Raw genomic sequence first — 230,686 nt, 5'->3', positions numbered from 1 at the left:
ACACCTGTAATCTGTATAGTAAATTATATTCGAATTGCGAATTTTTCTACATTTTCCCGCTTATATTCTTCAAATGCATCATGATCTATTGCATTTCTGATATTTTCCATCAATTTGTTATAAAAATACAGATTATGAAGTACACAAAGCCGCATACCCAGCATTTCCTTGGCTTTAAATAGATGCCTGATATATGCTCTGGAATAGTGTCTACAGGTCGGACATCCACACTCGGGGTCAATCGGCCTATCGTCCAATTCATATTTAGCATTTAATACATTCATGGTGCCATGCTGGGTAAACAGATGACCATGCCTTGCATTTCTGCTTACAATCACACAATCAAAGAAATCAATTCCTCTCGAAACGGCTTCCAGTATATTACTTGGCGTTCCTACCCCCATCAAATACCTGGGTTTGCCCGGAGGCATATGCGGTTCAACCACATCAATAATCCTATACATTTCTTCATGGCTTTCTCCGACCGCTAATCCGCCTATGGCATAACCCGGCAAATCCAGCTCAGCTATTTGTTTCATATTCTCTATCCTTAAGTCTTCATAAATTCCACCTTGATTTATTCCAAAAAGCATCTGCTGCTGATTAATTGTACCAGACAGAGCATTTAAGCGGTCCAACTCATTCTTGCAACGTATTAGCCAACGTACGGTACGTTCACATGACGCTTTTGTATATTCATAAGTCGAAGGATTTTCCACACACTCATCAAAAGCCATCGCAATAGTTGAAGCTAGATTGGACTGTATCTGCATACTTTCCTCCGGTCCCATAAATATTTTCCTGCCATCGATATGCGAGGAGAAATATACACCTTCTTCTTTTATCTTCCGCAGCGCAGCAAGAGAAAACACCTGAAAGCCCCCGCTGTCGGTAAGTATAGGTCCATCCCAATGCATAAACTTCTGCAACCCGCCTAATTGCCTGACCACTTTATCTCCCGGACGCAAGTGAAGATGATATGTATTTGAGAGCTCAACTTGACACCCTACCTCTTTCAAATCCATCGTTGAGACCGCTCCTTTGATAGCCGCAAGCGTTCCAACATTCATAAAAACCGGTGTCTGAATAACACCATGCGGAGTATTAAATTCCCCTCTTCGCGCTCTTCCATTCTTTTTATGTAATTTAAACAAATTCACCATTCCTTCTAGTAGCTCAACACCCATGATCCAGAGTTCATATTCTGTGAACTGTGAACCGTGAACTGTGAACTATTCTTAATAAATAAACATCGCATCTCCAAAACTGAAGAACCTATACCTTTCTTTAACAGCCGTCTCATAAGCCTCCATCATATTTTCACGTCCTGCCAGAGCGCTTACCAGCATGAGCAGTGTTGATTCCGGCAAATGAAAATTCGTGATCAACGCATCCACAGCTTTAAACCGATATCCCGGATAAATAAAAATATCCGTCCAACCGCTTCCTGCTGTCACCTCACCATTTTGCGACGCAGTTGTTTCAAGTGTTCTGCCACTGGTGGTCCCCACTGCAATGATTCGCCCATTCTCTTTCTTGCAGGCATTGATTCGTTCGGCAGCCTCTTCATTAAGAATATAGAACTCCGAATGCATCTTATGCTGTTGAATATTCTCAACTTTAACCGGCCGAAAAGTTCCTAATCCCACATGCAAAGTAATAAATACAACTTCCACACCTTTTTGCTTAATTTTCTCCAGCAGTTCATCAGTAAAATGAAGTCCCGCAGTAGGTGCCGCAGCCGACCCTTTATTCTTTGAATAAACAGTTTGATATCTTTCACGGTCTTCCAATCTCTTTGTAATATAGTGAGGCAGGGGCATTTCACCCAACCTGTCCAAAACTTGCTCAAAAATCCCCTCGTATTCAAATTGTACAATCCTGTTTCCATCATTCACAATACTTTTTATTTCGGCCTTCAGTTCACCATTCCCAAATACAAACCTAGATCCTATCTTTGCTCTCCGCCCCGGCTTTAAAATCACTTCCCATTCATTCTTCCCGGTTTGGTGCAAAAGTACAAATTCGATTTTCCCTCCGGTGTCTTCTTTAACACCGGATAATCTGGCCGGAATAACCCTTGTATCGTTAAGTACCAGGCAATCCCCCGACCTCAAATAATCTATAATGTTCCTAAACACATCATGACCGATTTGCCCTGTTTTCTTGTCTACCGTCATCAATTTAGACATCTGCCTATCTATTAAAGGTTCCTGAGCAATCAGTTCCTGAGGTAAATCATAATAAAAATCCTTAAGTCTCATTAAATGCTATCCCCCGCTATAAGAAATGTACAATGGACAATGGTTTTAAAAATGGACAATGTACAATTTTTTAGTTATAGGATTAAACATAGATACACGTACGGTATAATGCTAATATCTGAAACAACACTTCATCGTGTCATATAATCCCAATCTTACAACTACCTTCTGTACTTTTCCAACATCCGCTTTGTACTTCACTCATTATTTATTTTTTACTAGCTGTTTTCCATTGTACATTGTCCATTGTACATTGTCCATTATTCGTTATTCACTATTACTAGTATCTTTCATCACCTGATAATTATTACATGAAAATTCATGTGTGCGCAACATCATTCCACTTTTGTTCCTGGAAAATAGTGTTCAAGAATCTCATTATATTTAAATCCGTTCTCCGCCATCCCTAGTGCGCCCCATTGACTTAAACCGACACCATGCCCCCATCCTTTTCCTTCAAAGATATATGACTGAGGTATTACAGCATAGCTCTTTTTGGTATTGGCTCCTTTTGCATAAAATCTTCCTAACGAAGTGTTAATGGATGTTACACCGCTGCTGCTGATGACTTTTACCCCGGACCCGGACGCAATACTAACACTATCTGTATTTTTTCCGCCTATATAGATATCGCTATCTGTCTTGACCGTATAGTACTGACTATTTACGAAGTTTGCACCAAAGATTGTTCGAGTCTTATCCCGCTCAAATACATGCTCCCCTTTTGTTCCTATAATCTTGAGTTTTACTACCCGTCCTGCCGCCGAAAATTCAATAGGCTGCACTGAAGTAATCTTTCCCAAGTCATAGTTTTGCGCTTTTAATAATCCTTCTACTTTCTCCGGTGTCATCTCAAGACTCCATATTCCTTTGCTTGATCGATCGGTTGGCTCATAAGCATCCTCAACTCCAACAAGATACGGAACACCTGAACCACCCCAGACATTCCTTATATCTTCCGTATGACCTCCACTGCTGGAAAAGTAATATATATATGCAGGACTCCCGTTATAGGTTAGCACTTTTCCTCTGGTTTCTTCTACAGCTCTATTACAGTTGCTATTTTCAGAACTATAGCCCCCGTATACTTGGCTTGCGGTTGTAGAACACAGATTAAATCCAAAATTTGCATATTTATTTATATGAAGTGCGGCATATGTTCTGGCGGCTACAGCCTGCGCTTTTAACGCTTCCAACGGCCAATCCCCACCCATCTCCCGTGGTAATACACCGTATAAATATTGCTCAAGGTCTATCAGATTGATAACTGTCATATCGCTACCGGTGATTCTTTTAAACTCTGCCGCACCACGGTATTTTTTCCCATTAATACTGACGAGGGGAACCGTATCCTTACTCGGCACCGGTTGTATCAACAAGTGGAACGGACTGCTGTCGAATACAAGCTCCGGTACTTCTTTCCCTTTTTGCAATACCAGTACACTTGTAGCACTGGGCGAAATCACTTTGCTTTCTTTTGCATCCGCCTGTTTTACTTGCTCTAATTCAATTTGCGCATCCTCTTTTGATATATGTAATCCGATCCACACCTTAAAACTGCCATCTATAAACGCAGGAAAAGCTTTAAATCCTTGCTGTCTTAAACTATTGACTGCCTGCATCGCCAAGTCGTAATTGGCATAGGACCCACCTACCTGTATATGATAAGGTCCGTATTTGGTGCCACTGGGAATACCGGGGTTATTTGGAGAATACTCCAGCAACACGTTACCTGTATTGATAAAATATGTATCTTTTCGTACAACTAAACTCTTATTTGAAGTTTCAGTACTCAAACATAGGAACTGACCATCTTTTTCATATCCGATTTGGAATCCGGTATCAGAATTAATATCTATACTTGCAGGTGCGGATTTTTCAAAATAAATTCCAATCCGTATTTTTTCAGGTAGTCCTGCATATGCATATGCAGTATATCCGCTACTAAAAATCCCCAATACAACAGCTATGAGGACGATGATGGCTAAGTCCGTTTTTATTTTCATACTTCCAACTCCTCGACATAATTTTTTCCATTAGGTTTTATTCGACACATTTCACTTTTTTCCCTTCCTGTTTTTATGATAATTTTTTTAATTGACAAGCACGTTGAAAAAATATTTGACACTCTTAGGTTTACATGGTATGATATAAAAAAATAATACTTATGAGATAGAGGTGCATTTTTTATAAGTAAGCACAATAAGAGCCCGGGGTTCGATGCGTTGTGTTGAAAGGAAAAAATGCCGAAGGATTTAATGTACCGGTAAATTAAATCCTGGTTGTATAGTGAATAATTGTACAACTGTCATCAATTGACTTTGATGGAGAGCTATCTGTAACTGGAATTATCCCTGTACAATGTCGTGCAGACATATGTATAAGTGCGAATAATTTACAAGAACAGCTGGTTATCCTTAACCAGTTATTTTTATTTATTCCGATGAAAATTGTTAAATTAACAAATTGATTTTTCGTAAAATTATAATTAGGAGGCCATTAACATGAAAAAGTACAACATCGCCGTTGTAGGCGCTACCGGTATGGTAGGAAGGACATTCCTACAGGTTTTGGAAGAAATAAACCTGCCTGTAGAAAACTATTATTTATTCTCTTCCAGCAAATCCGCGGGTACAAAACTGGAATTTTTGGGTAAAGAGTATACTGTAGAAGAATTAACCGAGAATTCTTTCGATAGAGGTATTGATATCGCTCTATTCTCGGCCGGAGCCGGCACAAGCTTAAAATTCGCTCCAATCGCCGCATCTAAAGGATGTGTAGTCATTGACAACAGCAGCGCTTGGAGAATGAATCCCGAAATACCGCTTGTAGTACCTGAAGTAAATCCTTATGATATAAAGAAACATAACGGTATTATCGCTAATCCGAACTGCTCAACAATTCAAGCGGTCGTAGCGTTAAAACCCCTGCATGATAAATATACTATCAAAAGAATTGTATATTCTACTTACCAGGCTGTTTCAGGAGCAGGTCTGGGCGGATATCAGGATCTTGAAAGCGGTTTAAAAGGAGAGGCACCTAAAAAGTTCCCTCATCCTATTGCAAATAACTGTCTTCCCCACATCGATGTATTCCTGCCAAACGGCTATACAAAAGAAGAGATGAAAATGGTGGAAGAAACCAAGAAGATCTTAGGGGACCAAAGCTTGAAAATTACTGCTACCACAGTAAGAGTGCCTGTATTTAACAGCCACAGCGAATCTATCAACATAGAATTCGAAAAACCATTTGAGTTGGATGATTTAAAAACCACAATCGCCAATGCACCGGGCATTATTATTCAAGATGACCTGGAAAACAATGTATATCCTATGGCAGTAAACGCAGCAGGTAAAAATGAGGTTTTCGTAGGCAGAATCCGTAGAGACGAAAGCGTTGAAAGCGGCGTTAATCTCTGGGTTGTAGCCGATAACATCAGAAAAGGCGCAGCAACAAACACGATACAGATAGCACAAGAACTAATAAAAATGTGGAACGAAGAGTGAGAATCAATTAACAATTAATAATTAAAACCCTATTGGTTTGCTAGAATTTTAAATTAATTGTTCTTTTGTTAATGTCTTTGTCAATATGATTAATAATGAAGAAATAAGATATTTTAATAGCTCCTATTTCTTCATTATTAACTATTCACTATTAACTATTCACTATTACCTATTAACTACTTAGAAAGGTGGGATATTATGAAAAAGACGTTATTTACCGGCTCGGGTGTTGCTATTGTTACACCTTTTACAAACGATGGGGTGGATTTTGAAAAACTTGGCGAGTTATTGGAGTTTCAAATTGCAGAAAAAACAGATGCGATCATCATCTGCGGTACTACCGGGGAAGCTTCAACCATGCCTGATGATGAACATAAAGAAGCAATCAAATACACTGTTGATAAAGTCGCTGGAAGAATACCTGTAATCGCCGGTACAGGAAGCAATGATACCCAGCACTGTATTGATTTAAGTAAGTATTCGGAAGAAATCGGTGCAGATGGCTTACTTATTGTAACACCTTATTATAATAAGACTACCCAAAAAGGTTTGATCGCGCATTTTACCGCTGTTGCTAACAGTGTAAAGATTCCTATTATATTATATAATGTACCGGGAAGAACAGGATTGAATATCACTCCTCAAACGCTTAAAACCTTGTCTCAAATTGAAAACATCATAGGGATCAAGGAAGCAAGCGGTAACATTTCTCAAATTGCCCAAATGGTCGCTTTATGTGGCGATGACATGGACTTCTATACGGGCAATGATGATATGATCGTACCTATGCTTTCTTTAGGCGGGAAAGGTGTAATCTCTGTCGTTGCTAATATTGCTCCGAAAGCTACACATGATATTGTAGAAAAGTATTTAAGCGGTGATGTACAGGGAAGCAGAGATTTACAATTAAAGATGTTGGATTTGATTAATTCTTTATTTGTTGAAGTAAATCCGATTCCTGTTAAAACCGCAATGAATCTTCTTGGCTATAATGTAGGCAAATTAAGAATGCCACTAACCGATATGTCTGAGAAAAATCTTGAGATCCTGAAAAAGGCTCTTACCGATTACGGTTTTTCTCTCAAATAATTCAAAGGATGTGCAACCAATGATTAAGGTTATTCTAAGCGGCTGTAACGGAACAATGGGAAAAGTAATTACAAAACTTGTTTCGGAAAATGATGCTTATCAAATTACAGCCGGTATTGATTTAATGAATCAATCTGAAAGTGATTATCCTGTATATGGTAATCCAAATGATTGTAAGGAAGACGCAGATGTGATTATAGATTTTTCTCATCCTAATTCCTTGGAAAAACTGCTTCCCTTTGCAGTCGAAGGAAAAATCCCCCTTGTAGTAGCAACAACAGGATTGTCACAGCAGCAAATAACAAGACTTAAAGAAGTAGCTGAATGTATACCTGTCTTCTTTACCGCTAATATGTCTCTGGGTGTAAATCTCCTCATAGACTTGGTTTGCAGGGCTACAAAGTTGTTGGAAGACTCTTTTGATATAGAAATTATAGAAAAGCATCACAATAAAAAAATCGATGCACCCAGTGGAACGGCGCTTGCGATAGCAGATGCCATTTCCTCCACACTAACCGAATCTGCAGAATATGTATATGATCGTCATTCTGTCCGTAAAAAAAGAAATAAAAATGAAATTGGTATCCATGCAGTAAGAGGTGGAACAATCGTTGGGGATCACTCGGTTATTTTTGCAGGTACAGATGAGATATTTGAAATCAACCATATTGCTATGTCTAAAGAAATTTTTGCCGTAGGTTCTTTAAGAGCAGCAAAATACTTAGTTGAGCAAAAACCGGGGATGTATAATATGAAGGATCTAGTTGGCAGCCTATAATGAAAGGTGGCTGATATCATGATCGGAAAATCAATTACTACCTTATCTGTTGTGAATGATGTAACGCTGGTTACATTAAATAACATACCTAACAAGATAGAAACGATTGCCAATATATTTACCGCTATTGCAAAGGAAAGTGTGAATATTGATATGATCAGTCAAACCGCTCCTTATCGTGATGTAATCAATATTTCATTCACCCTACCCGATGATGCTCTTTCTACTGTACTTAATACGGTAGGCAGATTTAAAAAAACTATTCCGGAGTTACGTGTTGAAGTGAACTCCAATAATAGCAAATTATCTGTGTATGGTGAAGTGATGCGTACTACCCCTGGCGTAGCTGCAAGAGTATTTACCATATTAGCACAGGAAAATATACAGGTAAAGCTGGTAACGACTTCTGAAGTGGATATTTCTTGTCTTATCTACGAAAGAGATGCCGGAAAAGCTATGGAAGCAATCAAAAGAGAATTTAAAATATAATGGTCTAAAATAAAAACGTACCTTTTTACGGTACGTTTTTATTCTTTATGATTAATACTCAATTCCTTCTCTTGCTCCAATCCCTTTTTCCATAGGATGCTTAACAGGGATGATCTCAGAGACGTAATCAGCAAGGTCTATGAGGCTCTGAGGCGCATTTCTTCCGGTAAGTATCAATTCAATACCTGCCGGTTTATTTCTTATCAATTCACACACTTCTGACTCTGTAATCAACTTATTATGAAGCGCACCCATTATTTCATCCAATATTAAGAGATCGCATTGGCCACTCTTCATGGAATTTTTAGCAAATTCAAAAGCTAGCGCTATCTCTTCTTTTAATTCTCTTTTTTCAGCTTCATTCAAATTCCAAAAAAAATCCCTTTTTTTCTCGAATCTGAATATTTTAAAGCATTCTCCCAGCTTTTCGCAAGAAAACAACTCACCTGTCTCTGATGTTTTTAAAAACTGGACCATATAAACTTTCAGACCTCTCCCGGCGCTTCTGAACCCCTGGCCAAGCGCTGCGGTGGTTTTGCCTTTTCCATTTCCTGTATAAATATGTACTAGTCCCTTTATCAATATCATCACCCTCTTAATCGTTTTGTCCTACGTAAATATTTTATCAGCAATATCATCCGCATTCAAGAAATTAGATATTCTAATATACAAATGAGTTAATTTCATAATTTCTAATCCTTGAAAACACAAGGTTAGAAAAAAGCATAAAAAATAGTTTACCCCAATCCGATAAATAATTCGTCCAAACAATCCACAGAAAGGAGTAAACGTTGTACGAATTATGAATCGGCAAACAACATTATTTACTTTAGAGCAAATTATAGAAATTCAACCATTAACAAAATTACAAGCTGTTTTAACATTTATTGATTATTCAATTATGCTTGAAACTTTTAAAATTGATGTCAGCAAACGTGGTCCTAAAGGATTTGCGTATACCAGCTTGCTCAATGCTTTACTTGCAATGCAAATAGATCAAATACCTACTATTAAAGCATTAGTTAAAAGGTTGAAAACAGACCCCGTTTTAAGAGTAACCTGCGGGTTTGATACTATTGGCAAAACGCCTAGTGCTTCAACTTTCTCTAGGTTTATAGAAAAGCTCTCTAAAACCGATGTACTTGAAAAAACTTTTCAGAGAATGGTTCGTAGAGCCAAAACCTTGGGACTTATTAATGGTTCCCATGTCTCAATAGATGCATCGAAAATTGATGCCTTTGAGCATGCTGTACCAAAATCAAAAATACCAGAAAACAATCCAGAGTTTCCTCACTGGGGTGCCAAGCAAGATACCAATGGCAATATGATAAAATGGTTTGGTTGGAAGATGCATGCTGTAGTAGATACAACAAGCGGAATCCCATTAGGGTACATCATAACCCCTGCAAATGTTGCAGATATGGTAATGGCAATACCACTAATGAATAAGCTTAAGGCAGATTATGAAGACTTATTCAAACCATCTTACTACATTATGGATACAGGCTATGATATACCATCTATCTATCAACATGCTGTATCATTTGGTGCTCAAGCTATTATGCCAATTAACTGGAGAAATACGAAAACTCCACCTGAAGGCATTAACTGGGAAGGTCAACTTGTTTGCACCATGAATTATCCGTATGTGAATGGTGGAAATGATAATGGAACCATTCGGTTATTATGTCCCCACGCTTGCGGAAAAGCCAATTGTCCTATGGGTTCAAGTTGGTGTACGAGTACAAAATCAGGATACATTGGCAAAGTTAAAATTAAGGATAATCCACGGTTTATATCTTATCCATTACGAGGAACAGAAGCATGGGACAATCTATATGATGAAAGAACATCCGTTGAACGCTTTTTTGGTGATGGAAAAGAAAACTATGCTTTAAACAATCTGCGTGTAGCAGGGCTAAAAAAAGCAAAAGTATTCATGGATTTAGCCTGCATTGCAATTATTGCTACAAGAATTACAAAAGCAGAACAATCAAAAAATATTGCAGCTTAGTATTTTAATTATCAAGGAACAGGAGATGATATTTCTTAATTTCAAAACTATATAGTTGTGGATAACTATCTATTGTAAGGATAGTCTAACCTTTTTTTGCACAATTTCAAAAATATCAGTAGGAATTATCCACATTCTTGATTTTTGAATTATGAAATATCCTCAAATATAAAGCAAAGTATACACCCTGCTTTATATATATAATATAATATTATATTATTCGTCATTGTCAGATGGATCATTCTCGGTATCATTTGTATCACTCTCAAAGCTGCCATCGCTATTTGCAATTTCCATTTTTGATATGGATACTTCATATGCTACTTTAGAGACTGTATCTTCATCATTAATTTTCTTCTGATACTCTCTGCTTTGTATCCGGCCCCAGACTTTTATATTCTCTCCGACTTTTAATATCCCGGAATACCGTGCATTCCTACCCCAAGCGATGCAAGGTATGTAATCGGATTTATTATATGCTCTGTTTACAGCTAGCAATATATCACATATTTCTCTTCCAAAGGGGGTTGTTCTATATATGGGATGTTTGCAAATATATCCATTCAGAAATATTGAATTCGGATTTTTGACTTTCTTATCATCTTGTAATTGATTAATATCTTTCGCAAATACTGTTAATATTAGCTTATTTCCCTCATTATTATAGTTGTTATATGAACGGAACTGTCCGGCAACCTCAATCTGGTCTCCTATTCTCAAATTCATATCTTCCAACAACCTCTCCGATACGGTTATTGGAATATAATCTGCCACATCACTTAATCTTGATACTTTTAATGTAAAATTGTAAAACCCCTCACCATACACCTTATGGTTAAATATTAGCTCACTGTCCACTTCACCAATAATTTCTACCAGATTATTATCTAAAGTGTTTTCCACCATTACTCCCCCACTCTCCTCTTGATTATTCATCTGTTGAAAAGGTTTATCTAATGATATATTTATTCAGACAAACTGATTTTTAGAAGTCTTTTTTAGTACAAAAACTTTCTATCCAACAGTGAATAAAAACAGAAGAGTGCTAAAGTATATTAAATTATATTGATGGGATGGCAACATTCAAAACACATGCAGATCTACTTAAACATTCGAACATCATTATGCCTTCATAGTATAGTCATTTGGCGAATGGACTTTATACTGACGCCACAAATGATTGCAGTAGTAACTGCTGCCAGCAGCGCATATATATCCTTATCTACCGAAGAAAATATTCTTATTGGAAACTCCTGCGGCTCAATAGCAAACTTATTTAATGTAGTAATAATTCTTTGAATACAATAGTTTAAGGAAATATCCTGTACATCTTGTTCTATGCTTGAAGCCGTTATTGTAGCTTTAGAATTAAGGCCATAAGTAATTACGCACATCCTGGTTCCTTTTAACAATTCTAAAACTGTATTATCATCATTATTTACAATCGCAATATTTTGTTTTTCCATTGACTCAAATAGCTTTTTATATATAATCACTTTTTCATCATTATATCTATCTCCGGTATCATTTTTAAAATTATTATAAATTAATACATTGAATTTAATATTGTCATAAACACCCTCGGCAATTCTCTCCGGAATAATCTTTATCACCGCAATTTCAATATCATTTTTGCGCAATTCATCTATGTAGCTCTTTAATGCCATACGTGGTGGAGTTGAAGAATGAAAGTCATACGATTCTATCATACTATTTCTGATCTTTGTGCTTCCAATGATCTCTCTAAGGATCTGAATGGTCTTGGACGTCTGCTCGTTTTCACATATTCCAACTATTATCACTATTTCAACCCCTATCACGATTTATTTCAATATCTTTATGTTTTACAGATTATTATCGTATTATGTAATATATTATTCTAGTCCAGAGATGTTTTTTCCTGAATATCTGAAATTTGTTTTCCTGTATGATCCATATGAAAGTTCTCTCTATAGATTAACTCAGAAATCGGAACGATTTTATAGTCTTGTTTTTGTAATGTCTCAAGTATTTCAGGCAAAGCTGCGGGTGTGTATTTCGCAGCATTATGGAATAAAACAATGGAGCCATTGGTTACCCTTTTTGTTACTCTTTCTACAATTGCATCAACGCCCAATTCTTTCCAATCCAATGAGTCAACATCCCATTGAATGGTGTAATGCCCCATTTCCCGACAGGTCTGTACCACCTTGTCATTGTAGTCCCCGTATGGAGGTCTGAATAGAAACGGCCTCTTACCGGTAATTGCTTCTATCTTATCATCACATTTTTTGAGCTCTTCTTTCATTTTTTCAACAGACAATTGGGTCATATGAGGGTGCGTATTGGAATGATTCATAATTTCATGGCCTGCATCACTTAAAGCTTTTACGGATTCAGGATACTTATCAACCCATCCTCCTACTACAAAGAAAGTGGTTTTTACTCCATACTGCTCCAATATCTTTATCAAATCATCGGTATCTTCATTTCCCCATGCAGCATCAAAACTGATTGCAATGGTTTTATCCTGTCTGTCCACATAATAAATAGGCAAGTCTTTTTTAGGTTTTATTGCTGAAAAGACACTCACTGTACCATCCCACCCAAACGATACCAAACTGCATAATAAAATAAAAACAAGACTATAGATAATGATTTTATCTTTATGAATTATTATTATTTTCACTCATTTCATCTCCTTTATTATTTCTATGTCTTAGTAAATTTTATTCTCATTAATAGTGATTATGACAAAAAGAGATGAAAAAATGTGAGCAGTAACTACTCACATTTTCTTTATCTATGATTTAAATTTTAGATTACGATTTTTTCCCGATATGCATTTGGATTTTAGCAAATAGTTTATTCTCTTGTATTTCGATCAGCGCATTCCCCTTGAGATATTTACATATTTCGTTAAATAAGATATTAATATTTTTTAACTCCAGGCCATTAAAGCAATCATTTAAAGTGTATTTCGCAGCATTCAAATATTCAATAGACATGTAAAACTCCAGCTTAATGTTACTTTCCTTTAGTTCCGAAGTTATGACACACGCCCATTTACATGTTTCGTTGCCCTTTAAAGCATAATCACATAACGTAGTCAAAATATACATCAATAGCTTGTAATTGTCATGAAAGTTTCCAGTCGTTATCTTATCCAAATTAATAATTACTATATTATTGTTATTCTTCTTTACATAGCTTTCCAACTCACTACTGACTTTTCTAATATCAAAATCAACAAGTTCGGATGGAAGCGTATCTAAATATCCTATATAAAATTTCTCGGTTGCTTTTAGCATTTCCCTCATCTTCAAAATATAAGGATCAATATTATTAACGCCCCTGATTTCTTCATCAATCTTATTTAAAGAGAATTTGTATAATGACTTAATATTTTCAAAATCCTTCTTACTTTCTGATAACCTTTCTTCCATAATTTTTAATATATTTTGGTAAGAGGCATTTCTAACTTCAAGTGCATTTCTGAGCTTTACACTATCCATTTGTAAATTGTAATACTCTATTGATTGATTGATCACCAGTTTAAATTCTTCTTCCAATTTCCAAGGCTTTGTAATAAATTTAAAGATATCTGCTTGATTCAATGTAACCAAAATCTGCTGAAGCTGAACATAGCCTGATAGGACTACTCTTACAGTTTGAGGGGATTTTTCTTTCACAATTTTTAAAAGCTCAAGTCCATTCATTCCTGGCATTCTCATATCTGTAACAATTACGCTGATTTCTTCTTTTTCAATGACCTTAAGTGCTTCTTGACCACTCTCCACAAAAATACATCTATAATCCTCATCAACCAAACCTCTTTTCAGGGAATTAAGAACATTAATTTCATCGTCCACAAATAGAACAGTATTCTTCTTCATATATCTCCCCCTCCTTAGTAATAAAGCCTTAATAGTACGGTTTTATCCGATAATGAACAATCATAAAACTTCTACCTCTGATAAAATTTTTCTACAATCTTCTTCCGAGATTCCTAATAATTTATAAGTATCTCTATCGATATTGGAATATTTTTCTTTACCCAACTGCTGCCATGAATAATTGTCAGCGATATGTACAATTGCTACCAGTTCTTTGTTAATAATACGATCATCCAGCGGGCTATGGTGAAACAACGTGGACTCTACAATGGGATGAGGCAGCTCCCACCAACTGAGAAGATATCCCCCCATTTCCTGATGTGATATATTCATAATCTCTTTTTCAGCTTCAACAATAGTCATCCCCTGATCATTCTCAGTGATATTAATTACTTCTTTGTATTTCTCTCCGAAATTATTTAATAATGCTATTTTCCCAATATCATGCAATAGACCGGCAGTCATATATGTATTAGGCAAGCTCTTGCATAGAGCCTTTTCGTAAAACAAACTTACCATTTTATTACACATGCAAGAATGTCTCCACAATAAATCCTTATTAAATAAAACAGACTTCATTTTCAAAGTACTAAAAACACTTGTTGACAAAACAACGTTCCTGATATTCGTTAACCCCAGATAAAGAATTGCCTGGTTGACTGATCCGGTTTTAGCTCCATAAAATGCAGAATTAGCGATATGTAATAATTTTGCGGAAATCGAAGGATCTTGTTCCACAGTGTTAGCAATCGCCTTTATGTCGACATCCTCATCTATCAGGGAACAAAGCTTATGGTACAATGCCGGTATGGTAGGTATTTCATCTAAATTATTAACTAGGGCGAGTACGGTATCATTTTTTATTAGTGCTTCTGTTTCAAAAATCTGATTGATGGTTTCTATAAATTTCTGATTATCCCATGGCTTCAGCAGGTATAATCTTGCAAGATTATTCTGCAGTGCTTTAAATATTAGATTTTCTTCAGCATAACCACTTAATATAAGACGGAGTATCAACGGGTACTTTTCTTTAACTTTTTTTAGCAGCTGATATCCATCCATATTTGGCATCCTCATATCTGTAATGATCATATGAATAGCCTCTTGTTCGAGAATACGGAGTGCTTCCTCACCGTTTTCAGCAAAAAAAACATTATACTGTGTATCCATAAAAAGCCGTCTAATTGCCTTGAGAATCTGGCGTTCATCATCTACAAACAATATTGCCTTCTTCACCCTGCATCCCTCCATAAAGTCTTAAGTAATTGGAAGCTTAATAAAAAAATCTGTTCCTTCATTAATATTACTGTTAGCGCTTAATTGTCCCTTGTGCTTATTTACGATGATATCATAGCAGATGCTCAATCCTAAGCCGGTCCCCTCGCCAACATCTTTTGTGGTAAAAAAAGGATCAAATATCTTCGCCATGATTTCTTCTTTGATTCCGGGTCCATCATCCGAAATCTTGATTACAATATTATCATCTTCCATATATGTATTAATGCAAATACAGCCTTTCTCTTGTCTTTGTTGGCTCTTTATAGCTTGGACTGCATTTATAACCATATTGACGATAACCTGTCCTATCTGTCCCCGATTACAATATACGGGATCCAAATCACATAATTCCATTTTGATATCCGCAAAATATTTTACTTCGTTTCTTGTAATCATTAATGCTTCTTCAATAATTTCATCAATACTATGATAATTAAAATCGTCCTCAAGTCCCGTTCTGGCAAATCGCTTCAAACTTTGTACGATATTTGTAACCCGTTCGACACCTTCTCTTGAATCTTTAATAAGATCATCCAGGTCACTAATAACAAACTCAAGATGAACTGCATTTTCCAGCTCAAGAATAGCTGCTTTTTCTTCAATCAGCTTATCATAATTATCCTCTGGGTCATCAATTTTATCTATAATCTCCCGATATCTTTTAATCATATTTTTAATCTTGCTAATATACTGTACCAATGTTTCAAAGTTACTGGATATAAAACCCATCGGGTTGTTAATCTCATGGGCAACTCCTGCGGCAAGTTCTCCAATCGCTGCCATCTTTTCTTTTTGTATCAGAAAAAGCTGTGCTTCTTTAAGCTTTTTGGTCATTTCATTTAATTCCTGATTTTGCTTCATAGTCAATGCAAGCATTCTATTTAACTCTTTATGATATTTCCGTACCCGGATAGCTGCATTAACGCGGGCAATAAAATCAATAGGCTCTATAGGTTTATTGATAAAATCATTGGCACCGGAATCAAAACATTCTTTTAACGAAAATTTATCTGTTGTTGCCGTAAGCATGAGGATCTGTATATCTTTGTTGTGGGGATTCATACGGATCTGCTTTAAAACTTCAACCCCCGTTATTTCCGGCATGATGATGTCAAGCAGAATAATATCAATATCCTCCGATTCAAGTATTTCCAAGGCTTTATAGCCTGAGTTGCACATGACTATTTCGCAATTGATCTTTCCTTCTATCAATGTATTCTTTGCTACCTGTAAACTGAAATTGTTATCATCAACCATGAGTATCTTCATACTTTCCCTCCTCCATTATCTCACTTACAGTATCTATTTTTACCGGAAGCTTAACAGTAAATTTTGTTCCCACACCAACCGTACTATCCACTGTAATATCTCCTTTATGCTTATTCACAATAATATCATAGGAAATACTAAGTCCTAGCCCTGTTCCTTCTCCTACTTTCTTAGTCGTATAGAATGGTTCAAAGATTCTATTTAGACTTTCCTTCGGTATACCGATTCCATTGTCTTGAATACTGCAATAGACATATTGATTTTCATAATAAGTCATTATGCAGATACTTCCCGGTTCCGTTGACTGTTTTGCTTTAATAGCTTGTATGCCGTTAATAATAGTATTAAGCAATACTTGATTGATCTGCCCTCCATTGGCAAAAATACTTGGGATATTGCCCAGCCTTTCCTCTACTTTCGCATAATACTTGATTTCGTTATGTGCAACAATAAGCGTATTTTTGATGCCGGCATTTAAATCATATTCCAAAAATTCATTTTGCTGGTCACCACGTGAAAAATTCCTTAGGCTGGTAACAATTTTGCTGATACGGCCTAACCCATCGTATGTGTCTTGATATAAATCCTCAAAGTCTTCAAAGATAAAATCTATTTTGCTATCTGTCTCTACATCGGTAATACATCGAATAGCTTGATAGTTATCTTGCACATTTTTTTGCTCTAGGCAGGCTTTAGCATTTCTATATCCGTCAATAGTCTCTTTTAACTTGCTAATATATTTTTCTAAGGTTTCAACGTTACTCATTACAAAACCAAGAGGGTTATTGATCTCATGGGCAATACCTGCAGCCAATTGTCCGATCCCTGCCAGCTTCTCATTTTGTATCAGCTGTGTTTGCGTTAGCTTTAGCTTTTTCACTGTTTCTTCCAGTTTTTTATTGTTTTCCCCCAGCCTCTGCAGCAACAGCTTCTTTGCTGTAATATCGGTAAAAATGCCAACGAAATAACCCTTTGCCGGACTATAAGATGAAAAATTTGTCCACACTCCTATATCTTTAAGATAAATTTCAAAGTTCGCTTTTTCTCCGGTCAATGCAACTTTCCCACAAAGCTCAAAGATGTTTGGCGTAGCATTTTTGAGGAACGGAGTTGATTCCAACGCACTTTTTCCGATAATCTCCTCACGTTTTAATCCTACTGTCTCAAAAAAAGCATTATTCGCCTCCAGTGTAATAAAATCAATCGTTTTTCCTTCATCATCCAAAATTATTTGAGAAAACACAAAACATTCGTTCAAGTTCATAATCAGCGAACGATATCTCTCTTCACTTTCACGCAGCATCTTTTCAGCATTTTTTCTCTCAGAAATATCACGGATAACGCTCATCAGTATTTTATGTTCACCTATCTTAACACCACTAGAGCTAACTTCAACCGGGAAACAACTTCCATCCTTACGAATATGTACCGTCTCAAAGAAGATTCCCTCATCCTGTGCCTGCTTAAGCTGATTCTTAGGCAGCGAACCAGGTTCGCGCAAATTATAAACCGTTAAAGCCGTCAACTCTTGATAGGTGTATCCATAAGCTTGGACTGCGGCATGATTGGCGTCAAGGATTTTTCCATCTAGTCCCACGAATAAGATAATATCTTTTGCTTTCTCAGTTAATAGCTTATAACGGATACTTTCATCCTGCCTTTTTTCAAAATCCAGTATAGGTATTTCCGATCTTATTGTACAAAACATCTTATATATAAAGTAATAAGCTACTCCTTTAAAACTATGGCCTGCTATATTAAAAATCCGATATTCATTTGAAGAGACAGACATTTGAAATTCACCTATTGAAAATATATTACTTATAACAGATAAAAAATAAAGAAAATTAGCAGTTCCGGCAAACGCTGCCACTAAGCTCAAAAAAACAAATTTGTTATTTTCAGTAAGCCTGTACCTATTGAGGCAAGTTATAAAAATTAAAAATGATATACTAGAACAGTATGCTTCTATTGAAATATGTAATAAAGCATAATTATAAAATCCAACACAAATTAAAGCGGTCATGCCAGCTGCAAATAAAAGAATTTGAAATATCATTTTATAAAACCCTTCTTTTTGAGATAGAATGAACTTCGACATATGAACACAACCCCTTAAAACAATAGATGCAAGCTTAATAAAATGATATCACCAAACAAAGCTCATATAACAAAATTATTAGAAATATTAATACTTTAGTATAATTATATCATAATATGACATAAATTACTAAAATTTTATTAGGGAGTATAAATAATTTTGTGTATTTGATTTGAACAGACTCATTTCCGGTCAAATAATCAGCTGTTAATATTTAAATTTATTTATCAATGAATATAAAGAACCGTTGGAATCAAAATTCCAACGGTTCTGCTACGGTTTCAACTAAATCAATATAAATCCATCATTATACTGCTAGTTGATTTCGTCTAATCTATTTATTATTTGTATAATTATTACGGGAAATATTTTTTTAAAACGTACATATCAATCTTTATAAACGTTCAATATACTTGAACATTATTACTATTAGCTGCTTGTAATATCTGATCAGGAAGTTTTTCATCACTTATTAAAATATCTATATCTTTTAAAGTTGCAAAAGTATAAGGCATATTTTTATTAATTTTACTCTTATCCATGATCATAATAACCTTTTGTGCTTTTTGAATAATAGCTTGCTTTAAATTGCATTCATTAAAACTGCCGCTAGTAAATCCGGCTTCTAGAGAGAACCCTAGTGTTCCCATAAACGCGATATCAATGTTAATATGTTTTATAAACTCTAAAGAACCCATACCAGATATAGATATATTACTCCTGGTTAAATGTCCCCCGATTATATTTACAGAAGGAGAATTTTTCTTAATAATTTCCAATGCGATGTTAGGACCTGTGGTAAATATATATAAACGTTCATCGGGTAAGATTTTAGCCAAAGACATTATAGTCGTACCCGCATCCAGAAATATTGAACGTCCGGTTTCAATATATTTAACTGCTTTTTGTGCTATAATTTCTTTAGCTCTAACATTTTCTGTACTACGCAAGCTATATTCTTCAGCGGTTTCTTGCAATATATTGATTGACTTAGCTCCACCATGTATCCTAATAATGTCTCCATTTTTTTCAAGATAGGCTAAATCTCTTCGAATGGTCATACTTGACACATCAGGAAATAATTCTTGCAATTCCCTGAACTGTACCTCACCCCTTTGCTGAATATAGCTATTCAGTTTATTACGCCTATCAATATTCAATAAATACCACTTCCTGACTATTTTTCTTTTATCTGTTGATCAAAACAAATGCTCATTTACATAATTATTTGTTACTTAAAAACAATCATTGATACTTTAAAACATTGATGTATTTGATTTTATCAAATATAGTATGATAAGTCAATTAGCAGCACTACGCAAATTCGATAACAGTTATATCATCTTACTACAATCATAACATCCCTGATCATACTAACCAAGTTATCGTATCCTGCTAGGAATTGCAGTAAAGTATTACATACTGCACCATAAGTATCAAATTCTTCTACCTTCATTCCATCTGGAAGATACGCCTTGTTGAATCAATAAATCTGTATTTTGATAGTATTTAGTATTGGTTTGGATAGTTATTCTGCTTTTTTGTCCATTAGTTTTTTCATAAATTGGGTATAATAACTTAGCACCTGATTCATTCTTATTACTTCCCTCTAATTGTAGACATTTAGTTGCTTTAATTTAAAATATTTATCTCATTAGAAGTCCGCCATTAACATCGATAGTAGCACCTGTTATATAGCTCGAACGATCTGATGAAAGAAAAACAACCGTATCCGCCACATCTTCTACAGCACCAATTCTTCCCAAAGGTATTCCACTACTTGTAAAATTTAAATGCTCTGTAGATTTAGTTTTTATTCTTCCCGGTGCAACAGAATTTACATTTATATCGTACCCTGCTCCTTTTAAGGCCAAACATTTGGTTAAAGCTATTACTCCACCTTTTGCCGCAGAATAATCAACGCCTGAATATATTCCTCCGCATTCTCCAGCCATAGAGGAAATATTAATAATCTTTCCATACTTTTTCTTCATCATTTCAATTAATACCAACTTGCTGCATAAAAATACACTTTTTAAGTTAGTATCAACTACTTTATCCCAATCATCTTCTTTAAGATCTTCTATTTGAACGCCATGAAGGATACCTGCATTATTTACAAGGATATCTACCTTTCCAAATTTATCAATTACGCATCTTATCATATTTTCAACATCTTTTTTCTTGGTGACATCGGTACATAATGCTAGTCCGTCCACTTTCATTTTTTTCACTTCAGATAATACTAGTTTGGCGTTTTCGATATTCCTATTGGCAATAACGATGTTAGCCCCTTCTCTCGCTAGTGCTAAGCATATAGCCTCTCCGATCCCTGTACCTCCTCCAGTAACTATAGCAACCTTCCCCTTCAAATCCATATCCATACTATTGTCCCTTTCATCATTACTCTGGTGGAATCATGCCCTTGGCGGATAACATCGTACAACATTGATTCTTTTTCCATTATTATACACCCATGATGTTTCTCCAATGCTTGCCGGAATAAATATTTCAACTGTTATTTTGTTTATGGCTTTATTACTTTCTTTACTGCATCTATAATTGCTTGTGAAGTTAATCCATAGTATTCAAGTAATTCATCATAACTATGAGCTGACGTTCCGAATCGATCGGTTATACCTACGAACTCAATAGGAAGATTTGTCTCGCCTCTTAATGCTTCTGCAATAGCTCCTCCCAGTCCTCCTATAATGCTATGCTCCTCTGCTGTAATGACAGCCTTGCATTCTTTCGTCAAATCTATAATACCTTGTTTATCTAACGGTTTTACTGTACTTACATTCACCACTTTGGCAGAAACACCTTCTCCTTCTAAGATTTCTGCCGCTTCTAACGATTTTGACAGCATTACACCATTTGCAAATATTACTATGTCGCTTCCCTCTTTCTTAGTATAGAGCTTTCCTATTTCAAAATGTTCATCTTCGCTGGTCAAAACCGGTAAATCATTTCTGTTAATTCTTATGTACATGGGACCATGATTCTTCGCCATCGCATTTACCATCTTTTTAGTTTCCACCGCGTCAGCAGGAACAAGAACAGTCATATTGGGGATGGCCCTCATAATTGCTATATCTTCTACTGACTGGTGAGTAGACCCATCACCAAAATCAGAAAGTCCTGCACTTGAACCACAAATTTTCACATTTAATTTAGCAATGGAGATGGTTTGTCTTATCTGGTCATAGGCTCTGCCTGCAGAAAATACTGCAAAAGAATTGATAAATGGTATCTTTTCAACCAACGAGAGTCCTGCCGCCGTAGATGCCATATTTTGTTCCGCGATTCCCATTTCAAAAAATCTCTCAGGATAATATTGCTGAAACATAATACTCATTGTAGACTTCCCTAAGTCTGCTTCTAACACCACTATATTTTTATTATCTTTTCCTAATTGCACCAATGTTTCCCCATAGGCTGCTCTTAGACTTTGACTATTCAACTGTCTCACCCCACTTAGTCATATTAAATTTTGCACTGCAAGCTCATATTGTGCTTCGGTTAATGCAACATTATGATATTCTGCTTTATCTTTCGCAAAGGCAATGCCTTTACCTTTCACTGTATTGGCAATAATAATGGTTGGCTTATCTTTGATTCCATCTGCCTCATCTAAAGCTTCTAGTATTTCTTTTACATTATGGCCATCTATTTCTATGACATGCCACCCAAATGCCTTCCACTTGTCGTTAATATTTCCAAGATCAAACCTTTCTTTCATGCTTCCCGTTGACATAAGTCCATTCGCATCTAAAATAGCTACAAGATTATCTAACTTAAAGTTTGCCGATGACATTGCAGCTTCCCAAATTTGGCCTTCTGCAATTTCTCCGTCACCTAGCATGACATATACCTTTCTGCTGCTTCCATCTAATTTTAATCCTAAGGCCATACCTGCACCTATAGATAATCCTTGACCAAGAGATCCTGTATTTGCTTCTACTCCTGGTGTTTTTGTCATATCCGGATGTCCTTGAAGCATCGCACCTATTGATTTTACCTTCTTAAACTCATCTTTACTGAAAAAGCCTTTGCCGGCCAAAGCCGCATACTGCACTAATGCCCCATGGCCTTTGCTTAAAAGAAACCTATCCCGATCTTGCTCTTTTGGATTTTGAGGATTGATTTTCATTTTACTAAAATATAATGCCGCGACAATATCAGCACAAGAGCAAGAACCCCCTAGATGCCCTGCCTTTCCGATACCGATCATCTCTAGTATACCCTGTCTTAATTCAAGTGCCTTTTCTTCTATTTCTTGAATCCGTTCTTTAGATGCCACATGTATCCCTTCCTTTTTATTAATTTACTGCAATCCTCTAAACCGATATATCTTAGCTAATGATTTGCGATATTTTTTTAACCTTTTATTTTAAATTTTGATTTTCAATATCAAGTAATTTTTGGAACCCGTTGGCCTGAATTTTTTTACGTTCTTCACTAAATCCCTGACCGATTTCAGCATTAAGCCATCGGTCAACCATATCGCAAGCAATTTTCTCTCCTACAATCCATTTGCCCATGCACAGTACATTCGCTCTATTGATTACATAGCACAGTTCTGCAGTAGTTGCAGATTCAACGGCAGCCGCGTAAACCCCTTTAAATTTATTCGCACACAAAGATACGCCCATACCTGTTCCGCAAAATAAAATGCCTCTATCAATCTCTTTATTCTGGATAGCTTTTGCTACATTAGGTACGATTTCATAAAATGCATAAGGTTGCTCACTGGTTACCATCCCTAGATCCACTACCTCATAACCTTTTTCCAATAGATGCTGCTTTACAATTTCTTTTAATGAAAAAGATACCATTTCACCTGCTATTGCAATTTTCATCAAAACGCCTCCTTTTTTGCTGCTACACACTTATGAGACCACTTCCAATCCATTGACCTGTAGGACTTCAATACTATCCTTCAGTGCTTGCTCCATATCATTCACTTCCAATTCCGATAGTGTATAGGGTCGATTTAACAACTGATATTTTGACTCGCCAAAATTATGGTAAGGCAATAACTCTATCTTCTTTAATTTGTTTTCATTCATAAATGAAGCAATCATTTTCATATGATCCACGTCAGCGTTATATCCCGGTATATAAGGAACCCGCACCGTTATATCCTTTCCGGTATTAGCTAAAAGCTTAAGATTGGACAATATCAAATTATTTCCAATTCCTGTATACTTTTTATGCATCTCACTATCCATATGTTTTATATCGTATAAAAAATAATCAATACATTCCGCACATTGGTGTATTAATGACCAACAAGTCATCCCCGTTGTTTCAATTGCAGTCGATATACCGGCATCTTTAAACTTTTTTAATAGTGAGAGTAAGAATTCAGGTTGACTAAAAGGCTCTCCACCGGATATGGTAACTCCTCCGCCTGAAGACATATAAAACCTTCTATCCTTTTCTACTTCTTTATATACTTCTTCAACACTCATGGGTTTCCCTTTTAATGTTAGCGCTTGAGTGGGGCATTGTTCCGCGCATTTTCCGCATCCAATGCATCGGTCTCTGATAATCCTGCTATGACTATAATCGCTTTGTGAGACTGCATCAACCTGACAAATATCGCCACACATATTGCATTTTATGCATTTATCCGGATTCCAAAAAAGCTCCGGCTGCATCTTTTGCGACTCCGGATTAGAGCACCATAAACAGCTTAATGGACAACCTTTCAAGAAAACGATGGTTCGAATACCAGGGCCATCATGAATGCTGAATCTTTGTATATCAAATACTATGCCTGAATGATTCATGTCCTGTACTCCTTATAAGTCCGCTTCATTTCTGGCTATTACGGAATCTTGGGCCTTTTTTGAAAGCTGTACGAATATAGCACTATACCCTGCTACTCTTACTACTAATCCTTTGTAATTCTCAGGATTTATTTGAGCATCTTTGAGAATATCATTATTGATCACATTGAACTGCCAATGGAAACCATTAATATCAACAAAGCTTCTGATTAGTTGCTTCATCTTCTCAATGCCGTTTTTTGTCTTGAAGATACCAGGCATCATTCTCTGATTGACAATGACACCATTGGGACATCTTACCAAATCAACCTTGCACACTGATTTCAAAGCCGCAGTAGGACCTAACTTATCCTGACCATACATTGGCGTGAGACCGTCGGATAATGGAAATCGCGCTAATCTGCCATCCGGAGTCGCTGCAGTGGCATCTCCCAACCCAACTTGAGCTGCAACCGAATAAAGAGCGGGCCAAAATCTGCCACCTCTAAAATTCGTGTATTTTTCAAGCTCATCGAAAAATACATCTGTGATGTCTTTTACCAAACTATCCACTTCGTCACTATCATTTCCAAACTTATCCAACCTATCAGTTATATATCTTCTGAGTACTTCTTCTTCCGCAAAATTATTTTTAAGAATATTTCTAAATTGTGCTAATGAAAGCCTTTTCTGATTGTAAACAATCTCATTGATAGCATGCAAAGAGTCTCCGCATGTAGCAGCGCCCACCCCTACCAAACCTGTCGTATTATAATAAGCACCACTGTCGGTAACATCTCTTCCTTTTTGAATACAATTGTCAACAAACATACTGATAAATGGGAGTTGGAGTATTTCTTTATGAATAAAATCTGTTAAATTCGCTTCTGTAACCTGCATTTCTATGCCGTTTTTCAACTGTTTTATAAAGGCTTCCTTAAATTCGTCAAAGTTCTTTAGTCCATCTACAGGTATCTCTAAACCTGCTTGTTTTTCATTTAGTATGTCCTTACCATTATTCATGGTGACTTCCAGGACTTTAGCAAAGTTTATATAGCCGCCGTTACAGCGTGCCCACATACGATATACAGTAATTTCATCACATCCGACCGGAATATATTCTCTGGCTTCCTTTAATGGAATAGCAAAATTCATCAACGACGGTATAATAAGCTCATCATTTAACAGCTGTGGCATGCCATTTCCTTTAGATATACATTCAACAACACCGGTTAAAAATTCATCCGGAGTATTTTTATGTACTCTTACAGTGAAATTAGGCTGATGTAGTCCTATGTGTGCATTGGATGTCAAACACATATAAGAGAGATCATTGGTACTGTCCTTCCCCTTGCTGTCAATACCCCCTACGACGAGGTTTTGACCTGAGGCATAACCTGCATTGACTTCAGCTGCTTTTTTATCATCTACTCTTAGAATTTCACAAAACTTCAACCACAGACAATCCAATAGTTCCTGCGCCCATTCCCTTGTAATGTTCCCTTTTTCAATATCAGCTTGATAGAATGGATACATATACTGATCAAATCTACCCGGAGTGATAGAAAAGCCGTTTGATTCTATTTGAGGAATTAACTGAATAAGCCAAAAAGACTGAAGTGCTTCATGAAAAGTCTCAGCAGGATATAACGGTACTTTTGCTAAAACTCTTGCTATTTCCAACAGTTCTGATTTTCTAGTTGAATCATTTTGTTTTTCAGCCATTTCTAATGCCAACACTTTATATCTTTCAGCAAAAATCAATACGCCGTTACAAATCTCTTCGCATGCGCTGTAGAAAGCCATTTTTCCAAAATAGTCCGGTTGGTAAGGTTTTAGTTTGCTTTTATGGTCATTAATATCTTCTAAAATACCTTTGATCCCTTTTTGAAGAATGATTTTAAAATCCGGTGCTACATGTGCAAGTCCACTCCACTCATGAGGGTTTGACAGCAAACCCGTTTGAAAAGCATTTTTTACGTTTTCCGGTCGAAGCACTTGAAATTTATCTGTCAGTGTCTTCCCTCTCCAATATGGATATATTTCCCGAAGCTTTTCTTTTACTTCGGGGAGCACTTTTAGCTGGTTATATTCTCTAGTATCAAACTCATCCAATTCATTAATCCAATGGAAGCTTATTTCCGGAAATACTTCGGCTGATCTCGGCTTGGAAGCCGGATATCCGACAATCATTTCACCATCATCAATAAAAATATCCATTCTCCTTAAAGTTTCTTTTAACGCAATTGCTCTTTTCATAATCATTGGTTGACATTCATATTCTTTATAAACTTTTGTATAGATCTCTGCCCTCTGACAGCACATATGCGGAACATGATCTAAAAATGATTTTTTTAATTTTTCTATTCTCACGGATGGCTGCGTATCTATACTAAAACTCATCTCTCATACCTCCATTTTACATAAATTTAGGTGTAATCACTCTAGGTATAAACAATGTCACATCCGGGAAAAGTACTATTAAGAGTATGATTATAGCAATAGTAACTACAAATACTAACATCGTTTTAAATACTTTGTGCATTGGGATTTCTGCTATATGGGATGCTAATAGCAGACAGAGTCCATAGGGCGGTGTAACTAACCCTAACGCCATCGTTGTTACAACTACAACAGCCAAATGTATAGGATGTATGCCTAATGAATTGCTAATTGGGTAAATAATAGGTACAAGTATAATAATACTTGGAGTTGCATCCATAAAAGTACCGGCTACAAAAAATATGAACATTACTAACGATAGAAACATTACATGGTTTGTAGTAAAGGTTTTTAAAAACTCTCCAATCGTATCAGGAATGTGATAATATGCTAGTATATATCCGAAAACTGTTGCAATCCCTATACATAATAAAGTTACTGAACATTCCACTCCGGTTTGAACAAAAATTTCCCATAATTTTTTCATGGTAATAGAATGGTACACAAATACAGCAAGTATTAGAGAATAGGCAACTGCTATAACAGCGGCTTCTGTTGCAGTAAATATACCACCGGTAATCCCACCAATAATAATAATCGGCGTGATCATTGGCAATATTGCTCCTTTAATAGCCTTCAAACCTCTTTTTATAGAAAAGCCTTCTTCACAAGGATAGTTATACTTTTTTGCAAAATAATATGCGATTGCCATTTGAGAAAGTCCAATTGCAACTCCCGGAAAAATACCGGCCAAAAAAAGCGCTCCTACGGAAACCCCTGCCGTGGCAGCATAAATAACCGCTAAAATACTCGGCGGTATAATCTGTCCTATGGTGGATGATGCAGCTGTAATAGCTACAGTAAATTCTTTGCTATAGCCTCTCTTGATCATAGCCGGAATCAATACCGAACCGATCCCAGCCGTATCTGCTGTTGAAGACCCTGATATACCGGCAAAGATCATACTTACCACAACATTAATATGTGCTAATCCACCCTTTATATGTCCTACCAGTGCATAACTAACCTCGATAAGTTTGTCGGTAATCCCTGCGTAATTCATGATATTGCCCGTGAGTAAAAACAGTGGAATAGCCAATATTACGAAACTATCCAATCCCGCAAAAGTCCTCTGAGCTAAAGTAAAAAGGCTTAAAGATTCATCAAAACCTAATACTAATATTGATGAAAAACCGATTGCGAAAGAAATAGGAACTGATAGTAGAATTAATAGAAATAAACTGACCATTAGAATTGCTACCATTATCTTTCCCCCTTATAATGATATTGCTCTCATAAAGTAACACTATGGAATTATAAATTTATAAGAAACATAACTAAATTCAAGCTTTATTATTAAACTCTAAACCATTTATTGATCTGTACTCAATTGATTTGTGATTTTGAATCTTTTATGATGTTAAGTTCTTTCAAAAATAATTCTATGATATAGATGAACATTAATAGACTCCCTATCGGAACTGCAGCATATACCCAAATCATTTTAATATTTAACGCATTTGATACTTTATTCAATCCCATTAAGGTATATTTGTACCCATAAATAAATAAAACGATAATTACAGTTAGCATGCATAAATACACTATAATATTAAGCCATTTCTTATTCTTTAAATTATCTGATATCATCGTAACTGCAAAATGCGCTTTGTTTTTTACCTGAATACTGGAACCTAAAAAAACCAGCCATATAAATGAAAATCTGGCGATTTCATCCGTCCATACCATCGGAACTTTTAGAATTTGTCTGCTTAATACTTGCATCAACACATTTAAAGTAAGTACAATAAGCAATATACCAACAGTCACTTTGGTGATCTTCTCTAATAAGTCAGAAATAGTGGTCATATGTTCCCCTCCCCTTATTATAATCCCGGGAATAAAAATACTCCCGGGATTTATATCTTCATAAAGTATCTGTAAAAGAGTCAGCTAAAATAATCAATTAGATATACTTTAATAATTTATACTAGTGAAAATACACTTAAACAATTATAAAACCCTTCAAAGATGTAAATAAAAGTATTTATGGCTTACAGCAAGAAACATTCAACTGACATTGGCGAGCATTATCATCAGGTCCAGTGCTCCGATGGAACATCAGTCATATATGTTTCGAGACGGGCCCATCCACTTTCCAAAAAGTGTGAAAGTACTTTTTGGACACATCCCAGTTTTATGAACTCTTCAGAAAACAGAGCATTCTCATCATACATCCGTCTGAATTCCTCTATCTTTAAAAGACGTTCAATTGCTGCTGAATCTACCGGTTTATCACAAACAATTTCTCTTGGCATATTTGCTTGTTCTACTAATTTTTGGAATCTCGGGTGTAAAGTAAAGATAACATTTGCACCAGCTAATTCAGCCAACTGCAAGGGTGTTCTTAAACCAGCCGGCATTACTATTCCATGATAACCTTGCTTTTTTACCAATGAAATTGTTTTCTTTGTGATTGCTACACCAGACAAATCAATCTCTCTTTGAGAAAGAATTTTACCATTTTCGCCATTCATCAAACGCATATAATCTTCGATCCGTCCAATTTGCTGCACAATAATACAAACACCCGGTTTGACTCCATTTGCAATTGCTTTATTGTAGCCTTTTTCAAACGCTTCAGCAACTGCCATTGCCTGGGCTACAGAAACATTGACCGATGCACATATAGATGTACCGGAAGACGCAAGTTCTTCCAGAACTTCAATTCCTGCTTTTGTTGCAGGAAGCTTAATCATTACATTCGGCCCCCATTTTTTTATTCTATATGCCTGCTTTAACATTTCTTCAGCATCTCCGGCATTATTAGGATTAAGCTGTCCTAATGCATATCCTTGTTTGTGGTCTGTGCTTTCATATATAGGAAGCAATTCAGACGCAGCATATGTTACAACGATTTTTAGTAACTCTTCGGCGTGCAGCTCTGAAGGAAGATTTTTGGGAACCGCCGCCAACCTATCTTTCCAAAAATCCGGACTTTCGATGAATGTTTTATAAGTCAAAACAGGATTTGTAGTTACTCCCTGTGCTCCTTTTTGGATTGCTGCAGAAATTTCATCTGGATTTCCTGAATCATGCCACCACACTGATCCCGTCGTATTAAACCATTGCCAATAATTACTCATTCTCAAACCTCCTAGTAATGATTACTTTAATAATTACTTTCCACTGTGGAAATCTCTGAAGAGGGAGCCCCAGCTCCCTCTCTCATATTGTTATTTTAGTCCTTCTATTTCCGACAAAATTGCCTCCATATTATATTTCTTTACGAAGTCACTTCTCAGCTGTTTAGTCGCTTCTATCCATTTGTCCTTATCTTGCAGCTCAAAAACTTCAATATTTAAGTTCTTGAGATCATCAATGTACTTAGCATCATCGTCTCTCTCAGTTTTAACTGCATAACTTGCTGCATCCTTTCCGACTTCTATCATTATCTCCTGATATTCTTTCGGCAGCTTTTCTAACTGGGATTTTCCAATTATTAACGGGCGCGTATTGATATTATGTTCTGTGATGGCTACATATTTGCATGGTTCGTACCATTTCTGGGAAACCAGGGTAGCCATCTCGTTTTCTGCCGCGTCTACAACACCCGTCTGCAATCCGGTATAGGCTTCCGCATATGCTACTGTAACAGGCACCGTGCCTAATGCGGTCCATGTGTCTACAACAATCGGCGAGGAATATACTCTCATCTTTACGCCCTTTATATCATCCAGCGTCTCTATTTTCTTTGTTCTTGTAATAAGGTTTCTTCCAATCCCGCCAAACTGGCCAAGAACAATCATCCCTACTTTATCTGCCAGTAGTTTATCTATTTTTTCCCCAACAGGGCCGTTGACGACTTTATCCCTATGTTCACGGCTCGCAAACAGGAAAGGCAATTCATATATCTGATATTCGGGAACGAAATTACCAACATACGCTGGTGAGATAATACCCATATCAACTGTTCCGGCCTGGATGGCCTCCCACACATCCGTCTCGCTGCCAAGCACGCCATCGGAAAACACGTCGATAATAACCTTGCCATTCGTAGCTTCTTTTACTTTGTCAGCAAAATACAAAGCGCCTTTAGTTTGTGCCTGGTCCTTGTTAACCATTACCCCACATTTGAGCTTGTAAGTCTCTTCCGTATCCTTCGTATCCTTGGAAGGCTCCGGTGTTTTTTGCGCGGAATCTGTGTTTTTTGGCGAAGGTGATGCAGTTTGATTTGAACACCCTGTAAAAGCAAGGCTCAAAACAAGTACTACACAGAGTGCCAAACTTGACATTTTGATTTTTTTCATTTTCTTCTCTCCTTTTATTATGATTTTTTATTCCAGCTGCTGTATTTTAAAAAAACCAGCAGAGTTGGAAGTCGGTGAATAGCGCCTCGAAAGAAAAAATACTAGATGCCCAGTTAACTTAATTACGCAATAATCTAATAAAATCGTTAAGTAATGCACTTACAAGATGTCCACCTCCCAAAAAAACCTCTTTTCATTACCGGCTTAATAACTATATATAAATTTAAAGAGAATGTTTTACAAGAATTTCTTATAGAATAAAGCTTGCACTAAAAGAACTGAATCAAAATACCATTAACTAATTAATTGCCAATAACTTCATATTGCTGTAAAGTATTTTATAAATTTACCGTATAGATAGGACTATATTGATTGTTAATTCTAATCAGAATATATTTCTACTATATAATAATCTCAAATTTACAAGTACCAATCATGAACAAATGTTTATTTTAAACATTTTATGTTTGAAATTTTTATATATAAACATATTATGTTTATATATTATCATATATTCATAAATGCCGTCAAGTATTTCTAAATATTTTTATGCATTTTGATGAAATAATAAAGTGTAACTATTATAATTAAATAGCGTTGTAATATTTTGTTGTTATTTATGTTTATTTGTAACAACTGTGCTTAAAGATTACTACACAGTTGGATATTCCATTACTGAATATACTATATATCTCCGGCTTAAAAACGATAAGAAACGTGAATGGGTAAACCTGCCAAAACAGATGCCTGTCTTGCAGTATTCTGACCACACCCAGCCTGCAGTACGTAACCCATCATAACTGCATCAGCTCCTTGGTCCAAGAAAGGTGCTATCTTAGAAATCTTACCCTAGATCCTTCTCAGGTTTACAATATTCTTCTATATGATATTGATAAAGGTACCCACAAAATCATGGATGCTATAATTGAGTATGGATATAACCTAACTATGAAAGAAAGACTAGATTCTCTTGAGTAAAGAAAAGTTACTGCTATCATGCTTCTTGATGATGCCAATGCAAAACTCGAAAAATTTTCAGTGCCCCTTGATAGAATTCAGGAATTTTTGAATAATTTTGAAAGCATTACGCGCCAACTGGAAAAATGGCAAGCCGAAGCAATAAAAAGATACATAAAAAAAATTAACCTCTACCCTGATGAGATAGAGATTAACTTTATTGTGGATTTACCTGGCTGCGGGACTAGGATTCGAACCCAGACAAAGTGAGTCAGAGTCACTCGTGCTACCTTTACACAATCCCGCAATATCTGGTGCGAGAGACGGGACTTGAACCCGTACGCCACAAGACACACGCCCCTCAAACGTGCCTGTCTGCCAGTTCCAGCACTCTCGCTAGACTCAGCATCACATATATTATACGTCTTAAGATAGTATAATATACATACACTGAAACTATTAATTTTACCGACAAAGAGTATTATAGCAGGTTCGTTTTATGTTGTCAATATTTTTTAAAAAACTTCTTCATTATATATAGTAGAATTCTATTCCTTTAACAGATACCATTTATCAATTGCATTGTAAATATTCGTAGCGGTAGGGTTGATTTCCCCTCTCAATCTCTCATTGTATAATATTGCAGATGTTCTAAAATACAGACTGATAAACGGCAAATCTTCTGCTGCTTTCTTTTGCAGAGCAGAATAAGCTTGCTTTCTTTCCTCTTGATTAACTGCTGCAAATGCTCTCGCAAGTAACTGGTCCATTTCAGGATCATTGTATGATATAAAGTTAGTTCCCCTTTCAATCTCTAATGAATGAAAAGCAAAAGTTAGATCACCTATTGGTGAGAAGTTTAGTCCGGTTAATACGATATCAAATGTCTTAGCATTTAACAAGCTATTAAGTTCTTCCCAGCTTACTTTTTTTTGAGTGATTCTGATTCCTATGTCGCGCAATTGCTGCTCTATCATATTTGCAGTTTTATCTCTTATAATATTATCGCTATTCGTAAGCAGCTCAAACGCTAATGGTACTTGTACACCATCTGTTACCTTATCCAGAATACCATCATTGTTGGAATCAGTCCATCCTGCTTCTGAAAGCAGCTGCTTTGCCTTGTCCTTATTATAATTATATATTTGACTCGAAGGGTCATACATCCACCACTCCGGACTAATAGGCACGTCTGCTTTTTTTCCATGACCTAATAGCACTTCATCAATGATCTTATCACGGTCAATAGCATAAACCATTGCTTTTCGTACATTCTTATCCTGAAGAAGTGTATTGTTAAAATTAATTCCCATGAACTCATAATAATTAGTAGTGTATTCCTTTATTTGTATGCCATCTTTTCCGCTATATTTTTCCCAATCCACCACATTTGTCGGCACAAAATCAATTTCTTTTGCTTCTAGTGCATATAAAGCCGTATCATTATCTGCAAATATTTTAACAACGACATTATCAATATATGGTTCTGCCTCTCCCCACCACTGGGTATTAGACTGAAGCTTAATTTCTTTTAAAGGACTATACTCGATAAACTTATAAGGTCCTGTACCCATAGGCTTGAAATTCGGGTCATTTTTCACCTCTTCATTTCCTTGAAACTGATGGCTTGCTATAATCGGAAAGTTCAATGCACTTATAAATCCACCGTATGGCTGACTTAATACCACTTTAAAAGTGTAGTCATCAACCATTCCGAAATAGGATATATGCTGTGTGTTTAATTTATATACAGAGTCAAAAGTATTGCTGGAAATGGTTTTAAAAGTATATTCTACATCTTTTGCAGTAAATTGTACATTATCATGCCATTTAACATCTTTCCTTAAGAAAAATGTCCAAGTCATTCCATCGGGCGACGCTTCCCATCTCTCGGCAAGTGAAGGTTGAACATCCATTTTATCATCATACTTGATTAGACTTTCAAATACTAATCCCAATATTTCAGCATTAGTTTTATTCTTTGTAAGTATAGGATTTAAAGTATCCGGGTCTACCGATTGCAGTGTAACGGTACCCCCTTTTACCGGACCGATATCCTCCACTTTTTTGTCTTTTTCAGGTTGTTCTTTGTCATTAATATCTTGTGTATCCTTTTGGGTATTGCATGCAGTTAATAATAATAGAATCAAAATAAAACTAACTATCTTCTTCATTAGTGTATTCAAAGGGATAGATCCTCCTTATAAATCTTATTACAGTATCTTATACTTGATAGTATTTCAAAAAAGTCAATTATTTAGTCTATAGTAAGATAGGAAAAGTGCTTAATTGTTCCAAAATCAAATATGTGGACAGTCCCTCTGTTATGCCAAAACCGGGCAAACAGCAGGGACAGTCCCCAAGTTCGATTTTCTCTGTGAACCGTGAACCAATCCTACTATTCACTATTAATTATTCACTATTAATTGCTTTTATACCAGTTGCATAATCGCGCAAAGACTTCCTGTTTTTCCTTTATCACGTCTATGCGAGAAGTATAACTCTTCATCACAAAAAGTGCATTCGTTCGCTAACGTAATATGTTCATCCTTTATACCTGCTTGGTTAAATTGAATAATATTCGCCTGCCATAAATCGATATGATATTTATTGCCATCTTTTTTGATAACAAACTTATTTGCATCTTGCCCATAGTTCTGATGAAACTGTTCTATTACAGGTGCATCAACCTCAAAATGGCATTTACCTATGGAAGGTCCTATTGCAGTAAGTATATTGTCAGTATTGCAGCCATATTCCTTAACCATTTTCATGATAGTCTTCGCTCCGATCATTTTAGCAGTGCCTCTCCATCCGGAATGCGAAAGAGCAATCACACACTTTACAGGATCTAAAAAAAACAAGGGTACACAGTCCGCGTAGAAAGTAACCAGTGGTACTCCTTTTTGATTAGTAATCAAACCATCTACTTCTAAGATATCGCTTTCTTTAATCATACCCTTCCCTTTATCCGTTGCAGTTATATTGGCTATTTCATCTTTATGAACCTGATTTGAAAAAACAAGATCGTTATAGTTAATATTTAACTGATTCATTATAATTCTAAAATTCTCAGTCACATTTTCTTTTCTGTCATTTCTATTATACCCAAGGTTAAGATTTTTGCATTCACCTTCACTTACTCCGCCCTTACGGGTAGTAAAACAGTGAGCTACTAATCCCGTTTCATCAAAACTCGGTATAGTAAGATATTCTAACGCATCTTCCATATGATGCTTAAATCCTGTTTTCATTATTCACCTCTTACAAAGTTATATTACTTCGGTTTCCGCACTGATTATACCATATATATTGTGCAAATAAAAGAGAAGTGCAAAAAATCCCAAGGACTTTTTGCACTCAGTAAAAAGCAAAATATATTAAATACCCGGTCATAATTTATCTTGGTTCTATGATTAGTTTTATAGCTGTTCTTTCTTCTCCGTCAATCAAGATATCAGTAAATGCAGGAATACATATCAAATCAATTCCGGAAGGTGCTACAAACCCTCTTGCAATTGCGACTGCTTTTACAGATTGGTTTAACGCTCCCGCACCTATTGCTTGTATTTCTGCCATTCCCTTCTCTCGAATAACTCCTGCCAGCGCACCTGCAATAGAATTTGGATTAGATTTAGATGAAACTTTAAGTACCTCCATTGTTGCTACCTCCATCGATATTATTTCAATATATAACTTATATTCTACATTAAATAGGAAAATCCTTCTTTTTTTTATATTTTTTTGAGGAGTATCTATTTATTTAATAATCAATCTATTTATACTTGTAGTTTTCCCTGTAGATTCATCTATTTCTAAGATAATACCGTTAAATTGTGCCGGTCCATCAGCAATTTCAAACTTCTCAGGTAAATGTGATATAAAGCGGTTGATAATAATTTCTTTTTTCACACCTAAAATTGAATTATAAGGGCCTGTCATTCCAATATCGGTAATATAACCAGTTCCTCCAGGTAGAATTCTCTCATCTGCTGTCTGAATATGCGTATGCGTTCCATACACGGCACTAACCTTTCCGTCTAAATACCAACCCATTGCGACTTTTTCCGAAGTAGCCTCGGCATGGAATTCTACAATAATAATATTGGTAATTTTAGAAAGAGCTTTTAATTCGTTATCAACTGCTCTGAATGGACAATCCAAATTTTCAAGATATACTCTTCCCGAAAGGTTTATTACTGCTACTTTTTGTTTTTTTGCATATGCTATCACGTATCCTGCTCCCGGAGTTCCGGGAGGATAGTTTGCCGGCCGGATAATTTTTGCTTTTTCTTCAAAAAGCCTGAAAACATCTTTCTTGCTCCATACATGATTTCCTAATGTAATAACGTCTACACCTGCATCAAACAATTCGTTAGCGATAGCTCTGGTAATCCCGTTACCTACAGCACTATTCTCGCCATTTGCAATACATAAATCAACTTCGAGATCCTTGATCACTTTGTCCAAAAAATTCTTAACCATTTCACGACCAGGATTACCTACAATATCTCCTATTGCTAAAACCTTCAATGCTTTTCCTCCTGTCATCAAAAACGCTAACATGCATTCTTTCCTAATTTCGATAATCAAAAGCGGGTAGAGCATAACGGACAGCAGATCTTATCATACTATCTACTGCCCACTACTCACTACCCACTTTTACTATCTTGCGTATTCGATTGCTCTAGTCTCTCTAATAACGTTTACTTTAATCTGACCTGGATATTCCAATTCGTTTTCAATTTTCTTTACAATATCTTTAGCAACCAATATTGTTCCTTCATCAGTTAAATCCTCTGGCTTAACCATGATTCTTATTTCTCTCCCTGCCTGGATAGCGAAGGATTTATCTACACCATTAAATGAATTTGCAATTTCCTCAAGTTTTTGTAACCGTTTAATATAGGTTTCAAGATTTTCTCTTCTCGCGCCGGGTCTTGCAGCTGAAATGGTATCGGCAGCTTGTACGAGACATGCAACAATGGTCTCCGGTTCAACATCCCCATGGTGCGCCATAATTGCATGTATTACGTCCTGGCTTTCTCTGTATTTCTTAGCAATATCAGTACCAATCATTACATGAGAACCTTCAACCTCGTGGTCAACAGCCTTACCAATATCATGCAGAAGTCCTGCTCTCTTTGCTATATTAACATCCACACCTAATTCTCCGGCCATAATACCGGCAAGATGTGCTACTTCTATAGAGTGCTTAAGCACATTTTGACCATAACTGGTTCTAAATTTCAGTTTACCTAATAACTTTATTAATTCAGGATGAAGACCGTGTACGCCTGTCTCAAAAGTAGCATGTTCACCCTCTTGTCTGATGGTATTTTCTACTTCTTTCCTAGCTCGTTCTACCGTTTCCTCGATACGTGCAGGATGAATACGACCGTCAACAATCAGTTTTTCAAGCGCTACTCGGGCTACTTCCCTTCTTATAGGATCAAAACCTGATAATATAACCGCTTCAGGTGTATCGTCGATAATCAAATCTATCCCTGTTAAAGTTTCAAGCGTTCTGATATTTCGCCCTTCTCTACCAATAATTCTTCCTTTCATTTCATCATTAGGTAGAGGGACAACCGAAACTGTCGTTTCAGCTACATGGTCTGCCGCACATTTTTGTATGGCAGTACTTATAATATCTTTTGCTTTCTTTTCAGCCTCTTCTTTTGCTTTAGCCTCAATTTCCTTGATCATGATAGCTGCTTCATGCTTAGTTTCATTTTCCACATTTTTAAGCAAGAAGGTTTTTGCTTCGTCTACCGTTAATCCGGATATTCTTTCAAGCTCTTCCATTTGCTTCTTTTGTACCTCCAACGTTTGCTCCTGAAGGACTTGTACTTCTTTATTCTTTTTATTAAGAATTTCTTCTTTCGATTCAAGAGATTCAACTTTTCTGTCAAGTGTTTCTTCCTTTTGCTGCATTCGTCTCTCTTGGCGTTGAATTTCATTTCTTCTTTCTTTAACTTCTCTGTCAAACTCAATTCTATTCTTATGAATTTCTTCTTTTGCTTCTAATAATGCTTCCCTTTTTTTACTCTCAGCAGCCTTATAAGCATCATTAACTATACGTTTTGCTTCTTCCTCCGCACTACCAATTTCAGCTTCAGCAATTTTTTTTCTATATTTAATTCCCAATTGGAAAAAAATCATACCTGAACCTATTGCTGCAGCAAGCGCAACTGCAATCATTATAAGCATTTCTCCAGTTGTAAATGTAATAGCACACACCTCCCTTTATCAATATTCATGTCTTTTCATTTTTTTCATTTACTTCCATTTACTTCCATTTACTTCCATTTCTTTCATAAATCATTTAATAATCCTGAGGAATTTGCATAAAAAATAGCCACTATATATGTTTAGGTGTATAAACATATATATAATTGTAAACTTTTTTAAAAATACTGTCAAGAATCAATTAATATATGGTAATAACTAATAAATAAATGGCACTTGATTATAATTGTACTGCTTTTACCGTGTTCCTCATCAGCATAGCAATGGTCATAGGACCCACGCCCCCAGGTACTGGCGTAATTGCCCCTGCTATTTCTGCAACATTGTCAAAATCAACATCTCCAACCAATTTTTTAGTATCTTCCAATCTATTTATCCCAACATCTATGACTACCGCACCAGGCTTGACCATATCCGCGGTAATAAAATTTGCTTTACCAACAGCGGCAACCAGTATATCTGCTTTCCGGCATACTTCTTTAATATTTTTAGTTCTGGAATGACAGATGGTTACCGTACCATGTTCATGTAGAAGAAGCATAGACTGCGGTTTACCAACGATATTACTTCTTCCAACTACTACACATTCTTTTCCGGCAATCTCTATACCGGATTCTTTTATTAATTCCATCACCCCGGCAGGTGTACAAGGCAAAAAATCATAATTCCCTATCATGATTTTCCCGACATTCACAGGGTGAAAAGCATCAACATCTTTTTTAGGATTAATGGTATTGATTACTTCTTCCTCATTGATGTGCTTGGGTAATGGTAATTGCACTAAAATGCCGTCGATATCTTTCTTTTGATTTAAAGATGTTATCAGATTCACAAGGTCCATTTGTGTAGCATCTTCCGGCAAGGCATATTCTTCCGAATATATACCTATTTCCTCGCATGCTTTCTTCTTGGAATTCACATATACTCTAGATGCAGGATCATTTCCCACTATTACAACAGCCAATCCCGGGGTAATCCCTTTAGATTCAAGCTGCGCTACCTCATGCTTTAATTCATCCTTAATACGTGCTGATAACAGCTTTCCACTTAATACTTTTGCTGGCAATACAGTTCCTCCTTTCCAATACTCGTACTATCCATTTTATGTTATCGTCTCTTCCTTGTCAATCTTTTTTCTTTTTTACCTTTGTGTACGCTGTTTTCCTTGGATCTGCGAGGCCTAATCAGGCATTTCGGGCCATATCCGATCAAATCCATCCTGCCGGCTTTCATAAGCGCTTCAAATACCAATTCATAATTTAAAGGATTCCTGTATTGAAGCAGTGCTCTCTGCATGGCTTTTTCTTTCGGTGAACGGGGTACATATACCTTTTCCATTGTCCTGGGGTCCAGACCTGTATAAAACATGCATGTAGCCAGCGTCCCCGGCGTAGGATAAAAATCCTGCACTTGTTCCGGATAATATTTTATATCTCTTAAATACTCCGCGAGTTCTATTGCTTCTTTTAATCCGCTGCCGGGATGACTGGACATTAAATATGGCACCAGATACTGTTCTTTTCCGATTTTTTTATTAATCTGATAAAATTTATCCGAAAACTTCTGATAAACCTGCTTGGATGGTTTCCCCATTCTTTTTAATACCTCAGGTGAAACATGCTCGGGCGCCACTTTCAATTGTCCGCTCACATGGTGTTCGCATAGCTCCCAAAAAAACTCATCATTGCGATCATTGACAAGATAATCGTATCTTATTCCTGATCGAATAAATACTTTTTTGATCCCTTCTATATTTCTTAGTTCTTTCAGCAGTTCAAGATACTCATCATGGGATATATTCAGTTTTTTACAGGGGCTGGGATACAGACATTGCCTGCTTTTGCACGCCCCATGCTTTATTTGCTTTTCACATGCTTCATTCCTGAAATTAGCAGTAGGCCCCCCCACGTCATGAATATACCCTTTGAACTCCGGATGCCATGCCATATTTCTCGCTTCATTGACAATGGATGCCTTACTTCGGCTTTGTACCGTCCTTCCCTGGTGAAATGTCAGTGCACAAAAGGTACATGCGCCATAACATCCCCTTGAACTGGTGATACTGAATTGTACTTCCTTAATCGCCGGAATACCACCCATTTCTTCATATATGGGATGGTATGTCTTTTGATACGGAAGAGAATACACTGCATCCAACTCACTGCGGCTTAGAGGCATCATAGGCGGATTTTGCACCAAATACTTATCTGCATGAGGCTGAACAGTGATCTTACCTCGAATGGGATCCTGTTCTTCATATTGTATTCTGCATGCCTCTGCATAACTATTTTTATTTTCACTTACCTGTTTATATGATGGAATAACGGTGGCCTTTTCATCCAGATTTTCATCGCCTTTTGTAAGATATACCGTTCCTGCCACACCGGTTATTTCACTTACATGTTTTCCGCCATTTAACGCATTTGCTATTTCTACAATCTGCTTCTCGCCCATCCCATAGATCAGCAAATCTGCCCGCGAATCTACCAGAATAGACCTTCTGACTTTATTGTCCCAATAGTCATAATGGGCAAATCTTCTTAAGCTGGCTTCTATTCCCCCTATGATCACCGGAACATCCTTGAATGCTTCCCGTATGCGATTACAGTAAACAATCACCGCACGGTCCGGTCTGTACCCAGCCTTTCCTCCCGGAGAATAAGCATCATCACTTCTAGGTTTCTTACTGGCCGTATAATGGTTCACCATGGAATCAAGATTCCCGGAGGATATAAGAACTCCCAATCTAGGCCTTCCAAGCTTCACAAAGTCATCAATGCTGCGCCAATCCGGCTGCGCGACGATTCCAACCTTATATCCGTGGCTTTCCAAAACCCTTGTAATAATCGCATGCCCGAAACTCGGATGATCCACATATGCGTCTCCGCTGATATATAAAAAATCTAATTGCTCCCATCCTCTTTGTTCCATATCTTCTTTTGAAATAGGTAAAAAATCGTTTGTTATCATCTATAAACACCCTCTTTTAAGTAATGTACAATGGACAATGGACAATGTACAATTTTTAAACCTGTTACTATAAATATAAACTATCAATAGCCAAATTATATATTATGCTAATTTTCGTAGGGGCGGACGACTCTGTCCGCCCGCGTGTAGCGCAATAATACGTCGGGTGGACAGGGTCGTCCACCCCTACCTGTATCCACATACCCTGGTTAATAAATAAATGGAATGCTAGTGTTTACCCCTCAATAGCATTCCCATAAAAATGAAATTCATATATTAAATTATACACCGTTCATTATCCGCTGTTTGCTATTCGCTATTAATCATTCATTCTTAACTGTTCACTATTAATTATTCACTATTAATTATTCACTATTAATTATTCACTATTAATTATTCACTATTAATTATTCACTATTAATTATTCACTATTAATTATTCACTATTAATTATTCACTATTAATTATTCACTATTAATTATTCACTATTAATTATTCACTATTAACTATTCACTATTCACTATTGGTTTTTCATTGTACATTGTCCATTGTCCATTATTTTTTATCCGTCTTGTTGATTATTCATCATTTCCTGGTACTGTTGCTTTGTAATCAGCACCTGTCTCGGCTTACTTCCCTCAAACCCCCCGACAATCCCTCGCGCTTCCATTTGGTCAACCAGCCTTGCCGCGCGTGCATACCCCACCTTTAAGCGTCTTTGCAGCATGGATACGGAAGCTTGTCCGTTATCAACCACCAGTTCAATGGCTTGAGGAAGCAGCTCGTCATTATCTCCCGGGTCTATCTCTTCCACTTCATTTTCTTTTTCTATGTGCTCCATGATATCTTCATGATAGTTTGCACCCGAGTTTGATTTTATAAACTGTACAATACTTTCAACTTCTTTATCTGAAATAAATGCGCCTTGCAGTCTGGTTGGTTTAGATTCTCCGACAGGATAGAAAAGCATATCGCCTTTTCCCAATAATTTTTCCGCACCGGCCATATCCAATATGGTTCTTGAATCTACCTGTGAAGATACCGCAAAAGAAATTCTGGATGGAATATTGGCTTTAATAACCCCTGTAATAACATCAACCGACGGCCGCTGTGTAGCAATCACCAAATGCATTCCGGCAGCTCTAGCCATCTGAGCCAATCTACATATAGCATCCTCCACATCTCCTGGTGCCACCATCATCAAATCTGCTAACTCATCAATAATGATTACAATCTGAGGAAGAACCTTTTCCGGCTCTCCGCCCTCTTCAATCAAATCATTATATCCTTTTAAATCTCTAACATTATTATCAGCAAACAGCTTATACCGGTTTACCATTTCTTGAACAGCCCAATTCAATGCTCCTGCAGCCTTTTTAGGATCTGTTACGACCGGGATCAGCAGATGAGGTATTCCGTTATATACGCCTAATTCAACCACTTTAGGGTCAATCATCAATAATTTAACTTCATTGGGATTCGCTTTATATAGTATACTGGTGATTAGTGTATTAATACATACGCTTTTTCCCGAACCTGTTGCGCCGGCTATTAATAAATGCGGCATTCTTGCGATATTGGCTACTACCGGCCTTCCGGTAATATCTTTTCCCACGGCAAAAGCAACCTTGGAAGGATAATCGGTGAATTCTTCCGATTCAATGACTTCCCTCAAGTATACAGGCGTAACCTCTTTATTGGCTACTTCAATCCCAATCGCTGCCTTTCCCGGAATAGGTGCCTCAATTCTTACACCGGACGCAGCAAGGTTTAAAGCAATGTCATCGGACAGATTCACAATCTTGCTCACCTTAACCCCTGCACTAGGCTGGAGTTCATATCTGGTGACTGAAGGACCTCTGCTAACCTGAAGTACTTTTGCTTCTACACCAAAACTCTTAAGTGTTTCAACCAGTTTTTTGGCATTTTGCCGCAAGTCATTATGCGAACCTTTTTGTCCGTCCTGAGAAGATGCGTCAAAATACATCAGATCCACAGGCGGATAAGCATACTTGATATATTCATTAGAAGAAGCGATAGACGGCATCTCCTCTTGTTTAGGTGTACCGGATGCAGGTTTGCCCTTAGATTGTTGCTTGTCAGGTACAGCGTCCTGACGCTGTACCGTATTCTCTCGTGAACGATGGTCGTATATTTTAAATGGGGGCTCATTCGCTGCTGCCTGATGTTCAACAGCCAGCGGCTCTCGGTCATGGGCCTGCTGAAATGCTTGCTTTTCATCTTCCACCTTATTCTTTCTTTCTATCATAGCACTCTTAAAGGACGTTATCATCTTTTGATAAATACCACTTATCCCTTTTTGTATAAATGGATATAAAAAAGCTGCGACTTTAAAAAGGGAAATCTCTGTAATAATCATGATAAATATTAAGGTTAAAGTAATAAAGACGATTGCCGCTCCCCATACACCAAACATATTGACAATGGGTTCTGCAATTAAGCCGCCCACTACTCCGCCGCCTTTTCCCTTACTGCCCAGTTCATAAAACACTTCCATGCTTTCACGCAGCGTTAGGTCATCCGGCTTGCTGCGGGAAAAAATATGCATTACTGCACTTAGTATTATAAACAGCACTACTGATATCAGATACTTGTAATGACTCTTTATCTTTCCTCTCTTCACTATATAATGCACACCGTACCCGGTAACTAAGAATGGTACAATATATACCAGATATCCAAACAATCCCATGCAGATATTTTTAAATCTTTCTCCAAAAAAACCTGCTGCTTCTGAAAAGAAGCTAACTCCCATTAACAATCCTAATGCAACAATGAATAACGCTGTTATTTCTATATTTATACTATTATGAATCTCCTTACTCTTGGTTTTGTTTCTTATCTTTCGTTTCGCCATTGTGACCACCTTATCTAGATAGTTCACAGTTCACGGTTCACAGCTCACAGCAGAAGGAAACATATACATCCTCAGGCTGTGAACCGTGAACCGTGAACCGTGAACCAATTTCATTCTATTTCATAAGCAAGCTATATATAATAACAAGGCTTCCTACTATCCAGCAGTAGTAAGAAAACATATATAATTTTCCCTTGTTAAGTAAGTTAATCAAGAACTTAATAGCAACAAAGCCTGTAATAGCCGCAGCAACCGTACCAATTAGGAATGGTAATAACTCAGCACTTTCAAAACCTTGTTCAAGCAAGTCCGGCACTTGCAGCACCGCAGCACCTAAAACAGCCGGAATAGACATCAGAAAAGAAAACTTAATTGCAAATTCTTTTTGAAAGCCATTTAACAAACCGCCTACGATCGTAGAACCTGAACGCGATATGCCGGGCATAATGGCCATACTTTGAAATATTCCCACAACAAATGCATTAGAATACTTTGCATTTGACTCATCTTTAGACCCTGATATCAGCTTATTGGTAATCCATAACAAAAGACCTGTAAACAATAACGTAAAACCTACAACACGAATAGATTTAAACATCGTTTCAAAGAAATCTTTAAACGCAAACCCAATGATCACTGCCGGAATGGTTGCAGTAATGAGCAGTAAAATCATTCTTCTGTAAGGTGATGAATCAATATTGACATTTCCTTTTGGGATATCACCGAGCAACCCAAAGAATTCTTTTACCAAATGATATATGTCTTTATAGTACACTAAACATACCGATACTATAGTTCCCAAATGCAGCATCGTGTCAAATAAAAGGTGACTTTCCTCTAAATCATTCATTCCAAACAATTCTTGAAAAATCACCAGGTGCCCTGAACTGCTAACCGGAAGAAACTCGGTCAATCCCTGCACAATACCTAGAATAATTGCGATAAAAATATTCATTTCAACACCCCTAATCATCTAATAAAAATCATCATAATAAAAGATGCCGGCAAAATGCCAACATCTTTAATATACCATATCATTGGAAAATAATCCATATAAAAGTCCTAAGACTAAATAACTTATAGAGGATTATAAGTTATTTGCATCAATAATCATTAAGTGAGGAGTGGATAGTGCGGTGTGAGAAGTTTTTCTTGTCTCTACACACCCCACTATCCACTCCTCACTTCTAATAATAACTTAAATAGTCTTGATATCATACTCAATAATTGTCCCAGGCTGCAGCCCGGGGTCCAAATATGCTTTTAAGTTGGTCGTAATAATACGGTCCACACGGCATTGATTTGCCGCAACTTGAGTAACCGCAAGTGTTTGTCCCCTATATGTAATATGCTGTGTTTTTTGAGGATGTTCTTCTGTCTGAGAAAAGATGACTTCATGAGGCATAATAGAATAAATAACCATTTTATCGCCCTTTCCTGATCATTCTCTTTAGGTTAGGTATTGTTCTTTTCTATATTATCGGCACCTTCTTGCATACCATTTAGTTTTTCCTTATTTTCAATTTCTATCTTTTTTCTTCTCTCTGCAATTAATTCATATAATTTTTTGAGTGCCGCAGACAATCCTCCCGCCTCATCAATGAGCCCATTTTTTACCGCATCCTGCCCAAAAAGCACAGTACCTACATCATTTGCCAATTCTCCTGTCTTAAGCATGAGCTCTCTGAATTTTTCTCTTGATATTTGCGAATTCTTTGTAACAAACTGTACTACTCTTTCCTGCATTTTATCAAAATACTCAAAAGTCTGCGGCACTCCAATGACCAGCCCCGTCATCCTGATTGGATGAATGGTCATGGTCGCTGAAGGTGCTATAAAAGAATATCTAGTCGATACTGCTAACGGCACACCTATACTGTGTCCGCCTCCTAATACAATGGATACGGCTGGCTTTTCCATACTGGCAATCATTTCCGAAATAGCCAATCCGGCTTCCACATCTCCACCAACGGTATTTAATATTACCAGCAGTCCGTCAATTTCATCATTCTCTTCAATAGCAACCAATTGAGGAATCACATGCTCATATTTTGTTGTTTTATTTTGCGGCGGAAGAGTAATATGCCCTTCAATTTGTCCGATGATTGTCAAACAATGAATATTTCCTTTAGAACTTTTAACGTTTGAAGCACCAAATTCTTTAATTATTTCTGCTTTGACTTCTTCAGATTCATTCTTTTTATTTTTATCATCCTGCATCTTCGTAAAGGTTACTTTGTTTTCTTCTTTTCTGTCAAGCATTATTCCACTCCTGTCAGCTTTAGTAAAATCCATCGAGCAACTAATAATAGTATGCAGAACCATACTTTAAAATATTCTTACACGTTACATATTTATTTCACATCTTAAGTTTTTACTCGCGTATTTATGCGTTGTAAATCACCTTCATATTTGCTATACTTAATACATATTATTTCTAAAAAGCAAAAGGAGTATGAATATGCCCATTAAAATACCTGATAATCTACCTGCATTTGAAACCCTTAATAATGAAAATATATTTGTAATGACGGAAAATCGTGCTGCTCATCAGGATATTCGTCCGCTTAAAATTATTATATTAAATTTGATGCCAACAAAAATTTCAACCGAAACCCAGCTTCTCCGTCTGCTTGGCAATACACCTCTTCAGGTAGAGATAGAGTTTTTACATACAAAAACCTATAAGTCAAAGAATACTTCTGAAGAGCATCTGTTTACTTTTTATAAAGCATTTGATGATATTAAACATAAAAAATATGATGGAATGGTTATTACCGGAGCACCTGTGGAGCAAATGGACTTTGAACAGATAGAATACTGGGAAGAGCTGAAGCAGATCATGGAATGGTCTCTTCATAATGTAACTTCTACCTTCCACATATGCTGGGGTGCTCAAGCAGGCCTGTACTATCATTATAACGTTGACAAATACCCACTTTCCGAGAAGATGTTTGGTGTATTTGAGCATGTTATTAATAAAAAAAATGTTAAACTTTTCCGAGGATTTGATGACGTTTTTTACGCTCCCCATTCACGACACACTGAAATTAGAAGAGAAGATATTGAAAACATTGACGGCCTTGAGATATTATCTGAGTCAAAGATTGCCGGCGTCTATATCGTGGCAACAAGAGGCGGACGCCAAATATTTGTAACCGGTCATTCGGAGTATGATCCCTTGACTTTAAAAGGTGAGTATGATCGCGATGCTAATAAAGGTCTCCCTATCGCAGTCCCAAAAAATTATTTTCAAGATGACGATCCGTCTAAGCCTCCGATTGTAAAGTGGAGATCTCATGCAAATCTGCTGTTCTCCAATTGGCTGAACTACTATGTATATCAAGAGACACCTTATGATGTGAATGAAATTGAATAAGAGCAAATCTACAAAATTTTGCACAAATTAAGGGGTGTCAGGGGGACGGGGTTGTTGACAACAATCCCATCCCCCTGACATTTTTTATTCTTCTGAACCTAACAGTATTGGTTGAATCTGCTGTCCGCTGAGTGCCATTTTAACAGTCGGTAAAATCAAGTCCATCTTAGCAACAATCGAGTTTTGCTTTTTTATCGGATCATCTTGCTGAAAAGGAACCATATAGATATTCTTTGAATTAAGTAGTAAAGCAATATTCTTTGCATTCATACTTAATCCGTCATTTGTAGAAACTGCTACGATTACCGGCTTCTGATTTCTTAAATGAGCTTTTGCAGCCATGGTTACACTGGTATCGGTAACTGCATTTGCTATTTTTCCGATAGTATTTCCTGTGCATGGTGCAATAACGATTGCGTCAAGCAATGCTTTAGGACCTATCGGCTCAGCTTCTTCTATTGTACTGATCACTTTGTTCCCTGTTATTTCTTCAAATTGTTGTATAAATTCTTTGGCTTTACCAAACCTTGTATCCATTTGATATGCATTTTGAGACATTATGGGAATGACTTTAGCCCCTTCATTCATTAGATTAACGACTTCCGGCATTACTTTCTTAAATGTACAAAATGAACCTGTTAGTGCAAATCCAATTGTCCGATTTTTCAAATCCATAACTATACCCCCAATTCATAGATAATGTTAAAAATGGTGTCTTTTATAATATCTCCTGCCGTATTAGGGGCTACTTTCCCTGGAAGGGATAAAGCCCAAATCGTTTTTATCCCTATATTCCTTGCCATCTCAAAATCAACTCCCCCTGGTTTAGACGCCAAATCAATGACCAAACATTCTTTATCAATCTTTGATAGAATATCCGTGTCAAGTACTACACTTGGTATTGTATTAAATATTACATCATAATCCCCTATCACCGTAGTTAACTCATTTAAATGTATTCCATTATAACCAAAGCTTTTTATCCATGCTAAATCTTCGTACTTCCTTGCTTCCACAGTAACATTTGCACCAAGTCCCCAAAGCATCTTCGAAAGAATTCTTCCGATTCTTCCATATCCTAAAATAAGACAGTTACTACTATGTATTGTGATAGGCATTTCTTCCATCGCGATTTGTATCGCTCCTTCTGCAGTAGGTATTGCATTTAAAACTGTTAATTCTTCTCTCTCAAAATAATCTACTACATAGATGTTATATACCTTTGCGAGATTATTAATTTTCTCACCCAGTTTTCCTCCTACAAAAAGCTGATTTTTGGAGATTTTTTTAAATAAATCCTTATAAAAGATTTTTTCATCATAAAAAGGAGCATTTACGGTTTCATTATCAAGGGTACACGGCAGAGGTGCAATAATCACATCTGCTCCGTCTATTGCTTCTTGAATACTGTTGACTTGTATAATACTTGGATGAAATTCTATATTATTAAAGCCAAAAGCTTTGACATCATAACCGTCCTGCGCAAGTCCATTTGCCATCTTTACTTGGCGCAAATCCCCTCCAATGACTGAAAAGCTCTTTTTGTTCTTCATATAGTCACCTCCACAAATTTGCGTATGTTCATTAATCTATTACATTGTATGTACAACACAAACTATTAGTGCTTGTTTAACTTGTACTAATAGAACAATAAAAAAGTGACAGCCAAAACTGGCTGTCACTTTTTTATTACTTACATTCAGCATGAATAAATTACCACTACCCTTTTATGTTGCGTAGCGATATATCAACTTGCTAATGAGCATGATTACGGTCAGAATTAGTGGATTTACCATAGCTTACGTAAAAAAAGCGCACTGAACCAAGGTATACCACTAACTCCGGCAACCCAATATATCCCTTTTATTAATAATACATTTTCGAGATTACTATGGATGTCGTGTTAACTGTCATTCTAAGAATTCTTCAATGTCTATATCTAGCAGTTCCAGCACTGTTGTTACAGTTAATTGTTGGTGTTCGCTATAAAACCCATAACTGTAGGTATCTTCTTGTTCTTTCACAAAGTATGCTTTTTCTAAAGCTTCAAGCACATATTTGATGGTAGGGTTTTCAAGCTTCTTGTTATTCCAGCCAATACGTGGAAGCTCCTCTTCTGATTCATTGATACTTTTACGAATCTTGTACTGAACAATTGCACGAATCAGAAGTGAGATGTTCATGAGCATGACCAAGGCATTAATTCGCTCTGGCGTTTTTAAAAAGATTGAAGCTGCAAGTGCAGGTTCTTTCAACAGTCTAAACTGCGCCTCAACAACAGTTTGTTCTTTGTACTGACGGAGGATCTCCTTGCCATCAAATTCTGTCTCATGAATACTTGTGATCAGCACGAAGCATTCTTCTTCGTGTTTTAGTTTCTCCACAGCTGTAGCATTTTCTGCTTGTATGTGTACAGTTACACGCCAAGATATTACGATAACTGGAGGTTTAGGATTTTTTCCCGGATTACCACGTGGTCTTTTTTCTGTTTTTTCTTCCTTGAAACAGACGTCAAATAGAAAAAGACTCTTCTTGTGAGCTTTTTCAAAGCGAGCCCACTCTTCACGGGCATCCGCTTCACAAACAAATACTTTGCCCGATAATGTCAGGATATCTTTTTTAAGCTCCATACGTTGCTTCTCCAGCTTATGCTCAAAACGATCTTTTCCCGCACTACTGCGGACAACAATAAACCGGGTATCACAATTTTCAACAGCCTCCATAAACTCCTGCATTTCATAGGTACATGCGTTCTTGCCAGAACCTATCTGACCGATATCAGTCCATTGATCAAATTTATAAGCTTTCTCGATCAGTCTTCCGGCAACCTTGCCGTAAAAATTTGCAGGACACCGCGATATGAACCGTATCCTGTTGTCTGGATCGGTAAGCTGCTTGAACGTTGGCAGATTAATAAGCTTAGAGTCAGCAATATAAGTTACTTCATTCAAACAATCTCCGAATATTTGCTTTGTAAGGGCTAAGGCTTTTTGATTCCATTCAATATCGGAAGTATTTCCATCCATAGTTGAACTGGCTACGGCAATACCATGTTCATTGACAATCTTACCTACTACGGCCTGTTTGCAATGCGGAAGGTGATCCTTGTTATATCCTTTGGTGATGTTCAAAGCACCCTCCGGCGCATCGTCGCACATATATTGCCCATAAAAGGACAATGTTGTTGTATCAGAATGCAGCCGATTGAAAGCAATATGAAACACGCTGTACATAGACAAACAGATAGATGAAAACAATCCTTCAGGTTTAGCTTCACTGATTCGGTCTAATGCACGTGCGATGGAATAGTCATTTAAGTGTTCTGGCATAACCCCTTTGCCAAACAATGCTTCAGTATCATAACCGGCAAATGCCCGCTTGATCCTGTAAAGTGGGGCTCGTACCTGCATAAATGTTGCCAATATCACGGCCTTAGCTAAATTACCGGGAGACACTTTCCAATGACTTTCATCCCATTCAACACTACCATCTATGAATTCAACAAAACCAATGAGTTTTAAAAACTTGTTTGCAAGCAGTAAAGCAAAAGGAAGGATCAAAGGTTGCTCTACTTTTGCCGGATGCAGTATAGTAATTTTACGCTTTTTATTTCTTTTGTGTTTATGTGACTTCTTTGAAGCTTTTGCCATACGAATCACTCCTATAATTTTGTATATAAAAGAGATTCGCCAAAAGTTCTAAATTCCATTCAAGTTTACATAAATAATGCATGGTAATTTATTCATGCTGAATGTGAGTTATTACTCTATAGGAGGATGTGAAAAAGTGCTTAATTGGTCGAAAATCAAACATGGGGACAGTCCCTCTGTTATGCCAAAACCGGGCAAACAGCAGGTACAGTCCCCAAGTTCGATTTTCTCTATGTGCCGAATCGGACTTTTTCACATCCTCCTATATATTATTGATATTTTACATTAATAATCACTAAGCAAGCAGTGGAAAGTCTTTATGCTCTCCCCACTCCCCACTCCCCACTCCTCACTATAGAATATATTCTATCGGATAAACTTTTCAAATACTATATCATCAGGTATGGTTCCTACAGCTGAGATACTAATATTTTTATTGTCAAACACCTTCTGAATGATATCGCTTACAGATTCTATGGTAATATCATTAATCCTTTTAAGTATCTGGTCAGGTGTTTTTATCTGCTTGAGCAGCAACTCGGACTTTCCTATACTATTCATTCTGCTGCTGGTGCTTTCAAGACCAAGAATGTAGTTTCCTTTTAGCTGCTCTTTTGCCTTATCCAGTTCCTCTTTGGTAATTTTATTTTTATTTAAACAATCCACCTCAGCAAAAATTAATTTAACAACTTCACTTATTTGTGAAGGATTCATGCCGGCATAAATTGCAAACAAACCGGCATTTTGATAAGAGGACGGATACGAGTAAACAGAATAAGCCAATCCCTTTTCTTCTCTGATCTTTTGAAACAGCCTGGAACTCATACCTCCGCCAAAAATAGTATTTACTACTAACAGTTCATATATGCTATCGTTTCCCTGTTGAATCCCTTCAAAACCTACACAAAGATGTGCCTGTTCGGTATCTTTATGTTTTACAACGATATCACTGTTAAAATTAGTCTCTTTATAATTGCTTCCTATATTATTTATATTCTTCCAGTTCTCAAACTTCTTACTCAGTAAATCTATCACCTTATCATAATCAAAATTGCCCGCAATAGCTATTACCGTATTTGATGGTGTGTAATTGTTCTCCATATATTTTGATATTTCATCTCTATTGATTTGCTGAAGAGATTCACCGGTTCCTAGAATCGGATATCCCAAAGGATCTGCTGACCATATTGTCTCCGAAAGAATGTCATGAACAAGTTCCTCCGGAGAATCTTCATACATATTGATTTCTTCCATAATTACTTTTCTTTCAACATCGATATCACTTTGCGATATTTTTGAATTAAAAAACATGTCTGATAGTACGTCTATTGCAATATCTATATGGGTATCCAGTGTTTTAGTGTAGAAGCATGTGCTTTCCTTTCCTGTAAAAGCATTTAACTGCCCGCCGATACAATCTATACTTTCAGCGATGTCTTTTGCACTTCTATTAGTAGTTCCTTTAAAAAGCATATGTTCAATAAAATGGGAAATACCATTATTTTTTTTATCTTCTCTTCTTGAACCGTTACCAACCCATATTCCCAACGAGACAGATCTTACATAAGGAATATATTCAGATACGATTCTAACCCCATTTGCTAACGCGTGTAATTTATACATACATCCTCCCAATACTGAAAATTAATGAGGAGTGGATAGTGAATAGTGGGGAGACAACAACTTCTCCCCACTCCCTACTCCCCACTTAACGATTATTTACATCAAAGCTTCTTCTATCTATATCTATTAAAATTATATACCTTTATTACAACCTATTGTAATTATAAGTTATATGTCTATTATATGCAACTGACATTTTGTGTAACTCTACTTTTAATTTAAAAAAACAGGACGAAGCACGTCCTGTCTTTTGATATTTAGCTGATCGTTATTTTTCTTGTTCAGTAACCTCGGGAAGTGCATCTTTTCTGGAAAGATTTATCCTGCCCTGTTTGTCTACTTCAATTACTTTGACAAGTATTTCATCTCCGATATTAACTACATCTTCTACTTTTTCAACACGCTTTCTATCCAGTTTGGAAATATGGACCAAACCTTCTTTTCCCGGTAGAAACTCAACAAAAGCACCAAAATTCATGATCCTCATGACTTTACCCATGTAAACTTGACCTATTTCAATATCTTTTGCAATGCCTTCAATGATTTTTAATGCCTTTTCCCCTGCTTGCGCGTCAGCGGTTGAAATAAATACTCTTCCGTCATCTTCAATATCAATCTTTACGCCGGTATCCGCAATAATCTTCTGTATGGTCTTACCTCCCGGTCCAATCACTTCTCTGATTTTATCAGGATCAATATTCGTAGTAATGATTTTAGGTGCATAAGCCGAAAGCTGCTCTCTCGGTCTATCTATTGCCTTAAGCATTACTTCATCTAAAATATAATATCTTGCATCTCTGGTTTCTGTTAATGCCTGCTCGATGATTTCACGAGTAAGACCATCAATCTTTATATCCATTTGAATTGCCGTAATACCCTTCTTGGTACCGGCTACTTTAAAGTCCATATCGCCAAAAAAGTCTTCTAATCCTTGTATGTCCGTCATGGTAATAAATCTATCACCTTCGGTAACCAACCCCACAGAAATACCGGCAACCGGTGCTTTTATAGGCACACCCGCATCCATTAACGCAAGAGTACTCCCGCAGACACTGCCTTGTGAAGTTGACCCATTCGAACTTAATACTTCAGAAACCAAGCGAATCGCATATGGAAATTCCTCTTCGCTGGGTATAACAGGTTCCAATGATCTTTCAGCCAGCGCACCGTGTCCTATTTCTCTTCTTCCCGGACCTCTTGAAGGTCTGGTTTCTCCTACGCTGTAGGAAGGGAAATTATAGTGGTGCATATATCTCTTGCTTTCATCTTCGTCTAAACCATCCAGCATTTGTACATCTCCAAGAGCTCCTAGCGTTGCTACGGTAAGCACCTGGGTTTGTCCTCTACTAAACAATCCGGTGCCGTGAGTACGTGGTAGTATCCCTACTTCAGCAGATAAAGGTCTTATGTCATTTATACCTCGCCCATCTACACGCTTGCCTTCATCCAGTATCCATCTTCTAACAACATACTTTTGAAGCTTATACAGCGTCTCACTTATCTGAGATTGCATATCCGGATATTTTTCTGCAAAATGCTCGAATACGTCATCATAAACAACCCTAAGATTCTCTTCTCTTGTCTTTTTATCATCGGTATCTATTGCTTGTTTCACCTTGTCAATAGCATATTCCTTGACATCGTTATAAAGCGTCTCATCAACTTGATAGGATTGATATTCAAACTTAGGTTTACCTACTTCTTTCACGATATCTTCAATGAAGCTGCAGATTTTCTTAATCTCTTCATGTCCGAACATGATTGCTTCCAGCATCACATCTTCAGGTACTTCTTTTGCTCCGGCTTCAATCATCACTATTTTTTCTTTAGATCCTGCTACAGTAAGCTGTAAGATACTTTCATCCCGTTGTTCCGTATTCGGATTAATGATAAACTTGCCATTCACTAATCCTACAGATACACCTCCAATAGGTCCGTTAAATGGAATATCCGAAATAGAAATCGCCGCTGATGCACCTATCATTGCTGCGATTTCAGGGGAATTGTCCTGTTCTACCGAAAGCACTGTAGCTACTACAGTAACATCATTTCTTAAATCTTTTGGAAACAACGGACGGATGGGTCTATCAATCACCCTGGAAGTCAATATCGCCTTTTCTGTGGGCTTTCCTTCTCTTTTCATAAAGCTTCCTGGGATCTTCCCAACTGCGTAAAGTCTTTCTTCATAATCTACGCTTAAAGGAAAGAAGTCAATTCCTTCTCTTGGCTTATCTGAAGCTGTTGCTGTTACGATTACAACCGTTTCACCGTAACGTACCAGCACCGAGCCACTTGCAAGCTGCGCTAGCCTTCCAACCTCTATCGTAAATGGTCTGCCTGCCAAATCCATTGTAAAAGTCTTATGCATTTTAGTCTACCTCCTGTTTGTCTCTTGTTGTTATTCCTGGGTAGCTACTAGTTTTTAGCAATTAGATGTGCACTCTATTATAAAACTCTCCCAATACAGTACACGTCTAATGGCTAATGAACTAATAGCTACATACATACCTATAATAGTATTATTTTCACCCAGTGCTCATATTATACCGCATACGTACACAATAAGTGAGCGGTATATACCGCTCACTTACTTTTTTTACTTTCTTAAATTTAATTTACCAATAATTGTACGATATCTTTCAATATCATTATCCATCAGATAATTCAATAATCCTCTTCTTTGTCCAACCATCTTCAAAAGACCTCTTCTGGAATGATGGTCTTTTTTATGCATTTTAAGATGCTCATTCAAGTGATTGATTCTTTCAGTGAGTATCGCAATCTGTACTTCCGGAGAACCGGTATCATTCTCGTGAAGTTTATAAGATTCGATAATTGACTGTTTTACTTCTTTAATCATAATGTTTCACCTCCTCGAAAAATATCCCCTGCAGCTAAGATTTGGGTTGGTGACTCCCATATCCTGGCCTCAGGTTAAAAACCCTGTAACACCAAGTATTCTAACATATATTGATTTTATTGTAAATACCTTTATCACTAAAATATTGTTTTGTATACTGAACATCTTTTCCAATTTGCTCTGTCAGTTGAGCAAGTCCCGTAAACTTTTTTTCATCCCGTATTTTTTTGATAAAATGCACAGTCACAGTAGAATCATAAAGATCTCCGGTATAATCCAATATATGCGTTTCAATACGGATTCCTTGATCATTTACGGTAGGATTTACTCCAACATTGGTAACACTGCAATATGTGCATCCGCTAATATCCGTACTTGTCACATATACGCCTTTCGAAGGAAGCACCCTATCGTCTCCCGGAACAATATTAATAGTAGGAAATCCTATCTCACGTCCAAGGTGCTTACCTCTTACTATTTTCCCTGTAACCTGATAGTATCTTTTCATAAATTCAGCCGCATGCTCAACATCACCATTTGCAATCAATCTTCTGATCAAACTACTGCTAACGATGGTATCTCCCAGTTTTACCGGTGCTACCACCTCAACATCGAATCCGTATTTTTGCCCCATCTGCTTAAGCGTCTCCGGTGTGCCGGCACTTTTATAGCCGAAGCGATAATGAAAGCCCACCGTGACATGTTTTACATTAAACCGCTTCAATAAAATATCCTTTACAAAGTCTTCGGGTGCTATTTTCATATATTCTTGATTAAATTCTTCCAGATATAAATAATCTACACCATGACGGCTAAGGATTTCGGCTTTTGTTTCATTGGGAGTAATTAAAGCTGTGATGAACTTTCCGGCTATCACATTTTCAGGATGATTACTAAATGTATAAACAATAGACTTTAAATTACTATTGTTACATGCATTAATGGTCCTTTTTATTAATTCCATGTGCCCTATGTGCAATCCGTCAAAATTACCGAGAGCGATGGCTGTTCCTTGGGATATTTCTAAAGGAACATTCGCTTTTGAAAAAACCACCTTCATTTATTCCACCTCAGAAAAAACTTTTTACCATTTTCAGATACAATATATGATCAGGCTTTTTAATGATCTGGGACAAACATAAAAAATCGCCCTTCGCATTATAAATTCTGCACTGTATCCCTTCTTTCAGATGCTCTTTTGATTCAATGGCATTCAACGGAATTTGCATACCATTTAATACTTTCTTTTCTATGATCGGAGTAACAACTACCTGCGGATGATGTTCGAATATCTTGTCAACAGGAATAAGTATGCTGTTGATGCTCTCATTTTCAATACGCTGCTTAAACTGCTCCAGAGTAATTGATTTTTCCATATCGAACATACCGCTTTTCGTACGAAGGAGAAATGACATATGCGCCCCACATCCCAGTTTTTTCCCGATATCAAAACATAATGTTCTGATATACGTACCCTTAGAGCATGTTACATCGAATAATACCGTATCGTTTTTATCATCTATATCTATGATTCTAATATCCTTGATTTCAATCTGTCGCGGCTCTCTTTTAATCTCTATGCCTTTTCGGGCTAACTCATATAATTTCTGTCCTTGCACTTTCACAGCAGAATACATGGGCGGAACCTGCTCTATCCTTCCCTTAAAGCTCTCAATCACATCTGCCAGTGCGTCCTTAGAAATACTTACTTTTCTGATATCTAATACTTTTCCATCACTGTCTTGGGTATCGGTTATGATACCCAACTTAAGCTCCGCACGATATTGCTTTTGCTGGGAAGTGATCAAATCCGCTACCTTGGTCGCCTTACCTATGCATATAGGTAAAACTCCCACAGCACCGGGATCCAACGTACCGGTATGTCCTACTCTTTTGATGCCTGTACATTTTCTTATAAAGCTTACAACATCATGAGATGTCATACCCGGCGGCTTAATAATAGATACGATACCATTCATGACTTAACAGCCCCTTGTGTCACCTCATCCTTTACAGCAGCCAAAACCTTCTTTACCGCCTCATCCATATCCATGTTTAATGTACATCCACTTGCCCTTTGGTGCCCGCCTCCGCCGAATGAAACAGCAATTTTAGATACATCAACATATTGGTTGGAGCGAAAGCTGACTTTCACTTGACCGGGCTCTTTTTCTGTAAATACAACACCTACTTCTACATCTTCAATAGACCTGGGAATCCCTGAAAGACCATCCACATCCTCCATATTCATTCCCATTCGTTGAAGCAAATGATAATCCAACACGATCATTGCAACTTTATTATGCTGATGCATTTCTATCAGATTAATGGCAGCCGCTTTCAATTTCAGCCTATCTAATGAAAAAGTGTCATATATTCTCCGATTTATTTCTGCAACACCAATATTTTTTTGTATCAATGCCGATACAATAATATGTGTCCTTGAAGTAGTATTGCTGTACTTAAATCCTCCGGTATCGGTAGATATTGCTACATACAAATTTTCTGCCATTTCCTTATCTATAGCCACATTCAACTCTTCTAAAAGATCGAAAATGATTTCTCCTGTAGCCGCAGATTGTGTATCAATATAATTATACTGTGCGAAACCGGTATTACTGATATGATGATCAATATTTATAGTAAGTTCGCAGTCATTAAATATCTCTATACGGTTGTTGAGTCTTCTCTCATCGCCGCAATCCAGACAGATCACCATATCAAACATACCTTTTGACAATACGTCCATTGTCTTTATATCACTACCCGGCAGAAAAGAATATAATTGGGGAACATCCTCTTCCAAAATAACAAGGGGTTCCTTATTCAATTTTTTCAAGGCTAAAGAAAGCGCGAAGGAAGACCCTAAACAGTCTCCATCCGGACTGGTATGCGGCAAAATCGCGATTTTAGACCCTGTTTGAATAGTTTCAGCAATCTTTTTCAGTTTCAGTGTCATTATCCGCTGAGTCTCCTTCTGATGCGTTAATATTATGAAGCAGCCTGTTAATATACGCCCCATGTTCCATAGATTCATCTAAAATAAATAATAATTCAGGGGTATATCTCAGTTGAACCCGCTTACCGATTTCCTTTCTCATAAAGCCTGCTGCACTTTTCAAACCTGCGATGGCATTGCTCTGAGCTTCTTTATCTCCCATCACACTTACATAAACTTTTGCATATCTTAAGTCTCGTGTCACTTGTACATTCACTACACTCGTCATCATAGGGATTCGGGGATCTTTAAGTTCCCGGACAATTTCACCAAGCTCTTTTTTGACTTCTTCACTGATCCGGTTTATTCTGTTATATGACATACTTTCACCTTCCTAAAATAAAAGCTTACATAGCCCTACTAATTCACAGTCCTTGATGATCTAATGATATCTGTGAACTGTGAACCAACTCTACTGTTTAATCTCTTCCATCACAAAACATTCAATAATATCCCCATCTTTTAGATCATTAAATTTCTCTATACCGATACCGCACTCATATCCGGAAGCCACTTCTTTAGCATCATCCTTAAATCTCTTTAATGAAGCCAGGGTTCCTTCATGTACAACGATACCGTCTCTTACGATTCTTACTTCCGAATTTCTGTTTATCTTTCCATCGGTTACATAGCAGCCTGCGATAGTGCCTACACCGGTCACTTTAAATGTCGCACGAACTTGCGCATGACCAAGAATACTTTCTTTATACTTAGGCTCAAGTAACCCTTTCATCGCTGCTTCCATATCTTCTATCGCATTATAGATAATTCTATATAATCTTATTTCCACTTCCTGCTGTTCGGCAGATGCACTTATTGCGGCATCAGGGCGCACGTTAAAGCCGATAATAATCGCATTGGACGCAGCAGCCAACACAACATCCGACTCAGTGATAGCTCCTACACCACCATGAATGGTACGTACTCTTACTTCGCTATTGCTTAGTTTTTCAAGTGATTGCTTAACAGCTTCCACAGAACCTTGTACATCACCTTTTATAATAATATTTAAGTCTTTTACCTGGCCTTCTTTAATCTGGTTGAATAAGTCATCCAGTGATACCCGTTGATGAGATTGAATTTTTTCTTCCTTGATCTTATCTTTTCTTTTCTCAACAACATCCCGAGCTTTTTTCTCATCTTCTACAGCATAGAAGACATCTCCTCCATCAGGTACTTCAGATAATCCCAAAATCTCAACCGGGGTAGAAGGACCGGCTTTTTTCACCCGCTGCCCTTTATCGTCTACCATTGCTCTGACTCTTCCTACTGCAGTCCCTGCAACCAGAATATCTCCTATCTTAAGGGTACCATTTTGAACCAGTACGGTGGCTACAGGCCCTCTGCCTTTATCAAGCTGCGCTTCAACAACCGTCCCTTTTGCCAATCTATTCGGATTTGCTTTTAATTCCTGCATTTCTGACACCAACAGGATCATTTCCAATAGATGATCTATACCTTCTTTTTTCAACGCAGATACAGGCACACAGATCGTATCGCCGCCCCACTCTTCAGGTACAAGGCCGTATTCGGTCAATTCCTGTTTCACTCTGTCCGGATTGGCACCTTCTTTGTCCATCTTATTAATAGCGATAATGATATTGACATTTGCGGCCTTTGCATGGTTTATCGCTTCTACAGTTTGAGGCATGATCCCATCATCTGCCGCCACTACCAATATAGCGATATCTGTAACCTGCGCTCCTCTTGCTCTCATCGCTGTAAATGCTTCATGGCCCGGTGTATCCAAAAAAGTGATATCCTTATCATGAATCTTTACCCTGTAAGCACCGATATGTTGGGTAATCCCTCCGGCTTCAGTGGCAATTACATCTGTTTCTCTTATCGCATCCAGTAAAGAGGTCTTTCCGTGGTCAACATGCCCCATTACAACCACAACAGGCGGACGTGTTTTCAATTCGGCATCATCATCTTCTACATCATTAAATAACTTATCTTCTTCGGTAATAATAACCTCTTTTTCAACTTTAGCACCCAAATCTTCAGCTACCACTGACGCTGTATCAAAATCAACGGTTTGATTAATAGTAGCCATAACCCCTAACATCATTAATTTCTTAATAATCTCAGTCGCAGATACTTTTAACTTATCCGCTAAATCTCCTACCATAATTTCATCAGGAATAGCAACTTGCATAGGGTCCTTCTTCGGCTTTTGATTTTTTGCTTGCACTTTATCGATATTTTCTTCAAAGCCCTTATCCTTTTTGGATTTACCAACGCTTTTCTTGATTTTTTGCTTCTTATCGCCTTCGAATTTAACCTTATCAGGTACCAACTCTTCGATTTTTTCTGTATCCAGTTTGTCTAGATCTACTACAGTAGGACGTGTATCAACATATCTGCCCTTTTTATTCTTATCATTAGCATCTTTTTCTCTCGTTTGGTTGACGTTTTTCTGTTCTATGTTCTTCTTATTCTCCTTTGTTGGATAATCAGCCGCATTTTGCTCTGCTTTTTTCTCCGGTTTAGGCTGAGTTTCCTGATTATTAACAACATCATTTTGCTGAGTATAAGTCTCCAAAATAATATCAATATCTGAATCCTCTAACGTACTCATATGGTTTTTTACATCCACATCAAATTTTTGTAGTTCGGATATAATATCTTTACTTGAAATATCTAAATCTTTCGCAATTTCATATACTCTTGGCTTAGACAATTCATTCACCCCCGCTTGACATTTGGTTATATAAACCAATAATTAAATTTGCAAAATTTTTATCCTTAACGGACAATACTGCCCGATATTCCTTACCGATCATTTTTCCTAATTTTTCTTTAATCCCAAATTCAATAAATGAAATATTTCTATAATTGCACATTTGCGTAAAACGCTTTTTCGTGTTATCAGAACTGTCTTGTGCAATAATGATCAGTTGGCTCTTTCCGCTTTTAATCTCTCTTTCACAAGGCTCTTCGCCTGATGTAATCTTACCTGCTTTTTGAGATAATCCAATCATTGAATACAGCTTTTCATTCATCCTGCTTCTCCAATTCATCTTTTATCTGATCATATATTTCTTCTGAGATCGCTTGTGAAAAAGCCCGTTCCAATCTTTTTCCTTTGCGCGCTTTATGAAAACACTCTATGCTGTTGCATATATAAGCGCCGCGTCCAGGTTTCTTCCCTTTAAAGTCTATTGATATTTCCCCTTCCTGATTCTTAACAACCCGTATTAGTTCTTTTTTAGGCTTCATCTCTTTACAGCCTAAACACATTCGAAGGGGTACTTTCCTTTTTTTTTGCACAGTATCACCCTCTATAATGATTTCCAAATTTATATGTTTTTTTCAATATATCAGCATTATTTAGGCATTACTTTGGGATTCACTCTTAATATCAATTTTCCATCCTGTCAATTTGGCCGCTAATCTGGCATTTTGCCCTTCCTTGCCAATGGCAAGAGATAGTTGATAATCAGGTACAATAACCTTTGCAGCTTTTTCGTCCTCATTTACGTCAACCTTTAATACTTTCGCAGGACTTAAGCTGGCTGCAATGTATTCAACAGGATCAGAATTCCATTTGATAATGTCTATTTTTTCTCCCCTCAGCTCATCAACAATTACCTGTACTCTATTGCCTTTCGGTCCCACACATGCGCCTACAGGATCAACATTAGCATCAACAGAGTGAACAGCAATCTTAGTTCTGGACCCCGGCTCCCTGGAAATACTTTTGATCTCTACCACCCCTTCATAGATCTCCGGCACTTCTTTTTCAAATAGTCTTTTTACCAACCCCGGATGAGTACGTGAGATCAACACTTGGGGTCCTTTGGTCGTCTTCTTTACCTCAATCACATATACCTTGATTCTATCATTAAAATGATATTCTTCCGCCGGAACTTGCTCATTCGGTGCGAGAATCGCTTCGATTTTTCCCATCTCCACCATTACATTTTTTTTCTCAACTCTTTGTACAATGCCGGTAGCAATATCATTCTGCCTACTGAAAAATTCTTCAAAAATAATGCCTCTTTCAGCTTCTCTAATTCGTTGTACAACAACCTGTTTAGCAGTCTGCGCTGCGATACGCCCAAACTTTTTAGGAGTTACTTCAATATCAATAATATCTCCTAAATCATACTTTTTACTAATACTTCTTGCTTGTTCCAAACCGATTTCCAAAAAGTCGTTTTCAATTTCTTCTACAACTTTCTTTTTTGCAAAAACCTTTACTTCACCAGAAATCCTATCAATATTTACCGATACATTCTGTGATGAACCAAAGTTTCTTTTATAAGCGGAAATAAGTGCCGCCTCAATTGCATCCAGCAATACTTCTGTGTTAATACTTTTTTCTTTTGCAATTTGCTCTAGTGCTTCAATAAATTCAGCATTCATCTTTCATCCTCCTCTATTCAGTTTTTATATTTGAGTTCTTAAATAATATATTAAAAATCAACAGCTAGTCTAACTAACGCGATTTTATCCTTTTCAAGCTCTATTCTGCTGTTGTCCTCCAATTGGATAGCAATACTACCATCATGGTACTGTTCCAGCATACCGATCAACAATTTACTGCCATTTAACGGTTGATACAACTTGACTTCTACTTTATCTCCCAAGTGGCTGGTAAAATCCTTCTCTTTCTTCAGCGGCCGGTCCAATCCCGGTGAAGAAACTTCCAGATAATAGCTTTGATCAATGGGATCCACTCTGTCTAATTCATTGCTGACACCCTTACTTACCACTTCACAATCATCTAATGTGATTCCATTTTCTTTATCGATAAAAACTCTTAAAAACCAGTTAGGACCTTCTTTTTTAAATTCTACATCTACAACTTCACAGCCATTCTGTTCCGCTACGGGCTGTGAAAGCTCAAATACTACATCTTCAATCTTCCCTTTAGGCAACGCCCATTCCACCTTTCCGATTGTTTTTTATACTTCAATGAGATTGTATAAATCGTTAACTATCTATATCATCACACTAATCCTATCATAGTGTCTATCTTTACCTGTATTATTCTCTTTATGTAAGTAATTTATTTTCTCTCGTGTCTTTCTGTATTAATAATGAGAAAGAGTGGGGTATCTGCCCACTCTCTAAAATAACAATGTATTTGTTTGCATCAGTTGATATTATACCACTCTTTTACAAGTTTAGCAATAGCAATTAAAATAAACTCAATTGACTGCTTTCGGGTAAGTCTTTTAGGCAGCCCTGTTGGCTTAATATTTCAACCACCGATTTACTCACCTTGGCTCTTATCCGCAAATCATCAACCGATATGAATTCTCCATCTTTTCTGGCCTCCACAATGCTTCTTGCAGCTGCAGAACCCACTCCTTGAAGCGCATTTAGCGGCGGCAAGATTCCTTGATCAGTACGAATGAATTTCACTGCATCGGATTCATAAATATCGATAGGTAAAAATCTTATCCCTCGACTGTACATTTCATTACATACTTCAAGGATGGTTAATACATTTTTTTCTTTTGTACTAATCTCGTTGCCTTTTGCTTCCAATTCTTTAATCTTATTTTTCACTTTATCAGCACCATGGGTCATAAGTTCTGCATCAAAATCATCAGCCCGTACAGTAAAATAGGCAATATAAAATGCTTCCGGATAATGAACCTTAAAATATGCAATTCTGAATGCCATCGTCACATACGCTACAGCATGAGCTTTTGGGAACATATACTTTATTTTTTTACATGAATCGATATACCACTTCGGTACATCGTTTTCCCTCATTGCAGCTTCGTCCTCTTCTTTCAATCCCTTTCCTTTTCGCACACTTTCCATGATCTTAAATGCATGTTTGGGTACCAGACCGTTATACATAAGATAAACCATAATATCATCACGGGTACATATTACTTCAGGAAGTGTTGCGATACCGGCACGTACCAATTCTTGCGCATTATTAAGCCAAACATCTGTACCATGGGACAAACCACTGATGCGAACCAATTCGGCAAATGTCTTAGGACGGGTATCTACCAACATCTGCCGTACAAACTTAGTACCAAATTCCGGGATAGCAAAAGTCCCCACTTCACTATTGATATCTTCCGGCTTAATACCTAAAGCCTCGGTGCCGGTAAAAATGCTCATGGTCTCAGGATCTCCGATGTTAATCTCTCTTGCGTCTACTCCTGTTAAATCTTCCAGCATCTTTATGACGGTAGGATCGTCATGTCCCAGAATATCCAGTTTGAGCAATCGTCCGCTGATAGAATGATAATCAAAATGAGTGGTAATGATATTTGAACTTGTATCATCGGCAGGCCGCTGAATGGGACAAAACTCAAATATCTCGTTCTTCTGCGGTACAATCATAACACCACCCGGGTGCTGCCCCGTTGTCCTTTTAACGCCTGTACAGCCTTTTACAAGACGGTTGATTTCTGCATTATGCGCTACCGTTTCTTTCTCATCCAGATATTTTTTTACAAAACCGTAAGCTGTCTTTTCCGCAATTGTGCCGATGGTACCCGCCCTGAAAACATGCCCTTCACCAAACAGTTCTTCAGTATACTTGTGGGCTGTAGGCTGATATTCTCCGGAAAAATTCAAGTCAATATCCGGTTCTTTATCTCCGTCAAAGCCCAAGAATGTTTCAAATGGAATATCATGTCCATCTTTTTTATATACAGTTCCGCATTCAGGACAATTTTTATCCGGCATATCTACCCCCGACCCTACAGAACCGTCCATGATAAATTGGGAATGCTTGCAGCTCGGACAAACATAGTGCGGCGGCAGTGCATTTACTTCAGTAATTCCTGTTAAAAACGCTACAAAAGAAGATCCTACCGAACCTCTCGAACCTACAAGATATCCATCGCTTAACGACTTCCATACCAGCTTTTGCGCAATGATATACATTACCGAGAATCCGTTTTTAATAATAGAGTTTAATTCTTTATCCATTCTCTCTTTGACAATGGAAGGAAGGGGATCACCATATATTTCTACCGCTTTATTTACCGAAAGGCTCTGGATTTCTTCTTCCGCACCGGGAATCTCGGGTGGAAAAGTTTCATCCGGAATGGGTAGTATATGCTCTACCATTTCCGCAATCAAATTGGTGTTTTCCACTACTACTTCATAGGCCTTCCGGCTTCCCAGATAACTGAATTCCTCCAGCATTTCTTCCGTTGTTCTCAAATATAACGGCGGCTGATTATCCGCGTCACTAAATCCTTGTCCAGCCATCAGTATCCTTCTGAATACTTCATCATGAGGATCTAAAAAATGTACATCACAAGTTGCGACAACCGGCTTATTATATTTTTCTCCGTATTTTATGATGTCCCTATTTATTTGCTTGAGTTGTTCTTCATTCTGAACCCTGCCATTATCCAGTAAAAACTGGTTGTTTCCTAGAGGTTGTATTTCCACATAGTCGTAAAACTTAACTATCTTAGATATTTCATCATAGGATTTACCATTCAAGATCGCTGAATATAATTCTCCTGCTTCACAGCCCGAACCAATGATTAACCCTTCTTTATACTGCAAATATAAACTTTTAGGCACCCTGGGTTTTTTATAAAAATAGTTCAAATGGGATTCCGATATAATCTTATATAAGTTCTTCAAACCGATATAATCTTTCACTAAAATCACTGCGTGATAGGAGTCCATATTCTTTACATCTTTTACCCCTGTTAAAGCATTGTTAATATCCTTTAGGCTATATAGTTCCTGTTCCCTTAATATGGCAGAACACTTCAGGAAAATTTGCGCTGTTGCTTCTGCGTCATCAACAGCTCTATGATGATTTTCCAGCTTAATGTCCAAATGTTTAGCGATAATGTTTAATCTATGCCTTTTTAGTTCAGGAAAAAGTGCTCTGGAAAGCTCCAGGGTATCCAAATTGCTATTATCAAATTCCAACTCCAATTTTCTTGCGTTGGTTTTGATAAATCCTACATCAAACCTGGCATTATGCGCAACAAGTACGCTGTTTCCGCAGAACTCAAGAAATTCCTTTAGTACAGTGTCTATGGCAGGAGCATCTTTGACCATGTCATCCGTAATACCCGTTAATTCTGTAATCTTAGCCGGAATGGGCACGCCGGGATTGACAAATGTCTGATACCGGTCTGTAATTTCCCCACCACTGATCTTCACCGCTCCGATTTCGGTAATACCATCTTTTTGAGCATTTAATCCTGTTGTCTCAATATCAAAAACAACAAACTCACTATCAAGCGTGTTTTCATCCGGATTGTATGCAATGGGAACACTGTCGTTTACCAAGTAGCATTCTACACCATAGATAATTTTTATATTATTTTTCTTCCCTGCTTCATACGCTTCAGGGAATGCCTGCACAACACCATGGTCCGTGATAGCAACTGCCGGATGCCCCCAGCTTGCTGCTCGTTGAACAAGATCTTTTACCGATGAAACCGCATCCATTGCACTCATCTGCGTATGTAGATGCAATTCGACCCTTTTCTTTTCCGCATTGTCCATCTTTACTAGTTTTGGAGTCTGAACAATATCATACGCAAAAACTACAAGTTCTCTTGCATATTTGTCATATTGTGCTTCACCTCTTACTTTAACTCTTACCCCACTCTTTATCTTTTGTTGAATATCTCCTATTTTATCCTTATCAGTAAAAAACTTAGCCGTCATTGACCCAGTAAAATCTGTCATATCAAAAGAAACAATGTATTTTTCACTTTTTAGTTCTCTTATCTCAACTGAGAAAATATCCCCTTCAATGGTTACTCGTCCTGATTCTTGATTAACCAGAGATATAGCAATCGCATCCCCCGCAATGCTTTTACCATGAATAAGGGATGATGTATTTTCCGATTGAGATTTTTGAGCTGAGGTATTCTGTCCCTGCTCTCTTACCGGGTTGCTTTTTAGTACCTGAGATACAACATGTGACTCATGCTTTTCTTTGAAGTCCAGATATCCGGTGTTTTCTCCATCAGTATGCTGATTATCAATAAACTCTACCATGGTTTTTATTCCGAATTCATTGTCAATTAAATTCTCAACAAGTTTATCGCATCTATTCTTCTGCAATAACTGACTCCCACCATACTTTAAATATACAATAAATTTATCATTCTCATACCGGCATTTACTTTCTGCTAAAATGCTCCGGCATATGGGTAGATTCTTTTGAAGATAATATTTAATACTTTCATAATAATCTTCAAAAGATAAACTCCGTGAATCCAAATTACTAAATCTAATACTAAAATTAATATCATCAAGCTGATAAGCAGCCTTAATATTACTGCTTATATGATCGATATCCCATTTATTAACCAGTTTCTCCGATTCAATCGCGATATCCACTCTTCTTGTTTTACGGTAGACTTTAATCCCGGTAATCTTTGAACCGCACAATATGTCTTTAACTTCACCTTGTGATTTAATATTAGGAAATAATTTTAATAGGTTTATATTTGAAAAAGAATTTTGAGACATATATGATAACCCCTTACTAAACAATTAAAATTACCGCTGGCGCACCAATGTTAGTTCGCGAATAATATCCCAATACATTTTCATTCGAGCTTGTACGCCTTTTTTCCATCCTAACTTTTCTTCTTTCATGACATGGGACATTTCGTCCAGCATTACTTTTTTATAGGGTATCCCATGCTTTCTCACATAATTTGTAAGCGCTATCTCAACGCCAAACTTTGTAATCTCCATATTGCATAATTCATCCAAAACCTTCTTTCTGACCGCTCTTTGTCCCGATAAAAAAGGTGATACCTTCTGTGCCAAATCAGTGGTAAAACGCCCTCCTTCAAATATACCGATGGTCATATCCACTTCTTGGCTGATTACAGGCCGTAAAAGATCCATTACATGCCTTTCTGTCAGTCCGATAAGATCAGCGTCCAAAAAAAGCACAATATCAGCATTACAATTATTGAGCCCCACTTTCATTGCCCCACCTTTACCTATATTCGTTGAAAGCTCTATTACATTTGCTCCCCAATGTCTCGATATTTTTGCAGTGTCATCATTGGAGCCATCACTTACAACGATAATCTCTTCCACTTGCTCCACGAGGGTAAGAACCTCTATGACTTTCCCTATGGTAGCAGCTTCATTATACGCAGGTATAATTGCACTGATATTCATTTTTCATCCATCCTTTGCATCTTTGCATTGGTAGATAGCAAATACGTGACAATGAGGCAGTTCGAACTTACTGAGAAAGTGCTTATCGTTCGGAAGTCGGACACGGGCGGGGCCCAGAGCGAAACTACTGAAAAAGTGCTTGATTGGTCAGTCGCAAAGCATGGGGACGGACCTACAGCTTCCCTAAAAAACAAGCGCAGCAGTAGGTCCGTCCCCATGCTTCACTCCTTCTATGTGCTAAATCAGGCTTTTTCAGTGATTCCAACCAGTCCCCATGTCCAACTTCCTCTTCGTGCTAAGTCGTACTTTATCAGTATTCTCCAATCGTCCCATATCACATATTCACTATTCACTATTAATTATTCACTATTATATGGTTTCCAACTCTTCCATCAACGCGTCTACTAATTTATCTTCGGGTACTTTCTTTATAATTTCCCCTTTTTTGAAAATTAGTCCAACGCCATTGCCGCCTGCAATACCAATGTCTGCCTCACGCGCTTCACCAGGCCCGTTTACCGCACATCCCATCACTGCAACCTTAATATTTTTATTGCTGTTCTGGAGCTTTTGCTCTACAGTATTAGCAATATTAATTAAATCTATCTGACAACGCCCACAGGTAGGACATGAGATCAATTCTATACCATTCTTTCTCAATCCCAGGGATTTTAATATCTGAATACCAACCTTAACTTCTTCTACAGGGTCTCCTGTAAGTGATACACGAATAGTATCGCCAATTCCGTCCATCAACAGCGTTCCAATGCCTATTGAAGATTTTATAGTTCCCGACCATATGGTTCCTGCCTCAGTAACACCCAAATGCAGCGGGTAATCCACTTTTTGAGAAATGAGACGATATGCTTCAATCATCATGGGTACGTTAGATGCCTTTAAAGATATGATAATATCGGTAAAATCGTGTTCCTCCAAAAGCCTTACATGCCTTATCGCACTTTCAACCATCGCTTCCGGGGTAGGAGATCCATACTTATCTAATAATTCTTTTTCTATCGATCCGGAATTCACACCTATTCGTATCGGGACACCCTTTTCCTTTGCAGCCCGGCTAACCTCCCGCACCCTTCTATCTTCTCCGATATTTCCCGGATTAATCCTTATCTTGTCAACCCCTCTATCAATACATTCTAATGCAATTCTGTAATCAAAATGAATATCCGCAACAAGCGGTATTTTTGTTCTTCCTCTGATCTTCGAGATTGAATACGCAGCATCCATATCAGGAACAGCCATTCGTACGAGATCACATCCTGCCTCTTCAAGCCTCCATATTTGCTCCAGCGTAGCTTCCGGATTACGGGTATCGGTATTGGTCATAGATTGAATAGAGATGCCTGCATTTCCGCCAATATTTACACTGCCAACCTTTACTTCTTTTGTCTGTCTGCGTTTGATAAAGCTTTTATCCATATGCACCTCCTTAAACTACTGTCCGACCATGCGAACGATATCATTAAATGTCACAAATACAAGCAGTAAAATAAGCATTGCAAAACCAACAAAGTGGACCATGCCCTCTTTTTCCGGGCTTATCGGTTTTTTTCTAACCCCTTCTATTAGTAAAAACATGATCTTACTACCATCCAAAGCCGGTATAGGAAGCAGATTAAATATGCCAAGGTTAATACTTATCAGCGCTGCCAGAAAAGCTAAGTTCCGCAATCCTTCCTTAGCCGCAGTGCCTATCCCTTGTACGATTCCCACTGGTCCGGAGACCTGATTCATTCCTGCTTTTCCTGTTACTAGGTCTCCCAATGACGCAAATATTACCTTCGTTAAAAACACTGTACGATAATAGGCATATTGGGTGATATTCACGATATTTTTGGATACGGTGAGTGCTTCATATCCCATGATATAACTCTGATATTTTTCTTCCAATTCCGGCACCAGTGTGAAAGTCATTTTCTGATTGTCCCTTAACACAGTAACATCAATCGGATTATCTCTATTCTTATCTAAAAAATATCTTACATCTTCTTGTATATGCACTTTGTAATTATTAAGACGAATAATTCTATCGCCCTCTTGAAGTCCAACTCCCTGTGCCGGCTTATTAGGAATTAGTTTTCCGATTACAGCCTGTGGAATCTCCGGTTCATAAGAAAGCATCACTACAAAAATAATAAACCCAAGAAAAAAATTCATGATCGCTCCTGCTGCTACTACGGCTATTCTAGCCCAAAGAGGTTTATTACTAAATGCCTTTTCATCAGTAGAGCTCTCTACTTCTCCCTCCATCATAACATAGCCGCCTATAGGAAGAGCTCTTATGGAATACATTGTATCACCTTTTTTATGCTTTAATAGTTGTGGTCCCATCCCTATAGCAAATTCATGAACCTTTATGCCTACCAGCTTTGCAACCGTAAAATGACCCAGTTCATGAAAAAAGATCAACAATGCAAATACGATAATCGCCGATATCAAAGTAGTCAATATCATCACCAAACCCTTCAAGTAATTAACAATTAATAATTAGTATATAAGTCACACTAAAAGTATATTACATATCTGCTCAGAAATGCAACACGGGGACGGTTCGAAATTACTGAAAAAGTGCTTCATCGTTCGGGAATCGGACACGGGGACAGGGCCGCAGTCCGGCCCAAAACCAGGCCTGACAGCAGCCCTGTCCCCATGTCCGATTCCCTCTTCGTGCTAAATTAAACTTTATCAGTGGTTTCAAATCGTCCCCATGTCTCATTTCTTCTTTTGCTCCTGACTGTAATACACTTAGTGTTTTTTATATAAAAACTTTTATATTGTTAGTTTCTACCTCTATCCTTTAAATATTCAGTATACTCTCAGTATATCCACTTATGAAAAGTAATTTATTGCTTAAGCGTCACAGTAGCCATTATACAACCAAGCAGCAAATATAAACATTCATTGTCCATTGTCCATTGTCCATTGTCCATTATTTACTAAAAGTTCTTGCGCCGCTTCTCTCGCCCAACTGTCGACCTTCAACACGTCTTCCAACGATGGATTTATAATATTCTTATGCATTTCCATTGCAGTTTCTACCATCCAAGCAATTTCGAGAAAAGTAATCTTGCGTTCTAAAAATAGCTGTACTGCTATTTCATTCGCCGCATTTAAAACAACCGGCATTGTACCGCCTTCCTTTGCAGCTTCAAATGCAAGTTTAAGACACTTAAATGTTTCTACGTCCGGTTGCTCAAAGGTAAGATGATTGTTTTTTAGCAAATCAAGACCCTCGCTTGTAGAGGGATACCGTACTGGATATGTTAATGCATATTGTATTGGTATCTTCATATCCGGAACACCCATTTGCGCAATAATAGAATAATCTACGCATTCAACCATCGAGTGAACGATGCTCTGTGGATGCACCAATACTTGGATCCTATCAATGTCCACATCAAAAAGCCACTTTGCTTCAATTACTTCTAATCCCTTATTCATAAGTGTTGCTGAGTCAATGCTTATTTTACTTCCCATATCCCATCTAGGATGTTTTAATGCCTGCTCGGGTGTAACAAATTCTAACTGCTCAGTTTTCTTTCCACGGAAAGGACCTCCCGAAGCTGTTATGATAAGTTTCCTAATATGCTTGTTTTCAGTATTTTGCTGGAGACATTGCAAGATAGCCGAATGCTCACTATCCACAGGTATAATAGATACATTCTTTCTCTTTGCTTGATTCATTACGATTTCTCCGGCAGTGACTAATGTTTCTTTATTTGCTAGTGCAATATGCTTTTTTGCATTGATTGCCTGCATTGTGGGTACTAAACCTATAATTCCCACCACAGAAGTCACGACCATTTCAATCTGTGGTATTGTAGATACCTGTACCAAACCATCTAGACCGCTAACCACCTGAGTATCCGTATCTTTTATATTATCTTGTAATTCTCGGGCACACTTTTCATCCATTACGGCAGCAATGACAGGCTTGAATTTTCTGATCTGCTGTTCCAATAATTTAATGTTTTTATTTGTAGACAATCCCCAGATCCTAATATTATTGAGATGCTCAACTACTTCCAGAGTTTGTGTCCCAATGGACCCGGTAGATCCTAAAATTGATATGTTCTGTATCATATTTCATCTCCTTGGATGTTTATTAGTGGGGAGTGGATAGTGAGGAGAAAAAACTCGGAGATCCCCATTATTCACTTTTCACTCGCTAATTTTCTATATATATCTAACTTATAATGCTAAAATTCATAGTAAAATAGTATACCAATGGCGCAACGAAGACAATACTGTCAAATCTGTCCAAAACTCCCCCATGACCGGGCATAATGCGTCCAAAATCTTTTATGTTATACTGCCTCTTTATGATAGATGCAGATAAATCCCCAAGCTGAGATACAATGGAACATGCTAACCCTAAAACAAATAAACTCCCATAATGCACATTATGATTTCCAAAATAGTGTATTAGGTATCCGAAAAGTAAAAAAGATAATCCACAGCCAATAATTCCTCCCAGAGCGCCTTCAACAGTTTTTTTGGGACTTATTTCAGGCCATAGTTTCCTCTTTCCCATCGATGTACCAACAAAGAAAGCAAACGTGTCTGTTGTCCATGCGCCTAAAAAGATCATCCAAATCAATATATTACCTTCCGGCAGATATCTTGTAAATACGATATGAGAAAAGAAATAAGATATATAAACGGTAGAAAAACATGTAATAGCAATATGGCTCAACTTTATTGTATTATGTTTGATCAAAATAATAACAAATAATAGTATGATATAACCATATATCATAGGCATAATAAATTTCTGTTCCATAAAATTACTAAACGCCATTATAACACTACTAATGAATGCGAGTGAAACTAATGATGTATTCTGCATATTGCCTGCAGCACAAAATAGTTCATGCAGTGCGAGTACCGAAATAACTGCCACTCCAATATTTATAAATATTTTATTTGAAGTTAATACCACTACTAGTATTATAATCCCAATTGCTGCGCTTACTACTCTTTTCCCAAGCACTTATATTCCTCCATATCTTCTGTGTCTCTGTTGATAGTCTCTTATAGCCTCTAAAAGGTTTTCAGTAGTAAAATCCGGCCAGTTAATATTTGAAAACCATAGTTCGGAATATGCCGATTGCCATAGCAAAAAATTACTCAACCTTAATTCCCCACTAGGACGAATAATCAGGTCAGGATCTTTAAGGCCTTTGGTATACATGTACCTTGACATCAGATATTCATCCACTTCTTCAATGTTCAAACCGGAATATTGAACATCGGAAACAATTCTTTTGACAGCATTGATGATTTCATCTCTTCCACCATAATTTATCGCAATATTCAAAAGTAATCCTGAATTATTCTGAGTTAATGTTTCAGTTTTATGTATTTGCTGTTGAATTTCTTCTGATAACAATTTGATGTCACCAATCACTTTAATAACAATATTTTTCCCAGCCAATTGCCTTTCAGCATCCTTAAGGAATTCCAACAGTAAATCCATCAAAAAATTTACTTCTCCCTCAGGCCTTTTCCAATTCTCGGTTGAAAACGCATAGACAGTAAGTACTTTTATACCTATTTCATTAGAAAATTCCGTAATCTTTCTTATCGTTTGCGCACCGGCTCTATGCCCTGCTGAACGGGGCAATCCTCTTTTTTGAGCCCATCTTCCATTGCCGTCCATAATAATTGCAATATGTTCAGGCAATCCAGAAGCATCTATTTTTTCTTTTGATTTATTTATACCCATTTTTTTAAAAAAGTTGCCAATATTTACTCTCAAAATCTACGACCTCCTACTCTAAAGAAATACCCCTCTTATCGAGGGGTAACTAGCTGTGAAAATAGGGGGGCAGGCTACATATAACAAACTAATAATTCAATTTCGTCATGACATATCTCCACAGCCCTTAATATTCTGCAATGATCAGTAACAGAATCGTTAGAGTTAAAAGGAGATTTCGTTACAATCATGTCAATGTTACTGAATCCGCTTGATAATAAAATTTCTTTTCCTTTTTCTAAAGGATAGCCTACTATATCAGGAAGCATTTTATACCTCCATAATCTCTTTTTGTTTCACTTCGGTGATATCATCAATTTCTTTAATATAATCATCAGTCAAATGTTGAATATCTTTTTCAATATCTTTTAAATCATCTTCTGTAATTTCAGAATTTTTTTTCATTGTTTTATAGTGGTCAAGAGCATCACGTCTGATAGACCTTATAGCAACCTTTGCATCTTCACCTTTTTTATGAACAGCTTTTACTAACTCTTTTCTTCTCTCCTCAGTCAAAGGCGGAAAGTTCAATCTTATAATTTTCCCGTCACTATTTGGAGTAATGCCGATATCCGATTTAAGCAAAGCTTTTTCTACTTCTTTTACAATACTGGCATCCCAAGGCTGAATAGTAAGCATTCTTGCTTCAGGTACCGACACATTTCCTATTTGTGTGATGGGAGTTGGAACACCATAATAATCTACCGTCACTTTGTCCAGAACCGCTGGATTAGCTCTACCGGCCCTTATACTTGCAAGATCCTCATTGAAAACACTAATGGTTTTTTTCATTTTGCTCTCAACTTCTTGGTATTGATTTTTCATGCTTTATCTTCCTCCTTAACTAATGTACCGATTTGCTCACCTAATATTACTTTCTTGATATTTCCAGGTTGGTTTAATCCAAATACCATAAGAGGAATATTATTATCCATACATAATGATGTTGCAGTGGAATCCATAACGCCTAACCCTCTATTCAGAATATCGATATACGTCAATCTATCGAATTTAACAGCATTAGGATTTAATACAGGGTCAGAATCATAGACTCCGTCTACTTTCTTTGCAAGCAGAATCATCTCCGCGTCTATTTCAGCGGCTCTTAATGCTGCAGTAGTATCTGTCGAAAAATATGGATTTCCGGTACCGCATGCAAATATCACAATTCTTCCTTTTTCCAAATGCCGTACAGATTTTCTTCGGATATACGGCTCTGCAATTTGTCGCATTTCAATAGCTGTCTGCACTCTGGTAGGTATTTCTCTGGATTCCAGTGCATCCTGCAGCGCCAGAGCATTAATAACGGTTGCCAACATACCCATATGATCTGCTGTGGTTCTATCCATGCCCTTCCCGCTTCTTCCCCTCCAGAAATTCCCTCCTCCTACAACGATCGCTATTTGTACACCTAATTCTATACATTCCTTAATTTCATCGGAAATTCTATTAATCGTGTCGAAGTCTAATCCAAAACGACCTTCTCCTGCTAAAGCTTCTCCGCTTATTTTTAATATTATACGTTTATACTTAGGAATCATTAATATTTCCTCCATCTAATAATATCTTCTACATAAATTCAGAAAATCCTGCTAACATCTTTAAAAAAGGAACACAAAAATGTGTTCCTTTTTTAAGGATATAAATACTTTTATGTTTATATACTATTTAACCATATTTGCAACTTCATCTGCAAAGTTGTCATCACGTTTTTCAAGACCTTCACCTTTTTCAAAACGTGCAAATCTACGGATGTTCATATTTTCACCGATCTTTGCGATCTTTTCAGTTAACAAATCTTTGATAGACTTATCAGGGTCTTTGATAAACGGTTGTTCTAACAGGCATACTTCTTTATAGAATTTTTCTATTCTTCCTTCAACCATTTTATCAACAATTTTTTCCGGTTTTCCTTCATTTAATGCTTGTGCTCTAAGAATTTCTTTTTCTTTTTCAACCATCTCAGCAGGTACTTCTTCTCTTGATACGTACTGCGGGTTTGCAGCTGCAATCTGCATCGCAACATCCTTAACAAATTCTTTGAATTCTTCATTTTTCGCAACGAAATCAGTCTCAGAATTAACTTCAACCAGAACACCTATTCTTCCATTGCCATGTATGTATGCTTCCACAAGACCTTCAGCAGCAATTCTTCCTGCCTTCTTTGCCGCGGCAGCCAAGCCCTTTTCTCTTAATAATTCTATCGCTTTTTCCATATCACCTTTGGCTTCAGTGAGTACCTTTTTACAATCCATCATACCGGCGCCGGTTCTTTCTCTTAGTTCTTTAACCTGTTCAGCAGTGATCATATATATGCCTCCTATAATGTTGTTTTCCTTATTTTAATTCTATTTGCTGTTTTTATGCAAATTTTCTAATATACATCGTATAAATCAAAATAACCCAGCCTTCAGTCTTCATTAATCAGACCGAAGACTGGGTTATTTAAATGTTTATTCTTCAGCTACAATTTGCTCTCCCTGTCTTCCTTCGAGTATAGCATCCGCAACTTTTGAAGCAATCAGCTTTACAGCTCTTATAGCATCATCATTGCCCGGAATAACATAATCTACTTCTTCAGGGTCACAATTGGTATCTACAATCGCTACTACCGGAATACCGAGTTTTCTAGCTTCAGCAATCGCAATTCTTTCTTTTCTTGGATCAACTACAAAAAGCGCTCCAGGAATCTTTTTCATTTCCTTGATACCACCTAAGAATTTTTCAAGCTTTTCTCTTTCTCCTCTAAGCTTGATAACTTCCTTCTTAGGAAGCAAATCGAAAGTTCCGTCTTCTTCCATTTGTCTTAGCTGATTTAATCTGTCAATACGTTTTCTGATAGTCTTGAAGTTGGTAAGCATACCGCCCAACCATCTCGCATTAACAAAATACATGTTACATCTTTCAGCTTCTTCTTTAATAGAATCCTGTGCTTGCTTTTTTGTTCCTACAAAAAGAACACTTTCACCATTCATAGCTAGCTCTCTGATAAAATAATAGGCCTCTTCTATTTTCTTTACTGTTTTTTGAAGATCTATGATATAGATCCCATTTCTTTCAGTAAAGATATATTCAGCCATTTTAGGGTTCCATCTTCTTGTCTGGTGACCGAAGTGAACACCTGCTTCTAAAAGTTGTTTCATTGATATAACTGACATATTTCCACCTCCTGGTTTTTTTATACCTCCACCTTGCTCAACTCTTTAAAAGACCATGACGGCACCCTTTTAAAAATCCCAAGGTGTGTGTATTTTTTCCTCTAGTAGTTTACCACAGTTACTTTTAATTAGCAACTGTTTTTTATTATTTTTTGATTTAGTGGGGAGTGAGGAGTGGATAGTGGGGAGAATATAAAAACTCCTAACTTCTACTTAATGGTTGTTGATCTAAGTTCTTTATTCTATCTATAATAGATTATGAAAAAGTACTAAACCGTTCGGAAATCAAACATGTGGACAGTCCAAGAATGCTCAAAAAATGCTTCATCGGTCAGTCGCAAAGCACGGGGACAGGGCCGCAGTCCGGCCAAAAACCAGACCTGACAGCAGACCAGTCCCCATGTCCGATTTCCTCTATGTGCTGAATCGGACTTTCTAGCCTCCGTTTAACTTTATTGTCCATTGTACATTGTCCACTGTACATTATTCACTATTAATTACTCACTGCCCTTCCTGGTTCCCAGCACCAGCCTGATTTCTTCTTGTCCCATATTTAATCTATGTGCTATTTCTCTAATGCTTAGGCCTTGCTGTGATAGATTAGCCGCTTCTATGTATTTAGAATTTGAGAAAGATAGCAATTCGCATTGTTTCGGCTTGCTTCCATCACTAAAATTGCTCTTACTCTCATCATTATTTTCTAATAAGGCACGAATATGCATAAGTTGGTCTTCGGAAATTTTGCATTCATCAATTAACTGCCGTAATCGCTGTGCCAGCTTATCCCCATCCCGTATTTTGTCATTCAAATTATTTAGAGATTTTTCATATATTATATTTGAATCCTCCACGTGAGAAACGATATAATCAGAAAGATTATTCAACTCATGAACCATCTGATCAGCACTTTCTAATGTTTTTTCTAACTGATTAGCCTTCTTTTCAAGTGAAAAGATTTGCTCTCTCACGATATTCTTATAAGTTCGCGCGAATAATAAAAAACAGCATATATTTATTATTATTAGCATTATAACAGCAATGTAGTACTCCATTATGTCGCCCCTAACTATATCTGAATATCTATTCTGGTTCCCTTATCCGAATCAGTACATTCGCCTTTTTTATTCTTTTCATCAGCATGTGCATTTTTTTCATTGTTACTAGACTGTTTCTTATTTCTTCCACTGCGCTGCTCTTTTTGCTTTTCTCGTATTTTTCCCTCAAAAGCTTTGTCGGTTGAATTTACTTTCTTTAAATCATGTTCGGCTTGCTGCTGCATTCCTAGTGAAGCTTGATGATGTTGAAGATTGCTTCTTTGATTGTCTTCATTCTGGATTTTGGATATTTCAGGTGTTTTTGGTATGGTCATCTGAAAGTCAATAGGCTTAATGGTCATTCTTCTCGCCCCCCTCAACAGAAAATATACACCCGGTCAATTTTCTTTAACTATCGTTTATTTTACATATTGACCGACTCTGATATCCGCTCCATCACGGTAAAATACAATATATTGCATATTTTCTTTTATAAACATCACACTTGAACCAATCGACACTTTTGTACCCGGGTAAACAGTATTTTGTACTTTTATCTTACCATTGCCTTCTTCTTCAATTCTCTCGATTATTTTTAAATATTCATCTTTTAAAACAGAAATATTATTATCCAAAAATAATTTGGTTTTTATCGACTTATCTAAAATTATCTTTTTAGATTCATCCAGTTTATTCATTGATTCCAGTTTCTTTAATAAGTCAATAGCTTGACCTGCTTTTTTTATTTCAAGCTCCATGCTTGCTATTTCTTCTTTTAATTCCTTATGCCTTTCACGCAAAGAAGGATCTAATCCTACCTCAATTTCTGTAACAGTCGCCATCGGCGAACCTATAACCTTAGCAATGACTTCTTTACCAACCCTGGTTGCTCCTCCAACAATAAGTCCTTTTTTCCCAGCTAACTCTAAAGAACCGCCACATTGTACGGTACTATGCATAATCGCTTCACTTTTTATATCACCTTTTGCAGTCAAACTACTGTGTTCAATGTATTTCGCAATGATATTACCATCAGTTATCAAAACACCTTTACCTAGTCCCTGCATTCCTCTATGTAAGATGATATCACCTGCAGCCTTGATCACAGCACCTTCTACAACTCCACGCACCTCTACCGTACCCCCGGCTTCAATAGAAAACCCGGTTAATACATTTCCCTTTACAACCACGTTACCAATAAAATTAATATTTCCGGTAGAGTTGTCTACATTCCCATTCACTTCATACAAAGAATATACATTGACTTTTCTATCTGCTACGATTACCTGCCCATCAATCGCAGCTATTAACTTAAGTCCATTTTCAGTAATCTTAACATTCTTTCCTTTTGGAAGTATCACAGGTTTACCGGATATAGGAGGTATCTCTTCACCATACACATTTTTACCGGGAGTTCCTGCTGTTGGGGGTATGACTGTGATCAACACGTCCCCGGCGTGAACATTATCTATCAAATCCAATTGTCGGAAGTCAACCTTTCCATCATCCAAAATCTTTGGAACAGTATTCTTAGAAAGCTTAAAGTGATACTGCATTTTCGCGTTTTCGCCATTAACCGGGTCTGATCCATGCGCAACCTCTATTTCTTGACCATATACAGGATATCTGCTTATCGTATCAACAGTTTCATGATCAATTCCAAATACAATATTTTCGTTTTCCAAAGCATTAATTATTTGCTCTGAAGATAACATTTCTCCACCGTCCGGTGGCTCGATAATAATAGACGCTCTCATTTTATGATGAGAAATAATAATTTTTATATGGGCATCAATTTTATATTCTTCTTGTGGTGGCGCGATCTTTACTTCTTTTCCTATATCTTTCTCTACAGCTTCTATAATCTTTTCACTGTCATAATTATCTATATTTTTTCTTTTAACAAGATCGAATAGCTCGGCCACACCGACAATTTTTCCACATTCTTCGAAAGGATATACCACTAGAAAGACGCCCTCTTCGCGATAGTTTAACCGATACCCTCTTTTTTCTACTGCGTCAGTTCCTCCACTCATGATATCCCCCTATTCTTCATATAATATGGACCTATGCTTGTTTAGCTTTACACTCAGTCTCCCTACCGCTTTTGAATGCAGTTGTGAGATTCTTGACTCAGATACCTTCATGATTGCACTGATCTCTTTTAATGTAAGTTCTTCAAAATAATACAATGTAATCACTATTTTTTCTTTTTCCGGTAATTTATCTATTGTATCGGCCAGTATAGCCTTTATTTCATTAAATTGCGTATAATTGTCAGGATTTCCATACTGGCTGGTATTTGCTACTTCAACACTCATTTCATAATTCTGCTCCATGTATTCATCTAATGATATAAGATGACTAATATTAAGGTCGCTCATCGTTTTATGAAACTCATCAAGATCTATTCCTAACCTATCAGCTATTTCCTGGTCGTCGGGTGAACGACCCAGCTCATTTTCCAGTTGTACCATTACTTTCTCAAATTCTTTATTCTTTTGTCGTAATGTCCTTGGGACCCAATCTAATTTTCTAACATTATCAATAATTGCGCCTCTTATTCGTAAAGATGCGTAAGTCTCGAATTTTACGCCTTTTGATACATCAAATTTGTCTATTGCATCAATGAGTCCGAATACACCGTAGCTTAATAAATCTTCATAATCAACATTATTACCAAAGTAAATACTTAACCGTCCGGCTACATATTTTACCAACGGAGAATATTCTAATATTAACTTTTCTCTAATCGTACCATCTCTGGTGTCGTGATACTTTTTCCATATATCCATTTGCTTCAAGTCAATACCAGACATCACAAACCTCTCCCAAATTCTTTGTATTATTTATATACTATTATATATAAATTATATTTTATCATTCATCTTGATAGCTGGCTGTTTTTATAGCCTTTGCTAATATTTTAGCATCCTGACCATCTATCTTATTAACCTTAAGAGGTGTAAAAGTCTCATCTTCTTTTTCCTCTGCAGCATGTGATTGCCGCAATTCGTTCTGTATCTGTACTTCTTTTTCTTTTTTACTCTTTTCGTAAAGAAATATGTCTGAAAGGATTTTTTCTGCAATTATTCCGAGAACATAGAATGAAATCATAAATATCGAAACCCTTAAACATAGAACATTAAATCTGATTGACTGCTGCATACTTGCTAATATTATCAATAAAGCAGATGTAAGTGATAGTATGCCGGGAATGTACCGTATAATTGTCATATCCCTCTCCCTTCTATAACTGCTTTATACCATAGCCGATGGTTTTAACCATAAGAAGTCCTGTTACCGTATCCAATTCTATGGTTCTCCCATAGTTTCCACCTGTATCTTCCGCTATGATAGGTATTGTTAATTTATTTAATATCTCTTTACTGGCAGCAGCGTTTCTTTGACCTATCTTCATAATATCATTTGCTTGAGAGAACGAGAACATTTGTGCTCCGCCTGCAAGTTTCGCTGTTATATTATTCTTTTTAGCCCCAAGGTTTATCATCATGTCAAGCAAATCATAAATAGCTGTATCCGCGAATTTAGCTCTATTTGAATTATTCTTTACTTGAGTACTATTAGGAAGCATAATATGAGCCAGCCCACCAACCTTAGTGACCCGATCATACAATGCAATCCCTACGCATGATCCTAATCCCAAAGTAGTCAAAACTCCGGGGCATTTCGTCGTATTTAGATCAGCCATTCCTACCTTGATCAAATTATCCATCAATCTACTACCCCTAATGCCTTTAATAATATATCATAAGAATCCATATCCGGTATTAAAAAGAAATTTCCAACCACAGTGCTATTGTCCTCAACAAATTCTGTCTCAATAAAAAGTACAGTATCCCCGACCTTTCCGAATTCTATAGCGGGAACGCTAAGAATAGCGCCAGCCATATCTATCGTTAGATCCGGTATTGATGGCAATATAGTTAGATTAGTCAATGACGAAAGAGAAGATAAATATGCACCTGATAAAATATTTCCGATTTCTTTTAATGCCGAAATATCCATCTCACCAAATTCTTCAATATGGTCCAAATCTTTCCCCATCAGCATATTAACTAATGAATGAGCATACTTTTGTTCAAGTATAAACATGATATATCCGGTTAAATCACCGGTGACACTTAATAAGATCCCTACTACAATGCTATCGGCTCCGCCTAATAGGTCGGTTACTTTCTTAAATTCAAGTATTTGAGCCTTCGGAACAGCCATGTCTACCTTCTTATTCAAAAGCTTAGCCAAAGCAGTAGCTGCATTACCAGCTCCAATATTTCCTATTTCCCTAAGAACATCCAAATGCATATTATTCAATTCATCTATAGACAACGACATAAATTCACCACCTCATACCTGTTTACTGTATGTTTTCTTAATATTATTTTTATCCCTCATTCTTTGCACTGCTGACCAATTTATCAATATTCAATAGGGTTATAATTCTCTGCTCTATTTTTCCAACGCCATAAATGAAGTCCATTGAAAGGTCGTTACTGAAATTTGATAGCCCTTCAATTGCTTCCTTAGATAAGGATATTACCTCAGCAACCGAGTCAACAATGCCCCCAATAGAGGCTTCATCTACTTTGAATATGATAATACGTGTATCTTCTGTCTGTTCAATGAGCGGAAGATTAAACCTCTCCCGTAATCCCATGACCGGAATGATTTCTCCTCTAAGATTAATCACTCCTTTGATATAATTAGGTGCTTTTGGAACACGTGTAATCGCAGTTGGTGTCACAATCTCTACAACACGATGAATATCCAATGCGTATTCCTCTTCCCCTAGTGTAAATACTACATATTGAGATGTATCTGCTGATTCTACACTTTCTACATTACTACCCATATTTTGCATGTCCATTGTTCTTCCCCCTTTATAGTGCTAACGCATTTACATCCAGAATTAATGCAACCTGTCCATCACCCAGGATAGTAGCCCCAGCAATATTTCTGATTCCTGACAAATGCTTTCCTAGAGATTTTATTACGATTTCCTGCTGTCCTATCAAACGATCTACTGCAAATCCGGATAACTTGTCCCCTTTTCGCACAATAACTACAGTAATTTGTTCTGATTCTGCTTTATTATCCATCGGAATATCTAGTATTTTATTTAACCGAATAAGAGGAATCACACTATTTCTAAGTAGAATCACTTCTTGCTTCTGAACCAATTTGATGTCTTCAGCCTTTATATTAACAATTTCTCTGATAGAACTCAATGGAATAGCATATTTTTCATCAGCCAATATTACCATTAATGCCTGAATAATAGCCAATGTCAATGGCAAACGAATAATAAATTTACTTCCCTTTTCACGCTCGGTTTCTACCTCAATTACACCACTCAGCGCTTCAATCTTCGTTTTAACAACATCCAGACCAACGCCTCTTCCTGAAACGTCAGTAACTTTATCCGCTGTACTAAAGCTTGGCCTAAAAAGAAATTCTACTAATTCTTTTTGTGATAACGAACGCGCCATCTCTTTGTCTACAAGACCTCTTTCAATAGCCTTGGTTTTTACCTTTTCAGTATCAATACCGGCCCCATCATCTTGAACTTCGATGATAACATTGTTTCCGTCATGATAAGCCTTCAAGTTTATCGTACCATGTTGAGGTTTGCCTTTTGCCAGCCTTTTTTGAGGCATCTCAATACCATGGTCAGCGGAATTTCTCAATAAATGGATTAAAGGGTCACCAATTTCATCGATTACAGTTCTGTCTACCTCAGTTTCCGATCCGTACATATTCAGTGTGATCTGTTTACCAAGTTCTTTTGCCAAATCACGGATCATTCTCGGGAAGCGGTTAAATACCATCTCAACAGGTACCATTCTCACTTTCATCACAGCATCATGCAAACTGGTGGTAATCCTTTCCATATACTCAACTGCTTCGCCATAGTTTTGATTTATATCTGTGACCTCGATACCTTCAAGACGTGTTTTAATAATAATTAACTCACTTACAAGATTCATCAGGTTATCTAACCTGTCAATATCTACTCTGACTGTTTTTCCTGTTCTAGGCTTTGCAGTCTGATTTTGCGCTTTTTCATCTCCATCATCCGTCGCCTCTTCTTGCTGTTTTATCATTTTCACCGGCTTATCAGCTAACTTTTGATCATCCGGCTGTAACGCTAACTCTTTAAATGACAATGGCTTTATTATTACGTCATCGACCTCTGCTATACCTTTTAATTCTTTTTCCAATGTGCTTAACGATTCTTTAGTGACTAATACAACGGTAAATTCAAAATCAAATTTTTCATCCTCAATATCTTCTACTTTTGGTTCGGATTTTATGATTTCACATTTACTTTCAAGGGTCTTAAAAATAATGAATGCCCGTGCTGATTTTAATACGCAGCTCTTATTTAGCTTAATCGTTATGCTAAAAGCGTTCATATTCATATTCACTGCTTTGTTTATAATATTTTGAGCATATTCATCCAGTTCGAGCCCTTCCATTTTGTCAATTCGCTTATCCTCTTTTTTCTCAGATAAAGCAGTTTCTGTAGATATCGATCCTCTAGACTCAAAAACAGTATTCAGGGTCTTAATAATATCGCTGTATGTATTGCTGCCTTCATTACCGGTGTTTATAATTTTGTCTACATAATCCTCAAGCGCATCTAAACATTGGAACAATAGGTCAACAATTTTAGAGTTCACCTTTATTTTTCCGTTTCGTATTTCTTGAAGAACATTTTCCATGTCATGTGTTAGCGTAGCCATCTTTGAAAAGCCCATTGTAGCTGCCATTCCTTTCAAGGTATGTGCAACTCTAAAAATTTCATTTAGTATTGTCATATCTTCCGGAATCTTTTCCAACTCTAACAAGTTCTCATTAAGGTTTTGTAAGTGCTCTTTTGATTCCTCAATAAAAAGTTCCAAGTACTGGCTCATATCCATATTTCTACACCCCCACTTTTCTTATAATCTCATTACTAATGTCATTTAGTGCTATAACCTTATCTACAATCCCTGCTTGTACAGCAGCTTTCGGCATACCATAAACCACGCAAGATTTTTCATCTTGTGCTATAATGTGAGCCCCGTTATCTGTTTTTAGTCTTTTCAAACCTTCACATCCGTCAGCACCCATACCTGTCATAATTACCCCAATAATATTATTCTGACCGGTATCCGCTAAAGATGACATCATTACATTTACCGATGGCCTATGTCCTCCTTCCGGAGCATTTTTGTTCAGACGAATAACGATTTGCCCTGTATTGCTTTCCTTTTGAAAAACCATATGATAGCTACCAGGCGCAATATATGCATATCCTGATGTAATAATATCTCCATCTTCCGCTTCTTTTACATTTAGCTCGCTCATACTGTCTAAACGTGCTGCAAGTGATTTTGTAAATCCCTGGGGCATATGCTGTACAACCACAAAAGCAGCAGGAATATTACCGGGAATAGGTGGTATCACTTGCTGTAATGCTCTCGGGCCACCTGTTGACGTACCGATTGCGACAATATGCTTCAATTTTTGACTGTTTATTACCTTTTTCTTCTCACTGCGGGTATAATGTACAAAAGAAGAACTCGGTCTGACGATTGAATTTTTAGCAATCTTAATCTTTTCAATAATTTCCTTTTTTACTTTTTCATTTCCTACGTCAAATATATTACGAGGCTTTGCAATGAAATCTATTGCTCCCAATTCCAGTGCTTTAATTGTTGCATTTGCTCCTTCTGTGGTTAAACTGCTGACCATGATGACCGGTACCGGTTTTACATTCATAATTTCTTTAAGACATTCCAGCCCATCCATCACAGGCATTTCAACATCAAGCGTCACAACATCCGGTGAAAGTAACTTTATCTTATCCAACGCTTCTCTACCGTTTCTCGCAATATCCAGCACATTTATATAAGGATCTTCCGATAGTATATCGGTAACTATTTTCCTTATAAATGCCGAATCGTCAACTACTAAAACTCTAATAGACATATTATACCAGTCCTTTTTGCCTTAATTTGCGTTGCCTTTCAAAGATAAACTTAATTATATTGTCTCTATCTTTTGTATTCATTCCTTGAAAAGAAATACCAACATCATACTTCGAGCTATCTTGATCATAGAGAAGACATCTGACGATCTTACTCTTTGATTTCATTGAAATACCATCTAAATTGAACTCAATTTCAATAAAATCGTTAATGTGATAGGGCTTATTGGTCAGCAACCCCATCCCACCACCGCTAATGTCCCTGATGAGGGCTTCATTCCAGCTATCATCACTATTGTCTTTTCCCTCAGACTTCACCACTCTGAATCTAACTGACATCAAACATTCAAATCTGAAATATTCTCTTCTTTGAATTTTATGAATATTCCCTATAATTTTTACTTTAAGTACTAAAATGTTATCCCGTTTTGTCCTTAGAGCAATCTCACCCTTGAAGGAAAAAAAACCTTTTGGATGTAGAAAACAAACCTTTATCATACTTCCGGTTGATATAGGTATGAGTTTTCCTTCGTGTATGGGCGCATCAATCACAATACTCCCATCTTTTAACACTTCTTCCAATTGGCTTACATAAACAGGCTTTTGTTCAACGCCACTGTGACTCATAACAGTTATATCAAGTTTTGCTCCTGGTATCATCTCATTTACATTCATTATATCATCCCTATTCTAGTTATGCATTATCCAAATTGACTAATCTGCGAAAAAATGCTTTTATTCCTGTAGATTTTCTTAATTTGCTGCTATCGGTTTGCATTAGCTTACATGCAATTTCATATATCTGTTTAGATGCATTTGATTTTGGATAGCTTATCATAAAAGGCTCCTGCTGCTTTATTGCCTTTACTACATTAATATCATATAATAAATACCCTAGATGCTGGAGTTTCATTCCTAAAAAATTCTCTGACGCAAAAGATAGTTTCTTCATCGTCATCATTGCCTCTTTCTCGCTTTCAGCACGATTTACGATAAGCTGAATATCTTTTTCCTTATCCTTATTTGATACAGTTTTTATTAATGCGTACGCATCCATGATAGAGGTGGGCTCAGGAGTCGTAACTAATATGATTTCATCACTAGCTAGCGTAAAGCTTATCACATTATCCGATATTCCCGCCCCTGTATCAATGATCACAATATCCGCTATCTGGTCCAATGATTCTATTTTCTCAATAAGCGCTCCCAACTGCTGCTTTTCCAAGTGAACCATTTCTTCCAATCCCGAACCACCGGATATGAATTTTACGTTCATCGGACCTTCGGTAATAATATCAAAGATTGTTTTACTGTCATTTACTACATCCAATAATGTGTAGTTCGGAGAAACTCCAAACAATATATCTATATTGGCCAATCCGAAATCAGCATCTAAAATAATAACTCTGTAACCCAATTGACTAAGATTCAGAGCCAGATTAACAGAAATATTCGTCTTGCCGACTCCGCCTTTTCCACTTGTTATTGTCAAAACCCTGCATCTGCGTTTTTCCTGTTCTTCAGAGACTGAACGACTCACAAGTGGACGGTTTTTTAAATTATTAATCATCTCTCTCAATTTTTGCGCCTGATCGCTCATACTTAAATGCTCCCTAATAATTTTTTTGCAATCCTGTCTATATTCAATAATTCAATATCATCAGGAACACTTTGTCCGGTTGTTACATATGACAGTTTTGAAGATGCATATTTTGCGATGTTAAGAATTATCCCAAAATTTGATGACTCGTCCATTTTTGTGAAAATAATTCTATACTCCTTTAAGAAATCATAACTGTTTATAACTTCTTTACATACATTATAATCAGTGGTAACGCTGATTAATAAATAAATCTCATCGGGCTTACAATATTCTATCGTTTTCTTCAACTCTTCAAACTTCTGCATATCTTTATGGCTTCTACCGGCAGTATCTAATAAAATCAAGTCTTTGTCTTTATAATTCTCAATCGCCTGCAGAACTTCTTCCGGAGAATAAATCACCTGCATTGGTAAGCCAAGTATCTCGGTATAAGTCTTTAACTGCTCCACTGCAGCCATTCGATACGTATCGGAAGTAATGATTCCGATATTTTTTTTATGATTTAGCGCAAAAATTGCTGCGATCTTTGCAAGTGTAGTCGTCTTTCCTACTCCAGTAGGCCCTACAAATGCAACGATTTTAGATTTAGACTCATCTCCAAGTCGGATAGGCTCCGGCTTATCCAGCATTTTAACAATATTATGATACATTTTTCCTGCTACATCATTTATATTTGCTCTATCGGTGATACTTTCCTTCACTTTATCTGTAATTTCATTAACCAATTCAATATCAACGTTGTTTTTTAATAAATTATTGGTAAACGCCTGCAAAAACTCTGATATTTTATCGGTCTCCGGTTCTAATGTTGGAGTAAAACCGTTAGAAGATTGCACTTGTTGATATATTTTTTCCAGCATCTGTTCCATATTCTTTACTTTATATTCTAGTTCCTGTATATGTGAATGGGATACATCTTCATCTTTTTGCATTGATGAAGTATTGTTAGGAATCGGTTGATTACTATAATTCTTAGGCTTATTATGGCTGGTGCTTCCAAGCTGTATCCCTTCTTGCTTAACAGCATCTTGGTCTACAGCAGCAAGTACCTCTACCAGTGGCTTTGAGAGTAATTTTAATAACCCTTTTTGTTTAATCTTTCTTGTATTTAAAATCACCGCATCACTACCCAAATCCACTCTAACTTTCATCATTGCATCTTGGGCATCTTTTCCGATATATCTTCGTATTTTCATTTTATACACTCACCATTCCAATAGACTGTATCTCAATCGCAGGGTCCAGTTCATTATACGAAAGTACAATTAATCCCGGAATCGCCTGTTCAGTTAATCTTTTAAAATACAACCTTACAACAGGAGAAGTCAAAATAATAGGCTGTTGCCCTGTTGCCAGTATTTTCTGAACCTGCTTATAGACCCTGTTAACAACCTCCTGTGAATAATTCGGGTCAAGTGTTAAGTAAGATCCATGTTCGGTACTTTGAACCGCGTCCATAATTTTTTGTTCTAATTTCGGGTCTAATGTAATCACGTTCGTTCTACCTTTACCGATAAATTTACTGCATATTGATCTTCCTAATCCTTGTCGGACATATTCTGTCAACATATCAGAATCTCTTGTGACTGTTACATAATCTGCCAGCGTTTCCAATATACTTGCCAGATCTCTGACTGATATACCTTCTTTTAGCAAGTTGGCTAATACCTTTTGTACCTCTCCAATTGACATCTGTTTTGGAACAAGTTCCTCAACGAGAGCAGGATGACTGTGTTTCAAATTATCAATTAAAGCCTGTACATCTTGCCTACTGAGCAGTTCGTGCGCATACTTCTTAATAATTTCAGTTAAATGGGTTGCGATAATAGATGGCGGATCAACCACTGTATATCCTAATATTTCAGCTCGTTCCCTCTGACTTTCATTGATCCATATGGCGGGAAGACCAAATGCCGGCTCAACGGTTTTGATGCCATCGATATCCTCATCAACTGTTCCCGGATTCATAGCCAAATAGTGATCAAACATAAGCTCACCTGTCGAAACTTCAACCCCTTTTATTTTAATCACATATTCATTTGGACTTAGCTGAATGTTATCTCTTAATCGAATAATAGGTACTACGATTCCTAACTCCAGAGCCAGCTGTCGCCTTATCATAACAACCCGGTCCAGAAGGTCGCCACCTTGATTTACATCTGCCAGCGGAATAATTCCATATCCAAACTCCAGCTCTATAGGATCGATTTGCAGCAGAGACACAACATTTTCGGGTTTTCTTATCTCCTCTACTTCGCTTTCTTCCACTTCTATTTCTTCCTGCATTTCACTCTGTTCTAACGTCTTTCTCATATTATATCCCGCGATTGCCAACATAATGGCTAATATCAGAAACGGCAAAAAGGGTAAACCGGGAATAATCGCCATCAAACCCGCAACTCCGCTTGCTAGAAACATCACCATTGGATTTTGAAAGATTTGTTTTATCAAATCATTTCCTAAATTGGAATCGGATGCTGCTCTTGTTACGATGATACCTGTAGCCGTCGAAATAAGCAATGCAGGAATTTGGCTAACCAAACCATCTCCGACCGTAAGGTTTGTATATTTATTGAGTACGCTTGCTAATTGTCCTTCTTGTCTCATTGCCCCCATGATAAAACCTGCTATAATATTTATAACCGTAATGATAATACCTGCAATCGCATCTCCTTTTACAAACTTACTGGCACCATCCATTGCTCCATAAAAGTCTGCTTCCCTTTGGATGTTTTTTCTGCGTTCCTTTGCTTCTATATCATTTATTAATCCGGCATTCAGGTCGGCATCAATCGCCATCTGCTTTCCGGGCATTGCATCAAGCGTAAACCTTGCGGCAACTTCAGATACTCTTTCCGAACCTTTTGTAATAACCAAAAATTGTACGATGGTTATAATTAAAAATACAATAAAACCAACCACTACATTTCCTTGAATTACAAAAGTGGCAAATGCAGTCACTACATTACCGGGATCACCCGTTGACAGTATTAATTTCGTGGAAGAAATATTAAGTGCCAATCTATATAAAGTTGTTATCAATAACAAAGAAGGAAATACTGAAAAACCCAGAGCATCCTCTGCATATATGGTATTTAGCAAAATCACTACTGCCAAAGATATATTAATTGCAAGTAAAATATCCAGTAGTCCGGGTGGCACAGGTATGATAATAATTAATATAATTGCGATGATAATGATTGCAACCGCTATATCCTTAAATTTCAATATTGTCCCCCTTCCCCGTTATTTATTAATGTACAATGGACAAGTACAAATTAATGTACAATGGACAATGTACATTGTACAATTTTTCACTAATTCGTTAGCTTGATATTAATTACTTACTATCTGCTACATATTACTTACTCTTAGTTGTTCGTTGCTCACTATTTATTACTTATCATTGGTTGTTCACTATTCACTATTAGTTATTCACTATTAATTGTTCACTTCTGGTTTTTCATTGTCCATTGTCCATTGTCCATTATCCATTAATTAGTCCATAGTACATTATTTTACACTATTTTGTTTTTTAGGCTATATACAAACGCAAGAACTTCGGCCACTGCCTGGAATAGTTCTTCGGGAATTTTCTCTCCTATATCTGCAGAATCATACAGTGCCCTTGCCAAGGGCTTATTTTCTACAATTTCAACCCTATTTTCTTTGGCAATTTCTTTAATCCTAAGTGCTATATAATCCTGTCCTTTTGCCAACACAATGGGTGCATCGGCAGTTTTTGCATCATACTTGATTGCTATGGCAAAATGTGTCGGATTGGTAATAACTACATCTGCCTTAGGTATGTCCGACATCATTCTCCTCATAGATATTTCTCTCTGCTTTTGTTTTATCTTAGACTTTATTTGCGGGTTTCCTTCGGTTTGCTTATATTCTTCTTTTACTTCCTGCTTAGACATCATCATACTTTTTTCATGCTGCTTCCACTGGAAGATATAATCTATAATACCAATGACCATCAACACTACTCCCATTCGGAGAGCTACATTAATCACTATTTGTCCAATATAGACTGCAATGGACATGACTTCCATATCCATAAGGTTAACTACTGAGCCAGCCTCTTTTTTAATATACGTAAAAGCGATATATCCTACAATCATAATTTTCGCTAAAGATTTAGCGAGTTCCATCAAAGCTTGCGCCGAAAACATTCTCTTAAAGCCCTGAATCGGATTAAGTTTATCCAGCTTAGGCTCAAGGGTTTTTGTAGTAAACAGAAAACCTACCTGCGCATAACTCGCCGCTAATCCGGCTATCAGTACTACACCTAGAATAGGAGCGATTACCTTTAATATCAACAGGATACTTTCCATTACCAGGGACCAGAAACTACCCTGCGCCAATATCTCTTTATTAATTGTATACTGTATAAATACCTTTTTAGTAAACTGTGTGATATTATCGAATATAAAACCGCCTGACATCTTGAGGGTCAAGAAAGCTAAAATAAGCAGAATAGCTGACTTGATTTCTCTACTCTGCAGTACTTGCCCTTTTTCTCTGGCTTGTGACTTCCTTTTCGGTGTTGCTTTTTCGGTTTTATCATCGGTATCTGCAAATAATTGTATATTTACTTTTAAATATTCAGGATTCATTGTTTAACCATATCCTTTAATACTGCTTCCAAATCCTTATACATACCATTTAAGATTACTTCCATAATAATAGGAAATACTGCTACTGTGATTATTAATACACCTATCCCAATGACGATCTTCAAAGGCATTCCGACAACAAATACGTTCATCTGCGGTACGGTCCTGGCCAAGATGCCAAGCGCTACATCAGTAATAAAGACTGCTGCAATAATAGGCGATGCTATTTTAAAACCTATAATAAACATATCCCCAAACATCTTTACCATGTTATCTAGCAAAGCAGTCGTTACTGCCCCTTCACCGATAGGCAAAACCTTGTAACTGTAAAATATGGAAGAAATAATCATATGGTGGCCATCTAATGCTAAAAACATCATCATTGAGATAATAAAATAAAAATTGGCAATTACAGGTATCTGTATATTCGTTTGAGGATCAAGAACGTTTACCATTCCAAATCCAATCTGCATATCGATAATCTGCCCTGCAACGTAAAGGGCCGAAAAAGCCATATATGATACAAATCCAAGGATCAGCCCTATGCAAAATTCATTGAATACCAACATAACAAATTGTAAAATATGCTGTTCTGCTAATATGCCGTTTGCTTCCAGCGTAGGTGTGATAATCATTGCTAACATTAGACCAAATCCGATTTTAAATATATTCGGCATGTTTTTTCTTCCAAATATAGGAGAAATAACAAATAAAGCCGTCACCCTTACTAAAACAAGCAGAAATATATCGATATACTCCAAAACACTTCCGAATAGAATATTCATTTGCTACGCCCTTATTTCAAATAGTTATTGATATTCAAAAATAGATTTTGAGTAAACTCTACAGCTACTGACAGCATCCACGGACCAAAAACGATAACCGATCCCAATACAACGAGGATCTTTGGAATAAAAGCCAGCGTTTGTTCCTGTATTTGCGTAGTAGCTTGAAATATACTGACGGCAAGCCCCACAAGCAGGCCTAGCCCCAACATGGGACCAGCTATCAGCAGAACCGTAAAAAGCGCATTTTGTGCTAAATCAATTACCAAACCTTGGTCCATAACCTACAGCACTCCTCAGCATCTATTATCTAAAACTCATCACGATAGATTGCGTAATTAAATTCCATCCATCTACCATGACAAACAATAATACCTTAAAAGGCAGAGAAATCATAATTGGCGGCAGCATCATCATCCCCATAGACATCAATGTACTTGCAACTACCATATCTATAACCAAAAACGGAATATATATCAAAAATCCAAATTGAAAAGCAGTTTTTAGCTCACTAATAATAAATGCCGGAATCACTGCTTTAGTAGGGATATCTTCCTTAGTCTCAACTTCTTCCACACCGGATAAAGTTACAAATAATGCCAGATCTTTTTCTCTGGTATTATTTAACATAAATTCACGTAACGGCAGAATCGCCCGTTGTATTGCAATATCCTGACTGATTTCCTCTCTTAAGTAGGGCTGGATTGCCTGATCATTTATTGTGGTACCAATAGGTGCCATAATAAATAAAGTCAAAAATAGTGCCAGCCCTACCAACACCTGATTAGGAGGCGTCTGTTGCGTTCCAAGTGCATTACGCAGAAACGACAGGATGATAATAATCCGGGTAAATGAAGTCATCATAATTAAGATGGCTGGAGCTAGAGATAAGATGGTCAGTATAAATAATATCTGTAAACTAGCAGCTACATCCTGGGGATTCTCAGCCGGACCCAAATCCATATTTAACCGCGGAATCGGATATTCCGGTGCAGCTAACGCAGCAGAATTCACTGCCATCGCAATAAAAATAAATAGTACTATTCCCACTTTTACACGGATTGTTTTATTCATTAATGTTTTCATCCTTACCTATATCGTTGCCGGCAAACCTCTTTAAAGAATCTTTTAATTTCGAAACATTCCGTACTACACTAGCGTTATGACTGTCCTGGTGACGAACTTCTGTTGTTGAAATTTTATCTGCGGCTGTCATTTTCTTAACATAGTTCAGAAACATACTGTAGAAGTCCGACTGACCGACATTCTCTTTATTGGTTTCCTCGATATGAGAGATATCCACTTCTGTCAAAAACTCTATAGATTTTCCAGCTGATGCAATTAAAATGTACTTCTCTTCCACCTTCACCAGATAAATACATTTATCAAATCCCAAAGACAATGTTTCTATTACTTGCATATGACCGCTTCTCATAGAATTCAAACTTTTTTGTCCAACATATTTTGTTGTGATATAAGCTAAAAATAACAAACACGCGAAGACGATCAATCCTAAAACACTCTTTAAAATCAGTTCGATTCCTTGTGGTGGCATAGATAATCCTCTTTCCCACTTAACCTATTACTTTCTTTACGGCCTCAATAACACGTTCTGCTTGGAACGGTTTTACTATAAAGTCTCTTGCTCCGGCTTGTATGGACTCAATAACCATCGCCTGTTGTCCCATTGCGGAGCACATGATAATCTTTGCTTCACCATTGATTTTTTTAATTTCTTTTACTGCTTGTATCCCATCTACTTCAGGCATGGTAATATCCATGATTACCAAATCGGGAGTTAATTCCTTGTACTTTTCAATGGCTTTCGCACCATTTTCACCTTCGCCTACAACTTCAAATCCATTTTTTGTGAGAATATCTTTAATCATCATGCGCATAAATGCTGCATCATCTACAACAAGAATTCTATTAGCCATGTTATTTCCTCTCCTTATCCTTTTATATCATAAATATATTATGAAAATTATAAACGCTTTGAAGGATTGACAATATCGGTTATTCTTACACCAAAGCTTTCATCGATAACTACTACTTCTCCCTTGGCAATACTTTTACCGTTCACCAGAATATCAATAGGCTCTCCTGCCAACTTGTCCAATTCAATAATGGAACCGGGAGCGAATTCCAGTATGTCTCTGATTAATCTTTGGGTTCTTCCCAGCTCAACGGTGATTTCCAACGGAACATCCATAATCAGACTGATATTCTCTCTATCAGTCGTAATTCTATTGTCGTCAAACGCTTGGAATTGCACCGGTTGAACGTTTACCGGCGTTGGTCTTGGTTCTACAGTATTTTGCCGCGTACTCATATCCATACCCGTTGTATGATTCTTTTGCTCAGGTGCTGCTGAATACATGGGCTGCTCCTGTTGTCTTGGAGGTGCAGGAGGAACAGCGCGCGTTTCCTCCTGTTGTCGAACCGGTGGGTCCTGCGTTGTCGGTTGCAATAAGTTATCAACTAATGATCTGGCAAAGTCAAGAGGGAGCAATTGCATAATCTCACTATCAATCAGATTGCCAATTACCATTCTAAAAGCGACTTTAACAAACTTTTCGTCATAGTCAAACTCCCCATATGGCGCATCCGTTTGAAAATTAATAACAAATGCATGAGGAGGCGAAATATCTATTGTCTTATTAAACATAGACGACATGGAGGTGGATGATGATCCTACCATTTGATTCATCGCTTCGCCAATTGCGCTCAAATGAAGCTCTGATAACTCAGCCGACGTGTTACTTCCATCTCCACCCATCATCAGGTCGGTAATTACTTTTACATCTTCTTCTTTTAATATTAAAAGATTTATTCCTTGCAAACCTTTAGTATATTCAACTTTCACAGCAACGTAAGGAACGGTGTGGTGTTGTGATAACTGTTTCCATGTACTGACAGAAACTTTGGGCGTAGTGATTAACACTTTTTGACCTAATAATGTAAAAAGCGTAGTAGCCGCAGTTCCCATGCTGATATTACCAATCTCACCCAACGCATCTGATTCTTCGGGAGAAAAATTAATATCTTCTTCCGGCTGAGAAATATCCAAATCGGCAGTTCCATTCAATAATGCATCTATCTCAGCTTGGGACAGCATTTCACTCATCTTGATCTTCCTCCTTTCGTAATATATCGGTAATCTTTACACTCACTCTATTCTTTCTAACACCTGGCCTTCCATTAAATTTATGGTTATTGCCTATCATAATCGCTAGGTCTGAGTTAACTGTTGTATCTAACTGAATGACGTCACCCTTTTGAAGTTCTATGAAATCTCCAACAGAAATACCGGCTTTCCCCAATATTACCTTAATAGGTATACTGGTATCCTCGATCTTCTTTTCAATGTTCTTTTTTGATTGAGGTGTAATTTCCTTCTCAATGGAAGCAAACCAATACTTGGTACTCAATTTTGATAAAACAGATTCCAGAACCAAGTGAGGAATACAAATGTTTAACATTCCTTTGACATCCCCGACTTTTGTATCGAGTGTAATCAAAGCAACCATCTCATTAGGCGATATGATTTGTGCAAACTGTGAGTTGGTTTCTATCCTATCCAACCTGGGTTTCAACTCAATGACATTTTCCCAAGGTTCCTTCAATAGGTTCAACAGTTGATTGACCACACGCTCAACAATAGATAATTCAATCTCTGTAAATCCTCTTATTTTATCAACTCCTAGGCCTTTTCCTCCGAGAATTCTATCTACAATTGCGAAAATAATATTTGGGTTAATCTCCAGTATGATATACCCACCCAAAGGCATGAAGTCTACAAGCGCCAATATCGCCGGATTGGATATTGAGTTATTGAATTCATGATAACTGATTTCTTCAACAGAAATCACCTCTGTATGCACTAATGTTCTTAAATACGCGGTTAAAAAATTGGTTACATATCGTGCATAGTCTTCATGAATAATATTAAGCGTTCTTAAATGCTCTTTTGCGAACTTGTTTGGTCTTCTAAAATCATACTCTCTTATTTTCTTTTCGTGAGTGGTGGTTTTCATTTGATTTACATCAATTTCACCGGTATTAAGCGCTTTAAGGAGCTCGTCTATTTCGTTTTGTGATAGAATATCTCCCACTATTCACTACCTCCTATTGCACTATAAATTCTTCGAAATATACATCAAGTACTTTATCAGTATTAAAGATACTATTAAAACTTTGTATTATCTCCTTCTTCACAACTTCTTGAGCATCGGGCTTTATCATTTCTTCAGGAGTTTTTGACTTTAAGATGGATATGATATTATCCCGCAACTTTCCATTAAAATTGGTCAATTCAGTCACCATCTTATCATCAGCCACCAGTAATTGAACCCTGATTCGAATCACTTTTTTATCTTTAATGTCTCCTGTATTCAAGTTGGACACAATGGGTTCTCCAGCGACAGAATACATCTTAGCTTTTTTCAAATCATACTTGGGCTTTTCAGCAACTTCCTTATCCTGTCCCCCTGACAGAACTAACCACGCGATCCCAAACGTTATTGCAAGAACCAAAACTAGTATAATTGCAAGCAGGATTATTGTGCTTTTATTCATTGGCCGTACTGCCTCCTTCTTCAGAAGATATTTCATCTATTATATAACTTTTTAAAATAACAATATCGACACGTCTATTTTGTCTTCTTCCTATCTCTGTAGAATTCTCGGCCACAGGATGATACTCACCATATCCGACAGCTGATAGTCTGGTAGGCTCTATGTCCCCTTCTTCAATAAAATATCGAAGAACATTGGTAGCTCTTTTGGCAGATAAATCCCAGTTATCTTGAAACTGTGACGTTCTTATCGGAAGATTATCAGTATGACCTTCAACTCTGATATCTTTGCTAACAGCATTCAGCATACCTGCTATGTATTTTAAAATATTTTTTGCATCAGCCTTCAAATCTGCTTTCCCGGAATCAAACAGTACATTATCTTTAAATCGAATCAACAGTCCCGGTTTTTCTTTTGTGATTTCTACTGAGTCCCCCAGATTGTTTTTATCGATATATGTCTTTAGTTCAAAAAACAGTTTTTCCATATCTTGAGCGTCTTGACTAATATCAGACATACCACCCGGCGTAGTCACATTGTTCACAAAGTCATCTAATTCCGGATAATTATCGTCGCCTTCGGTGGCAAGCGTTTCTTTTGTAACCGAAGTAGCGCCATAGTTAATCCCCAATGATCCCTGGATTGATTTGATAATTTGCTCAAATTTTTGTGTATCTATGGTAGACATTGCAAACAGCAGAACAAAAAAGGTAAGCAGCAGTGTAACCATGTCTCCATAGGTATTCATCCATTCAGGTGAACCTTTTTTTGCTTCGTCAGCATTACGATTCCTTCTCATGCTTCAACACCTACGCCCTCAGCATCTTCCTTCTTTTCAAGACCGCTTCGGATCTTCGGTGATAAGAATGCTTTCAGCTTTTCTTCAATAATTCTTGGGTTTTCTCCTGCTTGAATGGATAACAAACCTTCTATCATAACCTCTTTTAAAAGGATTTCTTCCGCACTTCGCATCTTCAATTTTCCCGCAATCGGACTGCATATAAAATTTGCGATAAGAGTACCATAGAATGTAGTGATAAGAGCTACACCCATGGCCGGCCCAATGCTTGATGGGTCATCCAACTGCTGAAGCATCTGAATCAACCCTATCAATGTGCCGATCATACCGAAAGCTGGTCCTAACGTTCCCATGGTTTCGAATATTCCTTGGCTCTCCTTATGCCGCCCTTCGATAAAAGCAAGTTCGGTTTCAAGGATATTTCTTACCAACTCCGGGTCGGTCCCATCAACAATTAACAAAACACCTTTTTGAAGAAATGTATCGTCTATCTGCGCTCCGGCTTCTTCAAGCGCCAGAAGGCCTTCTTTTCTGGCAATATTAGCCAAACCAATAATTCTTTTAATGATTTCTGTCGGCTCCAACTGCTTTACTTGAAAGACATGTTTTACAGTTTTAAAAGAATTGATAAATTTATCTAAGGGATAACTAATCATGGTGGCACAGAGCGTACCACCAACAACGATCAACATCGAGTTAAAATCTATAAACCAACCTAACGGTCCACCATTTGCGATAGCAAATATAATAAAAAATGCGCCTAGTACAAACCCTAATATGGTTGCAATATCCATTGAGACACCCCACTTAAGCAATATCTAACTCTCATTTAATGCTGCATAATATCCATGTAATCTTTCTACTACTCTGCTTCGGTAATTTCTCTATCTTTATAAAAAATCTTGCTTTTGAATTCTATAATCTTATCTATAACCTCTTCCACCGATTCCGAAATAACAATTTTCTTTCCTGTAGTAGTAGTTATTATAGTATCAGGCGTGGATTCAATATATTCAATCAAATCTGAATTAACATAAAAAACCTTTCCATTGAAGCGAGTCACCTTTATCATATCATAATTCCCCTATATATAACAACAGGAAGTTGGAAAATTAGACATAATAGTCTAATTTTCCAGCTCCCGTTACATTTTATCTTTTAAGATTTACTAACTCTTGCAGCATTTCGTCAGAAGTTGTAATAATCCTCGAATTTGCCTGGAAGCCTCTTTGAGTAGTAATCATTTCGGTGAACTCCTTGGATAAATCCACATTGGACATCTCCAGGGTTCCCGGACTTAACATGCCCGTACCTTCTGCACCGGGTTTAACTGCTCTTTGAAACTCACCCGAGTTACTGGAAGGCATAAACATATTATTCCCAACCTTCTGCAGTCCGGCAGGATTTTCAAAAAAAGCCAAACCAACCATACCTAGCGATTGCATTTGTCCATTGCTGTAGATGCCTGTGATAATACCATCCTGTCCAACGCTTATATTTACCAGCCCGCCGGAGGTATACCCGTTTACATCTGTCGCTTTTACCGAGCTATCTGCTTTAAACTGAGTCAAACTGGAAAAATCCAAACTAACAGGAAAATCATCGGTACCTTGATCCGGTGTTACCATAATATCAGTTGACAGCTTGTTATCTGTAATTAGTGTGGACGCAGGTTCAACGGTGATAGGTTTTCCTACTTCATTAAATACTATCCTGCCCTGTGCCGGTGTGACAGTAGCAGGATCCGTAATAGGAGTCTTGTATCCGGGATTGGTAGCCGCCAGTCCATTTGCTTGATTATATTCAAAATTTACGATAGCCTGATGCGTTTCTTCAGGTATTGTATACCAGAGCCACTCTGTTGATGTCGCTGTCCCTTGATTCTTCATAAAATTTAATGTGATGGTATAATCATTACCCAATTTATCATATACGGTATAAGGTACGCTAAAGGTTTCCGCATCGCTTCTCTCAACTTTTCTAAAGGCTGTCATCGTATTACCTGTAGCAGCAAGTGCTGTAAGTTTTTGAGTAGTATCGTCAGGATCATCAGCATTCGTAAGAACTTCTATAGAAGAATCCAAATTTCCTTCAAACACGGCTTTTGAAGTTTCTTTTGCCGATATAATTCTCTTCCCATTATAAATATTTATGGCCTCAAGGTCCTGTTGTGTATCTATTTCTCCCGTCTTTGAATCCCTATCCCATCCATAAACATTCATACCGTCAGCCGTTACAAGGTTTCCCAGCTTATCGATACCGAAATTTCCGGCACGGGTAAAACGGTAAGTATCGGCACTTCCGCTTCTAACAATAAAAAAACCATCTCCATCTATCGCCAGATCGGTTGTATTGTCGGTTCTTTGCAAGCTTCCGCGTGTATGGACGGTATCAATAGCCGCTACCGAAATTCCCAAGCCTACCTGCATAGGATTGGTACCGCCGCGGCCGGTAGCATCATCGGGTGCACTTGAACCCTTTATAGTTTGACTGAATATTTCTTGAAAAGTCACACGGCCTGATTTGAAACCTACCGTATTAACATTAGCTATATTATTACCGATCACGTCCATCTTCGTCTGGTGTGCTCTTAATCCTGTTACACCAGAGAACATTGATCTCATCATATATTTTTGACCTCCTTTAATGTGCTATTCCATCCGTCAATCAGGAATAGTTAGCCTCCTGTAAAGGTCCGGCTATTTAAATAATCACTGCCCCATCAATATTTGTAAAAACGCTCTCTTTTAAGTCATCATTATTTACAGCGGTAATCACAGTCTTATTTTTCACGCTTACCACAAAAGCCAGATCATCCATCAGTACCAGTGACTCTTTCACTCCCTTTTGCTCCGCTTTGGCCACTGCATCTGTGATTCGTTGCTTTTGTTCCGCATCAATATGTATATTTCTGGATCTCAAGCGCGCTTCCGCATGCTTAGAGAATTTTAATTCACCGGTCAGCTTTTGTCTAAGTAAATCTTCAAAGTTGCTCTTACCGGCTTCTTGTTTTTGCTCTGCAGAAGATTTAACCGGAAAAATTGTTTTTCCTGTTGTCACAACTCGATTGTTCAATATTTTATTTAATTCACTCATCTTATTTCCTCCTGCGCTTATCTGATTTTCAGGATATTATGGGCAGGAATCTTGATTTCATCCATGATAGCATTGGTAATTTCGCCTTGTTCATTCATTTCGTAATGCTTTATTAATCCATTGACTGTAACCTTAGACTGTATTTCGCCATTTTCGTCCTTTTGAACCACAACAGCTGTTATTTGTTCACCCTTCTCCATCTTCTCCTGAAGATAGCTTTCCAAATTCGTAAATGTGGCCTTTTCTTCCTCACTCAGCATGACATCATCGATCATCGCATTGACGTTATTAACAACAGAATATACCGTGCCGTTAATTAATTCGAGAGAAGATACATCCCCGGAAAGATTTTGGGTCTTAAGGGTTTCAGCATCAATAAAAGCAGCTGTAATATTTTTGCCGATAATATCGGTAAAATCTGCGATTTCACCAAACTCATAATCGGTAGGTTCGTATACGTCGGTAATATCATCTACCAGTATATCACGCCCTTCAACCACCGCATAAGCTTTTCCATTGGATAACCTGACGCTCTCCACCAGTCCTTCCACTACCTGAAGCTCACCGGTATCTTCATTCTTTACGGTTGCTGTAATTTCTTTACCAATCATACTAAACGCCTTTATACTGGTAAAGGTAGTGTTCATATTCTGCATTTGCTCCAGTGATGAGAATTGCGCCATTTGCGCGATAAATTCCTTATCTTCCATCGGTTTAAGCGGATCTTGATATTTAAGCTGTGTAACCAGAAGATTTAAAAAGTCATCTTTACCTAATTCTCCAGTTTTTCTCTCCGCCGGCAAGGTAAAATAATTTTCAGTAATTTGACTCCCGTTTACTTGCGATGTTGACATATTTTCCCCCCCATCTTGTTGTTTACTTGTTATCTACTTCCAACATGCTGTGTTTCTATCTTTTGACATCACTCACTAAGAACAAGCAAGTGTGTTAAGCGCTAAAATCTACACTGCTGTCCGACCATTGATAAGGGCTGGTCGTTGATGGATGAATATCGTAGTATCCTGTAACAACATCATCTTGTTCTTTCCGGTCAGTAACTTTTCTTACTTTTCCTTTGCTTTCTTTTTCAAAAGCCTGACCTTGTTGATTCTGATTTCCGACCGACACGCTAAAACCCTTAACATTCAACCCTTGACTTTCCAATGCGTCTCTAAGCTGTGAAAGGTTCGCCTCAATAATCTCTTTCACCTGCTGGCTTTCCGCTGTAAATTGCGCTACCATCATCCCTCTTTCAGTTACAATTTTAAGCGATAATTTACCTAAGTTGTCAGGTTTTAATTGCATGACCATTTCTGACCGATCGTCAGTAAGCGTAACCTTCGCGTTGTCTACAACCTGCTTCATAATATTTTCTTTGGAAGCTCCCTGCATGTCCATTTGTTTCTTAACTGCTTCCACACCGATATTGCTATTTCCAGTATTTAGTACATTATTAAAAGGCATTACTTCTTCCTCAGTGTTTTGAGGTTTAGATACAAGATTCAGAACCGTTACTTTTCCGCCTAAGTTAGAATTACTGTTGCCGAAACCACTACCCTTGTCACCATCTTCATTGCTATCTAGTACTTCATTTGCCGGCTGGACAGCATTCTCATTTTCCTGGTCACTTTGATCATGGATATTGTTTTGCTGAGCATTTAATTTTTGACTGGCACTCAGCGTATTCATGTCATTCATCGTTTGATTGATTGCTGCCTCCGCAGTATGAACAGAAGATTTTAACCCTTCAAGTTCACCATTGACTTCAGATGCTTTCTGCATTAAAAGCTCCATTGCCTCCGAAGAAAAGACTTTTGTTTGAAGCTTCTGCATTTGCAGCAGTTCTTCAAGACGTTCCATCACACTTGTCAGCTTATTGATTATTACCGGTGTCATCGTCTCGGAATTGCTATCTGCACTACTTAACACTCCCATGATTTGCTCAATATTGCTTAACTTTTCTTGAACAGCTTCCATCAAAGCTTGCATATCCGACGCGCTTAGTATTTGGTTTTCTATGTCTTCCGCTACTTCACCATTCATTAATTGTTCAATGAATTCAATACTTACTCCGGACATCTGTGCTAATGTAGATATTTCTTTTTCATTTAATTTCTTATTTTCATCTTGATCAATTTCTTCTTTATCAAACTTCTTTTTCTGTATTGCGCTCTGTTTGCGTGTTGTTTCTCTCAAATCCTTTTGAGTATCAGTGCTTTTTGATGTAAAGCTTGAGGAAACGCTCCTGTATTTTGTATTCAGATTTTCAGTATTGGGATCCCTTAAATCACTTTTCTTTTTAGCCTGATTAAAGAGCGCATTAAAATCGCTAGTGTACGTTTTACTATAATTATCTGTTTTATTGATAGAAGCGTACTTATTGGAAAACGAAATCGCAAATTGATTTGTCATTATTTCTCACCTCCTTTCAGCGTATGCATTCAATTTATTTCTCTTAATCTTTAGGTAAGCCTATAGGGTACTCTTTTGATAATATATCACCCACTTTAGCTGCATTACCTGTATCCATTGATGCTAATATTTCAGCTGCCTGCTCCTTATTCATGTATTTAAAAATTTTCACAATCAGATCCATTTTTGATGCGACCATCTCATCAAAGATCTTGGCAGCATTTTCTGCATCCATATTTTCATAGAATGAAACATATTCCTTGGTCTCTTTATCAGCTTTTTCAGCCTGTAAAATCTCTTCATACAGTTGCTGTGCCGTTTCCTTATCGATTAGTTCAAAATAAGCCTTGAAATCTGCCTTCTTCGCATCGGCAATATCCTCGGAAAACTTTTTTCTATCGGACTCTAACTGCTGCTTTTCCTGCAGCAAAGCTTCTCGGTCTTCTTCTACCTTGTTTTGGTCATCTTGAAACTGCTGATAATTATTTTTGATATTGGATAACATATCTAATTCATTACGAAGACTGTTTACTTCCAAACTAAGCTGTTCATATTTATCCTTATATGTTAAATAGTTCGTTGTTAGTTCTTCTTTGTTCATAAATTTAGGATCGTTGGGATCCGGTTTTTCCGGCAGTATTTTTTGTACATACGGGAGATCTTCCAATAAAGGCCTCATCTTCTGCCCTAATCCTCTTACATCAAATTTAATAATTAAAACAGGAAGGCTCAGCAGCAAAACAATAATAACCGCCAGCAGTATTTTCATCATCAGCCCTTCCAGGCTGTTTGACGCATTTTTTTTACTTTCTTTGTCCTCATTGGCAGCAGATACATCATTAGCATTTCCTGCCTTTCTCGGTGCCGGCATTCAATTCCTCCCTTTCCTACAGATGGTTAAATTATGCTAACCCAGTTATATATTTATAACTGACCACCTCATCAACTCTTTTTTCTTCTTCTTTGAGTTCATTATATTTATGCTCTTGCATTTTTTTATCTTTCAAAGTTTCAAGCATTTTCTTCTCTTTCGCAACACTAACCAGCTTCTCTCTATGTATATCGACATTCATTGAAGCTCTGTTAACGCTTTCATACTGGGAATTCAATTGAATATTCATGGCGTTGAGATAGCGGCTGTACTGTATTAAACGCTGAACGTCCAATCCTTCTTTGCTTTCCTGCACCACTCTTCTGTAACAACTGTCTCTCCCATGAACGATATCCTGTAGTTTCTGCTGTTCTTTATTAAGAACTTGAATATTACTCGCAAGTTCATTTTTAGCTTTATCTTCCATTTGTTTCTTAACATTTAATATTGTTTGAAGACGATAATTAAATCTAGCCATCAAATGTACTCCTATCACTCAAAAATACTCTTCATTTGCTCCATTATGTCGTCAAAACTAAAATTTTCATGCACATCCTGAGTTAGGAATGCATAAACGGAGCCAATGGTATCTATCGCATAGTCAATATCAGCATTACTTCCCTTGACATAGGCTCCGATATTGATCAAATCTTCTGCCTCTTTATATATCGCCATGACTCTCTTTACCTTGTTGGCTAATTGCTTATGCTCATCCGAAACAATATCTCCCATGACCCTGCTGATACTTGCCAGCACATCTATCGCAGGATAGTGGTTTTTATTCGCTAGACTTCTGGACAGTACAATATGTCCATCCAAAATCCCTCTCGCAGTATCCGTAACCGGTTCACTCATATCATCCCCGTCTACCAAAACTGTATATAATGCGGTGATAGACCCGGCTTCCGCACAACCGGCACGTTCCAGCAGCTTTGGCATTAAAGCGAAAACCGATGGTGTATATCCTCTGGACACAGGCGGCTCGCCTATAGCTAAACCTATCTCTCTTTGCGCCATAGCAAAACGAGTCAGAGAATCCATAAGCAATAATACATCTTTCCCTTGATCCCTAAAATATTCAGATATCGCAGTCGCAAGCAATGCACCTTTCAACCTGACCAAAGCCGGCTGGTCCGAAGTCGCGACAATAATTACCGAGCGCTCAAGCCCTTCCACCTGAAGATCTTTTTCAATAAACTCCCTGACCTCTCTGCCACGTTCTCCAATCAATGCGATAACATTCACATCGGCATGGGAGTTTCTTGCAAGCATACCCATTAAAGTACTTTTTCCCACACCGCTTCCCGCAAAGATCCCAATCCTTTGACCTTTACCAATTGTAAGCAGCCCATCAATCACCTTGACGCCTAAAGATAAAGCTTGTGATATTCTTTCTCTGGTCAATGGAGCAGGTGGTGTATTGTTAACAGGATAAACTCCTTCATATTCCAACGGCCCTTTTCCATCGATAGGGTTTCCTAAACCATCCAGCACCCTGCCTACTAACCTTTCTCCAACAGCAACACTCAAAATGTGTCCGGCCGCTTCCACGGTACTCCCTGGACCTATTCCTACCGCATCACCAAGCGGCATCAGAAGGACCCGATCATTTTTAAATCCCACCACCTCTGCCATCATTGTTTCTTGTCCGGCACCAGGTTTAATATAGCATAACTCACCAACACTCACAGCCGGACCAACCGACTCAATGGTAAGCCCTACAACCTGTGAAACTTTGCCTTTATAACTGACGAAGCAGCGGTCATTCAATATATCGCGGTATTTATCTAAATTAATGGTAACCATATATTCACACTTTCTATTGATTCAACATACTGTAAAATGCTTGCTCTATTGCATTTAGCTGCGTTTCTACACTTGAATCAATGCTTCCCGCCGGTGTCTCTACAATACAGCCACCTTTGTGAAGTGATAAATCTTTCTTAATTTGAAGCTCTCCTGAGAACCCACTCAATTTAATGATATTTTCCTTGTGTTCAACTACAGTCTCATAGTCTTCCGGAGATATTCTCAGCACAACTGTTTCATAGCCTTTACATCTGAGTAAAGCTTTTTTTGTCAAAGAATGAATGGTGTCCGGTTTAGTGTCTAAAGCGTCACCTATTACCTTTTTGGCAATATTGAAAATAATATCTACCATATCTTTCTCAGCAGACTCCAAGAGTGCAATATATTGCTCCTGCGCTTGTTGTTTAATTTTTTCAGATTCTTGGAGCAGATCTTCTGCTTTAGAAGTTATCTCTTGATATCCATCATTGTATCCTTGCTCTCTCGCTTCATCCAATGCGAGCAATCTCATTTCTTCCGCCTGTTTCCTGGCATCCTCTAATAGCTTTTTAGACATTTTACGGGCATTATCCACTATTTCTTCAGCCTCACGGTGCGCATCTTCTATAATACGAATTTTTTCTTCATGCGCATCAAGCTCTTCCGCAAGCTGAGGCTGTTCCTTCTCGTTTGTTTCATCAGCTTCAACAGACTGTACAATTCTAAAAGGTACTCCAACATTTATCTGAAAAGCTTTAACAACATTAGACAATGATTTCATCCCCTCCGCCTCTGGAAATTACAATTTCACCGGCATCTTCAAGCTTTCTAATGACATTCACAATGTTCTGCTGCGCTTCCTCAACATCACGTAATCTTACAGGGCCCATAAATTCCATATCTTCTCTGATCATTTCTACCAAACGCTTGGACATATTGGAGAAGATAATATTTTGCACTTCCTCATTGGATCCTTTAAGCGCCATAGCAAGCTGATTGTTGTCCACTTCTCTAAGGAATCTTTGGATAGATCTGCTATCAAGTGTAACAATATCATCAAATACAAACATTCTCTTTTTGATTTCTTCTGCTAAATCGGTATCTTCAATTTCAAGGGTTTCAATAATATGTTTTTCTGTTCCTCTATCCACTGAATTTAATATGTCTACAATGGATTGAATTCCACCTGCAGTAGTATAATCCTCCGTAACAAGTGAAGAAAGCTTCTTCTCTAGAATTTTTTCAACTTCTTTTATAATTTCAGGCGAGGTCCGGTCCATTGTAGCAATCCTTCTTGCAACATCAGCCTGTTTATCCTGCGGTAACGCGGAAAGTACTGCTGATGCTTGATTCGGCCTGAGATATGCAAGGATTAATGCAATTGTCTGAGGATGCTCTCCTTGAATAAAATTTAAAAGCTGACCTGGATCAGTTTTTCTAACAAAATCAAATGGCCTTACTTGCAGTGATACGGTTAATCTATTAATCACTTCAAGTGCTTTCTGTGAGCCCAACGCCTTTTCGAGTATGTCTTTAGCATAATTGATACCGCCTTCAGCAATATATTCCTGTGCAAGACAAATCTGATAAAACTCTTCCAATACTTTTTCCTTATCCATCGGACTAACAGTTCTGATATTCGCAATTTCCAGCGTAAGCTGTTCAATCTCTTCTTCTTTTAAATGTTTAAATATTTGAGCTGACTTCTCCGGTCCAAGCGAAATGAGAAGCATTGCCGCCTTTTCTCTCCCGGTAAGTTCTGTTTTGACACCGCGGGCCATCCGGTTTCACCCCTATCTATATTAAGGCATTTAATTATTCATTTCTATATATATCACACTTAAAAAAGTGCTTGATTGGTCAGTCGCAAAGCATGGGGACGGAAAAACCTTCCCCATGTCTCATTTCTTCTGTTCCTGACCGTAAGATACTTGTGCTATTTATATAATTATTCATTATTCACTATTAATTGCAGTTAATGTTAGTCCCAATCTTCTGCCAACCAGTTGCGGAGCAATTGAGCAACCGCATCGGGCTTTTCCTTTACAAACTTGTCCAACTGCTTTTTCACTTCCGATTTCTCTTCCATATCAATGTCGGGCAGCATTTCCTCATCGCCTACAGCAACATTAAATCTTGCAGCTGCTGTTTGAAGTTCAGGCTCCGGTTCTTTTTCAGCTCTCATTCTGAAAATCATTAGAACCAATAATCCTATAATGATCAACACTAGTACAATCGGTCCAAAAGTATTCACTGCCTCAGCGATATCCAAAGCAGGTTTTTCTTCTGTGACAGACGGCATATCAAGCACTTCTACCGTTACCTTCTCAACCGGGATCCCTGTAGCTGATGCAATAATTTCCTTTACCTTATTTACATCTACTTGTGCCGATGCTACATTGGTATTGTCACCTGCCGGGGAAGTCTGACCATTCCTCGTAAACATGGCTACCGCAATAGATGAATTCTCTTTATTCATTTTTCCAATTTCTTTAGAAGACTGTGTTACCGTTCTATTGATCTCATAATTGACGGTTTCCTCACTAAGCTTGTACTCTCCGTTTTCTCCGGCCACCGCATTGGGATACTGGGGCGGATTGGCTTCTGCGCCAGGTACAGCACCGGCCACACCATTAACAACACTTTCTTTTTTTTCTTCACTGCTCCTGATAATCCCTTTACCATCTATTACCGGCTCAAAGATTTCTTTATTGGTAGTCAATGTATCGAAATCCAGTTCCAAACTGGCCATTACCCTAACATTATCTGCAAGTCCCGATAGAAGTTGCGCCACCTGTTGTTCTACATTTTTTGTTACCATCTGCCTTAATGCATACTGTCTGTCGGCACTTCCTGTAATACCGTCATCATAGTCTTCATTCAGTATATTTCCGTTGTTATCCAGTACCGTAACATCCTTAACCTCAAGATTCTCCACACTGCCTGCAATAAATCTTTGGATACCGTTGATTTGTTTGCTGTTAAGTTCGTCATAGGCGTCAATGATAATACTGGCTTTAGATGGGTCCGTTTTTGCATTGAAGAATGCAGTTTGCTCAGGAATAGTCAGCTTTACTATCGCATTCTTGATATTATCCATTTCAGATAACGCTCTTTCCAGCTCACTTTCCTTAAAAAGCTGGTATCTTTTTCTTCTTTCCGCATCGGTTGTGCCTAAGCTGGTGCTATTTAAATCTTCGTAAGTCATCCCTTTTCTAGGATAACCTACCTCTGCTAACGATACTTTGGCTTTATTAATGTCTTGCTTCTTAACCAATATGGTAGTGCCGTCATCTTCCAATCTATAACCTATATTCAATTTTTCCAACTGCTTACTGATCTCGCTTGTATCTTTAGGGTCAATATGTGAAAACAAAGGTTGATACTGTGGTCTGCTAACCATGAAAACAGCTATAATTACACTCAAAAATGCTACTACCGTAGTAATAATCAGCTTGTTCCTATTGCTTTTATCTAAATTGCCCCAAAAATCCCTAAACTGCTGCGGGATTTTAGTTATGAACTCCGGCATATCTGCACCTCAATTTTCTATAATCATATCCGGTATTTATATAATGATTGCAAAATAATTAAAATTATAATGGCATACGCATAATTTCATTATATGCATCCATAATTTTATTACGAACCTGTATGGTAAACTGCAGTGCAACTTCCGCTTTCTCCGAATCTATCATCACTTGGTGAAGATTTTCAGCTTTCCCCGCAGCTAATAGCTGATTTGATTTAATAGCATTCTGTTGAAGACCATTTACTTGGTTGATAGCATTTTCTAAGAACTCCGAAAAGCTTGTGTCCTTCTTGGACGGCGTATCTGATATGGTTGTATCAATTGTAATAGGTTGAATACTATTAATGCCGTTTATTTTCATAAAAACCTCCTAATATCACTAAATTCATGATGTTATACTCTTTACGCTATGGAGACGGTTCTCCTGTCACCCAAAATCGTTGTGACATTAAAACCGTCCCCATGTCACATTTTTTCTTCTACGCCTGACTGTAATGTATTTAGTGTTATTTAACAGCATTCTAAATCTACGGTTTTGCATTGCATCTCTATTATTAATGTTCTCTTGCAATAGAACCATACTCCTGATCTAGTGCATCTGTCAACTGTGAACCGTAAACCGTGAACTATTCATCATTTCCCTATCTCCAGTGCTTTCAATGCCATACTTTTTGTTGAATTAATCGCAGCTACATTTGCTTCATAAGAGCGGGTAGTAGAAATCATATTTACCATTTCGGTCATCACATCTACATTAGGCATCAAAACATATCCATTCTCATCCGCATCAGGATGACCCGGGTTATGTACTCTTTTAAACGGTGCGGTATCCTCAATAATACGGCTTACCCTAACCCCGCCTAAACCGGTCCGCGCTTTACTGCTTTCGGACAGATATTGCGAAAAAGACGCAGTTCCTTCTCTCTGCTCAAATACTGCAAGCTTTTTTCGATAAGGTGTACCATTCTCTGTTCTGGTTGTATCGGCATTCGCGATATTTTGAGAAATCAAATCCATTCTCAGTCTTTGTGCTGTTAAGCCACTGGAACTTATATCTAAACCTCTAAGAAAAGACATTATCATCAACCTCCACTTCTCATAGCAGATTTCATACCGTTGAATTGTTTTGATAGCTGTTGAATAGCAGCGTTATAATAGATATTATTTTTGGATAGTAGTGCCATCTCAGCATCTATATCCACGTTATTTCCGTCCATCCGCATCTCATTCACACCAGAATCCTGCTGCATTTTTATTTTGACATCCTGAATAGGCTGTCTACCGATAGCAATATGTTTTTCATGGGTTTTATATCCTTGAAAGCTTCTATTTTCAATCGCCTCAGCTAAAAAGTTTTCAAAATCCACCTTTTGCCGCTTATACCCTGGAGTGTCAACATTCGACAAATTATCTGCTATCGCCTCATTTCTAAGCCATGAAGCATCCAAGGCTTTTTCTAGAACTGCAGTACTATTGAATAATTTAATACTCATAATAACACCCTCAATAACAAATATTTTATTTATAATCATTAATAAGCTACTTATAAAAATATAATGCATAGAATATAATAACATAAACTTACCCAAATTTATATATTCGACAAAAACTTTTATTTTCCTGCATAAAAACACACATTTCCCCCATAAAGTTATGGTATAAATTCCATTAATTACATGATACATAAATTTTTTGTCGTTGTAAAGAAAATTCATGTTAATAATAATAGTCTTTATTTCTTATACCTTTTAGGACTACAGTACTATTATAATCATTTTGATCAACAAAAAAAGAACATCCTCAAGATGGATGTTCGCAATATTTACTCCTATTTATGATTATTCATTATTCTCATCATTCGCTATAGCTTCAATAATGCTTATTGCTCTTTGCGCAATCTTCGTATTCTTTTCCTTCTTATTTCTTATTCTTTCATTCAAAGACGCAATTAATCCAAAATTAATATTCATTGGTTGAAAGCTGCTGATACTTGAATCCGATATATAATGGCTTAATCCGCCATGGGCCGTTTCTTTCGGAAAAATAAGCATTTCCTTCCCATATAGCAATCTAGCCATATTGATTCCGGCCACCAAGCCGGATGAAGCTGACTCTATATATCCCTCTACACCGGTGATTTGACCGGCAAAAAACACTTTTTTGTTCTTATTGGTTTGATATGCTGCATTTAATAGCCTAGGCGAGTTGATAAACGTATTCCTGTGCATCACCCCATATCTCATAAATTCCGCATTTTCCAATCCCGGGATCATTTGAAATACCCTTTTCTGTTCCCCCCATTTCAAATGGGTCTGAAAGCCTACAATATTATATAACGTCGCTTCATTATTATCCTGTCTCAGCTGTATAACCGCATACGGCTCCTGTCCGGTTTTAGGATCAACTAAACCTACCGGTTTTAAAGGTCCAAACAATAACGTTTGCTTTCCTCTTTTGGCCATTGTCTCTACCGGCATGCAGCCTTCAAAAACAATTTCTTTTTCAAAACATTTTAATTCTGCTATTTCCCCATTCACCAGTTCATTCCAAAAACGTTCATATTCTTGCTGATTCATAGGACAGTTAATATAATCATCATCACCTTTTCCATAACGGGAGGCTTTATATACTTTGTCTTTATCTATGGATTCATAGGTAACAATAGGTGCTGCCGCATCATAGAAGTATAGATAATCATCTCCCACAAAAGCATTGATGGTTTGTGAAAGTGTTTCCGAGGTCAAAGGCCCTGAAGCAATAATTACATATTCATCTTGAGGAATCTCTTTTATCTCTTCATGGATCACTTCAATTCGTTCATTGGATGTGACTTTTTCTGTTACCATCCGTGAAAATTTATTTCTATCTACTGCTAACGCTCCTCCTGCAGGAACTCTGGTAGCGTCAGCACACGCCATAATCAACGAACCCATAATTCTCATTTCCTGCTTCAGCAAGCCAACCGCATTCTCCAATTGATCTGAGCGCAAAGAGTTGCTGCAAACCAATTCAGCAAGATCCGGAGAATGATGGGCATCAGAGTATTTTTCAGGCTTCATTTCGTAGAGCTTTACCGAAATCCCTCTTTTAGCCAACTGCCATGCTGCTTCACATCCTGCCAAACCCCCACCAATTATGGTGACCGTCATTTATCCATACTCCTTTCATATTCACAATTTTTATTAGTACAGTGAATAACCTGCTTCTTTTTAGATACTTTTTTTACTAGCAATCCGTCACATTGCGGGCAAGATTCTTTTATAGGCTCATCCCAAGTCATAAACTCACATTTGGGATTGTGCTCGCATCCAAAATACTTTCTGCCTTTTCTGGTCTTCTTAATATATACCTTGCCGCCGCAGACCGGACAGTTCACGCCGGCTTCTTCTAAAATAGGTTTGGCGTTTCTACATTCCGGAAATCCCGGACACGCCAAAAACTTTCCATACCTGCCGTGTTTGATGACCATATTTCTTCCGCATTTTTCACATTTTTCTTCAGTAACTTCATCCTGAATTTCTATATCACCGATTTCTTCTTCCGCTTCTTTTAAAGTTTCTTCAAAAGGAGTATAGAATTGTTTGAGTACTTCTACCCACTCTTTCTGCCCTTCTTCTACTTCATCCAACTGCTGTTCCATATTCGCGGTAAATTCTACATCTACGATATCTTTAAAATGCTCTTTCATAATATCCGTAATAATCGTACCTAATTCGGTCGGTTTTAATTGCCTTTTTTCCCGCTCAATATAGCCTCTCGCTAAAATAGTAGTAATGGTTGGCGCGTAAGTACTCGGCCGTCCAATCCCTTTTTCCTCTAATGCTTTAATTAATGTCGCCTCGGTATATCGTGGAGGCGGCTGTGTAAAATGCTGTTTTGGATCCAGTTTTTTCAGGTTCAGCTTCTGCCCCTCAACAAGTTCAGGCAGCAATCCTTCCTCTTCATCTCCCTCATCATCCTTACCTTCAACATATAAGATCATGAATCCTTGGAACTTGATCCTTGAGCCATTTGCCTTAAAGATATATTGATCTGCTTCTATATCGATACTTAAAGTATCATATACTGCCGATTTCATCTGACTCGCAACATAACGTTCCCAAATAAGTTTATAAAGCTTATACTGGTCCGGTTTAAGGGATTCTTTGATCACCAAAGGCTCTAAAAGCACATCTGTAGGTCGAATCGCTTCATGTGCATCTTGAGAACCTTTCTTAGTTTTATATTGTCTTGCATTTTGAGGTACATATTCCTGTCCATATTTATCTTTGATATAGTCCCGTGCCGAATTTTGTGCTTCGGCGGCAATACGGGTGGAATCGGTTCTCATATAGGTAATTAACCCTATAGTTCCCTTTCCTTTGATCTCAATCCCCTCATAAAGCTGTTGTGCTGCCATCATAGTTCTTTTGGCCGTAAAACCCAGCTTTCTCGAAGCTTCCTGCTGCAGTGTGCTGGTAATAAAAGGCGGCGCGGGCGTTCGTTTCCTTTCTCCTTTTTTTACTTGACTCACAATATATGAAGCTTTCTTAATAAGCGCTAAGATCTTCTCTACTTCTTCTTTGTTATTCAGTTCAATTTTTCCTTGCTTTGACCCATAGAATTTTGCTTCAAAAGTTTCCCTTGATTTATCACCCTGCATCTTGGCAGCGATACTCCAATACTCCTTAGGAACAAAAATATTTATTTCTTCCTCGCGGTCACATATTAAACGCGTTGCAACCGATTGAACCCTCCCGGCACTCAATCCCTTTCTAACCTTTTTCCACAAGAGAGGGCTAATCTTATATCCCACTATTCTATCTAAGATTCTACGTGCCTGCTGCGCATTTACCAGCTTGTCATCAATTACCCGAGGTATCTTTATCGCATTTTGTACTGCCGACTTTGTTATTTCATTAAATACTATCCTGCACTTCTGATTTTCTTTTATATCAAGTGCTTTAGCAAGATGCCACGAAATCGCTTCTCCTTCGCGGTCAGGGTCGGTAGCAAGATATACTTTATCCGAGCCTTTCGCTTCCTTTTTTAATTCACTTAAAAGGTCACCTTTTCCTCGTATGGTAATGTATTTCGGCTCAAAATCATGCTCTATATCTACTCCCATCTGGCTCTTAGGCAAATCACGCAAGTGCCCCATAGAAGCAAGAACTTTATAATTTCTTCCTAAATATTTCTTTATCGTTTTCGCTTTTGCAGGAGATTCTACAATAACAAGATAGCCTGACATTTTTCTCCTCCCTTATAATAAGTAGTATTTATCTATCTATAATTAACCAGCAGTTACAAAATGCTTTCCGGCAATTTGCCGAATTAGCCCTTTCATTTCCAATAATGTAAGAATACAATTGATTTTTTGAACACTATATCCTATACTTCCGCATAATTCATCTATATGTACCGGAGTACTGGATAAATGACTATAAACTATTTTTTCTTCATCTGTAATGTCTAAATACACAGGGTCATTTATTTGTTTTATATCCTTAGTATTACATAATTGATAATTATTAATCTGCAGTTCTTCCAATATATCTTCAATACATGTAACCATTTTCGCACCTTGCTTTATTAAATTATTTGTACCTATGCTATAATGAGTATCTATATTACCAGGTACTGCAAAAACATCTCTGCCTTGTTCCAGCGCAAAATCTACAGTAATAAGTGATCCGCTTCTCTCCCCAGCTTCTACTACGATGGTTCCTAATGTCATACCGCTAATGATGCGGTTACGGGCAGGAAAATTATTCTGAATAGGAGCGGTTGCCGGCGGGTATTCAGATATTACAGCACCGTTTTTTATGATATAATTCATAAGCTCCGCATTTTCCTTTGGATATACGACATCAACACCACACCCAAGAACAGCCGCAGTCTTTCCTCCTGCTTTTAAGGCTCCCCTGTGAGAAGATGTATCTATCCCTCTTGCCATGCCGCTGACAATACATATCCCTCTTTCAGCAAGTGAAGAGGCAATTTTTTCAGCTGCATTTCTTCCATAGTTGGAAGCTTTTCGTGCACCAACCATTGCAATAGATATATTATTTTCACCAGGCAGTCGTCCTCTGACATACAGTACGCATGGGGGATCATAAATCTTTTTCAGCATCCGCGGGTACCCGGAGTCATTCATGCTAATGATATTAATATTCAGTCTTTGAGTATCATAGAGAACTTTTTTAGCTGTGTCAAGGTCTTTGTTTAATAATCTCTCAATATCTTGCTTACCAATCCCCTGTATTGATTCCAGCTCTTTTTTACCTGCACGCCAAACCATTTCCGGTTTTTGAAAAATTCTTAACAGTTTTGCAGCTTTAACACTGCCAATACCGTTAATACCGGTTAACCACAACCAATATACGATGTCCTCCATGATGCACCCCCAAAAACAGCACTACAACAGTCATATTACTATAGATAAAAAACTTTAAAGCTAGAAGTAATCTTACCGGAATGCCACATGGGGACGGTTCCTCAGTAGCATGAAAAGTATATGCCACAGACGAACCGTCCCCATGTAGCATTCCTTCACTGTACATTGTACATTATTAATTATTGACTTATATTCTACACTACTATAAAAAATCCTCCCTGTAAAGGATTTTTTATACATTCACATTCACTGCAAATATATAAATCCTACAGGAAGGATTTAGTCTATACGCTGTCGAACAACTTCATACATAAGTATCGCAGCCGCTACAGCCGCATTTAAAGACTCCGCATTTCCGGTAATCGGAATCTTCACCAAATAATCTGAAAGCTTCACGACTTCATCTGAAATTCCATTTCCCTCATTACCTATAACAATCATAATACCCTTTTTCATATTTGTATCAAAATGATAGGTACTTGCAGAAAGATGCCCCGAAATAATGTGTATTCCTTTTTTTTTCACATGATGCATCATCTGCGCAGTATCCTCAGCTTTAATGATAGGTACATGAAACATAGACCCCATGGTAGAGCGTACGGTTTTAGGATTATAGATGTCCACACATCCCTTAGATAGAATAACGACGTCTGCTCCTGCCGCATCTGCAGTTCGGATAATAGTTCCCATATTCCCGGGATCTTGCACACCATCACAAAAAACATAGAACGGTGCATTTTTATTCCCCGAGAGATGATCAACCGAGTATTGTTTTATAGATACTACACCTAATATTCCCTGCGGCGTTTCGGTATGTGAGATATCCTTAAACATTTGATCGGTAAATTTATATACATCAATATGACGGCTTAAAAACCATTCTATCATGTCTGCATTTTGCCTATCCTGCGAGAAGCTGTCACTGACCGCTGCCATTTTAAAACATGCCGACGAATGGATAGCGTCTTTGATTATTTTGATACCTTCAATGATAAATTGATTATTTTTCTCTCTGTGACTCCTAATACCCAAAGATTTGATATGTTTATAAATCTTGTTGCTTTTGCTGGTAATTTCGATAAGCATACAGATTATCCTTCTCCCTGTTATTTTTTGTCCAAATTATTCAAATCTTCATTGGACCCAATCACCACAAGAATATCATCCTTCCTTATAGCATCTTCAGCTCTAGGAGCAATGTTTATTTCAGAGTCTTTTTTGATTGCCATGATATTAATTCCGTATTTGGCCCGAACATCCAGTTCTTTTAATGTCTTACCTTCCCATTTTTCCGGCACGGTTATTTCAACAATACTGTAATCAGGTGATAATTCTATATAGTCTAAAATATTTGTAGAAACCAAGTTATAAGCTACTCTTATGCCCATATCTCTTTCAGGAAAGATAACCCTGTCCGCACCAACTCGGCTTAATACTTTTGCGTGAAGTTCATTCTGCGATTTCGCCAGAATATACTTTACACCTAATTCTTTTAGTAAAAGGGTAACAAGAATACTGGATTCCATGTTTCCGCCAATTGCAACAATCGCTACATCAAAATTTCTGATTCCCAACGATTTTAGAACATGCTCATCGGTAACATCCCCCACTACAGCATGTGTAACCCATTCCGACATATTCTGAATAATTTCTTCATTGTGATCTATCGCCAAAACTTCATAGCCTGATTCGTACAACGTTTTGGCAACACTCTCACCAAATCTGCCAATTCCCAACACAACAAATGAACGCATTCCTAGTTCCTCCTTATCCAACCATCACTTTATCTTCCGGATATTTGTATTTCGCATTTGATTTATGCATTTTAATGGTAAGCGCTAACGCCATGGTCAGCACTCCTACCCTGCCCAAAAACATAGTAATAATAATCGCAACCTTACTCACAATGCTTAATGAAGGTGTGATCCCTAAAGATAATCCTACTGTTCCAAATGCAGATACCGATTCAAAAAAAGCTTCAATAAAAGTAACCTGCTCAAAAATGGTTAAAATAGTCGTAGTAATAACAACTATACATAACCCGATCACTACAATTGCAAGCGCCCTAAGAACAATCTCAACATTTAACCTTTTCTTAAACAAATTGATATCTTCCGATCCCTTAATCACCGACAGCACAGCGAAAAACAGTACCCCTATCGTTGCCGTTTTGATTCCTCCTGCTGTGGAACCAGGTGACCCTCCGATAAACATAAAAATAAGAGTCATAAACTTAGAAGCATTTGTTAAGTCCGGAAGCGATAAAGTATTAAATCCGGCTGTTCTAGGTGTAACCGACTGAAACATTGCCGCCAGGATTTTCCCCTTTCCGGTCAATGGCTGCAGGGTTTTGGGGTTATTTATTTCAAGTATAAAGAATATTATAAAACCCGCTGCCAACAACACTGCAGTAACCAGCAAAACGAGCTTCGTATGTAATTTTAACTCTCTAAAATGCTTAACCTTGTAGATATCATCCCATACTGCAAATCCCAACCCTCCGATAATAATTAAAGACATGATCACCAGATTGACAATCGTATCTTCTGTATACATGGTTAAGCTGCTATATTGGACTCTCTCTCCCATTAAATCAAATCCCGCATTACAAAACGCGGAAATGGCGTGAAAAACACCTTTATAAATACCATCAGCAACACCGAAATCTCCTATAAATTTGATGGACAATATTATCGCACCGATACCTTCAAACAATAACGTCCCCAATAGAATCTGTTTGGTAAGCCTGACCATACCTTCCAAACTATATTGATTAAGTGATTCTGCGATCAATATTCTTTCTTTAAGGCTGATTCTGCGGCCTAGTGCCAAAGAAAACAGCGTAGCCATTGTCATAAATCCCAGCCCGCCTATTTGAATAAGAAAAAGGATTACGATTTGTCCAAAGGTTGTCCATTGCGTATAGGTATCCGCCACAACCAGTCCTGTCACGCATACCGCAGAAGTAGCAGTAAATAATGCATTAATATACCCTATATTTTCTCCACCTTTTGATGCGATTGGAAGATTCAATAAAATACTCCCTACAAAAATCATTACGGCAAATCCTAATGAAATCAGCTGTGTCGGTGTAAAGTTCAATATTCGCTTTATAAATCCCCGTTGTCTCTTTGTCGTCATATTCATCGTCCTCTTTGCTTAGGAATGACAGAATAATAATTTCTCAATTTTCAAGCGGTTATTTTTCCGTCATTCCTTACACAATATATTCTAAGTTAACAGTTTGTGTCAATTCACCTATAGCTAGTACAAGCTAAAAGGATAACACTATTACGTCAGTTGATATCCCATATAGCTAAGCTGGCACAACGCGTTAATCTAAAAATGATCATAAAACTAACATATAGCTATTGTGAAAATTCAAATAGACCCGTCTCCGGGTCTATCTTATTTATGCTCATATCTTATTAAAAATATTATAACGAGGCCAAAAGATATCCTCCGCCTCGTTGAAACGGTGTGTTGTAATTGCTAGTGCAATTACTTCTGTTGTTATACGCTCGCTTTTGCTTTTTCTACCAATTGAGCGAATGCCGGCTGGTCATTAACAGCTAATTCAGCAAGCATCTTTCTATTCACTTGTACACCGGCCTTTTTTAAGCCATTCATAAATTTGCTGTAAGACAACCCATTCATTCTTGTAGCAGCATTTATTCTGGAAATCCATAACTTTCTAAAATCTCTCTTCTTTCTTTTTCTGCCAATATATGCGTAAACAAGAGATTTCATTACCGCCTGATTGGCAGTCCTGAAAAGTTTGCTTTTTGCACCTCTATATCCTTTTGCAAGCTTTAATATCTTCTTACGTCTTTTTCTTGTATGCATTGCGCCTTTTACTCTAGCCATTGACTAAATCCTCCTCCGAATCCTTCTTATTTATAAGGTATCAACTTCTTAACTACTGCTTCATTCGCAGAGCTAGCATACCCTGTTTTTCTCAGATTTCTTTTTCTCTTAGTAGATTTTTTTGTTAAAATGTGGCTTTTGTATGCTTTTGACCTTTTTACTTTACCGGATTTGGTAAGACTAAATCTTTTCGCAGCCCCTCTATGGGTTTTAATTTTGGGCATCTACGTACACTCCTCTCAAATTTGAAAAAATAAACTTTGTATTTTATTTAAAGTCCTACTATTATTTTAAAATATACACTATTATTAAGTTAGTAAGACATTTATAACATTATGATTGCTTGGGAGCAATAAACATCGCCATATTTTTACCTTCAAGCTTAGGTCTTTTTTCTACGGTACCCAATTCACTGATACGGTCTGCAAAACGCTGCAACAGCGTCTCACCTAAAGAAGAATGATGAACTTCTCTACCTCTAAAACGAACAGTAACTTTAACCTTGTCTCCGGATTTTAAGAATTTAATTGCATTGTTAACTTTTGTATTAAAATCATGTTCGTCAATAGAAGGTGAAATTCGAACCTCTTTAATACTTACAACATGTTGATTCTTTTTAGCTTCTTTTTCTTTCTTAGCCAATTCAAACTTATACTTTCCATAATCCATCACTCTACATACAGGCGGATTTGCCTGAGGAGCAATTTTAACCAAGTCCATATTTTTTGAATTCGCTAACCTCTGTGCTTCTTTTGCAGACATAATCCCCAATTGAGACCCATCGGAATCAATAAGGCGAATTTCCTTGTCCCTTATTTCCTCATTAATCATTAATTCCTTGCTAATAGTAGAGCACCTCCTAAAAATTTTATAACAAAAAAGCGGATAGAAAAAATCCATCCACTTATATACACTAGTAAATTCTATAATAATAGACTATAGTTATTAACCTTACCGATAAATACCGTAAGGTGAGAAGCGGATGACTTCTTCTTTATTTTTATCAGATATAACTTTACCATTATATTATCCTAATGTCAAGGAATTTGTGAAAAATGTTATTCCAATCCTGAAATTGGGGAGTATGGAGTGGTTAGTGGGGAGAAGAAAAACGAGAACAGAACTAAAATCTATTCCCGTTTTACACTTTTTTCGATTCATAGAATGAATAATACTCTGAAAAGATATTCAGGATCATTCATTCGGTCAGCTCCATTTTTCAGAAGTGGGATCTTTACCACTATGGGCAGCAGGATAAAAATTATTTTCAAAACAATAGTTCATACCCGAGTTATTATCCCAATTCCCGATATTATCTTTAAAAGCAATATTGATGTTACCTTCCCGTTTTACAGGAAGTATTAATTCAAATGCCTGAGGGTTCACTTTATGCAAAGGATAATAATCTACATCTTCCCACTTCAAGTTGTTACCATATCCCACAGCTGCATATACTTCTTGGGCTCCGCTTTTTATAAGCAGACCATCATAAATAATTCTCACTGCATAGATGTCGCTTTTTAATTGGACACCATAATTAGAATAAGAATTATAGGATTTGATTGGCTCAATATCATAAATCTCTGTTGAATACTCCTCTTTAAATGCGTCCATCTCTGATGATCCTAGATGTAAAATCTCTGTGTTCTGCTGCTGCACGACTTCCTCTATATCTCTTCTAGCCCCAAATAGAAAGTCAAAAAACCCCATGATTTTACCTCCTATTAACTCTTATCAATAATCAGTTTGCGCATTATCCACGTAAATTATATTGAGAATTTAAGCTAATTTAATCTCCATATCAATATTCTTGAGTATTTTAAATAAATTGTAATATTTAACAATATCTGCTTCATATTCAATTTTGCATCCGGAACGATAGAATTCAATCTGACCGTTACCCATTCCAACATTCTCTATATCTTGCAGCCTTTTCCGTAGATGGTTCACCGTTCCGGCATTTCCATCGATAACATCTATTCCTTCAGGAATATTTTTCTTTAGAATATTTTTAAAAAAAGGGAAGTGTGTACATCCTAAAACGATGGTTCCATACTCATTCATATCAAACACAGATATTTTTTTCTTTACACAAGATAAAACCATATCGCTATTAAATTCAAAGTTTTCAGCAAAATCTACCAATTCCGGAAATGGCAGATAATCAACAATATGATTATTATCCACTTCTTTCACTAAATTTTTAAACTTTTCTTCCTGAAGTGTCAATTCCGTCGCCAGTACCAAGACTCTTTTCCGGCTGTCTTCATTTCTTTTAACAGCCGGTTTTACAGCCGGTTCCATTCCTATGATAGGAAACCGATACATGCTTCTGAGTTCTTTTACGGTGACACTGGTAGCTGTATTACATGCAATCACCAGCGCTTTTACTCCTCTTTCAGCAATAAATTCTACCGCTTCAAATACATAGTGTCTCACTTTATCTTTCGTCTTACTGCCATAAGGTACATTTTTAGTATCTGCGTAATATATATAGTTTTCATTAGGAAGTATCTTCAAAGCTTCATATAAAACCGTAATACCTCCGATACCTGAATCAAAAAAACCTATGCACAACTCAATCCCTCCTCGAGCATCACTTATCCATAAGTAGGAAAAAGGCCATACTTGAATATCTCAAGCATGACCCCTTTAGCTGGTGGGTGATATTGGACTCGAACCAACGACCCCTTGCATGTCAAGCAAGTACTCTAACCAGCTGAGCTAATCACCCATATTATAGAGCATAGTCATTATACAACAATTTTACCCTTACGTCAATAAATATTTTATATCTATCTAGCGGGGAGTGAGGAGTAGGGAGTCTTTGTGCTCTCCTCACTCCCCACTTAAATACCCCTCTTATTGCCCGAATGATTGACTTTTCAAAGCGCTCTTCAGAGCTTTTAAAACAACCACAGCTACTGCACCACCTATCAGCGCAGTAACTAACTGCGGCCAACTGAAGGTCGCAACGATCTTTGCCGGAATTTTGACATTAAATAATTGTAATGACATTTGAATTGCGACAACGAAAAAGACGAACTTTGCAAATGCACCTGCAATCACAGCAGCCAGTTGATTCTTTTTTTTCAGCAAGTCATACACCGCTACAATGGCCGCATTTCCCAATGCAACGATAGGTATTAACACGGGCAGCGGCAACTGTCCCTGAAAAAAAGCCACTACAGGAGCAACTATACTGATCAGTAATCCCGCATAAAGGTTCAACATTCCTACCGATACAAGCAAAGCGGCATTCACCAGTGAACCTATAATAAATTGCGAATGTGGCCCTACACCTACAACAACTCTAAGATTTTGAAATACGATTGTTACAGCAAGGAGCATGGCCGTTCTTGTAAGCCATTCTACTTTTTTATTATCCATCATACATATTCCCCCTAAATTTTCAACTGATAATATTTTAACAATATTTTATATTACATTTACCCATTTAGCAATAGTTCTAAACATCTTGTTTTACTATAAATCCCGGTAATATTAATTTAAAAAGATTTTTTGTACCGAGATTAATAAATTTAACATCTTCTCGTCCCTCAAAGTGCTCTCTAATCCGGTTGATTCCCAGTCCGTATTTTAGGAATCTTTTTTTCTTATCAAACATCAATAACCGCTGATATAGCCAAGGATTTCTGCGTTTCGGGTTGTTGTCTTTATGAATCTTATAAATTCTATTTCCTGAAATCAAAGCACCCGGATTAATAATTTCTAGATATTTTGAAGAAACATCAATAATGATGCCTCCGGAAATATCTAAATAATCCCTATGTACCACGGCATTTGCTACTGCTTCATTAATAGCTTCCAGCGGATAGTATTCATCACAGCATATTTCCTTAAAAAATGCCTCAATATCATCTAATATCTTTAGCGCATTTCCAGTAAACCATTTCACTTTTCCATTATACAGCACTTTAATATATACGTGGGACAAAAATAGATACGGATCCTTGCCGAAAATGAGCAATCCACCGATGGTAGGATGATATTCTCCACTGTCTATATCGTTTCCGATAATCCCCAAACCCTCCAATAACATCATATCGTATGGAATATAACTTTTTATCAGCTCCTCATCCAGCTGATTCAACGGAACATTGGGAAGCAGTACTTTTTCATAGCTAAACAAACCATTCTCTTGAAGCATACTGGCAATCTCTTCTCTGCGGGCAATATCCGTGGTAGAGCCCCTCCTGATATAAAATGCTCCGTTTTGAAGCATTTGATGCGGTTTCTGACTGCTTTTGTAAATCGTCAGAACTCCTATTTGTTTTTGCTGATATTCCATTAAATCCACACGTATAGGCACCGGAGGATTACACCTGTTATAGATAACTTGTTGGATCTGCTCTTCTATCAAATCATCCGAACTGATCCCCAGTACTTCTTTTGTCTTATCTCCAATCCCATAAATAATATAGCCTCTGCCACCGGGAGAATTGGCCAGTGCAATCACATCCTTGGCAAGCTCCTTTTTCTCACTTTCGGTAGCTAGGTGTAAAGTCGCTTTAAAATCCAGCTTAGGTCCTTCGTCTTGTCTTAGAAGATAACTTAATTTATTGGCATCCAAATGTTTGCACTCCTTTGCCTGTTTCCCTTTTATTAAATTATATATCAACAGCTTCCAAATTAAAACCTTCAGTTTCGATTGCATGTGTTTTTGCTGTAAATTTTTTTAAAGTATAATTATAATTTTTAGAAAAACAATAGTAGATGAAGCTATTAAAGAAGGGGGTGTTTTATTGTAATGCTGATTGCGTTTTTTAGAACAATTTTCTTATATATATTAGTCATCGCAGCACTAAGAATTATGGGCAAACGTCAAATTGGGGAACTGCAACCGTCGGAATTGGTGGTAACGATTATGATATCCGAATTGGCGGCCATCCCCATGCAGGCTACCGGCATTCCTCTTGTCAACGGTATCCTTCCGATTATTACTTTGATTATCGCTGAAGTCGCGTTATCTTACATAACACTCAAAAGTGAAAAAGCGCGCGATATTATCAGCGGTACTCCCAGTATTTTGATAGAAAACGGAAAGATTAACGAACCTGAAATGGAAAAGCTTCGTTTTAACATGGGTGATTTACTTGAAGAACTTCGTATCAATAATTGCCCCAATATTGCCGATGTAGAATTTGCGATACTGGAAACCAGCGGGCAATTGAGTGTGATTCAAAAATCGCAAAAAAAACCGGCAACCGCCGAAGTACTGAATATCCCTACCGATTATGAAGGTTTGCCTTTAACCCTCATTTCAGATGGGAAAGTAAACTACAATAATTTAAAAAGCACAAATTTGGACAGGCAGTGGCTTGTCAATGAGCTGGCCAAACTGGGAGTTGATGATATATCCAATGTTTTTTTTGCCAGTTTGGATACCCAAGGCAACTTGTTTTATCAAATGAAGTCCGAACCTGAGGAGGAATAGAAGTGAAAACTTTTAAATTTTCCATGATTCTTTTAGTACTTATTATATTAAGTACTATCTGGTATATACACAGCCTAAATAATGTATCCAATCAATTAGTCACAGAGATTGATAAATTAGAAGATATTATCAAAACTGATAATTGGGATCAAGCAGAGAAGCAGTTGGACCATATACAAGAAGAATGGGATAAAACAGAAAAATGGATGGCAACATTGATAGATCATGAAGAAATCGATTCCATCCGGTTAACACTAGCCAGACTTTCCCAATATATTCATTACAGGAAAACTCCGGATTTCATGGCAGAAAGCGCTTCATTAAAATTACTTATTAAGCATCTTCCCGAAAAAGAACGAATAAGTTTGGGAAATTTGCTATAGGTTAGTGGGGAGTGAGGTGTGGGGAGTGGGGAGAAATGATTACCCCTTACTCCCTGGCCATACTTGACGGTAAACCTGTCCTCAAGTCCGATTTTCGACCGATCAAGTGCTTTTTCACATCCTGCTATAGAATACAATAAAACATTTTCCTCTATTTTCTTCCTTCTAATTCCTTATAAATTTCATCAAGGGTGAGTCCACGTTCAACAAGGACTACCAACAAATGGTATAGTAAATCAGAGACTTCATAACGTATTTCATCCGCCGCTTTGTTTTTAGCTGCGATAATCACCTCAGCCGTTTCCTCTCCGACCTTTTTCAACATCTTATCCAGACCCTTTTCAAACAAATAGTTGGTATAGGAACCTTCTTTTGGATTTTTTACCCGATCAACGATAATATCATATACCTCTTGAAGTACTTTTGCCTTATCAAACGAATCAGCTGAAGCATTTTCAAGCTTCCCATCCTTGTATTCCCTATAAAAACATGACGGTTCATTTGTATGGCACGCAGCCCCTACCTGCTCTACTTTTATAAGTAAGCAATCTTCATCACAATCCACGGATATACTCTTCACATACTGGTAATGCCCCGAAGTTTCTCCCTTCACCCACAGCTTCTGCCTGCTTCTGCTCCAGAATACGGTTTTTCCTGTTTCCAATGTTTTTTCCACAGATTCCTTATTCATATACGCCATCATCAATACATTACCGGTTTTATGATCTTGAATAATTGCCGGAATAAGTCCTTTATCATCAAATTTAAGCTGCTCAACAATATTCATAAATATTTCCTCCATTTCTATGGTATTATACCATTCTGACTGCTATGTCCCGATCTTTTAGATATTGTTTCAAATCCATTATTTCCATCTCCTTGTAGTGGAACAAAGACGCTGCTAAAACTGCATCAGCCTGTCCCTCTGTTAACGCATCATAGAAGTGTTCCATCGTACCAGCGCCACCGGAGGCAATTACAGGGATTTTTACCTTTGAAGATATGGCACGGGTTAACTCTACATCATAACCGTTCTTAGTGCCGTCACAATCCATACTGGTAAGCAATATTTCACCCGCACCTCTTTTTTCAGCCTCTACAGCCCACTCCTCGGCATCTTTAAATGTATTTACCCTTCCTCCGTTAAGATAAACCTCCCAACCTTGGCCATTTTCCCTTCTTTTCGCATCAATTGCTACAACCACACACTGACTGCCAAACTTCCATGCTGCCTCCGATATAAGCTCGGGTCTTTTTAAAGCTGCAGAATTCACGGATATTTTATCAGCACCTTCTTTAAGAATGTCTCTAAAGTCATCTACCGTTCTTATACCTCCCCCAACAGTAAAAGGGATAAATACCTGCTCCGCTGTTCTGCGCACAACATCCAGCATGATACTTCTGGCATCAGAAGACGCAGTGATATCCAAAAATACCAGCTCGTCAGCACCGGCCTTATCATACACGGAAGCAACCTCTACAGGATCTCCCGCATCTCTTAGATTTACAAAATTAACACCTTTCACTACTCTTCCCGCATGTACATCCAAGCAGGGTATAATTCTTTTCGCCAGCATACCATCACTCCTTTGCCACTCGTAAAGCATCTACAAGATCAATGTTGCCGGTATATAATGCTTTACCGATAATCGCTCCCTGCACTCCGGTGCCGGTTAACTTTACGATATCTTCCAGGGTACTGACTCCGCCCGATGCAATCACATCAATCACTAAATGATCAACCATCTCCTTCATGGCTTCTACATTAGGCCCTTGAAGCATCCCATCTTTCGCTATATCCGTATAGATAATGGTTTGCACTCCCATATCCTGCATTTTTAATGCCAGCTCTACAGCAGTAACAGCACTTACTTCTTCCCAGCCGCCTACTGCAGCCATACCGTCCTTTGCATCAATACCTACCACAATTCTATTTCCATACTTCTCTACCGCTTCTTTTACCAATGCAGGGTTTTTGACGGCTGATGTTCCAAGGATCACTCTGTTTATACCGTTATCCAGATAGAATTGGATAGTATCCATACTACGTATTCCCCCGCCCAGTTGTACAGGAACATTTACTGTTTTTGCAATTTCGGTGATGACTTCACTGTTAATAGATTTTCCTGAAAGCGCACCATCCAAGTCTACCAGGTGTATAAATTCCGCTCCATTCTGCTCCCACTTTTGAGCCATCTGCACCGGATGGTCCGAATAGACTGTCATATCCGAGAAGCTTCCCTGAACCAAACGTACGCATTTTCCCTGTCTTATATCAATCGCTGGATATAGTATCATACTTATTTTGCCTCCGTATTATAGATTTGTTCACAGTTCACAGTTCACAGAAAATATAATTATACCTGATTCGTAAACCGCATACTATAAACACTAGCTTTTGTTAACTTTTTGTATTGTACTATTTCTAAAATAGTACTTAACTAGCACAAGAAACTAACTTAACTTAACTTATTATACCATATAGGAGATTGTGAAAAAGTCAAATTTAGCGCACAGAAGGAGTGAAGCGTGGGGACGGACCTACTGCTGCGCTTGATTTTCAGGGAAGCTGTAGGTCCGTCCCCATGCTTTGCGACTGACTAATCAAGCACTTTTTCACATCCTCCTATAAAATCAAACTTGGAGACTGTCCATATGTTTGATTTTCGAGCAATCAAGCACTTTATCACATCCTCATATATATCATTGATTTTCACCGCTTATCATCTTCGCAAAATTATCCAATATCTTCATCCCTACATCCCCGCTCTTTTCGGGATGAAACTGTGTTGCATAAATATTTTTATAATTTACGGCTACATCAAAGGATATACCATAATTGGTCTGTGCAATCACATCATTCGTATTGTCTGCTTTACAATAATAAGAGTGTACAAAGTAAACATAGGACTCTTCGGGCAGTCCTTTTAGCAATTCATTGTCCCTAACAATATCAAGTTTGTTCCAACCCATATGCGGAACCTTAAGCCCCGTATAATCAGGCAAGAGTCTTACCCCTCCGGGAATAATCCCTAACCCTTTAGGCCGTCCGCCTTCTTCGCTGTAATCAAATAAAAGCTGCATTCCCAAGCAGATGCCAAGGAATGGTTTTCCGCTGCCTGTAATTTCACGTACCAATCCATCCATTCTTGAACCGTTCAAATTATCCATCGCATCTGCAAATGCTCCTACTCCGGGCAGTACCACCGCATCGGCATTCTTAATGAAGTCTTTATCATCCGAGACAACTGCCTCATATCCCAAAAAAAGGAATGCTTTCTCTACGCTCTTTAGATTTCCAACACCATAATCAATGATCGCAATCATGTACGCCCCTCCTCCATCTTCTCCTTGACTTTGCGCACAATATCCATAATTCTATCTTTTTCCATCTTCACACTTACACGGTTCACGACCAGTCTCGCACTGATATCACATATTTCTTCAATCACTGTCAATCCGTTTTCTTGAAGTGTTTTTCCACTTTCCACAATATCAACAATCACTTCAGATAGACCTACAAGGGGCGCCAGCTCTACCGAACCGTTCAATTTTATGATTTCAATGGTTTGCCCTTTCTTGATCTGAAAGTGATCTCGCGCAATACGCGGATATTTTGTCGCAACCCGCTTGTTATTCAGATTATCAAGTTTATCTTTTAATTCGTTAGGGCCTGCCACCACCATTCTACATGCACCAAATTTCAAATTTACCATTTCATATAAATTGCGTCCTTCTTCCAATAGTGTATCCTTCCCTACAATCCCTATATCTGCGGCACCATACTCTACATATGTCGGAACATCCGATGCTTTGACCAGAATAAATTTAATTTTATAGTGCTCGTCAGTAAAAATCAATTTCCTGGACTTTTCTTTCATCTCAGCAACGTTCAATCCAATGGATTCAAATATTTCAATAGAAAGCTCCGCAAGCCTTCCTTTTGCAAGTGCGATAGTAATATACTTCATGATAGACCTCCAATCCTTCAACCATAATGGATCATATTTTAATTATTTTTATTATCCAACAACTTGCTAACAGTAGTTTTAATTTTTTCAAAGGTGTTTAAGTTATGAAGCTCTATGTTTTCATCATCATGTACAGTGATAATACCATCAATTTTTTTACGCTTTGCATATTCTATCACATCATTATATGAATTGTTTCCTAAACAGCTTTCAATAATCAAACCTTGGCTTCTTAACTCATCGGCTAATTGAAACGCTCTTTTTCTGCCAGCATCTGTATAATAAATCAGACTATCGACATGCCATACTTTAAACTCAACTTTTTGACGTTCGAGGGCGGACATAAGCCGATTAATCCCTATAGCTACCCCCATGGCAGGCAGGTCTTTTCCGAATTCACTAATGAGTCGGTCATATCTTCCGCCACTGCAGACAGGAAAACCTAATCCATGGGTAAACCCTTTAAATATGGTGCCTGTATAGTAATTGATACTCTGAACCATCCCTAAATCAATGGAAACATATTTCTCCAACCCATAATCTAATAGAATATCATACACTTGACGAAGATTTGAGAGAGCCTTCACGGCTTTGGTATTGGTAGTATTCTTTATTACCTGGTCAATCACTTCAACACCGCCAAACAAAGATGGGAAACTTAAGATAATATCTTTAAGCTTCGTGTCAATGTTATATCCGTTAACCAGTTCCTCTATTGCTAAAGAATCCTTACTATCAATCAGCATTCTTATTTTTTCAATTTCTTCATCAGGCAATTTTGCTTGCTCCATCAGTCCTTTAAAGAATTCTATCTGCCCGATTTCTATTTGAAATTCTTGGAGACCGGCAGCAATCAAGGCCTTTATTGTAATTGCTATCACTTCAGCATCTGCCTCAGGTGTATTTGTTCCAATCAACTCCATACCTGCTTGCGTAAATTCTCTCTGTTTTGCTCCTTGATACGGCTCATCGTATCTATAAGCATTTCCTACATAATACAATCTGACAGGAGGTACAATATCTTTATACTTTGTAGCAATAATTCTTGCAATAGGCGTAGTGATATCAGGACGCAGCACCTGGATTCTTCCCTGGTTATCAAAAAATTTGAACATGGTTTCTTGTTCTATTAATCCGGATTCTCCCGCAAAGACATCATAAAATTCAAAAGTCGGCGGCTGAATCTCATAGTAGCCGTAACTCTGAAATACGCCGGTAACTTTTTCTTCTATTTCTCTTTTGATAATACATTCTTCCTGTAATAAATCCTGAACTCCCTCAGGAGTATGAAGCTTCCATTTCAACATTAGGTCCACCCCTCTTGCTTTATCACAATAAAGCGATAAATCGATAAAGTAATTTATTTAGATTATATTATTTTAGTATGATTTTGTCAATAAAAAAATGCTTGAAAATAAACATTCAAGCATTTTTCTATAACATATTATGTTTGATCCATACCGGTAAGCACGCTATCAAAAACATTTATAACGCATCTTTCTCCATTCCAGTTTTTGCACATCCTGCATGATACGTTTTCCGCAGCAGTAGAGAATTTACTGTTCACTGTTCCGCCCGAATTAAAGTGATGGCAGGACTGCGCAACAGCGACAAGCTGACTTTCACTTGCATGGTTGTTCATTATGATCACTCCTATTAAAAAACTAAATTTAGTATTTGTAAGTTCAGGAGTGATTATTCTTCCCAAAAAAGGTTAAATACTCGTTCTATGTATCGATAATTTATGCAATTACAGAAAACTTTTGATATTCAGAAGGATTTTCCCAATAAAGTGGAGAATATAAAATCAAACAAAGTTCTTATATATTAATCATAAAATGGAGGTTATAGTCATGTTTTCTAAAAAAAGCTCCGATTCTTTACCGGTAGATACTTTTATTGGAGAAAAATCGACATTTGAAGGCAATATCAAACTACAAGGTACTGTAAGCATTGATGGAAAAGTGCTCGGTGAAATTACAGCTGAAGGTGATGTGATTATTGGAGAAAAAGCAAATATTACCGGAAATATATATGCCAATAATATCATTATTTCCGGCAGTGTAAAAGGAAATATCACTGCAACAGGTCAACTCAGATTAACCACTACTGCTAAGCTTATGGGAGATATTAAGATAGGCAGCCTTATCACGGATGATGGTGCCGTATTTCAAGGGAACTGCGGCATGTTAGACAAGAATTCCGCTACCACCAACCTTTTAACACAAAATACTCTTTCAAAGCCAAAAGAAAAAGAAACGGATAAATAATTTTTCAGGAAATACATACCCTATAGATATAAATAACAAACTTAAAACTATATTCGACTAATATTCTGATTTACCAATTAGCGTGTACTGTATGTTTTATCGTAGAGGCGGGCAGAGTCGTCCGCCCCTACAAGAAGTTAACTATCTATAAGGGGTGATATCTTGAAATATAAAAAAAACATATTGAATACACAGTCAATATATAAACGGGATTATTCATGGACGGATGACCCTCCGGTTTGGGAGGAAGAATCGGAAGAGCTTACCAATACGATTGATCAACTGCGCCAAAGAAGTCAAGAGTAAAAGAAGAAGTCAATGTACTTCTTCTTTTACTCTTCTTTTTAAATCATAAATTAACTCATAAGGTATTCTCAGCGACCCGTAACCGATTCCTAAATCAAGGTCCGGCTTGCTTTTTCCGTGAAAATCGCTGCCTCCTGTAATGACCAAGTTGAGTCTTTTAGCTAATGCTCGATATTTTCGGCTTATGTCGGCAGGATATTCAGAATAATAGGCTTCAATGCCGTCCAATCCATAGTCAATCAACTGTGCTAACAGTACTTCCAATTCATCATCTTCTTTTCGAAGATATATCGGATGTGCAAGAACAGCCAAACCACCGGATTTTTTTATCAGACTTATGCCGTCTTGAGGCAAAAGCTTTTGCCGCTCTACATAGGCAAGCTTACCATTATCTAAATATTTAGAAAATGCCTCATCGACACTACCAACATACCCTTTTTGTACCATTATTTGTGCGATGTGGGGCCGCCCTACCACCCCGGTTCCTGCGATTTGCTTCACTTCACTCATCGAAATATCCATTCCTAATCCATTCAATTTCTCAATGATTCTTGGATTTCTTTTTTCCCGATACTCCTTTAGTCTATCCAAAGTGATATTCAATTCATTCGAATGCAAATCAACAAAATATCCCAATATATGCAATTCCTGTTTATCATGCACGCTTATTTCTATACCGGAAATTACCTCAACGCCAACTTTGTTTCCTACTATATACGCTTCTTCCACACCGGCTATAGTATCATGATCGGTTATGGCAATGGCAGACAGATCCTTTTTGGCAGCGTACCGCACTACCTCAGATGGTGTCATAGACCCATCGGAAGCAGTTGTATGAACATGCAAGTCGATATATTGATTCATCATCACAACTCCTTATGTTCCCACATCTCTTTGCTGATATAATTACTTTGTATTGTAAGCTATGTTATGAATTTTATACTATTATTGTATATGATGCTTTATCCGGTCTCTTTCTTCTGCTTTTTTGGCATCATTCCATCTTGAAATATCCCCTACCAGATATCCTGTAATTCGTCTGATCCTCTCAAAGTTCACTCCGTGATCACCATCCATTCTCCCACATTTCGGACACTGGTTTCCAATAACGCCGGTATATCCGCAAACAGGGTCTCTATCCACCGGATGATTAATGGACCCATATCCTATACCGGCATCATACATAGCGCGGACTACTGCTTCAAAAGCCACCAAATTATTATACGGGTCACCATCCAGCTCAACATAAGTAATATGTCCACCATTGGTAAGTTGATGATAGGCGGCTTCTTTTTGAATTTTTTCAAATACTGAAATAGGATATGCTACGGGTATGTGGAATGAGTTGGTATAGTATTCTTTATCTGTAACACCGGGAATACTACCGAATTTTTCTCTATCCATTCTCACAAATCTACCCGATAAACCCTCTGCCGGTGTAGCAATAAGTGAAAAATTAAGTTTATATCTTATGCTTGCTTCATCCATTCTTCTTCTCACATGACCGATGATTTTAAGACCTAATGCTTGTGCGGCATCCGATTCTCCATGATGTTTACCGATTAATGCAATAAGCGCTTCAGCCAAACCGATAAAGCCAAGTGTAAGGGTTCCGTGTTTGATTACTTCTCTTATTTCATCTTCCCAATCAAGTTGATCTGAATCTATCCAAATTCCCTGTCCCATTAGAAAAGGAAAGTTTTTTACCTTTTTTTTTGATTGTATCTCCAATCTTTCCAGTAATTGATCGACAACAATATCTATCTTTTTATCCAGTTCAATAAAAAACTGCTCAATATTCTGATCACATAAAATTGCGATTCTTGGAAGATTGATTGAAGTAAAGCTTAGGTTTCCTCTTCCACTGGTGATTTCTTTGGTAGGGTCATAACTATTTGCTATTACCCTGGTACGACATCCCATATACGCCACTTCAGATGCAATGCCTTTTTCACTATATGGCGCATTAAAGGGTGCATCAAGAAAGCTGAAATTCGGAAAAAGCCTCTTTGCACTGACTCTGCATGCAAGCTTGAACAAATCATAGTTAGGATCTTTTTCGCGATAAGATACCCCGGACTTCACCTTAAAAATAAGTATTGGGAATATAGGTGTCTCTCCATTCCCCAATCCTTTTTCTGTTGCCAACAGTAGATTTTTGCTAACCAGTCTGCCTTCCGGAGAGGTATCCGTGCCAAAATTAATGGATGAAAAAGGCGTTTGGGAACCTGCACGTGAATGCATACTATTTAAATTGTGTACAAAAGCTTCCATGGCCTGGAATGTAGCCCTATCCGTCTCCAATCTGGCAAACTTTTCAGCAAACTTCTGTGCCGATTGGATAAATTCTTTATCAGTAATATATTCTTGTAAAATTATAGCTTCATGTGTATAATACTTATTGCTTGTCTCAAGAGACGGTTTAAGTCCTATTTGGCTGATAGTTCCATTTACTGCTTCTTCAGCCATTTTTGAAAATTCTTTGTCATCATCCTGCATGTTTGCATACAAGAATTTTGCAAGATTGGCTTTATATAACCTTATATAGGTTTTTGCAACCCCTGGTGCAATGCCATAATCAAAATTCGGTATACTCTGTCCCCCATGCTGGTCATTTTGATTGGATTGGATTGCAATTGCAGCAAGAGCCGCATAACTTGCTACATCATTTGGCTCGCGCAGATGCCCATGTCCGGTACTAAATCCATTCTGAAATAATTTAAGGATATCTATCTGACAGCATGTCATGGTCAATGTCAAAAAGTCCATATCATGAATGTGTATATCTCCTTCTTTATGAGCTCTATAATGTTCCGGTTTAAGTACAAACATTTCGTTAAACATTTTAGCTCCTTCAGAGCCATACTTAAGCATAGTACCCATTGCAGTATCCCCATCGATATTTGCATTTTCTCTTTTTGTATCATTATCTTTTGATTCGTGATATGTAATACCCTTATAGATCTGCATGATACGAGTATCTTTTTCTCTTATCCGGTTTCTTTCCGCACGGTATAATATATATTTTTTTGCGGTTGCAGCATGCCCGGTTTCTATCAAAACTTTTTCCACAGCATCTTGAACCTGTTCCACCTCAGGTATTTCAAGTCCCAAAGCGTCTTGAATATATTGAATGACCTTATCGGTCAATTCCTGCGCCATCTCATAATTATTTCCACCTATCACTTTTGCCGCTTTGAAAATTGCATTCGTAATTTTATCACTATAAAAATCCACTATTCTTCCATCACGTTTTTTAATTTTTTCTATCATTGAGATCCGCCTCTCCTGTATTAGTTTTGCTTGAGCCATTGCTTCCACACGGGAAATGCTTATAGACTCGCACTTTATGTATCTTTCAACAGCTTATTCAACTCTTCTAAAAAAGTATTGATATCTTTAAACTGTCTGTAGACTGACGCAAATCTTACATACGCAACTTCATCAATCCTTTTAAGACGCTGCATTACCATCTCACCAATTTGATGCGATGTCACTTCTCTCTCTAAAGAGTTATAAATGGTACTTTCAATTTCATTCACGGTCTTTTCAAGGTCTTGAAGGGATACGGGCCTTTTTTCACACGCTCTAAGCAAACCACTCATCAATTTATCTCCATTAAAAGCCTCTCTGCTTTTATCTTTCTTAATGACCATAATAGGGATATTTTCAACCTTTTCATAAGTGGTAAATCGCTTGCCACACTGCAGGCATTCTCTCCGTCTTCTAATGGAGAGCCCTTCATCAGTAGGCCTGGAGTCAATGACTTTGCTCTCCTGATAATCACAAAAAGGACATCTCATAGAATCCCTCCCCTCCTAGCGTACAACTATATTTGGTATCATTACCCAAGTGCCGCACTATATATTGTACCACATATTATAATACTGTCAATATTTTCTGGATTATTTCATATAGTACTTTTGCACTAGAGAAGGAGGTAATGAATAGTGAATAATTATTGTCTATTATCTACAGATAAGCGAATAGAGAATTATAATTTATCAACTTATGTAGGAGCATGTGAAAAAGCCGAATTTCGCACATAGAAGGAATGAAGCTCCGTCCCCATGCTTTGCGACTGACCGACGAAGCACTTTTTCACATCCTTCTGTATCGTCCTTGCAGGGGCGGCCATTGGCCATCCACGAACACCACATAATTACCAAATGCAGACGCCCCTACAAGCGTATATTTAACTCTCTGCGGGTGGACAGAGTCGTCCACCCCTACCGGCCCTTGATTGATAGTATTTTAATTCACATTATATGTATATAAAAGTAAAAAAGACTACCTAAAATAGCAGATAGCCTTTTTCCAATTTAGCTTATTATGTATCAGGACAAATTTCTGTGAACTGTGAACTAATTCAACTGTGAACTATTCTACATACCTCTTCATCACCGCTTCGTTCATATCTACCAGTATAATATCTTCTCCTACCTTCTTTATGTTAGTCCAAGGAATTACATAATCGGTATCACGGCCGAATAATCCGAGAACTTTGCCCGGACCGGGTACGACAATGGCCTCAATGACACCTTTGCTCATATCAATTTCTACATCGTATACAAACCCTAATCGTTTACCATCTGAAACATTAATGACCTCTTTTTGTCTAAAATCTGATGCCCTCACCATACACAACTCAACCCCCACATGAATCTCAAGCTATAAAATATATCAATACTATTCTATGCTGATAAAAAAAAATGATGATAAATAAAATGAGTAGTGACTTTTACAGCAGAATTACTGTCTGTGATTCACTACTCACTACTCACTACCCACTAAATATACTTTTTCATATGCATAAGCGCACTTTTTTCCAGTCTGGAAACCTGTGCTTGTGATATACCTATCTCTTCTGCCACTTCCATTTGAGTTCTTCCTTCATAAAATCTAAGGTTAAGTATATGTTTTTCTCTCTCATTAAGTTTTCTCATAGCTTCTCTAAGTGCGATTTCCTCTACCCATCCCTCATCATGATTTTTTTCATCTTTTACCTGATCCATCACATAAATTGCGTCTCCGCCATCATGGTATACAGGTTCAAATAAAGAAATGGGGTCCTGTATCGCATCAAGAGCAAATACTACATCTTCTTTAGGAAGTTCCAATTCTTTTGCGATTTCAGTGATAGTCGGTTCCTTTGAATTCTTGTTTGTCAGCTTTTCTTTTACCTGAAGCGCCTTATAGGCGATATCCCTTAATGATCGGCTTACTCTGATAGAATTATTATCTCTTAAGTATCTTCTGATTTCACCGATTATCATTGGTACGGCATAAGTAGAAAACTTCACATTTTGAGAAACATCAAAATTATCTATTGCTTTTATTAGTCCGATGCACCCCACCTGAAACAGATCATCTACATATTCTCCTCTATTACTAAATCTTTGGATTACACTTAACACCAACCTCAAATTCCCTTTTATAAATTCTTCCCTGGCGGTTATATCTCCCTTATGCATTCGTTCAAATAGTGCCTTTTTTTGATCATTTGTTAAAACTGGTAGCTTAGATGTATTTACTCCGCATATTTCTACTTTATTTATTAACATACAAAAACCTCCAGGCAATTAAATTCAACGTCAATAACATTATTACCATGAAGGTTATTTTTATACGGCAGTATTTGGTTATTAGGCCAACTTCGGCATGCATATAGGCTTATTATATTAATTTATAATTCCAATACTTGAAATACCTTGAGATTTAATCAAATTTTGTAGTTTTACATAACAAATATAGAAAATTATACCAATCACTCTTCCATCGTATTTTCATAAAAATTCCACAATATTATGTATTTTCTGCCCACTATTCATTACGCAATATCTCTTATTTACTATTCTTTCTTCATTGTCCATTGTACATTATTCATTATTCACTGTTCACTATTAATTATTAACTATTCATATCATTCTGCTTATTTCTTTTTTTAGTCTGCTGATAATCCTTTTTTCCAATCTCGATATATAGGACTGTGAGATTCCCAGCATATCAGCAACTTCTTTTTGAGTTTTTTCTACACCGCTCTGCAATCCAAAACGTAGTTCCATAATTTTTTTTTCTCTTGAAGATAATTTTCTCATTGCCAATTGCAATAGCTGCTTGTCAACTTCATCTTCTATACTTCTATAAATCAGGTCATTGTCAGTTCCTAAGATATCTGATAGTAAAAGTTCATTTCCGTCCCAATCTATATTTAGCGGTTCATCGATAGAGATTTCGGTCTTCGATGTATTATTTTTTCTTAAAAACATTAATATCTCATTTTCAATACATCTTGAAGCATATGTTGCAAGCTTGATATTCTTATCCGGGTTAAATGTATTAATCGCTTTGATTAATCCTATGGTTCCTATTGAAATCAAATCTTCAACACCTACACCTGTATTTTCGAATTTCCTGGCTATATAAACTACTAATCTTAGATTTCTTTCTATCAATATCGTTTTCACAGCGAAATCACGTTGTTCCAACTTAGAAATAAGATAATTTTCTTCTTCGCTTGTAAGAGGAGGCGGTAACGCTTCACTGCCACCTATGTAGTAGATTTCTTTAGGAGCATATAGCTTTAATTTTTGCAGCAACCATACATATTTAATTGTTAAAAACATTTTTACATTTGATAGTCTCAATGTTACCCTCTCCTTTTTATGATGATAAGAATTTATCCGATGACTTCAGGATGTAATAAGGCCCTATATTTATCATCTTTAGATAGCCTTTTGTTGTATATCCCTACAATAATATCTTTTAGATCTTTTTTATGATCTCCTTCGACAATCTCTACTTCATCCGGCTTAAAGCCGATCAACATACCGTTTTCTTTCCCTAGCGAAGAAAATGGAATCAGTCTAAAGCGAGATATCCATAATGAATCAGACATTACCTTGGATATAATATTCAAATCATTTTCCCCGTATTCATTGAATATTCGCTGTATTTCTTCCGGCAATAATTCCTTTATTGCTTGGAACTCTACAATTACAACCGGGAAATTAGAAATTGGGTCATGCAATGAATTACCGGTATCTATCAATGCATCTACACATATACTTCTACTATCGAATATTATATGAAGAGGGATTAGCATGTTGTCCTTATGTATATTTCTTTGAAACATTCTCCACGTTATTCTGATAATGATATATGCAGTGATGCTGGAGATAACCAGCGTCTTCCAAGGCAAATTAAAATATATGATGCCATTACTTAACATCGCCCCGGCGAAAGCGCCTATATCAGTAAAATAAAAAAGACCAAGTGCTGTACCGCCAAAAGTAAATGATACTACATAAAAAGTTGCTAATACTCTAAAAAAATCTTTTACCTTTTCTACATTATAAGCAACGGCAACTAGCATCATGGAGAAAAGCACCTTGGCTAACATTGTATAATATATTTTAAACGCGGGAAAAAACATAATCACCGCATAAAAAGCACCGATGACTGCGGCAATTATTAACCTTATCATTGACATATTGCGTTTTAATATTTTTCCTGTAGTCCAAAGAAGCATATAATTTACTAAGAAATTTATAATAAATAATACATCTACATAAACAACCGGCTTCACAATGTCTGCCCCCATATTAATACAAGATTATTCTATTTTACTAATATTCATAAACAAATATATTTATGAATATTATATACAATCTATACTTAAAAATTTGTCAAAACATGCGTATAATACAAAAAAATAACGGCATGATAAATCATGCCGTTATTTTACGTTATTTAAATCATTTACTTGGTTCTATTCCTTCTTAAAAAGGTAGGTATATCTAAATCATCATCTTCTTGTACCTTAGGAGGATTTAACTCGTTTACTGCTTCAGCTGCAGGGCTTGGCTTCTTTGTTTGAGGTCCTTTATCAAAACCTGTTGCAATCACAGTAATCAATATTTCATCCTTAAGGTTTTCGTCAATCACCGCTCCGAAAATAATGTTTGCATCAGGGTCAGCAGATTTTTGAACCAGCTCGGCAGCAGCATTTACTTCAAATAATCCTAAATCACTTCCGCCGGTAATATTCAATAGAACACGGCGCGCGCCTTCAATGGATGTTTCCAATAATGGACTATGAATAGCTTGTCTTGCAGCTTCCTCAGCCTTATTATCTCCTGCCGCCCGACCAATACCCATATGGGCATAACCGGTATCTCTCATGATGGTCTTAACATCCGCAAAGTCAAGATTTACCAAACCCGGTACTGCAATAAGATCCGAAATCCCCTGCACACCTTGACGCAGTACATCATCGGCCATCCTAAATGCTTCCATAAAAGAAATCTTTTTTTCCGATATCTGCAGAAGGCGATCATTAGGAATAATAACCAGCGTGTCCACGCATTGTTTTAACTCTTCAATGCCTTTTTCAGCATTTACCATTCTTTTTCTTCCCTCAAAAGTAAAGGGCTTTGTTACAACACCTACTGTTAGTATCCCTAATTCCTTTGCGATAGATGCCGCAATTGGAGCAGCACCGGTACCTGTTCCTCCACCCATTCCAGCGGTAACAAATACCATATCTGCACCCTTTACAGCCTGCGCAATCTCTTCTCTGCTCTCTTCAGCAGCTTTTTGTCCTATGTCGGGATTCGCACCGGCCCCTAAACCTCTGGTAAGCTTGTCCCCTATTTGAATCTTTTGAGAAGCCTGCGACAACAGAAGTGCTTGTTTGTCGGTATTGATAGAGATAAACTCAATCCCCTGTAATTCAGCTGCAATCATTCTATTCACCGCATTATTTCCGCCACCACCGACACCTATTACTTTTATTTGAGCAAAATTATCCATACCTGTATCAAATTCCAACACGAAAAAAATCCCCCTTTGTGCTTAATTAATAATTAATAATGAATAATTAATAATGTACGCTATTACCCTATATTCTTTAAATAAAAATTGTTGCTCTCTTCAGAGCAATATTGCTTTATGATTCAATAATATGCCTTATACTCCTATTAATGGATATCTAATTATTTAAATTTTTAACAGTCATTTATTCATTAATATTTATATATTATCGTTTTTTAAATATTTATTCAATAAAAATCTTCTAATTGTTGCAAAATTCTGGAACAATCTTGTGCCAAACACGATAATTGCGGCTAAATAAATGTCTACATCTAATTTTTTTCCAATATATGTTAGAAAAGCTGCAAGCAAGGCATTCCCAAAAAAGCCAGAAATAAATATTTTAATATTGAAATTTTTTTGAGAGCTGGCGGTAATACCTCCGAAAACAGAATCTAATGCGGCTAAAATTGCTATAGCAACATATGACGAGTACTGCGAAGGAATATGAATAGGCGTCATAAAACCTATAATTAATCCAATTATTAGTCCAATAAGCAATATCAATTTGCATCCCCCTCCTTCTTTACCGGCTGCGCATATCTGAAATGAACAACACCGTTGTATCTGGGAACCAGAATTTTATTTGACTTCTTCACCGTAAATTCAATTCCCCACTGTCCCAAGATATCTCTCACACCGTTACGTAAGTTTAATGCAGCTTCCAGTGTATCCGGGTCACCAATCGCTTTAATGACAAACGGTGTGGAATGCCTATTATTATTAACGCTGACGGTAGCACCTGCACATCGAACTTCACTGGTAGCTATTAACCGTTCATCATTTAAAGATATTGCTTCCGCTCCGGCATCAGACAATTCATTAATGACCATTAGCAAATCTTCGTCATGAATAATAAAATAATTAGGGTCTACCTCATTCAGATCATCACTTTTCAATTTACTGTCATTGAGGGTTACGATCACGCCGCTGCCTTCTACATCAGTCAATCCTGCAAGGATTTCAGCTCTTTTCAATTGCTCCAATAATTCTTTTGCATAGCCGCTGTCTTTAGTAGCCGCTTGACGTAAAGCATTCAGATCTTTTTCATATCTTAAAATTTCATTATATAACTTTTCATTGTTTTCTTGTGCGTTTTTCAATTCCAACTGCAGTTCATCTGCTCTTAAGGCTTGTTTTGATACAAGTGAATCATTTCTCTTTACACTTTTAAATTGAATTGAAATCATAAATCCTAATATAATACAGATAAATGCAATGGATAATTGAGCCCCTAAATTCTTCTTCATTATTTACCCTCCGTTACTCTTCTGCACTAAAAATCGGCTTATCTACATTTAAATCAATAAAACCTCTTTTTTTCGGTTCAATCTGAGTTAATATCGCATTTAGAAAATTCATCTTATAACGCAATCCAAATTCATCACCTACATTTACATCTACCCTGTTTTCTATATTTAACCGGATACTATTGATATCATGTACGTCTATTCGAACTACCTTGTCCAGTAACTTATTGCTGATAATCTCCTGAACGCATGATACAACAATTTGAAGTTTATTCTCTTCATCTACTTTTATCTTTTCTCCCAGCTTGAATTGGCTGAATTTTAGACCCATAATAACCGGAAGACTATTATTTTCCAACTGAGATACCACTTCAAGTACATTTCCCTTCCCATCAATGAAAATATACGATCCCATAAACGGAATATATCCAACAGGTTTTCTTTCTTCTATATTGATTTTTATTTTATTAGGCAGTACTCTGCTGATTTTTATTGAATCCACATACGGCATTTGACTGATACTACGCTTGGCTTTTGTCAAATCTCCCTGAAAGATATTCATCCCCTTTTCTATTCCGGAAGCAACGATAATATCCTCCGCCGAAATCCTTTCCGTCCCTGCAACTTTAATATCCGAAATATTAAAAATAGGCGAAAAAAATGACGCTAGGACGATTGCTATTACCAATAATATAATAACAAAAAACTTACGGCTTGTCCTTCTTTTTTTTCTATCAGGTTTTTGATTGTATTGAGTAGTGGTAATAAAATTACCACTACTATTATACTTTGTTTTCATTATGCTAATTCACCCTTTTTATATCTGCTCCAAGCGTTCTCAATTTTTCCTCAATTTTTTCATATCCTCTATCAATATGATGGATACATTCTATGGTAGTCATACCTTCTGCAGCTAATCCTGCAATCACTAACGCTGCGCCTCCTCTGAGATCCATTGCATTCACACTTGCACCTGTCAACTTCGGCACTCCCCGAATTACAGCTACTCTCCCGTCTACCATAATATCGGCACCCATTCTCATCAGCTCCTCCACATGTTTAAATCTATTCTCAAAAATCGTCTCACTAATGATACTTGTGCCATTTGCAAGCGTCAAAACAGACATCATCGGCGCTTGCATATCTGTAGGAAATCCAGGGTGAGGCAATGTACGAATCACATCCACAGGCTGCAGCTTGGATGTTCTCGAAAGGGCAATAGAATCTTCTTCTATGTAAATCTTGCACCCACATTCTTTAAATGCTGCTAATACAGCTTGAATGTGCTCAGCGTTCACATTGGTAATCTTAATATCACCGCCAGTTATTGCTGCTGCAGATAGATATGTAGACGCCACGATTCTATCTGGGATTACTGTATGTTCCACATCATGTAATTTACTTACACCTTCAATTTTGATCACGCTTGTACCAGCACCAGAGATCTTGGCCCCCATTGCGTTAAGATAATCTTGTAAATCTATTATCTCCGGTTCTTTTGCAACATTTCTTACAATAGTAGTCCCCTCAGCCATTACTGCTGCCAGCATAAGATTCTCTGTAGCCCCAACACTTGGGAAATTCAGATTGATGTCGTTCGCCTCAATCTTATTTGCGTCGCAATATATGTAACCATGGGCTTCATTAATTTTTATTTGCAATTGCCTTAATGATTTCAAATGCAAATCAATAGGTCTTGGCCCAATTTCACAGCCACCTGGATAACTAAGGACAGCTTTTCTGCATCTGGATATAATAGAGCCTAGAAAAATAACTGAAGAACGCATCTCTCTCATCAAATGCTCAGGAATATGGTAATCTTTTATATTAGATGAATCAACAATAATGGTAGTTCCTTGTCTTTCTACTTTACATCCGATATATGCCAATATTTGAAGCGAAGCAGATACATCTTTCAAATCAGGGCAGTTATGGATGATATTTCTTCCACCATTTAGTATTGTGGCGGCTAATATTGGAAGTACTGCATTTTTCGCACCATTAACCTTGATTTCACCTTCTAATCTATTACCACCAGCAATGACAATCTTCTCCATATTTACACCTCCACACGTCTGCTGGCTTAATATAAATTGTACTGCACTATATACTATGCAAACATGCGTCAAGGTGTTACTATATCAGTTCACAGTTCACGGTTCACAAATTTCAGTGACTATACTTTTGCGCCTTTAAAGCAAATTTTACTCTACCAGTCCAACTACTGTAGGGGCGGCCATTGGCCGTCCGGGAATATCGCAGACTTCCAAGGCGGACGCGCAATGCGCGCCCCTACAATCAGATTATCTCCACAAACCTGCATGAGCTGGCTCCTTAATAGCAAAAGAAACTCATGCTATAGTCTGTTAACCTACGATTTCTTTAAATAGCACTTACACTCATTATACGTTTCTGTGACCTGTGACCTGTGAACCGTGAACTAACTCCTCAATAATACTATTATATATCTTTTCTGTGGCATTTGTAATCCCCATAGATGATGAATTTTTTTCCATTTTCTCTAACAGCCTTTTATCCTTTAGCAGATTCTCGATTAAATTAAATAAACGATTTTCATTTAGTTCTTTCTCAGTGATCACAACTGCAGCATTTTTTTTCTCCAATGCTCTTGCATTATATTCTTGATGGTTATGTGTTACATTAGGAGATGGTATCAAAATGCACGGTTTCCCTATGGCCGTTAATTCACTTATCGTGATAGCGCCTGCCCTGCATATCACCAAATCAGCAGCCGCCATGACATCATTCATATTATATATGTATGGCACAACTTTTATATTATGATTAGTACTCAAATCAATATCGGCTTTCTTCAGTTCATCCATTACGCTATTATATTGATGTTCACCGGTCCCAAATAATAATTGAACCGACTTCCTTTTATAAATGCGTTTGATAAATCCTACCAGTGTTTGATTGATTCTCTCTGCACCTAAACTCCCACCGAAAGCAAGTATAAAAGGCATATTACTTAGGCCTAAACGCTTGCGTGCGGTCATTTTATCTGTATCAATGATTTCCTGTCGTATCGGATTTCCGGTATGTATCAAATGTTTTCTATCAATCTTTATATATTTCATGGTTTCTTCAAAACTTATCGCTACTATATCAGCAAATCTTGATAAAATTTTGATGGTTACACCCGGAATAACATTTTGCTCATGAATCATTGTAGGAATCTTGCTTAAGGATGCATTAAGGACAACAGGACCGCAAACATATCCGCCTGTGCCGATTACAATATCCGGTTTATATTCCGTTAAAAACTTTCTTGCTTGCATCGTTCCTCTTATAAGCTCCTTGATAGTTACTACAGTATCAAGGGATAGCTTCCTTCGAAAACCTCTGACATTAATAAATTTTATATCGAAACCCTCTTTCGGGACAAGCTCTTTTTCCAATCCTTCTTGGGTACCAACAAATAATATATCCCAATCCGGATGTTTTGCTCGGATATATTTGGCTATGGCAATTGCAGGATTAATATGTCCTGCTGTACCACCTCCGGCAAATACGATTTTCAATCATATCATCCCCTACTATTATTTGTATATCTTGAGATATTTAGAATGATCCCCATCCCTGCCATGATAAAAAGTAATGATGATCCGCCTGCACTAAAGAATGGCAGCGGCATTCCGGTTACGGGCATTGATGAAGTAACAACTGCAATATTAATTAATACCTGTACTGCAATAAGTGATATGATTCCGGTTGCTAATAAGCTTCCAAATGCATCCGGAGCATTCAATGCAATCTTTATTCCTCTCCAAATGAGTATAATAAACAGAATGAGTACTGTTGCCGCCCCAATAAATCCTAATTCTTCACATAATATTGAAAAAATAAAATCATTATGTGCCTCAGGAATATACAGAAATTTCTGACGACTTCTGCCTAATCCCAAACCAAAAAGTCCACCCGAACCAATTGCATATAAAGATTGGATAATCTGCCATCCCTTATCCATTTTATACTTCCATGGGTCTAGGAATGATACAACTCTGCTCATACGATAAGGCTCTTTATATATCGCAAAAGCAAGACCGGCTATCGCCGGAAGTGATAACAGCAAGAAATGGAATACTCTGGCCCCGGCTACATACAGCAATATCACACCTACTAAAACGATGACCATCGTACCACTGAGATGGGGTTCTGCAATCACAAGTGCTGCTATAACACCTAGAATCATTAAATACGGCAAAAGGCCGGTAAAAAACTTATTAAGACTATCTTTCGTTTTTGCCAATCTGGCTGAAAAAAATACAATGACCGACAGCTTCGCAACCTCCGAAGGCTGAATGGTTAATCCTCCCACTCCCAACCATCTTTGAGCACCATTTACCTCATTCCCTACAACAAGTACAGCAATCAATAACAAGATACTTACGAGCAAGAAAGGAAGAGAAAGTTTTTCTAAACGCTTATAGTGAAAATTAGCCATGAAAAACATGGCAAATAACCCTACTACAGCCCACTTCAGCTGCCGTTTAATAACATGATAACTGTCATTATAATCATAAAAGGCAGAAGCTGAGCTGGCGCTAAAAACTATAATCAAACCGAAAGAAAGCAATATCATTACTGTAACAAAAAAACCGAAATCAAAAGAACCTCTGCCTTTCACAAGGAATACCTCCCGTATATAATTAACAATTAATAATTAATAATTAGCGTCAATTATATTAATGAATTATTTAATACTACATGATATTAAAAACACTCGTTTTAAAATACTTCTCATCTTATTGTATGAATGCTACAACATTATTAATACCTAAAAAACCAATTATGCAAAGAATAATGGTTGCTGTTACAAAGACGGTTACCACTTTTGTCTCTTTCCAACCTATCATTTCAAAATGGTGATGAATAGGACTCATTTTAAATATTCTCTTCCCAGTAAACTTAAAGGATGTTACCTGCATGATGACGGATAGCGTTTCAATCAAATAGATACCACCCACTATGATTAAAAACAACGGCATTTTCAATGCTATGGCTACAGAACAAATGGCCCCACCTAAAAAAAGAGAGCCTGTATCTCCCATGAACACCTTAGCAGGATGAGCGTTGAATAGTAAGAATCCCATGCATCCCCCGGTAATTGCAGCAGAAAAGGCAGCCGTATTATAATCCTTCAAGATAAAGGCCACTACTGTAAAGAAAACAGAAACCGCCACAGTAATCCCCGCCGCTAAGCCATCCAATCCATCGGTAAGATTAACACTATTTACGGTAGCTAAAATCACAAATACCGTAAACGGAATGAATATCCACCATTCCAAACTAATAAGTCCGGAAAGAAACGGAACATATATTTCATTATTAATATAACCCGAATGATATAAAAATATTGTAAATCCCACTGCTGCAACTGTCTGGGCTAAAAATTTTTGGCTGGCAGTAAGGCCTAAATTTCTTTTTAATACTACTTTTATATAATCGTCTATAAACCCTATAATACCAAATGCAACTGAAGTTGCCAGTATAATCAGTACCTTAACGTCTTTAACAAGTAATAATGTTGTAATAATGGCTGCTAAAATAAAAATTATTCCGCCCATGGTAGGTGTGCCTGATTTTTTCGCATGCCATTGCGGGCCTATCTCCAGAATGCTTTGACCAAATTTGAGTTTTCTTAGTACCGGAATGAGTAAAGGCCCTGATATCACACAAATAAAAAAAGCGATTAAAACTGACGCAAAAACATTAACCAACTACCTCACCTCTCGTATATATTCCGAAACAATCTCTAATTTCATTCCCCGAGAAGCTTTGACAAGTACTGCATCTCCACTTTTTAAGAAACCGCTGATAAATTCTTTCACCTCATCATGTGTTTCGAAACTATGTATTTTCTCTTGTGGCATTCCCGATTGCAAAGCCCCCAAAGCAATGTATTTTCCATTATATCCCATAGTTAATAAATAATCAATATTATTTTTTACTACATCGCTTCCAACTTTTTTATGAGCGTCATATGCCCACTCACCCATTTCTAACATATCTCCCAAAATCGCGACTTTATTACCGGTATTCTCAATCTGCTTTAAGACTTTCAAAGCCGCTTCCATAGAAGTCGGACTGGCATTATAACAATCGTTAATGACTTTAATGCCTTTTGACTCAAAAATATCCTGCCTCATTTTTCCGGATTTGAACCTTGAGATTCCGTCTAAAATATCATCTATTTCCATATGGTATTCTAGTCCTACTGCAATAGCCGCTAAAGCATTATAGATATTATGTTCACCAATAACCCGTATATTAACAATATATGCATTGTCCTTAATATTGATATTAAATTTGCTTCCCTGCAGTTCAGAACTTGAAATATCATACGCCCTTAAGTCACTTTGCTCGTTTTCAATGCCGAAGTATACGGTCCTGAAGGGAAGCGTATCCTTTAGAGCAAATAGCATGGGATCATCACCATTTAATATGGCAACATTACTTTTATTAAAGTTTTCAAACACTTCCATTTTCGCCTTTAAAATATTTTCCTGTGAACCAAGCTTTTCAATATGTGATAAACCAATATTAGTAATTACTGCACACTCAGGTTTAACGATAGATGCGAGACGGCTGATTTCATTGAAACCACTCATGCCCATTTCTGTAATCCCCATATGGTGATGGCTATCCAATCCCAACACTGTCAAAGGTAATCCAATCTCATTGTTGAAGTTTCCCTTCGTCTTTAGAACACGAAACTTTTGTTCAAGAACACACGCAATCATATCCTTGGTGGATGTCTTTCCAACACTTCCTGTAACAGCTACAAAAGGAATACGAAACTTCTCGCGGTAAAATCTTGCAATCCCTTGCAGCGCAGTTAAAGTATCATCCACTTTTATGATACATTTATCAGCATCCATAATCTCTATGTCCCTATCTGTAACACAGCCCACCGCACCATTTTCAAACGCCTTAAAGATAAAGTTATGTCCATCAAAAGATTCACCCCTCAAAGGAACAAAGAACATACCTTGTTTAATAGCTCTGCTATCTGTACTAATATCTGTTATATTTGTATTGACATCTCCGCATACCAATTCTCCACCAGTTGCGTGGATAATTTCTTTCACTTTCAAAGGTTCCACAAATACCACCCCGTTTTATAAATGTACAATGTTTCAATGGACAATGGACAATGTATAGTGAACAGTGAATAATTAATAGTGAATAGTTATTAATGTATAATACTCTCCACTGTTACATCACCCACCTACCGCCACAGCCATCCTTACAATAAAAGCTATATTACATTTCACCGAATATCTATTTTATTATCGTAGGGGTGGACGACCCTGTCCACCCGCTATACTATTGCTGTATCTACGGGCAGACAGAGTCGTCCGCCCCTACGCAATCTTAACTGTTTGCGTGATATATAACTCCGTAAGTCGCAAGTCTAAAGTTCGTTACCTATAAAATACAAAATAATTATTAATTCTCCTCATTCTTATTCATTGTTGACTATTAATTATTCACTATCTTCTAGTTCTTAGATAAAATTTCTTTAACGATCTCATTTTCATCAAAAGGGTATTTCTTCCCATTTATCTCTTGGTACGTTTCATGTCCTTTGCCTGCCAATACGATTACATCGTCTTCTTGAGCATTGCGCAATGCATATTCAATGGCTTCATACCTATTTTCTATAATGATATATGGACATTCTGTCCCTTTTACACCTTCTTCAATCTGAAGTATGATCTGCATCGGGTCTTCAGTTCTTGGATTATCAGAAGTGACAATACAGAAGTCTGACATTGCACCGGCAATCCTGCCCATGATCGGACGCTTTGTTTTATCCCTGTCACCCCCGCATCCGAACAGCGTTACAACTCTCCCCTTCACAAAACCTTTTACCGCACTTAAGATATTTTTCAGACCATCAGGCGTATGCGCATAATCAATCAGAACCATGAAGTCTTTTCCGGTTTCCACAATTTGCGCTCTACCCGGCACTCCCTTTGCAACCTTTAAGCCTTGCTTAATATCATTTAAATCCACACCCAACGCCATACAAGCGCCAATACTTCCTAAAGCATTATAAATAGAAAACCTCCCGGGTATGCTTAAGTGAATACGGCATTCTCCTTCCGGTGTGATTGTTTGAAAACCAACGCCTTTGGATGTAATCTCCAATTCTGTTGCTTTAATATCGGCGCCTTGTTCAATCCCAAAGGTCATCATCTTACAAGTTCCATTTTCAAGTATATATGTACTACCCGTATCATCACAATTAATAATACCTATCTTACACCGTTGAAAAAGCTTTGTTTTTGCTTTTAAATAGTTTTCCATGTTTAGATGAAAATCCAAATGGTCTTGTGTAATATTTGTGAAGACGCCTACTTCAAAGTGGCATCCATCTACTCTGTTTAATTCCAGTGAGTGGGAAGATACCTCTATTACAACATCATCAACATCTTCTATCACCATTTCTGCAAATAGCTTTTGCAATTCCATCGACTCAGGAGTTGTTCTTTCGGTCGGTAGAATCCGGTCTCCTATCATATTTTGATTGGTACCTATTAATCCTACTTTCCTCCCTTGCTGCTCCAGTATTGTCTTAATTAAATAGGTAGTGGTTGTCTTTCCATTAGTACCTGTAATTCCAACTAAATTAAACTTTGTGGAAGGATGATCATAAAACTCTGCAGAAATCAATGCCATAGCTCTCCGTGAATTATTAACTTTAACCAGTGGTACTGATAACCCGGTTATTTCCTTTTCAGATACAATAGCCGCAGCTCCGCTTTCAATTGCCTGGGAAATAAATTCATGCCCATCCACCTTAAAGCCTTTTATACAAACAAATAAATCTCCCGCATTTACCTTCCTGGAATCATACGCAATACCGCTAATCTCAACATTCCGGTCTCCTAACACAATTTCCGGTTCAATCGCTTTTATTAATTTATCCAATCTCATGATAATCCTCCCATGCATTTATAGTAGGATGTGCTAAAGTGCCTTATCTTTCAGAGCTTCGACACAGGGACGGTTCCTCTATTTTATATTAACTAATATGTTAATTCTTGTTTGAATATATCTATTTTATTATTGTAGGGGTGGACGACCCTGTCCACCCGCTGTACTATTACCTTATCTGCGGGCGGACAGAGTCGTCCGCCCCTACGGAACCTTAACTGTTAGCATGATATATAACTTGGCAAATTGCATGTCTATAGTTTTTTATCTATAGTAGACCTTTCTAAATCGGACTTCTTCCAAATCTAATAACTATTCACTATTAATTATTCACTGTTCACTATTCATTGTCCATTGTCCATTGTCCATTATTAACGGACTAGTCTACATCGGTAAACCTAAAGTCAACATTCACCACTGTCCCCGGGCTTACTACCGTCCCCGCAGCCGGTTCCTGCTTGATGGCAGTGCCTGAACCGTTAATCTTAATATTCAATCCTGAGTCCACCAATATCTGATTCGCTTCCAATACGGATTTGTTAACGACATCAGGTATAGTAATACTAGTAGATGGCTCCGATCCTTCCGTATATAGTATGACCAAAGACTTTTCCTGTAGTTTTGCTCCGGGCTTAGGTGTCTGATCAATAATAGTATTTCCAGTTCCTTCTATTTTATATTTTAAGTTGATATCTTTTAAAGTATTTTGTGCTTCTTTTATATCCATATTTCTTACTTCCGGTACAAAAACGTCCATGGTCATAAGCTCTTCTTCTGTAAATTTAGGTTCTACTTCCAAGTAGTTTAATGTATCATCTAGGATTTTCCCTACAACCGGTGCAGCAATCACACCACCAAAATAGGAATCTCCTTTTGGTTCATCCAAGATCACAAGGCAAACCACTTTAGGATCATCGGCAGGTGCGAAACCTACAAATGAAGCCACATAATTACTGGTACCTCTGGGGAGCTTTTCGGATGTGCCTGTTTTTCCTGCCACCCGGTAGCCTTTAATATAAGCATTTTTCCCCGTACCTTCCGAAACAACACTTTCCAGAATACCTCTGAGGGTTGCCGAAGTTTCTTTGGAAATGACTTGCCTTACTACTTCCGGCTCAAAAGTTTTCATTACATTACCATCTATGTCAGTAATTTGCTTCACCAATCTGGGTTTTAAAAGCAATCCGTCGTTTGCAACAGCGGATATAGCGCTTACCATTTGCAAAGGGGTGATCTGGAATCCCTGTCCGAAAGATGCCGTAGCCAATTCCAACTCATTAAAAGCGCTAAGTTTATGGAATATCCCCGAGGTTTCACCATCAAAGTCTATGCCGGTTTTTTCAAGAAACCCAAATGCTTTGACATATTTGTAAAAAGTCTCACTGCCCATTCTTGCTGCAACCTCCATAAACACAGGATTGCAAGAATTTTGCACGCCTTGTACAAAAGTTTGAAGTCCGTGAGGTCTATCCGACCTCCAACATTTTATTCTTCTTCCTGCCACCGTGAGATAACCGATATCAGTGAACTGGTCTGTGGGTTTTACCGCATTTTCTTCCAATCCTGCTGCGGAGGTGATGATTTTAAAGGTTGATCCCGGTTCATAGCTGTCAACAACCGCTTTGTTCCTCCACATTTTTCCCAGCTCCGCTTTGTACTTTTCGGTAAACGCATCCCCGCTTAATTGCTCAAGCTCTTTTTGAGCCGTTTCATCGGCAATCTGAAATGGATTATTTAAATCAAAATCAGGTTTTACAGCCATCGCTAGAATATCCCCTGTCCTTGGATCCATAATGATCGCCGCTGCCCCATTTGCTAACTTATTATCAATCAGTGCGGTTTCCAAATGCTTTTCAGCAAAGTGCTGAATAACTTCATCGATGGTTAAAACAAGGTTTGCCCCATCTTCCGGGTTTACATACCGTTCATATTTATATGGCATTTCGGTACCAATGGCATCTTTTGCCGATACAATCCTGCCCGGCAAGCCTTTTAAATATTTATCATATTTAGCCTCTAATCCAAATAATCCTTGATTATCGGTACCGGTAGCACCAAGAATATGTGAAGCAAAATTGCCGTAGGGATAATACCTCTTTGAATCTTCATCCAGATGAATCCCTTTAAAATCAGCCTCTCTGATTTGGTCTGCTTCTTTCTTTTCTATCTTTCTCTTGATAATTTCATAAGCACTGTTTCTTGTAATCCTCTTATAGACATCATCATAATTCATTTCCAGAATCTCAGAAAGCGTGGAAGCAATTTCTTCGGCATTACCCGCTTTTTTTATTTCATTAGGAATCGCAGTAACCGTCTCAACTGAAGCACTTATCGCGAGAGGCTTGCCATTCCTATCAAAAATAGTACCTCTTTTGGAGTTTATTATCCTATCTCTGGTTTGTTGCTCAATCGCCTCTTTTTGAAGCCTTTCTCCTTCCTTGATCTGCCACCAACCGGTTCTGGCCATTAAACCGATAGATGTGAATGTAAAGATAACCAGCAAAAACAATATTCTCTTCTTTATTGCTAACTTTGGCGCAGCCAAAAAGAAAACCACCCTTCGCAGAGTGGGAGACCAGGAGTAGGAGATTAGAGTAACTATCTCCCCACTCCTCCCCCCCACATTATTATAATATCTTTATATATATAATATAATTTTAGTTCAAATATTCCAAAACATTGTTAATAACCGTTACAACTGCAGCAAACCGGTTTTTATTAGTATTATCCATTGGCTGTTCAACAATTTCGGCATAATCACTTTTATCCAGCTTGACATATACCATCTGAAATTTCTCAGGTCTTCTCATCCCCAATTTTGTGCGGGCAATTTCTTCAACTTTTTTCAAATCAATAGACCGGTCGATTTCAACCTGCATTTGCTCATTTAATCTCTCAAGCTGACTGATTTGTTTTTTATAACCATCAATTTTATTACTGGCTTCCGTGATGGTAACATATCTTAATAAAATGCAGAATGCAACCGCAAAGCATATCAATATCCCCAAAATCGTCTTAATCTTATCAGTCCCTTTCACTTGTGACTGTTGTTTAAAAGATTTACGTACTTTTTGTGGGGATCTATGCTCAGGTATATAATATTCATCTTCCTGTAACTCATATGCGTTACTGCTTTTTTGCGCTGATATCAAGATAATGCACCTCACAATCTAATTAATGATTCTCATTATATTTACATTATAGCTTTTCTAGTACCCTGAGTTTTGAACTCCTCGCCCTCGGATTTTCTTCTAACTCTTGTTCCGAAGGGAGCCTCGGCTTTCTATTCACTAGTTTTACAATCGGTTTTTTATTACAAATGCAGATAGGAAACTGTGGAGGACACTCACATCCGCTGCTTAAACTGTTATAAGTCTGTTTTACTATCCGATCCTCGAGAGAATGAAATGTTATAATTGCAAGTCTCCCGCCTACCTTCAAAACATCTACAAAATCTCTGATAGCCGTTTCCAAAATACCTAACTCATCATTTACTGCTATCCTGATTGCTTGAAAAGTTCTTTTAGCCGGATGAGGGCCATCTCTCCTTGCACCTGCCGGTACAGCTCTCTTTATTATTTCTACTAACTCGCCTGTGGTCTCAATAGGTGCAGTTTGTCTGTGTTGAACGATAAAATTAGCAATTCTTTTTGCCCATTTTTCTTCTCCATATTCGAAGATTATTTTTCTAATCTCCTCTTCCGAATACTCGTTCACTATGCTTTTAGCTGTAAGAGTATTTCGTCTATCCATCCGCATATCCAGCGGTGCATCATGTTGATAGCTAAACCCTCTTTGCCCTTCATCCAATTGGTGGGAAGATACTCCCAGATCCATAATGGCACCATCAATAGCGTTCATTTCTACCTTGTCTAGGATTGACTTTATATTCGCAAAATTATCATTCACAAATATCACTTTGCTTTCGTATTCCTTTAGCCTTTGAGCTGCCGCTGCAATTGCATTACTGTCCTGGTCAATTCCGATAAGTTTGCCGTTATTTCCCAATCGTTCACAAATCCTATAAGAATGACCTCCACCGCCCAGTGTCCCATCGGCGTAGATACCATCCGGCTTAATATTTAGTGCTTCGACACTTTCCTGCAGAAGCACCGACACATGATGAAAGTCCATCCTATCACCTTCTTAAATGTTATCATATCCCTAATAGCGCCATCTTTTCTGCTATCTCATCAGGACTTATATTATCATCGCAATTATATTGTCCCCATCGATCCTTATCCCAAATTTCAACTCTTGTGGAAACGCCTATGACCACAGCGTCCTTCTCTAATGCTGCATGCTCACGAAGATTAGCGGGAATAAGCGCACGGCCCTGCTTGTCCACATCACATTCGGTAGCACCTGAGAAAAAGAACCTGACAAATGCTCTTGCATCCTTGCTGGTAAGAGGCAGTGTTTTAAGTTTTGCTTCTAGGTTTGCCCATTCTTCCTGTGAATATACGAACAAACAGTTATCCAATCCTTTTGTAACGATAAACTTGTCCCCAAGTTCATCACGGAATTTGGAAGGGATGATAATTCTGCCTTTTGCATCAATGGTATGTTGATATTCACCTATAAACATCAGGCCTCACCCCTTTGCAATAAATCACTACCACTTTCCACCACTTTCTACCACTCAATATGTATTCTATTATATTTTTCCAATTCAATCAATAACTTTTTCATAAAAACACAAAAAGATAGGACTAATTACTCAGTCCTATCTTTTAAAAAAACCCTATTTCATTAATAATCTACAATCAATCATTTTGAATAGCTTTATTTATATTCTGTGCTTTCTTTGAATCACTTTGGTTATAGTATTCTACAATAAGCTTGTCCAGTTCTATACTAATCGCATATATTTGATCATAGTCAGCATTTCGTACTAGTAAATTATTCAGTTTATTTCTTAAGGCAACAATTTGATCATTTAACATAGTACCACCTCAGAATTATGATGTGTCTTAATTTTACATCATTATACAAAATATGTCAACACCTATTATCCATCTAATTTATTACAATTATTTTACATTTTTCTTACTGTTTTTTTACTATTTTGCCTATTTACACCGCAATTATCGACATAATATGATCCTACAAGTCAGTTCTATGCGCCTTTTTACGCAAGAAGTATATGATACTTACACTAGCTACAACAGAAATCGCCGCAATAATCTGTGATATACGGAAGCTGCCAAGATATAAGCTGTCAGTTCTTAAACCTTCGATCCAGAATCTCCCTAAGCCATACCAGAATGCATATAATAAAAACACTTCTCCATCATGTTTTTTCTTTTTCCTATACCATAACAAAAACATAAAACCCAATAAATTCCATAAAGACTCATAAAGAAATGTAGGATGTACGGCAATTCTTGTCTGGGACTGAATATCAAGAATCTCCATTCTCCATGGTAATGTTGTAAGGCCCCCATATGCTTCTTGATTAACAAAGTTTCCCCATCTTCCGATAGATTGGGCGATAATCAGACCTAGCGCACCGACGTCAAATACCTTCCAAACACTGATTTTCTTAACTCTGCAATATATGTATGTAGATGCAAGTGCTCCAATAATCGCGCCGTATATCGCAAGTCCGCCCTGTCTAATCAAAAGGATCTCATTAAAATTTCCGTAAAACACAACATAATATAGCCTTGCTCCCACAATTGCCGCCGGTGTACCAAAAAGGGTTACATCCATCATGATTTCCGGGTCCATCCCTCCCCTCTTTGCTTCATGTACCGCAATCATAAGTCCAAGTAAAAAACCTGTTGAGATAATAATCCCGTACCAATATATAGGCATACCGAAAACTGAAAACGCTGCCCTATCAATCGTAAACTCAAGTCCTAATCCGGGAAAAACGATAGGCTGCATAATACTCCCCCCAATGTTTCTGTTCGGAAGGGATACTGTTCACAGTTCACGGTTCACAGAAAATCCTACAATTCCGAACAACTTATTATTAATAAATTCTAGCTTATTGCTTGTGTGGTCTAATGACGGATAAAGCCATATTATCAATTTTAAAGTGATTTGTAAAGCGTTTCTGCACATCTTCGAAACTTGTCGAATGATAAACTTCTATATAATCAAAAAGATTAATATCTCTAAAAATATTAGCAATAAAGTTATTTGCTATCTTTTCAACGCTATTAAATTGTCTTAAAAACTTTCCTAGTATTACTTTTTTTATTCTATCAAACGCAGGTTTACTTAATCCCTCTTGATGCAGGCGTTCGATTTTTGCGGTTATTTGTTCCCGTACTTTTTCCGGGTCGGCAGACTCTCCCCCAAAGATAGTGAACCCATAATTGACTTCTGCATTATAATCCGCATCAAATGTATCATTAATCAATCCTTGCTCATACAAACGCTGATAGAGCGCACTACTTCTTCCCATAATCATTTCCAATATGATACGTGTTACGATATCCTTTTTCAACAGCTTTACCCCGCCATAACCGACATCAGTATCCTTAAATCCCATTTGAAATAAAGGAATAGAAACACTAAGTGTTTGCTCTATTTGTTTTTTATATATTGTTGGAGGCTCTTCCGGATATATTCTTTTTATGTCCTCAAGTAGCGGTGTCTTACTTTTTATATGCTTCTCGACGTGCTCTTTTACAATCTCCGGGTCTACCTCGCCAACGACGAACAAAACCATATTTGCAGGGTTGTAAAAGGTATTGTAGCACTTATATAATATATCCTTATCGATATTCGCGATACTCTCTATTGTGCCTGCAATATCCTTTTTCACAGGATATTGATGATATAACGCGCCAAGATAATTAAAGAACACTCTCCAATTAGGGTCATCATCGTACATGCGAATTTCTTGGCCAATTATGCCTTGTTCCTTTTGTACACTTTCATCGGTGAAATACGGATTTTGAACAAAATCCAGCAATATATCCAAGCTTTTATAAAATTCACTGGTACAAGAAAAAAGATAGGCAGTGGTATTGAAGCTTGTAAACGCATTTGCAGAAGCGCCTAAACGTGAAAACTTATCAAATACATTTCCATCTTTTTCTTCAAATAATTTATGTTCCAAGAAATGCGCAATACCATCAGGTACCTCTGTCACATTCTCTTCTCCGGGTACAACAAAATTACTATCTACCGAACCGTATTGAGTCGCAAAAATAGCATAACTTTTACTATATCCTTTTTTAGGCAATATATATACCTTTAATCCGCTTTCATCAACGCCATGATATAAAGTCTCTTTTAGTACTTCGTTCTTAGTCTGTCGCAAATCCATCATTTAACCTCCTAAAGCATCAAGCATTATTTTTTAAAAAATAAATGGTATCAAGTTCAATTTGCTGTGCAATGGCTATAACATCTTCTTTACGAACCGCCGATATCTTGCCAATTAAATCTTCAAAGCTATCGTCAGTTCCCCCTACCAATTGGCTTAGATAATAGTCAGTCATGTGGAGCGCATGGTCTTTTAGTGATTTTATACTATTAATTGAACTGCTAATCGTGGACTCAAATTCGTAATCACTAATGTTTCCGTTCTTTATTTCTTCTATTTGTTTTAGTATCTCATCCAAAGCCTTTTGGTAATTCTGTATTTCAATTCCCGAACTAATCACCAATAGTCCTTTAAACTTCTCCAAACGTGAAAATACATAATAAGCTAAGCTCATTTTTTCTCTAACATTATTAAACAACTTAGAATGGGGGCCTCCACCAAGAATTCCATTATATACAATCAAGGAATAATATTCTTTATCCCTAGGTGTTACTTTGGTTCTAAATCCTAAAGATAATTTACCCTGAGCAATCTCCATTTTTTCCTCAACATTTTTCACCTCTTCAACTTTACAAGAAACATCGGTAGTCGGATACGTGATCTCCTGTTTCAATTTAATATCAAATGTCTCCTTTGCAAGTTGATGTACCTTTGCTTCTTCCATATTACCGGCTACAAAAATATCAATGGGACTAGAATAAATAGCAGACATATAATACTCATATAGATTTTTTTCATCAATTTTAATCAAATCAGCGGTATTTCCAAGTTCATAGATACTAAATGGCTCGTTTTTGCACATCTCCTGGAAACATCGTTCCACTGCATAAGATACTTTATTATTCATCAGACCGTTGATAAGATCTTTTAATGTTTCCTTTTCCTGTTCTATATACTCTTTCTTGAAGGAGCCACTCTCAATAACAGGATTAAATATGATCTCTTTTGCAAATCTCAATATTTTGTCAAATAGCGCTTGTTGATCCCCAATATATTGCTCATCTATCACATCAAAACTAAAATAGATAATTTGACTTTCGCCCTTTTTATTGATTCCACAATCAAAAGCAGCACCATACAAGCTTTCCATATATTGGGCGATGGCTTGGGAATTTGGATAACTTACACAGCCTCTTCTTAGCACATAAGGCAGCAGCGCGTTTTTTGTTGCATCTTCCTTTGACAACTGCCTGTGTATAAATATTGTCACTGTAGATGTTTTAAACTTCTGTGTCGGAATATGATATAAATTTACCCCATCTGCTAAATTAAATTTCTTTAATGATTGCATACTATCACTCTCCTAGTCATTTCTCAAAGTGCTTTCATCCTATTCTACTATAACATATCTTATTTAGCTTTTACCATAATTTGAAATAATTATTCACATTAATCTTTAGATTAGCTCAAGCCATGCGGTGCGCATGGCTTGAGCTAATTCTTATCTTGTAGTAGGTGTTATCCTGTTAACAATCTCCGTAAATTCGTTACTAAGACCTTGCATTACCGTACCATTTCTCATATCTCTTGATAGGTTGGTAATTCTCTCATATAGGTCCGGCGACTCGGTAATAGCGACATTTGTTACATTTGGTGCCATACTTTTAACCTTTTGTACCATATTACTCTTCAGCTGTTCATGATTATTATAATTATCTTTAATGTCTACTCCTACCAGCGCCGTGTTGCCGCTGATTACTACTGTTGCATCCTCTACATTGTCCATTGCCGAAAGCTGATTGGCAATATTCTGTGCCGTCGTGTTTGCATTTGTATTGAGACCGGTATAATTTCCCTGTGCTCTTGGTACATCATCTCTTCCTACCGAGTCCGTCATGTCATTTCCATACATATTGTTTCCGTAATTAGGATAGTCGTTGATGTCATTTCTTCCGGTGATATCTACGCCATTCATATCATTTGGCGTTCCTAACCTCCCCAGATCCGTCCCTGGAGCTTCAGGCGTATACGGATCAGTCGGAGTTCCGGGAGTTGTCGTTCCATTTCTCATCGGCCTTTGAGCTGTTTGACATCCTGCTCCTATAGCAACCAACGAAAGCACTAATGCAGTTGTTATTATTTTCCTCATTTTTGTGTTCATTTTATGCACCTCCATATTATATTGTTTTCATAATACAGAATTTTAGTATAAATATATTTACCATAACAGCTAATAATTATATTGAGTATTTGAAAAAAATAGATTCATACTAATAATAAGACTCACACAAGAATTTGAAACAGGAGGATTTATTATGACAACTGAAAATGTTAATAATCGAAAACACTACAGAGCTTATATAAGAAAAAACAAAAAAGGTTCTTCCGATAGATGCGAGCTAACACACAAAAAATCTGCAGTCATAGGCTTAATTGGATTAGCCTTTATCAAAGGATTCTTCTGGGGATATATCATAAAAGGAAAACGAAGGTAGGGCACTTAACGTGCTTTACCTTCGTCGATTTTTTCAGTATGATTGAGATATTCAATTCTTGGCATGAAATTCAGTTTTTTAAGTAAATCAAAATAATCTTGGGTATTCAGTTCTTCCGGTCTTTTCCCGGAGGCAGCTACCAAGACCGCTTCCATCACATTTGTTCCAAATGACCTGCCATCGAATTCAGGCGTTGAGGTAATTAGAATACTGACACCTCTGTCTTTTAATAAATCAATATCTTCTTTTGTAACTGTGTTCGTAATAATAATCTTATTATGAAGATATAACGGCAGATGCTTTTTTATATATAGAAAATCACCGGCGATAATATCTGCTTCATCATAATATTTATCAAATTTACCGCTTTTCAAATCGGCATCTTGTTTATCGCCAACAGGATATAGGATTTCATAAGGTAGTCTCGATACGATGGGCAAGAGTACATTAACGACTCTTCTAAATACCCTTAAGCTCTTTATGGGTACAGGAATCCCTAATGCAAATATCAGATCTCCAAGCACGGTATCACATCCCATATTAATAAATGCTTCTGCCATTTTAAACCTGTCAATAGCACAAACCAAAAGTACTTTTTGATCATTAAAACTGATTACTCTCTGTCTGTTCAGCGTCTCTATTACATTTTTCTCCAATGTATTCTTTAATCCGGTGCCATCTACAATAGGTGTTTTTGCAGCGGCATTTACAATGGGTATTGCTTCTTTAATCATAAATCTTTTATCCGCACCGGCCAAATATAGATCAATCCCACCTAAGCCAAATGCATCAACTTTACCATCCATTGACTTTATTAAATCTATTGCCTTATGGATATCACCATTAGTACCTATTCTCTCTATGATATAATGTTCTCCCAACAGATCGGTTTCAACACGATGATTTCTTAAAGCGGATCCGATACTGACACTAACAACCCTTTTCAATGATAAGCCTCCCTCTTCCAGTGGATATATTATACTTTAACGTTATTATTGTTTCAGCATTATGCGTCCACTATTCCAAATCAAGGCTATATTTTCTGCAAAATATTTCTATATCTCCATAATAACAGGCAGTATCATAGGTTTTCTTTTCGTTTTCTCATATAAAAATTCATTTAAACTGCTTTTAATAATTGATTTAATTGTCGCCCAATCGGTAATTTTCTTTTCTTCACATTTACCAAGAGCTGTTTTGGTTACAGCCTTCACCTGCTCCATTAAATCCTCAGACTCCCGTACATACACAAACCCTCTGGAAATAATGTCAGGGCCGGCTATAACTGCTCCATTATCACCGGATATAGTGACTACTACAACAATTAATCCGTCTTGTGCCAAATGCTTTCTATCACGAAGTACGATGTTTCCAACATCACCTACTCCCAACCCGTCTACCAGAACTTTTCCCGCTGTAACAGAACCGGTAATCTTAGCGGAATCTTCGGATAATTCCAATACCTTCCCAATATCCATAATAAATATATTTTGTGGGTCCAGACCGATTCTTCGCGCTAAATTTGCATGCTGCTTAAGATGCCTATACTCTCCATGTACAGGAATAAAATACTTTGGTTTCACAAGGCTATGTATCAGTTTCAGCTCTTCCTGACATGCGTGTCCTGAAACATGAACATCAGCCAGCGATTCATAGATAACATCGGCACCTTTTTTAAATAATTCATTAATAACTTTGGAAATAAATTTCTCATTCCCGGGTATGGGAGTAGCAGAAATAATCACCAGGTCGCCCGGCACAATATCCACTTTTTTATGATCGGAAAATGCCATTCTTGATAGTGCCGACATAGGTTCTCCCTGGCTGCCTGTAGTAATGATAACAATCTGATCATTTCTGTATTTCCCGATCTCATCAATATCTATTAATACACCTTCAGGGACATTCATATACCCTAATTCTATTGCTACATTTACAACGTTCACCATACTTCTTCCGCTAACAGCAACTTTTCTTCCATAACGTACAGCCGCATTAATAGCCTGCTGCACCCTATGAACATTTGAAGCAAAAGTTGCAACGATTATTCTTTGGTCACTGTATTTAAATATCTCTTCAAATGTTTCTCCAACCGTTCTTTCAGACATTGTATAACCCGGCCGCTCAACATTGGTGCTATCTGCCATTAATGCCAGAACACCCATCTTACCTAATTGGCCGAAACGGGCAAGATCGATCATTTCACCTTCTATCGGTGTGTAATCAATCTTGAAGTCCCCTGTATGAACCACGATGCCTGCAGGAGTATGCAATGCAATGGCAACTGCATCCGCTATACTGTGAGTTGAGCGTATAAACTCAACTTTAAACATTCCTAGCGTAACTTCTTCTCCCGGCTTCACAGTCATTAGTTTAACAGATGACAACAAGCCATGCTCTTTCAGTTTATACTCGACAAGTCCTAAAGTAAGCTTTGTACCATAAACAGGCACATTAATATCTCTAAGTACATAAGGCAGTGCACCTATATGGTCTTCATGCCCATGTGTTAATACGATCCCTCTGACCTTGTCCTTATTTTTGATTAAATAAGATACATCCGGAATCACCAGATCTACCCCCAACATCTCGTCCTCAGGAAAAGCCAGCCCGCAATCCAGTATCACTATATCATTGCCGTATTCAAAGGCAGTAATATTTTTTCCTATCTCATTTAATCCTCCCAAAGGAATTATTTTCAGTTTTGATTTTTTTGACACGTTTTTACCTCCAATTATGATTATCAAATTATTGCTATATAAGTTGAATTAAACATTTTAGTCGGAACGGCACAGGGGCCGTTCCCTACATAGAACACCAAATTTCATTCATGCATGATTTACAATTCGTAGGGAACGCCCCCCGTGGCGTTCCGTTGACTTGCAATATTCAATTATTTAATTCAACTTATATAGTATGGTCGATTTAAATTACAACGCTCCGAAAGTTTACATAATTTTTAGATATAGATAGTCAAATTGAAAGTTAAAAAAATAATATTCCAGCAACTCATATTTTGACCTAAAAGTTTATATTGCTTGCTTACATATTATTTTATTTCAGACTCTAAAATTATTTATCTATAATCAGTTTATTACTAAGATTAGAAATACCGAACATTCTAATCCAATGAACAACTCGAAAATAAGATACACAGTTCCCAACCTGATGCATCAAACTATATAAGTTTTTACTCCCGCTCTTTTATTTAAAATAATTATATTCTTTACTTTCTACGCAATTAACCGTCCAATAAATTACCTTTTAATATTATAGCAGTATTTTCTAGTCAAATAAATACTCTTTTAATATTTTCACCAATTTTCTAATTTAAAAACCTGCTATCAGAAAATAGATTACGCATCATAAACTTTTTAATACTTTGTCTAAATTGTCGTTTCTCCAATCCGATTTCATGTATTCGCGCACCACTTCAGTATAGACAGCTAATGTCTGCCTACTGATTAAATCCCAATTATAATAGTTTTTTATCTTATTCCTTGCATTCTCTTTTACTTTTTCATATAGTTCCTGATGATGCAGCAGTGCAATGATACAGTCCGCCACTGAGTTGGCATTTCCTGCATAGGCTTTCATACCATCTTGAGCATGTTCTACGATTTCACCCAAACCACCTGTATCGGTCACCACAACAGGAACATCTGCAGCCATCGCTTCAAGGGCTACAATCCCAAAAGGCTCATATAAACTTGGAAATACCGCAATATCCGCACATTTATAGAGCTTATGCAAATCCTCATCGCTAACATACCCTGTAAAATACATTCTATGCCCGATACCCATAAAATGGGCTTTTGCCCGTAGATGATCAAGCTCAGGACCTTTGCCGCCAATCACAAATTTGACATCATGATAGTTCTCAATGATTTTAGGTATTGCATCAATTAAAATATGCACACCTTTTTCTTGTACAAGCCTGCCGACGAAAAAAACCATTTTCTCATGATCATTAGCAAAATTCCTGCGAAACATATCATCTCTTTCAATACCGGTAAAGTTCTCACTATTTACGCCATTGCATATTACATTGATCTTATTTGCCGGTACATTAAATATATTTTGAATTTCGTTTTTCATATAATGACTATTACAAATAATCTTCCACGACTCATAAGCCAGCCACCATTCAATATTATTTATATAGCTCTGCAGCTCATTGTAAATCCCCTGATTCCGGCCATGCTCTGTGGCATGAATGGTACAGACCAGCGGAATTTTATAGGAATGCTTCAAAACTCTTGCCGCATACGCCACAAGCCAATCATGGGCGTGAATAACATCTATCTTTCCTATATTATTTAAGAGACTGATTGAATATTCTGCCATAGCGAAATTCAAATGCATTACCCAATCAATAAAATTATTTGCTTGAATATCATACGTACGCACCCGATGAACGATGACATTTTTATCTTTTTCTATTTCCTTTGTATCTGGCTCCCAGCATGTGACCACATGGATTTCATGACCCTGCCGCCCTAAACTTTGCGCTAATTCATATACCACTCTGGAAATCCCCCCTACAATACGTGGAGGATATTCCCACGAAAGCATTAAAACCTTCATCTTTTTCTCCTTTCAAAGAAGCTCAACTATAATCGAAAATTCAAAAACCTTTCTTTTTATATTTTTGCTCATTTTTTTTAGAATACTCGTGTTTTAAAAACAAATTTAACACATTCGAATAAAAACTCTGCTCCCATTGATCAAGGGAAAATATTTCTTTTTTACTTGTTAGACTATTTGTGAGGATATGATAAAGTGCTAAATCGTTCGAAAATCAAACATGGGCGGGGCCCAGTCCGAAGTCAATGAAAAAATGCTTGATTGGTCAGTCGCAAAGCATGGGGACGGAGCTTCAGCTTCATCAAAACCAGATGCAGCAGTAGCTCCGTCCCCACGCTTCACTCCTTCTATATGCTAAGCCGGACTATTTCAGTGGTTTCGAACAGTCCCCAAGTTCGACTTTCTCTGTGTGCTAAATGGGACTTTATTATAGGCGTCAAGTTAATCCAGTATATAGGAATTGAATAATAATGTTCCAGCCACCGGTATTCCATTGTACATTGTCTACTGTACATTATTCACTATTCATTATTAATTATTCACTTGATTCTCTCTTGGCGCCTTGCCCGATTTCTTGCACGCGATTGACAAAAATATCGGTAAGAGATTCTGCAAACTCTTCCGTATATCCTTCACCAATGACCTTGCATACGGGCCTTTCGGCATCGGGAAGGACTAAAACCCATCCTCCGTCTTTATATATTTTCACGCCTTCCATTAGCTCCAGTTTATGATCATTGCTTTCTTCAATGATCTGTCTGATTACTTTTCCTTTCGCATTCCATGGACATGCGACTTCTTTTTTTGTAATATAGAAAGCAGGAATCTGATCAACTAGCTCTGAAAGCTTGAGATTATTACTTTTCATAAAATCCATAATCTTAATCAAACTACCCAATGCATCAAAGTTTAAAATAAATTGATCATTCATCAATGAATCATGTACATTGTTTGCCATCATCTTTCCCATTACTTCCAATGGTGAAGTTTTTGTTCGTAAAACTTTCCCTTGATATTCGTCAGCCATACTATCGATAACGCTAGGAGCTGATATGGGGACTACAACGGTTGCTCCTTTTACAGTTCTAAAAGTAATCAATGAAGTAAGCGCTAGAAACATTTCTTCAGAGATAAAACGTCCTTTCTCATCAATCAGAATCATCTTTTCTCCATTATTTTCTATCATTGCTCCTATATCTGCACCGGTAGATATAACCTGACTGGATAAGTATCCGATTTGGGCAGTGGCATTCATTGTACGTCCTGAATTTATGTCTTTTATTTGTAAATTCGTAATATCTACTTTGCATCCTAATTCAGATATCATGGGTATTATCATATTCTCAAATAAAACAGAAGAATTATTAATTAGCAGCCTATAATTAAGCTTTTTATTTTCCACCCTATTAATAAGATCTCTCAAATAATAAGATGTAAAGTCATCAATGAGCTTAACATTCTTAACATCTTTTGCTTCACATCTGCTAAAATCTTCCCTGATAAATGTATTTTCCAGTTTTCTTTCAACACCTCTATTGATATTGGCACCATGCATATCTAAGAAATCTATGATTAGCTTAGAATCATTATTATCGGATATTGTACCTAGATGTATTCCTCCATCCAGTCCGAAAAACTTTGTTGCATATCTGGTCACAGGAAGCACTTGCTGACCGAAATCATACACCTCCACGCCTGATGAAAGCAACCCTGATACAAAAGAATTCTTTAACATATAAGAAACACTTGCTTCGTCACTGCTTATTCCTACCCGTGCATTATTCTTAAACAATACTCCATAAGAAGTTCCAAGCCGCGATGCAAATTCGGGGGTAATATCCACATTCACTTCACCAACAATCCCTTTTTCACCAAATAATGTCTTGGAATACTTTGTTCCCCAAATCAGATTCACATTGATCTCCGTTCCACTTTCAACGGTTTTGGCAGGCCATATTTTTATTCCCGGCTTAATCACTGCTCTTTCTTCTATTGCAGTACCATCCCCTATAACTGATTGCTCGAAAACCGAGCTATTCTCTTTTACCAACACTTTATTACACAGTATACATCCTCTTAACTCGGTCCTTTTTCCGATCTTGCAACCCTTCCAAACAATTGCTCTTTTTAAAGAACTCTGTTCAGCGATCACATTATCACTTCCTATGACCGTATATGGAGAGACAATTGCACCATTTTTGATCTTTGTATTCCTACCTATTAAAACCGGGCCTGCTATATTTGCATTCTCGCCGATTTCCACATTTTCTTCTGCCCATACGTTTTCTCTAATTTGTACGGCCTCATTTACTATACTTACCTTTCCATCCAAAATGTCAAAATGACACTGATGATATGCAATGAGATCACCAATATCACACCAATATTTCGACGATACATGCCCATACATAGGCTGGCCTTCTTTTAACAGCATTGGAAACAAATCTTTACTAAAATCAAACATTTCTCCGGATTTAAAATAGTTTAGCACTTTGGGGTTAAGAATATATATGCCTGTGTTAACAGTATCGCTAAACACTTCGCTCCAGCTTGGTTTTTCAAGAAACCGTGTTATTCTGCCATGGCCGTCCGTAACGACAACACCATACTCCAAAGGAACATTCACCCTAGTCAATACTAACGTCGCAACAGCCTTTTTTTCACTATGATACCGAATGGCTTCTTCCAAATCAATGTCGGTCAATGCATCACCACTAATAACGATGAACGTATCATCCAGAAATTCTTCGGCATTTTTTACACTTCCTGCAGTACCAAGAGGTGTTTCCTCAATGAAGTATCTTATATTTACTCCAAAGTCATGGCCGTCGCCAAAATATTCTTGAATAATTTCAGGCATATACTGAAGTGTAACACCAATCTCTGTAATATGATGTTTTTTTAATAGATTGATAATATGCTCCATTACTGGCTTATTCATAACCGGAACCATTGGCTTTGGTCTGCTGCACGTAAGCGGCCTGAGTCTTGTCCCCTCACCGCCTGCCATAATGATTGCCTTCATTTATGTCACCCTTTCTAGATATGTAATAAAAATGATGGAAGGATACTATGTATTATGTACTTTAATAGTATATTGTATTCACTTTCCACCTTCTCTAAAAGGGATGAAAAAAGAGTAGTGTGAACTTATACTCACACTACTCTTTTTTATTTCTTCACTGCCGCACTAGTTATCGTCCCTGCAATTTTTGCAGTATCCGTAAAACTTCACCCTATGGTCTTTTACAAGAAACTGATTTTTTTCTATAATTTTCTCTTCTAAAGAATCCAGCAAATCTTCCTCTACTTCCGCAACATTACCACACCGGGTACAAATTAAATGATGATGCCTGTGATCTTCTTTATGCTTATTTAACTCATATCTACTACAGCCATCGTCAAAATCCAATTTATATATTAACTCCAAACGGTCAAACAGCAGGAGAGTTCTATAAACAGTAGCCAAGCCGATCTCGGGACATTTCACCTTAACATGGTCATATATTTCTTCGGTATTCAAATGCTTACCCTCATGCTCCATAATCACATCTAATACTGCTCTTCTCTGTGGAGTAAGTTTATACCCGCTCTCTTTTAACTGATCCTTTAGTTCATTCCCTAAGTTGCTCATATGATATCACCTCTCACGCGTGTAATCAGCAGTAAACCTGTAGCATACAAACTTTCCTTAATAACTAGTTTATGCATATTTATATATTATGCTACAATCTTAGGGCATGTCAACCAAAAAAATTGGATAAAATCGTACTTATTCTTTGCCACCACAAGATTTAAACAATGAGCAACCTTTGCAGTTCTCACATCCCTGCTTCTTGCCAACTACATTATTACACCTTGGACATCTCATAGTATGATCACTATTCAATTCGTACCCACACTGTTTGCATTTTACTTTCATTCTCATCAACCTTTTATATTCACTAAATCATTATTTGTCCTAATATCCCACCAACTACAAAAGCAACAATAAAGCTTCCAAACCATATCAATGCAGCTTCTGTCTTAGTCCTTTCTTTAAAAATAACGATAATAGAAGCAATACACGGTACGAATAAAGTGATCACTACCAATGATACCAATATCTGTGCCGGTGACATGGCTAAATCACTTAACCCGGCTGCCCCGAAGTCTCTACGTACGATTCCCATAACCAAGGCGGTTGTAGCTTCTTTCGGAAGTTTGAGCCACCCTACAGTGATAGGATAGATGGCGTCCTGCAGCCATACTAGAGCACCAGTGTACTGCATAATGCTTATGAGTAATGCACCTAGAGCAAATAGCGGTGTTGCTTCAAACATAAAACCTTTAGACTTTGTGTACGTCTTTTTTAATACATTAGTCAAACGCGGTATCCTTAATGGCGGAAGATCAATTAACAAATCGCTGGACTCACCTGGAAGCACTTTATTCAAAACAGCTCCGGATAAAGCAAACACTGTCAAAATTACTACTGTGTAAATTAATAAATATTCAACACCTAAAGGTGCTATCAATCCAATAATAACGCCTAACTGAGCCGAACAAGGAATGGTTAATCCAAGTAGAACCGTTGCAATGACTCGTTCTCTTTTAGTTCCTAACAGCCTGGTTGTAATGGTTGCCATGGTGATACATCCAAAACCAAGAATGATGGGAATAATCGCTCTGCCATTCAACCCCACCCCAGTAAGCACCCTGTCCACCAACGCAGCAACCCTTGGCAGGTAGCCCGAATCTTCCATGATGGATAATAACAAATAGAACCCAGCCACAAGAGGAAGGAGCAATCCTAGTACATATACCGGTGTCATCGTCAATAAGCCGAACTCACCGATAAGCACCTGCCCCAGAAAAGATTGTTTCTGGATAAAGTTTTCAATAATAGAAGTTATAAATGGCTGATAAATCCCTATCATGATGGTTTCTTCTGTAATCCCTACCACTGTCTGAGCGACAAAAACACCAATAAACTCATACATAACCCCCATAGCAATAAGGAGTATAGGTATACCTGTTAAAGGTCTAAGCATATATCTTCCCAATTTTGTTCTAAAGCTGGCCCCTTTATTAAGCTCGCTTACTGCCTGTGAAACGATATCATCTACCCGCTCTCTTCTCTTTTTATAAACGGATTCACGAAATCCCGTTTCACCAACTCCATTCCTACTTAGAATATTAGGATCATCTTCAAGAACCAGTAATGCCTCTGCTTCTTGCTGAACTTTATTCTTATATTGCGTCAACAAATCCTCGATGCCTTCAGTTTTATTTCCCAAGCTCGCTGAAGGAATCTTTCTTTTTACTTCATCTAATCCCTGTCCCTTTAAAGCGATGGTAGGAATGACCGGCACCCCTAACAGGCTGCTTAATTTGTCAATATCAATATTCATTCCCATTGCTTTAACTTCATCCATCATATTAAATGCTACAATGATTTTTTTCCCCATGTCAATCAACTGCTGTGTCAAAAATAAATCACGCTGCAAGTGTACCGCATCCACCACATTTATAATCATATCCGCGCTGATAATGACATCTCGGGCAACTCTTTCTTCATCATTAAATGAAGATACGCCGTATACCCCCGGTGTATCTATCACTGTATAATCGTTATACTTCCCTGTACTTATATCTACTGTAGTTCCCGGATAGTTGGAAACATCAACATATAATCCTGTAAGTGAATTAAAGAAAACAGACTTACCTACATTGGGATTACCCACTAGAACAAGCTTTTTTGAATTCATATCTACATCTTTAGCAATAACATTACTGTGACAAGTGCTCATAAAATCCTCCTATATGACGTTGATACCAATTCTTTTAGCCAGGTTACGTCCAATCGCAATTTCTTGCATATGACTCTGCACGATAATTGGACCTGCCGGAAGCTTCTCTGCGCAAGTTAACCGGCATCCTTCAAAAATCCCTAATCTTATTGCTTGTGCTCTTATATTTGAATCGGAAATGGATACAATCTCAATCTTTTGACCTCTATTTGCTCTATCTAATGTCATAACAGACCCTCCAATATGTGTTAATGATAATCGTTCTCATTTGTAATCTTTAAATATTTCATTTGTCTTTATAGAATAATTATACCCTCATTGATAATGAGTGTCAATATCGTCTTTTTCGCTCTGTTTTTCACCATACATTCAATATGAAAAATTTCAAATACAAAGATTCTTCATAGTTCCACATCTCCGGCATCATATTCTCCTTCTACTGTATCCACTTCATTCTTATACACCCACGGATGTCCGTTTTCAATTCTTTTTCTGATTCCCTTATGCAAATATATCTTTGTCATTCGCAATAACTCCTCAATGATTATTTTAAGTTGTCTGTCAGTTATTTTATTATTAAAAGCGATAGATTGCAAGGGGCAGACGCAAATGAAAAACTTCCCGATACTATATCGGGAAGTTTTTCATTTATTGATCTATATTTTACATTGACAAACGGTTTGGAGTGGTGTATGTTTCATCCAGAGACGCGCCCAAACTCACTTCGTTCGAACAGTGGACGGTCTCTTACGGAAACATACACCACCCCAAACCTATCGTTACTGTAATTTCTTTAATGCGTTATATATAATTGCTTTAACGATTCAGTTAATCTCTCAGAGAGCACCGCCTCTTCACTAATAAAGCTTCGGAAGCGAGAACCTGATTTAGTATAAAATGTTGCCTCATACTTTCTTTGGCTTCTTGTTACATATTCATACTTTGTGTCCAAATCAATCAGCTCTTGGATCATGCTGCTGTCTTCTATTTTAATCTGCTCTTCACTGTCGTCATCCGTATCCCCATTTCCATAGTAGGCTTCATTTTTTTCCACCATTACGTATTTAACATCGGCAGGTATTAATCTTATTTTATCATAGTATCCTTTTTTCTTTAACCATTGAGACAGTGATGCATAATTATCTCGGAACTCATAACGCAGTTCACGACTTTTATTTTTTTGGTCTGTAATATAAATATCGATATTCCTATTAATCGGGTCTGTCATCTTTTCATAGTCCATTCGTTTTATATCATTTTGCAGGACAGTGATGAATTCCTGCAACTCTTGCCCATCCGTCAACAGTAACGACTTGTCACCTATTCTATTGTTCCGTATCTCTACCAATTTAATATCTTCACTATTTTGAACCAGTACTGGAAATCTTGCACGCTTATATTCCATGGATTCGCAAATGGGTTTCAACTGCGGCGCAAAATATTCTTCATCTATAATATAACTTCGGATTAGATGTTTGCCGCTCTTTAGCGTATATATGATATACTGCATCCGCCCTCTTTTATTATAGGGCTTTTGCGTGATATACTTGTGCAGACGTATAATATTGTCTACATTCTCTCCATCTTTGAAAAAGTACATATCGGTATATCCCAATTCTTCGTTTTTAGGATCTTTCCCTTTTTCAAAGTGTTCCCATTCATAATAATTATGACCGAAGTAAACCTTTTCTACCTGATCTGCGGAAGGTACACGCCGGACATATCCCAATGCATCTACTGAGATACCTGTCAGCAAAACCATTACTATTGCAGCGTATATGACATATCCCTTATAAGCATGCCAAATCCGGAAAGATTTGTCCAATAGAACTTGTGCGATGATGTATCCTATAAGAGAACTTATAAAATATCCTAAAATCAACATACCAAAGGCATCATACATACTACTGAAATATGCGCCGCCCAACAGCATGCAGCAAGCCGTGACACCGTACTTGAACACCGGACGCACCAATGGAAAAGCCACTACATCTCCTGCCGATTCAAGAGGCCGTTTCTCATATGCGTAGACAGCAAGTATCAAAAATGCCAATACAGCAAATGCATATCCTATGATTTCTAACAACTCCAACCTCACCATGCCATCCAGCACTTTAAGTACGGGCAGCAATTGAATCCAAAACCGCTCGTTGCTTGCACTGTTATATCCGTATAATAGCTGCTGCACATTATACTCCGCAAGGATATACACCCCTAACGGCAATATATTTATAATATAAGTAAAAACAATATGTGCGAAGGCATTTCCGGTAAACATTCCTACAAACACAGCGATTGCAAATAGCAAGTAGTTAAAGAGCAGCGTGATACCTACCCACTCCAGGATATTTATCAAAGAATAATACTCGTTTAAAACCGACAACCCCCTTACGACAGCCAGCACACCGCCTGTAAGCAAAACAGGAAAAGATAGCAGCAGGATTCCGGATACCACATGGTTCAGAAATAAGCTTTTGCGGTTAACCGGAAGTGTATGTACCATCGCCGTGGCTTTAGCGCCGTGTAAATAGCTGAAGAGCAGCACAGCTAATATCACGGGAACCACAACCATAAAAATCAGCTGCATCTCCGCATTCCCGGTATCAAACTGAAGCATACCCAGCAGTGCTTCTTTAATCCATTCTTGATCTTCCATAGTAAAATCTATCATCATCTGCCGAACAGGCAGAACAAATAAAAGAACAATACCATACAATATGCTGATTGACCAGAACCGCTTTATATCACTTATAATCAACCCACGATTAAATGAGAACATCTTGGATTTCATAGCCCATTCCCCCTAGTTCATAGATAAAAATCTCTTCCAATGTCAGCGGCAATAGATCCACCAATAGCGGATTCGCCTTATGTACATGGGATAATATCATCTCCTTATCACCTTTTACAATCATCATCAAAACACTGCCTTTTTGTGTTTTTTGCAGTATTTGGATATCCTGCATAAAGTTGTCGGGCAATTCTCCGCTAAATGCAATCTGCAGCTTATGAATATCGGATTTCATATCGTCCAGTTCTTTTTCCGCTACAATCTTTCCTTTATATAAAATACCGACGTGATCGCATACATCTTCCAATTCCCGCAAGTTATGGGATGAGATCAACACCGTTGTTTCTCTTTCGGCCACATCCTGCAGCACAAGGTTCCAAACTTTTTTTCTCATAACAGGATCCAGTCCATCCACCGGTTCATCGAGAATCATGATATTCGGCATAACACAAATCCCCAGCCAAAAGGCTACCTGTCTCTGCATCCCTTTGGATAAGCGGGTAATCCTTCGTTTTACGTCTATTGGAAACACCTGTTTCAAACGTTCAAAACGATCCCAGTTCCACGAAGGGTAAAGCTCGGAATAAAATGCTGCCATTTCTTGAATGGTATACTGGGAAAAGAAATATAACTCATCCGGAATGTATATCGTTTTCGCCAGAGCACTTGGATTATCCCAAGCAAATTGGCCGTTTATAGTAATCTCACCTGCATCTTGGCGATAAATCCCTAACAAGTGTTTTATTAAAGTTGTCTTGCCCGCTCCATTGGGACCGACCAAGCCGTAAACCGACGCTTTCTTTGCATGCAAACTTAAATCATCCAATACACAAAACGAGCCGAAGTTCTTTTTTAAATTCTTAACCTCAATCATTTTCGTCCTTTACCGTCCTTTCCGAATATATGTCATTTATTAATGAAAGTATCCTTTCTTTACCTATCCCAAGGTACAACATCTCCTTAAGAATTTTTTTCATTTCCTGCTCCAAATCATTGAGTTTCTTCTGGTTCACCACAAGATCCTGCGGTACAACAAAATTTCCCTTTCCCCGGATAGAATAGATATACCCCTCATCCTCCAACTCTTTATACGCTTTCTGAATGGTATTGGGATTAATGGTAAGTGACTGCGCTAATTCACGTACCGACGGAATTCTTTCATCGGATTTTAACACTCCGCTCAATATGAATGTTTTCATTCTCTCTTTAATTTGCTCGTACAACGGCCTGCGATCTCTGAAATCTAACTGGAACATAGGCACCTCCCATCTGTACTATGTTTAATAATACAGTTAATACACTATTATTATATTTATTTTATATATCTCTGTCAATAGAATTAGTAAAAAAAGAAGTGCCGATCTCTCGACACTTCTTTTTCCCACTGAGTTTACAAACTATGCACTGATATCTCCCAGCACCGGCGTTTCAATAAAATACTTAATATCATCCATATTTTCAAAATTACCCAAAGCCCACATGAGCTTTGCTATAATCGCTTCGATATTCATATCCCCTGCACAAATCACCGCATTTTTTGCAAGTTCTTGCCCTACTTCGTATATCCCTAAATCAATTCCCTCTTCAAGGCATTGGGTAGTAATCACTACCACTACTCCCGACTCAATGAGCTCTTTTACTTTCTCAACAATATTATATTCCTGGGAGGGAATTCCTCCAATACCGAAGCTCTCAATAATGACCCCTTTATAGTGATTCTTCACAAAGTCAAAGATATCCGGTTTAATCCCTGTAAAAAGCTTAATGACCATGATATCGGTACATAAGGAAGTTTGCAGCTTAAACGGTTTGCTCGCATCTACCTTTATTATCTCATGAATATCCTTGTTAAAGGTAACCTTCCCCAGTTTTATTTCTGCAACATACGGGGAGTTTATACTTTCAAAAGCATTCATGCTGCGAGTCCTGATTTTTTTTGCTCTGGTTCCATTAATAATTTTTCCGTCAAAAGCGACAAATATCCCCGGCATCCCTTCAATGGCAAATCTTATCGCATCGGATATATTCTTCTTCGCATCGGTATACAATGCCCCTATAGCTATTTGCGAACCGGTTACAACAACTGTTTTCTTGATGTTTTGCAGCATATATGATAATGCTGCTGACGTGTATCCCATTGTATCGGTTCCATGCGTCACGACAAACCCGTCATATTCATGATAGTTCTCATAAATTGTTTGGGCAATTTTTATCATCATATTGGGACTCATATTGGTACTATCGATATTCATGATAAGTTTACCACTAATATCGCATATATCCTTTATCTCAGGCACCAATGCTAATAATCCTTCCGCATCAAAGGAAGGAGATAAGCCATGCTCACTTTCAGAAGATGCAATGGTCCCTCCGGTAGCAACCAATAGTATTTTTTTCATATTCATACACTCCTCTTACTTAAAATCATTTATTAAATAAAAGTTCGGCGTTATTATGCCCCTTCATTTTTGTATTTTCAATCATAGCAAATAATAAACGAAAGGGACTGAAATCCCTTTCGCTCAAATTTTTCTTTATACATTCAAAATGCTTACATTGCACTCTCTACTGCAGGTTCTGACCTTTGACCATTTGCTTTCCACATAAACTTACCGGTAAAACCAAAGAAAATGGTTACTGCTATGCATGCAAAAGACAACCACATATACGGCAAATATTGAAGCGTCGCCACCCCTAAAATAGTTGTCATGTAAATACCATTGTCGCTCCATGGCACCATACCGGACGTTAACGTGCCTCCAAACTCGGTATTTCTTGAAAGTACTCTCCTGTCATACCCTAATTCATCATACTTTTGTCCCATGATTTTAGGAGTCAAAATTAATGAAACATACATTGCGCTGCCGAATAAATTTCCAAGGAAACCAACGATGACTGTAGTTACGGTTAAAGCCCCCCCTGTTTTAATACCTTTTTCTACTTTCTGCGCAATCACCTTTAATATCCCTATTTGATCTAAAAGACCGCCAAAGCCCAAACCAAAAAGAATAATTCCAACTGACCAAAGCATAGAGCTCATGCCTCCGCGGCCTAAGATATTATCTATGAATTCCAAACCTGTGTTTTTCGGTATTTGAGCCCAAGCTGTTTGGATTGCGTCAACCGGTGATAATCCCTGGAACAGTATACCCCAGACAATTCCTAATACTGCCCCCAGCGTAATGACCGGAATCGACGGCATCCTCATTGTTAACAGTACCAGTACCACTATCATTGGAATCAAGCTAAGAATGCTGACATTGAACATACCATCAATTGCACTCATCACTGCGCTAACCTTGCTTAAGTCCGCAACACTGCTGCCAACAACAGTAAACCCGGCAATCGTATATGCTATAGCCGCAAGAATATACCCTATAATAGAACCTGGCATCATACCTTTAACATGGTCGATCACATCAACACCCGACATAGAAGCAGTCAATATGGTACTATCCGATAAAGGAGAGAGTTTGTCTCCAAAATACGCACCGGAGAGTACCGCACCTGCTGTTAATGGTGCCGGCACACCTAATCCCGCTCCGATTCCCATCATAGCAATACCTGCTGTTCCGGCTGTTCCCCAGGAAGTCCCTGTTGAAAGAGAAGTAATAGAACAGATAATCAATGTAGCCAACAAAAAGATGGATGGATGAATCATTTTTAACCCGTAATAAATTAAACTCGGAACAATACCACCCGAAATCCATGTTCCGACAAGTGCACCCACTGCCAACAGAATGATCACTGCGTCCAAACCATTATAGATACCTTTCGTGATGGCCTTTTCCATGTCTTTGTATGAATGTCCTACCATTTTACCTACAAGCAAGGCTAGAAACCATCCCCCGAATATCGCCAGATGAATTTCAATCTTTAAAGCTGTGAAAGTAAAAGCGAGTACAAGAAAGCCACCTAATACTAAAAATGCTTGCCACAGCGACGGTAATTTAACATTTTCCGACATAACATAAGTCCTCCTCTTTTATATATATTTTTTTAAAATGGCTATGAAGTATTAATGAATACTCCTTCCTGATACATATATAAAGCAAATTTCATGCCAGCTTGTACAATAGGGATTTTTTTTAGCCATTTACGCCCTTTTAGCTTATATTTGAGGAACAAAAAAAGATATAACTTTTAAAAAGCTATATCTTTGAGAAATTTTTTTCCATATGACTGTGAAATTTTTTTCACACTATTTTAAATTATACTCTGTGATTTTATTAAATAGCTGCCTTCTGCTGATATCTAATTTTCTGGCTGCTTCCGAAATGTTATAATTGCATAGTTCAAGTACTTCCGCAATATATTTGGCCTCAAATTCCTTTCTTACATCTTTAAAAGGTTTGACTTCAGTAATTTCTTGATTCAAACTCGTGATTTTCTTGTACTCCGGCAAATCACTTTCTTTAATTAGCCCATTTTCCGACAAAACCACTATCCGTTCAATGATGTTTTTCAATTCCCTGACGTTCCCCGGATATTCATAAGAGAGAAGGAAGTTTAGTACGCCCTTCTCAATTTCATTCACTTTCTTTTTAAGTTCAACTTCCGACCTTTTAAGGAAAAAGTCTATTAAGTCCTGGAGGTCTTCTTTTCTATCTCTGAGAGGAGGGATTTCTATTGTAATGGTACTGATCCTGTAAAATAGATCTTCCCGAAATGTACCATCTAATATTGCCTTATGCAAATCTCTATTTGTGGCACAGATAAGCCTATAATCCACATTGATAGACTTATTGCTTCCAATCCTCTCAATGGTTTTTAGTTCAATGGTTCTTAAAAGCTTCACTTGCGTACTGAGAGATATTTCACCTACCTCGTCTAAAAAAAGCGTACCTCCATGGGCTGCCTCGAATCTTCCTTTTCTCTTATCCACGGCACCGGTAAAAGATCCTTTTTCATGACCGAATAGCTCCGATTCAAGGATATTATCCGATAATGCATGACAATTCACAGGTATAAAACACCGGTCTTTCCTGTCACTGCAGCGATGAATATAGTCTGCAAAAACCTCTTTTCCAACGCCCGATTCTCCCAATATTAGAATATTCACATTGCTTTTTGCTGCTTTTTCAGCGATATCCAGCACTTTTTCAAATGCCCTGCTCTTGGTTTTCAGCATGAAGTTAGGGTCTTCCTGCCGGCTCCTCAATACTTCATTATCATCTTCCAAGCACACCAGCTTCTTTACTTTTCGTATTTCAATTAACAGCTCCTCCGGATCATGACTTTTGATAAAATACCTAAACGCGCCTTTCTTCATTGCTTCTACCGCATTTTGGATGGTTCCGTATCCCGTTACAATAATGACCTCGGTTTCAACATATTTTTCCTTAATTTGTTCCAGCAGTTCAATACCGCCCATTTCTTGCATGATTAAATCGGTTAATACCAAACTGAAATTATTTTTTCTCAATTTTTCAAGTGCTTCTTTTCCACTGCAAGCCGTTTCAGCGGTATATCCATTGTCCTCCAGTATCATCTGAAAAACTTCTCTATATTCTTTTTCATCATCCACGATCAGTATATTGAAGCCGGTATTGTCTTTCATATGCTATGCTTCCTCCCTTAAAGGCAGTGTAATATAAAATGTAGTACCCTCGCCCTGTTTACTGGAAACTTTAATATCTCCTGCAAACTTTTGCACTTCATTATATATGATATATAACCCAAGTCCAGTCCCTTGCCCAATAGGCTTTGTAGTGAAAAAAGGATTAAATATATTTTCCAAATCTTCTGTTTTTATACCAATTCCCGTGTCTGAGCATGAAATAGAGAGTATGTCTTGTTTTTTTTCACATCGTATTGTCAATACTCCTCCATCCGACATGGCATCAATTGCGTTAGAAATCAAATTTATAAGTATATGCTTGATAGATTCTTGATTGACATAACAAACAATATCCTCATCACATATAATCTCTTCCCGAATGTTCTTCTTTGCCATCACTTTATATTCTAACTTTATGATACTATCCACCAGACCTCGAATACTCACATTTTCCTTTTCATTTCCTGATATCCTTGAAAAGTTAAGCAGATTTTCTATAACATTACTGGCTTTTTCAACCGAAGTTTCGATCACATTGACTGCCTTTTTGCTAGTATGTTCCTCCATACTTATGTTTTTCTTTAGGAGATAACAGTAATTTCTTATTAAGCCCAGTGGATTCCTTATTTCATGCGCTACCCCCGCTGCCAATTGACCTATCGCCGCCATTTTATTGGAATGCAAGAGCTGTTGCTCGCTTATTCTGATATTTGTTACATCTTTAATCATGATGAGCGCCCGGTGCGTATTTTCCAACTTATCTTTAAGTGGAAAAACGGTGGTTTCATATATTTTACTCCCATGCCAAAACTCATTTTGAAAGCTCTTTCCTTCAATGAATGTCTTTTTTATAATACACGTATCACAATCGGTACATAAAAATTCAGGAAACTCGATGCAGTTTTTTCCAATAATCTCCTTCTTATCAGATTGCATTAATTCACAAAAAGATTTATTAATATCAATGATATCGCAGTCTTCATTTACTACAATCATTAAGTGTGTCAAACCATCAAAAGTTGTTTCCAAATCGTTTCTACTAATGAATAACTCCTCGGTTCTTCTTTCAACCTCTTTCTTTAATTGATGATTCCATGAGTAAAACAAGTAAAATCCGAGTAAAATAATTGTAATGAATATTTCGATAACCAATCCTATCTTTTCGTACTCTCGCTGCTTTATAAAAGGCGCCGATATACCAAACCATTTTTGTTGTATCTTCAACATCGTATTTTTTTTATTAAGATTATAAATACCTTTATTAATGATGTTGAGAAGCATTTTCTCTGATTTAGGGATTGCTAATATACATTCTTTCTCATAAATCGGGTTCTCTAATATCTTAAATTCATTTTTTAAATTTAATTTGTCAATCAAAAAGCTTATGACCGGCTCATCTCCAACAACCGCACTTACTTTCCCTTCTTTTAAAAGCATAATACCTTCATAATAGTCGGGTACATATGCATAATGAATATTATCCACTTTTGAATTTAAAAATTCAATAACATAATCTCCTTTTTGAGCCGCGATGGCCGCATCTTTTAAGTCTTTATAGTCATAAATTTCATGTTGATCCTTAGGAACCAATATAACACCTTTTTGATTATATATAGGTTTTGAAAACAAATAGTGTTTTGCTCTCTCTTCTGAAGGGTACATATCGGAAATATCTGTTTCACCTTTTGCCAAACTTTCTAATGCCTGCTCCCAGACCAGTGGCTTAACCTTTATCTCATGTCCCAATTCGATGGACAGCGCTCTTATATAATCTATAGTAATACCTTGGTATTGCTTGGTTTCCTCATCTACATACCTTAGGGGAGGCGCGTTATTATCCGAACCATAGATAATATCTCCGTGCATATCTAACCATTCCCGCTCCTCTTCGGTTAACGTATCAGATTTGCCGAAGAATTCAAGAAGATTCATATTATATGCGATATTCAAAAAACTATTGATAAACACAAGAGTTAGCAAAATTAATATCATAATAATGTAAACGATTCTCTTTTTCATATAATAAGATTCCTCCTGCTCTCTGTTCAGACCGTCTGCAAATATTGATCATGATAAGTGTTGTATATCAGCAGCTTTAAATAATATTATATCATTTTTTGCACATATGAAAAGAATCTCTTCAACAGCAAAATATATTACATATAGCAAAAACCTTATTATTGAGAGCAAATCATAATCATCCGCATTCTCAATAATAAGGTTCACCACCTCCTCGTATCTTCTATTTTACATTTCCATCTGCAATTCTTTCTGTTTTATCTCTAAATCTATCTTGCAATTCATACAATATTTCTCTTCTGATTTTATCTTTCTTCCGCATTTGCAGCACCTATACATTATACCCTCCTCCTTTAAATTAGAGCCTTTTGAATTCTGTCTAAACCATCCTTTATGTTGTCCATTGACGTAGCATAAGATAATCTGATAAACTCATCTGTCCCAAATCCGGAGCCGGGAATGACAGCAACTTTTGCACTACTTAATAAATATTCTGCCAAATCCATGGAATTTTTGATTGTAACACCATTTAATTTCTTTCCAATGACTTGAGAAATATTCACCATCACATAGAAAGCCCCTCTGGGCATCCTGCACGATAAATGCCTTATCGAATTAATCTTTTTTACCATATATTCTTTTCTTTCGGAAAAGGCATTTACCATATCGGCAATCACTGCCTGGTCACCCTTTAGTGCCTCTATACTGGCATATTGTGCGATGGTATTCGGATTGGATGTTGCGTGACTTTGTATATTTGCCATCATTGCAGCAATCTCTTTATTCGCCGCTGCATAGCCAATCCTCCATCCCGTCATTGCGTAGCATTTTGACATTCCATTTACAACAACTGTTAAATCTTTTATTTTATCTCCCAGAGAAGCGATACTGATATGCTTGCCTTCATATACTAATTTTTCATATATTTCATCTGCAATGATATAAATGTTGTGTTGTACGGCTATTTCCGCGATTTGTTTTAAGTCTTCTTCCGAATATACCGTACCCGTCGGATTATTTGGACTATTAAGTATAATTGCTTTTGTCTTAGGTGTTATGGCAGAAGCAATACTTTCTTTTTTGTATTTAAAATCGTCCTTTTCCTGCGTTTCGACAAATACAGGAACAGCATCAGCCAGCTTAACCAGCTCAGGATAGCTAACCCAATAAGGCAAAGGTACTATTACTTCGTCTCCGGGATTACATATTGCCAAAAGCGCATTATGTAATGAATGCTTCGCGCCATTTGATACTACGATATTCTCCGGTGTGTATTCCAGTAGGTTGTCATTCTTCAATTTTTCGCATATGGCTTCTTTTAAATTCTGCAGCCCCGAAGCAGCCGTATATCCTGTCATACCATCTTCAATCGCTTTTATGGCCGCCTTTCTGATATTTAACGGCGTTTTAAAATCCGGTTCTCCAGCACCAAAATTTATGATATTTTCTCCATCCGCTTTCATTTTTTTTGCTTTTGCATCAATCGCTAAGGTTACAGATGATGATATCGCTTTATGCTTTTTTGATAAATCTCCGTTCATTACACTTTCCCCCTAGTATCTTTCTAGAACCATCCTCTTAATTTCATTGGCATCGCAAGACTTTTAATGGAAAGCATATAGGCAGCTTTTCTCATATCCACATGATGTTCTTGCATCATATTTATAACCTTTTCAAATGCGTCTACCATCTTTATCTCTTGCTTCTCCTGGACTTCATTAAAATTCCAATAATAGTTATGCAAGTTTTGTACCCATTCAAAATAAGATACGGTAACCCCGCCGGCATTTGCTAAAATATCCGGAACAATGAACACACCTTTTTCCAATAATACTTTTTCCGCTTCCGGCGTTGTCGGTCCATTTGCACCTTCACAAATAATTCCGGCTTGTATTTTATCTACATTCTCACTAATAACAGCGTTTTCCAAAGCACAAGGTGCAAACACATCACAAGGCTGACTAAAAATATCATTCCTATTTAATTCCTCGGCTTCTCCGCCAAACCCTGAAATAGTTTTATTTTTCGCTGCATACGCCATGATCGCTTTGATATCTAATCCATTTTGGTTTGCCAAGCAGCATGATACATCCGATACGGCCACAACCGTAGCACCTAATTCCTGCAAGTACATTGCGGTATAACTACCCACGTTTCCGAATCCTTGTACTGCTACTTTTAAGTCTTTTATATCTAAGCCTCTGAATTTCGCTGCTTCTCTCGCCATCAGCGCAACACCATAACCGGTAGCTTCTTTTCTAGCCAGACATCCGCCAAACTCAACAGGCTTTCCTGTAAAAGCTGCAGGCAGCGTTTGTCCTACACCTCTCAAATGGGAGTATTCATCTACCATCCACGCCATGGTTTGACCATTCGTATTTACATCAGGTGCAGGAATATCTCTTCTTTCTCCAATAATTGGAGCAATGGCTCTTACATAACCTCTGGATAGTCTTTCAAGTTCCCCTATCGATAGTTCACTTGGGTCAACAATGATGCCGCCTTTCGCTCCACCATACGGTAATCCCATGACTCCACATTTAAATGTCATCCAAGTCGCCAATGCCTTTACTTCATCTTCGGTTACATTCTGATGAAAACGAATTCCACCTTTAACCGGACCCGGTGCATCGTTGTGCTGAACCCTATATCCTTTAAATGTTTCAACTTTTCCATTATCCATTTTAACGGGTATCGTAACTTCCAAAACTCTTTCAGGTTCACTAAGCAATCTATATACCGCTTCATCTTCACCTAATGCATCACATGCTTCTTTCAATTGTTGTTGCGCAATTTTAAACGGATTTAAAGTTTTTTCAGCCATATTAAGCCCCTCCCTTTTAATAAACACTCACAGAAACTTTTTCGTTTTATTTCCTTGGATAAACAACGTTGTTCACTACAATCCAATAATATCTCGTGATCTTATTTAAGTAAATGGATTTTATAAAACAACTTATTATATTAACTTAACATGGATGTCATTCTTATATTATAAAGTTAAAATCCTATTTTCTTTTATATAATAAATATTGTTTATTTTAAATAGTGCTTTATAAATACAGATTTGATATAATAAATCATGTGTATAATTTCGTTTTATTTACAAAAAATTCGGTATTTTGAAAGCAATAAAGTTACATTATTTCAGGAGGAACCCTCAATGGATTCTATAGACTATCGTATTATAAGGCTGCTCCAAAAAAACGGAAGATTATCAATGAAAAAACTAGGTGAACTGGTTTCTTTGACTCCTCCGGCTGTGGCCGAACGCGTAAAGAAACTCGAAGAAACCGGTGTGATTTGCGGATATCGAGCCGTTATTAACCCTGAAAAACTTGGTAAGATCATAAAAGCTGTCGTAAATATCTCTATGAAACCTGAAAAACGCAATGAATTTTTAAAATTGGTAGCTGAAAATCCTAATATCGTTGAATGCCATCATGTAACCGGCTCATATTCAATGACTATTAAAGCAATCTTTAAAGAAACCGTTGAACTGGAATCATTGATTGGAAAACTGCAGCAGTTCGGGCATACAGAGACTCTCATCATTTTATCCAGTCCTCTTGAATATAAACCCATATAATTGATTCTTTAATGCAAAAAACGTTTCCATATCATAACTGGAAACGTTTTTCCGATTAGTATTTTCCCTATTGACCGAATAATTGGATTAGATTGATATGTCCATGTGATTTGTTAGCCATAAGTATTTCTTGCTATAGTCTTAACATATTTGTTCCAAACATTATAGATAATCTGTGTGATTGATTGTCAAGATTTCTTCATTATGGAAAACTTTATTTAAATCCAGTATAATTACAATCTTACTGTCTACCTTGGCAAAACCTTTGATATAATTACATTTACCTTCACTTATAAGATTGGTTGTTTTCTCAATATCACTTTCATCTATTTTGAAAATATCTGTTACATCATCAACGATAAAAGCAAAATCGCCTTTTTCGATTTTAATAATAACCAGTTTCGCATCCGCTTCAACGGCTACATTGCTATAATCGAACTTTTTACGCAAGTTGAATACGGGATAGACTGTACCCCGTATATTTATTAAACCCTCAAGGGTAGCTTGCGCGTTAGGCAAAGGTAATATTTTTAAGTTTTTTATCTTCAGTATTCCATTAATAAAATGTATATCTATACCAAACTCATTGCCATCCACCTCAAAAACAACTATCTGTTTTTTTGCCAATGCAACCACCTTACTTTCATATTTCTAAAATTTTTAATCGTCTTTAAATATTCCTAATATACCCTTTCAACGATTACCGTTTAGCTGCTAATTCACTAAGGTGACCTGAAAGGCTGGAGATATCTTCTATAGCTTTTGCTAAGCTTTGCATTGCTTCCTCTTGTTGTTTTGTTATTTGAACAGTTGAAGAACTCATACTGCTCGTACTATCTACCGAGTTCTTAATCTGATGTGTAAAGTGTTTTATTTTATTTACAGTATTCTTTGATTCACTGGATAGCTTCCGTATTTCCTCAGCCACTACGCTAAATCCCAATCCGAATTCTCCTGCTTTAGCGGCTTCTATTGCAGCATTCAGACCTAGAAGACGTGTTTCATCTGCAATATCTTTAATAGCTTCGGTCACGTCGTCTATTGCTTCCGAAACATCATTAACATTACCAATTTCTGTATTTAGTTCTGTTTGGGTTCTAAATACTTCTTCTGCAGATGCTGTTAATTCTTCAATAGTAGACATAATCTCAAGGACATTTTCATGCAGAACTGATGACATCTTGGTCAATGTGTATCTTTGTGCACCTATTTTTGACAGCTCTGTAGCAAATATATATAGTAAATTAGCAGCATCCTTTATTTGCTGTTCCGGTACAATTTTAACTTTACTTAAAGCATCTAGATAGTCATTAGGATCTACTCCAATCTCACGCGCTATATTTATAAATTTTTCTTCATCCGGTTTAGCTGATAGAACCTGCCCCCCAGCAAATGTTCCAATTCGCACACCGTTCAAAGTAATAGGCGCAGCAAAATCGATTAATCCATTCTCGCAATAATAAACTGCCGGTTTTTCTGTTCTTGTTGCCTCTTCAGCTCCCTTTTTGTCACTTCTATTACACCGTTTGCAGCCTTCGGGATTTCCACGGTTGAGCTTCATACAAAAATCTGTGAAATTTGTAGGCTTAGTAATACCATTATTATTCTTATCAAGTACCAAAGCTGCAACACCTATAGCGTTAGAAAATGCATCTTGAAATCTCTGTAAGAAATCCAAATCAAAAACGTCTAGAATATCAATGTCTTCTGTTACTAACCCAGTCGAAATCACTTTATTATCTCTTATCATGACCGATCCCTCCATATACTTAATAGTAAAGCTATACCTGCTATAATTCGACATTTTTCTCCAAAATCCTTCTTTTTTTGACATTCTGTTTTTGAATTTGCTTTCTGAAAAACCACAGAAACATTTTGTGACTGTTTTTGTATTTCAATAAAAAAAGAGTAATGAAAACTGGCTAAAAAGTAGTCTTCGTTACTCTCAGATAATTTTTTAATACTTCAATATGAAACATATCTTTAGTTTATCCACTGCTAAAAAAAATTTTCATAAAGCAATCAAATACATTAATTATAAAGATATTTCCAGCAATATTGATATGCTTTATTATTTTCCGAAATAGCGTTCCAATAATCCTTTGAATGCCATTCCATGTCTTGCTTCGTCTTTACACATTTCATGAACTGTATCATGAATTGCATCATAGTTAAGCTGTTTTGCTTTTGTAGCAAGGTCTTTCTTACCGCTACAAGCGCCAAATTCCGCTTCTACTCTTAATTGAAGGTTCTTCTTTGTATCCGCATGCACCACTTCGCCTAGAAGTTCCGCGAATTTTGCTGCATGTTCCGCTTCTTCAAAAGCGATTCTCTTATATGCTTCAGCAATTTCAGGATATCCTTCTCTGTCTGCCTGACGGCTCATCGCAAGGTACATCCCTACTTCAGTACATTCTCCCATAAAATTGGCTTTAAGCCCTTCGATTACTTCAGGGTCAATATCTACCGCAACTCCGATTCTATGTTCATCGGCCCACTGCATGGTGCCTTCTTCCTTCTCGTTGAATTTTGATGCAGGAGCCTTGCATTGTGGGCACTGTGCCGGTGGCTCATTTCCTTCATGGACATATCCGCAAATTGAACATACAAATTTTTTCATTATAAAAACACCTCTCATAGAAATTTATTATTAATAATTACTTATTGTTATTACCCATGTTAACAAAACCAGTAACAAGTTTTTTTAAAATACCATTTTTTTCACTACAACGCTATCAATCTTTGCAAGTTTGTCTTCCAGTTCACCGATTTCTTTTTGAACATCTTCTATAAACTCTAATAATACCAATCCTTTTCTGCTGCATGCTTGTGTTTCTTTACTGGCTTCATGCAATCCGATTCTTGTTTTGATAATACACCCGTTTTCAGTAAGCAATTTTTGTACTTCCAGTGCATCGTCCACGCGAGACCCGATTTCAATACCCATTATAATTTTTGACATCTTTCTACCTCCAGTCATGATTTCTTTTAACGAATAATTATTTACCACTATCTTTCTAATAATAATCATCATTTTAAAAATATTTATCTTACTTTTCAATAATTTATTATTTACTGAAAGTTAATGCGCTCTAATACATATTTTTGCTGTTGCCAAACGCATAGAAAGGTATTATGATATAGTATGGAATAAAATCAAAAAGGAGAAATAAAAGTGTTTTTTTATGTTATATCCATCACACTTGTCATTGTATCTAATCTATTCTACCAATTGATTCAGAAGCTAACGCCGCACAATGTGAATCCCATGGTAGCCATGATTATTACATATATGACTGCAACCATTACCTGCTTTATTGCACTGGGGCTTTTTCCTATGAAGGAAAACTTTATAGACGCTTTTAGGAGATTGAATTGGACCAGCTATGCGCTCGGAGTAGCAATCGTCGGCCTTGAAATAGGATTTTTACTAGCTTATAGATCCGGTTGGAATATCAGTTACACCGGACTTTTTGCCAATGTTATTGTAGCATTAATATTAATACCCATTGGCATAATGATTTTTAAAGAAAACATTACTATAATCAATAAACTCGGCATCTTCCTATGCATTGTTGGACTGATTGCAATGAGTCATAAATAAATAACCTATATAATGCATTCATTGCCAAACGTCTAATAAAGTATTATGATATAAATACTAAAGAATGGTAGAGAAATATTATGAAAACCGTAAAATTTACAATTGGACAATTATCAACAATTACGGGACTTTCCTCCCAAACTTTAAGATACTATGATAAAATCAACCTTTTCAAACCTGCATTTACTGATGCAGGTAATGACTATAGGTTTTATTTGCCTGAACAAATACCTGTTCTTAATGCCATATGCTATCTGAAACAATTAGGCTTTTCATTAAAGAATATAAAGACCTATTTACAACGAGACGATCTCCATCTCCTGCTAGATCTATTGATAAAACAAAGACTGCACATTACCAAACAAATTGAAGAATTGAAACTAAGTGAAGAACAGTTATCCGCACAAATCGAAACGCTTTGCAGCGGAATGAATTTTTACAACGGCTTTTACATAGAGATCAAAAATTTACCTGACCGTCTCACGGCTTACCTCTCTTTCAAGTCTAACAACAACATCGATAAGATTGTTCTAAAAGTAAATGATTTGATTGAAAAAATTGACCGGAGTGGTTGGAGACGCTTAGGTCCTCCTATTCTTATCCATCATAAAATAACTAAGAAAAATTCTGCCGATGATGCATGGATGGATATACGCTTTCGAGTTAAAGCAGAAAACGCTGTGTCCGACCTTCTTAAAGTCATTCCGGCAGGACAGTATGCATCGGTTTATCACAAAGGCCCTCACCATCAATTTGCTGAAACTTGTAATCTTCTGCATAAATGGGCATTAAAAAACGGATGGAGCGTCATCGGCCAAGCACTAAAAATTTTATCTATCGATATGACAACTACACCAAATCCTGAAAATTATATTACAGAAATACAACTACCCGTAAAAAAGAATTTATAGTATTAAAATCCAAGATGATCATTGACCTTATAGTAACTATAAGGCTTATAGTTATATTAAGCTGTCAAACATACTATAAGGGAGGATATTTATGGAAGATACTATCAATAGGATACTACGAAATGATAATGTTGAAAATGCTTTAATTAAGCTATCCATTCCTGCTATCATCGGAATGCTGATTACTGCCACTTATAATATCATCGACACATTCTTTATCGGTATTCTTGGCATCACAAGCGCTACAGCGGCCGTATCCATCGTCTTTCCGCTTTTTTTATTAATAGGTGCTTTAGGACTGGCTTTGGGTATTGGCGGGGGCACTTACATATCACGCATGCTTGGCTCACAGCAAAAAGATAGTGCTGATATTGCAGGTTCTATAACCATCTTCACTGTACTTGGTCTTTCTTCGCTATTTACAATCCCCGGTGTTTTATTTATGGAGCCTATTCTGAAAGCACTGGGCGCATCTCCTACCATTATGCCTTATGCTTGCGCATATGCAAGAATCCTTATATCAGGCACCCTATTTACTATGGGAAACATGGCAATGGATAATTTAGTAAGAGCAGAAGGAAATGCAAAACATAGTATGATGGTCATCATTGCGGGTACTGTTCTAAATGTGATCCTGGATCCGATATTTATATTCACTTTTGATCTAGGCGTCAAAGGTGCCGCTTTTGCGACAGTTCTTTCACAAGCTGTATCTTTTTTTCTTTTTTTGCATTATTACTTTAGTGGAAAAAGCTTTGTGAAAGTATCCATAAAGCTTTATACATTCTCTGCAAAGCTATTTATTGAGATTTTTCAGATAGGAGTCCCGGTTTTTATTAAACAGTTTCTTATAAGTATGTCCGCCGGCTTGGTAAATATTGCAGCCGCTTCCTATGGAGATTTCGCTGTTGCAGCAATGGGAATTACCATGCGTGTAACATCCATAGTAATCATGGTCATAATCGGATTCACTCAAGGATTTCAGCCATTAGCCGCATATAGCTATGGGGCAAAAAAGATTGATAGATTAAACCAAGCTATAAAGGTATCCATCCTCTGGCTTACCGGATTTACAGTAATCTCTGCGATACTGATTTCAATCTTGGCAAAATATATCGTCAGTTTATTCAGTGATGATATCCGATTAATCAATACCGGTGTAGAATTATTTCGCGCATTTAGTATCACTCTACCACTATTAGGTTTTATTTTTATATACGGTTCACTGTTTGAAGCATTAGGAAAAGGAGGGAAAGCTTTCTTCCAATCTTTATCCAGACAAGGTATCTTCTTTATCCCACCTTTATTTATTTTACCTATGTTCTTTGGTCTAAACGGCGTGATTTGGAGTCAGCCTCTTGCTGATTTGATAACCGTCTTTCTAACTATTATACTTGCGGGAAACCTAAAAAAAGAACTGCACTGTATCCAATGCGATAAAGATGCCCACTGTTATGATAAAAATCACTACAGCCTTCATTAAACACTTTATTTGTAATTTGATACATAACATAGCGGAACGCCGCAGAAGGCGTTCCCTTCACTATGACATATTGATGAAATTAAAAACGGTGATTATGTATCCTCAGGCAATGGGTTCATTCACTATACTTATCCCAATGTACGATGTCCTCTATTTTTTTTCGTTTCTGACTATGCCGTTCACTATCCGCCTGATCCATAGGATAGCCTAGCGGAAGCAGTGCAATGACTTCAAGATTTGAAGGAAGTTTCAGGATCTTATGACACTGCATGGAATTGAATGCGCAGACCCAGCAAGTACCAAGTCCTAAATCCGCTGCCGCTAATGTCATATGGTCAATGGCTATCGCTGCATCAATATCACAATGATCTTTGCCGTCGGCCCGTCTCCATGCAGTGCTGTGGTCACCACATATCACAATAATGGCCGGAGCACTTTTAATCCACTCCCTCGGATATGTACTGATGATATCCTTCTTGACTTGTTCATCTTGAACCACAATAAAACGCAGCGGCTGGAAATTCACAGCTGATGGTGCCACTCTTCCGGCTTCCAAAATCTCAAGTATTTTCTCCCGCTCTACAGGTATATTTTTATAGCTGCGTACAGAATATCTTTTCTTTGCCAATTCTATAAATACCATATTCCATCACCTCGAATCATGTTTTATTAGTTAAGGTATGAACAGCAGTAATCTGCTATTTCTTTCACTATCAATTTAAAACTGGAATTCGCAGGTACTTCAAAAGTCTGTCCTGCACTGATAGTAATCCAATCAGTATTATCCGGCAGTTTAACCTCCATAACACCCGCCATGATTTCCATGATTTCTTTCTGCGCTGTACCAAATTCATATTCCCCAGGCATCATAATCCCTAATGTTTTCTTTTCACCATTCTCAAATACTACTGTTCTGCTTGTAACTTTCCCATCATAATAAATATTAGCTTTCTTTATAATTGTAACATTATCAAATTGACCCATAATGATCATCCTCCTTAGCAGTTAATTATATCCATTATAAATAAACCGGCATAGAAAAACAAGGGTGATAAAAATCTTTATAATTTTTATAGCATCCATCTTTCCTAGTATCGCTTGAATGCCATCTCTTTTTCTCAACCATATTTATATAATTTCATTAATTTTTTTGATAAATATGTTATTCCTCATATTTTTGGTGGAATATATATTAAAAGGAGGCGATTACAACATATGACAAAGTAGCACTATTAAAAAACCGGATCGAATGTTTACGATCAGAACTAAATGAAGTCTATTGTGAAGAATCTATTCCTTATGAAAAAGTCGTTGAAATTAGCCAGCGCCTAGATTTACTTATTGTAAAATACCAAAAACTGTGCTCAAATTCAAACGATATTCAGAAGAAAAATTAGAAAATAAGAAATTGGGACAATCATCCCAATTTTTTTTGCGCAAATTAACTTTTTTGCATTTTATCTGCTTTTTCTTCCCATGTCACTCTCATTCTAAAGATATTCATTTTATATATCTACTTAAAATAAATTACAAAATAATTACATTTTTAGAATTTACTTGCATACTGTTTGTCTACTGTTGTATAATGCATATGCTGATTATTACTTCAAGGAGTGAATGAAATGAATAATGACGATAAAATCAAATCACTAAAAAAACAGATTTTAGAACTCCACACTACCATATCCAAAATTTATTCCGGAGAACTAAAAACTAGCCAAAATGCATTACAACTTATTCATGAACTAACATACCTAAATACCGAATATAAACGATTAAAATCATTGATCAAACAATAAAATACTTGAAAAGCCGATGAAGCAAGATCTTCATCGGCTTTTTTATTTATTTTGAAAGTTCTTCCTTTTTAAATCTGAATTTATAAAATATAACCACCACAGGCATCCACAACACGGTATATACTATCAATCCGGAAATATTTCTCAAAACTGTTTGAAAAGGAATTCCTTTAAAAAGAATCTCATCAAATGGTCTTACATAGTTGATCAAAGGCCATACCGCTTTAATCCCCATGGTTAAAGCCGCAGGCATCTGATCCTGAGGCCAGATATATCCTGCGGTTATGAATGTTGGTAGTGAAAGCATATAGGATATTTGTGAGTATTTTAATTTATCCTTTGTTAATGCACTAAGGAAAATAGCCGGACAACTAATGGCAATAACAAATAACACGGTAATCAGATATGCTGTACCGGCACTGCCCCTTATCACCACGCCATACAGCTTATTGAGCAGTATGAGTGCCGTAGTCTCGGATACGCTGACAAAAATAAGACAGGCCGCGATTTTGGCTAAAATATTTAACACAGTATGTGATTGCGCTGTTTCTTCGGTATTTCTTAGCAAAAGGGTTCCCATCGCTGACAACACCACCTGCTGTAAAAAAACTGCAACAAATCCCAAAATAAGGTAATTCATGTAAGACAATTTAGGATCGTACAGCATTCTTTCATTAAAATTAAATGATAATGCCATATTTTTTGCTTGCTCGGGTAATGCGCCTTTTGCTTGCAAGATTTTGATTTGTACACCTGCCGACATGGTTTGGATGATAGATGCCGCTTGGGCGTAAACATTATTTCCAATAATAACATTTGTTCCATCAATTACGATAAGTACTTCAGAAGATTTTCCCGATGCTATATCTCTGCCGAAGGCGGGAGGTATGTACAATCCTGCGTATACTTCTCCATCACGCAGCAGGTTTTCCAATTCTCCCCGGCCTGATACCGAATGAACCAACGTATACCTTTCATCATCGGCAAAATATTGAATAATGATTCTGCTAATGGCAGAGTTATCTTGATCACATACCGCCACCGGTATATCGTCCACATAGTCATTTAGATAAACACCGCCGATCCACATCGTCAAAAAGATAGGCCCTACAAGCAGAAGTACCATCATTCCCCAATGGGTCAATATATATCTGATTTCACTTTTTAGACTATTGATAATCAATTGCATTGTTTTCAACTTCTTTCACTGTGATGGAATGGATATACATGCCAAAAACCGCGATCATAAACATTACCGCTGTAAAACATAATAAGTATAATATATCTTGTTTGAATTCTCCGATGGTGCCTCCTCTTAAAAACAAGTTTCTTATATTCCCGGCATAATGATAATAAGGTATGATCCATGCGGTTTTTCTATAAAGCGCAGGCATCGCCATCACCGGCCAGGTATATCCTGCCATAATGGAATTAGGGATAATCAACAGCCCTGCCGCTACGATGGCAACCACACGGTTCTTAACCCATGCCGACACTGCGGTACTCAATGCGGATACTGCTAATGCCAGACCTGTACTCAGTATCAAGACCGTAAGGTAACTTCCTCTAAATGGGATTTTAAATACCTTATCCAGCACCATCATATTAATCATCAACGTCGTTATACCCACCATTGCGTAAAATAACAGTTTCCCTAGCACATACCCTGCTGCCGACCTTCTTTTTCCCATTTCGTATTGTATCGCCAACACTGCTGATAATGCGATACCTGTTTGACATATGGATGCAGAGAATCCGGGCACAATAAAATACAGAAAATTCCTGGTAGGATTATATAAAACTCGGTTTTGAAAACTTATCGGTAGAGCTGTCTGATAAGCTTGTGACTCGGTCATATTCATTTTTCCTTCCATCATCTGTATCGCGGCACCGGTCTTTAGCGTCAGCAGTATTTCACTGGCTTTCATTTTTGCGGTACTGACAATAGACATATGGCTTCCGTCATAGACCATTAATATGGTGGGAGATGTCCCCTTGACCACATTTTTACTGAAATCTTTAGGGATGACAATCGCCGTGCGTACCTTACTGCTATTTATCAGCTTTTCCAATTCCGCTTGTGTATCTACCCGATATTTTACATTGAAGGTTTCATTCTCAGCAAAGTATCGTATGATTTTTCTGCTCAATGACGAATTATCATCATCCAATACCGCGATAGGGATATTTTTAATGACACCCTTTGAAAGCTCCCAACCCATGATAAAGTTCACAAGTATTGGAATAATAAGTACCACCACAAGGGTTGTTTTTCTAACCTTCATCATCATCCATTCCTCTATTATGCTGTCAATCATAGTTCCACCACCAATCTAAGTATTTTACGATAAGCTATGTCTTTAATCCGTTTCAGCCTTTAAAGTCGATAAAAGCCGACATTCCAGGTCTCAATCTTTGTCGGTTATTCTCAAGTCTAATCTTTACCCCGAATACAACAATGTCAAATTCACCGTTGTTGTTGCTGGCTCTTTTCACCGCAAAATCAGGTTTTTTATTAATGGCGGAAACGGTACCTTGAAAGGTTTCTTCCGGGAATGCCGACAAGGTCACACTGACTTTCTGCCCTTCTTTGATTTTAGCAATATCTGTTTCTTTTATACTTACTTCTACCCACGCGTTATCTAAATTGCTGACTGTCGCTATGGACATACCCGAAGAAACCAATTCTCCTTCATCCGAGTTGATAACTGTGATTGTGCCGTCTATCGGCGCACAAAGATGGGTATCCTTAAGATATGCATCTACTTCTGCCAACGCGGCATTTGCCTGATCCATAAGCGCTTTCTGCGCCTCTACATTGGCTTCTGCCTGTAATATTACTGTATTGGCAGACTGTACCCCTGCTTGAGCTTGCTGGAGCAATGCTTTACTTGCCAATATTCCCGCATCCGCCTTCTGAGATATTGCTGCCGCTGCTGCTTTATCCTCCGCTCTTGCTCCTTCCTGGGCCATATTCAACTGTTGTTCATATAAATCCATTTGCGCCTTGGCTTCATCCCTTTTTTGTGCGGAAATTCCTCCTTTTTCATATAATCCGTTGACCCTCTCATAAGTTTTCTTTGCAAGATCATAAGCGATTCTAGCCCTTTCGATATCCTGGCTTCGTGCGCCATGATCTGCTTTATCTTTTTGCGCTTGAGCCGCATCTTTATCTTTATAGGAAGCTTCAAGTCCTGCTTGCGCCTGGGCTAGAACTCCCTGTGCAGCTTTTAATCCTGCCTGGGCCTGATTATACTTCTCTTGTGCTGCCTTGTGCGCAGCTTGGGCTGCAGAAAGCATTGCAATGATCTGTTCTTTCTTTGCTTGCAGCTCATCACTAGATATCCTCACTAATTCCTCCCCGGCTTTTACTTCCTGCCCTTCTTTTACACAAAGTTTTTCTATACGCCCCGGAATCTTCGTGTTGATACTTACCTCAGTTGCCTCCACCAGGCCTTGCGCTTTTAATACGTCGGCATTTTCTGTTGTTTCTTTCGCAAAAGAACCTCGGAATGCGAATACGGATAAAATACCAACCACTGCTATAGCAACAGCAATCGCTGTAATACGATATGATTTCTTCTGATTTAAGATATTGATTATTTTGTCCTTCATAATGACTTCACCCCACTCAATACATTTGACCTTATTTATAGGGAAGCTCCCCTATGTCGTTTAAGTATTTTACTCTTGCAAGATTATAACCGCTTGTCATCTCTACAAGTTTCCCCTCTATTTCCGCAAGATTCTCTTGCGAGGCGATAACTTCTGCCATTGTACCGGATAATGATTCGATATTTAATTTTTCCATCAATGCGCTTTCTGCAGGATATCCCATTTCATACTTATACCGGGCAATTTCAAGATTTTCCGCAGCTTTTTTTTGCATCTCTTGTATGATGGGCAGGCATTTCTGCAGAACATTCATGGTCTCATAAGATTGCCGGATCAATGTTGCTATCTCGCATTTTTTATCACTGAGCTCAAGTTCTTGTTTTTGCAGGAGCAGCTCCGCCTCTTTATACTCATTATCATTTTCATCGTATCCCGATGAACTGACCACTCTTTTAAGCTGCTGATACATTACCAGCTTTGCTTCTTCCGTTTTAATTTCCAACCTTTTCTCAAGACCGCTTTCTACGCCTTCTTCAATATTGAAGTATTTCTCTTTATCTGCCTCCACATCAGAGAGAAGCACCTGGGCGTCTGCCGGGAGATGGAGATTTTTCTTCAGTTCCAGCATGGCTTTGTTATACTCCTGTACAGCCATTTCATAAGCGATCCTTGTTGAATCATAATACGTTTCCGCAAGCAGCACATCTTCCTTGGCTTTTAATCCCAGATAATATGCGTTGCTGACTGCGTTATACTGTATTTGCCCTCTCTCCATTGTTTTTTCTCTTAACTGTACCAGCTTTTGATTCTTTAAAACATCGTAATAATTCTTCTGTATAAGCATAGCCACCTGATTTTTATAGATATCATAGGAATATGTAGTTATTTTTTTCATTTGTGAAGACATGGTCATCATCAATTCACCTAAAGGCTCTGAACGCAGTTCGGTGATAGTACTGGTGCCCAATTTATTTGAAATGCTTGCTATCGCATATGCCTTACTGACTTTTAGTTTTTGTTCACCGGATGTATAATCATTTACACCGTCTTCATATCTGGCCTTCCCATTCTTCAATGCTTGCTCAGCCTGGTCAAGCTGCGCTTGTACTTGTGCCCGGACAGTAGCGGCTAATGGCCCGAAAGCAGATATATCCGTACCTGCCGGATAACTGCTTCCATCAGGCAGGGTAATGTCCTGCGGTAGTTTATCCTGTGCAAAGAGTACTTGAGCTGCATTAAGCTGTGCTTCACTATCATAGAGGTCGTACATTCCTGCATAAAGGTTTTGTTGCGCAACATTCAATTGGATCTCCGCATCTTCCAAATCTTTTTTACTTTGTTGGCTGTTCTTGTCAATCACTTCACTAACCTCTATTTGATTTTTGACTTTCTGCATCGCAATACTGTTAGCTATTCCTAATTTTACTGCCTCATCAATATTAAGTTTTAATACAGTACTCTCAACTACAGCTTGTTTTTTTTTATCGGCGGCTCTAGCCGCTGATACATTTGTAATAAGCATAAAAACCATTAATAAGCATACTACGTTTTTTTGTTTCATTGAATCACCTTCTTTTTTATACTGACTAGTCAGTATATGATAGCGCGATTTTTAGGATTTGTCAATCTTATTGATTGGTTATAAAATCCATGTTTGCTCACATTTATACGTTTTTTTAAGTCTTTTGAGTTTTTATATATAAAATTTCAACTTATATATTTAATTTTGAGAATAAAAAAACACCCTAAGTAAATCCTAAGGCGTTAGATGTCTTTAGGAATGATGGAATAATAATACCCGATTTTCAAGCGAGGGATCTTTTGATAGTACAAGGCGGAGGAGACTTAAATATCTAGATATTTAAGCCGACGACAACGAAGCAATATCGAAAAATAGCCGCTTGAAAAATGGGAAATTATTATTTCGTCATTTCTTAGTATATTCATTTCAAAGCGATTCCATTGAAAGCATATTCTATCAAATCATCGATGATACCATCTATCGAAATCGTATCCCCGTTTAACACTTCATATAATGCAGCTGAAATAAGATTTCCAAAAAAATTGTAAGCAAAGAAAGATGCATTGCCTTTACGTATTAGATCTTTATCCATTGCATCCTGCATGATGTCACTGATATATCGGATATACTGATTAAGCTTATACCTAAGTTCACTATGTCTGATTTCCGTTCCCCAAAGCTGGCTTACAATAATACTAAAGAACGCCCTGTTTTTATATAGCAAATGAAGCTGAACCTCACATATTATCTTTAGTTTCTCCAATGGATTATCTTTATGAATAATAGCTTCTTTTGCAGCCTCATACATAAATGTAATGCCTTCTTCTATAACAAAATTAAAAAGCTCCTCTTTGCTCTTAAAGTGATAATACAAAGTTCCTTTTGCCACACCGGCATCAGACGCGATATTGTCCATAACTGCCCCTTTATAGCCACTTAATGAGAAGTTTTTTATTGCTGCATCAAAAATACTCTTTTTGGTCTTATCCATCTAAACACCTCGATCTGCCTAATTGACCGGTTCATATTATTTATCATTTATTATACACATATCAAAAACCTTTTAGCAAACTCTTTTTTCCGATCTTATCATGATTCGTTACTCAAATATCATCGAAATGACCTGTGTTTCTTCATTCCATTCTACAGTACATCCTATCCCCTGTGCGATATAGCGCAAAGGAAAGTATGCCCTTCCATTAATCATTACCAGCTTGGTATTTGATGTACGTCTCTCTTCGTTCACATAAGCTTTATCGTCATTCATCCAAAAATCCAGTTTCTTTTTTCTTATAAAAACCGAAACATGACTTTTATCTTCATCCCATCTGATACTGCCACCCAAGGCTTCTACCAAGCGTTCAATGGGTATTAGAGTTATCCCATCAACCCTAATGGGTACAGACCCGTTTTCCGGATCGATTTCTTTTTTGATGCCGTCGGCAAGCATCAACGGATTATTCACTTGAAATATGTAATTTTCTTTATACTTATCAAGCTGAATCAGTACTCTGCTTTTAAACTGGAGTATTATTAACGCAGATTGAGGTTCTAACAGCGCAGCCTTATCAAAATAAGACAGGGACTCCTGGCAATTACCCAGACCGGCTAAAGCCCTTCCCTTGTTATAGTAGGATACTGCATCTTCGGGTTTAATCTCAATGGATTTATCAAAAGCTTGGATAGCCTGCTCATACTGACCCATATTATAAAGTGCTCCGCCCTTATTATAATAAAAATCCGCATTATTAGGATTTATCTCGATGGCCTTATTAAAATTGATGATCGCACCATCATAATCTTCCAATAGGTTTAATATGCAACCTAAATTATTATATGCTCTAGCATCATCAGGTACTTCTTCAATGATTTTTTTATAGACTTCTACTGCCTCTTGATATTTCTCTTGCGCTGCCAACTGTTCCGCCTTTTCGTGGTAATTATTAACAGATAATGTCTCCGCTTGAACCCCTAACGGAAAAACGCTCAAAACTAGAAATAATACAACTAAACAAGAAATCATTTTTTTCAAATTCATACTTTCTTCCTCACTTTCTACTTGATTATCCTATCTTTACCAAGGCTATTATATCAAAAAAAACACCATGTTAAAAGATATATTAACAAACGCTGTATGGCCAAATCAAGTACCTCCGCAGATATGGTTCTTGCTATGTATCTAAAATATATGAAAGAAATTAAATATAAAGATCAATATTATTATTTGAAAACTTACTCAATTAGGTATCTAGCGTGTTTACGATTTTCTTCCAATTTGATATAGTATAAGAAGTGGTGAAAGAAAGGAATTTACGAGATGGGGCAGCTACTTAATTTTGAGCAAATAAAAAATAATAATGTTTTATATCTTACAAGTGATACAGTACGAGTAGGAGATATAAAAAAGAAAAATGAGGATATTGAAGGTGACTACCGTGTTCTTATTATTGTAAAAAACAAAATTGATGGCAGGATAAAACCTCACCCATTTACACAAATACTAGATGAATGTTGGCCCGGGAGCGCTTTAGCTACATTAAAAGCTAAGGCAAATTTTATTACCCCTTTTCTCAACTATTGTCTATTTGAAAGAGCAGAGATATGGAATATTCATTCATTATCGGAATTAACTTTTGACCATTTAAAAGAGTATTTGACTGAATATAGGCAAAAACGAGAGTTAAGTACTGTATTGCGATGCAAAAATACATTAGATAAGGTTTATCATTATCTCGCAAAAAAGGGATATCTTAAATATATATCAGTAGATGATTTCGATTATATTTCTAGCAAAAATAATAAACTACTAACACCCATATCTAGAATGACACTTCGATTAGGTTCAGCAGAAAGTAGTGATAATCCATATGTTCTACATGACTTGCCTAATGAATTAGTATTGCCTTTCCTTACGATAGCTCTGAAAAAATGTCCCAGAATTGCTCTAGGAGTCTTTATGCAGATATACGGAGGCCTACGGGTCGCAGATATTTTAAATACTACCAGAGAAGCTATTGTTCCAATCGGAGATGGTGAAATAGGCTTTGTAGTGAATATTAAAAGTCGGGATATGTGGCCTAAAAGAAAAATGAATACAACTAATGGGCGTGTAAAAGTACCAAGATATCAAAAGATTGAAGGCGGCTTAGGGATAGTTAGACGGGTATATAACAATCATATTCGAAAATATCAATGTAAGGATGCAACAAATGCACTTTTTGTAAATACTAAAGGTGAAGCAATGACTATTGAATGCTATAGATACTATTTTCAAAAGCTAAGAAGAGAATTTATATTATATCTCAAAGCAAGTCCCAATCCTTCAGTAAGAGAAAAAGGTTATGACTTAGAAGGGTTGAAGTGGAATACTCATCTTGGGCGGGGAATATTTTCTAATTTAATAGCAGAAGCAGCATCATGTGCTACAGAGCTTGCGGTAGCTAGAGGGGACAGAACTTTGGAGGCTGCACTAGGATATGTTCGCAACTCGATGCGGACACGAAATTTTATTGAAAAAAATCAAGAAGGGATGTATGCTGAATTCTTTATGGATCTGATGTTTGCTACCGCAGAACAAAACCCCATACAGAATAGTAAGTAAAGATAGCGCCATGGACATCAATACTATTAATTACGATAAATTATATACAATTCGAGAGGTAGCTCAAATACTAGATATGTGTCAAGAAACACTCAGTCAATGGTCTTGCAAAGGTTTTATTGATGCTATTAAAGCTAAGGGACAAAAGACTTTGATTAAAGGCGAAATTGTGAAAAATATGTTAGAAGATAAAAAATTTATTCAGAACGCATATACTACTGTAGAAGCAGCTCGTATTATTGGTGTATCCCGTAATTGTATTACAGCGAATATTCGCAAAGGATTCATAAAAAACTATAAAAAGATATATAATGCCTACTATATTCCAAAGGATGAAGTATCTGCATATGCAAAAAATCCTATGGCATATCTTAAAAATGAAGCTATAGATACAAAATTCTATTCTTCTTCACAGGTAGCGAAAGAGTTGAATATTAACTTAAATACGTTTACTAATTGGGCTCGATCTGGTTTTATACAGACTTATAGTGTAAAAAGCAGATTATATATATCTGAAAAAGAATTTGATAGACTAAAAGTACAAGAAGATTTCAAAAAAAATTCATATACATCTTCACAAATAGCAAATATGTTTGGATATGCTAAAGATGCAAAAATAGATAATATACTAAGTCATGTAGCACCGATAAAAACACAAAGTATTTGTGGGATCAAATACTTTGAGAAAGCACCTATTGATCGTTTTTTTGATAGAGTTAAAAATGATTATTATTCGATCGAAGAAGTTTCTGAACTTTTTAATATTTCTCTTGATAGAATTTATTATATGAATTCGAAAAAAATATTTGAACAACCTTTAAAAGTTGGCAAGAAAGTTTTTATATCCAAGGAGTTGGTAGACCAAATAAAAAAAGAAGAGGAAGAATCGTTAACATATGAGGATGTAAAAGAACAATATAATATTAGTTTATCGTCCATTTACTCATTAATTTCCAGGAATAATGATATAATAACTTTTAGATCAAAACTCGATGGTAGGATAAGAATTTTAAAGAAATCCTTTGAGTCCTATGTTCAAAAAATATACAAAAATAGGATGCAAAAAAAACAAATAGATCCATACGCACTTCTCGTTGAAAGACTTACACTATTGAGTGATACAAAATGGCAAAATACATATGCTTTGTGTCAGGAATGGAGTATCCAGCGTTTAAACAATTTAGCAATTTCGCAACGGAAAATATATTCGCAGCAGATATCTGATTTAACCAAAAAACTTTTAGAATATCTTAGTTGTGAATTATATGATTGTTCTGATGAAGAAATTAAAATATTTTCTGCATCACTACCTATAAGTGGAATAAAGCATATGCCCAGTTTATTGGATTTTTGCAAAATGCGATGTAGGGAAAAATGTAAGTTTCAGATATCTATTCGTTCTCCTAGAAAAAAAACTGTTAAGTATAACAGTGATACTAATGCATCCATGAAAAAAGAAATATACAGCCGCGATGAATGGTTTAAATATTTATCAATTTTGGAAGATATAGACCGTCATATTGGAAAGGCTTTTGCCGACTATCGTTATACCAGTGTTTGGGCTTACTCACTACTTCATTTTTCACTATCTTGGCGTAAATCTGATATGATCCGAATTCCAAATATAGATTTGGAGGAAATAGGTGTTTGTAGTTTTGAATGGTTTCGCAATGGAAATCCATTCACCTTGACATTAGCAGAAAAAATTGTACAACAGCTCGTATTTAAAACGAGAGGAATGAAGCCGCAAAAGAGAGGAAAAAATGGGAAGATGGATTTGATTTTTACCGTCGGGAAATATCAGAGAATACCGTTAACGATTGCGTTGGTTATTCTTGAAATACATAGGAGGAATCAAAATAAGGAGCGATTGTTTGAGATAATTAATAGCACAGTGCCTAATGCCAGTGACTATAAAAAACTTTTTGAACCCGAAAAAATTCCCCCATTATCCAACCGTAAATGCAACAAATCACTATTGACCTTCTGCGTAGAGCATGCAAACAAAAAAGAAGGCAGCAAATTATTAGCATATATGTTAGGTACAGCATCAAGGTCTCACGACCCTAAAAAAGGCCAAGAACTGGCTCTGATGACTCGGTTATATATACAGGATACGACAAATGAAGGATCTATTAATCATATTGTATATAATCAGTGTAGAAGAGGCCATTTTGGAGTATCCTTTTATTTGTTGCTTTCTATTGCCTATGATCTAAAAGATTGGACTATTGAAGAAGTGACTACAGTTATTGAAAAGTTAAATAGACAATACACTCCCATGGGAATTGAAACTGTTGCCGAATTTCTTTTGTATAAACGTCAGGAAATGGAAAATGTATTTAAAGAATTAATAATTTCTCCTTCTGAAAATATCAGACAACTTCTGGATGCTATTATACATGGTAAAAGGCCATCAAAACTCAATTATGTTTCATGTTTAAAAGGTTATAAACACTGTCCTTTTAAATATAACTATAGTTTTGCACTTTTTAAATTACATGCATCAATTACCAGCATAAAAGCACAATAAAATAGGAATATAGATATTGCAGGGCACCGGCCCAATCCCTTAAAAAGGAGCGATTCTGCAATGACTATCTACATTCCTATGGAAATAATCCAGTTACTATTATTTCCAAAAGAATGCTTTAAATGCATAAAAACTTATAATTATTTTATTTGCTATATATGGTGCCTACTTGTGGTTCCAGGCAAGAAAACTACCAGAAAGCTGTATCGGCATTGCTTTTTCTTTCGTAAAGACGTATCTAGTTGGTGTAGGTTCTTTACGGAGTATAAATGGGATTATACAGAAGTTATAAGAAAAATGTTTTTGCTGCTTCTGAACTTGTTCCCAAATGAACTCATGGTACATGGTAAGATTCAAGCCTGCTTTGATACTACTTTGAATGCAAAAGATTCTAAGAAAGTAATCGGCATTCAAAAATGGGATAACCACAGCGGTAATGCTGATGCTGGTGAATATATTATAGGACATCACTGGGGAGTACTTGGTATTACAGGCTTTTTCAAAAACCAATATATTAGCTTCCTTATTTCCTTTAAACTCGTTACAGGAAAGCTTGCAAAGAGCCAATGGAAATGTAATCAATCAGGCCAAGCAGAACCATTAAAAATCTGGGATGTTGCACATGCTCAAATACTCCAGTTAAATCAATGGGTATTACAAAGCGGTCATAAACTACGTACCGTAGAAGATGCATACTTTGCAAACAAACCTTTTATTCAGCCATTGCTTGACCAAGGCATTGATGTTGTTACTAAATTAAGAGCTGATGCTGTAGCACGTTTAGACCCTGAACCGCAATCGCAGAAAAAAAGGGGTCGTAAGCCCAAATATGGCAAACAAATTAAAGTTCGTGAACTTTGGAATCTTACCGAACATGAAATTGTTACTGTACAGCTTTACGGCAAAATTCAAACTATAGAAATTGCTGTAGCCGATGTTTGCATGCTCAAGTTATCCAAAAAGGTTCGTACGGTAGTGCTCCATACTAATAAAGGTAAGCTAATGGCATTAATCAGTACAGATACAACCCTCACTGCTGCCCAGATTATTGAAATATACGGTTCCCGTTTTTCAATAGAATTGGCAATACGCGATGTTAAGCAGTATCTCGGTTTTGGAGAATACCAACACCACAGCTTATTACCTGTATTACGATTTTTACACACTGTTGGTATCGCCTATAATATTGGTAAAATTGTACTTATAAAGTATGGCAAGTGCAAATGGTTAAATATTACTTCCGATACAGGGGATACCCCTTGGGTATCAGAGTTAAGTTTTTCCAAGCTACGGTATTGTTTGAGAAAGTATGCCTTGGGAAAACTTGTATTCGCTGATTCCGCACCAGAAGCGGAACAGCATGAAATTGTCTTGGATAAAGATGCTATCGTGGACTTCGTTGCATAATGCACAGTGGGTTTTTATGGTAACACATTTACCCAAGAGTTTTCTGCAAAACTATAGAAATATAAGTCTCCTGAGTTCTGCATAACATGTCCATTTGGCGTATATAGAGACTATATTCTTTTTACAGTAAAAGATGAAATATATAAAATGTTAGAGCTATTACAAAAGACTCCAGCACATAGGGTTAACGAGAAGAAAAAATACTGTTATTTACTTAATAAATTATTATATATACTGTTTGAAGCAAAGGTGGAATATGAACAATATGCGCCGGATTACCTAGAAGTTTTTATTGATATGAATGATTTGGAGAAAAAATTGGGTTCTTTAGGATGTCTGACGCAGCAGTCATCCCTAGAATGTGAGGAAAACTTATGAATCTAAATGTTGTTAAGTCTAAAAAAACAGGTATAAAAGTAGTAAGTTTGAGTAAATATGGAGAATTTAAGATTCCTATTGAACAAATATTAAAATTTGATGTTAACGATATACAAATCTATAAGCAAAAATTTATTTCTTTAAGTCGAAAAGGAATCATATATAGTGGTGAGTTTAATGATAATAGATGGATACTATCTAACGCTGAGGATTTTGAGCAGCGTTCCAGAGTAGAATTTGAAACTCCATTTGGAAAAGAACCATGCTTGGCATTAAAATTCTATACTATCGTTAAACTAGAAGATCAATATGCAACTATGGGTTTTGTGAAAAAATCTGTGCATCACATATACAAATTCATTATTTTATCGAAGCTTTTTCGTGTAGAATACTGGAATAATAACGTTAAATCGTGGTTATTAAAATATAGTAGAAGTACGCAACGAGATATTATGAGCATATTACTGGAGTTTTTATCATTCTATTCTGTGAATGACAGTGAACAGTATATAGAAAATATATTAAAAATGCTTAGAGTAGAACCTCCTACTCCTAGAAAATTACCTAACTACAGAAGCATTATTTGGTTTGACTTTATTCTAGATCACTATTTACAGCAATGTAAAGAAGCTGATAAGCTTAAATACTTTCCAGTTTTACTGTGGTGGATTATTACTAAAATAATTCCTATGCGCCCTATAGAATTTGTTTCCTTAAGGATCAATTGCTGTGAGTATGATTCAAATCAAGGTAAGTACTTCTTAAACATCATAAGAAGGAAAGTGTTTAGTTTAGAGAAGAAGATGAACTCTAGAGAGGTCACCCAGAGACTGCAAATTGATAAAGGTATATACAATTTAATTGAAGAATACAAAGTATGTACACAAGATGACTCTGACAGGAAATACTTGCTATCATATAAAAAATATAACGATTCTATAGAGCTAAAAGCTGTTCAAAAATCGGCTAATACACAGAAATATAATCCACATGTTTTGAACCTTACACAATTGAGGGATTTGCTCAACTGTTTCTATTCAGAAATAATAGAAAAACAATATAATAAAGAAACAATAATTAAATCTCACTTGCGGGAAGCAAAAAAAATCGGTGATGATGTAACTGATAAGCTTGTTAGATTGCAACTGGGAGATACAAGGCATCTGTCTATTTGTTATCTATTGTTACAAGGACATAATCCTAAAACAATTGCAGAAATGGCATGGCATGATGACATTAATAAACATTTGAATGGATATTCTTTTCACACTCCTGAATTTGTTGATGCCAATATACATGTACTTGCGCAAAAAATAAAAAGCATGCATCTTGATAAATGTAATGTTGTGAATAGTTTTCTGGAAGAGCCTGAATTTATAGTACAAAGAGCTTTAGAAATGATTAAAGGGTCGAAAGAAATCCAAAGAAATGTAGAAGACTTTGGATGTACCAGCAAAAAATTCCCCTATGAATGTAATGAACGAAGATGTCTATATTGCGCCCAAAACGTTCTTTTGACAGATAATAATGATATTGAACAGGAGATACGAATTAAAGCTGAATCTGAAAAGATACAGGAAGATATTAAGCGACAGCTAGATTTTATCCGGTGTTTTACCGAGAATATGACAGATATCGGGGCCCTAGACCTTAAGACGGGAGCCTGTGATGTCGAAGCGCAGGAAAAGTTGGAAACTGCTTCGAATAACTTAAAAACTCGAATAATACAAAAAGCACTGCTCGAGTCCTATATATTGCAAAAAGACGAAAAGAATAGAGGGATCAATGATGCTAAACAATGATGCTGATCAAAAAAGTAAAGCTGGTAGAAAACCCGTATATCCATATGAGTTTATGCTAAGAGAGTTAGAAACTTATGTAGCTCAAAATAATGGAGAAGAGATAACCATTGCAGGATTGGCTAAAAATACGAAAATCAATAAAAAGCATATTTGGAGAGATAATAAAGCCATTCGTCAAGTTATAGACAAAATTAATGGGCAACAAATGGGAATGCTTGCAGATACAGTAGCTTATGAAATATCACCTGGACCTTTTCGTGGTTACACTATTATTGTTGAGCAATATTTTAATAATAAGAAAATATTGATAAAAAAAGCTTTGGAACAGGATAATTTGGTTAATTCATACCGCCAAGATGCATTGGAAGGATACAAATTTAAAAAAGAAAATGATCGATTGAAAGACCAAAATGCAAAACTTGAACGAGAATTAGAAGTGGCAGTTACAGAAATCGGATTCCTAAAGAAGAAGATCGAATATTATGAAAATGAAATTAAAAAAATGGCTATTCAATCTACTGATCCGTCGATAAAAAGTAATAAAAGTAATAAAAATAATATAAAGATGAAAAAGGCTGCTCTAAAACTTGAAGAATGTGATTTAGAGATAACAAATATTAAACAATTGTTTAATGAGCTAAAAATAAAATACAACAAATAAAATAAAATTTTTGCAATGGCTCTTAGTATATGAAATTCCTATCCCCTGGATAGGAATTTCATATACTATATGCTTCATAAGATATGGGTTTTCTCTAATAATTAATCAATTATTTAACCTCGACTCCATATATCTTAGTGCTGTCAAGTTGGTGAATAACTGATTTTAATTCTATTATTGGTATAACTTTTTGAGCTCCGTATTTTAATATCCATTCTCCAGATTCTTGAATTAGATTAAGTATTGTTCCATCCTGCAATCGTTTCTTTTCATTTATCTCTAAATCAACACTCCAACATATAACGTAATCAAATGTATTATAGGGATGGTCATGCCGAAACAAACTGCTTAACCTGTACTCGATTTCTACTAAAATCTTATTACCCTCTTTATCAATACAAATCATATCTGTAGGTGATTGGTGAGAATAGTGTCCAATCTTTTCTATGTACTTTATTAATGGTTTTGTCCGATCATTTGATAATAAAGCCGTAAAAAGTATTGCAGCCTGTGATTCACAATCCGGCCTCTTTATAATTGACAATTCATTGAGCATGAGATTTTCTAGTCCTTCAAAATATTCAATTCTTCTTTTTATGTTTTGCTGCTTATTTTTTAAAACATACTCAATTTCCTCATTTTTTCGAAACTTAAAATATCCTTCCTCAGCTAGAGGTTTTATATGATAATCAATTATTTTTTTTGCTTCATCTAATACCCATTTTACCTTTGGATCATCTTCATTTGAAATATTATTTCGATCAGCAGTTAATTCAAAAGCCTGTGAGTTTAATAACAAATGATAGTGATGAGAATTATATTCATTTATTAAATTCATTCTTTTTATAATAGGTATAAAATCTTTTGCAAGATACAATCCAAACCTTGACTTTATACTTTCTCCTCTCTTTAATTTACATAGACTTTTTCTACAATTCAAACCAGAAACAGTACCATATAGTTGTAAAGAAACATATTCTCCATTAATATTTGTTGCTCTATGATAGGGGCCAAAATGCCTACAATAATTTACTGATCGTTTATATTGTTCTTCTTCTGGGTCTTCATTTGGTTTTTCCTGTGGAGGCGAAAACTGGTGAGTACCTGCTATTTCTTCTTTTAATTTCAATATCTTATCCTCCAAGAATACTCTTGGTGCAACTTGCATATTCTGAATATACTTATGCAACTCTGGATAGTTTGCAAAATATGTTTTGAAGCTACCGGCTGCTGTAAACCATAGAATATAATCTTTTATAGTATCAAAGTTAAAATACTTCTCTGGATTATCCATGAAATAGCCTTCAATCGTAACAGTAGATCCTCTTCTACCAGGTTTTGGTGGTACATTCTCTACAACGTATTGAGGAATTTTGTCACTTAAAAGCGTGTCCCAAGGCTTTTCCATCACTGCCTTGAACGCTTCATCATCTTTATTCTGAGTCTGTAATGTTAATTTGTCACTCTTAAAATATGTTTTTGTTCCTAATCCCTTTTTTCCTATTCCAATCGAATTTTTAAGTGAATCTCCTAGATTAAAAAAACGATGAATAGCGTTAAAATCCATTCCTCTTCCATCATCCTGCATTTCTAATATAAACTTACCTTCAGAATTTCTGTAAACAGTTATAGAAATTTGTTTTGCTTCTGCATCATGAGAATTACTAATACCCTCTCTTATTACTTCTAGTGGATTAACAACATTTTTTGCGATTTCCTTAAACAAAGAAATATCTTTTATTTTAGGTGTAAACATCTTCAAAGTACTCACCTGTCCTTAAGACCAGAATAAAAATTTAAAAATTTCAATTACGTGTGATTACCACACATTATATTATCTTCTTTCTATTAAAATCAATACATAATATTCTAGTTTTACAGGTGAATTATATGGGACCACGGAATATAATTGGAAAAAAAATTAAATATTTAAGAAAAAGAAAGAATGTCACACAAGAAGAATTAGCGGCACGAATGAATGTTCAAGGAATAAATATTGATAGACCTATGATATCTAAAATTGAAAATCAGACCAGAGAGATTTTAGATTATGAAATAAAGGCTATTTCCATTGCTCTTAGTACAACTATTGAAGAGTTGTTTAAAGAATAAACGTACTATAACTTGTTCAAATGTTTTTCTATCTCTATCCTTAGCCAATCTTCATCCCCTTTGAAACTTCTGCTTATCCAATATAGGTTTCCACTGTTGAAATATTATAGGATATCTTACAAATATTAAAAACTTCATTCGAATTTTCTTCTACTGAATAAGGTCTTTACTCCCGTCTAGTTTATAAATTTCTTTTAAAACACTTTCTACATACATTGAAACGAAGTAAACGCTCCATTCTCGGTACCTTGACAAATGTTAGACCATTATTCATAGCCATTTGATTTTATTGTTCTGACTTTTTGATGTTTTTCGGAAGCTTATCTGACCATGGAAGCAGATCATTCAAAAATGATTTATCTGTATCTTCCATATGTTTTGGAATCTCTGTTAACAGATATTCAAAATATTCATAAGGCTTTAAGTTATTCGCCTTTGCAGTTTCAGCAATACTATAGATGATAGCAGAACTGGTTGCTCCTCTTATCGTATCGATAACTTGCCAATTCTTTTTTCCTATACAGAAGCCACGAATGGCTCGTTCACTTGCATTGTTATCCATTGGAACATCACCATCAGTTAAAAATACTTTAAGATAGCGTTCCTGATTTATTAAGTAATTGAATCCTTCGCGAAGTTTTCCTTTTCCCGGGACTTCACATTCATGCTGTTTGATGTACACAAATAGAGCATCCACCATGGGCTTAATTATAACCTGGCGTTGCTTAAGTCGTTCCTCAGAAGTAAGGTCCTTTAACTTGCCTTCTTCACGATATATGGCCTGGATCTGTTTCATGAGCAGATATGCCATGGATTCTTTCCTTGCAGGCTCCGAAATCACTTTCTGTGCTTCATCAAGACGCCGTCTTGCGTGAACCCAGCACCCAGCAATCGTCAGATCCTCAAGTTGTTTTTCTACAGTGTGGTAGACCTGATATCCATCTGTTACGCAGATACCAGAATAATCCTTTAGGAATGTCCTTGGATGTGATGCATTCCTCGTTTTCTGGTATTCATACAACACGATCTGCCTGGCTCTATACATGAAACCTGAACGGTATACCCACATGTAGCTCTTACTTCCTGCCGGTCGACCGTCACGATTAACGAGAACCGGAGTTTCATCTGCCTGGATGACATGATAATCATAGAGTAGCTTGTGAAGATGATCATACATGATTCCAAGGTATTCTTCTCCAAGACGGATCATCCAGTTCGCCATATTCTGACGGGTAATTGCCAGTCCATAACGTTCAAACTCTTTTTCCAAACGATAAAGAGGAACTGCATTCACATACTTGCCATTCATGATAGCTGCCCCAAGTGAAGGAGATACCGGACTACCATGAAGCAGTCCCTTCGGATACGCTGCTTTTACCATATGCTCATCTGATTTGCTTGCATAGACTCCAATATGGTGCTCATCGACTTCTACCTTTGCAGGGACAAACTTATACCGTTTGGTAATCACATCCGGAAGCTGTTTCCAGCCTTTTTCACCGAATTCAGCAGTCAATTCTTCCTCTGTCATGTAATGATTGATTCTGTTCGTTGGAAGACCTGCTAAATCTTTTTCTTTCTTTCCGGACTGCTTTGTCTTCTTTGAGGGGCTTTGTTCTAGCTCCTCAGGTTCCGGCACATCCAGATCACAGACTGCCTCTGCTTCGTTAAAGAATACGATGGTCCCATCGACTTCCATAAAGCGGATCTGAGCAACATCCTCCATCTTCTCGGTGGATCTGCCAAAACGATGGTTGGTAGCAAGAACTAGCTGTTCCATCATGAGCTGCATCTTCTCATTAAGAGCGTGCGTCTCCTGAGTAAGCGCATCCATTTGTTCTTGCAGACCAAGAAACATCGAGACAAGGAGCGACTTGTCCATTGTATTCAATTGTTCTTCTGTATATTTAAATGCCATAATCAAGAACTCCTTTTATTGGACTTAATTATAGCAGATACAGCGTAATTACGCTAATCTGTGTTCGTTAGCCTTCCGTCATTTTGACGGTGGATAACCTTTCTAAAAGGTCAAAAATCTTTGACATCTTAGAATGGTTATCCACACAAACCGATAATTCTTATATAATTGGCCTTAACAATTCACGGTCAGAATTGCAGTGTGTGGATAATAGAAAAGTATTTTCAGATTTCAGCTTTTCAAGAATTTTAAATTCTACGAAATGCACAAAAACTACATAGCCTTTGGTGGATCCTTTAATTCTGTAATCGGACGTTTTGCAACAATCTCTAGCCCTTGCATTAACATTCGGTACTGTTCCTCTGATATTTCAATCGCCTCATCTGCAGATCTTGGCCAACTAAAGGCACCTGTATTAAGTCTCTTATACAGCAGCAAAAAGCCATCACCTTCCCATAAGACCGCTTTGATACGGTCACACCGTCTTCCACAGAATAAGAATAACGTGTTTGTGTCATAAGGATCGAGATGAAATTGAAAGCGAATGATGGCGGCTAATCCCTCAATACCCCTGCGGAGATCGGTATACCCTGTTGCCAGATAAATTTTCTTGAATCCGTTTCCATCATTTAACATGAGCGATAGCTCCGATAAGAGTACTAATAAACTCAGTTGATGCAGTAGAAAGTAATTCAATCGATATATCATTTGTTCCATGTAGTATTGCAACAGTGTCAGATGCCAGCGTTTTTTCGCTTGGGCATGAATGTACAGGTTTTGAGTTTGTTGGTACAGGCAATTCCACAAAGTGCGACTCATTATTCTGAGCATGGGCTAAACACGCCTCGCGCACACGTCGTAGCCTAAAATAGTATGCTGCTTTTGTTATACCATTCTGTTCGCACCAGGTATCAACTTTCATTCCAGCCGGTCGAGCCTGACAATCTTTAATTTGCTCCGACCATTTTTGTATACGAATCTGCTCTGCCACTAAACTTGTTTGAGTCTTCATATGTTCTCCTTCCCTAGAGTCAAAAAAGTTTAGTACTAAACTTTTTTGACTGAATAGTTCATGAGAGCATTATCTCAAATATAATACTTAAAGAAAAGGTACTTACTATGAAGCGTTTACGAAACGAATGTGATGTAATGTCTTATGTTAGAAATTTTTTCTAAAACTATTAACTTCTTATTAGAGTAATGCGATCCTTTTTAAACTTTTTCTAAAAGCTAATAAAATAGAGATATATCGCCAGTAAAATTGTATAAAGAACTTTATTTAAGCTATTTTTCGAAATTCTAGTATTCTCACATTCAGGAACCACTCTATTTCTTATGTTTTCCTGTGTATTAGTTCCACATTACTTGGCAAATTCCCGCAAGTGAAGTTTGAATTTTTTAAAAAAATCACTCATACTATCTTTACACAGAACATATGTTCGTAATATAATAGACTTGCTTGAGGTGAAATAGTATGACCAGAAGAATTATTTTTCATATTGATGTTAATAGTGCTTATTTATCTTGGGAAGCTGTATATAGACTGCAGCATGGGGATAGTGTTGACCTGCGTACCATTGCTTCTGTTGTAGGTGGAGATGAAGCATCCAGACATGGAATCGTTCTAGCGAAATCCATTCCTGCAAAAGAATATAATATTCAAACTGGAGAATCTTTATATGCAGTGAGGCAACGGTGTCCACACTTAGTAGTTGTTCCTCCTCGATATGACCTATATATGCAGTGTAGTTCCGCTTTGATAAAGATTCTGGAAGAATATTCTCCCAAAATACAGATTTTCAGTATTGATGAATGTTTTTTGGACTTTACCAACCTGGAGACGCTTTGGGGAGATCCCGTTGAAGCAGCTTATAAAATTAAAGAAAGAATATACAAGGAATTAGGATTCACAATTAATATCGGTATCTCAAGTAATAAGCTTTTGGCTAAAATAGGCGGAGACCTTGAAAAACCTGACAAAGTGCATACTCTCTTTCCTGAAGAGATTCCAGAAAAAATGTGGCCTCTTCCGGTATCGGATCTATATATGGTTGGAAGGGCAACTGCACCTAAACTTCATCAGATGGGTATATACACTATAAGAGATCTTGCAAAAACAGATCCGGATCTACTTAAATATAAGCTAAAATCCTTCGGCCAATTAATATGGAACTATGCCAACGGAATTGAAAACTCTCCTGTTTTTACCGGTGGACATACGAACATAAAAGGAATAGGAAATTCTACCACTATTGCTTTCGATGTAGAAGATCGGAAGACTGCCCATATGATACTTCTTTCTCTGGTGGAAACAGTATCCGCAAGACTCAGACATTCAAAGCTTTGCGCCCAGTTGGTATCGGTATCCATCAAGACGGATGAATTTTTTTCATATTCCCATCAGCGAAAGCTCTTCGCTTCCATTGACTGCACCATGAACATTTATAAAATAGCCTGCCGGTTGTTTGATGAGATGTGGAAAGGCCAAAAAATACGGCATCTAGGTGTAAGAGTATCAGAGCTGTGCGGCAATGATTTCATACAGCTTTCCCTATTTGATAAGAACTGGGAAAACCAAAAAGCTTTAGATAAAACCCTTGATGATATACGAATCAAATATGGTTCACAATCAATTATCCGTTCATGCTTTTTGAATAGTGGTTTAAGACCTATCGCAGGTGGTGTTATGGAAGAAGATTATCAAATGATGTCAAGTATTTTATAATAAGAGGTGGGAGTAATAATGAAAGTTTTAATGAAACCTATTGAAATGATTGCCTGGTTCACAGAGCAAGGAATCCCAAACCCCATTAAATATAGAGCTTCATTAGAAGATCAATCAAAGATCTGTATTACGGTGAATAGAATAATTACTAGAAAAGAAGAAAAACTAGCAGGAAACCGGATGATTATTTTTAAATGTCAAAGTATTTTAGATGACATTGAAAGAATTTATGAGCTAAAATATGAAATAAACACTTGTAAGTGGTATTTGTTTAAAATGTAGGGAGGATGTTAAAATGAATAAAGCAAACGGCTTCTTTTTAATAGGGTGTGTCCAGAAATTTGTGTTTTTTCAACTTTCTTAAGTTAATAGAATATACATAATCACATTTGAAAACCAGATACTCAAGTTAAGCAAGTTGTTCATCTTATCTAAAGTGCCTCTTTTAAGGGCAGTCGAAGCTAATGCATTTTTCAAATTATTTTTATTTATGTTTCTTTCGTGAAGAGTAGCCAAAATATATACATCATAAAAATCTCTTGCCCGGGTATTGAGTGAATATTTCGGTGCGGCGGAGCCGCCCATACGCATCTGATTGCGCCATAGTGTCGCTCAAAATGAGCCACTATGGCGCAGGGTGAGCCACTGACATAAAACGGAAAGCAGTAGCAGGGAGACTCGAAACAATATATTTTGTAGGTTCGCTTTTCTTTGCTTCTTTCTTTTCTCGAGAAAAGAAAGAAGGGTTTTAAATCTATTGATGGGTGCCTTTACGCTTACATAGAATTTGCAAAATTGGTAGATGTGAGCAGGGCAACTCTTTATAGATATATTAATGAATATGAAGGTTGTTAGTAATTCCATTATTTAGCATGTACATTTCAGTACAGAGCACGAATGCTCCCACTACCCCAATTAATGCGGTCAAAGTGTCAAATCAGAGGCGGCATATTCATGTGCGAAAATAAATAATTTAGAAGATAATAAATTCTGCGTTTTCAAGCAACAGAATTTGTATATTAAATTAGCGTTTACCTTTTCTCAATATTGTATCGTAGTAGTTACACATATTTCTTCCTTTTTCACTAAGAGTTACAACTCCCTTTGGTGAACCATACTTTGAAGAAAGAATCCCTTTTTCTCTAAGTTTCATAATGCTATTTAGATATACAATTTGCCAAGTATTTAGTAACCGTCCATCACTACTATCAAAATCATTATTCTTTCTACAAAAATTTAGAACCGTTTCGATTAATGCACTACCACCCTCTTTTTCTTTTAGGCAAGCAATTATATCGCTCTCCATTTTATCAAAAGAGTATGTATAATCAGCACTTTCAATGAAATCTTGAAATTCATAATCTATTATTGTCTTTTCAATAAAATCATAATCGTCATACATAAAATCAGTGATACTACAATCTCTTTCATACCCTGTTTTAAAGTTATCCATATACATTTTATAGTAGTCTTTATGATTGATCCTAAAGTGGTCTGAAGCAAAATTAGCTTCCACAAAACGAATATCCCATTTAACACAGGCTCCATCAACATTCCAATTATCCTGATTAAAATACTCATTAAAATCTACAGCTCTTGCTTTTGGCTTTTCACCTGAATAAAACATGTAATCTAAAAAAACCGTAAAGTTTGTATTTTTATCATCATAATGAACTGCTCTAGGCACTAAATATTCTATATTATTTGTCCATCTCTCAATACCAATTAATTCCTTTCTATCGATACCATTAAATGCTTCAGTGATTTCTATTATTTTTTCAACAAACTTCAATTCGCTAAATGTCAAAGAATCTCTAGATGACAAATAAATAAAATACTTTTTAAAATATGCCATCCAGAATTTTGTGTCTTGAGTATTAAATAATTTCCAGCCAATCTTTTTAGAAGAGTTCTCAAAAAAGACATTTATCAAATGAAAATTATTGGGTTTCATTAATCTCTTCTCAATTTCTATAGAATCCCAATATCTTGTTTCAAGGCCTTTATTATCTTGTATTTCTTTGAAGTGTCGTATTAATGCCGAAGTAGGCTGTGTAGAACAAGCTAATAAATATCCATCAGCATCGACCGCAAGACAAGTTTCCATTATATTCAAGTCATCCTTGCTTACCGACTTTCCACTATGAGCATTATGCTTACATTGCACCACCCACTTCCTTTTAATAGAACCAAGTATGCCTTCATACGATTCTATTGCAATCAGATCTTTGTCACCATCCGGGCCAACACCGGTCCAATGTACATCAAGTCCTTCTGCCAATAACAACTCTCTTATAAGCTGCTCAAACTCAACTCCATCATCCCGCATTTCTTTAAAATCAAGCATATAACTTCTCTCCTCATCCGTAAAATACTATTAAGAGTATTGTAATTTTGATTTTCAATATCGTTTAATCATTTCTTGTAACCATTAACTTACTATTATTTATATTTCTTACTAATCTCACCTACACTATTAAGCTCGATGAACTTAGATAAATAATACCTATCATCCATTTTAACCTTTATCAGATTGTAGAAATGCTCATTATGAGTTGATATGACAATTTGTCTTCCCATAACGGTAGTAATCGTCCTTAACAAATCAATAAAAGCTAACAAATTAATTCCATCAAGATGTTGAATTGGATCATCCATAAATATTGTATTAAATGTTGTACCCCTTTCCGTTAATACTTTTGCCAAGAAAATACATAATGATAAAATATTAACTTGTGCAGAACTCAAATACAACACAGGAGACATTTTATCTTCTTCCGATTTATCATAAGTGTAAATATGTGTTTGTAATCCCTTTCCAGAACTCTCTGTAAGGAACTTGATGTGATTCATAGTTGGGTGCGGATCTATCTTGTGATAAATCTGATTGATTGTATTTGAATTAAAATATGCATTTGTCTGCTTAACAATATAATCCTCCACAACAGTTTTGCTATTTTTTAAATTCTGCTGTTTTGCTTGAAGGACATCTAGTTTGCTCTTTTTTCGTTCATGTTCTTTTTTCTTATCAAGCCAAATTTTCTGTTCTTGCAAACTCTTAATATCATTAAGTATCGAATTTAAAACAGCTATACTTTCATCGATCTTACTTTTCTTACCTAAGAGATTAGTTTTTTGTTTTTCTAACTGTTCACCAATATCTTTTTCCTCTACACTTATGTTCTCAAATGCTTTTGTGCATCGTAGCAGATACCCATCTAAAACAGCTGTGGATTCTTGAATCTTAATTAGTAATGAATTATATTGAAGATTAATCTCTTCCTTTGCCCCTTGAATTTTATTCTGTGAATTAGTTATTTCAGCTTCAGTCTCAACAATACTTTTGCTAATATCATTTTTTTCATTCTCTATTTTTTTCAATACACTTTGTAAGTCATCATTTTCATTTCTGAGATTTTTACTTACTAAAAATACTAGTATTGCTTGGTAAATATCATTGTTTTTGACTTCTGATATTTTTTCATCAAGTTCAATAATCTTAAGTTCCTCATTTTTCAATTTAATTTCTAGATTTTTTACCAAATCTAGATTTGTAGTAATTTTTGTCTCCTCACTTTCGATATTTTTAGACAAATCAAATACATTTTTATCCATTTGAGTTTTCAATAAATTTATTGCTTCAATGTCTTGTATGTTTACATTTTTTGAATCATATTTTCTTTTCATATTTTCATTGTCGTTTTGAATATTTGTAATTAAGTTATTCCAATCACTTATCCGCAATTGTAAGCTGTGTATTCTTTCGTTTTGTCTATTGAATTCTTCTTGAATCCTTTTTGAAGTATCTTGTATAGATTTTTTCAGTTTTTCAGACTCTATAGCAATATTTTCAATAGTTTCAGCATTTAATTTTTTACTTTCTTCCAAATCCTTTTTTATGCTATCTAGTTCTGAGCTACTTTTATATTCCACTGATATTCTTGAAATCAGTGTTGAAAAATCTTCATATTTTGCATGACACAAAGGACACTCACAAGATTTTGAATTCTCTACTAATTCTTTGCCTTGAATCACTAATTGATTAACTTTATCGTTTAGAAGCATTGCATTTTTGTAGTGTTCTCCTAACTGGACTATCTGCTTCTCCCGATTTGATTTTTCAATTTTTAAAGCAGTAAGCCTTTCATTAGTATCTAAGACTTCACTGCTAATATAATTTTTTATTTGATCAATACCGCACTTGTTTTCAATAAACGATTCAATACTACTTATGGCATTGCTCGAAACTTTTCGCTTTTCTAAACGTTGACTCAATAAATATGAAGCTTTATTATGTAATCTAGAATATTTATTGAGACAAACTGTATTATTGTTAAATTTTCCCAACTCGATTTCGATAAGATTTTTTTCTTCTAATTCTTTTTTCTTTAATTCTGTATAATTTGAAACATTCTCCTTGCAAATATTAATGTTATCCTTAATTTGAATTATACTTTTCTGTAATTCAGGCTTAGCATTGTTAGCTTCCTTTTTTAAATCATTTTTTGATAATATTTCCATCTCAGTACTTTGGTACAAACTCCAGCCAGCTATGACTTCACAAATTTGCTTTTTCTCACTTTGCAATTTTTCTTTATGTACCATCAACTTATCTATCCGGGTTAATATCTCTAGTTTTTTTTCATATTCTATTTTTTCAGCTTTTTTAATATCTAAGTCTTCTTTATTAGATAAATAATTAGGAAATTCAATAGTTAATAATTCCAATGTATTAAGTTTTGCTTCATTTTGAAGCTTATTGTCCTGTACTGTTTTTAAAATTGAAGCAGTTTTTTCTAATGCTGTATCGATATTTTCAATCAGGTTTTCTAAATTAATCTTAAAATCAATGCTATTCACGTTAAAATTATTGATTACCTGTCTTACTTCGTATTCTTTATCTGACTCATATTTATATTGTTTTAATTCTCTTTCTTCTTTTTGAACTTCTGTAGCCAATGCTTTCTCTTTTTTAACAATTTCATTATGTAAATTGTTTATCACCTCTAGGATTTCAGAGTATCCATTATTATCCCAAAACACTTGTAGCGCTTTTGTTTTATCTTCAGCCGTATAGTTTTGTAAAAAACTAGTTATTTTATCATGTGCCAACATATTTGTTGTGCAGAACGTATTTTTTTCATTTAATAATTCTTGTAACTCATTTGGTATAGGTTCTAAATCACCAGGCTTATAATCGCTCTTCATATTTCCAGTACGCTTTTTAGTCTTTATCTCAAAAATACTACCGTTTTCACTTATAATTCGAACAGTTCCTTGCAAAGCATCAGAGTTTTTATTTTTTAAGATATCCCCTTTTTCATTCTTCACCTCTTGCTTAATTGCATCAGTGCTTTTAAAGCGTCCAATCTCATCAGTAATTGCCCATTCTATAGCATCGAAAAATGATGTTTTACCATATCCATTAGGAGCGTAGATAACCACTAAATCAGCAATATTTCCACTTTCATTATGACTAAAATCAAATGCTTGTAACTTTTCATAAGCTCTAAATGCTTCAATGTTTATTTCTTTAATCTTTTTGCTCATTTAAGTTACCTCCTAAATAAATTGCTACTAGTTGGCTTATGTCTTTATCAGCATTTTTAATCGCTTGAAATAAGTCTAAATCTATACTTTTGATTTTTTCTAATAATGGGATTTCTTCAACTGTATTTCTTTCATCTGTATCAATGTACAAATATAATAGACGATTCTTTATATAATTCTTATCTCCAAGCTCGTTTTCCTTCAAAGAATCCCACACCATTTTTCGAGTTGAATACTTGTCTTGCTCAACTTTTCCTTTTAATTCTTCTGATATCCTCTTTTTACATTCAAAAATCAAATATATGTTCCATTTCTCAATTGTTTTTTCTAAATTGATTTGAAACTCTGTAGCTATAGCCGCCGTGATTGTTTCATAGTATTTTTCTAAGTCGCGTTCATCTTCAACAATAACTTGAAAAATATAAATATTATATCCTGGTTCTTTTTCAACCCAACAGCTTACTTTATTTATCCAATCAGAATTATCTTCACAGTTCAGAGCTGATATTCCTTGTTTATATTCTTCAAAGCTCATGTAACATCTCTCCTATTCGTTGACCTAAGCGTCGCTCTATTTCTCTTTCATCAATACCCTCAACAGCATTCTCTTCTAGTACAAGGTTCAGTTCATCAACCATCTTTCTTATATGAATCAATGATAGTTTTTTTACATTACTTTTGACATCATCTATACGTATTTCTTGCTCTACACATATCACATTACTAATATCAGTTACTACCTTATCGATTTGAGATGATTGTAGCATCTTGGTTGCAGGATCTTTTTTAGTTTTAATAATCAAAAAATCTCCCTTGTTTATATCCCTGTATGCATTTTGCAAATAGTCTTTTAAAAAATCTGAGAGTTTAGTTTTATTAGTAACATAGATTAATTTTACTTTCCGATCGCCATTCTCATTGTTAACAATATAATAGCTTTCGTTTTTTAAGTTTTCCTGATTTTCTATTGATCTAAAGATTAAATACAAAAGCCATCCTTCCCAGATATCCTTACAATTAAGATTTGTCTCTGAATATGGCCATACCAATTTTATTCCACAACGATTTTTTATGTCATATGGTCTAACATTATTCCTTATTTTGGGCATTTGTAATGAACAAATTCTATTCATAGGTTCTTCAAATATTTCGATAACACTTTCTTTGAAAAGGTTGAAACTACATACTTCTATATCACATAATGGTTCCCAATCCTTTTCTACAAGTTTTTCCTGTATACAATCTCGTGAAACCCCACATATAGCACCAAATGCACCATCCGGTGATCCCAAATCTGTAATAATTCCGCACAAAAAAACTTCATCTTCTACTTTTTTGAAAATTCCACTTCCAGAATAGTTAGACATTATATCCTTTGCATTTTGGGTAAACGTATCCATTGGCCGTTCACTACTCAGCTCAATAATATTCTCCCCAGGCAGACTTACTATTTTCGCATCTAGCGGATATCTCTTTATTATACTTTGTGGATTATCCATTGCTCTTGGAAAACCAGAAATAAATACCATATCTCCCACTGCTATTGCGGTAGTCCGATACATCGGTATATCCGAAATATAGTCCAATTTAATAACAACTATATCATTTTGACTAATTACTAATGTATCTTGGGGCATTACTGTCAGTTTATGCATATTTCCACTAACTTGTTTAAATAATGTAAGAGAATTTAAATCTATAGTTTCTTCTTTATTCATACAATGCCATGCAGTAATCAAATATGAATAACTCCTATTTTCTGTTTGTAACAATACACCAGATCCAATATGATTGCCCTTATACACCGTTTTAACTACTACTTGATCGTAAAATTCATCTATCATCTATGTAAATCCTCCAGATTGATTCCATTTTCATCTATTGTAATAAATTTCATACCATATTTCTCTGATTCTTGCTTGGTAAATATTTTATTAAAATCAATTTCGTAATTACAATAAAAATCAACTGGTTCTTTTGAATTACATATAATTCTACTCAAACATTCTTTACTTGGCCTGCCCGATGCCGTAAGATTAGTACTTATAATATAATTCTTGCATTTCAGCATCCGTATTAGACTATTACTTGTGTTATGCTTACTAGCATGGTGTGATATTTTGCAAATATCAACAACTAATGGATTTGTTTCAGAGTATCCCAGTTCTGATAATGACTTTTCAATTTCTGTTGCTGATGCATCTCCTAAAAACAAGGCTTTTATCTGCTGATATTCAAAAATAAAAGCTAAACTGCTTTTATTTGCTAAAGATATATTTTCATGGAATTCTAAATTATTCAATTCTTCAATTGGAATTTCGTAATCTGAAACTGTTGATATTTTTGTTTCTCGTTCTTCTTCTATCATCCAATGCTCATTAAACTCTCTTAATATTTCTAAACTCGGTGAGAGTAACGTTATATGAGCATCATCAATATCAAACTCATCATATACTTTAACAACTTTTTCATATTGAAATCCGGCATGTTTCAATATTTTTTCAAGACTGGTTCCTTGCCTCCAACTTATTTTAGTTGTCTCATCATGAAGTAAAATATCATTCTTCTCCTTATACCTAATTGCTTCCAACTCCTTATCCAAAAAATCTCCGTAATTAAACCACATTTTATTAATCTTAGAAAAATCAAAATTTTCTTCGGAAAAGAGCTTTAAAATGCCATCTATATGATCCGAATCAATATGTGTCAATATCAACAAGCTAAGATTCGAATTATTTTCTTTAAGACTATCAATGAATACTTTCAAACTTCTATAACATTGTTTACCTATTCCGCCATCAATCAATATATATTTATCTTGTTCTAACCCATAAGTGAGAATAATACAATCACCATAAAGTGCTTTCAGAACTTTAATATTTACTGACATATACTCCAACCCCTTATTTCTTTGATTATCAGAATTTACAAATATGTCAATCCTGCATATGTTAAGCATTATTTTGATTAACTTCATATCGCTGTTGCCCCGATGATGTCTTTTCAATCGGAATAATCCCTATATCATCCATTTAATATATTTGAGAAACAAGATGCCAAGTAGTAAGCGATTGCTACGGGAAATTCGGTTCCATTCATATCCTTTGATTAGATCACAAACCAAGAATACTTCTCCCAGTAAAGATTTAATAATTTTGTTTTTGCAATCTCTAATAATTCATTTGTTGTTGGCATTTTCTTACTTCCCAATAGGAAACAATACCCAGAACATTGTTATCTTTATTATACTCGTATGGAAGATTCTATACAAGAAAAAACAACCATATATTCAGTCTTTTTACAAATTACTACATTCTAATCTATTAAGAGGCACAATCAAATTGGCTTTTCTCAACCAACTTTATAGTAAGAAATTACTAAACAAATATAAATATGACAAGATATTAAATTTTTTTGAAAACAAGCATAACATACACCCTATAGATATATAGATAAACGTGATCAAAAAAGGAAGCCTTGAACTGTTGTTTTCATAAGCTTCCTTTGTAGTATTGTTGGTAGATATGTTTACTCACACCATATCCTAATTGCAATACACACTTTTATCTCATTTATCTGCTTTTTATTTTTATAAATACCATCCTCCGAGTCAAAGTTAAAAATACGTGTAGACATTGAAAACTCTAAGATTTTCAAGAGTCTTTCTTTTGTATTACTATTACGCACTCCACATGTGTCGTATGCAAAACATCCAAATATTTGCTGCTTTCTTAACAAGTAAAAAATAAACTGCATTCACCGGGTCTTGCTTTGGGAAGTATGTATATAAGAAATGTTTTAGTTGATAATCGCTACTTTGTGCAAACTGTAATGAATAGACAACATATTCTATGCAATGCATGCACACATAAATCTCATGAGTATATAATTATGTTAATAGCTAAAGAAGCAAGATGATAGCTAACCAAAAACTATTTTCATAATTTTAAACGATTTATATTTACACAAAACTACGGATATCTCTAAATATTTATAAGATGAGGTATTATCTAAGTATCCAAAACAACATGGTCTTGTTCATACTATAGTGAAGAAAAGTTTATTTTAAATAATATATTTTCTTTCGTATATTTTCTACTATAAGCTGAACTGCTGATATTATAGGGCTGTAATATTTTCTTTTGATTTAATATATAAGATACTGCTAATAATATGAATGTAAGTACCTTATAGTAAGAACTGTCCCTATCATCTTTAAAGATATATCATCAACTAGCAATTGTGGAAAGTGCACAAATAATTTGTATAAGTTTTGCACATACAAAACACAAATATTTTTCAGGTCGTCCACTTTTTATGATACTATAATAATGTAAATAAAAAATTACATCGGAGGTGGTCATGATGAAAAAGATAGGAATCATTATTTGTGGACGCTATCAAAACTGTGGCGGAGGGAAATGTTTTAGAGCTTTAAGAGAACGTGTAGGAGGTTTTTCAATATATCCTGCAGAAGAACAAGTTGAAGTGGTTGGATATTCATATTGCGGTGGATGTCCAGGGGGTAATATTGAATATGTTCCGGAAGAAATGATTAAAAACGGAGCGCAAGCAATACATTTAGCTACAGGGTTTGTTGTTGGATATCCTCCATGTCCGAGTATTGAAAACTTCAAAGAATTTATTGAGGTTCACTATAACATACCGGTCATAGTTGGAACACATCCAATTCCAATGAAATATTTTTCAGACCATGAAAAAATGTCATTTTGGGCAAATATGAATATGAAAGAAATTGCACCGGAACTATTTGAAGATGCAGAAGTAACAATGAAAAATTATGATTGATCCTTTAATAAAAAAACTAGGAGTGAGAATATGTATACTTGTGCCACGTGCAGTGGACATTATTGTCAAAAAGGAGAACTAGAAAAACTGCCTCTTAATTGTCCATGCAATAACGAAGAAGAATTAGAAAAAATAAAAGAACTATATCTTCAAGATGAAAATTATAAATTAGCATATTATTCCGCATTGGTGGAAGCACAAGGATATGGTAAACAAACGAGACTTGAAGAGATAATGGATTTTGCAAACAGATGTGATTTTAAAAAGCTGGGAGTAGCTTTTTGTGTTGGATTAAGTAGTGAAGCTAAAATACTATGTTCAATACTAAAACATAATGGTTTTGAGGTTAATTCGGTGGTATGTAAAAATGGGAGCATACCTAAAGAATTCTTAAATATTAAAGAGAGCGAAAAAGTGAAACCAAATACATATGAACCAATATGTAATCCTATAGGACAGGCTGCTTTTTTAAATAGATCAAAAACAGATTTAAATATTATTTTGGGATTATGTGTAGGACACGACTCATTATTTATAAAATATTCCAGTGCACCTGTAACTGTTTTTGCAGTTAAAGATAGAGTGCTTGCACACAATCCTATAGGCGCATTATATCTTTCTGAGGGTTATTATAAGGATAAGTTGTATAATTGTAAAAAAATATAACAAGAGAAAAGTTACAATGGGCATGGTTCTTACTGTCAATATGGATATAAGTGCCTTACATCAAGAACTGTGTCTATTGCCCCATTATAGACTTTACAAAAATTACCACTTTACTTTTTATTAAATCTATGTTAGTATTATATCTGTTGCAAAAAACATATCGCGGGGTGGAGCAGTTCGGTAGCTCGTCGGGCTCATAACCCGAAGGTCAGTGGTTCAAATCCGCTCCCCGCAACCATGAAGACTAAAAGGTTGTAGATGATCATCTACAACCTTTTTTAAATTATATTCATCTTCTGTATTAGTTTATCTATGGGAATTTTTTTGTATAAGTTTAGGTACTGTTAGTGAATCACAGAATTTTTAATAATCCTTAGTTATTTTATAAAGGGTATTGGCCAGCATGTCAATCTCTTCCCTTATATTATACATTGCCAAAGAAGCACGAATGGTACTTTTTATATTAAATCTTTGCAGAACCGGTTGGGCGCAGTGATGACCTATTCGCACCGCGATACCTTCTCGGTCAAGACGCGTTGCTACTGTCTCAGGTGAAACCCCATCCACAACAAATGAAATTGCACTTATTTTATCAGGTGCCGTACCTATGATATTGACACCCGGTATCATAGAAAGTGCTTGCATAGCGTATCCGGTAAGTGATCGCTCATAATGTTCTATTCTATCCATACCCACTTTCTGCATATAATCAATAGCTGCGCGTAGACCTACGGCATCCGCGATACTACCCGTACCCGCCTCAAATTTATCCGGCAGATTATTATAAGTAGTACCATCAAAAGTAACATTTTTTATCATGCCTCCGCCTTTTTGCCAAGGAGGCATTTGCTCAAGGAGTCCCTTTTTACCGTATAACACGCCTATACCTGTTGGTCCGTAAGCTTTATGACCTGAGAAAACGTAAAAATCCGCATCCAAGTCTTGTACATTGACCTTTAAATGCGGCGCTGCTTGCGCACCATCAATCAATACACGTGCCCCGTATCTATGGGCCATGTCAATCATTTTTCTAATCGGATTAATCGTTCCTAAGACATTGGAAACATGCGTAATAGCTACTACTCGTGTACGTGAAGACAAAAGCTTCTCATATTCGTCCAGCATGATTTCCCCCCGGCCATTGATAGGAATTACTTTCATCACTGCTCCCTTTTCTTTTTGCAGCATTTGCCAGGGGACGATGTTAGAATGATGCTCCATCATGGTAAGAAGAATTTCATCACCGTTGCGTATATTAGTACTGCCATATGTTTGTGCGACCAGATTAATCGCTTCAGTAGCACCGCGTACAAAGATGATTTCTTCGATCGCCGATGCGCCGAGAAACATCTGCACTTTTCTTCTCGCACATTCATAAGCATCGGTTGCCTCCTTGGATAATGTGTGTGCTCCACGATGGACATTGGAATTATATTCTTGATAATATTCCCTTAAAGCATCTATTACGCATTGCGGTTTTTGAGTAGTAGCACCATTATCCAGCCAAATCAACGGCTTTCCGTTTACTCTTCTCTGCAATATCGGGAAGTCACTGCGTATACCACTTATATCAAAAGGATGTAAAAGCCGGCCGTTGGTATTGCTTGAATCTACTACAGATGTATTATCACGCATAAAATAGTAAGCAGCATCTACAGCATGGTCCATATAGGGAAATACCTGCCCTCCTGATATATTTGAAGGATACCAATCATTTTGATGCCTATTCATAATCATGATAGTAGCCTACCTCTACATCTTCAAGCATTCCTAATGCATCATCGGTTAATACCACCGTTGAAAAATAAAGGCTCATGACATAGGATGTAATCCCCATATTATCAATACCGGCAAATTTCACCGAAAGACTTGGCATAAATTTTTCATCAGGAATCCCGGGTTGATGCAAACCGATCACACCTTGTTCTTTCTCTCCTACACGCATTAGCAAGATATTGGTAGTACCACAGCAGGAGTGATTACGACACTTTTCATTTACTAAGAGTTTGTCACAAGGAACAATAGGCACACCCCTCCAAGTTATAAAAGGAGAACCACAAAAATTAACGGTTGCAGGGGGAACGCCCCTTTTTGTACACTCCCGGCCAAAAGCAGCGATCGCTTGAGGGTGGGCGAGAAAGAATGCAGGTTTCTTCCATACTTTGGCGAGCAGCGCATCCATATCGTCAGGAGTAGGCGCTCCTTTTCTGGGTTGCATTCTCATTTCAGGAGCAACGGAATTCACTAACCCAAATTCTTTGTTATTGATCATTTCCCATTCTTGCTTTTCTTTCATGGCTTCTACAGTCATCCTCATTTGTTCCTGTAATTGGTCGATAGGCTTGTTAAAAATATCTGTTACTTGACTATTGACCTTTAATATGGTTTGAACGGAATTCAAACGATACTCGCACGGCACGTCCTCATAATCGGGAAAAGTTTGCGGCAAGGTATGTTCTCTCAACTTATCCGATATCAGTTCAATCCTTTTTTCCCCATATTCATTGGATCTTACCTTTTCATAACTCCATTTCTGAAGTGCGTGATTGAAATTTTCAATTGACTGCGGAGATTGATTGATAACATTTTGCAATTTGGTTCTATCTAATGAGAATATGACACTCGGAGCAAGTGCTTGCATAGATATAGGCCTGTTTGACTTTTGTATGAAAGCATTAATATCCGAGTATTGCCCATCCGTCAGTGAACCGATTTTAACTTTTTTCCCCCGTGATCCCCAGGCAGAAACTTCAACATTACCTTTTGCTACAATAAATAGCTTATCCCCTTCATTGCCTACTTTTGTTATGGTACTTTCAGCGTCGTATTGTTCCATAACAAAAAATGTGGATATTTGCTCAACCAATGACCGGTCCATAT

211 protein-coding genes, 4 tRNA genes, 2 pseudogenes, 1 riboswitch and 1 other annotated feature (1 of these 219 only partly in view) are annotated in these 230,686 nt (G+C 36.8%); of the genes and pseudogenes, 27 read left to right on the top strand and 190 right to left on the bottom strand.

Annotated features, from left to right (window positions below; translation table 11 throughout):
* Positions 1–23 precede the first annotated feature (23 nt).
* The 3 genes from tgt to QKW49_RS25095 form a co-directional block, all read right to left on the bottom strand.
* Positions 24–1,154, bottom strand: a complete 1,131-nt coding sequence (gene tgt / locus QKW49_RS25105; RefSeq protein ID WP_282865372.1) for a tRNA guanosine(34) transglycosylase Tgt — start codon at positions 1,152–1,154, stop codon at positions 24–26.
* 84 nt (positions 1,155–1,238) lie between these two features.
* Positions 1,239–2,264, bottom strand: a complete 1,026-nt coding sequence (gene queA / locus QKW49_RS25100) for a tRNA preQ1(34) S-adenosylmethionine ribosyltransferase-isomerase QueA (protein WP_282865371.1) — start codon at positions 2,262–2,264, stop codon at positions 1,239–1,241.
* 335 nt (positions 2,265–2,599) lie between these two features.
* Positions 2,600–4,270, bottom strand: a complete 1,671-nt coding sequence (locus tag QKW49_RS25095; protein ID WP_282865370.1) for a SpoIID/LytB domain-containing protein — start codon at positions 4,268–4,270, stop codon at positions 2,600–2,602.
* 159 nt (positions 4,271–4,429) lie between these two features.
* A riboswitch (Lysine riboswitch) is annotated at positions 4,430–4,607 on the top strand.
* Between the two features lie 161 nt (positions 4,608–4,768).
* Here QKW49_RS25095 and QKW49_RS25090 point away from each other — a divergent pair.
* The 4 genes from QKW49_RS25090 to QKW49_RS25075 all read left to right on the top strand — a co-directional run bounded on the left by QKW49_RS25090 (position 4,769) and on the right by QKW49_RS25075 (position 8,126).
* Positions 4,769–5,770: an aspartate-semialdehyde dehydrogenase gene (locus QKW49_RS25090; protein ID WP_282865369.1), complete on the top strand. Its 1,002-nt coding sequence runs from the start codon at positions 4,769–4,771 to the stop codon at positions 5,768–5,770.
* A gap of 198 nt (positions 5,771–5,968) precedes the next feature.
* Positions 5,969–6,859 carry a 4-hydroxy-tetrahydrodipicolinate synthase gene (gene dapA / locus QKW49_RS25085; protein ID WP_282865368.1) on the top strand — a complete coding sequence of 297 codons (891 nt, stop codon included), beginning with the start codon at positions 5,969–5,971 and terminating at the stop codon, positions 6,857–6,859.
* Between the two features lie 19 nt (positions 6,860–6,878).
* Positions 6,879–7,637, top strand: a complete 759-nt coding sequence (gene dapB, locus QKW49_RS25080; RefSeq protein WP_282865367.1) for a 4-hydroxy-tetrahydrodipicolinate reductase — start codon at positions 6,879–6,881, stop codon at positions 7,635–7,637.
* Positions 7,638–7,655: 18 nt separating this feature from the next.
* Positions 7,656–8,126: an ACT domain-containing protein gene (locus tag QKW49_RS25075; protein WP_282865366.1), complete on the top strand. Its 471-nt coding sequence runs from the start codon at positions 7,656–7,658 to the stop codon at positions 8,124–8,126.
* Positions 8,127–8,177: 51 nt separating this feature from the next.
* Here QKW49_RS25075 and QKW49_RS25070 read toward each other — a convergent pair whose 3' ends face one another.
* On the bottom strand, positions 8,178–8,714 hold the full coding sequence (locus QKW49_RS25070; protein WP_349239063.1) for a cob(I)yrinic acid a,c-diamide adenosyltransferase: 537 nt from the start codon (positions 8,712–8,714) through the stop codon (positions 8,178–8,180).
* A gap of 214 nt (positions 8,715–8,928) precedes the next feature.
* Between QKW49_RS25070 and QKW49_RS25065 the strand changes: the two genes are divergently transcribed.
* On the top strand, positions 8,929–10,140 hold the full coding sequence (locus tag QKW49_RS25065; RefSeq protein ID WP_282863267.1) for a transposase: 1,212 nt from the start codon (positions 8,929–8,931) through the stop codon (positions 10,138–10,140).
* Between the two features lie 216 nt (positions 10,141–10,356).
* Here the strand turns inward: QKW49_RS25065 and QKW49_RS25060 are convergent, their stop codons facing one another.
* The 32 genes and pseudogenes from QKW49_RS25060 to QKW49_RS24905 all read right to left on the bottom strand — a co-directional run bounded on the left by QKW49_RS25060 (position 10,357) and on the right by QKW49_RS24905 (position 46,468).
* Positions 10,357–11,046, bottom strand: coding sequence for a single-stranded DNA-binding protein (locus QKW49_RS25060; RefSeq protein ID WP_282865364.1), 690 nt, complete (start codon positions 11,044–11,046; stop codon positions 10,357–10,359).
* Between the two features lie 224 nt (positions 11,047–11,270).
* Positions 11,271–11,942, bottom strand: coding sequence for a Mur ligase family protein (locus QKW49_RS25055; protein ID WP_282865363.1), 672 nt, complete (start codon positions 11,940–11,942; stop codon positions 11,271–11,273).
* Between the two features lie 77 nt (positions 11,943–12,019).
* Positions 12,020–12,808 carry a polysaccharide deacetylase family protein gene (locus QKW49_RS25050; protein ID WP_282865362.1) on the bottom strand — a complete coding sequence of 263 codons (789 nt, stop codon included), beginning with the start codon at positions 12,806–12,808 and terminating at the stop codon, positions 12,020–12,022.
* Positions 12,809–12,941: 133 nt separating this feature from the next.
* Complete coding sequence (locus QKW49_RS25045) at positions 12,942–14,015, bottom strand: response regulator (RefSeq protein ID WP_282865361.1); 1,074 nt, start codon at positions 14,013–14,015, stop codon at positions 12,942–12,944.
* Positions 14,016–14,075: 60 nt separating this feature from the next.
* On the bottom strand, positions 14,076–15,251 hold the full coding sequence (locus tag QKW49_RS25040; protein ID WP_282865360.1) for a response regulator: 1,176 nt from the start codon (positions 15,249–15,251) through the stop codon (positions 14,076–14,078).
* Positions 15,252–15,272: 21 nt separating this feature from the next.
* A complete protein-coding gene (locus tag QKW49_RS25035; protein WP_282865359.1) occupies positions 15,273–16,562 on the bottom strand; it encodes a response regulator in 1,290 nt (429 codons plus the stop codon).
* Positions 16,543–18,354: a PAS domain S-box protein gene (locus tag QKW49_RS25030; protein WP_282865358.1), complete on the bottom strand. Its 1,812-nt coding sequence runs from the start codon at positions 18,352–18,354 to the stop codon at positions 16,543–16,545. The genes QKW49_RS25035 and QKW49_RS25030 overlap by 20 nt, the downstream gene beginning before the upstream one ends.
* Positions 18,355–19,067: 713 nt before the next feature.
* Positions 19,068–19,823, bottom strand: a complete 756-nt coding sequence (locus tag QKW49_RS25025; protein WP_282865357.1) for a DeoR/GlpR family DNA-binding transcription regulator — start codon at positions 19,821–19,823, stop codon at positions 19,068–19,070.
* Positions 19,824–20,309: 486 nt separating this feature from the next.
* Positions 20,310–21,047, bottom strand: a complete 738-nt coding sequence (gene fabG / locus QKW49_RS25020; protein ID WP_282865356.1) for a 3-oxoacyl-ACP reductase FabG — start codon at positions 21,045–21,047, stop codon at positions 20,310–20,312.
* A 143-nt stretch (positions 21,048–21,190) separates the two neighbouring features.
* On the bottom strand, positions 21,191–22,126 hold the full coding sequence (locus tag QKW49_RS25015; protein ID WP_282865355.1) for a transketolase family protein: 936 nt from the start codon (positions 22,124–22,126) through the stop codon (positions 21,191–21,193).
* Between the two features lie 18 nt (positions 22,127–22,144).
* Entirely contained in the window at positions 22,145–22,966 is an 822-nt protein-coding gene (locus QKW49_RS25010; RefSeq protein WP_282865354.1) for a transketolase, read from the bottom strand.
* 85 nt (positions 22,967–23,051) lie between these two features.
* Positions 23,052–23,525 (bottom strand): RpiB/LacA/LacB family sugar-phosphate isomerase, encoded by a 474-nt coding sequence (locus tag QKW49_RS25005; protein WP_282865353.1) that lies wholly within the window; start codon positions 23,523–23,525, stop codon positions 23,052–23,054.
* A 30-nt stretch (positions 23,526–23,555) separates the two neighbouring features.
* A complete protein-coding gene (locus tag QKW49_RS25000; RefSeq protein ID WP_282865351.1) occupies positions 23,556–24,461 on the bottom strand; it encodes a glycyl-radical enzyme activating protein in 906 nt (301 codons plus the stop codon).
* Positions 24,462–24,473: 12 nt separating this feature from the next.
* The gene (locus QKW49_RS24995; RefSeq protein WP_282865350.1) at positions 24,474–26,843 is read right to left on the bottom strand and encodes a formate C-acetyltransferase/glycerol dehydratase family glycyl radical enzyme; all 2,370 of its coding nucleotides are present in this window, start codon (positions 26,841–26,843) and stop codon (positions 24,474–24,476) included.
* 16 nt (positions 26,844–26,859) lie between these two features.
* Positions 26,860–28,146: a TRAP transporter large permease gene (locus tag QKW49_RS24990; protein ID WP_282865349.1), complete on the bottom strand. Its 1,287-nt coding sequence runs from the start codon at positions 28,144–28,146 to the stop codon at positions 26,860–26,862.
* Positions 28,147–28,268: 122 nt separating this feature from the next.
* A complete protein-coding gene (locus tag QKW49_RS24985; protein ID WP_282865348.1) occupies positions 28,269–28,751 on the bottom strand; it encodes a TRAP transporter small permease in 483 nt (160 codons plus the stop codon).
* A gap of 227 nt (positions 28,752–28,978) precedes the next feature.
* Positions 28,979–30,028 carry a transaldolase family protein gene (locus QKW49_RS24980; RefSeq protein ID WP_282865347.1) on the bottom strand — a complete coding sequence of 350 codons (1,050 nt, stop codon included), beginning with the start codon at positions 30,026–30,028 and terminating at the stop codon, positions 28,979–28,981.
* 90 nt (positions 30,029–30,118) lie between these two features.
* Positions 30,119–31,192, bottom strand: coding sequence for a TRAP transporter substrate-binding protein (locus tag QKW49_RS24975; protein ID WP_282865346.1), 1,074 nt, complete (start codon positions 31,190–31,192; stop codon positions 30,119–30,121).
* Positions 31,193–31,906: 714 nt separating this feature from the next.
* Positions 31,907–31,999, bottom strand: a pseudogene (locus QKW49_RS24970) (acetyl-CoA acetyltransferase); the annotation flags it as partial.
* Positions 32,000–32,382: 383 nt separating this feature from the next.
* Positions 32,383–32,456, bottom strand: a tRNA-Gln gene (locus QKW49_RS24965).
* A gap of 5 nt (positions 32,457–32,461) precedes the next feature.
* Positions 32,462–32,546: transfer RNA gene (locus tag QKW49_RS24960), tRNA-Leu, on the bottom strand.
* A 151-nt stretch (positions 32,547–32,697) separates the two neighbouring features.
* Entirely contained in the window at positions 32,698–34,335 is a 1,638-nt protein-coding gene (locus QKW49_RS24955) for an ABC transporter substrate-binding protein (protein ID WP_282865345.1), read from the bottom strand.
* 246 nt (positions 34,336–34,581) lie between these two features.
* Positions 34,582–35,403, bottom strand: coding sequence for a peptidoglycan editing factor PgeF (pgeF, locus tag QKW49_RS24950; protein ID WP_282865344.1), 822 nt, complete (start codon positions 35,401–35,403; stop codon positions 34,582–34,584).
* Between the two features lie 145 nt (positions 35,404–35,548).
* The gene (locus tag QKW49_RS24945) at positions 35,549–35,809 is read right to left on the bottom strand and encodes a stage V sporulation protein S (RefSeq protein ID WP_282865343.1); all 261 of its coding nucleotides are present in this window, start codon (positions 35,807–35,809) and stop codon (positions 35,549–35,551) included.
* 99 nt (positions 35,810–35,908) lie between these two features.
* Positions 35,909–36,682: a TIGR00282 family metallophosphoesterase gene (locus QKW49_RS24940; RefSeq protein WP_282865342.1), complete on the bottom strand. Its 774-nt coding sequence runs from the start codon at positions 36,680–36,682 to the stop codon at positions 35,909–35,911.
* Positions 36,683–36,814: 132 nt separating this feature from the next.
* Positions 36,815–38,392, bottom strand: a complete 1,578-nt coding sequence (gene rny / locus QKW49_RS24935) for a ribonuclease Y (protein ID WP_282865341.1) — start codon at positions 38,390–38,392, stop codon at positions 36,815–36,817.
* A gap of 229 nt (positions 38,393–38,621) precedes the next feature.
* Positions 38,622–39,467 carry a bifunctional methylenetetrahydrofolate dehydrogenase/methenyltetrahydrofolate cyclohydrolase FolD gene (gene folD, locus QKW49_RS24930; protein ID WP_282865340.1) on the bottom strand — a complete coding sequence of 282 codons (846 nt, stop codon included), beginning with the start codon at positions 39,465–39,467 and terminating at the stop codon, positions 38,622–38,624.
* 41 nt (positions 39,468–39,508) lie between these two features.
* On the bottom strand, positions 39,509–41,371 hold the full coding sequence (locus QKW49_RS24925) for a YgiQ family radical SAM protein (protein WP_282865339.1): 1,863 nt from the start codon (positions 41,369–41,371) through the stop codon (positions 39,509–39,511).
* Between the two features lie 561 nt (positions 41,372–41,932).
* A complete protein-coding gene (locus QKW49_RS24920; RefSeq protein WP_282865338.1) occupies positions 41,933–44,248 on the bottom strand; it encodes a DNA translocase FtsK in 2,316 nt (771 codons plus the stop codon).
* Positions 44,249–44,363: 115 nt separating this feature from the next.
* A complete protein-coding gene (gene uppP, locus QKW49_RS24915) occupies positions 44,364–45,203 on the bottom strand; it encodes an undecaprenyl-diphosphatase UppP (protein ID WP_282865336.1) in 840 nt (279 codons plus the stop codon).
* A gap of 243 nt (positions 45,204–45,446) precedes the next feature.
* Positions 45,447–45,671 carry a YlzJ-like family protein gene (locus tag QKW49_RS24910; protein WP_282865335.1) on the bottom strand — a complete coding sequence of 75 codons (225 nt, stop codon included), beginning with the start codon at positions 45,669–45,671 and terminating at the stop codon, positions 45,447–45,449.
* A gap of 32 nt (positions 45,672–45,703) precedes the next feature.
* The gene (locus QKW49_RS24905; protein WP_282868235.1) at positions 45,704–46,468 is read right to left on the bottom strand and encodes an ATP-dependent Clp protease proteolytic subunit; all 765 of its coding nucleotides are present in this window, start codon (positions 46,466–46,468) and stop codon (positions 45,704–45,706) included.
* A gap of 241 nt (positions 46,469–46,709) precedes the next feature.
* On the opposite strand from QKW49_RS24905, the gene metA reads away from it, so the two are divergent.
* A complete protein-coding gene (gene metA / locus QKW49_RS24900; protein WP_282865334.1) occupies positions 46,710–47,627 on the top strand; it encodes a homoserine O-succinyltransferase in 918 nt (305 codons plus the stop codon).
* 84 nt (positions 47,628–47,711) lie between these two features.
* Here metA and QKW49_RS24895 read toward each other — a convergent pair whose 3' ends face one another.
* From QKW49_RS24895 to QKW49_RS24500, 80 genes are all read right to left on the bottom strand, one after another.
* On the bottom strand, positions 47,712–48,302 hold the full coding sequence (locus tag QKW49_RS24895; protein WP_282865333.1) for a dipicolinate synthase subunit B: 591 nt from the start codon (positions 48,300–48,302) through the stop codon (positions 47,712–47,714).
* Positions 48,303–48,304: 2 nt separating this feature from the next.
* Positions 48,305–49,180 (bottom strand): dipicolinate synthase subunit DpsA, encoded by an 876-nt coding sequence (dpsA, locus tag QKW49_RS24890; protein ID WP_282865332.1) that lies wholly within the window; start codon positions 49,178–49,180, stop codon positions 48,305–48,307.
* Positions 49,181–49,537: 357 nt separating this feature from the next.
* Positions 49,538–51,277, bottom strand: a complete 1,740-nt coding sequence (locus tag QKW49_RS24885; RefSeq protein ID WP_282863996.1) for an IS1634 family transposase — start codon at positions 51,275–51,277, stop codon at positions 49,538–49,540.
* Positions 51,278–51,643: 366 nt separating this feature from the next.
* Positions 51,644–52,900: a pitrilysin family protein gene (locus QKW49_RS24880; protein WP_282865331.1), complete on the bottom strand. Its 1,257-nt coding sequence runs from the start codon at positions 52,898–52,900 to the stop codon at positions 51,644–51,646.
* Positions 52,901–53,168: 268 nt separating this feature from the next.
* Positions 53,169–55,268 (bottom strand): polyribonucleotide nucleotidyltransferase, encoded by a 2,100-nt coding sequence (locus QKW49_RS24875; protein WP_282865330.1) that lies wholly within the window; start codon positions 55,266–55,268, stop codon positions 53,169–53,171.
* 228 nt (positions 55,269–55,496) lie between these two features.
* Entirely contained in the window at positions 55,497–55,760 is a 264-nt protein-coding gene (gene rpsO, locus QKW49_RS24870; RefSeq protein WP_282865328.1) for a 30S ribosomal protein S15, read from the bottom strand.
* A 100-nt stretch (positions 55,761–55,860) separates the two neighbouring features.
* A complete protein-coding gene (locus QKW49_RS24865; RefSeq protein WP_282865327.1) occupies positions 55,861–56,820 on the bottom strand; it encodes a bifunctional riboflavin kinase/FAD synthetase in 960 nt (319 codons plus the stop codon).
* Positions 56,821–56,830: 10 nt separating this feature from the next.
* Positions 56,831–57,739, bottom strand: coding sequence for a tRNA pseudouridine(55) synthase TruB (gene truB, locus QKW49_RS24860; RefSeq protein WP_282865326.1), 909 nt, complete (start codon positions 57,737–57,739; stop codon positions 56,831–56,833).
* On the bottom strand, positions 57,736–58,719 hold the full coding sequence (locus QKW49_RS24855; RefSeq protein ID WP_282865325.1) for a bifunctional oligoribonuclease/PAP phosphatase NrnA: 984 nt from the start codon (positions 58,717–58,719) through the stop codon (positions 57,736–57,738). The genes truB and QKW49_RS24855 overlap by 4 nt, the downstream gene beginning before the upstream one ends.
* Entirely contained in the window at positions 58,691–59,080 is a 390-nt protein-coding gene (gene rbfA / locus QKW49_RS24850) for a 30S ribosome-binding factor RbfA (RefSeq protein ID WP_282865324.1), read from the bottom strand. Before rbfA ends, QKW49_RS24855 begins: the two co-directional genes overlap by 29 nt.
* A 90-nt stretch (positions 59,081–59,170) precedes the next feature.
* Positions 59,171–61,441: a translation initiation factor IF-2 gene (infB, locus tag QKW49_RS24845; RefSeq protein ID WP_282865323.1), complete on the bottom strand. Its 2,271-nt coding sequence runs from the start codon at positions 61,439–61,441 to the stop codon at positions 59,171–59,173.
* 1 nt (position 61,442) lies between these two features.
* Positions 61,443–61,763 carry a ribosomal L7Ae/L30e/S12e/Gadd45 family protein gene (locus tag QKW49_RS24840; protein WP_282865322.1) on the bottom strand — a complete coding sequence of 107 codons (321 nt, stop codon included), beginning with the start codon at positions 61,761–61,763 and terminating at the stop codon, positions 61,443–61,445.
* Positions 61,756–62,001: a YlxR family protein gene (locus QKW49_RS24835; protein ID WP_282868234.1), complete on the bottom strand. Its 246-nt coding sequence runs from the start codon at positions 61,999–62,001 to the stop codon at positions 61,756–61,758. Before QKW49_RS24835 ends, QKW49_RS24840 begins: the two co-directional genes overlap by 8 nt.
* A gap of 90 nt (positions 62,002–62,091) precedes the next feature.
* On the bottom strand, positions 62,092–63,129 hold the full coding sequence (gene nusA / locus QKW49_RS24830; protein ID WP_282865321.1) for a transcription termination factor NusA: 1,038 nt from the start codon (positions 63,127–63,129) through the stop codon (positions 62,092–62,094).
* Between the two features lie 50 nt (positions 63,130–63,179).
* Entirely contained in the window at positions 63,180–63,644 is a 465-nt protein-coding gene (rimP, locus tag QKW49_RS24825) for a ribosome maturation factor RimP (protein ID WP_282865320.1), read from the bottom strand.
* A 262-nt stretch (positions 63,645–63,906) separates the two neighbouring features.
* Positions 63,907–68,205, bottom strand: a complete 4,299-nt coding sequence (locus QKW49_RS24820) for a PolC-type DNA polymerase III (protein WP_282865319.1) — start codon at positions 68,203–68,205, stop codon at positions 63,907–63,909.
* Between the two features lie 30 nt (positions 68,206–68,235).
* A complete protein-coding gene (locus tag QKW49_RS24815) occupies positions 68,236–68,874 on the bottom strand; it encodes a glycosyltransferase family 2 protein (RefSeq protein WP_282865318.1) in 639 nt (212 codons plus the stop codon).
* 369 nt (positions 68,875–69,243) lie between these two features.
* Positions 69,244–70,293, bottom strand: coding sequence for a flavodoxin-dependent (E)-4-hydroxy-3-methylbut-2-enyl-diphosphate synthase (gene ispG / locus QKW49_RS24810; protein ID WP_282868233.1), 1,050 nt, complete (start codon positions 70,291–70,293; stop codon positions 69,244–69,246).
* A gap of 30 nt (positions 70,294–70,323) precedes the next feature.
* Positions 70,324–71,343: an RIP metalloprotease RseP gene (gene rseP, locus QKW49_RS24805; protein WP_282865317.1), complete on the bottom strand. Its 1,020-nt coding sequence runs from the start codon at positions 71,341–71,343 to the stop codon at positions 70,324–70,326.
* 444 nt (positions 71,344–71,787) lie between these two features.
* The gene (locus QKW49_RS24800; RefSeq protein ID WP_282865316.1) at positions 71,788–72,972 is read right to left on the bottom strand and encodes a 1-deoxy-D-xylulose-5-phosphate reductoisomerase; all 1,185 of its coding nucleotides are present in this window, start codon (positions 72,970–72,972) and stop codon (positions 71,788–71,790) included.
* Between the two features lie 103 nt (positions 72,973–73,075).
* Positions 73,076–73,882: a phosphatidate cytidylyltransferase gene (locus QKW49_RS24795; protein ID WP_282865315.1), complete on the bottom strand. Its 807-nt coding sequence runs from the start codon at positions 73,880–73,882 to the stop codon at positions 73,076–73,078.
* Positions 73,883–74,617: an isoprenyl transferase gene (locus tag QKW49_RS24790; protein ID WP_282868232.1), complete on the bottom strand. Its 735-nt coding sequence runs from the start codon at positions 74,615–74,617 to the stop codon at positions 73,883–73,885.
* A gap of 107 nt (positions 74,618–74,724) precedes the next feature.
* A complete protein-coding gene (locus tag QKW49_RS24785) occupies positions 74,725–74,919 on the bottom strand; it encodes a hypothetical protein (RefSeq protein ID WP_282865314.1) in 195 nt (64 codons plus the stop codon).
* Between the two features lies 1 nt (position 74,920).
* On the bottom strand, positions 74,921–75,475 hold the full coding sequence (gene frr / locus QKW49_RS24780; RefSeq protein WP_282865313.1) for a ribosome recycling factor: 555 nt from the start codon (positions 75,473–75,475) through the stop codon (positions 74,921–74,923).
* Positions 75,472–76,206: a UMP kinase gene (pyrH, locus tag QKW49_RS24775; protein ID WP_282865312.1), complete on the bottom strand. Its 735-nt coding sequence runs from the start codon at positions 76,204–76,206 to the stop codon at positions 75,472–75,474. The genes frr and pyrH overlap by 4 nt, the downstream gene beginning before the upstream one ends.
* Positions 76,207–76,314: 108 nt before the next feature.
* Positions 76,315–76,959: a translation elongation factor Ts gene (gene tsf, locus QKW49_RS24770; RefSeq protein ID WP_282865311.1), complete on the bottom strand. Its 645-nt coding sequence runs from the start codon at positions 76,957–76,959 to the stop codon at positions 76,315–76,317.
* A 144-nt stretch (positions 76,960–77,103) separates the two neighbouring features.
* Positions 77,104–77,808: a 30S ribosomal protein S2 gene (gene rpsB, locus QKW49_RS24765; RefSeq protein WP_282865310.1), complete on the bottom strand. Its 705-nt coding sequence runs from the start codon at positions 77,806–77,808 to the stop codon at positions 77,104–77,106.
* 497 nt (positions 77,809–78,305) lie between these two features.
* Positions 78,306–78,860, bottom strand: coding sequence for a hypothetical protein (locus QKW49_RS24760; protein ID WP_282865309.1), 555 nt, complete (start codon positions 78,858–78,860; stop codon positions 78,306–78,308).
* 14 nt (positions 78,861–78,874) lie between these two features.
* Entirely contained in the window at positions 78,875–79,204 is a 330-nt protein-coding gene (locus tag QKW49_RS24755; protein WP_282865308.1) for a hypothetical protein, read from the bottom strand.
* A gap of 57 nt (positions 79,205–79,261) precedes the next feature.
* Positions 79,262–80,878: a FapA family protein gene (locus QKW49_RS24750; RefSeq protein WP_282865307.1), complete on the bottom strand. Its 1,617-nt coding sequence runs from the start codon at positions 80,876–80,878 to the stop codon at positions 79,262–79,264.
* A gap of 9 nt (positions 80,879–80,887) precedes the next feature.
* Positions 80,888–81,661, bottom strand: a complete 774-nt coding sequence (locus QKW49_RS24745; RefSeq protein WP_282865306.1) for a FliA/WhiG family RNA polymerase sigma factor — start codon at positions 81,659–81,661, stop codon at positions 80,888–80,890.
* Between the two features lie 61 nt (positions 81,662–81,722).
* Positions 81,723–82,079 (bottom strand): hypothetical protein, encoded by a 357-nt coding sequence (locus QKW49_RS24740; protein WP_282865305.1) that lies wholly within the window; start codon positions 82,077–82,079, stop codon positions 81,723–81,725.
* 13 nt (positions 82,080–82,092) lie between these two features.
* Positions 82,093–82,578 (bottom strand): chemotaxis protein CheD, encoded by a 486-nt coding sequence (locus QKW49_RS24735; protein WP_282865304.1) that lies wholly within the window; start codon positions 82,576–82,578, stop codon positions 82,093–82,095.
* Positions 82,578–83,198, bottom strand: coding sequence for a chemotaxis protein CheC (locus QKW49_RS24730; RefSeq protein ID WP_282865302.1), 621 nt, complete (start codon positions 83,196–83,198; stop codon positions 82,578–82,580). Before QKW49_RS24730 ends, QKW49_RS24735 begins: the two co-directional genes overlap by 1 nt.
* Before the next feature lie 49 nt (positions 83,199–83,247).
* A complete protein-coding gene (locus QKW49_RS24725; RefSeq protein WP_282865301.1) occupies positions 83,248–83,730 on the bottom strand; it encodes a chemotaxis protein CheW in 483 nt (160 codons plus the stop codon).
* Positions 83,731–83,743: 13 nt separating this feature from the next.
* Positions 83,744–85,786 (bottom strand): chemotaxis protein CheA, encoded by a 2,043-nt coding sequence (locus QKW49_RS24720; RefSeq protein ID WP_282865300.1) that lies wholly within the window; start codon positions 85,784–85,786, stop codon positions 83,744–83,746.
* Between the two features lie 4 nt (positions 85,787–85,790).
* Positions 85,791–86,840, bottom strand: coding sequence for a chemotaxis response regulator protein-glutamate methylesterase (locus QKW49_RS24715; RefSeq protein ID WP_282865299.1), 1,050 nt, complete (start codon positions 86,838–86,840; stop codon positions 85,791–85,793).
* Between the two features lies 1 nt (position 86,841).
* Positions 86,842–87,513 (bottom strand): flagellar brake domain-containing protein, encoded by a 672-nt coding sequence (locus QKW49_RS24710; protein WP_282865298.1) that lies wholly within the window; start codon positions 87,511–87,513, stop codon positions 86,842–86,844.
* Positions 87,514–87,532: 19 nt separating this feature from the next.
* Positions 87,533–88,438, bottom strand: a complete 906-nt coding sequence (locus QKW49_RS24705) for a MinD/ParA family protein (RefSeq protein ID WP_282865297.1) — start codon at positions 88,436–88,438, stop codon at positions 87,533–87,535.
* A 2-nt stretch (positions 88,439–88,440) separates the two neighbouring features.
* A complete protein-coding gene (flhF, locus tag QKW49_RS24700) occupies positions 88,441–89,637 on the bottom strand; it encodes a flagellar biosynthesis protein FlhF (RefSeq protein ID WP_282865296.1) in 1,197 nt (398 codons plus the stop codon).
* A 1-nt stretch (position 89,638) separates the two neighbouring features.
* Positions 89,639–91,669, bottom strand: a complete 2,031-nt coding sequence (gene flhA / locus QKW49_RS24695; protein WP_282865295.1) for a flagellar biosynthesis protein FlhA — start codon at positions 91,667–91,669, stop codon at positions 89,639–89,641.
* A gap of 290 nt (positions 91,670–91,959) precedes the next feature.
* Complete coding sequence (flhB, locus tag QKW49_RS24690) at positions 91,960–93,063, bottom strand: flagellar biosynthesis protein FlhB (RefSeq protein ID WP_282865294.1); 1,104 nt, start codon at positions 93,061–93,063, stop codon at positions 91,960–91,962.
* Positions 93,060–93,848, bottom strand: coding sequence for a flagellar biosynthetic protein FliR (gene fliR / locus QKW49_RS24685; protein WP_282865293.1), 789 nt, complete (start codon positions 93,846–93,848; stop codon positions 93,060–93,062). Before fliR ends, flhB begins: the two co-directional genes overlap by 4 nt.
* 11 nt (positions 93,849–93,859) lie before the next feature.
* On the bottom strand, positions 93,860–94,129 hold the full coding sequence (fliQ, locus tag QKW49_RS24680; RefSeq protein WP_282865292.1) for a flagellar biosynthesis protein FliQ: 270 nt from the start codon (positions 94,127–94,129) through the stop codon (positions 93,860–93,862).
* 25 nt (positions 94,130–94,154) lie between these two features.
* Positions 94,155–94,922: a flagellar type III secretion system pore protein FliP gene (gene fliP, locus QKW49_RS24675; RefSeq protein ID WP_282865291.1), complete on the bottom strand. Its 768-nt coding sequence runs from the start codon at positions 94,920–94,922 to the stop codon at positions 94,155–94,157.
* Positions 94,915–95,403: a flagellar biosynthetic protein FliO gene (locus QKW49_RS24670; RefSeq protein WP_282865290.1), complete on the bottom strand. Its 489-nt coding sequence runs from the start codon at positions 95,401–95,403 to the stop codon at positions 94,915–94,917. The genes fliP and QKW49_RS24670 overlap by 8 nt, the downstream gene beginning before the upstream one ends.
* 19 nt (positions 95,404–95,422) lie before the next feature.
* Complete coding sequence (locus QKW49_RS24665; RefSeq protein ID WP_282865289.1) at positions 95,423–95,785, bottom strand: response regulator; 363 nt, start codon at positions 95,783–95,785, stop codon at positions 95,423–95,425.
* Positions 95,786–95,832: 47 nt separating this feature from the next.
* Complete coding sequence (gene fliY / locus QKW49_RS24660) at positions 95,833–96,975, bottom strand: flagellar motor switch phosphatase FliY (protein ID WP_282865288.1); 1,143 nt, start codon at positions 96,973–96,975, stop codon at positions 95,833–95,835.
* Positions 96,968–97,963, bottom strand: coding sequence for a flagellar motor switch protein FliM (gene fliM, locus QKW49_RS24655; protein WP_282865287.1), 996 nt, complete (start codon positions 97,961–97,963; stop codon positions 96,968–96,970). The genes fliY and fliM overlap by 8 nt, the downstream gene beginning before the upstream one ends.
* A gap of 13 nt (positions 97,964–97,976) precedes the next feature.
* Entirely contained in the window at positions 97,977–98,426 is a 450-nt protein-coding gene (locus QKW49_RS24650; protein WP_282865286.1) for a flagellar basal body-associated FliL family protein, read from the bottom strand.
* Positions 98,419–99,225 carry an OmpA family protein gene (locus QKW49_RS24645; RefSeq protein WP_282865285.1) on the bottom strand — a complete coding sequence of 269 codons (807 nt, stop codon included), beginning with the start codon at positions 99,223–99,225 and terminating at the stop codon, positions 98,419–98,421. Before QKW49_RS24645 ends, QKW49_RS24650 begins: the two co-directional genes overlap by 8 nt.
* Positions 99,222–100,019 (bottom strand): MotA/TolQ/ExbB proton channel family protein, encoded by a 798-nt coding sequence (locus QKW49_RS24640; protein ID WP_282865284.1) that lies wholly within the window; start codon positions 100,017–100,019, stop codon positions 99,222–99,224. The genes QKW49_RS24645 and QKW49_RS24640 overlap by 4 nt, the downstream gene beginning before the upstream one ends.
* Positions 100,020–100,087: 68 nt before the next feature.
* Positions 100,088–100,297 (bottom strand): flagellar FlbD family protein, encoded by a 210-nt coding sequence (locus QKW49_RS24635; RefSeq protein WP_282865283.1) that lies wholly within the window; start codon positions 100,295–100,297, stop codon positions 100,088–100,090.
* Positions 100,298–100,376: 79 nt separating this feature from the next.
* Positions 100,377–101,852: a flagellar hook protein FlgE gene (locus tag QKW49_RS24630; protein ID WP_282865282.1), complete on the bottom strand. Its 1,476-nt coding sequence runs from the start codon at positions 101,850–101,852 to the stop codon at positions 100,377–100,379.
* A gap of 76 nt (positions 101,853–101,928) precedes the next feature.
* On the bottom strand, positions 101,929–102,321 hold the full coding sequence (locus QKW49_RS24625; protein ID WP_282865281.1) for a TIGR02530 family flagellar biosynthesis protein: 393 nt from the start codon (positions 102,319–102,321) through the stop codon (positions 101,929–101,931).
* Positions 102,322–102,338: 17 nt separating this feature from the next.
* Positions 102,339–103,175 carry a flagellar hook capping FlgD N-terminal domain-containing protein gene (locus QKW49_RS24620; protein WP_282865280.1) on the bottom strand — a complete coding sequence of 279 codons (837 nt, stop codon included), beginning with the start codon at positions 103,173–103,175 and terminating at the stop codon, positions 102,339–102,341.
* Between the two features lie 94 nt (positions 103,176–103,269).
* A complete protein-coding gene (locus QKW49_RS24615) occupies positions 103,270–104,733 on the bottom strand; it encodes a flagellar hook-length control protein FliK (protein ID WP_282865279.1) in 1,464 nt (487 codons plus the stop codon).
* Positions 104,734–104,776: 43 nt separating this feature from the next.
* On the bottom strand, positions 104,777–105,604 hold the full coding sequence (locus tag QKW49_RS24610; protein WP_282865278.1) for a hypothetical protein: 828 nt from the start codon (positions 105,602–105,604) through the stop codon (positions 104,777–104,779).
* A 31-nt stretch (positions 105,605–105,635) separates the two neighbouring features.
* Entirely contained in the window at positions 105,636–106,082 is a 447-nt protein-coding gene (gene fliJ, locus QKW49_RS24605) for a flagellar export protein FliJ (RefSeq protein WP_282865277.1), read from the bottom strand.
* Between the two features lie 14 nt (positions 106,083–106,096).
* Entirely contained in the window at positions 106,097–107,410 is a 1,314-nt protein-coding gene (gene fliI, locus QKW49_RS24600; RefSeq protein ID WP_282865276.1) for a flagellar protein export ATPase FliI, read from the bottom strand.
* 13 nt (positions 107,411–107,423) lie between these two features.
* The gene (locus QKW49_RS24595) at positions 107,424–108,164 is read right to left on the bottom strand and encodes a FliH/SctL family protein (protein WP_282865275.1); all 741 of its coding nucleotides are present in this window, start codon (positions 108,162–108,164) and stop codon (positions 107,424–107,426) included.
* On the bottom strand, positions 108,157–109,173 hold the full coding sequence (fliG, locus tag QKW49_RS24590; protein ID WP_282865274.1) for a flagellar motor switch protein FliG: 1,017 nt from the start codon (positions 109,171–109,173) through the stop codon (positions 108,157–108,159). Before fliG ends, QKW49_RS24595 begins: the two co-directional genes overlap by 8 nt.
* A 200-nt stretch (positions 109,174–109,373) precedes the next feature.
* Complete coding sequence (gene fliF / locus QKW49_RS24585; RefSeq protein WP_282865270.1) at positions 109,374–110,924, bottom strand: flagellar basal-body MS-ring/collar protein FliF; 1,551 nt, start codon at positions 110,922–110,924, stop codon at positions 109,374–109,376.
* Between the two features lie 64 nt (positions 110,925–110,988).
* Positions 110,989–111,285, bottom strand: coding sequence for a flagellar hook-basal body complex protein FliE (gene fliE, locus QKW49_RS24580; protein WP_282865269.1), 297 nt, complete (start codon positions 111,283–111,285; stop codon positions 110,989–110,991).
* Between the two features lie 272 nt (positions 111,286–111,557).
* Entirely contained in the window at positions 111,558–112,001 is a 444-nt protein-coding gene (gene flgC / locus QKW49_RS24575) for a flagellar basal body rod protein FlgC (RefSeq protein ID WP_282865268.1), read from the bottom strand.
* 5 nt (positions 112,002–112,006) lie between these two features.
* Positions 112,007–112,417 (bottom strand): flagellar basal body rod protein FlgB, encoded by a 411-nt coding sequence (flgB, locus tag QKW49_RS24570; protein ID WP_282865267.1) that lies wholly within the window; start codon positions 112,415–112,417, stop codon positions 112,007–112,009.
* Positions 112,418–112,762: 345 nt separating this feature from the next.
* Complete coding sequence (gene trmFO / locus QKW49_RS24565) at positions 112,763–114,073, bottom strand: methylenetetrahydrofolate--tRNA-(uracil(54)-C(5))-methyltransferase (FADH(2)-oxidizing) TrmFO (RefSeq protein WP_282865266.1); 1,311 nt, start codon at positions 114,071–114,073, stop codon at positions 112,763–112,765.
* Entirely contained in the window at positions 114,070–116,154 is a 2,085-nt protein-coding gene (gene topA / locus QKW49_RS24560; RefSeq protein WP_282865265.1) for a type I DNA topoisomerase, read from the bottom strand. Before topA ends, trmFO begins: the two co-directional genes overlap by 4 nt.
* A 42-nt stretch (positions 116,155–116,196) precedes the next feature.
* On the bottom strand, positions 116,197–117,300 hold the full coding sequence (gene dprA, locus QKW49_RS24555) for a DNA-processing protein DprA (RefSeq protein ID WP_282865264.1): 1,104 nt from the start codon (positions 117,298–117,300) through the stop codon (positions 116,197–116,199).
* 279 nt (positions 117,301–117,579) lie between these two features.
* Entirely contained in the window at positions 117,580–118,386 is an 807-nt protein-coding gene (locus tag QKW49_RS24550) for an RNA methyltransferase (protein ID WP_282865263.1), read from the bottom strand.
* Between the two features lie 20 nt (positions 118,387–118,406).
* A complete protein-coding gene (locus QKW49_RS24545; protein ID WP_282865262.1) occupies positions 118,407–119,054 on the bottom strand; it encodes a TrkA family potassium uptake protein in 648 nt (215 codons plus the stop codon).
* Positions 119,055–119,067: 13 nt separating this feature from the next.
* Entirely contained in the window at positions 119,068–120,441 is a 1,374-nt protein-coding gene (locus QKW49_RS24540; protein ID WP_282865261.1) for a TrkH family potassium uptake protein, read from the bottom strand.
* 372 nt (positions 120,442–120,813) lie between these two features.
* Entirely contained in the window at positions 120,814–121,167 is a 354-nt protein-coding gene (gene rplT / locus QKW49_RS24535) for a 50S ribosomal protein L20 (protein ID WP_282865260.1), read from the bottom strand.
* Between the two features lie 26 nt (positions 121,168–121,193).
* Positions 121,194–121,391 (bottom strand): 50S ribosomal protein L35, encoded by a 198-nt coding sequence (gene rpmI, locus QKW49_RS24530; RefSeq protein ID WP_282865259.1) that lies wholly within the window; start codon positions 121,389–121,391, stop codon positions 121,194–121,196.
* Between the two features lie 109 nt (positions 121,392–121,500).
* A complete protein-coding gene (gene infC, locus QKW49_RS24525; RefSeq protein ID WP_282865258.1) occupies positions 121,501–121,998 on the bottom strand; it encodes a translation initiation factor IF-3 in 498 nt (165 codons plus the stop codon).
* Between the two features lie 36 nt (positions 121,999–122,034).
* Positions 122,035–122,168: a sequence feature (ribosomal protein L20 leader region), on the bottom strand.
* Between the two features lie 205 nt (positions 122,169–122,373).
* Entirely contained in the window at positions 122,374–122,877 is a 504-nt protein-coding gene (locus QKW49_RS24520) for a carbohydrate-binding protein (protein WP_282865257.1), read from the bottom strand.
* Positions 122,878–122,946: 69 nt separating this feature from the next.
* Positions 122,947–123,744: a glutamate racemase gene (gene murI / locus QKW49_RS24515; RefSeq protein WP_282865256.1), complete on the bottom strand. Its 798-nt coding sequence runs from the start codon at positions 123,742–123,744 to the stop codon at positions 122,947–122,949.
* Positions 123,745–123,824: 80 nt separating this feature from the next.
* A tRNA-Val gene (locus tag QKW49_RS24510) sits at positions 123,825–123,901 on the bottom strand.
* Positions 123,902–124,029: 128 nt separating this feature from the next.
* Positions 124,030–124,560, bottom strand: coding sequence for an ECF transporter S component (locus QKW49_RS24505; protein ID WP_282865255.1), 531 nt, complete (start codon positions 124,558–124,560; stop codon positions 124,030–124,032).
* A 76-nt stretch (positions 124,561–124,636) separates the two neighbouring features.
* A complete protein-coding gene (locus QKW49_RS24500) occupies positions 124,637–125,761 on the bottom strand; it encodes an RNA-binding domain-containing protein (RefSeq protein ID WP_282865254.1) in 1,125 nt (374 codons plus the stop codon).
* Positions 125,762–125,938: 177 nt separating this feature from the next.
* Between QKW49_RS24500 and QKW49_RS24495 the strand changes: the two genes are divergently transcribed.
* Together QKW49_RS24495 and QKW49_RS24490 are read left to right on the top strand one after the other, a co-directional pair.
* On the top strand, positions 125,939–126,625 hold the full coding sequence (locus QKW49_RS24495; RefSeq protein WP_282865253.1) for a DUF421 domain-containing protein: 687 nt from the start codon (positions 125,939–125,941) through the stop codon (positions 126,623–126,625).
* 2 nt (positions 126,626–126,627) lie between these two features.
* Entirely contained in the window at positions 126,628–127,008 is a 381-nt protein-coding gene (locus QKW49_RS24490; protein WP_282865252.1) for a DUF4363 family protein, read from the top strand.
* 151 nt (positions 127,009–127,159) lie between these two features.
* Here the strand turns inward: QKW49_RS24490 and hisIE are convergent, their stop codons facing one another.
* The 7 genes from hisIE to QKW49_RS24455 form a co-directional block, all read right to left on the bottom strand.
* Positions 127,160–127,795 carry a bifunctional phosphoribosyl-AMP cyclohydrolase/phosphoribosyl-ATP diphosphatase HisIE gene (hisIE, locus tag QKW49_RS24485; RefSeq protein WP_282865251.1) on the bottom strand — a complete coding sequence of 212 codons (636 nt, stop codon included), beginning with the start codon at positions 127,793–127,795 and terminating at the stop codon, positions 127,160–127,162.
* Between the two features lie 25 nt (positions 127,796–127,820).
* Positions 127,821–128,585 carry an imidazole glycerol phosphate synthase subunit HisF gene (gene hisF, locus QKW49_RS24480; protein WP_282865250.1) on the bottom strand — a complete coding sequence of 255 codons (765 nt, stop codon included), beginning with the start codon at positions 128,583–128,585 and terminating at the stop codon, positions 127,821–127,823.
* A gap of 4 nt (positions 128,586–128,589) precedes the next feature.
* Positions 128,590–129,306, bottom strand: coding sequence for a 1-(5-phosphoribosyl)-5-[(5-phosphoribosylamino)methylideneamino]imidazole-4-carboxamide isomerase (gene hisA, locus QKW49_RS24475; protein ID WP_282865249.1), 717 nt, complete (start codon positions 129,304–129,306; stop codon positions 128,590–128,592).
* Between the two features lie 405 nt (positions 129,307–129,711).
* Complete coding sequence (gene hisH / locus QKW49_RS24470) at positions 129,712–130,335, bottom strand: imidazole glycerol phosphate synthase subunit HisH (RefSeq protein WP_282865248.1); 624 nt, start codon at positions 130,333–130,335, stop codon at positions 129,712–129,714.
* Positions 130,332–130,979, bottom strand: coding sequence for an ATP phosphoribosyltransferase (gene hisG / locus QKW49_RS24465; protein ID WP_282865247.1), 648 nt, complete (start codon positions 130,977–130,979; stop codon positions 130,332–130,334). Before hisG ends, hisH begins: the two co-directional genes overlap by 4 nt.
* Before the next feature lie 38 nt (positions 130,980–131,017).
* Entirely contained in the window at positions 131,018–132,286 is a 1,269-nt protein-coding gene (gene hisZ / locus QKW49_RS24460) for an ATP phosphoribosyltransferase regulatory subunit (RefSeq protein WP_282865246.1), read from the bottom strand.
* Between the two features lie 137 nt (positions 132,287–132,423).
* Positions 132,424–132,621 carry a hypothetical protein gene (locus QKW49_RS24455; protein ID WP_282865245.1) on the bottom strand — a complete coding sequence of 66 codons (198 nt, stop codon included), beginning with the start codon at positions 132,619–132,621 and terminating at the stop codon, positions 132,424–132,426.
* A gap of 211 nt (positions 132,622–132,832) precedes the next feature.
* Here QKW49_RS24455 and QKW49_RS24450 point away from each other — a divergent pair, with 211 nt between their 5' ends.
* Positions 132,833–133,249 (top strand): polymer-forming cytoskeletal protein, encoded by a 417-nt coding sequence (locus QKW49_RS24450; protein ID WP_282865244.1) that lies wholly within the window; start codon positions 132,833–132,835, stop codon positions 133,247–133,249.
* Positions 133,250–133,411: 162 nt separating this feature from the next.
* The gene (locus tag QKW49_RS24445) at positions 133,412–133,555 is read left to right on the top strand and encodes a hypothetical protein (protein WP_282865243.1); all 144 of its coding nucleotides are present in this window, start codon (positions 133,412–133,414) and stop codon (positions 133,553–133,555) included.
* Positions 133,556–133,564: 9 nt separating this feature from the next.
* Here the strand turns inward: QKW49_RS24445 and QKW49_RS24440 are convergent, their stop codons facing one another.
* The 26 genes from QKW49_RS24440 to QKW49_RS24315 all read right to left on the bottom strand — a co-directional run bounded on the left by QKW49_RS24440 (position 133,565) and on the right by QKW49_RS24315 (position 162,038).
* Positions 133,565–134,422, bottom strand: coding sequence for a PHP domain-containing protein (locus QKW49_RS24440; protein ID WP_349239062.1), 858 nt, complete (start codon positions 134,420–134,422; stop codon positions 133,565–133,567).
* Between the two features lie 78 nt (positions 134,423–134,500).
* Positions 134,501–136,828 carry an anaerobic ribonucleoside triphosphate reductase gene (locus tag QKW49_RS24435; protein WP_282865242.1) on the bottom strand — a complete coding sequence of 776 codons (2,328 nt, stop codon included), beginning with the start codon at positions 136,826–136,828 and terminating at the stop codon, positions 134,501–134,503.
* Between the two features lie 74 nt (positions 136,829–136,902).
* The gene (gene nrdR, locus QKW49_RS24430) at positions 136,903–137,358 is read right to left on the bottom strand and encodes a transcriptional regulator NrdR (RefSeq protein ID WP_282865241.1); all 456 of its coding nucleotides are present in this window, start codon (positions 137,356–137,358) and stop codon (positions 136,903–136,905) included.
* A gap of 577 nt (positions 137,359–137,935) precedes the next feature.
* The gene (locus QKW49_RS24425) at positions 137,936–138,196 is read right to left on the bottom strand and encodes a YlmC/YmxH family sporulation protein (RefSeq protein ID WP_282865240.1); all 261 of its coding nucleotides are present in this window, start codon (positions 138,194–138,196) and stop codon (positions 137,936–137,938) included.
* Positions 138,197–138,345: 149 nt separating this feature from the next.
* Positions 138,346–139,119: an RNA polymerase sporulation sigma factor SigG gene (gene sigG / locus QKW49_RS24420; RefSeq protein ID WP_282865239.1), complete on the bottom strand. Its 774-nt coding sequence runs from the start codon at positions 139,117–139,119 to the stop codon at positions 138,346–138,348.
* A 354-nt stretch (positions 139,120–139,473) separates the two neighbouring features.
* The gene (sigE, locus tag QKW49_RS24415; protein WP_282868230.1) at positions 139,474–140,181 is read right to left on the bottom strand and encodes an RNA polymerase sporulation sigma factor SigE; all 708 of its coding nucleotides are present in this window, start codon (positions 140,179–140,181) and stop codon (positions 139,474–139,476) included.
* A 53-nt stretch (positions 140,182–140,234) separates the two neighbouring features.
* Positions 140,235–141,143, bottom strand: a complete 909-nt coding sequence (gene spoIIGA / locus QKW49_RS24410; protein ID WP_282865238.1) for a sigma-E processing peptidase SpoIIGA — start codon at positions 141,141–141,143, stop codon at positions 140,235–140,237.
* Between the two features lie 173 nt (positions 141,144–141,316).
* On the bottom strand, positions 141,317–142,390 hold the full coding sequence (gene ftsZ / locus QKW49_RS24405; RefSeq protein ID WP_282865237.1) for a cell division protein FtsZ: 1,074 nt from the start codon (positions 142,388–142,390) through the stop codon (positions 141,317–141,319).
* Positions 142,391–142,588: 198 nt separating this feature from the next.
* Complete coding sequence (locus QKW49_RS24400; protein ID WP_282865236.1) at positions 142,589–142,936, bottom strand: small basic family protein; 348 nt, start codon at positions 142,934–142,936, stop codon at positions 142,589–142,591.
* Positions 142,933–143,679, bottom strand: a complete 747-nt coding sequence (locus QKW49_RS24395) for a DUF881 domain-containing protein (RefSeq protein ID WP_282865235.1) — start codon at positions 143,677–143,679, stop codon at positions 142,933–142,935. The genes QKW49_RS24400 and QKW49_RS24395 overlap by 4 nt, the downstream gene beginning before the upstream one ends.
* A 13-nt stretch (positions 143,680–143,692) precedes the next feature.
* Positions 143,693–144,478 carry an FtsQ-type POTRA domain-containing protein gene (locus QKW49_RS24390; protein WP_282865234.1) on the bottom strand — a complete coding sequence of 262 codons (786 nt, stop codon included), beginning with the start codon at positions 144,476–144,478 and terminating at the stop codon, positions 143,693–143,695.
* A 4-nt stretch (positions 144,479–144,482) separates the two neighbouring features.
* Positions 144,483–145,736, bottom strand: a complete 1,254-nt coding sequence (gene murA, locus QKW49_RS24385; protein ID WP_282865233.1) for a UDP-N-acetylglucosamine 1-carboxyvinyltransferase — start codon at positions 145,734–145,736, stop codon at positions 144,483–144,485.
* Positions 145,737–146,081: 345 nt separating this feature from the next.
* A complete protein-coding gene (murG, locus tag QKW49_RS24380; RefSeq protein WP_282865232.1) occupies positions 146,082–147,224 on the bottom strand; it encodes an undecaprenyldiphospho-muramoylpentapeptide beta-N-acetylglucosaminyltransferase in 1,143 nt (380 codons plus the stop codon).
* 5 nt (positions 147,225–147,229) lie between these two features.
* Positions 147,230–148,330, bottom strand: coding sequence for a putative lipid II flippase FtsW (ftsW, locus tag QKW49_RS24375; protein ID WP_282865231.1), 1,101 nt, complete (start codon positions 148,328–148,330; stop codon positions 147,230–147,232).
* 118 nt (positions 148,331–148,448) lie between these two features.
* Positions 148,449–149,423 carry a phospho-N-acetylmuramoyl-pentapeptide-transferase gene (gene mraY / locus QKW49_RS24370; RefSeq protein ID WP_282865230.1) on the bottom strand — a complete coding sequence of 325 codons (975 nt, stop codon included), beginning with the start codon at positions 149,421–149,423 and terminating at the stop codon, positions 148,449–148,451.
* A complete protein-coding gene (gene murF, locus QKW49_RS24365; RefSeq protein ID WP_282865229.1) occupies positions 149,424–150,809 on the bottom strand; it encodes a UDP-N-acetylmuramoyl-tripeptide--D-alanyl-D-alanine ligase in 1,386 nt (461 codons plus the stop codon).
* A 397-nt stretch (positions 150,810–151,206) separates the two neighbouring features.
* Positions 151,207–152,649 (bottom strand): UDP-N-acetylmuramoyl-L-alanyl-D-glutamate--2,6-diaminopimelate ligase, encoded by a 1,443-nt coding sequence (locus tag QKW49_RS24360; RefSeq protein ID WP_282865228.1) that lies wholly within the window; start codon positions 152,647–152,649, stop codon positions 151,207–151,209.
* Positions 152,650–153,028: 379 nt separating this feature from the next.
* Positions 153,029–155,194: a stage V sporulation protein D gene (locus QKW49_RS24355; protein WP_282865227.1), complete on the bottom strand. Its 2,166-nt coding sequence runs from the start codon at positions 155,192–155,194 to the stop codon at positions 153,029–153,031.
* A gap of 112 nt (positions 155,195–155,306) precedes the next feature.
* The gene (locus QKW49_RS24350; RefSeq protein WP_282865226.1) at positions 155,307–155,801 is read right to left on the bottom strand and encodes a cell division protein FtsL; all 495 of its coding nucleotides are present in this window, start codon (positions 155,799–155,801) and stop codon (positions 155,307–155,309) included.
* A gap of 46 nt (positions 155,802–155,847) precedes the next feature.
* Entirely contained in the window at positions 155,848–156,783 is a 936-nt protein-coding gene (gene rsmH, locus QKW49_RS24345; protein WP_282865225.1) for a 16S rRNA (cytosine(1402)-N(4))-methyltransferase RsmH, read from the bottom strand.
* A gap of 22 nt (positions 156,784–156,805) precedes the next feature.
* Positions 156,806–157,237, bottom strand: coding sequence for a division/cell wall cluster transcriptional repressor MraZ (gene mraZ / locus QKW49_RS24340; RefSeq protein ID WP_282865224.1), 432 nt, complete (start codon positions 157,235–157,237; stop codon positions 156,806–156,808).
* Between the two features lie 178 nt (positions 157,238–157,415).
* Positions 157,416–157,595: an aspartyl-phosphate phosphatase Spo0E family protein gene (locus QKW49_RS24335; protein WP_282865223.1), complete on the bottom strand. Its 180-nt coding sequence runs from the start codon at positions 157,593–157,595 to the stop codon at positions 157,416–157,418.
* 160 nt (positions 157,596–157,755) lie between these two features.
* Positions 157,756–158,541, bottom strand: coding sequence for a prolipoprotein diacylglyceryl transferase (gene lgt, locus QKW49_RS24330; protein ID WP_282865222.1), 786 nt, complete (start codon positions 158,539–158,541; stop codon positions 157,756–157,758).
* 103 nt (positions 158,542–158,644) lie between these two features.
* Positions 158,645–159,937 (bottom strand): pitrilysin family protein, encoded by a 1,293-nt coding sequence (locus QKW49_RS24325; protein WP_282865221.1) that lies wholly within the window; start codon positions 159,935–159,937, stop codon positions 158,645–158,647.
* 19 nt (positions 159,938–159,956) lie between these two features.
* Positions 159,957–161,228, bottom strand: coding sequence for a pitrilysin family protein (locus QKW49_RS24320; RefSeq protein ID WP_282865220.1), 1,272 nt, complete (start codon positions 161,226–161,228; stop codon positions 159,957–159,959).
* Between the two features lie 150 nt (positions 161,229–161,378).
* A complete protein-coding gene (locus tag QKW49_RS24315; protein ID WP_282865219.1) occupies positions 161,379–162,038 on the bottom strand; it encodes a YhcN/YlaJ family sporulation lipoprotein in 660 nt (219 codons plus the stop codon).
* Between the two features lie 154 nt (positions 162,039–162,192).
* Between QKW49_RS24315 and QKW49_RS24310 the strand changes: the two genes are divergently transcribed.
* A complete protein-coding gene (locus QKW49_RS24310) occupies positions 162,193–162,372 on the top strand; it encodes a hypothetical protein (RefSeq protein ID WP_282865218.1) in 180 nt (59 codons plus the stop codon).
* 5 nt (positions 162,373–162,377) lie between these two features.
* Here the strand turns inward: QKW49_RS24310 and QKW49_RS24305 are convergent, their stop codons facing one another.
* From QKW49_RS24305 to QKW49_RS24225, 17 genes are all read right to left on the bottom strand, one after another.
* A complete protein-coding gene (locus QKW49_RS24305) occupies positions 162,378–163,319 on the bottom strand; it encodes a quinate 5-dehydrogenase (RefSeq protein ID WP_282865217.1) in 942 nt (313 codons plus the stop codon).
* 108 nt (positions 163,320–163,427) lie between these two features.
* On the bottom strand, positions 163,428–165,092 hold the full coding sequence (locus tag QKW49_RS24300; RefSeq protein WP_282865216.1) for a ribonuclease J: 1,665 nt from the start codon (positions 165,090–165,092) through the stop codon (positions 163,428–163,430).
* 643 nt (positions 165,093–165,735) lie between these two features.
* Entirely contained in the window at positions 165,736–166,959 is a 1,224-nt protein-coding gene (locus tag QKW49_RS24295) for a glycosyltransferase family 4 protein (RefSeq protein WP_282865214.1), read from the bottom strand.
* A gap of 535 nt (positions 166,960–167,494) precedes the next feature.
* Positions 167,495–169,984 (bottom strand): sugar phosphate nucleotidyltransferase, encoded by a 2,490-nt coding sequence (locus tag QKW49_RS24290; protein ID WP_282865213.1) that lies wholly within the window; start codon positions 169,982–169,984, stop codon positions 167,495–167,497.
* A 165-nt stretch (positions 169,985–170,149) separates the two neighbouring features.
* On the bottom strand, positions 170,150–170,593 hold the full coding sequence (locus QKW49_RS24285) for a Fur family transcriptional regulator (RefSeq protein WP_282865212.1): 444 nt from the start codon (positions 170,591–170,593) through the stop codon (positions 170,150–170,152).
* Positions 170,594–170,903: 310 nt separating this feature from the next.
* A complete protein-coding gene (gene feoB / locus QKW49_RS24280) occupies positions 170,904–172,751 on the bottom strand; it encodes a ferrous iron transport protein B (RefSeq protein ID WP_282865211.1) in 1,848 nt (615 codons plus the stop codon).
* Positions 172,752–172,760: 9 nt separating this feature from the next.
* Positions 172,761–172,979, bottom strand: a complete 219-nt coding sequence (locus QKW49_RS24275) for a ferrous iron transport protein A (protein WP_282865210.1) — start codon at positions 172,977–172,979, stop codon at positions 172,761–172,763.
* A 173-nt stretch (positions 172,980–173,152) separates the two neighbouring features.
* On the bottom strand, positions 173,153–173,275 hold the full coding sequence (locus tag QKW49_RS24270) for a hypothetical protein (protein ID WP_282865208.1): 123 nt from the start codon (positions 173,273–173,275) through the stop codon (positions 173,153–173,155).
* A 269-nt stretch (positions 173,276–173,544) separates the two neighbouring features.
* Positions 173,545–175,542 (bottom strand): DUF6449 domain-containing protein, encoded by a 1,998-nt coding sequence (locus QKW49_RS24265; RefSeq protein WP_282865207.1) that lies wholly within the window; start codon positions 175,540–175,542, stop codon positions 173,545–173,547.
* Positions 175,517–176,416: an ABC transporter ATP-binding protein gene (locus QKW49_RS24260; protein WP_282865206.1), complete on the bottom strand. Its 900-nt coding sequence runs from the start codon at positions 176,414–176,416 to the stop codon at positions 175,517–175,519. Before QKW49_RS24260 ends, QKW49_RS24265 begins: the two co-directional genes overlap by 26 nt.
* Positions 176,409–176,798: a GntR family transcriptional regulator gene (locus QKW49_RS24255; protein WP_282865205.1), complete on the bottom strand. Its 390-nt coding sequence runs from the start codon at positions 176,796–176,798 to the stop codon at positions 176,409–176,411. The genes QKW49_RS24260 and QKW49_RS24255 overlap by 8 nt, the downstream gene beginning before the upstream one ends.
* Before the next feature lie 141 nt (positions 176,799–176,939).
* A complete protein-coding gene (locus QKW49_RS24250; RefSeq protein ID WP_282865204.1) occupies positions 176,940–177,941 on the bottom strand; it encodes an asparaginase in 1,002 nt (333 codons plus the stop codon).
* Positions 177,942–178,093: 152 nt separating this feature from the next.
* The gene (gene nhaC / locus QKW49_RS24245) at positions 178,094–179,509 is read right to left on the bottom strand and encodes a Na+/H+ antiporter NhaC (protein WP_282865203.1); all 1,416 of its coding nucleotides are present in this window, start codon (positions 179,507–179,509) and stop codon (positions 178,094–178,096) included.
* A 234-nt stretch (positions 179,510–179,743) separates the two neighbouring features.
* Positions 179,744–181,102, bottom strand: coding sequence for a sigma-54 dependent transcriptional regulator (locus tag QKW49_RS24240; protein ID WP_282865202.1), 1,359 nt, complete (start codon positions 181,100–181,102; stop codon positions 179,744–179,746).
* 3 nt (positions 181,103–181,105) lie between these two features.
* Positions 181,106–183,121 (bottom strand): transporter substrate-binding domain-containing protein, encoded by a 2,016-nt coding sequence (locus QKW49_RS24235; protein WP_282865201.1) that lies wholly within the window; start codon positions 183,119–183,121, stop codon positions 181,106–181,108.
* Positions 183,122–183,474: 353 nt separating this feature from the next.
* Positions 183,475–184,662 carry a pyridoxal phosphate-dependent aminotransferase gene (locus QKW49_RS24230; RefSeq protein ID WP_282865200.1) on the bottom strand — a complete coding sequence of 396 codons (1,188 nt, stop codon included), beginning with the start codon at positions 184,660–184,662 and terminating at the stop codon, positions 183,475–183,477.
* 23 nt (positions 184,663–184,685) lie between these two features.
* Complete coding sequence (locus tag QKW49_RS24225; protein WP_282865199.1) at positions 184,686–185,945, bottom strand: Glu/Leu/Phe/Val dehydrogenase; 1,260 nt, start codon at positions 185,943–185,945, stop codon at positions 184,686–184,688.
* Between the two features lie 339 nt (positions 185,946–186,284).
* Here QKW49_RS24225 and QKW49_RS24220 point away from each other — a divergent pair, with 339 nt between their 5' ends.
* On the top strand, positions 186,285–186,710 hold the full coding sequence (locus QKW49_RS24220; RefSeq protein WP_282865198.1) for an Lrp/AsnC family transcriptional regulator: 426 nt from the start codon (positions 186,285–186,287) through the stop codon (positions 186,708–186,710).
* A 162-nt stretch (positions 186,711–186,872) separates the two neighbouring features.
* Here the strand turns inward: QKW49_RS24220 and QKW49_RS24215 are convergent, their stop codons facing one another.
* The 4 genes from QKW49_RS24215 to QKW49_RS24200 all read right to left on the bottom strand — a co-directional run bounded on the left by QKW49_RS24215 (position 186,873) and on the right by QKW49_RS24200 (position 189,672).
* Positions 186,873–187,337 carry a chemotaxis protein CheW gene (locus QKW49_RS24215; RefSeq protein ID WP_282865197.1) on the bottom strand — a complete coding sequence of 155 codons (465 nt, stop codon included), beginning with the start codon at positions 187,335–187,337 and terminating at the stop codon, positions 186,873–186,875.
* A 73-nt stretch (positions 187,338–187,410) separates the two neighbouring features.
* Entirely contained in the window at positions 187,411–188,460 is a 1,050-nt protein-coding gene (locus QKW49_RS24210) for a PocR ligand-binding domain-containing protein (protein ID WP_282865196.1), read from the bottom strand.
* Between the two features lie 321 nt (positions 188,461–188,781).
* Complete coding sequence (locus QKW49_RS24205) at positions 188,782–189,330, bottom strand: NADH peroxidase (protein ID WP_282865195.1); 549 nt, start codon at positions 189,328–189,330, stop codon at positions 188,782–188,784.
* Between the two features lie 84 nt (positions 189,331–189,414).
* On the bottom strand, positions 189,415–189,672 hold the full coding sequence (locus QKW49_RS24200) for a hypothetical protein (RefSeq protein WP_282865193.1): 258 nt from the start codon (positions 189,670–189,672) through the stop codon (positions 189,415–189,417).
* 213 nt (positions 189,673–189,885) lie between these two features.
* Here QKW49_RS24200 and QKW49_RS24195 point away from each other — a divergent pair, with 213 nt between their 5' ends.
* The 3 genes from QKW49_RS24195 (at position 189,886) to QKW49_RS24185 (ending at position 192,708) form a co-directional block, all read left to right on the top strand.
* A complete protein-coding gene (locus QKW49_RS24195; protein WP_282865192.1) occupies positions 189,886–190,314 on the top strand; it encodes a hypothetical protein in 429 nt (142 codons plus the stop codon).
* Between the two features lie 80 nt (positions 190,315–190,394).
* Complete coding sequence (locus QKW49_RS24190) at positions 190,395–191,225, top strand: MerR family transcriptional regulator (RefSeq protein ID WP_282865191.1); 831 nt, start codon at positions 190,395–190,397, stop codon at positions 191,223–191,225.
* A 91-nt stretch (positions 191,226–191,316) separates the two neighbouring features.
* The gene (locus QKW49_RS24185; RefSeq protein ID WP_282865190.1) at positions 191,317–192,708 is read left to right on the top strand and encodes an MATE family efflux transporter; all 1,392 of its coding nucleotides are present in this window, start codon (positions 191,317–191,319) and stop codon (positions 192,706–192,708) included.
* A gap of 115 nt (positions 192,709–192,823) precedes the next feature.
* Here the strand turns inward: QKW49_RS24185 and QKW49_RS24180 are convergent, their stop codons facing one another.
* The 8 genes from QKW49_RS24180 to QKW49_RS24145 form a co-directional block, all read right to left on the bottom strand.
* Positions 192,824–193,351 (bottom strand): nitroreductase family protein, encoded by a 528-nt coding sequence (locus QKW49_RS24180; protein WP_282865189.1) that lies wholly within the window; start codon positions 193,349–193,351, stop codon positions 192,824–192,826.
* Positions 193,352–193,377: 26 nt separating this feature from the next.
* Complete coding sequence (locus QKW49_RS24175; protein ID WP_282865188.1) at positions 193,378–193,692, bottom strand: pyrimidine/purine nucleoside phosphorylase; 315 nt, start codon at positions 193,690–193,692, stop codon at positions 193,378–193,380.
* 861 nt (positions 193,693–194,553) lie between these two features.
* Positions 194,554–195,696, bottom strand: a complete 1,143-nt coding sequence (locus QKW49_RS24170; protein WP_282865187.1) for an ABC transporter permease — start codon at positions 195,694–195,696, stop codon at positions 194,554–194,556.
* Positions 195,677–196,825, bottom strand: a complete 1,149-nt coding sequence (locus QKW49_RS24165) for an ABC transporter permease (protein WP_282865186.1) — start codon at positions 196,823–196,825, stop codon at positions 195,677–195,679. Before QKW49_RS24165 ends, QKW49_RS24170 begins: the two co-directional genes overlap by 20 nt.
* A gap of 52 nt (positions 196,826–196,877) precedes the next feature.
* Positions 196,878–198,122, bottom strand: coding sequence for an efflux RND transporter periplasmic adaptor subunit (locus tag QKW49_RS24160; RefSeq protein WP_282865185.1), 1,245 nt, complete (start codon positions 198,120–198,122; stop codon positions 196,878–196,880).
* A 31-nt stretch (positions 198,123–198,153) separates the two neighbouring features.
* A complete protein-coding gene (locus tag QKW49_RS24155; RefSeq protein WP_282865184.1) occupies positions 198,154–199,683 on the bottom strand; it encodes a TolC family protein in 1,530 nt (509 codons plus the stop codon).
* Positions 199,684–200,065: 382 nt separating this feature from the next.
* Positions 200,066–200,635 carry a TetR/AcrR family transcriptional regulator gene (locus QKW49_RS24150; protein ID WP_282865183.1) on the bottom strand — a complete coding sequence of 190 codons (570 nt, stop codon included), beginning with the start codon at positions 200,633–200,635 and terminating at the stop codon, positions 200,066–200,068.
* Between the two features lie 108 nt (positions 200,636–200,743).
* Positions 200,744–201,682: a tetratricopeptide repeat protein gene (locus tag QKW49_RS24145; RefSeq protein ID WP_282865182.1), complete on the bottom strand. Its 939-nt coding sequence runs from the start codon at positions 201,680–201,682 to the stop codon at positions 200,744–200,746.
* A 279-nt stretch (positions 201,683–201,961) separates the two neighbouring features.
* Between QKW49_RS24145 and QKW49_RS24140 the strand changes: the two genes are divergently transcribed.
* From QKW49_RS24140 to QKW49_RS24115, 6 genes are all read left to right on the top strand, one after another.
* Positions 201,962–203,245, top strand: coding sequence for a hypothetical protein (locus tag QKW49_RS24140; RefSeq protein WP_282865181.1), 1,284 nt, complete (start codon positions 201,962–201,964; stop codon positions 203,243–203,245).
* Complete coding sequence (locus tag QKW49_RS24135; RefSeq protein WP_282865179.1) at positions 203,205–205,778, top strand: helix-turn-helix domain-containing protein; 2,574 nt, start codon at positions 203,205–203,207, stop codon at positions 205,776–205,778. The genes QKW49_RS24140 and QKW49_RS24135 overlap by 41 nt, the downstream gene beginning before the upstream one ends.
* A gap of 60 nt (positions 205,779–205,838) precedes the next feature.
* Entirely contained in the window at positions 205,839–207,185 is a 1,347-nt protein-coding gene (locus tag QKW49_RS24130; protein ID WP_349239048.1) for a transposase, read from the top strand.
* A 147-nt stretch (positions 207,186–207,332) separates the two neighbouring features.
* Positions 207,333–207,563, top strand: coding sequence for a hypothetical protein (locus tag QKW49_RS24125; protein ID WP_282865178.1), 231 nt, complete (start codon positions 207,333–207,335; stop codon positions 207,561–207,563).
* Positions 207,560–209,365, top strand: coding sequence for a hypothetical protein (locus tag QKW49_RS24120; RefSeq protein WP_282865177.1), 1,806 nt, complete (start codon positions 207,560–207,562; stop codon positions 209,363–209,365). The genes QKW49_RS24125 and QKW49_RS24120 overlap by 4 nt, the downstream gene beginning before the upstream one ends.
* Positions 209,349–210,026 carry a hypothetical protein gene (locus QKW49_RS24115; RefSeq protein WP_282865176.1) on the top strand — a complete coding sequence of 226 codons (678 nt, stop codon included), beginning with the start codon at positions 209,349–209,351 and terminating at the stop codon, positions 210,024–210,026. The genes QKW49_RS24120 and QKW49_RS24115 overlap by 17 nt, the downstream gene beginning before the upstream one ends.
* A 109-nt stretch (positions 210,027–210,135) precedes the next feature.
* On the opposite strand, the gene QKW49_RS24110 is transcribed toward QKW49_RS24115, so the two are convergent.
* The gene (locus tag QKW49_RS24110; RefSeq protein ID WP_282865175.1) at positions 210,136–211,782 is read right to left on the bottom strand and encodes an ATP-binding protein; all 1,647 of its coding nucleotides are present in this window, start codon (positions 211,780–211,782) and stop codon (positions 210,136–210,138) included.
* Positions 211,783–211,916: 134 nt separating this feature from the next.
* On the opposite strand from QKW49_RS24110, the gene QKW49_RS24105 reads away from it, so the two are divergent.
* Positions 211,917–212,138 (top strand): helix-turn-helix transcriptional regulator, encoded by a 222-nt coding sequence (locus QKW49_RS24105; RefSeq protein ID WP_282865174.1) that lies wholly within the window; start codon positions 211,917–211,919, stop codon positions 212,136–212,138.
* A gap of 286 nt (positions 212,139–212,424) precedes the next feature.
* Here QKW49_RS24105 and QKW49_RS24100 read toward each other — a convergent pair whose 3' ends face one another.
* From QKW49_RS24100 to QKW49_RS24090, 3 genes are all read right to left on the bottom strand, one after another.
* Positions 212,425–214,056: an IS66 family transposase gene (locus QKW49_RS24100; RefSeq protein WP_282864256.1), complete on the bottom strand. Its 1,632-nt coding sequence runs from the start codon at positions 214,054–214,056 to the stop codon at positions 212,425–212,427.
* Between the two features lie 273 nt (positions 214,057–214,329).
* Positions 214,330–214,692, bottom strand: coding sequence for an IS66 family insertion sequence element accessory protein TnpB (gene tnpB, locus QKW49_RS24095; protein WP_282864257.1), 363 nt, complete (start codon positions 214,690–214,692; stop codon positions 214,330–214,332).
* Entirely contained in the window at positions 214,682–215,068 is a 387-nt protein-coding gene (locus QKW49_RS24090) for an IS66 family insertion sequence element accessory protein TnpB (RefSeq protein WP_282864258.1), read from the bottom strand. Before QKW49_RS24090 ends, tnpB begins: the two co-directional genes overlap by 11 nt.
* 462 nt (positions 215,069–215,530) lie before the next feature.
* Here QKW49_RS24090 and QKW49_RS24085 point away from each other — a divergent pair, with 462 nt between their 5' ends.
* On the top strand, positions 215,531–216,781 hold the full coding sequence (locus QKW49_RS24085; RefSeq protein WP_282865173.1) for a DNA polymerase IV: 1,251 nt from the start codon (positions 215,531–215,533) through the stop codon (positions 216,779–216,781).
* An 18-nt stretch (positions 216,782–216,799) separates the two neighbouring features.
* Positions 216,800–217,063 (top strand): hypothetical protein, encoded by a 264-nt coding sequence (locus QKW49_RS24080; protein ID WP_282865172.1) that lies wholly within the window; start codon positions 216,800–216,802, stop codon positions 217,061–217,063.
* A gap of 742 nt (positions 217,064–217,805) precedes the next feature.
* On the opposite strand, the gene QKW49_RS24075 is transcribed toward QKW49_RS24080, so the two are convergent.
* The 6 genes and pseudogenes from QKW49_RS24075 to QKW49_RS26085 form a co-directional block, all read right to left on the bottom strand.
* On the bottom strand, positions 217,806–219,128 hold the full coding sequence (locus tag QKW49_RS24075; protein WP_282865171.1) for a restriction endonuclease: 1,323 nt from the start codon (positions 219,126–219,128) through the stop codon (positions 217,806–217,808).
* Positions 219,129–219,223: 95 nt separating this feature from the next.
* Complete coding sequence (locus QKW49_RS24070) at positions 219,224–222,331, bottom strand: AAA family ATPase (protein ID WP_282865170.1); 3,108 nt, start codon at positions 222,329–222,331, stop codon at positions 219,224–219,226.
* Positions 222,315–222,866 (bottom strand): ABC-three component system middle component 1, encoded by a 552-nt coding sequence (locus QKW49_RS24065; protein ID WP_282865169.1) that lies wholly within the window; start codon positions 222,864–222,866, stop codon positions 222,315–222,317. The genes QKW49_RS24070 and QKW49_RS24065 overlap by 17 nt, the downstream gene beginning before the upstream one ends.
* On the bottom strand, positions 222,856–224,175 hold the full coding sequence (locus tag QKW49_RS24060) for an ABC-three component system protein (protein WP_282865168.1): 1,320 nt from the start codon (positions 224,173–224,175) through the stop codon (positions 222,856–222,858). The genes QKW49_RS24065 and QKW49_RS24060 overlap by 11 nt, the downstream gene beginning before the upstream one ends.
* Complete coding sequence (locus QKW49_RS24055) at positions 224,172–225,221, bottom strand: hypothetical protein (protein WP_282865167.1); 1,050 nt, start codon at positions 225,219–225,221, stop codon at positions 224,172–224,174. The genes QKW49_RS24060 and QKW49_RS24055 overlap by 4 nt, the downstream gene beginning before the upstream one ends.
* Positions 225,222–225,282: 61 nt before the next feature.
* A pseudogene (locus QKW49_RS26085) lies at positions 225,283–225,526 on the bottom strand (single-stranded DNA-binding protein).
* Positions 225,527–226,693: 1,167 nt separating this feature from the next.
* Between QKW49_RS26085 and QKW49_RS24045 the strand changes: the two are divergent.
* The 3 genes from QKW49_RS24045 to QKW49_RS24035 all read left to right on the top strand — a co-directional run bounded on the left by QKW49_RS24045 (position 226,694) and on the right by QKW49_RS24035 (position 228,044).
* Positions 226,694–227,140 carry a CGGC domain-containing protein gene (locus QKW49_RS24045; protein ID WP_282865165.1) on the top strand — a complete coding sequence of 149 codons (447 nt, stop codon included), beginning with the start codon at positions 226,694–226,696 and terminating at the stop codon, positions 227,138–227,140.
* 30 nt (positions 227,141–227,170) lie between these two features.
* Positions 227,171–227,806 carry a DUF1847 domain-containing protein gene (locus QKW49_RS24040; protein WP_282865164.1) on the top strand — a complete coding sequence of 212 codons (636 nt, stop codon included), beginning with the start codon at positions 227,171–227,173 and terminating at the stop codon, positions 227,804–227,806.
* A gap of 161 nt (positions 227,807–227,967) precedes the next feature.
* Positions 227,968–228,044, top strand: a tRNA-Met gene (locus QKW49_RS24035).
* Between the two features lie 125 nt (positions 228,045–228,169).
* On the opposite strand, the gene QKW49_RS24030 is transcribed toward QKW49_RS24035, so the two are convergent.
* Positions 228,170–229,543, bottom strand: coding sequence for a cysteine desulfurase (locus QKW49_RS24030; RefSeq protein WP_282865163.1), 1,374 nt, complete (start codon positions 229,541–229,543; stop codon positions 228,170–228,172).
* A protein-coding gene (locus tag QKW49_RS24025; protein WP_282865162.1) for a family 2B encapsulin nanocompartment shell protein crosses the window boundary here: on the bottom strand, positions 229,530–230,686 show its 3' portion. 271 nt of this gene lie beyond the right edge of the window; only the last 1,157 of its 1,428 coding nucleotides appear in the window; its start codon lies off the right edge, out of view; the stop codon is at positions 229,530–229,532. The genes QKW49_RS24030 and QKW49_RS24025 overlap by 14 nt, the downstream gene beginning before the upstream one ends.

The organism is Petroclostridium sp. X23, from assembly GCF_030013905.1.
Lineage (GTDB): Bacteria > Bacillota > Clostridia > SK-Y3 > SK-Y3 > X23.
This window is presented reverse-complemented; position numbering and strand designations above follow the sequence as displayed.

What these genes read in the sequence shown, in the direction of transcription:
- queA (WP_282865371.1), bottom strand. Translation starts at nt 2,264, where the DNA reads ATGAGACTTAAGGATTTTTATTATGATTTACCTCAGGAACTGATTGCT.
- QKW49_RS25095 (WP_282865370.1), bottom strand. Translation starts at nt 4,270, where the DNA reads ATGAAAATAAAAACGGACTTAGCCATCATCGTCCTCATAGCTGTTGTA.
- QKW49_RS25090 (WP_282865369.1), top strand. Translation starts at nt 4,769, where the DNA reads ATGAAAAAGTACAACATCGCCGTTGTAGGCGCTACCGGTATGGTAGGA.
- dapA (WP_282865368.1), top strand. Translation starts at nt 5,969, where the DNA reads ATGAAAAAGACGTTATTTACCGGCTCGGGTGTTGCTATTGTTACACCT.
- dapB (WP_282865367.1), top strand. Translation starts at nt 6,879, where the DNA reads ATGATTAAGGTTATTCTAAGCGGCTGTAACGGAACAATGGGAAAAGTA.
- QKW49_RS25075 (WP_282865366.1), top strand. Translation starts at nt 7,656, where the DNA reads ATGATCGGAAAATCAATTACTACCTTATCTGTTGTGAATGATGTAACG.
- QKW49_RS25070 (WP_349239063.1), bottom strand. Translation starts at nt 8,714, where the DNA reads ATGATATTGATAAAGGGACTAGTACATATTTATACAGGAAATGGAAAA.
- QKW49_RS25065 (WP_282863267.1), top strand. Translation starts at nt 8,929, where the DNA reads ATGAATCGGCAAACAACATTATTTACTTTAGAGCAAATTATAGAAATT.
- QKW49_RS25060 (WP_282865364.1), bottom strand. Translation starts at nt 11,046, where the DNA reads ATGGTGGAAAACACTTTAGATAATAATCTGGTAGAAATTATTGGTGAA.
- QKW49_RS25045 (WP_282865361.1), bottom strand. Translation starts at nt 14,015, where the DNA reads ATGAAGAAGAATACTGTTCTATTTGTGGACGATGAAATTAATGTTCTT.
- QKW49_RS25035 (WP_282865359.1), bottom strand. Translation starts at nt 16,562, where the DNA reads ATGAAGATACTCATGGTTGATGATAACAATTTCAGTTTACAGGTAGCA.
- QKW49_RS25030 (WP_282865358.1), bottom strand. Translation starts at nt 18,354, where the DNA reads ATGTCTGTCTCTTCAAATGAATATCGGATTTTTAATATAGCAGGCCAT.
- fabG (WP_282865356.1), bottom strand. Translation starts at nt 21,047, where the DNA reads ATGGATATGGATTTGAAGGGGAAGGTTGCTATAGTTACTGGAGGAGGT.
- QKW49_RS25005 (WP_282865353.1), bottom strand. Translation starts at nt 23,525, where the DNA reads ATGAAAATTGCAATAGCAGGTGAAATGGTATCTTTTTCATTAAAAGAA.
- QKW49_RS25000 (WP_282865351.1), bottom strand. Translation starts at nt 24,461, where the DNA reads ATGAATCATTCAGGCATAGTATTTGATATACAAAGATTCAGCATTCAT.
- QKW49_RS24995 (WP_282865350.1), bottom strand. Translation starts at nt 26,843, where the DNA reads ATGAGTTTTAGTATAGATACGCAGCCATCCGTGAGAATAGAAAAATTA.
- QKW49_RS24990 (WP_282865349.1), bottom strand. Translation starts at nt 28,146, where the DNA reads ATGGTAGCAATTCTAATGGTCAGTTTATTTCTATTAATTCTACTATCA.
- QKW49_RS24985 (WP_282865348.1), bottom strand. Translation starts at nt 28,751, where the DNA reads ATGACCACTATTTCTGACTTATTAGAGAAGATCACCAAAGTGACTGTT.
- QKW49_RS24980 (WP_282865347.1), bottom strand. Translation starts at nt 30,028, where the DNA reads ATGAGTAATTATTGGCAATGGTTTAATACGACGGGATCAGTGTGGTGG.
- QKW49_RS24975 (WP_282865346.1), bottom strand. Translation starts at nt 31,192, where the DNA reads ATGAAAAAAATCAAAATGTCAAGTTTGGCACTCTGTGTAGTACTTGTT.
- pgeF (WP_282865344.1), bottom strand. Translation starts at nt 35,403, where the DNA reads ATGAAAACAGGATTTAAGCATCATATGGAAGATGCGTTAGAATATCTT.
- QKW49_RS24945 (WP_282865343.1), bottom strand. Translation starts at nt 35,809, where the DNA reads ATGGAGGTACTTAAAGTTTCATCTAAATCTAATCCAAATTCTATTGCA.
- QKW49_RS24925 (WP_282865339.1), bottom strand. Translation starts at nt 41,371, where the DNA reads ATGATAACAAACGATTTTTTACCTATTTCAAAAGAAGATATGGAACAA.
- QKW49_RS24920 (WP_282865338.1), bottom strand. Translation starts at nt 44,248, where the DNA reads ATGGCGAAACGAAAGATAAGAAACAAAACCAAGAGTAAGGAGATTCAT.
- uppP (WP_282865336.1), bottom strand. Translation starts at nt 45,203, where the DNA reads ATGAATATTTTTATCGCAATTATTCTAGGTATTGTGCAGGGATTGACC.
- QKW49_RS24910 (WP_282865335.1), bottom strand. Translation starts at nt 45,671, where the DNA reads ATGGTTATTTATTCTATTATGCCTCATGAAGTCATCTTTTCTCAGACA.
- QKW49_RS24905 (WP_282868235.1), bottom strand. Translation starts at nt 46,468, where the DNA reads ATGCAGGATGATAAAAATAAAAAGAATGAATCTGAAGAAGTCAAAGCA.
- metA (WP_282865334.1), top strand. Translation starts at nt 46,710, where the DNA reads ATGCCCATTAAAATACCTGATAATCTACCTGCATTTGAAACCCTTAAT.
- QKW49_RS24895 (WP_282865333.1), bottom strand. Translation starts at nt 48,302, where the DNA reads ATGGATTTGAAAAATCGGACAATTGGATTTGCACTAACAGGTTCATTT.
- dpsA (WP_282865332.1), bottom strand. Translation starts at nt 49,180, where the DNA reads ATGAAGAACAAAAAGAGCTTTTCAGTCATTGGAGGGGATTTGCGCCAA.
- QKW49_RS24885 (WP_282863996.1), bottom strand. Translation starts at nt 51,277, where the DNA reads ATGGCAAAAGCTTCAAAGAAGTCACATAAACACAAAAGAAATAAAAAG.
- QKW49_RS24880 (WP_282865331.1), bottom strand. Translation starts at nt 52,900, where the DNA reads ATGTATAAATTACACGCGTTAGCAAATGGGGTTAGAATCGTATCTGAA.
- QKW49_RS24875 (WP_282865330.1), bottom strand. Translation starts at nt 55,268, where the DNA reads ATGCATAAGACTTTTACAATGGATTTGGCAGGCAGACCATTTACGATA.
- rpsO (WP_282865328.1), bottom strand. Translation starts at nt 55,760, where the DNA reads ATGATTAAAGAAGTAAAACAGTCAATTATCGAATCTTATAAACTTCAC.
- QKW49_RS24865 (WP_282865327.1), bottom strand. Translation starts at nt 56,820, where the DNA reads ATGAAGGTGGTTTTTTCAAAAGCGAATGTTCCTTTAGAAATATCCCAA.
- truB (WP_282865326.1), bottom strand. Translation starts at nt 57,739, where the DNA reads ATGAATGGTATCGTATCTATTATTAAGCCGCCGGGTATGACATCTCAT.
- QKW49_RS24855 (WP_282865325.1), bottom strand. Translation starts at nt 58,719, where the DNA reads ATGACACTGAAACTGAAAAAGATTGCTGAAACTATTCAAACAGGGTCT.
- rbfA (WP_282865324.1), bottom strand. Translation starts at nt 59,080, where the DNA reads ATGTCATATAACAGAATAAACCGGATCAGTGAAGAAGTCAAAAAAGAG.
- QKW49_RS24840 (WP_282865322.1), bottom strand. Translation starts at nt 61,763, where the DNA reads ATGAATGAAAAGCTGTATTCAATGATTGGATTATCTCAAAAAGCAGGT.
- QKW49_RS24835 (WP_282868234.1), bottom strand. Translation starts at nt 62,001, where the DNA reads ATGTGTTTAGGCTGTAAAGAGATGAAGCCTAAAAAAGAACTAATACGG.
- nusA (WP_282865321.1), bottom strand. Translation starts at nt 63,129, where the DNA reads ATGAATGCTGAATTTATTGAAGCACTAGAGCAAATTGCAAAAGAAAAA.
- QKW49_RS24820 (WP_282865319.1), bottom strand. Translation starts at nt 68,205, where the DNA reads ATGTCTCAAAATTCTTTTTCAAATATAAACCTATTAAAATTATTTCCT.
- QKW49_RS24815 (WP_282865318.1), bottom strand. Translation starts at nt 68,874, where the DNA reads ATGAATATCAGTGCAATTATACCTGCGTATAATGAAGCTGCTACCATA.
- rseP (WP_282865317.1), bottom strand. Translation starts at nt 71,343, where the DNA reads ATGATATTGACTACTTTGATATCGGCGATTATCGTATTTGCATTGTTG.
- QKW49_RS24800 (WP_282865316.1), bottom strand. Translation starts at nt 72,972, where the DNA reads ATGATACAGAACATATCAATTTTAGGATCTACCGGGTCCATTGGGACA.
- QKW49_RS24790 (WP_282868232.1), bottom strand. Translation starts at nt 74,617, where the DNA reads ATGGGTATAAATAAATCAAAAGAAAAAATAGATGCTTCTGGATTGCCT.
- QKW49_RS24785 (WP_282865314.1), bottom strand. Translation starts at nt 74,919, where the DNA reads ATGCTTCCTGATATAGTAGGCTATCCTTTAGAAAAAGGAAAAGAAATT.
- frr (WP_282865313.1), bottom strand. Translation starts at nt 75,475, where the DNA reads ATGAAAAATCAATACCAAGAAGTTGAGAGCAAAATGAAAAAAACCATT.
- pyrH (WP_282865312.1), bottom strand. Translation starts at nt 76,206, where the DNA reads ATGGAGGAAATATTAATGATTCCTAAGTATAAACGTATAATATTAAAA.
- tsf (WP_282865311.1), bottom strand. Translation starts at nt 76,959, where the DNA reads ATGATCACTGCTGAACAGGTTAAAGAACTAAGAGAAAGAACCGGCGCC.
- rpsB (WP_282865310.1), bottom strand. Translation starts at nt 77,808, where the DNA reads ATGTCAGTTATATCAATGAAACAACTTTTAGAAGCAGGTGTTCACTTC.
- QKW49_RS24760 (WP_282865309.1), bottom strand. Translation starts at nt 78,860, where the DNA reads ATGGAGTACTACATTGCTGTTATAATGCTAATAATAATAAATATATGC.
- QKW49_RS24755 (WP_282865308.1), bottom strand. Translation starts at nt 79,204, where the DNA reads ATGACCATTAAGCCTATTGACTTTCAGATGACCATACCAAAAACACCT.
- QKW49_RS24750 (WP_282865307.1), bottom strand. Translation starts at nt 80,878, where the DNA reads ATGAGTGGAGGAACTGACGCAGTAGAAAAAAGAGGGTATCGGTTAAAC.
- QKW49_RS24745 (WP_282865306.1), bottom strand. Translation starts at nt 81,661, where the DNA reads ATGTCTGGTATTGACTTGAAGCAAATGGATATATGGAAAAAGTATCAC.
- QKW49_RS24740 (WP_282865305.1), bottom strand. Translation starts at nt 82,079, where the DNA reads ATGACAATTATACGGTACATTCCCGGCATACTATCACTTACATCTGCT.
- QKW49_RS24735 (WP_282865304.1), bottom strand. Translation starts at nt 82,578, where the DNA reads ATGGATAATTTGATCAAGGTAGGAATGGCTGATCTAAATACGACGAAA.
- QKW49_RS24730 (WP_282865302.1), bottom strand. Translation starts at nt 83,198, where the DNA reads ATGTCGTTGTCTATAGATGAATTGAATAATATGCATTTGGATGTTCTT.
- QKW49_RS24725 (WP_282865301.1), bottom strand. Translation starts at nt 83,730, where the DNA reads ATGGACATGCAAAATATGGGTAGTAATGTAGAAAGTGTAGAATCAGCA.
- QKW49_RS24720 (WP_282865300.1), bottom strand. Translation starts at nt 85,786, where the DNA reads ATGGATATGAGCCAGTACTTGGAACTTTTTATTGAGGAATCAAAAGAG.
- QKW49_RS24715 (WP_282865299.1), bottom strand. Translation starts at nt 86,840, where the DNA reads ATGTCTATTAGAGTTTTAGTAGTTGACGATTCGGCATTTATAAGGAAA.
- QKW49_RS24710 (WP_282865298.1), bottom strand. Translation starts at nt 87,513, where the DNA reads ATGAATGTAAATGAGATGATACCAGGAGCAAAACTTGATATAACTGTT.
- QKW49_RS24705 (WP_282865297.1), bottom strand. Translation starts at nt 88,438, where the DNA reads ATGAGCGATCAGGCGCAAAAATTGAGAGAGATGATTAATAATTTAAAA.
- flhF (WP_282865296.1), bottom strand. Translation starts at nt 89,637, where the DNA reads ATGAAAATACGAAGATATATCGGAAAAGATGCCCAAGATGCAATGATG.
- flhB (WP_282865294.1), bottom strand. Translation starts at nt 93,063, where the DNA reads ATGAATCCTGAATATTTAAAAGTAAATATACAATTATTTGCAGATACC.
- fliR (WP_282865293.1), bottom strand. Translation starts at nt 93,848, where the DNA reads ATGAATATTCTATTCGGAAGTGTTTTGGAGTATATCGATATATTTCTG.
- fliQ (WP_282865292.1), bottom strand. Translation starts at nt 94,129, where the DNA reads ATGGACCAAGGTTTGGTAATTGATTTAGCACAAAATGCGCTTTTTACG.
- fliP (WP_282865291.1), bottom strand. Translation starts at nt 94,922, where the DNA reads ATGAATAAAACAATCCGTGTAAAAGTGGGAATAGTACTATTTATTTTT.
- QKW49_RS24670 (WP_282865290.1), bottom strand. Translation starts at nt 95,403, where the DNA reads ATGCCACCACAAGGAATCGAACTGATTTTAAAGAGTGTTTTAGGATTG.
- QKW49_RS24665 (WP_282865289.1), bottom strand. Translation starts at nt 95,785, where the DNA reads ATGGCTAATAGAATTCTTGTTGTAGATGATGCAGCATTTATGCGCATG.
- fliY (WP_282865288.1), bottom strand. Translation starts at nt 96,975, where the DNA reads ATGAGTGAAATGCTGTCCCAAGCTGAGATAGATGCATTATTGAATGGA.
- QKW49_RS24650 (WP_282865286.1), bottom strand. Translation starts at nt 98,426, where the DNA reads ATGAATAAAAGCACAATAATCCTGCTTGCAATTATACTAGTTTTGGTT.
- QKW49_RS24645 (WP_282865285.1), bottom strand. Translation starts at nt 99,225, where the DNA reads ATGAGAAGGAATCGTAATGCTGACGAAGCAAAAAAAGGTTCACCTGAA.
- QKW49_RS24640 (WP_282865284.1), bottom strand. Translation starts at nt 100,019, where the DNA reads ATGGATATTGCAACCATATTAGGGTTTGTACTAGGCGCATTTTTTATT.
- QKW49_RS24635 (WP_282865283.1), bottom strand. Translation starts at nt 100,297, where the DNA reads ATGATAAAGGTGACTCGCTTCAATGGAAAGGTTTTTTATGTTAATTCA.
- QKW49_RS24630 (WP_282865282.1), bottom strand. Translation starts at nt 101,852, where the DNA reads ATGATGAGATCAATGTTCTCTGGTGTAACAGGATTAAGAGCACACCAG.
- QKW49_RS24625 (WP_282865281.1), bottom strand. Translation starts at nt 102,321, where the DNA reads ATGAGTGAATTAAATAAAATATTGAACAATCGAGTTGTGACAACAGGA.
- QKW49_RS24620 (WP_282865280.1), bottom strand. Translation starts at nt 103,175, where the DNA reads ATGTCAACATCGCAAGTAAACGGGAGTCAAATTACTGAAAATTATTTT.
- QKW49_RS24615 (WP_282865279.1), bottom strand. Translation starts at nt 104,733, where the DNA reads ATGACAAATCAATTTGCGATTTCGTTTTCCAATAAGTACGCTTCTATC.
- QKW49_RS24610 (WP_282865278.1), bottom strand. Translation starts at nt 105,604, where the DNA reads ATGCCGGCACCGAGAAAGGCAGGAAATGCTAATGATGTATCTGCTGCC.
- fliJ (WP_282865277.1), bottom strand. Translation starts at nt 106,082, where the DNA reads ATGGCTAGATTTAATTATCGTCTTCAAACAATATTAAATGTTAAGAAA.
- fliI (WP_282865276.1), bottom strand. Translation starts at nt 107,410, where the DNA reads ATGGTTACCATTAATTTAGATAAATACCGCGATATATTGAATGACCGC.
- fliG (WP_282865274.1), bottom strand. Translation starts at nt 109,173, where the DNA reads ATGGCCCGCGGTGTCAAAACAGAACTTACCGGGAGAGAAAAGGCGGCA.
- fliF (WP_282865270.1), bottom strand. Translation starts at nt 110,924, where the DNA reads ATGCCGGAGTTCATAACTAAAATCCCGCAGCAGTTTAGGGATTTTTGG.
- fliE (WP_282865269.1), bottom strand. Translation starts at nt 111,285, where the DNA reads ATGAAAATAAACGGCATTAATAGTATTCAACCTATTACAATTGATACA.
- flgC (WP_282865268.1), bottom strand. Translation starts at nt 112,001, where the DNA reads ATGTCTTTTCTTAGAGGTTTAGATATAAGTTCCAGTGGCTTAACAGCA.
- flgB (WP_282865267.1), bottom strand. Translation starts at nt 112,417, where the DNA reads ATGAGTATTAAATTATTCAATAGTACTGCAGTTCTAGAAAAAGCCTTG.
- trmFO (WP_282865266.1), bottom strand. Translation starts at nt 114,073, where the DNA reads ATGACGGTCACCATAATTGGTGGGGGTTTGGCAGGATGTGAAGCAGCA.
- topA (WP_282865265.1), bottom strand. Translation starts at nt 116,154, where the DNA reads ATGTCAGGCTATCTTGTTATTGTAGAATCTCCTGCAAAAGCGAAAACG.
- dprA (WP_282865264.1), bottom strand. Translation starts at nt 117,300, where the DNA reads ATGGAGGACATCGTATATTGGTTGTGGTTAACCGGTATTAACGGTATT.
- QKW49_RS24550 (WP_282865263.1), bottom strand. Translation starts at nt 118,386, where the DNA reads ATGCTTATCGAAATTACCAGCAAAAGCAACAAGATTTATAAACATATC.
- QKW49_RS24545 (WP_282865262.1), bottom strand. Translation starts at nt 119,054, where the DNA reads ATGCGTTCATTTGTTGTGTTGGGAATTGGCAGATTTGGTGAGAGTGTT.
- QKW49_RS24540 (WP_282865261.1), bottom strand. Translation starts at nt 120,441, where the DNA reads ATGACGACAAAGAGACAACGGGGATTTATAAAGCGAATATTGAACTTT.
- rplT (WP_282865260.1), bottom strand. Translation starts at nt 121,167, where the DNA reads ATGGCTAGAGTAAAAGGCGCAATGCATACAAGAAAAAGACGTAAGAAG.
- rpmI (WP_282865259.1), bottom strand. Translation starts at nt 121,391, where the DNA reads ATGCCCAAAATTAAAACCCATAGAGGGGCTGCGAAAAGATTTAGTCTT.
- infC (WP_282865258.1), bottom strand. Translation starts at nt 121,998, where the DNA reads ATGATTAATGAGGAAATAAGGGACAAGGAAATTCGCCTTATTGATTCC.
- QKW49_RS24520 (WP_282865257.1), bottom strand. Translation starts at nt 122,877, where the DNA reads ATGGGGTTTTTTGACTTTCTATTTGGGGCTAGAAGAGATATAGAGGAA.
- QKW49_RS24505 (WP_282865255.1), bottom strand. Translation starts at nt 124,560, where the DNA reads ATGATGGATAATAAAAAAGTAGAATGGCTTACAAGAACGGCCATGCTC.
- QKW49_RS24495 (WP_282865253.1), top strand. Translation starts at nt 125,939, where the DNA reads ATGCTGATTGCGTTTTTTAGAACAATTTTCTTATATATATTAGTCATC.
- hisIE (WP_282865251.1), bottom strand. Translation starts at nt 127,795, where the DNA reads ATGAATATTGTTGAGCAGCTTAAATTTGATGATAAAGGACTTATTCCG.
- hisF (WP_282865250.1), bottom strand. Translation starts at nt 128,585, where the DNA reads ATGCTGGCGAAAAGAATTATACCCTGCTTGGATGTACATGCGGGAAGA.
- hisA (WP_282865249.1), bottom strand. Translation starts at nt 129,306, where the DNA reads ATGATACTATATCCAGCGATTGATATAAGACAGGGAAAATGCGTACGT.
- hisH (WP_282865248.1), bottom strand. Translation starts at nt 130,335, where the DNA reads ATGATTGCGATCATTGATTATGGTGTTGGAAATCTAAAGAGCGTAGAG.
- hisG (WP_282865247.1), bottom strand. Translation starts at nt 130,979, where the DNA reads ATGAAGTATATTACTATCGCACTTGCAAAAGGAAGGCTTGCGGAGCTT.
- hisZ (WP_282865246.1), bottom strand. Translation starts at nt 132,286, where the DNA reads ATGTTGAAATGGAAGCTTCATACTCCTGAGGGAGTTCAGGATTTATTA.
- QKW49_RS24455 (WP_282865245.1), bottom strand. Translation starts at nt 132,621, where the DNA reads ATGAACAACCATGCAAGTGAAAGTCAGCTTGTCGCTGTTGCGCAGTCC.
- QKW49_RS24450 (WP_282865244.1), top strand. Translation starts at nt 132,833, where the DNA reads ATGTTTTCTAAAAAAAGCTCCGATTCTTTACCGGTAGATACTTTTATT.
- QKW49_RS24440 (WP_349239062.1), bottom strand. Translation starts at nt 134,422, where the DNA reads ATGATGAATCAATATATCGACTTGCATGTTCATACAACTGCTTCCGAT.
- QKW49_RS24435 (WP_282865242.1), bottom strand. Translation starts at nt 136,828, where the DNA reads ATGATAGAAAAAATTAAAAAACGTGATGGAAGAATAGTGGATTTTTAT.
- nrdR (WP_282865241.1), bottom strand. Translation starts at nt 137,358, where the DNA reads ATGAGATGTCCTTTTTGTGATTATCAGGAGAGCAAAGTCATTGACTCC.
- QKW49_RS24425 (WP_282865240.1), bottom strand. Translation starts at nt 138,196, where the DNA reads ATGGTGAGGGCATCAGATTTTAGACAAAAAGAGGTCATTAATGTTTCA.
- sigG (WP_282865239.1), bottom strand. Translation starts at nt 139,119, where the DNA reads ATGTTAATAAATAAAGTAGAAATATGCGGAGTAAATACATCTAAGCTA.
- sigE (WP_282868230.1), bottom strand. Translation starts at nt 140,181, where the DNA reads ATGTTTTTAACAATTAAATATGTATGGTTGCTGCAAAAATTAAAGCTA.
- QKW49_RS24395 (WP_282865235.1), bottom strand. Translation starts at nt 143,679, where the DNA reads ATGAAGAAGAATTTAGGGGCTCAATTATCCATTGCATTTATCTGTATT.
- QKW49_RS24390 (WP_282865234.1), bottom strand. Translation starts at nt 144,478, where the DNA reads ATGAAAACAAAGTATAATAGTAGTGGTAATTTTATTACCACTACTCAA.
- murA (WP_282865233.1), bottom strand. Translation starts at nt 145,736, where the DNA reads ATGGAGAAGATTGTCATTGCTGGTGGTAATAGATTAGAAGGTGAAATC.
- QKW49_RS24360 (WP_282865228.1), bottom strand. Translation starts at nt 152,649, where the DNA reads ATGAGATTGGATAAATTAATAAAAGCGATTGAACCGGAAATTGTGTTA.
- rsmH (WP_282865225.1), bottom strand. Translation starts at nt 156,783, where the DNA reads ATGGACTTTCATCATGTGTCGGTGCTTCTGCAGGAAAGTGTCGAAGCA.
- mraZ (WP_282865224.1), bottom strand. Translation starts at nt 157,237, where the DNA reads ATGTTTATAGGTGAATATCAACATACCATTGATGCAAAAGGCAGAATT.
- QKW49_RS24335 (WP_282865223.1), bottom strand. Translation starts at nt 157,595, where the DNA reads ATGTTAAATGATCAAATTGTTGCCTTAAGAAATAAACTGAATAATTTA.
- lgt (WP_282865222.1), bottom strand. Translation starts at nt 158,541, where the DNA reads ATGCAGCCTATCGTTTTTCCCGGATTAGGACTTGAGTTTACGATTGAT.
- QKW49_RS24325 (WP_282865221.1), bottom strand. Translation starts at nt 159,937, where the DNA reads ATGGATTTGCGACAGACTAAGAACGAAGTACTAAAAGAGACTTTATAT.
- QKW49_RS24320 (WP_282865220.1), bottom strand. Translation starts at nt 161,228, where the DNA reads ATGCAATCATTAAAGAAATTTAATTTAGCAGATGGGGTAAATTTATAT.
- QKW49_RS24315 (WP_282865219.1), bottom strand. Translation starts at nt 162,038, where the DNA reads ATGAACACAAAAATGAGGAAAATAATAACAACTGCATTAGTGCTTTCG.
- QKW49_RS24310 (WP_282865218.1), top strand. Translation starts at nt 162,193, where the DNA reads ATGACAACTGAAAATGTTAATAATCGAAAACACTACAGAGCTTATATA.
- QKW49_RS24295 (WP_282865214.1), bottom strand. Translation starts at nt 166,959, where the DNA reads ATGAAGGTTTTAATGCTTTCGTGGGAATATCCTCCACGTATTGTAGGG.
- QKW49_RS24290 (WP_282865213.1), bottom strand. Translation starts at nt 169,984, where the DNA reads ATGAAGGCAATCATTATGGCAGGCGGTGAGGGGACAAGACTCAGGCCG.
- QKW49_RS24285 (WP_282865212.1), bottom strand. Translation starts at nt 170,593, where the DNA reads ATGAGCAACTTAGGGAATGAACTAAAGGATCAGTTAAAAGAGAGCGGG.
- feoB (WP_282865211.1), bottom strand. Translation starts at nt 172,751, where the DNA reads ATGAGCACTTGTCACAGTAATGTTATTGCTAAAGATGTAGATATGAAT.
- QKW49_RS24275 (WP_282865210.1), bottom strand. Translation starts at nt 172,979, where the DNA reads ATGACATTAGATAGAGCAAATAGAGGTCAAAAGATTGAGATTGTATCC.
- QKW49_RS24270 (WP_282865208.1), bottom strand. Translation starts at nt 173,275, where the DNA reads ATGACAAAGATATATTTGCATAAGGGAATCAGAAAAAGAATTGAAAAC.
- QKW49_RS24265 (WP_282865207.1), bottom strand. Translation starts at nt 175,542, where the DNA reads ATGAAATCCAAGATGTTCTCATTTAATCGTGGGTTGATTATAAGTGAT.
- QKW49_RS24260 (WP_282865206.1), bottom strand. Translation starts at nt 176,416, where the DNA reads ATGATTGAGGTTAAGAATTTAAAAAAGAACTTCGGCTCGTTTTGTGTA.
- QKW49_RS24255 (WP_282865205.1), bottom strand. Translation starts at nt 176,798, where the DNA reads ATGTTCCAGTTAGATTTCAGAGATCGCAGGCCGTTGTACGAGCAAATT.
- QKW49_RS24250 (WP_282865204.1), bottom strand. Translation starts at nt 177,941, where the DNA reads ATGAAAAAAATACTATTGGTTGCTACCGGAGGGACCATTGCATCTTCT.
- nhaC (WP_282865203.1), bottom strand. Translation starts at nt 179,509, where the DNA reads ATGTCGGAAAATGTTAAATTACCGTCGCTGTGGCAAGCATTTTTAGTA.
- QKW49_RS24240 (WP_282865202.1), bottom strand. Translation starts at nt 181,102, where the DNA reads ATGAAAGACAATACCGGCTTCAATATACTGATCGTGGATGATGAAAAA.
- QKW49_RS24235 (WP_282865201.1), bottom strand. Translation starts at nt 183,121, where the DNA reads ATGAAAAAGAGAATCGTTTACATTATTATGATATTAATTTTGCTAACT.
- QKW49_RS24230 (WP_282865200.1), bottom strand. Translation starts at nt 184,662, where the DNA reads ATGAACGGAGATTTATCAAAAAAGCATAAAGCGATATCATCATCTGTA.
- QKW49_RS24225 (WP_282865199.1), bottom strand. Translation starts at nt 185,945, where the DNA reads ATGGCTGAAAAAACTTTAAATCCGTTTAAAATTGCGCAACAACAATTG.
- QKW49_RS24220 (WP_282865198.1), top strand. Translation starts at nt 186,285, where the DNA reads ATGGATTCTATAGACTATCGTATTATAAGGCTGCTCCAAAAAAACGGA.
- QKW49_RS24210 (WP_282865196.1), bottom strand. Translation starts at nt 188,460, where the DNA reads ATGATAAGAGATAATAAAGTGATTTCGACTGGGTTAGTAACAGAAGAC.
- QKW49_RS24205 (WP_282865195.1), bottom strand. Translation starts at nt 189,330, where the DNA reads ATGAAAAAATTTGTATGTTCAATTTGCGGATATGTCCATGAAGGAAAT.
- QKW49_RS24200 (WP_282865193.1), bottom strand. Translation starts at nt 189,672, where the DNA reads ATGTCAAAAATTATAATGGGTATTGAAATCGGGTCTCGCGTGGACGAT.
- QKW49_RS24190 (WP_282865191.1), top strand. Translation starts at nt 190,395, where the DNA reads ATGAAAACCGTAAAATTTACAATTGGACAATTATCAACAATTACGGGA.
- QKW49_RS24185 (WP_282865190.1), top strand. Translation starts at nt 191,317, where the DNA reads ATGGAAGATACTATCAATAGGATACTACGAAATGATAATGTTGAAAAT.
- QKW49_RS24180 (WP_282865189.1), bottom strand. Translation starts at nt 193,351, where the DNA reads ATGGTATTTATAGAATTGGCAAAGAAAAGATATTCTGTACGCAGCTAT.
- QKW49_RS24175 (WP_282865188.1), bottom strand. Translation starts at nt 193,692, where the DNA reads ATGGGTCAATTTGATAATGTTACAATTATAAAGAAAGCTAATATTTAT.
- QKW49_RS24170 (WP_282865187.1), bottom strand. Translation starts at nt 195,696, where the DNA reads ATGCAATTGATTATCAATAGTCTAAAAAGTGAAATCAGATATATATTG.
- QKW49_RS24165 (WP_282865186.1), bottom strand. Translation starts at nt 196,825, where the DNA reads ATGATTGACAGCATAATAGAGGAATGGATGATGATGAAGGTTAGAAAA.
- QKW49_RS24160 (WP_282865185.1), bottom strand. Translation starts at nt 198,122, where the DNA reads ATGAAGGACAAAATAATCAATATCTTAAATCAGAAGAAATCATATCGT.
- QKW49_RS24155 (WP_282865184.1), bottom strand. Translation starts at nt 199,683, where the DNA reads ATGAAACAAAAAAACGTAGTATGCTTATTAATGGTTTTTATGCTTATT.
- QKW49_RS24150 (WP_282865183.1), bottom strand. Translation starts at nt 200,635, where the DNA reads ATGGATAAGACCAAAAAGAGTATTTTTGATGCAGCAATAAAAAACTTC.
- QKW49_RS24145 (WP_282865182.1), bottom strand. Translation starts at nt 201,682, where the DNA reads ATGAATTTGAAAAAAATGATTTCTTGTTTAGTTGTATTATTTCTAGTT.
- QKW49_RS24140 (WP_282865181.1), top strand. Translation starts at nt 201,962, where the DNA reads ATGGGGCAGCTACTTAATTTTGAGCAAATAAAAAATAATAATGTTTTA.
- QKW49_RS24130 (WP_349239048.1), top strand. Translation starts at nt 205,839, where the DNA reads ATGACTATCTACATTCCTATGGAAATAATCCAGTTACTATTATTTCCA.
- QKW49_RS24125 (WP_282865178.1), top strand. Translation starts at nt 207,333, where the DNA reads ATGTTAGAGCTATTACAAAAGACTCCAGCACATAGGGTTAACGAGAAG.
- QKW49_RS24120 (WP_282865177.1), top strand. Translation starts at nt 207,560, where the DNA reads ATGAATCTAAATGTTGTTAAGTCTAAAAAAACAGGTATAAAAGTAGTA.
- QKW49_RS24115 (WP_282865176.1), top strand. Translation starts at nt 209,349, where the DNA reads ATGATGCTAAACAATGATGCTGATCAAAAAAGTAAAGCTGGTAGAAAA.
- QKW49_RS24110 (WP_282865175.1), bottom strand. Translation starts at nt 211,782, where the DNA reads ATGTTTACACCTAAAATAAAAGATATTTCTTTGTTTAAGGAAATCGCA.
- QKW49_RS24105 (WP_282865174.1), top strand. Translation starts at nt 211,917, where the DNA reads ATGGGACCACGGAATATAATTGGAAAAAAAATTAAATATTTAAGAAAA.
- QKW49_RS24100 (WP_282864256.1), bottom strand. Translation starts at nt 214,056, where the DNA reads ATGGCATTTAAATATACAGAAGAACAATTGAATACAATGGACAAGTCG.
- tnpB (WP_282864257.1), bottom strand. Translation starts at nt 214,692, where the DNA reads ATGTTAAATGATGGAAACGGATTCAAGAAAATTTATCTGGCAACAGGG.
- QKW49_RS24090 (WP_282864258.1), bottom strand. Translation starts at nt 215,068, where the DNA reads ATGAAGACTCAAACAAGTTTAGTGGCAGAGCAGATTCGTATACAAAAA.
- QKW49_RS24085 (WP_282865173.1), top strand. Translation starts at nt 215,531, where the DNA reads ATGACCAGAAGAATTATTTTTCATATTGATGTTAATAGTGCTTATTTA.
- QKW49_RS24080 (WP_282865172.1), top strand. Translation starts at nt 216,800, where the DNA reads ATGAAAGTTTTAATGAAACCTATTGAAATGATTGCCTGGTTCACAGAG.
- QKW49_RS24075 (WP_282865171.1), bottom strand. Translation starts at nt 219,128, where the DNA reads ATGCTTGATTTTAAAGAAATGCGGGATGATGGAGTTGAGTTTGAGCAG.
- QKW49_RS24070 (WP_282865170.1), bottom strand. Translation starts at nt 222,331, where the DNA reads ATGAGCAAAAAGATTAAAGAAATAAACATTGAAGCATTTAGAGCTTAT.
- QKW49_RS24065 (WP_282865169.1), bottom strand. Translation starts at nt 222,866, where the DNA reads ATGAGCTTTGAAGAATATAAACAAGGAATATCAGCTCTGAACTGTGAA.
- QKW49_RS24060 (WP_282865168.1), bottom strand. Translation starts at nt 224,175, where the DNA reads ATGATAGATGAATTTTACGATCAAGTAGTAGTTAAAACGGTGTATAAG.
- QKW49_RS24055 (WP_282865167.1), bottom strand. Translation starts at nt 225,221, where the DNA reads ATGTCAGTAAATATTAAAGTTCTGAAAGCACTTTATGGTGATTGTATT.
- QKW49_RS24045 (WP_282865165.1), top strand. Translation starts at nt 226,694, where the DNA reads ATGATGAAAAAGATAGGAATCATTATTTGTGGACGCTATCAAAACTGT.
- QKW49_RS24040 (WP_282865164.1), top strand. Translation starts at nt 227,171, where the DNA reads ATGTATACTTGTGCCACGTGCAGTGGACATTATTGTCAAAAAGGAGAA.
- QKW49_RS24030 (WP_282865163.1), bottom strand. Translation starts at nt 229,543, where the DNA reads ATGATTATGAATAGGCATCAAAATGATTGGTATCCTTCAAATATATCA.